196 protein-coding genes, 8 tRNA genes, 1 other RNA gene, 3 pseudogenes and 1 riboswitch (1 of these 209 only partly in view) are annotated in these 228,984 nt (G+C 70.2%); of the genes and pseudogenes, 94 read left to right on the top strand and 114 right to left on the bottom strand.

Going from position 1 to position 228,984, the window contains the following annotated elements:
* From PROPJV5_RS04715 to PROPJV5_RS04690, 6 genes are all read left to right on the top strand, one after another.
* Positions 1–706 carry the 3' portion of a TRM11 family SAM-dependent methyltransferase gene (locus PROPJV5_RS04715; RefSeq protein ID WP_119715185.1) on the top strand. The gene continues 353 nt to the left of window position 1, outside the view, so only the last 706 of its 1,059 coding nucleotides appear in the window; its start codon lies beyond the left edge, outside the window; it ends in the stop codon at positions 704–706.
* Between the two features lie 77 nt (positions 707–783).
* Complete coding sequence (locus PROPJV5_RS04710) at positions 784–1,317, top strand: SixA phosphatase family protein (RefSeq protein ID WP_119715184.1); 534 nt, start codon at positions 784–786, stop codon at positions 1,315–1,317.
* Between the two features lie 89 nt (positions 1,318–1,406).
* Positions 1,407–2,438 carry a hypothetical protein gene (locus PROPJV5_RS04705; RefSeq protein WP_119715183.1) on the top strand — a complete coding sequence of 344 codons (1,032 nt, stop codon included), beginning with the start codon at positions 1,407–1,409 and terminating at the stop codon, positions 2,436–2,438.
* A gap of 184 nt (positions 2,439–2,622) precedes the next feature.
* On the top strand, positions 2,623–3,987 hold the full coding sequence (locus PROPJV5_RS04700) for an ammonium transporter (protein WP_119715182.1): 1,365 nt from the start codon (positions 2,623–2,625) through the stop codon (positions 3,985–3,987).
* A gap of 12 nt (positions 3,988–3,999) precedes the next feature.
* Positions 4,000–4,338: a P-II family nitrogen regulator gene (locus PROPJV5_RS04695; protein ID WP_119715181.1), complete on the top strand. Its 339-nt coding sequence runs from the start codon at positions 4,000–4,002 to the stop codon at positions 4,336–4,338.
* Between the two features lie 180 nt (positions 4,339–4,518).
* On the top strand, positions 4,519–5,550 hold the full coding sequence (locus PROPJV5_RS04690) for a LacI family DNA-binding transcriptional regulator (RefSeq protein WP_119715180.1): 1,032 nt from the start codon (positions 4,519–4,521) through the stop codon (positions 5,548–5,550).
* A 92-nt stretch (positions 5,551–5,642) separates the two neighbouring features.
* Here PROPJV5_RS04690 and PROPJV5_RS04685 read toward each other — a convergent pair whose 3' ends face one another.
* From PROPJV5_RS04685 to PROPJV5_RS04635, 11 genes and pseudogenes are all read right to left on the bottom strand, one after another.
* Positions 5,643–6,608: a sugar phosphate isomerase/epimerase family protein gene (locus tag PROPJV5_RS04685; protein ID WP_119715179.1), complete on the bottom strand. Its 966-nt coding sequence runs from the start codon at positions 6,606–6,608 to the stop codon at positions 5,643–5,645.
* A 3-nt stretch (positions 6,609–6,611) separates the two neighbouring features.
* The gene (locus PROPJV5_RS04680; protein ID WP_220474331.1) at positions 6,612–7,652 is read right to left on the bottom strand and encodes a Gfo/Idh/MocA family protein; all 1,041 of its coding nucleotides are present in this window, start codon (positions 7,650–7,652) and stop codon (positions 6,612–6,614) included.
* Between the two features lie 160 nt (positions 7,653–7,812).
* Positions 7,813–9,174: a flavin monoamine oxidase family protein gene (locus tag PROPJV5_RS04675; RefSeq protein ID WP_119715178.1), complete on the bottom strand. Its 1,362-nt coding sequence runs from the start codon at positions 9,172–9,174 to the stop codon at positions 7,813–7,815.
* A 148-nt stretch (positions 9,175–9,322) separates the two neighbouring features.
* The gene (locus PROPJV5_RS04670; RefSeq protein WP_119715177.1) at positions 9,323–10,792 is read right to left on the bottom strand and encodes an amino acid permease; all 1,470 of its coding nucleotides are present in this window, start codon (positions 10,790–10,792) and stop codon (positions 9,323–9,325) included.
* Positions 10,793–10,983: 191 nt separating this feature from the next.
* Positions 10,984–11,472 (bottom strand): NUDIX hydrolase, encoded by a 489-nt coding sequence (locus PROPJV5_RS04665; protein ID WP_119715176.1) that lies wholly within the window; start codon positions 11,470–11,472, stop codon positions 10,984–10,986.
* Between the two features lie 147 nt (positions 11,473–11,619).
* Positions 11,620–11,796 (bottom strand): annotated as a pseudogene (locus PROPJV5_RS13130) (DapH/DapD/GlmU-related protein); the annotation flags it as partial.
* A 412-nt stretch (positions 11,797–12,208) separates the two neighbouring features.
* Entirely contained in the window at positions 12,209–12,775 is a 567-nt protein-coding gene (locus tag PROPJV5_RS04655; RefSeq protein ID WP_119715174.1) for an NADAR family protein, read from the bottom strand.
* Positions 12,776–12,815: 40 nt separating this feature from the next.
* Positions 12,816–13,076, bottom strand: a complete 261-nt coding sequence (locus PROPJV5_RS04650; RefSeq protein WP_119715173.1) for a Txe/YoeB family addiction module toxin — start codon at positions 13,074–13,076, stop codon at positions 12,816–12,818.
* Between the two features lie 2 nt (positions 13,077–13,078).
* Entirely contained in the window at positions 13,079–13,336 is a 258-nt protein-coding gene (locus PROPJV5_RS04645) for a type II toxin-antitoxin system Phd/YefM family antitoxin (protein WP_119715172.1), read from the bottom strand.
* A gap of 214 nt (positions 13,337–13,550) precedes the next feature.
* Complete coding sequence (locus tag PROPJV5_RS04640) at positions 13,551–13,823, bottom strand: hypothetical protein (protein WP_119715171.1); 273 nt, start codon at positions 13,821–13,823, stop codon at positions 13,551–13,553.
* Positions 13,824–13,836: 13 nt separating this feature from the next.
* Positions 13,837–15,543, bottom strand: coding sequence for a sodium:solute symporter family protein (locus PROPJV5_RS04635; RefSeq protein WP_119715170.1), 1,707 nt, complete (start codon positions 15,541–15,543; stop codon positions 13,837–13,839).
* Between the two features lie 206 nt (positions 15,544–15,749).
* Here PROPJV5_RS04635 and galK point away from each other — a divergent pair, with 206 nt between their 5' ends.
* The 4 genes from galK to PROPJV5_RS04615 are packed head-to-tail and all read left to right on the top strand — an operon-like array spanning position 15,750 to position 20,213.
* Complete coding sequence (galK, locus tag PROPJV5_RS04630) at positions 15,750–16,931, top strand: galactokinase (RefSeq protein ID WP_119715169.1); 1,182 nt, start codon at positions 15,750–15,752, stop codon at positions 16,929–16,931.
* Positions 16,931–18,307 carry a UTP--glucose-1-phosphate uridylyltransferase gene (locus tag PROPJV5_RS04625; protein WP_119715168.1) on the top strand — a complete coding sequence of 459 codons (1,377 nt, stop codon included), beginning with the start codon at positions 16,931–16,933 and terminating at the stop codon, positions 18,305–18,307. Before galK ends, PROPJV5_RS04625 begins: the two co-directional genes overlap by 1 nt.
* Complete coding sequence (locus PROPJV5_RS04620) at positions 18,304–19,209, top strand: aldose 1-epimerase family protein (RefSeq protein ID WP_182858576.1); 906 nt, start codon at positions 18,304–18,306, stop codon at positions 19,207–19,209. The genes PROPJV5_RS04625 and PROPJV5_RS04620 overlap by 4 nt, the downstream gene beginning before the upstream one ends.
* Entirely contained in the window at positions 19,206–20,213 is a 1,008-nt protein-coding gene (locus PROPJV5_RS04615; RefSeq protein ID WP_220474330.1) for a LacI family DNA-binding transcriptional regulator, read from the top strand. Before PROPJV5_RS04620 ends, PROPJV5_RS04615 begins: the two co-directional genes overlap by 4 nt.
* A 30-nt stretch (positions 20,214–20,243) precedes the next feature.
* Here the strand turns inward: PROPJV5_RS04615 and PROPJV5_RS04610 are convergent, their stop codons facing one another.
* From PROPJV5_RS04610 to PROPJV5_RS04585, 6 genes are all read right to left on the bottom strand, one after another.
* Positions 20,244–21,455 (bottom strand): LPXTG cell wall anchor domain-containing protein, encoded by a 1,212-nt coding sequence (locus PROPJV5_RS04610; RefSeq protein ID WP_119715165.1) that lies wholly within the window; start codon positions 21,453–21,455, stop codon positions 20,244–20,246.
* A gap of 237 nt (positions 21,456–21,692) precedes the next feature.
* Positions 21,693–21,768, bottom strand: a tRNA-Thr gene (locus tag PROPJV5_RS04605).
* Positions 21,769–22,169: 401 nt separating this feature from the next.
* Positions 22,170–23,819, bottom strand: coding sequence for an alpha/beta hydrolase (locus PROPJV5_RS04600; protein WP_182858575.1), 1,650 nt, complete (start codon positions 23,817–23,819; stop codon positions 22,170–22,172).
* Between the two features lie 2 nt (positions 23,820–23,821).
* Positions 23,822–24,691 carry a PSP1 domain-containing protein gene (locus PROPJV5_RS04595; RefSeq protein ID WP_119715163.1) on the bottom strand — a complete coding sequence of 290 codons (870 nt, stop codon included), beginning with the start codon at positions 24,689–24,691 and terminating at the stop codon, positions 23,822–23,824.
* Between the two features lie 104 nt (positions 24,692–24,795).
* Positions 24,796–25,836: a DoxX family protein gene (locus PROPJV5_RS04590; protein WP_119715162.1), complete on the bottom strand. Its 1,041-nt coding sequence runs from the start codon at positions 25,834–25,836 to the stop codon at positions 24,796–24,798.
* Between the two features lie 139 nt (positions 25,837–25,975).
* Entirely contained in the window at positions 25,976–27,226 is a 1,251-nt protein-coding gene (locus PROPJV5_RS04585; RefSeq protein ID WP_119715161.1) for a DNA polymerase III subunit delta', read from the bottom strand.
* Positions 27,227–27,395: 169 nt separating this feature from the next.
* Here PROPJV5_RS04585 and PROPJV5_RS04580 point away from each other — a divergent pair, with 169 nt between their 5' ends.
* Positions 27,396–27,629, top strand: coding sequence for a FitA-like ribbon-helix-helix domain-containing protein (locus PROPJV5_RS04580; RefSeq protein ID WP_119715160.1), 234 nt, complete (start codon positions 27,396–27,398; stop codon positions 27,627–27,629).
* Entirely contained in the window at positions 27,626–27,997 is a 372-nt protein-coding gene (locus tag PROPJV5_RS04575) for a type II toxin-antitoxin system VapC family toxin (protein WP_119715159.1), read from the top strand. The genes PROPJV5_RS04580 and PROPJV5_RS04575 overlap by 4 nt, the downstream gene beginning before the upstream one ends.
* Positions 27,998–28,094: 97 nt before the next feature.
* On the opposite strand, the pseudogene PROPJV5_RS13125 reads toward PROPJV5_RS04575, so the two are convergent.
* The 8 genes and pseudogenes from PROPJV5_RS13125 to PROPJV5_RS04540 form a co-directional block, all read right to left on the bottom strand.
* Positions 28,095–28,205: pseudogene (locus PROPJV5_RS13125) on the bottom strand (TetR/AcrR family transcriptional regulator); the annotation flags it as partial.
* 320 nt (positions 28,206–28,525) lie between these two features.
* Positions 28,526–28,807, bottom strand: coding sequence for a hypothetical protein (locus PROPJV5_RS04570; RefSeq protein ID WP_147385349.1), 282 nt, complete (start codon positions 28,805–28,807; stop codon positions 28,526–28,528).
* A 71-nt stretch (positions 28,808–28,878) separates the two neighbouring features.
* The gene (locus PROPJV5_RS04565) at positions 28,879–29,259 is read right to left on the bottom strand and encodes a hypothetical protein (protein WP_147385348.1); all 381 of its coding nucleotides are present in this window, start codon (positions 29,257–29,259) and stop codon (positions 28,879–28,881) included.
* Positions 29,260–29,542: 283 nt separating this feature from the next.
* The gene (locus PROPJV5_RS13120; RefSeq protein ID WP_420812718.1) at positions 29,543–29,887 is read right to left on the bottom strand and encodes an SdpI family protein; all 345 of its coding nucleotides are present in this window, start codon (positions 29,885–29,887) and stop codon (positions 29,543–29,545) included.
* Positions 29,888–30,798: 911 nt separating this feature from the next.
* The gene (gene tmk, locus PROPJV5_RS04555) at positions 30,799–31,446 is read right to left on the bottom strand and encodes a dTMP kinase (RefSeq protein ID WP_119715155.1); all 648 of its coding nucleotides are present in this window, start codon (positions 31,444–31,446) and stop codon (positions 30,799–30,801) included.
* A gap of 2 nt (positions 31,447–31,448) precedes the next feature.
* The gene (locus tag PROPJV5_RS04550) at positions 31,449–32,873 is read right to left on the bottom strand and encodes a hypothetical protein (protein WP_119715154.1); all 1,425 of its coding nucleotides are present in this window, start codon (positions 32,871–32,873) and stop codon (positions 31,449–31,451) included.
* 83 nt (positions 32,874–32,956) lie between these two features.
* Positions 32,957–35,746, bottom strand: a complete 2,790-nt coding sequence (gene topA / locus PROPJV5_RS04545; RefSeq protein ID WP_119715153.1) for a type I DNA topoisomerase — start codon at positions 35,744–35,746, stop codon at positions 32,957–32,959.
* 265 nt (positions 35,747–36,011) lie between these two features.
* Positions 36,012–37,556 (bottom strand): DUF7059 domain-containing protein, encoded by a 1,545-nt coding sequence (locus PROPJV5_RS04540; protein WP_119715303.1) that lies wholly within the window; start codon positions 37,554–37,556, stop codon positions 36,012–36,014.
* Positions 37,557–37,634: 78 nt separating this feature from the next.
* Between PROPJV5_RS04540 and PROPJV5_RS04535 the strand changes: the two genes are divergently transcribed.
* Complete coding sequence (locus PROPJV5_RS04535) at positions 37,635–39,968, top strand: DEAD/DEAH box helicase (protein WP_119715302.1); 2,334 nt, start codon at positions 37,635–37,637, stop codon at positions 39,966–39,968.
* A 62-nt stretch (positions 39,969–40,030) separates the two neighbouring features.
* Here the strand turns inward: PROPJV5_RS04535 and PROPJV5_RS04530 are convergent, their stop codons facing one another.
* The 7 genes from PROPJV5_RS04530 to ssd all read right to left on the bottom strand — a co-directional run bounded on the left by PROPJV5_RS04530 (position 40,031) and on the right by ssd (position 45,623).
* Positions 40,031–40,492: an Rv3654c family TadE-like protein gene (locus PROPJV5_RS04530; protein ID WP_119715152.1), complete on the bottom strand. Its 462-nt coding sequence runs from the start codon at positions 40,490–40,492 to the stop codon at positions 40,031–40,033.
* A complete protein-coding gene (locus tag PROPJV5_RS04525; RefSeq protein ID WP_119715151.1) occupies positions 40,489–40,941 on the bottom strand; it encodes a TadE family type IV pilus minor pilin in 453 nt (150 codons plus the stop codon). Before PROPJV5_RS04525 ends, PROPJV5_RS04530 begins: the two co-directional genes overlap by 4 nt.
* Before the next feature lie 89 nt (positions 40,942–41,030).
* Positions 41,031–41,330: a DUF4244 domain-containing protein gene (locus PROPJV5_RS04520; RefSeq protein WP_119715150.1), complete on the bottom strand. Its 300-nt coding sequence runs from the start codon at positions 41,328–41,330 to the stop codon at positions 41,031–41,033.
* A 247-nt stretch (positions 41,331–41,577) separates the two neighbouring features.
* The gene (locus PROPJV5_RS04515; protein WP_119715149.1) at positions 41,578–42,324 is read right to left on the bottom strand and encodes a type II secretion system F family protein; all 747 of its coding nucleotides are present in this window, start codon (positions 42,322–42,324) and stop codon (positions 41,578–41,580) included.
* Positions 42,321–43,136, bottom strand: a complete 816-nt coding sequence (locus PROPJV5_RS04510; RefSeq protein WP_119715148.1) for a type II secretion system F family protein — start codon at positions 43,134–43,136, stop codon at positions 42,321–42,323. The genes PROPJV5_RS04515 and PROPJV5_RS04510 overlap by 4 nt, the downstream gene beginning before the upstream one ends.
* Entirely contained in the window at positions 43,133–44,284 is a 1,152-nt protein-coding gene (locus PROPJV5_RS04505) for a TadA family conjugal transfer-associated ATPase (protein WP_119715147.1), read from the bottom strand. Before PROPJV5_RS04505 ends, PROPJV5_RS04510 begins: the two co-directional genes overlap by 4 nt.
* On the bottom strand, positions 44,277–45,623 hold the full coding sequence (ssd, locus tag PROPJV5_RS04500; RefSeq protein WP_147385347.1) for a septum site-determining protein Ssd: 1,347 nt from the start codon (positions 45,621–45,623) through the stop codon (positions 44,277–44,279). Before ssd ends, PROPJV5_RS04505 begins: the two co-directional genes overlap by 8 nt.
* A 114-nt stretch (positions 45,624–45,737) precedes the next feature.
* Here ssd and PROPJV5_RS04495 point away from each other — a divergent pair, with 114 nt between their 5' ends.
* The 3 genes from PROPJV5_RS04495 (at position 45,738) to PROPJV5_RS04485 (ending at position 48,548) form a co-directional block, all read left to right on the top strand.
* The gene (locus PROPJV5_RS04495) at positions 45,738–46,487 is read left to right on the top strand and encodes a class I SAM-dependent methyltransferase (protein ID WP_119715301.1); all 750 of its coding nucleotides are present in this window, start codon (positions 45,738–45,740) and stop codon (positions 46,485–46,487) included.
* Between the two features lie 152 nt (positions 46,488–46,639).
* Entirely contained in the window at positions 46,640–47,965 is a 1,326-nt protein-coding gene (gene nhaA, locus PROPJV5_RS04490; RefSeq protein WP_239018391.1) for a Na+/H+ antiporter NhaA, read from the top strand.
* A 103-nt stretch (positions 47,966–48,068) separates the two neighbouring features.
* Positions 48,069–48,548 carry a phage holin family protein gene (locus tag PROPJV5_RS04485; RefSeq protein ID WP_182858573.1) on the top strand — a complete coding sequence of 160 codons (480 nt, stop codon included), beginning with the start codon at positions 48,069–48,071 and terminating at the stop codon, positions 48,546–48,548.
* A gap of 102 nt (positions 48,549–48,650) precedes the next feature.
* Here PROPJV5_RS04485 and PROPJV5_RS04480 read toward each other — a convergent pair whose 3' ends face one another.
* Complete coding sequence (locus PROPJV5_RS04480) at positions 48,651–48,917, bottom strand: HPr family phosphocarrier protein (protein ID WP_119715143.1); 267 nt, start codon at positions 48,915–48,917, stop codon at positions 48,651–48,653.
* 196 nt (positions 48,918–49,113) lie between these two features.
* Between PROPJV5_RS04480 and ptsP the strand changes: the two genes are divergently transcribed.
* Complete coding sequence (gene ptsP, locus PROPJV5_RS04475) at positions 49,114–50,799, top strand: phosphoenolpyruvate--protein phosphotransferase (protein ID WP_119715142.1); 1,686 nt, start codon at positions 49,114–49,116, stop codon at positions 50,797–50,799.
* Between the two features lie 35 nt (positions 50,800–50,834).
* Here the strand turns inward: ptsP and PROPJV5_RS04470 are convergent, their stop codons facing one another.
* The 4 genes from PROPJV5_RS04470 to PROPJV5_RS12845 are packed head-to-tail and all read right to left on the bottom strand — an operon-like array spanning position 50,835 to position 52,564.
* The gene (locus tag PROPJV5_RS04470; protein WP_119715141.1) at positions 50,835–51,188 is read right to left on the bottom strand and encodes an RNA-binding S4 domain-containing protein; all 354 of its coding nucleotides are present in this window, start codon (positions 51,186–51,188) and stop codon (positions 50,835–50,837) included.
* Positions 51,189–51,240: 52 nt separating this feature from the next.
* On the bottom strand, positions 51,241–51,927 hold the full coding sequence (locus PROPJV5_RS04465) for an NUDIX hydrolase (protein ID WP_119715140.1): 687 nt from the start codon (positions 51,925–51,927) through the stop codon (positions 51,241–51,243).
* Entirely contained in the window at positions 51,924–52,379 is a 456-nt protein-coding gene (locus tag PROPJV5_RS04460; protein ID WP_119715139.1) for a RidA family protein, read from the bottom strand. Before PROPJV5_RS04460 ends, PROPJV5_RS04465 begins: the two co-directional genes overlap by 4 nt.
* Entirely contained in the window at positions 52,376–52,564 is a 189-nt protein-coding gene (locus PROPJV5_RS12845; protein ID WP_239018406.1) for a Sp36 family protein, read from the bottom strand. Before PROPJV5_RS12845 ends, PROPJV5_RS04460 begins: the two co-directional genes overlap by 4 nt.
* 274 nt (positions 52,565–52,838) lie before the next feature.
* Between PROPJV5_RS12845 and PROPJV5_RS04450 the strand changes: the two genes are divergently transcribed.
* The 4 genes from PROPJV5_RS04450 (at position 52,839) to PROPJV5_RS04435 (ending at position 56,473) form a co-directional block, all read left to right on the top strand.
* Positions 52,839–55,043: a transglycosylase domain-containing protein gene (locus tag PROPJV5_RS04450; protein WP_119715137.1), complete on the top strand. Its 2,205-nt coding sequence runs from the start codon at positions 52,839–52,841 to the stop codon at positions 55,041–55,043.
* Positions 55,044–55,047: 4 nt separating this feature from the next.
* Complete coding sequence (locus tag PROPJV5_RS04445) at positions 55,048–55,962, top strand: metallophosphoesterase (protein ID WP_119715300.1); 915 nt, start codon at positions 55,048–55,050, stop codon at positions 55,960–55,962.
* A 68-nt stretch (positions 55,963–56,030) separates the two neighbouring features.
* Positions 56,031–56,107 (top strand) — tRNA-Pro (locus tag PROPJV5_RS04440).
* Between the two features lie 117 nt (positions 56,108–56,224).
* Positions 56,225–56,473: a hypothetical protein gene (locus tag PROPJV5_RS04435; RefSeq protein WP_147385346.1), complete on the top strand. Its 249-nt coding sequence runs from the start codon at positions 56,225–56,227 to the stop codon at positions 56,471–56,473.
* 446 nt (positions 56,474–56,919) lie between these two features.
* On the opposite strand, the gene PROPJV5_RS04430 is transcribed toward PROPJV5_RS04435, so the two are convergent.
* The 3 genes from PROPJV5_RS04430 to PROPJV5_RS04420 are packed head-to-tail and all read right to left on the bottom strand — an operon-like array spanning position 56,920 to position 60,133.
* Positions 56,920–58,326 carry a sugar porter family MFS transporter gene (locus PROPJV5_RS04430; RefSeq protein ID WP_119715135.1) on the bottom strand — a complete coding sequence of 469 codons (1,407 nt, stop codon included), beginning with the start codon at positions 58,324–58,326 and terminating at the stop codon, positions 56,920–56,922.
* The gene (locus PROPJV5_RS04425) at positions 58,323–59,114 is read right to left on the bottom strand and encodes a TIM barrel protein (protein ID WP_119715134.1); all 792 of its coding nucleotides are present in this window, start codon (positions 59,112–59,114) and stop codon (positions 58,323–58,325) included. Before PROPJV5_RS04425 ends, PROPJV5_RS04430 begins: the two co-directional genes overlap by 4 nt.
* Positions 59,111–60,133, bottom strand: a complete 1,023-nt coding sequence (locus PROPJV5_RS04420) for a Gfo/Idh/MocA family oxidoreductase (RefSeq protein ID WP_239018390.1) — start codon at positions 60,131–60,133, stop codon at positions 59,111–59,113. The genes PROPJV5_RS04425 and PROPJV5_RS04420 overlap by 4 nt, the downstream gene beginning before the upstream one ends.
* Before the next feature lie 242 nt (positions 60,134–60,375).
* Between PROPJV5_RS04420 and PROPJV5_RS04415 the strand changes: the two genes are divergently transcribed.
* Positions 60,376–61,392, top strand: a complete 1,017-nt coding sequence (locus tag PROPJV5_RS04415) for a LacI family DNA-binding transcriptional regulator (protein WP_220474329.1) — start codon at positions 60,376–60,378, stop codon at positions 61,390–61,392.
* A 197-nt stretch (positions 61,393–61,589) separates the two neighbouring features.
* On the opposite strand, the gene dhaM is transcribed toward PROPJV5_RS04415, so the two are convergent.
* Genes dhaM through dhaK form a run of 3 tightly spaced genes read right to left on the bottom strand, consistent with a single transcriptional unit; the run spans position 61,590 to position 63,636 of the window.
* A complete protein-coding gene (gene dhaM / locus PROPJV5_RS04410) occupies positions 61,590–61,997 on the bottom strand; it encodes a dihydroxyacetone kinase phosphoryl donor subunit DhaM (protein ID WP_119715131.1) in 408 nt (135 codons plus the stop codon).
* Entirely contained in the window at positions 61,994–62,632 is a 639-nt protein-coding gene (gene dhaL / locus PROPJV5_RS04405) for a dihydroxyacetone kinase subunit DhaL (RefSeq protein ID WP_119715130.1), read from the bottom strand. Before dhaL ends, dhaM begins: the two co-directional genes overlap by 4 nt.
* Positions 62,633–62,634: 2 nt before the next feature.
* Complete coding sequence (dhaK, locus tag PROPJV5_RS04400; RefSeq protein ID WP_119715129.1) at positions 62,635–63,636, bottom strand: dihydroxyacetone kinase subunit DhaK; 1,002 nt, start codon at positions 63,634–63,636, stop codon at positions 62,635–62,637.
* A 163-nt stretch (positions 63,637–63,799) separates the two neighbouring features.
* Here dhaK and PROPJV5_RS04395 point away from each other — a divergent pair, with 163 nt between their 5' ends.
* The 3 genes from PROPJV5_RS04395 (at position 63,800) to PROPJV5_RS04385 (ending at position 66,330) form a co-directional block, all read left to right on the top strand.
* Positions 63,800–64,321 carry a YbaK/EbsC family protein gene (locus PROPJV5_RS04395; RefSeq protein ID WP_119715128.1) on the top strand — a complete coding sequence of 174 codons (522 nt, stop codon included), beginning with the start codon at positions 63,800–63,802 and terminating at the stop codon, positions 64,319–64,321.
* 134 nt (positions 64,322–64,455) lie between these two features.
* The gene (locus PROPJV5_RS04390; protein WP_119715127.1) at positions 64,456–65,313 is read left to right on the top strand and encodes a class I SAM-dependent methyltransferase; all 858 of its coding nucleotides are present in this window, start codon (positions 64,456–64,458) and stop codon (positions 65,311–65,313) included.
* A gap of 75 nt (positions 65,314–65,388) precedes the next feature.
* Positions 65,389–66,330, top strand: a complete 942-nt coding sequence (locus tag PROPJV5_RS04385; RefSeq protein ID WP_119715126.1) for a carbohydrate kinase family protein — start codon at positions 65,389–65,391, stop codon at positions 66,328–66,330.
* Positions 66,331–66,430: 100 nt separating this feature from the next.
* Here the strand turns inward: PROPJV5_RS04385 and murJ are convergent, their stop codons facing one another.
* Positions 66,431–68,356, bottom strand: coding sequence for a murein biosynthesis integral membrane protein MurJ (murJ, locus tag PROPJV5_RS04380; protein ID WP_239018389.1), 1,926 nt, complete (start codon positions 68,354–68,356; stop codon positions 66,431–66,433).
* Positions 68,353–69,624 (bottom strand): aspartate kinase, encoded by a 1,272-nt coding sequence (locus PROPJV5_RS04375; RefSeq protein ID WP_119715125.1) that lies wholly within the window; start codon positions 69,622–69,624, stop codon positions 68,353–68,355. Before PROPJV5_RS04375 ends, murJ begins: the two co-directional genes overlap by 4 nt.
* Positions 69,625–69,696: 72 nt before the next feature.
* On the opposite strand from PROPJV5_RS04375, the gene PROPJV5_RS04370 reads away from it, so the two are divergent.
* The 3 genes from PROPJV5_RS04370 to PROPJV5_RS04360 all read left to right on the top strand — a co-directional run bounded on the left by PROPJV5_RS04370 (position 69,697) and on the right by PROPJV5_RS04360 (position 72,306).
* Positions 69,697–70,173, top strand: coding sequence for a DUF1707 SHOCT-like domain-containing protein (locus PROPJV5_RS04370; RefSeq protein WP_182858572.1), 477 nt, complete (start codon positions 69,697–69,699; stop codon positions 70,171–70,173).
* Positions 70,174–70,379: 206 nt separating this feature from the next.
* Positions 70,380–71,372, top strand: coding sequence for a Gfo/Idh/MocA family protein (locus tag PROPJV5_RS04365; protein WP_119715123.1), 993 nt, complete (start codon positions 70,380–70,382; stop codon positions 71,370–71,372).
* 40 nt (positions 71,373–71,412) lie between these two features.
* On the top strand, positions 71,413–72,306 hold the full coding sequence (locus PROPJV5_RS04360; RefSeq protein ID WP_119715122.1) for an NAD(P)-dependent oxidoreductase: 894 nt from the start codon (positions 71,413–71,415) through the stop codon (positions 72,304–72,306).
* A gap of 173 nt (positions 72,307–72,479) precedes the next feature.
* On the opposite strand, the gene ileS is transcribed toward PROPJV5_RS04360, so the two are convergent.
* Entirely contained in the window at positions 72,480–75,662 is a 3,183-nt protein-coding gene (gene ileS, locus PROPJV5_RS04355; RefSeq protein ID WP_119715121.1) for an isoleucine--tRNA ligase, read from the bottom strand.
* Between the two features lie 443 nt (positions 75,663–76,105).
* Here ileS and PROPJV5_RS04350 point away from each other — a divergent pair, with 443 nt between their 5' ends.
* The gene (locus PROPJV5_RS04350; RefSeq protein WP_147385345.1) at positions 76,106–77,002 is read left to right on the top strand and encodes an RNA polymerase sigma factor; all 897 of its coding nucleotides are present in this window, start codon (positions 76,106–76,108) and stop codon (positions 77,000–77,002) included.
* A gap of 9 nt (positions 77,003–77,011) precedes the next feature.
* A complete protein-coding gene (locus PROPJV5_RS12375) occupies positions 77,012–77,914 on the top strand; it encodes a hypothetical protein (protein WP_147385344.1) in 903 nt (300 codons plus the stop codon).
* A gap of 35 nt (positions 77,915–77,949) precedes the next feature.
* Here PROPJV5_RS12375 and recR read toward each other — a convergent pair whose 3' ends face one another.
* From recR to PROPJV5_RS04310, 7 genes are all read right to left on the bottom strand, one after another.
* Positions 77,950–78,555, bottom strand: a complete 606-nt coding sequence (gene recR / locus PROPJV5_RS04340; RefSeq protein WP_119715118.1) for a recombination mediator RecR — start codon at positions 78,553–78,555, stop codon at positions 77,950–77,952.
* Between the two features lies 1 nt (position 78,556).
* Positions 78,557–78,865 carry a YbaB/EbfC family nucleoid-associated protein gene (locus PROPJV5_RS04335; RefSeq protein WP_119715117.1) on the bottom strand — a complete coding sequence of 103 codons (309 nt, stop codon included), beginning with the start codon at positions 78,863–78,865 and terminating at the stop codon, positions 78,557–78,559.
* Positions 78,866–78,949: 84 nt separating this feature from the next.
* Positions 78,950–81,403: a DNA polymerase III subunit gamma and tau gene (locus tag PROPJV5_RS04330; protein WP_119715298.1), complete on the bottom strand. Its 2,454-nt coding sequence runs from the start codon at positions 81,401–81,403 to the stop codon at positions 78,950–78,952.
* Positions 81,404–81,627: 224 nt separating this feature from the next.
* Complete coding sequence (locus PROPJV5_RS04325; protein WP_119715116.1) at positions 81,628–84,291, bottom strand: multicopper oxidase domain-containing protein; 2,664 nt, start codon at positions 84,289–84,291, stop codon at positions 81,628–81,630.
* The gene (locus tag PROPJV5_RS04320) at positions 84,288–85,505 is read right to left on the bottom strand and encodes a hypothetical protein (protein WP_119715115.1); all 1,218 of its coding nucleotides are present in this window, start codon (positions 85,503–85,505) and stop codon (positions 84,288–84,290) included. Before PROPJV5_RS04320 ends, PROPJV5_RS04325 begins: the two co-directional genes overlap by 4 nt.
* 44 nt (positions 85,506–85,549) lie before the next feature.
* Entirely contained in the window at positions 85,550–86,236 is a 687-nt protein-coding gene (locus tag PROPJV5_RS04315; RefSeq protein ID WP_119715114.1) for a helix-turn-helix transcriptional regulator, read from the bottom strand.
* Positions 86,237–86,239: 3 nt separating this feature from the next.
* Entirely contained in the window at positions 86,240–86,500 is a 261-nt protein-coding gene (locus tag PROPJV5_RS04310; RefSeq protein WP_119715113.1) for a DUF2249 domain-containing protein, read from the bottom strand.
* A gap of 295 nt (positions 86,501–86,795) precedes the next feature.
* Here PROPJV5_RS04310 and ffs point away from each other — a divergent pair.
* Positions 86,796–86,892, top strand: an RNA gene (gene ffs, locus PROPJV5_RS04305) — signal recognition particle sRNA small type.
* A 123-nt stretch (positions 86,893–87,015) separates the two neighbouring features.
* On the opposite strand, the gene ilvA is transcribed toward ffs, so the two are convergent.
* Complete coding sequence (gene ilvA / locus PROPJV5_RS04300) at positions 87,016–88,281, bottom strand: threonine ammonia-lyase IlvA (RefSeq protein ID WP_119715297.1); 1,266 nt, start codon at positions 88,279–88,281, stop codon at positions 87,016–87,018.
* Positions 88,282–88,483: 202 nt separating this feature from the next.
* Between ilvA and PROPJV5_RS04295 the strand changes: the two genes are divergently transcribed.
* Together PROPJV5_RS04295 and PROPJV5_RS04290 are read left to right on the top strand one after the other, a co-directional pair.
* Positions 88,484–88,571, top strand: a tRNA-Ser gene (locus PROPJV5_RS04295).
* Between the two features lie 442 nt (positions 88,572–89,013).
* A complete protein-coding gene (locus tag PROPJV5_RS04290) occupies positions 89,014–91,380 on the top strand; it encodes a NosD domain-containing protein (protein WP_119715112.1) in 2,367 nt (788 codons plus the stop codon).
* Positions 91,381–91,413: 33 nt separating this feature from the next.
* Here PROPJV5_RS04290 and PROPJV5_RS04285 read toward each other — a convergent pair whose 3' ends face one another.
* The 4 genes from PROPJV5_RS04285 to PROPJV5_RS04270 form a co-directional block, all read right to left on the bottom strand.
* The gene (locus PROPJV5_RS04285; protein WP_182858570.1) at positions 91,414–92,397 is read right to left on the bottom strand and encodes a zinc-binding dehydrogenase; all 984 of its coding nucleotides are present in this window, start codon (positions 92,395–92,397) and stop codon (positions 91,414–91,416) included.
* A 336-nt stretch (positions 92,398–92,733) separates the two neighbouring features.
* On the bottom strand, positions 92,734–93,324 hold the full coding sequence (locus tag PROPJV5_RS04280) for a ferric reductase-like transmembrane domain-containing protein (RefSeq protein WP_119715110.1): 591 nt from the start codon (positions 93,322–93,324) through the stop codon (positions 92,734–92,736).
* A 32-nt stretch (positions 93,325–93,356) separates the two neighbouring features.
* Positions 93,357–94,037 carry a ferric reductase-like transmembrane domain-containing protein gene (locus tag PROPJV5_RS04275; RefSeq protein ID WP_119715109.1) on the bottom strand — a complete coding sequence of 227 codons (681 nt, stop codon included), beginning with the start codon at positions 94,035–94,037 and terminating at the stop codon, positions 93,357–93,359.
* A 21-nt stretch (positions 94,038–94,058) separates the two neighbouring features.
* Positions 94,059–94,739: a flavodoxin gene (locus tag PROPJV5_RS04270; RefSeq protein ID WP_119715108.1), complete on the bottom strand. Its 681-nt coding sequence runs from the start codon at positions 94,737–94,739 to the stop codon at positions 94,059–94,061.
* Between the two features lie 390 nt (positions 94,740–95,129).
* Here PROPJV5_RS04270 and PROPJV5_RS04265 point away from each other — a divergent pair, with 390 nt between their 5' ends.
* Positions 95,130–95,972 (top strand): hypothetical protein, encoded by an 843-nt coding sequence (locus PROPJV5_RS04265; RefSeq protein WP_119715107.1) that lies wholly within the window; start codon positions 95,130–95,132, stop codon positions 95,970–95,972.
* 106 nt (positions 95,973–96,078) lie between these two features.
* On the opposite strand, the gene PROPJV5_RS04260 is transcribed toward PROPJV5_RS04265, so the two are convergent.
* The 3 genes from PROPJV5_RS04260 to PROPJV5_RS04255 form a co-directional block, all read right to left on the bottom strand.
* On the bottom strand, positions 96,079–96,351 hold the full coding sequence (locus tag PROPJV5_RS04260; RefSeq protein WP_119715296.1) for a DUF1540 domain-containing protein: 273 nt from the start codon (positions 96,349–96,351) through the stop codon (positions 96,079–96,081).
* 478 nt (positions 96,352–96,829) lie between these two features.
* Positions 96,830–96,922 (bottom strand): hypothetical protein, encoded by a 93-nt coding sequence (locus tag PROPJV5_RS13115; protein ID WP_420812717.1) that lies wholly within the window; start codon positions 96,920–96,922, stop codon positions 96,830–96,832.
* A 48-nt stretch (positions 96,923–96,970) separates the two neighbouring features.
* On the bottom strand, positions 96,971–97,738 hold the full coding sequence (locus PROPJV5_RS04255; RefSeq protein ID WP_119715106.1) for an SDR family oxidoreductase: 768 nt from the start codon (positions 97,736–97,738) through the stop codon (positions 96,971–96,973).
* Between the two features lie 313 nt (positions 97,739–98,051).
* On the opposite strand from PROPJV5_RS04255, the gene manD (PROPJV5_RS04250) reads away from it, so the two are divergent.
* The 6 genes from manD (PROPJV5_RS04250) to PROPJV5_RS13015 all read left to right on the top strand — a co-directional run bounded on the left by manD (PROPJV5_RS04250) (position 98,052) and on the right by PROPJV5_RS13015 (position 107,327).
* On the top strand, positions 98,052–99,266 hold the full coding sequence (gene manD / locus PROPJV5_RS04250) for a D-mannonate dehydratase ManD (RefSeq protein ID WP_119715105.1): 1,215 nt from the start codon (positions 98,052–98,054) through the stop codon (positions 99,264–99,266).
* A 32-nt stretch (positions 99,267–99,298) separates the two neighbouring features.
* Positions 99,299–100,312, top strand: coding sequence for a zinc-binding dehydrogenase (locus tag PROPJV5_RS04245; protein ID WP_119715104.1), 1,014 nt, complete (start codon positions 99,299–99,301; stop codon positions 100,310–100,312).
* Between the two features lie 55 nt (positions 100,313–100,367).
* Positions 100,368–101,846 carry an MFS transporter gene (locus PROPJV5_RS04240; RefSeq protein WP_119715103.1) on the top strand — a complete coding sequence of 493 codons (1,479 nt, stop codon included), beginning with the start codon at positions 100,368–100,370 and terminating at the stop codon, positions 101,844–101,846.
* A gap of 333 nt (positions 101,847–102,179) precedes the next feature.
* Positions 102,180–102,689 (top strand): flavodoxin, encoded by a 510-nt coding sequence (locus PROPJV5_RS04235; protein ID WP_119715102.1) that lies wholly within the window; start codon positions 102,180–102,182, stop codon positions 102,687–102,689.
* Positions 102,690–102,745: 56 nt separating this feature from the next.
* The gene (locus PROPJV5_RS04230; RefSeq protein WP_119715101.1) at positions 102,746–103,969 is read left to right on the top strand and encodes an exonuclease SbcCD subunit D; all 1,224 of its coding nucleotides are present in this window, start codon (positions 102,746–102,748) and stop codon (positions 103,967–103,969) included.
* 1 nt (position 103,970) lies between these two features.
* The gene (locus PROPJV5_RS13015; protein ID WP_119715100.1) at positions 103,971–107,327 is read left to right on the top strand and encodes an AAA family ATPase; all 3,357 of its coding nucleotides are present in this window, start codon (positions 103,971–103,973) and stop codon (positions 107,325–107,327) included.
* A gap of 75 nt (positions 107,328–107,402) precedes the next feature.
* On the opposite strand, the gene PROPJV5_RS12370 is transcribed toward PROPJV5_RS13015, so the two are convergent.
* The gene (locus PROPJV5_RS12370) at positions 107,403–108,665 is read right to left on the bottom strand and encodes a hypothetical protein (protein ID WP_147385343.1); all 1,263 of its coding nucleotides are present in this window, start codon (positions 108,663–108,665) and stop codon (positions 107,403–107,405) included.
* 49 nt (positions 108,666–108,714) lie between these two features.
* Here PROPJV5_RS12370 and PROPJV5_RS13010 point away from each other — a divergent pair, with 49 nt between their 5' ends.
* Both PROPJV5_RS13010 and PROPJV5_RS04220 read left to right on the top strand, forming a co-directional pair.
* Positions 108,715–108,846, top strand: coding sequence for a hypothetical protein (locus PROPJV5_RS13010; RefSeq protein WP_275403697.1), 132 nt, complete (start codon positions 108,715–108,717; stop codon positions 108,844–108,846).
* A gap of 43 nt (positions 108,847–108,889) precedes the next feature.
* Positions 108,890–109,087 (top strand): hypothetical protein, encoded by a 198-nt coding sequence (locus PROPJV5_RS04220; RefSeq protein ID WP_147385342.1) that lies wholly within the window; start codon positions 108,890–108,892, stop codon positions 109,085–109,087.
* Positions 109,088–109,260: 173 nt separating this feature from the next.
* Here the strand turns inward: PROPJV5_RS04220 and nhaA (PROPJV5_RS04215) are convergent, their stop codons facing one another.
* The 5 genes from nhaA (PROPJV5_RS04215) to PROPJV5_RS04195 form a co-directional block, all read right to left on the bottom strand.
* The gene (gene nhaA / locus PROPJV5_RS04215) at positions 109,261–111,156 is read right to left on the bottom strand and encodes a Na+/H+ antiporter NhaA (RefSeq protein WP_119715098.1); all 1,896 of its coding nucleotides are present in this window, start codon (positions 111,154–111,156) and stop codon (positions 109,261–109,263) included.
* 293 nt (positions 111,157–111,449) lie between these two features.
* Positions 111,450–114,233 carry an FAD-binding and (Fe-S)-binding domain-containing protein gene (locus PROPJV5_RS04210; RefSeq protein WP_119715097.1) on the bottom strand — a complete coding sequence of 928 codons (2,784 nt, stop codon included), beginning with the start codon at positions 114,231–114,233 and terminating at the stop codon, positions 111,450–111,452.
* A 246-nt stretch (positions 114,234–114,479) separates the two neighbouring features.
* Positions 114,480–116,159 (bottom strand): glucose-6-phosphate isomerase, encoded by a 1,680-nt coding sequence (gene pgi / locus PROPJV5_RS04205; RefSeq protein ID WP_119715096.1) that lies wholly within the window; start codon positions 116,157–116,159, stop codon positions 114,480–114,482.
* A gap of 83 nt (positions 116,160–116,242) precedes the next feature.
* The gene (locus tag PROPJV5_RS13005; protein WP_275403696.1) at positions 116,243–117,193 is read right to left on the bottom strand and encodes a C40 family peptidase; all 951 of its coding nucleotides are present in this window, start codon (positions 117,191–117,193) and stop codon (positions 116,243–116,245) included.
* A gap of 209 nt (positions 117,194–117,402) precedes the next feature.
* Positions 117,403–118,059: a beta/alpha barrel domain-containing protein gene (locus tag PROPJV5_RS04195; RefSeq protein WP_147385341.1), complete on the bottom strand. Its 657-nt coding sequence runs from the start codon at positions 118,057–118,059 to the stop codon at positions 117,403–117,405.
* 250 nt (positions 118,060–118,309) lie between these two features.
* Here PROPJV5_RS04195 and PROPJV5_RS04190 point away from each other — a divergent pair, with 250 nt between their 5' ends.
* The 5 genes from PROPJV5_RS04190 to PROPJV5_RS04170 all read left to right on the top strand — a co-directional run bounded on the left by PROPJV5_RS04190 (position 118,310) and on the right by PROPJV5_RS04170 (position 126,050).
* A complete protein-coding gene (locus PROPJV5_RS04190) occupies positions 118,310–120,868 on the top strand; it encodes a DEAD/DEAH box helicase (protein ID WP_119715094.1) in 2,559 nt (852 codons plus the stop codon).
* A gap of 35 nt (positions 120,869–120,903) precedes the next feature.
* On the top strand, positions 120,904–122,076 hold the full coding sequence (locus PROPJV5_RS04185) for a cutinase family protein (RefSeq protein WP_182858569.1): 1,173 nt from the start codon (positions 120,904–120,906) through the stop codon (positions 122,074–122,076).
* A gap of 241 nt (positions 122,077–122,317) precedes the next feature.
* Positions 122,318–122,908 (top strand): hypothetical protein, encoded by a 591-nt coding sequence (locus tag PROPJV5_RS04180; protein WP_220474327.1) that lies wholly within the window; start codon positions 122,318–122,320, stop codon positions 122,906–122,908.
* A complete protein-coding gene (locus PROPJV5_RS04175; protein ID WP_220474326.1) occupies positions 122,905–124,413 on the top strand; it encodes a glycosyltransferase in 1,509 nt (502 codons plus the stop codon). Before PROPJV5_RS04180 ends, PROPJV5_RS04175 begins: the two co-directional genes overlap by 4 nt.
* On the top strand, positions 124,410–126,050 hold the full coding sequence (locus tag PROPJV5_RS04170) for an ABC transporter (protein ID WP_119715091.1): 1,641 nt from the start codon (positions 124,410–124,412) through the stop codon (positions 126,048–126,050). The genes PROPJV5_RS04175 and PROPJV5_RS04170 overlap by 4 nt, the downstream gene beginning before the upstream one ends.
* A 102-nt stretch (positions 126,051–126,152) precedes the next feature.
* Here the strand turns inward: PROPJV5_RS04170 and PROPJV5_RS04165 are convergent, their stop codons facing one another.
* The 4 genes from PROPJV5_RS04165 to PROPJV5_RS04150 form a co-directional block, all read right to left on the bottom strand.
* On the bottom strand, positions 126,153–127,892 hold the full coding sequence (locus PROPJV5_RS04165; RefSeq protein ID WP_119715090.1) for an ABC transporter ATP-binding protein: 1,740 nt from the start codon (positions 127,890–127,892) through the stop codon (positions 126,153–126,155).
* A gap of 1 nt (position 127,893) precedes the next feature.
* Positions 127,894–129,006: an ABC transporter permease gene (locus PROPJV5_RS04160; protein ID WP_119715089.1), complete on the bottom strand. Its 1,113-nt coding sequence runs from the start codon at positions 129,004–129,006 to the stop codon at positions 127,894–127,896.
* 1 nt (position 129,007) lies between these two features.
* The gene (locus PROPJV5_RS04155) at positions 129,008–130,177 is read right to left on the bottom strand and encodes an ABC transporter permease (RefSeq protein WP_119715088.1); all 1,170 of its coding nucleotides are present in this window, start codon (positions 130,175–130,177) and stop codon (positions 129,008–129,010) included.
* 97 nt (positions 130,178–130,274) lie between these two features.
* Positions 130,275–131,915 (bottom strand): ABC transporter substrate-binding protein, encoded by a 1,641-nt coding sequence (locus tag PROPJV5_RS04150; RefSeq protein WP_119715087.1) that lies wholly within the window; start codon positions 131,913–131,915, stop codon positions 130,275–130,277.
* 700 nt (positions 131,916–132,615) lie between these two features.
* Here PROPJV5_RS04150 and PROPJV5_RS04145 point away from each other — a divergent pair.
* Together PROPJV5_RS04145 and PROPJV5_RS04140 are read left to right on the top strand one after the other, a co-directional pair.
* Positions 132,616–132,699: transfer RNA gene (locus tag PROPJV5_RS04145), tRNA-Leu, on the top strand.
* Between the two features lie 188 nt (positions 132,700–132,887).
* On the top strand, positions 132,888–134,132 hold the full coding sequence (locus PROPJV5_RS04140) for a hypothetical protein (protein ID WP_119715086.1): 1,245 nt from the start codon (positions 132,888–132,890) through the stop codon (positions 134,130–134,132).
* Positions 134,133–134,278: 146 nt separating this feature from the next.
* On the opposite strand, the gene PROPJV5_RS04135 is transcribed toward PROPJV5_RS04140, so the two are convergent.
* The 3 genes from PROPJV5_RS04135 to PROPJV5_RS04125 form a co-directional block, all read right to left on the bottom strand.
* Positions 134,279–134,752: a hypothetical protein gene (locus PROPJV5_RS04135; protein ID WP_147385340.1), complete on the bottom strand. Its 474-nt coding sequence runs from the start codon at positions 134,750–134,752 to the stop codon at positions 134,279–134,281.
* A gap of 374 nt (positions 134,753–135,126) precedes the next feature.
* Positions 135,127–135,426 (bottom strand): plasmid mobilization protein, encoded by a 300-nt coding sequence (locus PROPJV5_RS04130; RefSeq protein ID WP_119715084.1) that lies wholly within the window; start codon positions 135,424–135,426, stop codon positions 135,127–135,129.
* A gap of 96 nt (positions 135,427–135,522) precedes the next feature.
* A complete protein-coding gene (locus PROPJV5_RS04125; RefSeq protein WP_119715083.1) occupies positions 135,523–136,161 on the bottom strand; it encodes an isochorismatase family protein in 639 nt (212 codons plus the stop codon).
* Between the two features lie 109 nt (positions 136,162–136,270).
* Here PROPJV5_RS04125 and PROPJV5_RS04120 point away from each other — a divergent pair, with 109 nt between their 5' ends.
* Complete coding sequence (locus PROPJV5_RS04120; RefSeq protein ID WP_119715082.1) at positions 136,271–137,233, top strand: GlxA family transcriptional regulator; 963 nt, start codon at positions 136,271–136,273, stop codon at positions 137,231–137,233.
* Between the two features lie 257 nt (positions 137,234–137,490).
* Here PROPJV5_RS04120 and PROPJV5_RS04115 read toward each other — a convergent pair whose 3' ends face one another.
* From PROPJV5_RS04115 to PROPJV5_RS04100, 4 genes are all read right to left on the bottom strand, one after another.
* Positions 137,491–138,294 carry an ABC transporter ATP-binding protein gene (locus tag PROPJV5_RS04115; RefSeq protein WP_119715081.1) on the bottom strand — a complete coding sequence of 268 codons (804 nt, stop codon included), beginning with the start codon at positions 138,292–138,294 and terminating at the stop codon, positions 137,491–137,493.
* Positions 138,291–139,331 (bottom strand): FecCD family ABC transporter permease, encoded by a 1,041-nt coding sequence (locus PROPJV5_RS04110; RefSeq protein ID WP_119715080.1) that lies wholly within the window; start codon positions 139,329–139,331, stop codon positions 138,291–138,293. The genes PROPJV5_RS04115 and PROPJV5_RS04110 overlap by 4 nt, the downstream gene beginning before the upstream one ends.
* Entirely contained in the window at positions 139,328–140,365 is a 1,038-nt protein-coding gene (locus PROPJV5_RS04105) for an ABC transporter substrate-binding protein (protein WP_119715079.1), read from the bottom strand. The genes PROPJV5_RS04110 and PROPJV5_RS04105 overlap by 4 nt, the downstream gene beginning before the upstream one ends.
* A 106-nt stretch (positions 140,366–140,471) precedes the next feature.
* Positions 140,472–141,509, bottom strand: coding sequence for an ABC transporter substrate-binding protein (locus PROPJV5_RS04100; RefSeq protein WP_119715078.1), 1,038 nt, complete (start codon positions 141,507–141,509; stop codon positions 140,472–140,474).
* 56 nt (positions 141,510–141,565) lie between these two features.
* Positions 141,566–141,741, bottom strand: a riboswitch (cobalamin riboswitch).
* Positions 141,742–141,991: 250 nt separating this feature from the next.
* On the opposite strand from PROPJV5_RS04100, the gene PROPJV5_RS04090 reads away from it, so the two are divergent.
* Positions 141,992–143,284, top strand: a complete 1,293-nt coding sequence (locus PROPJV5_RS04090; RefSeq protein WP_147385339.1) for a hypothetical protein — start codon at positions 141,992–141,994, stop codon at positions 143,282–143,284.
* A gap of 134 nt (positions 143,285–143,418) precedes the next feature.
* Positions 143,419–144,303 (top strand): serine hydrolase, encoded by an 885-nt coding sequence (locus PROPJV5_RS04085; protein ID WP_147385338.1) that lies wholly within the window; start codon positions 143,419–143,421, stop codon positions 144,301–144,303.
* A gap of 34 nt (positions 144,304–144,337) precedes the next feature.
* Here the strand turns inward: PROPJV5_RS04085 and PROPJV5_RS04080 are convergent, their stop codons facing one another.
* Positions 144,338–145,033: a hypothetical protein gene (locus tag PROPJV5_RS04080; RefSeq protein WP_147385337.1), complete on the bottom strand. Its 696-nt coding sequence runs from the start codon at positions 145,031–145,033 to the stop codon at positions 144,338–144,340.
* Positions 145,034–145,175: 142 nt separating this feature from the next.
* Here PROPJV5_RS04080 and mmuM point away from each other — a divergent pair, with 142 nt between their 5' ends.
* The gene (mmuM, locus tag PROPJV5_RS04075) at positions 145,176–146,102 is read left to right on the top strand and encodes a homocysteine S-methyltransferase (protein ID WP_119715073.1); all 927 of its coding nucleotides are present in this window, start codon (positions 145,176–145,178) and stop codon (positions 146,100–146,102) included.
* Between the two features lie 130 nt (positions 146,103–146,232).
* Complete coding sequence (locus PROPJV5_RS04070) at positions 146,233–147,447, top strand: mannosyltransferase family protein (RefSeq protein WP_119715072.1); 1,215 nt, start codon at positions 146,233–146,235, stop codon at positions 147,445–147,447.
* Between the two features lie 62 nt (positions 147,448–147,509).
* On the opposite strand, the gene PROPJV5_RS04065 is transcribed toward PROPJV5_RS04070, so the two are convergent.
* Entirely contained in the window at positions 147,510–147,734 is a 225-nt protein-coding gene (locus PROPJV5_RS04065) for a hypothetical protein (RefSeq protein WP_119715071.1), read from the bottom strand.
* Between the two features lie 201 nt (positions 147,735–147,935).
* Between PROPJV5_RS04065 and PROPJV5_RS04060 the strand changes: the two genes are divergently transcribed.
* The 11 genes from PROPJV5_RS04060 to PROPJV5_RS04005 all read left to right on the top strand — a co-directional run bounded on the left by PROPJV5_RS04060 (position 147,936) and on the right by PROPJV5_RS04005 (position 163,867).
* Positions 147,936–149,765: a sugar-binding domain-containing protein gene (locus PROPJV5_RS04060; protein WP_119715070.1), complete on the top strand. Its 1,830-nt coding sequence runs from the start codon at positions 147,936–147,938 to the stop codon at positions 149,763–149,765.
* Between the two features lie 205 nt (positions 149,766–149,970).
* The gene (locus PROPJV5_RS04055; protein ID WP_119715069.1) at positions 149,971–151,758 is read left to right on the top strand and encodes an Ig-like domain-containing protein; all 1,788 of its coding nucleotides are present in this window, start codon (positions 149,971–149,973) and stop codon (positions 151,756–151,758) included.
* 341 nt (positions 151,759–152,099) lie between these two features.
* Positions 152,100–152,690 (top strand): LPXTG cell wall anchor domain-containing protein, encoded by a 591-nt coding sequence (locus PROPJV5_RS12365; protein ID WP_147385336.1) that lies wholly within the window; start codon positions 152,100–152,102, stop codon positions 152,688–152,690.
* A 324-nt stretch (positions 152,691–153,014) separates the two neighbouring features.
* Complete coding sequence (locus PROPJV5_RS04040) at positions 153,015–154,529, top strand: hypothetical protein (RefSeq protein WP_147385335.1); 1,515 nt, start codon at positions 153,015–153,017, stop codon at positions 154,527–154,529.
* A gap of 264 nt (positions 154,530–154,793) precedes the next feature.
* Positions 154,794–155,510: an FhaA domain-containing protein gene (locus PROPJV5_RS04035; RefSeq protein ID WP_119715065.1), complete on the top strand. Its 717-nt coding sequence runs from the start codon at positions 154,794–154,796 to the stop codon at positions 155,508–155,510.
* A gap of 1 nt (position 155,511) precedes the next feature.
* Positions 155,512–155,985, top strand: a complete 474-nt coding sequence (locus tag PROPJV5_RS04030; protein ID WP_119715064.1) for an FHA domain-containing protein FhaB/FipA — start codon at positions 155,512–155,514, stop codon at positions 155,983–155,985.
* A 78-nt stretch (positions 155,986–156,063) separates the two neighbouring features.
* On the top strand, positions 156,064–157,488 hold the full coding sequence (locus tag PROPJV5_RS04025) for a PP2C family protein-serine/threonine phosphatase (protein WP_476704275.1): 1,425 nt from the start codon (positions 156,064–156,066) through the stop codon (positions 157,486–157,488).
* Positions 157,485–158,879, top strand: coding sequence for an FtsW/RodA/SpoVE family cell cycle protein (locus PROPJV5_RS04020; protein ID WP_119715063.1), 1,395 nt, complete (start codon positions 157,485–157,487; stop codon positions 158,877–158,879). Before PROPJV5_RS04025 ends, PROPJV5_RS04020 begins: the two co-directional genes overlap by 4 nt.
* Positions 158,876–160,300 (top strand): peptidoglycan D,D-transpeptidase FtsI family protein, encoded by a 1,425-nt coding sequence (locus PROPJV5_RS04015; RefSeq protein WP_119715062.1) that lies wholly within the window; start codon positions 158,876–158,878, stop codon positions 160,298–160,300. Before PROPJV5_RS04020 ends, PROPJV5_RS04015 begins: the two co-directional genes overlap by 4 nt.
* An 82-nt stretch (positions 160,301–160,382) precedes the next feature.
* A complete protein-coding gene (gene pknB / locus PROPJV5_RS04010; RefSeq protein ID WP_119715061.1) occupies positions 160,383–162,185 on the top strand; it encodes a Stk1 family PASTA domain-containing Ser/Thr kinase in 1,803 nt (600 codons plus the stop codon).
* 41 nt (positions 162,186–162,226) lie between these two features.
* Complete coding sequence (locus PROPJV5_RS04005) at positions 162,227–163,867, top strand: serine/threonine-protein kinase (RefSeq protein WP_119715060.1); 1,641 nt, start codon at positions 162,227–162,229, stop codon at positions 163,865–163,867.
* Between the two features lie 147 nt (positions 163,868–164,014).
* Here PROPJV5_RS04005 and PROPJV5_RS04000 read toward each other — a convergent pair whose 3' ends face one another.
* The 5 genes from PROPJV5_RS04000 to PROPJV5_RS03980 all read right to left on the bottom strand — a co-directional run bounded on the left by PROPJV5_RS04000 (position 164,015) and on the right by PROPJV5_RS03980 (position 169,707).
* Entirely contained in the window at positions 164,015–165,181 is a 1,167-nt protein-coding gene (locus tag PROPJV5_RS04000) for a galactokinase (RefSeq protein ID WP_119715059.1), read from the bottom strand.
* Entirely contained in the window at positions 165,178–166,743 is a 1,566-nt protein-coding gene (locus PROPJV5_RS03995; RefSeq protein WP_119715058.1) for a helicase HerA-like domain-containing protein, read from the bottom strand. The genes PROPJV5_RS04000 and PROPJV5_RS03995 overlap by 4 nt, the downstream gene beginning before the upstream one ends.
* 77 nt (positions 166,744–166,820) lie before the next feature.
* Positions 166,821–167,411, bottom strand: a complete 591-nt coding sequence (locus tag PROPJV5_RS03990) for a NifU family protein (protein ID WP_119715057.1) — start codon at positions 167,409–167,411, stop codon at positions 166,821–166,823.
* A gap of 10 nt (positions 167,412–167,421) precedes the next feature.
* Entirely contained in the window at positions 167,422–169,308 is a 1,887-nt protein-coding gene (gene feoB, locus PROPJV5_RS03985) for a ferrous iron transporter B (protein ID WP_182858582.1), read from the bottom strand.
* Between the two features lie 117 nt (positions 169,309–169,425).
* Positions 169,426–169,707 (bottom strand): FeoA family protein, encoded by a 282-nt coding sequence (locus PROPJV5_RS03980; protein ID WP_239018387.1) that lies wholly within the window; start codon positions 169,705–169,707, stop codon positions 169,426–169,428.
* Between the two features lie 256 nt (positions 169,708–169,963).
* Between PROPJV5_RS03980 and PROPJV5_RS12510 the strand changes: the two genes are divergently transcribed.
* Positions 169,964–170,554, top strand: coding sequence for a class I SAM-dependent methyltransferase (locus PROPJV5_RS12510; protein WP_182858567.1), 591 nt, complete (start codon positions 169,964–169,966; stop codon positions 170,552–170,554).
* Positions 170,555–170,892: 338 nt separating this feature from the next.
* Positions 170,893–171,396 (top strand): LytR C-terminal domain-containing protein, encoded by a 504-nt coding sequence (locus tag PROPJV5_RS03970; RefSeq protein ID WP_119715054.1) that lies wholly within the window; start codon positions 170,893–170,895, stop codon positions 171,394–171,396.
* Between the two features lie 43 nt (positions 171,397–171,439).
* Here the strand turns inward: PROPJV5_RS03970 and PROPJV5_RS03965 are convergent, their stop codons facing one another.
* From PROPJV5_RS03965 to PROPJV5_RS03945, 5 genes are all read right to left on the bottom strand, one after another.
* Entirely contained in the window at positions 171,440–172,945 is a 1,506-nt protein-coding gene (locus PROPJV5_RS03965) for a potassium/proton antiporter (protein ID WP_119715053.1), read from the bottom strand.
* Between the two features lie 22 nt (positions 172,946–172,967).
* Positions 172,968–174,053, bottom strand: coding sequence for a hypothetical protein (locus PROPJV5_RS03960; RefSeq protein WP_119715052.1), 1,086 nt, complete (start codon positions 174,051–174,053; stop codon positions 172,968–172,970).
* A gap of 526 nt (positions 174,054–174,579) precedes the next feature.
* Positions 174,580–174,667, bottom strand: a tRNA-Ser gene (locus PROPJV5_RS03955).
* 58 nt (positions 174,668–174,725) lie between these two features.
* Positions 174,726–175,157, bottom strand: a complete 432-nt coding sequence (locus tag PROPJV5_RS03950; RefSeq protein WP_220474339.1) for a nucleoside deaminase — start codon at positions 175,155–175,157, stop codon at positions 174,726–174,728.
* 43 nt (positions 175,158–175,200) lie between these two features.
* Positions 175,201–175,872 carry a tRNA adenosine deaminase-associated protein gene (locus PROPJV5_RS03945; RefSeq protein ID WP_239018386.1) on the bottom strand — a complete coding sequence of 224 codons (672 nt, stop codon included), beginning with the start codon at positions 175,870–175,872 and terminating at the stop codon, positions 175,201–175,203.
* A 106-nt stretch (positions 175,873–175,978) separates the two neighbouring features.
* On the opposite strand from PROPJV5_RS03945, the gene upp reads away from it, so the two are divergent.
* From upp to PROPJV5_RS03920, 5 genes are all read left to right on the top strand, one after another.
* Positions 175,979–176,617, top strand: a complete 639-nt coding sequence (gene upp / locus PROPJV5_RS03940) for a uracil phosphoribosyltransferase (protein ID WP_119715049.1) — start codon at positions 175,979–175,981, stop codon at positions 176,615–176,617.
* Positions 176,618–176,699: 82 nt separating this feature from the next.
* Positions 176,700–178,058, top strand: coding sequence for a sensor histidine kinase (locus PROPJV5_RS03935; RefSeq protein ID WP_119715048.1), 1,359 nt, complete (start codon positions 176,700–176,702; stop codon positions 178,056–178,058).
* On the top strand, positions 178,055–178,738 hold the full coding sequence (locus PROPJV5_RS03930; RefSeq protein WP_119715047.1) for a response regulator: 684 nt from the start codon (positions 178,055–178,057) through the stop codon (positions 178,736–178,738). Before PROPJV5_RS03935 ends, PROPJV5_RS03930 begins: the two co-directional genes overlap by 4 nt.
* Positions 178,739–179,013: 275 nt before the next feature.
* Positions 179,014–179,865: an ABC transporter ATP-binding protein gene (locus PROPJV5_RS03925; RefSeq protein WP_420812716.1), complete on the top strand. Its 852-nt coding sequence runs from the start codon at positions 179,014–179,016 to the stop codon at positions 179,863–179,865.
* Complete coding sequence (locus tag PROPJV5_RS03920; RefSeq protein ID WP_119715045.1) at positions 179,865–182,324, top strand: ABC transporter permease; 2,460 nt, start codon at positions 179,865–179,867, stop codon at positions 182,322–182,324. The genes PROPJV5_RS03925 and PROPJV5_RS03920 overlap by 1 nt, the downstream gene beginning before the upstream one ends.
* A gap of 393 nt (positions 182,325–182,717) precedes the next feature.
* Here the strand turns inward: PROPJV5_RS03920 and PROPJV5_RS03915 are convergent, their stop codons facing one another.
* Positions 182,718–183,770 (bottom strand): lactonase family protein, encoded by a 1,053-nt coding sequence (locus PROPJV5_RS03915; protein WP_119715044.1) that lies wholly within the window; start codon positions 183,768–183,770, stop codon positions 182,718–182,720.
* Between the two features lie 134 nt (positions 183,771–183,904).
* On the opposite strand from PROPJV5_RS03915, the gene add reads away from it, so the two are divergent.
* Together add and PROPJV5_RS03905 are read left to right on the top strand one after the other, a co-directional pair.
* Positions 183,905–184,918: an adenosine deaminase gene (gene add / locus PROPJV5_RS03910; protein WP_119715043.1), complete on the top strand. Its 1,014-nt coding sequence runs from the start codon at positions 183,905–183,907 to the stop codon at positions 184,916–184,918.
* A gap of 29 nt (positions 184,919–184,947) precedes the next feature.
* Positions 184,948–185,799, top strand: a complete 852-nt coding sequence (locus PROPJV5_RS03905) for a shikimate dehydrogenase family protein (protein WP_182858566.1) — start codon at positions 184,948–184,950, stop codon at positions 185,797–185,799.
* Positions 185,800–185,952: 153 nt separating this feature from the next.
* Here PROPJV5_RS03905 and PROPJV5_RS03900 read toward each other — a convergent pair whose 3' ends face one another.
* Positions 185,953–186,636, bottom strand: a complete 684-nt coding sequence (locus PROPJV5_RS03900; protein WP_119715041.1) for an SDR family oxidoreductase — start codon at positions 186,634–186,636, stop codon at positions 185,953–185,955.
* Positions 186,637–186,876: 240 nt separating this feature from the next.
* On the opposite strand from PROPJV5_RS03900, the gene manD (PROPJV5_RS03895) reads away from it, so the two are divergent.
* On the top strand, positions 186,877–188,085 hold the full coding sequence (gene manD, locus PROPJV5_RS03895) for a D-mannonate dehydratase ManD (protein ID WP_119715040.1): 1,209 nt from the start codon (positions 186,877–186,879) through the stop codon (positions 188,083–188,085).
* A gap of 179 nt (positions 188,086–188,264) precedes the next feature.
* Positions 188,265–189,773, top strand: a complete 1,509-nt coding sequence (locus PROPJV5_RS03890; protein WP_119715039.1) for an amino acid permease — start codon at positions 188,265–188,267, stop codon at positions 189,771–189,773.
* Positions 189,774–189,860: 87 nt separating this feature from the next.
* On the opposite strand, the gene PROPJV5_RS03885 is transcribed toward PROPJV5_RS03890, so the two are convergent.
* Positions 189,861–189,933 (bottom strand) — tRNA-Arg (locus tag PROPJV5_RS03885).
* A gap of 210 nt (positions 189,934–190,143) precedes the next feature.
* Here PROPJV5_RS03885 and PROPJV5_RS03880 point away from each other — a divergent pair.
* The gene (locus PROPJV5_RS03880) at positions 190,144–190,536 is read left to right on the top strand and encodes a hypothetical protein (protein WP_119715038.1); all 393 of its coding nucleotides are present in this window, start codon (positions 190,144–190,146) and stop codon (positions 190,534–190,536) included.
* 98 nt (positions 190,537–190,634) lie between these two features.
* On the opposite strand, the gene PROPJV5_RS03875 is transcribed toward PROPJV5_RS03880, so the two are convergent.
* Positions 190,635–190,727: transfer RNA gene (locus PROPJV5_RS03875), tRNA-Ser, on the bottom strand.
* A gap of 251 nt (positions 190,728–190,978) precedes the next feature.
* On the opposite strand from PROPJV5_RS03875, the gene PROPJV5_RS03870 reads away from it, so the two are divergent.
* Positions 190,979–192,769: an LCP family glycopolymer transferase gene (locus PROPJV5_RS03870; protein WP_119715037.1), complete on the top strand. Its 1,791-nt coding sequence runs from the start codon at positions 190,979–190,981 to the stop codon at positions 192,767–192,769.
* Between the two features lie 36 nt (positions 192,770–192,805).
* Here the strand turns inward: PROPJV5_RS03870 and PROPJV5_RS03865 are convergent.
* Positions 192,806–192,888 (bottom strand) — tRNA-Ser (locus tag PROPJV5_RS03865).
* A 68-nt stretch (positions 192,889–192,956) separates the two neighbouring features.
* On the opposite strand from PROPJV5_RS03865, the gene PROPJV5_RS03860 reads away from it, so the two are divergent.
* The 3 genes from PROPJV5_RS03860 (at position 192,957) to PROPJV5_RS03850 (ending at position 196,376) form a co-directional block, all read left to right on the top strand.
* Positions 192,957–193,934: an NAD(P)H-quinone oxidoreductase gene (locus PROPJV5_RS03860; protein ID WP_119715036.1), complete on the top strand. Its 978-nt coding sequence runs from the start codon at positions 192,957–192,959 to the stop codon at positions 193,932–193,934.
* Positions 193,935–194,124: 190 nt separating this feature from the next.
* Positions 194,125–195,549 carry an argininosuccinate synthase gene (gene argG, locus PROPJV5_RS03855; RefSeq protein ID WP_119715291.1) on the top strand — a complete coding sequence of 475 codons (1,425 nt, stop codon included), beginning with the start codon at positions 194,125–194,127 and terminating at the stop codon, positions 195,547–195,549.
* 89 nt (positions 195,550–195,638) lie between these two features.
* Positions 195,639–196,376 (top strand): NAD-dependent protein deacylase, encoded by a 738-nt coding sequence (locus PROPJV5_RS03850; RefSeq protein ID WP_119715035.1) that lies wholly within the window; start codon positions 195,639–195,641, stop codon positions 196,374–196,376.
* A 37-nt stretch (positions 196,377–196,413) separates the two neighbouring features.
* Here PROPJV5_RS03850 and tpx read toward each other — a convergent pair whose 3' ends face one another.
* On the bottom strand, positions 196,414–196,914 hold the full coding sequence (gene tpx / locus PROPJV5_RS03845; RefSeq protein WP_119715034.1) for a thiol peroxidase: 501 nt from the start codon (positions 196,912–196,914) through the stop codon (positions 196,414–196,416).
* A gap of 412 nt (positions 196,915–197,326) precedes the next feature.
* Here tpx and PROPJV5_RS03840 point away from each other — a divergent pair, with 412 nt between their 5' ends.
* Positions 197,327–199,471 carry a glucose PTS transporter subunit IIA gene (locus PROPJV5_RS03840; RefSeq protein WP_119715033.1) on the top strand — a complete coding sequence of 715 codons (2,145 nt, stop codon included), beginning with the start codon at positions 197,327–197,329 and terminating at the stop codon, positions 199,469–199,471.
* A gap of 83 nt (positions 199,472–199,554) precedes the next feature.
* On the opposite strand, the gene PROPJV5_RS03835 is transcribed toward PROPJV5_RS03840, so the two are convergent.
* Positions 199,555–200,232 (bottom strand): GOLPH3/VPS74 family protein, encoded by a 678-nt coding sequence (locus PROPJV5_RS03835; protein ID WP_119715032.1) that lies wholly within the window; start codon positions 200,230–200,232, stop codon positions 199,555–199,557.
* A 123-nt stretch (positions 200,233–200,355) separates the two neighbouring features.
* A complete protein-coding gene (gene serS / locus PROPJV5_RS03830) occupies positions 200,356–201,627 on the bottom strand; it encodes a serine--tRNA ligase (protein ID WP_119715031.1) in 1,272 nt (423 codons plus the stop codon).
* A gap of 129 nt (positions 201,628–201,756) precedes the next feature.
* Here serS and PROPJV5_RS03825 point away from each other — a divergent pair, with 129 nt between their 5' ends.
* The gene (locus PROPJV5_RS03825) at positions 201,757–203,358 is read left to right on the top strand and encodes a bifunctional phosphatase PAP2/diacylglycerol kinase family protein (protein WP_119715030.1); all 1,602 of its coding nucleotides are present in this window, start codon (positions 201,757–201,759) and stop codon (positions 203,356–203,358) included.
* On the opposite strand, the gene pheA is transcribed toward PROPJV5_RS03825, so the two are convergent.
* Together pheA and aat are read right to left on the bottom strand one after the other, a co-directional pair.
* Entirely contained in the window at positions 203,274–204,224 is a 951-nt protein-coding gene (gene pheA, locus PROPJV5_RS03820) for a prephenate dehydratase (protein WP_119715290.1), read from the bottom strand. The genes PROPJV5_RS03825 and pheA overlap by 85 nt on opposite strands.
* Before the next feature lie 78 nt (positions 204,225–204,302).
* Positions 204,303–205,016, bottom strand: coding sequence for a leucyl/phenylalanyl-tRNA--protein transferase (gene aat, locus PROPJV5_RS03815; RefSeq protein WP_239018385.1), 714 nt, complete (start codon positions 205,014–205,016; stop codon positions 204,303–204,305).
* Between the two features lie 105 nt (positions 205,017–205,121).
* Here aat and PROPJV5_RS03810 point away from each other — a divergent pair, with 105 nt between their 5' ends.
* Complete coding sequence (locus tag PROPJV5_RS03810) at positions 205,122–205,565, top strand: hypothetical protein (RefSeq protein ID WP_147385334.1); 444 nt, start codon at positions 205,122–205,124, stop codon at positions 205,563–205,565.
* Between the two features lie 159 nt (positions 205,566–205,724).
* Here PROPJV5_RS03810 and PROPJV5_RS13000 read toward each other — a convergent pair whose 3' ends face one another.
* Entirely contained in the window at positions 205,725–206,348 is a 624-nt protein-coding gene (locus PROPJV5_RS13000) for a LysM peptidoglycan-binding domain-containing protein (protein WP_182858565.1), read from the bottom strand.
* 173 nt (positions 206,349–206,521) lie between these two features.
* Positions 206,522–207,811, bottom strand: coding sequence for a citrate synthase (locus PROPJV5_RS03800; RefSeq protein WP_119715028.1), 1,290 nt, complete (start codon positions 207,809–207,811; stop codon positions 206,522–206,524).
* 245 nt (positions 207,812–208,056) lie between these two features.
* On the opposite strand from PROPJV5_RS03800, the gene PROPJV5_RS03795 reads away from it, so the two are divergent.
* Positions 208,057–208,764 carry an EcsC family protein gene (locus PROPJV5_RS03795; protein ID WP_119715027.1) on the top strand — a complete coding sequence of 236 codons (708 nt, stop codon included), beginning with the start codon at positions 208,057–208,059 and terminating at the stop codon, positions 208,762–208,764.
* A 22-nt stretch (positions 208,765–208,786) separates the two neighbouring features.
* Here the strand turns inward: PROPJV5_RS03795 and alr are convergent, their stop codons facing one another.
* From alr to argF, 3 genes are all read right to left on the bottom strand, one after another.
* Positions 208,787–209,917 carry an alanine racemase gene (gene alr / locus PROPJV5_RS03790; RefSeq protein ID WP_119715026.1) on the bottom strand — a complete coding sequence of 377 codons (1,131 nt, stop codon included), beginning with the start codon at positions 209,915–209,917 and terminating at the stop codon, positions 208,787–208,789.
* 134 nt (positions 209,918–210,051) lie between these two features.
* Positions 210,052–210,651, bottom strand: a complete 600-nt coding sequence (locus tag PROPJV5_RS03785; RefSeq protein WP_119715025.1) for a mismatch-specific DNA-glycosylase — start codon at positions 210,649–210,651, stop codon at positions 210,052–210,054.
* A 64-nt stretch (positions 210,652–210,715) separates the two neighbouring features.
* On the bottom strand, positions 210,716–211,744 hold the full coding sequence (gene argF / locus PROPJV5_RS03780; RefSeq protein ID WP_119715024.1) for an ornithine carbamoyltransferase: 1,029 nt from the start codon (positions 211,742–211,744) through the stop codon (positions 210,716–210,718).
* A gap of 303 nt (positions 211,745–212,047) precedes the next feature.
* On the opposite strand from argF, the pseudogene PROPJV5_RS12810 reads away from it, so the two are divergent.
* From PROPJV5_RS12810 to PROPJV5_RS03755, 5 genes and pseudogenes are all read left to right on the top strand, one after another.
* Positions 212,048–212,266 (top strand): annotated as a pseudogene (locus PROPJV5_RS12810) (WhiB family transcriptional regulator); the annotation flags it as partial.
* 239 nt (positions 212,267–212,505) lie between these two features.
* The gene (locus PROPJV5_RS03770) at positions 212,506–212,964 is read left to right on the top strand and encodes a low molecular weight protein-tyrosine-phosphatase (RefSeq protein ID WP_119715022.1); all 459 of its coding nucleotides are present in this window, start codon (positions 212,506–212,508) and stop codon (positions 212,962–212,964) included.
* A gap of 129 nt (positions 212,965–213,093) precedes the next feature.
* The gene (locus PROPJV5_RS03765; protein ID WP_119715021.1) at positions 213,094–213,909 is read left to right on the top strand and encodes a type 1 glutamine amidotransferase family protein; all 816 of its coding nucleotides are present in this window, start codon (positions 213,094–213,096) and stop codon (positions 213,907–213,909) included.
* A 5-nt stretch (positions 213,910–213,914) separates the two neighbouring features.
* Positions 213,915–214,601: a response regulator transcription factor gene (locus PROPJV5_RS03760; protein WP_275403699.1), complete on the top strand. Its 687-nt coding sequence runs from the start codon at positions 213,915–213,917 to the stop codon at positions 214,599–214,601.
* A 74-nt stretch (positions 214,602–214,675) separates the two neighbouring features.
* Positions 214,676–216,028, top strand: coding sequence for a sensor histidine kinase (locus PROPJV5_RS03755; protein ID WP_119715288.1), 1,353 nt, complete (start codon positions 214,676–214,678; stop codon positions 216,026–216,028).
* Between the two features lie 233 nt (positions 216,029–216,261).
* Here the strand turns inward: PROPJV5_RS03755 and PROPJV5_RS03750 are convergent, their stop codons facing one another.
* Both PROPJV5_RS03750 and PROPJV5_RS03745 read right to left on the bottom strand, forming a co-directional pair.
* Entirely contained in the window at positions 216,262–216,942 is a 681-nt protein-coding gene (locus PROPJV5_RS03750; protein WP_119715019.1) for a TIGR00266 family protein, read from the bottom strand.
* Positions 216,943–217,079: 137 nt separating this feature from the next.
* Positions 217,080–218,138 carry a DNA-3-methyladenine glycosylase family protein gene (locus PROPJV5_RS03745; RefSeq protein WP_147385333.1) on the bottom strand — a complete coding sequence of 353 codons (1,059 nt, stop codon included), beginning with the start codon at positions 218,136–218,138 and terminating at the stop codon, positions 217,080–217,082.
* A 412-nt stretch (positions 218,139–218,550) separates the two neighbouring features.
* On the opposite strand from PROPJV5_RS03745, the gene PROPJV5_RS03740 reads away from it, so the two are divergent.
* Together PROPJV5_RS03740 and PROPJV5_RS03735 are read left to right on the top strand one after the other, a co-directional pair.
* Positions 218,551–219,156: an HAD family hydrolase gene (locus PROPJV5_RS03740; protein WP_119715017.1), complete on the top strand. Its 606-nt coding sequence runs from the start codon at positions 218,551–218,553 to the stop codon at positions 219,154–219,156.
* A 175-nt stretch (positions 219,157–219,331) separates the two neighbouring features.
* The gene (locus tag PROPJV5_RS03735) at positions 219,332–220,450 is read left to right on the top strand and encodes a glycerate kinase family protein (protein WP_182858564.1); all 1,119 of its coding nucleotides are present in this window, start codon (positions 219,332–219,334) and stop codon (positions 220,448–220,450) included.
* A gap of 5 nt (positions 220,451–220,455) precedes the next feature.
* Here the strand turns inward: PROPJV5_RS03735 and PROPJV5_RS03730 are convergent, their stop codons facing one another.
* From PROPJV5_RS03730 to rpsF, 6 genes are all read right to left on the bottom strand, one after another.
* Complete coding sequence (locus tag PROPJV5_RS03730; protein WP_119715015.1) at positions 220,456–221,283, bottom strand: SDR family NAD(P)-dependent oxidoreductase; 828 nt, start codon at positions 221,281–221,283, stop codon at positions 220,456–220,458.
* Positions 221,284–221,408: 125 nt separating this feature from the next.
* On the bottom strand, positions 221,409–222,242 hold the full coding sequence (locus PROPJV5_RS03725; protein ID WP_119715014.1) for a methyltransferase domain-containing protein: 834 nt from the start codon (positions 222,240–222,242) through the stop codon (positions 221,409–221,411).
* A gap of 323 nt (positions 222,243–222,565) precedes the next feature.
* Positions 222,566–223,012: a 50S ribosomal protein L9 gene (gene rplI / locus PROPJV5_RS03720; RefSeq protein WP_119715013.1), complete on the bottom strand. Its 447-nt coding sequence runs from the start codon at positions 223,010–223,012 to the stop codon at positions 222,566–222,568.
* A gap of 17 nt (positions 223,013–223,029) precedes the next feature.
* On the bottom strand, positions 223,030–223,269 hold the full coding sequence (gene rpsR / locus PROPJV5_RS03715) for a 30S ribosomal protein S18 (protein ID WP_119161429.1): 240 nt from the start codon (positions 223,267–223,269) through the stop codon (positions 223,030–223,032).
* A gap of 131 nt (positions 223,270–223,400) precedes the next feature.
* Positions 223,401–223,958, bottom strand: coding sequence for a single-stranded DNA-binding protein (locus PROPJV5_RS03710; RefSeq protein ID WP_119715012.1), 558 nt, complete (start codon positions 223,956–223,958; stop codon positions 223,401–223,403).
* Positions 223,959–224,085: 127 nt separating this feature from the next.
* A complete protein-coding gene (gene rpsF, locus PROPJV5_RS03705; RefSeq protein ID WP_119715011.1) occupies positions 224,086–224,373 on the bottom strand; it encodes a 30S ribosomal protein S6 in 288 nt (95 codons plus the stop codon).
* 402 nt (positions 224,374–224,775) lie between these two features.
* On the opposite strand from rpsF, the gene PROPJV5_RS03700 reads away from it, so the two are divergent.
* On the top strand, positions 224,776–226,500 hold the full coding sequence (locus PROPJV5_RS03700; RefSeq protein ID WP_119715010.1) for a glycerol-3-phosphate dehydrogenase/oxidase: 1,725 nt from the start codon (positions 224,776–224,778) through the stop codon (positions 226,498–226,500).
* A 91-nt stretch (positions 226,501–226,591) separates the two neighbouring features.
* Here PROPJV5_RS03700 and PROPJV5_RS03695 read toward each other — a convergent pair whose 3' ends face one another.
* Positions 226,592–226,978 carry a rhodanese-like domain-containing protein gene (locus PROPJV5_RS03695; RefSeq protein WP_119715009.1) on the bottom strand — a complete coding sequence of 129 codons (387 nt, stop codon included), beginning with the start codon at positions 226,976–226,978 and terminating at the stop codon, positions 226,592–226,594.
* A 167-nt stretch (positions 226,979–227,145) separates the two neighbouring features.
* Between PROPJV5_RS03695 and PROPJV5_RS03690 the strand changes: the two genes are divergently transcribed.
* Positions 227,146–228,360 carry an MFS transporter gene (locus PROPJV5_RS03690; RefSeq protein ID WP_239018384.1) on the top strand — a complete coding sequence of 405 codons (1,215 nt, stop codon included), beginning with the start codon at positions 227,146–227,148 and terminating at the stop codon, positions 228,358–228,360.
* Positions 228,361–228,984: the final 624 nt, after the last annotated feature.

The following is a 228,984-nucleotide window of genomic DNA, read 5'->3' as shown; positions in this document are numbered from 1 at the left end:
GCGCACCGCTGGGCCCGAACGCCCTGTGCTGCCCGGCGGCGTCCGGCAGCTGGACGTGCTCGACCCGATGGCCGGCCGCGGCACCACGCTGCAGGCGGCCTGGTTGATGGGCCACAACGGTTTCGGGGTCGAGACCGATGAGAGGGCCGTCGAGCAGCTGGCCGCCTTCATGAAGACCTACCTGCGGCGCAAGCGGCTCAGGCACAAGGCGGACGCCGCTCCGGTGCGCCGCGAGGGCCGCGTCATCGGCCGCCGTTTCGAGGTGACGGCGCACCCGGGGGTCGCCACGGGCGGGCACGATGCGCTCGAGGGCGCCCCGGCGCTGACGATGAGTGTCCTCACCGGTGACACCCGCGACTCGGCGAGGCTGTTCGGCCGACGCCGTTTCGACGCGATCGTCACCGACGCGCCGTACGGCATCGTCCACGGCGCCCGCTCGGCCAGGGGAAACCGGGAGGGCAGGGGCGACCGCTCCCCCGCTGCGCTCCTGGCCCAGGCCATCCCCGTGTGGGCCGGGCAGCTGAGGGCGGGGGGTGCGCTCGGAATCGCCTGGAACGCCTTCGGACTCACCCGCGACGACCTGGCGGCCATCTGCGCCGACGCCGGCCTGGAGGTCTGCCCGGGGCCGGCCTGGGAGCAGTTCAGCCACCGCGTCGACTCCTCGATCAGACGCGACCTCATCGTCGCCCGCAAACCAGCCCGCTGAGCCCCGGAACGACCCGTTCAGACACCCCCAGGGCATACCCGCCCGGTGATTTCGGGCCGGGCAATAGGCTCTATAGCATGACCCGACGTTTGTATCTCATGCGCCACGCCCAGGCCAGGTCCTTCGGAACGGGCGGTGACAAGGGCCGCAGGCTCAGCGACAACGGGCACGCCCAGGCCCGCGAGGCGGGTGAACGGCTCGCCGGCGCCGGCATCCAGATGGCCCTGGTCTCGGATGCCGAGCGCACCCGGGAGACCTTCGCCGACCTGCAGCTCCCCGACATCAACGGCGTCCCGGTGCACGTCGAGTTCCAGGCGGCGCTGTACGAGGCGGGCCCCCGCCTGGTGCTGGCACGCATCGCCGAGGCCCCGGACGAGGTGCAGGGCCTCATCGTCATCGGCCACGCGCCAACCATCCCCACGCTGGCCAGCGAGTTCACCTGGGCGGCCGACCGCAGCGACGCCGACATGCAGATGTGCTCCTTCCCGGTGGCGACCGTCGCGGCCTTCGACGTCGACGTGCCCTGGAGCGAGCTGGGATCCTTCGACCCCTTCGACTACACCGGCGACGGAGCACAGCGGCTCAGCCCGGTACGCCCGGCCGAGTTCTAGGATAAGGTCCACATCGGCGCGGAATGCCCGCGCCCCGAGAAGCCGCGACTGCGGCCCGGACACGCAGCGGCGGGGCGAAGGAGGCACCGATGGCCAGCAGACACCCGGCAGGTGCGCACCTCGACCGCGCCCGGGCGCGTGCCGTGCTCTCACGGGCCGCCTCGGTACTGCGCAGCGGGGCCAGGCGCGTGTGGCACGCCCCGCTGCCCGCCATCTCGACGGGCATGGCACTGGTGCTGTGCGCCGTCGTCGCCTTCGGGGCCAGCCGCTCGACGAACGGGCGTCCGGCGGCCGTCGAGGTGACCACCAGCCCGACCCCGACGCCGACTCAAAGCACCTCGCCCACGCAGGCCCCCAGCAGCCCGGAACCCGTCGACGACGTGAACCTGACCGTACTGCAGACCCAGGTCGACTCGATCCAGTCGAGGTACGGCGTGCGGATCGGCCTGGGAGTGGCCGGGATCGCTCCCGTCGGCCAGCGCTCCACAGCGACATGGACGGCCGGTTCCCTCACCAGCGGGCCGGCATGGGGCACGCTCGACATACCGATCGCCGTGGCCATCTTCGACACCGACTCGATGCCGAGCAATCTGACGTACATGCTCACCAAGTCGATCAGCGAGTCCTCACTGTCCTCCGACGAGGCCCTCTACACCTTCCTCGGCACCACCGACGCCGCGTCGAAGGCGGTCAACCGGGTCTTCCAGGAGTACGGGGACCAGGTGACGACCGTCGCCACGAAGACCGACCGGCCAGGCGTCCCGGCGTTCACGCAGACCGACTGGACCGTGGCCAGTCAGGCCGAGTTCGCCGGGCAGCTGTGGTGCTCCAGCTCCGACTGGTACATCATCAGCCGCATGCAGCACGTCGACGAGGAGCACTCCTACGGCTTCGGTCAGGTCGTCAGCAGCTACATCAAGACATCCGAGGGCACGACGGCGAACGATTCGGTCGTTCTGCGTCAGATGGCGATCATCCCCACCTCGAACGGCAACCGGGTGGGGGTCAGCCTGGTCGTCACCGCGCCCGCCGACCAGATCGACACGGCCCGCGAGGCCGCCGACGCCGTGGCCGGGCAGGTGTACTTCACCGCTCATGGTTTCGGAGTCGGTCACTGCTGAGCCGGTGCACCGGCCCGCAGCCCTCGGGCGAGGGCGTACGCCGGAGCGCAGGAGGGCCCGTCGAGGCGGCGCCCGGCCCTGCGGTGAACGGTGAAACAGACCCGTAACGAAACGTCGCGATTGTTCACGCGCCGGTTACGCGGACGTCACCGAAGGCGGTGACTCGTCCGGAAGAGTCTGGGACATGATTGTTCTCGAGATCAATACGGGTGACACCGCGTGGGTGCTGATCAGCGCGGCGCTGGTTCTTCTCATGACACCATCCCTGGCCTTCTTCTACGGAGGAATGGTCCGGGCCAAGGGCGTCCTCAACATGATGATGATGTCGATCGTCACGATGGGCATCGTCGGTGTCGCCTGGGTGCTGTTCGGCTTCTCGGAGGCCTTCGGCGACTCCTGGCACGGGCTCATCGGCAATCCCGCCCAGTACGCCGGCATGCGCGGGCTTCTCGACGCCGAGTTCGGTTCCGACCCCGACCACATGATCCCCGGACTGGTCTTCGTCGGCTTCCAGTCGGCCTTCGCGATCATCGCCGTCGCCCTCGTCTCAGGCGCCGTCGCGGACCGCATGAAGTTCGGCGCCTGGTGCGCCTTCGCGGGGGCCTGGGCGGTCCTGTGCTACTTCCCGGCGGCGCACTGGGTCTTCGCCTTCGACGGTTTCACGAGCGCCGGTGCGCGGGGCGGCTGGATCGCCAACACGCTTGGCGCGTTCGACTTCGCCGGCGGCACCGCCATCCACATCAATGCGGGTGCGGCGGCGCTGGCCCTCGTCCTCGTTCTCGGGCCTCGCATCGGTTTCGGCTCCCGTCCGATGCGCCCGCACAACCTGACCCTCGTCATGCTCGGCGCTGTCGGCCTGTGGTTCGGCTGGTTCGGGTTCAACGCGGGTTCCGCCCTGTCGGCCAACGGCACTGCCGGTCTCGCCTGGGTGAACACGCTTGCCGCCAGCTGTGCCGCCATGGTGTCCTGGATCGTTGTCGAGCGCATTCGGGACGGACACGCCACCAGTCTCGGAGCGGCGTCGGGCGTCGTCGCCGGACTGGTCGCCATCACACCGGCGTGTGCCACGGTCACGCCGCTCGGCTCCGTGTGCATCGGCATCCTGGCGGGCGTCGGCTGCGTCTTCGCCATCGGCCTGAAGTACCGGCTCGGTTTCGATGACGCCCTGGACGTCGTCGGTGTTCATTTCGTCGGCGGCCTCATCGGCACCCTCGCCACCGGCCTGTTCTGCACCCAGGAGCTCTCCGGCGTCGATGGGCTGTTCCATGGCGGTGGTCTCGCCCAACTCGGCAGGCAGGCCGCCGGGGCCCTTGCCGTGATGGCCTACTCGTTCGTCATGAGCCTGGCCATCGCCCTCGTCATCAAGCGGTTGATCGGTCTGCGCGTCTCCAGCCAGGTCGAGCTGGCCGGGATGGACGTCGACCAGCATGCCGAGGTCGGCTACGACCTCTCGCACATCGGCTATTCCACGCGCAGCATCTCGCGCACGGTCATGGTGCCTCCTGACGGCGCCGGGGCCGAGACGGCCGATGTTCCCGCGCGCAGCTGAAAGGAATCCGTCATGAAACTCGTCACAGCAATCGTTCAGCCCTCGGCCCTCGAGGACATCGAGGTGGCCCTGGCCCGTGCGGGCGTTCACGGCATGACCGTCTCGGAGGTCTCCGGCTACGGCGCCCAACGCGGCCACATCGAGGTCTACCGCGGTGCCGAGTACACGATCGACTTCATCGCCAAGGTGCGCATCGAACTCCTCTCCGAGGACCACAACGTCGAATCGGTCATCACGACCATCTGCGAGGCGGCCCGCACCGGGAACGTCGGCGACGGCAAGGTCTGGAGCTGCCCCGTCGAGGACGTCGTGCGGATCCGCACCGGTGAACGCGGGGTGAGCGCCATCTGAGTACGACCACCCCGGGTCCGGCCGTGGCGTCCATTGGGCCGAACGCCATGGCCGGACGGCCGGCGTCTCGTGGCGCGTGGCGGGACGAGCAGGAATCGCAGGTTCACGCGTCGCGCCCGGAGGATCGACGCCCTGGCGCGGGTATGGTCGTGCCATCGTCACGTCCAAGGAGGCCCGCGGATGAGTCCCGACCGCAAGACCGCATCGCGCAGGGTCCGCATCAAGGACGTGGCCGAGGCAGCCGGCGTCTCGACGGCGACCGTCAGCTACGTCCTGTCCGGCAAGCGCACCGTCACCGCACCCACCCGGGAACGCGTCATCGAGGCCATCGAGTCCCTCGGCTACCGGCGCAATACGAGCGCCATGGCCCTGCGTACCGGGCGCAGCCGTAATGTCGCGCTCATCGTCCCGGACGTCACGAATCCCTTCTACACCGAGGTCCTCGTGGGCGCGGAGGAGAAGGCCGCGCAGCTCGGGCTGTCCGTCGTGCTGCGCAACTCGAATCTCGATGCCGAGCGCGAGCGCGGCTACCTTCGTGACGCCCTCGCGTCCGATTTCGCGGCGGTGCTGTGCACCCCGTTCACCCCGGACCTGCTGGCCGCCGAGAACACCGGGCCGCGGGCCTCCACTCCCCCGCTGGTCCTGCTCGACGAGCCGGTCGCCGGCGCAGCCGCCGCCTGCGTCAGCGTCGACAACGTCCGCGGCGGTGAGCTGGTCGCCGAGCACCTGGCGGCCTGCGGTCGGCGGCGCGCCGGAGCCATCGGCGCGCCCGAGGGCATGCCGACCTCCGTTCAGCGCATCGCGGGTTTCCGCCGGCGGGCCGGCGAACTCGGTCTCGAGGTGGCCGATACCGCGGTGGGCACGGCCGTCCGCCGCACCGCCGACGCCGTCGACCAGGCCCTCGGCATCATCGGTGCGGACCCGACGATCGACGCCTTCTTCGCCGGCGACGACCTGCTGGCCATCCACCTGGTGAGGGCACTCATCGGGCGCGGGCTGCGCGTGCCGGAGGACGTCGCCGTCTGCGGCTTCGACGACATCAGCTGGGCCGCCCTGTCGTCTCCCCCGCTCACCACGGTCCGGCAGCCGTCCCGCGAGATCGGCGCGCGCGCCATGGCCATGGTGCCGCGCCTGCTCGCCGGCGAGCAGGTCGACGACATCGTCCTGCCCGTCGAACTGGTCGTCCGCGAGACCACGGGACCGCGCGGCTGAGGACGCTCGGCGCCGGCAGCTGCGCGACGCCGCCGTCTGGGCCGGGGCACGTCCTCCGGCCGGGTCCACGCCCCTGCCGGAGGGGCGCCGTGTCAGATGTCCTGCGGCTTCCAGCTGGGCGGGGCCACGGGCATGACCTGCTTGAGCAGGTCGACCGTCGCCGCGACGCCCTCGACCGCGTCGAGGACGACGTCCTCGTGCTCGATCGACAGCACCCCGTCGTAGCCGGACTGGCGCATGTCGGACAGGAACTGCCCCCAGAACTGCCGACCGCCCTCGTGGCCGAGACCGAGCGTGACATAGTTCCAGGCCCGGGTCGCCGCCTGCTCGGGGCCCTGGGTGTCGAGGAGCCCGTTGACGTCGGCGATGTGACGCTGGATGCGTGAGTCCTTGGCGTGGACGTTGTGGATCGCACCGGGCAGGGCGCGCGCCAGGGCCCGCGGGTCCGCCCCCATCCACATGGGGTGCGAGGGGTCGAGGTTGGCACCCACGACGTCCCCGACGGCCTCGCGGAGCCGCAGCAGGGTGGCGGCGTTGTACACCAGCTGGTCGCCGTGCATCTCGACGGCGAACCGCACGCCGTGGTCGGCGCCGAAGGCTGCCAGGTCCTTCCAGTAGGGGATGGCGACCTCGTTCCACTGGTAGTCGAGGATGGCCCGGGTCTCGGGCGGCCACGACGTGGTGACCCAGTTCGGCGTGGTGTCCCCGGGCGCCCCGGCGGGCAGGCCCGACATGAGGACGACGGTGGGCACCTCGAGCAGTTCCGCCAGCCGGACGGTGCGGCGCACGAGCGAGTCGATCTTCTCGCCGATCACCGGGTGGAGCTGGTTGCCGTTGGCGTTGAGGGCGCTGATGTGCAGGCCCCGGTCCGAGACGGCATCGACGAAACGGGCACGAGCGGCCCCGTCCTCGAGGAGCTCGTCGAGGTCGAGGTGTGGTGCGCTGGACCAGCCCCCGGTGGGGAACTCGACGGCCGAGATGCCGAGGCCGGCGACCACGTCGAGCATCTCCTCGAAGGGCAGGTGGGCGAGGGAGTCGGTGACGATTCCGAGTTCCACGGCTCAGGCCTCCTCAGTCATGACGGACTCGACGCTCGGCACCTGCACCAGCGCGCCGCCCTCGTTCATGGACCGTACGAGGGCGTCGGCGACGATGGTCGCGCGCAGGGAGTCGCGTCCGGTGGCCGCCTCGGCGGGCAGCCCGCCCGCGAGTGATGCCTCGACCCAGGCGGCGAGCTCGGCGCGGTATGCGGCGGCGAAGCGGGGACGCCAGTCCGCCGGGTAGGCCGCCTGGCGGGCCAGGTTCGCCGAGACGACGTACTCGTCGGCCTCGACGAGGCTCGGCACCGAGGGCATCTCGATGCTGCCCCGCTCGCAGACGAGCTCGCACCGCACGTCGTAGCCGTACTGGGCGTGGACCTGCAGCTCGACGGTGTGCAGGACGCCGTCGGCGGCGCGCATGAGGAGCAGCTGGGGGTCGATGCGCTCGTCGATGAGGGAGGACGGACGCCCCGAGAGCCACTGGACCTCGGTGATGGGGCTGCCGGCGAGCCAGGGCAGGACGTCGATCTCGTGGACGGCGGAGTTGGTGACGGTGGCCGAGGAGTCCTGACCCGGGTAGGCCTCGACGTTGCGGTGGCAGGAGTGGGTCATGAGCAGGGCGCCCTCGCTGCCGGTGGCCAGCCGGGCGCGCATGGCCAGGTAGCTGGGGTCGAACCGGCGCATGAAGCCGACGGTGAGCAGCGGGTGATCGAGCGTGTCCTCCTTCTTGATGATCCGCACGGCCTCTGCGACGGTCGGGGCGAGCGGCTTCTCGCACAGGACGGGCAGGCCGGCGTCGAGACAGGCCTCGACCAGGGTGGCGTGGAAGGGGTCGGGGACGGCGATGATGACGGCGTCCACCTGACCGGAGTCGATCATCTGGGTGCCGTCGGTGAAAACGGTCTCGACGCCGACCTCGGCGGCCAGCGCCTGGGCGCGGTCGGCGGCGGCGTCCGCGATGGCCACGAGGGCTGCGCCCCGCACGCCCCGCGCGAGGTTGTGGGCATGATCGGATCCCATGACGCCGGTGCCGATGATGCCGACGCGAAGTGTGTCAGTCACTTGTTCCTCCTTGAATGACGTGACCTGGTGACACGATCAAGATAATCGATTACCTAATCGATTACTAGAGGCTTGGGGACATTGGCGCGCCTCGTTCTGCAGATGCTGCGGACATGAGCGAGGGCCCCGCCGTTGGCGGGGCCCTCAGTCGGGACCGGGTTCAGGCGGCCGTCTCGTTGACCCTCAGGATGACCGACTGCACGGTCTCGTGGGCGGAGCGGACGGCCCCCTCCATGTAGCCGTTGAACTTGTTCGCGTACTCGGCGCCGGCGAAGTAGATGCGTCCGCAGGGCACGCCGAGCTCTGCGCCGGTGACGCTCCACACGCCCGGCGCGAAGTGCGCGCCGTGGCTGCCCCGGGTGAACTCCTCGGCCGCCCAGTCGATGTCCGTGTACTCGAGCGGGTGAGCGGCCCGCGGACCGAAGACGTCGACCAGGGTGTCCTTGAAGACGCGCTCGCGCATCGACTTGGAGAACTTGGCGAGCATCGAGGCCTCGGCGCCCTCGAAGAAACCCATGAGCACCCCTCGTCCTTCGGGGCTGTCGGTGCAGTCGAAGGTGACGCGCACGGCCCCCTCGTCGGCACTCATCTGACCGGACAGGCCCTTGTCCCGCCACCAGGGCCTGTCGTAGACGAGATAGCACTTGATGACATTGCCGGCGCCGACCTTGCGCACCGCGTCCTCGCGCCAGCCGGCCAGCGGCGGGGTGGCGCGGAGCCGGATGGCCAGCCACGGAGGCAGCGCGAGGATGACGGTACGAGCCTCGAGCGGCTCGCCGAGGGTCGGGCGGACGATCACGTGGTCGTCGTCCTGCTCGATGCTGTCGACGACGAAGCGGTACCTGAGCCGGTCGCCGATCTCGGCGGCCATCCGCTCGGGCAGTTGCGCCAGGCCTCCCCTGACCCTGGCCTGACCGATGTCCCCGTTGGCGGCGATGAGGTTCTCCATGTCGATGCCCTCGCGCACCTTGTCGAGCGCCTGGCGCAGCGAGATCTTGTCGAGCGCGCTCTCGAAGACTGCCTTCATGGCGGCGCGGATGTCACGCCGCCCGGTGGGAGTGCGAAGGTTCGAGACGATCCAGCGGTCGATCGACTGGTCGAGCCAGGCGGCATTCGCCTCGGCCCACACGTCGTCCTGACCGGCACGATCGGCCAGGCGGCGCAGGCGCATGAGGCCCTGGCCGAGGTCGGCCACCGCGAACGGGGTGCGGGCGTCGTCGTCGCTGTCGGACTGGGCGACATTGCGGATCTCACCGTGCTGGACGAGGGTGAGCATCCCCGGGTTGGCCGGGATGAGTTCGAGACCGGCATCCTTGACGAGTTCGAGCATCCGGTCATGGCTGGGGGCGATCCACTGGCCGCCGAGGTCGATGACCTCGCCACCGGACAGCGTGGCGGACATGACCCGGCCGCCGACGCGGTCACGTGCCTCGACGAGTGCGACGTCATAGCCCCGTTCGATGAGTTCCTTCGCCGCTGTCAGGCCGGCGAAACCAGCGCCGACCACTACACAATCAAGCACTATGCCCTCCTGGGCTCCACGATGAACTTAAGGCGCTTTGTCAGCGGTGACTCTACCGAGAGCCGCTCCCGGCAGAGCCGTCGGGGTGAGGAAGCACGCATCCGGTGGCCCAACCGGTCGGGCCATGGGCATCACGGTCGGCACCGGCTCACCCGCCCAGCCCCGCGACCTCCACGTCGCGGGCGGGCACGGGGGGCTGCCGGGCAGCGCCGGCCGTTCCCAACGTGTCGTCGTGGCGGGCATGCCTGCGCACGAAGAACCAGGCGACCCCCAGGCCGATGAACCAGACCGGCGTGACGGCCAGCGCCACCAGGGTGTCGTGCTGGCGGGTCAGCACGTAGACCGTGAAGGCGAAGAAGACCAGCACGAGCCAGCAGGTGAAGCGGCCGAGCGGCATCTTGTACGCCGAGGAGGCGTGGGCGTCCGGCGCCTTGTGCCGGTACACCAGGTAACTCACCAGGATCAGTCCCCAGATGAAGATGAAGAGCACGGCCGAGACGGTCGTGACGAGGGTGAAGGCCGCCATGATCGACTGCGACAGGGTGAGCAGCAGCGAGGACCCGACGAGGACGACGGTGACGAACAGCCCCCAGGCGGGCACACCATTGCGGGTGAGATGACCGAAGCTGCGGGCGGCCATGCCCTTGTGGGCGAGGCCGTAGAGCATGCGGGAGGTCGAGTAGAGGCCGGAGTTCGCCCCGGAGGCCGCCGCGGTGATCACCACGAAGTTCATCACGACGGCGGCCGCACCGAAGCCCACCAGGTTGAACATCGTCACGAACGGGGACTGGCCCGGGTCGAGGCTGTCCCAAGGGGTGACGCACATGATGGCGGTCAGGGCGGCCACGTAGAAGACGAGGACCCGCACCGGCACGGCGTTGATGGCCTTCGGCAGGGTCCTGACCGGGTCGCGCGTCTCGGCGGCGGTCGTGCCGACCAGCTCGATGCCGACGTAGGCGAACACGGCGATCTGGAATCCGGCGAGGAAGCCGCTGGGGCCGGTCGGGAAGAAACCGCCGTGGGTCCACAGGTTCGAGAGGCTGGCCTGGGCGCCGCTGGGCTCGGTGAAGCGCACGACGAGCAGGACGAGACCCAGCACGATGAGCACGATGATGGCGATCACCTTGATGATCGCGAACCAGAACTCCAGTTCCCCGAAGAGCCTCACGGTGAGCAGGTTCAGCAGGAACAGGCCGACGAGGGTCCCGACGGCCAGGACGAGGGACCAGTTCTTGGACGGCACCCAGAACTGCCAGTAGTTCGACACGGCCACGATGTCGGCCATGCCCGTCACCACCCAGCACAGCCAGTAGGTCCATCCCGCGAAGAAGCCCGCCCACGGGCCGAGCAGGTCGGCCGCGAAGTCCTGGAAGGACTTGTACCGCAGGTCGTGGAGCAGCAGCTCGCCCATGGCGCGCATGACGAAGAACAGCATGACCCCGATGAGCGCGTACACGAGGATGATGCTGGGCCCTGCGACGCTGATCGTCTTGCCCGACCCCATGAACAGCCCGGTGCCGATGGCACCGCCGATCGCGATCAGCTGAATGTGGCGGTTGGACAGACTGCGCTGCAGATGCTCACCGCTGTTCTCGACCGAGGCGTTCCCGGTGGCCATACGAGCCCCTTTCACGTGAATACGGCGCCCCACGGCCAGGGGCCGCGGGGCGCACGCGCAACGAGCGGAAATCTACTCCGGCCCGGTGCCGCCGGGCCGCGGTTCCAGCACACAGACGCCGCCGGGCCGGGACCGACCCGTCGTGTGCCGGGGGTCGGTGGGCGGATGCCGCACGCCCGCCCGGGCCGGGGTCACCGTCCGTCGGCGCCGATCCTCACGCGCGTGTCGCCGGACAGGGCGTGAGCCACCTTGCGTTCGAAGCGGGCCTTCATCGCAGGCAGCGCCGTGGCGGGGAACCAGCGCACCTCGGTGGACTCCTCGTCGCCGACGTGCGCCTCGCCGCCGACCGGGTGGGCGAGCATGCAGGTGTCGAAGAACTGGCACTGGTCGCCGTTGTCGTAGGTCTGGGGCTCGAGGGTCTCGATCCAGGTGACGCGGTCGATCTCGATCCGTACCCCGGTCTCCTCCCCGGCCTCGCGGATGGCCGCGGTGTCGGCGTCCTCGCCGGGATCGGCGATACCGGTCACCGGCGTCCACTGGCCGTTGTCGGCACGGCGCACCAGCAACACCTCCCGGCCCTGCGGGCCCTCGCGGACGATGACGACGCAGACTCCGGGCAGGACGAGCAGGTCGTGCCCGATCTGCTCGCGCAGCCTCAGGACGTACTCGGGTGTGGCCATGGTTGTCTCCTCGGGGCGGGTCTGTACGTACTGGGGATGCCGCCATCGTCGCACGTGGCAGCGGCAGCTACGTCATCCTGCGGTTCTCGTGCGTCATTCCACGACAACCGCAGGGTCATGGGGATCGTCCCCGGCGCGGACCTCGCGCAGCACCCTGGCGGGGGTCCCGACGGCGATGGTGCGGGGCGGGACGTCCTTGGTGACGATCGAGCCGGCACCGATGATCGCGCCGTCCCCGATCGTGACACCCGGCACGACGGTGACGCGCGCCCCCAGCCAGACGTTCTCGCCGATGCGGACCGGGGCGGGGACCATGTCGCCCCGGCGGGCGGGATCCTCGCTGTGGTTGAGCGTGGTGAGGGTGCAGCCGTGGCCGATGAGTGAGCCGGCGCCGATCCAGACGCCCCCGGTGTCCTGGACGGTGCAGCCCGAGTTGATGAAGACGTTGTCGCCGAGGTGGATGTTCTGGCCGAACTCGCTGTGGAAGGGCGGGAACAGGCCGAACGAGTCGGGGACCTCGCGGCCGATGAGCTGCGACATGAGGACCCTGACCCGGTCGGCGGGATGGTAGCTGCCGTTGAGCTCGGCGGTGATCCGCAAGGCTCGCTGTGACTGCTCGTGCATGAACAGGTGCGCCGGGGAGCCCGCGCTGATCGGCTCGCGCCGTTCCATGAGGTCGAGGAAGGTTGTCAGGTCCATGACCCTCATTCTTCACGGAACCAACCCGTGTCCGCCATCAGACGAGCCGGGCCCGGGCCTCCATGAGGGCGAAGCCCAGCAGGTTGAGGCCGGGCCACTGGGCGGGTTCGCGCGCCGATCCGGAGTCGGCGGCCAGCCCGATGCCCCAGACGCGATCGACCGGTGAGGCCTCGACGAGCACCGCCCGGCCGGTGCCGAGCAGGTACCGGCACAACCGGGGGTCGGCGGAGAACTTCGCGCACGAACCAGTCACGACGACGTCCCACCGGGCCCGGCGCCAGCGTTCCTCGTCGAAGCCGGTGACCCGGCGGCCGAGTTTCTTGGCGCGCGCCGGCGAGTCCGCGGCGAGGATGGCCCTGGCGCTTCGGTCATCGCCGAAAAGGCGGGCCTTCGACCACATCATGTAGTGCTCAGCGCTGGCGAACCGTTCGCCGTCGGCCTCGAAGACGGCCGGCCACCACTGGCTCAGGCAGGCCTTGTCGGGTTCGCCCGGGCTGCGGGGATGGTGGCCCCAGAAGAACAACCACTCGGGGCGGGCCCCGTCGCCCAGGGCGGCGACGAGTTCGGGGACGGAGCGCGCATCGGACGCATCAGGGGCGGTCATGCCACGATTCTCGCAGACCCGACGCTCGGCCGGAGCCGGGCTAGCGCCCATAGTGGTAACGGCAGGCCGCAATGAGAATGCGTTCGCCATCGATCTTGTAGACGAGTCGGTGCTCATCGGTGATCCGGCGCGACCAGTAGCCCGAGAGACCGTACCGCAGTGCCTCGGGCTTGCCGATGCCCTCGTTGCCGTTGCGTTCGATGTCACCGATCAGGCGGTTGATGCGTCTGAGCACCGTACGGTCCTGGGTCTGCCACCACAGGTAGTCGGCCCAGGCGTTCTCGTCCCAGACGAGGAGCACAGTCAGTCCTCGGGGAGAAGTTCATGGTGACGTCCGCCACCGGACTCGAGACGCTCCACCGCGTCGAGCAGTCGCCTCGAGTTCTCCGGGGAGCGCATCAAGTAGGCCGTCTCGCGTAATGACTCGTAATCCTCCAGCGAGATCATGACAACCGGGTCATGGCCGGCTCGGGTGATGATGACCTCCTCACGGTCATCAGTGACCGCATCGAGCACCTCGGCATAGCGTGCGCGTGACTCGGTGTAGCTGATTGTCTTCATCACGACCTCCTGTACATAAAATTGTACATTGCTTCCGCGGTGTCTACTGGCAGGTCTATTGACAGAGAGCGATTTCTGCGAGGACCGCCTCATCACCACGGGCGGCCCCGCGAGGCACGGCACCCCGGTCGCCCCGGAACGATCCGGCCGGAGACAGGAGCAGGGGCGCCGCCCTTAGCGGACGGCGCCCCTGCCAATGGGCTCGGTAGTGGCGTCAGGCGGCCTGCTGACCCGCCGCCTCATCGGCGGGCTCGGGCACGTAGGTGGGCCGCAACCCGGCCCAGGCCAGGAAGACCAGACCGACGACGATCAGGGCGATGCCGCCGATCAGGTTGGCGTTGACACCGCCGGTCTTGTCGAGCGCCTTGTCGGCGAAGAGACCCATCAGGGTGAGGATGATCCCGTAGAGGCCCAGCAGGATGCCGATGACGTTGCGAATGTCGAACAGGCCTGCGGTGTGGCGGCGTGTCTGGGTGGATTCACTCATGTCCGACTCCTCCTCAGAAGGCGATGTTGAGAATGATGACCAGGACCAGGGCGATGAGCGCCAGCGGGACGGGCCGCTTCAGCAGCGGCAGCTTCGCCTCGTCCGGGTCACGGAAATGGGACTTGGGCGTCTCGGAGTAGACGAAGCCGACGAGCTCGGAGGACGGCTTCGGCTTGGTGCACAGCGAGACGACGATGCTCACCAGGATGTCCACGACGAAGCCGGTGGAGGCCGCCACGAACGCCGTGCCCTGGCCGGGCAGGGTCACGATGTCGACCAGGCTGAGCAGCCAGACGACGACCGCCGAGAACGTGCCGGCCAGCAGGCCGCTCCAGCCTGCGGCAGGGCTCATGCGCTTCCAGAACATGCCGAGGATGAAGGTGGCGAACAGGGGCGCGTTGAAGAAGCCGAACAGCGTCTGCAGGTAGTCCATGATGTTCGAGAACTGGCCTGCGATGAGGGCGGTGAAGATGGCGATGACGGTCGCACCCAGGGTGGCCGCGCGGCCGACCTTGACGTAGTAGGCGTCATCGCGGTCCTTGACGACGTAGGTCTGCCACAGGTCGACCGAGACGACCGTGTTGAACGCCGAGATGTTAGCGGCCATCCCGGCCATGAACGCCGCGAGCAGGCCGGTGATGGCCAGGCCCAGCAGGCCGTTGGGCAGCAGATCGCGCATGAGCAGGATGATCGAGTCGTTGTACTTCACGTCGCCCGAGGCACCGCCGGCGACCTCCATGCCCGACTTCACCTGCATGATCTCGGGCACCAGGACGGCGGCGAGCATGCCCGGCAGGATCGTGATGAACGGCACGAACATCTTCGGGAAGGCGCCGACGATCGGGGTCTTGCGGGCCGCGGTGATCGACTCGGAGGCCATGGCGCGCTGCACCTCGACGAAGTTCGTCGTCCAGTAGCCGAAGGAGAGCACGAAGCCGAGACCGAAGACGATGCCGATGACCGACAGCACCGGGCTGTTGAACCCGGACAGCGCCTGGCCGGGCCAGGAGTGCAGCTGCTGGGAGGCGGTGGCCACCTCGGCGCCGGCGGGGGCGGTGTCGGCGAACTCGGTGATCCTGGCCTTCAGGCCGTCCCAGCCGCCGACGCGGTGCAGGCCGATGAGTGTCAGTGGCAGCAGCGAGGCAACGATGACGAAGAACTGCAGCACCTCGTTGTAGATCGCCGCGGACAGGCCGCCGAAGCTGATGTAGGCGAAGACGATGACGGCGGCGACGACGAGCGCGACCCACAGCGGCCAGCCGAGCAGGGCATGGACGATGGAGCCGAGCAGGTACAGGTTGATGCCGGCGATGAGCAGCTGAGCCAGCGCGAACGACAGAGCGTTGACCAGGTGGGCGCCGGTACCGAATCGCTTGCGCATGAACTCCGGCACCGACCGCACCTTGGAGCCGTAGTAGAAGGGCATCATGACGACGCCCAGGAAAAGCATGGCCGGCACTGCGCCGATCCAGAAGTAGTGGACGGTCGGGATGCCGATCTGCGCGCCGTTGGCCGACATGCCCATGATCTCGACCGCACCGAGGTTGGCCGAGACGAAGGCCAGGCCCGTCACCCAGGCCGGCAGTGACCGGCCGGACAGGAAGAACCCGATGGTGTCGGATGCCTGCCGGCGGGCCGCCAGTCCGATGCTCAGGACGGCGGCGAAGTAGATCGCGATGATCAGATAGTCCACGAAGTTCGCATGGATGATGGTGTCCATCGTCCTTGATGTCCTCTCTCGCAGGAGACGCCACCCCGAATCCACACGCCGCGATTCGGGATGTTTACGCCACCATTTAGTTTGACGTCAGTCTGCTTGCTGCATTGCCCTCCTGTCAAGGCATGCGGCAAGACTTGCAAAAAGAAAATGTTTACGTCACCATGTTGTTGTGCGGTCAGCCCTGACCGCTCGAAGGAGACGCAACGATGACGTACGAGATCTCTTCCTGGCCCGAGGCCGAGGGGGCCGCCAGGGCCACGGCACTGTTCACCGACGCTTTCGACGCCGCACCGGCAGGGGTGTGGGCCTCACCGGGGCGCGTCAACCTGATCGGGGAGCACCTGGACTACAACGGCGGCTCGTGCGTGCCGATCGCCCTGCCGCACGCCACCTACGTGGCCCTGAGCCCTCGTGAGGACGACCGGGTGCGCATCACCTCGGCCGGCACCGATCCCGAACTGTGGACCGGCACCCTGGCCGACATCCGCCCCGGCGGCGGGCAACCGACCTGGGTGAGTTACGCGCTCGGTGTCGCCTGGGCGCTGGCCCGGGCCGGCCACGAACTGCGCGGCGTCGACGCCGCGGTCGTCTCGTGCGTGCCCATCAGCGCCGGGCTGTCGAGCTCGGCGGCCATCGAGTGCGCGGTCGGCCTCGCCCTGGTCGACACGTTCGACCTGCCGGTCACCCGCCCCGAGCTGGTCCTGGCGTGCCAGCAGGCGGAGAACGACGTGGTGGGCGCGCCCACCGGGACGATGGACCAGTCGGCCTCGCTGCTCGCCGACGAGGGCCGGGCGCTGGCGCTCAACACGCTGGACGGCTCGACCGAGCTCGTCCCCTTCGACCTGACGGCGCACGGCCTGAACCTGCTCGTCATCGACACCCGCGCCTCGCACGCCCTCGTCGACGGCCAGTACGGGGCCCGCCGCACGACCTGCGAGACCGTCGCGGCCCGCGAGGGCGTACGGCTGCTCGGCGAGATCACCGACGCCGACGAGCTGCTGGGACGCCTGGACGACCCGGTCGAGCTCAAACGGGTGCGTCATGTGATGACCGAGATCGGCCGCGTCGAACAGTTCATCGAGCTGGTCCGGGCCGGCGCCTACGACCGGATCGGCCCGCTGCTGGACGCCTCGCACGCCTCGCAGCGCGACGACTACGAGGTGAGCTGCCCCGAACTGGACGCGGCCGTCGAGGCCGCCCGCGCCGCCGGGGCGCTCGGTGCCCGCATGACCGGCGGCGGTTTCGGCGGCTCGGCGATCGCGCTGGTGCCCACCGAGCTGGTCGGCCGGGTCGAGCAGGCCGTCGAACAGGCCTACGCCGAGCACGGCTGGGCCGAGCCGCGGTTCATCCCCGCCGTCGCCGCCAAGGCAGGAAGGAAGGTGCGGTGATGAGCGCCCAGGGTCTCGCCCGCGCCGCGGAGCGCATGACACAGGCCGGCCTCCCCCGGCTCGCCATCGACGTCTTCAGCGACTACTACCACCAGCTGGAGCAGGGCCGCACCGGCCTGATCGGCGAGGACACCATCACCCCGATCACCCAGGTCGACGACCTCGCCGACGCCGAGTTTAGCGCCGAGGAGCAGGCCCGGGCGCTGAGCCAGACCGTCTTCATCAGACTCAACGGCGGCCTGGGCACCTCCATGGGCATGGACCGCGCGAAATCGCTGCTACCGGTGCGCGACGGCCTGAGCTTCCTCGACATCATCGTCCGCCAGCTCCAGGCCGTGCGCGCCAGCACCGGGGTGCAGGCGCCGCTGATCCTCATGAACTCGTTCCGTACGAGGGATGACAGCCTCGAGCTGCTGTCCGGCTACCCGCGACTCAACCCCGACGGCATCCCCGCCGACTTCTGCCAGCACCGCGAGCCGAAGCTGCTCGTCGACTCGCTGGAACCGGTGGACTGGCCGGCCGACCCCGAACTCGAGTGGTGCCCGCCGGGTCACGGCGACATCTACGTCGCACTGCAGACCACCGGCATCCTGGACGCGCTCATCGCCGGCGGCTACCGCTACGCGAACACGGCGAACGCCGACAACCTGGGGGCCGCCCCCGACGGGCGGCTCGCCGCATGGTTCGCCGCCTCCGGCGCGCCCTACTCCCCCGAGGTCTGCCTGCGCACCCCGGCCGACCGCAAGGGCGGCCACCTGGCCATCCGCACGAGTGACGGCCGCATGATCCTGCGCGACACGGCGCAGACCCCCGAGGCCGACATGCGCTGGTTCACCGACGAACACCGCCACCGCTTCTTCCACACGAACAACCTGTGGTTCGACCTGGTCGCCCTGCGGGACGCGCTGGCGGCGCGCGGCGGCCTGCCCGGGCTGCCGCTCATCCGCAACCGCAAGCACGTCGACCCGTCGGACCCGGCCTCCCCCGAGGTCTTCCAGATCGAGTCGGCGCTCGGCGCGATCGTCGAGGTCTTCGACGGGGCCCGCCCGGTGCTCGTGCCCCGTGAGCGCTTCCTGCCGGTCAAGACGACCGACGATCTGGCCCTGGTGCGCTCGGACGTCTACGAGCTGGGCGCCGACTACCGGTTGCACAGGAGGACCGAGAGCACCCCGCTGGTGCGCCTCGACCCGCAGCACTACAAGCTGATCGCCGACTTCGAGGCCCGCTTCCCCTCCGGGGTGCCGTCGCTGCGGGAGGCCACGAGCCTGACGGTCCAGGGCGACTGGACCTTCGGGGCCGGTGTCGTCGCACGCGGCGACGTCGTGCTCGGCCCGACGACCCGCCCCATGCGGGTCGAGGACGGGGCACGGCTGTGAGCAACGAGCTGATCCTCACCCGCGGGCACCAGCAGGCGGTCGTGGCCGGCCAGGGCGGCGCCCTGCGCGCCTACCGGGTGGCCGGACGCGACGTCATCGTCCCCCTCGGCCCCGGCCTGCCGACCTCGGGACTGCACGGCGCCGTCCTGGCCCCCTGGCCGAACCGCCTGGACGGCGGCCGCTACGTCTTCGACGGCGTGCAGCACCAGGTCCCGGTCAACGAGCCGGCGCGCGACAACGCCAACCATGGCTTCGTCCACGACATGGACTGGCACCTGACCCGGGCCGGGGAGGACACGGCGACGGCGATGGTCCTGCTCGACACGGCACCGGGCTACCCGTTCACCGTCGAGCTGGCCGTCCGCTACGCGCTCGCCGACGACGGCCTGACGGCCACGACGACCGTCACCAACCGGGGCGGCACGGACGCCCCGTTCGGCATCGGTTTCCACCCGTGGCTGTCGCCCGGGGACGCCAGCGTCGACGACTGCACGCTGAGCATCGACGCGTCCGGCTGGGTCGAGACCGACGAGCGTCTGCTGCCGGTGGCCACCCGCCCGATTCCCCCCGAACTCGACTTCACGGCGCCCCGGCTGGTGGGCGGCGCCGTGCTGGATCACGGTTTCGCCGGTGCCACCCGTGACGGGGACGGCCGCTCCTGGGTGCGTCTGGCCTCGCCCGATGGCTTCGCCGCGGCGGCCTGGTCGCGGGCACCGCTGGACTACTGGCAGGTCACCACCGGCGACTTCCCCGAACTCGGCCCGCTGGAGCGCGCCGGCGTGGCCGCCGAACCCATGTCGTGCCCGGCCAACGCCCTGGCCAGCGGCGACCACCTGTTCCGGCTCCACCCGGGACAGGATCTGGTTCTATCGTGGGGGCTGTGTCTGGACCGGATCGCATGAGCACGCGGCGCCCCAGGGCGTCGATGCAGGACGTCGCGCGGCTGGCCGGCGTCTCGGCGCAGACGGTCTCGCGCGTCGCGCGCGGTGAGGACACGGTTCGTCCCGCCACGACCGAGAAGGTCCGTGCGGCGATGCGCCAGCTCGGCTATGCGCCGAACCGCGCCGCGCAGGCGCTGCGCAGCGGCGCCTTCAACACCGTCGGCGTGATCGGTCACCGGCTCGCCCGGACCGGCGAGGCCCACATCACCGATGCCGTGACCGCGGCGCTGCGCACCGAGGGTTTCGGCGCCATGTTCGTGGACGCCCCGTCCAACAGCGTCGAGGACTTCATCGAGGCGCTCAACGCCCTGTCGCAGTCGGTGGACGGGGTCATCGTGCTGAGTCTCGAGACGCCGAGCGCCTCGACGGTGAGCCTGCCCGACGGCATCCCCCTCGTCGTGGGCGACTTCCGCTACACCGACCAGTACACAGCGGTCGGCACGGACCAGGCGACCGGCACCCGCGACGCGGTGCGCCACCTGCTCGATCTCGGGCACGAGACCGTGCACCACATCGCCGGCCCGACCACCTCGGTGCAGGCCAAGGCCCGCGAGGAGGCGTGGATCGCGACCCTGTGGGAGCACGGGCGCGCCGTCCCGCCGCTGGCGCGCGGGGACTGGTCGCCCCGGTCCGGCTACGAGGCCGGTCTGCGGCTGCTCGAGGACCCCGGTGTGACGGCCGTCTTCAGCGCCAACGACGAGATGGCCCTCGGCCTCATCAGGGCCTGCCACGAGACGGGTCGGCGCATCCCCGAGGACGTCTCGATCGTCGGTTTCGACGACATCATGGCCGAGTGGATGTGGCCGCCGCTGACCACCGTCGCCCAGGACTTCACGACGATCGGCACCGAGCTCGTGGCCGCCCTGCTGCCCCAGTTGCGGGGCGAGCCGGGTGAACCCCGCGGGGTCCTGGTGCCCGCTCCCCTCGTCGTCCGGCGCAGCACGGCGGTGCCGCGCGGCACGTGACCGCGCGGCGCACCGGGCGGGGTGGGTGACTCAGCCGCGTCTGCGACGCCTGGTCACCAGGGATGCGGCGGTGCCGACGGCGACCATGGCCGCACCGACGAAGGACATGATGGTGCCGCCGGTGCGCGGCAGGCCCCAGGGACGACCGGCGGGCTCCTCCGAGTCGGGTTTCGGGGCCTCCGCGTCGTCCCCGGCAGGATCGGCGGGCTGGGCCTCATCGGTCCCGGCGGGCTCGGTGGCCTGGGCCGAGCTGGGCTCGGCGGTCGGCGACGGCTCGGGGGCGGCGGATGTCGTCTCCGACGGCGGCTCCTGGCTGGTGTCCGCCGACTCGTCGGGGGACGTCTCCTGCGAGGTGACGGTGTAGGGGCGGGCGACGAACGAGAGATCGTCCTGCAGCGAGGCCGAGAAGTCCTCCTCGATCACCCCGGCGCCCGACTCGGGGCCGTAGGAGTGGATGATCCGGCCGTCCCCGACGTAGAGGGCCACGTGGTAGATGTTCGCGAACTGGCTCTGGTCGGAATCCGATGAGACGCTGCTGCCGCCGTCGGTGGGCTGCTGCGAGAAGAACAGGACGTCGCCGGGCTGGTACTGCTCGGAGCCGTCGTCCAGCCACGTCTCGCCATGGGCGTGGAACCAGCGTGCGAGGTTGGCCGCGCCCCACAGCTCGCCGTTGTGCGCTGCGGATCCGAAGTCGACGCCCTCACCCACCTGGGTGTTCCGGTCCGCGACGTAGGTGGTGTGCTCGTAGTCCCAGCCCATGAGGACCATGCCCACGAATGAGGAGCAGGTCAGGGCGTAGGGCTTCGAGTCGGTGGCGTGGATGACCTTCCCCGACAGCGGGGTGGCCCGTGAGGAGTCCCATACCAGGTCGGTTCCCGCCGCCGCGAAGCTCTGCGCACGGGTCAGTTCGTGCTCGACGAGGGTGCTGTCTGCCTGCGCATCGGTCTGCTCGTCCAGGTTCTCGGGGACGGCCCAGTCGCCGTCGGCGAGACGCACCGCGATGTTCCCGTAGGTGCCCTGCGGCTGGGTGTCGGTGATCGTGTAGGTCATGCCGCCGCCGTCGCCGGCCGTGGCGTAGCCGGCCGTCTGGACGGTGCCGCTCAGGCCGCTCGCCTCACTCATGTCCTCGACGGTCGGGAACCGTGTGACGTCATCTCCCCCGGATGGGCTCGCATACGCGGTGCCTGGGATGAGCATCGCGATCAAGCTGAGCAGGACGGCGGGTATGGCGCGCTTCTTCACGGGGAGAGCTCCTCGACTGGGGTTCTACTAGGGGTGAACTTGACCAGGGTGGCACACAATCGGGCCGGATGCCGAACCCTCGACCACCGAGAAATCCCTGAGATCTGTGACGGGCCCGGTCATCAGGGGCGGTGCGGCGGAGGTCGTGGTCGGTGAGTACGGCGCGGAGCCGGTTGTTCGTGGCGTCGTCGAGAGTCATCAGGACCCTGCCCGTGATCGCCCGGAGCAGTCCCGTGGTGGAGCCAACTGCGGGAATCGAACCCGCGACCTACGCTTTACGAGAGCGTCGCTCTACCGACTGAGCTAAGTTGGCGCGCCGCCCGCGAGGGACAGCGCGTTCACTATACCGGGCGAATGGGGCTGGGACGAATCGTCTGGTCAGAACGCCCCCTGCCGGGCACGCGCGTCGCTGGGCCGGCGATGGTTGAGGGCGGGCGCCCGTCCAAAGCACCCGCCCTCGGTGGTGCCGGCCTTGAGTGGATGGATGAGTGGTGGCCGCCACCGGATGAGCCGCTCCGTGGCTCACGTCTGGGTGCGGATCGCTCCCGCGTTGCGTGGCGTCGCCGATCCGCGTGGCCGACCCGCGCAGGAGACCTGCGGGGAACCGGCGGTTTCAGCCTAGGGGCCGGGAGGCCGCTGGCACCCGGACCGGCCGGCTGTGACCTTCTCACCCCCGCCCGGCCGACGGCGCTGCTGGGCGGCGCGGTCCGGGGGTCAGTCGGTGCAGACCAGGCCGTCCTGCGGCACCGTTCCGGCGTCGAGGAAGGCGGTGACGGCCCCGTCGAGGCATGCGCTGCCCGATCCGAAAGCCCCGTGCCCCTCGGCCTCGCGGGTGACGAGCACCGTGGTGGGCATCTGCTGGCGCATCCACTGCGCGTACTCGTGCGGTGTCGCCGAGTCGCCCGTGTTCGAGACGATGAGGATCGGTGGGGCATCCGCGGCGGTGACCTTGATCTGGGGACCCGGCCGGGCCGCCCAGGCGGGGCAGCGCAGCTCAGGACCCATGGCCCGCCCGAGCACGGGGGCGTTGGGGAAGTCGTCGTTCTGCCAGTCGCTGATGGCCTGCTGCTCGCCGTCGTCGGTGGTGTCGGCGCACCCGATCCCCGGGAAGGCGTAGGCGATCGGGTCGTAGCCGTCGTCGCCGCGCCCCGTCATGATGTCGGAGACCCGCAGCAGGTACCGGCCGAGGCCGGAGCGGGCCTGCGTGATGGCCTGGCTGAGGTAGGGGTATGCGTCGGAGTCGAAGTAGAGGAACTGCAGGATGCCGTTGAGGGCCAGGGTCTGGGTGAGCAAGCGGTCGTCGACGGGGAGCGGCTGGGCGTCGAGGTCGTCGAGGAAGGCCGCGATGGTCTCGAGCACCTCCTGCCGGCCGTCCCCGAGCCGGCAGGAGGCATCATCCGCGCACCACTGCGCGAAGGCGCCGAGGGCCTGCTCGAAGCCATCGGCCTGCTTGACGTCGTCGCGGTCGGTGACGTTGACGGCCGAGTCGAGCACCATGCGTCCGACGTGGTCCGGGTAGAGCTCGGCGTAGACGGCGCCGAGCCAGGTGCCGTAGCTGACGCCGTACCAGTTGAGGACGTCCTGGTCGAGCAGTGCACGGACCAGATCCATGTCATGGGCCGTGTCGATCGAGCTGATGTGGTCGAGCAGCGCCCCGGAGTTCCGGCGGCACTGTGCGGCGAAGTCGCGCGATGCCGCGACGAGGGCGTCGACCTCGGACTGGTCATCGGGCGACCAGTCGGCGTTCTCGAGCGCGTCGGTCTGTTCGAGGTCGCCGCAGACGACCGGCGTGGACTCGCCGGAGCCGCGCGGGTCGACGCCGACGATGTTGTAGCTCTCGAAGCCCGTGGTCTCGACGTAGGTGACGAAGTCCTGGGCGCTGCCGCCGGGACCACCGGGATTGATGAACAGGTACTGGTCGGAGGCGCCGCCGGGAGCCGGGCGCATGCGCATGGCCAGGGTGATCGCCTGCCCGTCGGGGTCGTTCCAGTCGAGCGGGGCCGCGACGGTGGCGCACCGGTCGCCGGAGGCTTCCTGCTGCTCGTCCTCGTCGGCGTCCTCAAGCGGCGCGCACTCGCCCCAGTCGACCTGTTGGCCGAGATAGCGTTGCAGTCCCTGGCCGCTCGGCGCCTCGGTGAAACCGGGCACGTCGGGCTGGGGGACGTCGATCTGCTGCCGGTCGGGGGCTGCGCCCAGTCCGTCCCAGGTCGCCGACGGGCTGGGCAGCGACGGCGTGCTGCTGCTCGTCGCGGAGCTCTGGGGTGGGCTAGGTGACGGCGTCGGCGAGGTGGCGCCGCCGCAGCCGGCCAGCGCCATGACGCAGGCCAGGGCCAGTGAGCAGACGCGGCTGCGGGGGTGGCTCATCATCATGTCTCCTGGTCGTCGTGGCGTCGCTCCCGCTGGCGCGCCTGGTTCCGGCGGGGCGACTGGCTCGCGGCCCCGGCCGGGCAGACCCTCCCGAGGGGGCAGCTGGTGCGTTCGCCGCCGGGGCCGGCCACGATGATCGCGTCGAGCGGCACCTGGTAGCCGACGACCCGCCCCGGCCCGTCGGGGGTGGTCACCGCGGCTCCCATGCGCGGGGCACGGGCGTGGAAGTCCTCGTAGGCGTCCTGCTCGAAGCGCAGGCAGCAGGCCGGCCGGCCGCAGGCCCCGATGTGCTGGGTGCCGTGGGAACCCCGGTCCTGGGAGCGGGCCAGGCGCAGCGAGACGGGGTCGAGGGTGCGCAGGTGACTGGCGCAGCACAGCGACCTCCCGCACATGCCGACACCGCCGAGCAGGCGGGTCGCGTCCCGGTCACCCACCTGGCGCAGGTCGATGCGGGTGCGCAGCGCGCGTACCAGATCACCGAGGAGCGCGCGGAAGTCGACCCGCTCGGGCGCCTGGTAGTACACGACGGTGAGCCGGTTGCCCTCGCCGTCATCGTCCAGGTAATCGACGGCGAGCAGTTTCATGTCCAGGCCGTGCCGCCTGATGAGTGCCCGCGCGACCTGTTCGCCGCGGGCGCGGCGGAGCTGGTGCTCCTCGTCGCGGGCCACGTCGGCGGCGGTGGCGGGCCCCGCGCAGGTGGGCACGCCCCCGCCGATGTCCGCTTCGCCGCACCAGGCGACGACGGCCACCTCGAGGCCTCCCTCGCTGGGGTAGAGAACCTTGTCGCCGGGCGCGTAGTCACGCCCGCCGGCAGCCAGGAAGTGCAGCTGCCCGTACGGCTCGAAACTCACCGCCAGGGCTCTCGTCATGCCTGCACGATACAGCCGGCCTCCTGCCGTGCCCCTCACCCGGGCCGACACGAAAGACCCCGCCCGGTGGCGGATGCGCCGGGCGGGGTGCGGGATGACTGGGCTCAGCCCTTGGCCTTGGCCTGGGCGGCCCGGGCCCGGGCCTTCTTCCTGGCGCGGGAGCGGCGCAGACCGGCATCGATGGACCAGCCGCCGGCGCCGAGGAACAGGAAGCACAGGCCGATGCCGGCCAGCAGGAGTTCCATGTCGCCGGAGAAACCGGCCTGGCCGGCGATGAACGGGTTGAAGCGGCCCCAGCGGAAGAACGCCAGGGTGGCCGCGGCCAGCGCCACGAGCAGGACGGCTGCGATGCGGGTACCCAGCCCGAAGAGGAGCATCACCGCGATGACGAGGACGAGGACACCGATCCCCATGGAGACCATGTCGGCCTGGGGGACGCCGATGCCCTGCAGGGCGCTGATGACCGGCCCGGACTCGGTGATGATCTGGAAGCCGAGGACCCCGACGGTGGCTGCGGCGACGACGCGCAGGAAGAACAGGCCGAGGGAACCGGCGAACTTGTCGGTGGTGCGCTTGGTGCGGGGCTTGCCGGCCGGGGCGGCGGCCGGTGCCGCGGCGGGAGCGACCGTGCCGAGTCGTCGGTCGCGTTCGGCCTTCTGGCGGGCGCGGGCCGCGGCCTCGGCCTGCTGGGCTCGGACCTCCGCCTCGCGGGCCGCGCGCTCGGACGCCTCCGAGCCGGTCTCCTCGGCAGACGTCACGGCGGGTTCGGCCGTGACGGTCTCGGCTGCGGCGTCCACGGCCTCGTCGGGCACGGTCTCCTCGGCGGTCGGCTGGACCTGGTCCGGGGACCCGTCCTCGCCACCGGACGCGGGGTCCTCCAGAAGTGCGGTCGGCTCGGCCTCGTCCTCCTCGGCGGGCAGCTCGAAGACCTGGGTGGCGTCGGCGTCCTCGGCTGCCGGCTCGTCGGGAACGACCTCGTCCAGAGCGGTCGTCTCCTCGTCCTCGGCGGCCCGGGCGGCCCAGTGGGATCCCACGGTCTCGTCAGCGACAGCCGCGTCCGCCCCGTGTGAGGCGCTGGAAGTCTGGTGGGGCTGGTCGGCAGGCGCACTCACGCTGTCGTACAGGCCCTCGTTCTGGTCACTCACAGGCTTGGTCCTCTCCGCTGCTGATGCACTGGCACCCGCCAGACACATGGATGCATGATCCATCTTTGCGGAAGCACCAGACGGCGCCACTGTGCAACACGCCCGGAGTGGCGATTCATTCATGGGCGAGCAAGGGCCTTCAGCGGCCGAGGCCGCTGAGCCGGACGAGCATCGCCTCGACGGCGAGCACCTCGGCGACATTGTGCATGAGGGCCTCGCGGCAGGCCAGGATCGCGTCGATGCAGGCCAGTGTGCGTTCCGGGGTCGAGGCGCCGGCGGCGGCACCGATCTCGTCGCGCATGTCGGTGTTGATCAGCCCGGGCACGCGCCCCTCGCCGGGGGCCGCCGACGCGGCATCGAGTTCGACGGCACCAGTCTGCACCGCCAGGATGTCGCGATACCACGTGGTGAGTTCGGTGAGGCTCCGGTCGAGGGCGTCCCGGCGCAGGCGCTTGGCGCGGGCCGTCTGCTGGTCGGTCAACGACTTGAGGGCAGCTGCGGCGCTCCGCGGGCGGGCGCCCTTGGTGCCGTAGCCGAGTGCCTCCTGGAGTTCCTTCTTCTCCCGGTCATCGAGCACGTCGGTGACCTTCTTGGCCTCGTCGGTGGCGGTGTCGACGAGTTCGGCGGCGATCGTCAGGGCCGCATCGAGGTCGGCGAGGCGCGATGGCACCTGGAGTACGGTGCGGCGGGCCGCCCGGGACTCCTCGCTGCGGGCGAGGGCCTTGGCGCGACCGATGTGACCCTGGGCGGCACGGGCGGCGTACTCGGCCATCGCCGGGTCTGCGCCGTCGCGGTTGATGAGCAGGCGTACGACGTCGGCGTCGGCGGGTGTGCGCATGCCCACCTGGCGGCAGCGTGAGCGGATGGTGACGATGACGTCGTCTGCGGTGGGCGCGCACAGGATCCAGACCGTACGGGGCGGGGGCTCCTCGATGCTCTTGAGCAGCGCGTCGGCGCCCTGCGTGGTGATGCGGTCGGCGTCCTCGATGACGATCACCTGGTAGCGCCCCATCGTGGGGCTCATGGCGGCCTTGCGGACGAGGTCACGCACCTCGTCGACGCCGATGGACAGTTTCTCGGTGCGCACGAGGGTGACATCGGGGTGGGCGCCGGACAACGCCGAACGGCACTCGCGGCAGGTGCCGCAGCCGCCGTCGGGGCACTGCAGCGCTGCGGCGAAGGCGCGGGCCGCGTTGGAGCGGCCCGAGCCGGGCGGGCCGGTGACGAGCCAGGCGTGGGTCATGGCGTGGAGTCCCCCGGCGACGGCCCGGCGCAGGATGGTGACGGCCTCGGACTGGCCGACCAGGTCGGCCCAGACCCCGGTGAGCGGGCCGGACGGGGCCTCGGGCGCAGCAGGGGCGGCAACCTGCCCCGATGGTGACTGCGTCATGGCCCTCCCCCATCGCTGTCCGCCGTGCCGTCGCATCGTGCATCACCCATCTTGCCAGCAGACGCCGACGATCCCTGGTCACGGCCGAACCGGGCGCGAACAGGCTCGGCGCCCCCGCTCACCCACCAGGGGAAGTGATACCACTGAAGCTATCAATAAGGAGAGTCTGATGGCGTCCATCATCGTCCGCGAACTCGACGAGTCGGTGAAGAAACGGCTCGCAGCCCGGGCCAGGGAGCACGGCCGCTCCATGGAGGCCGAGGTCCGCGAGATCCTCACGAGGGCTGCGGCCCCACCCCACATCGGTCTGGCGTTTCTGCACGCTGCGCGGGAGACCGGTGGTATTGACGAACTGCCCGTGCCCGGGCGCACCGACACCGCCCGGGCGGTGGACCTCACATGATCGTCCTCGACACGAATGTCATCTCGGAAACTCTTCGCCCCCACCCGGACGCGAGAGTCACTGCATGGCTGGAAGGACTCACCGACGACGTCGCCATCACCACCATCACACTCGCCGAGTTGCTCGCCGGCGTGCGAAGGCTTCCCGCTGGACGGCGTCGGACGGCGTTGACCGCGATGATCGAGGAAGTGCTTGAGCCGTACCGCGGGACCCGCGCCATCATGCCATTCGACGAGCCTGCAGTCGAGCAGTACGCCGAGGTCCTTGCCGCCCGTGAGCGCGCTGGGTCACCGATCCACACCGCAGACGCCCAGATCGCAGCGATCTGCCGGGTGCACCGGGCGACCTGGGGCATGACAGCGGCGTAGCCCGCGAGCGCCAGCAGCTCGAAATGCAGGGATCCCGGGGGATCGAGTCCGAGATCGCGCCCCGTGTCTGGCCTGCCGCGATCACAGCCGTCCGGGAGGCGTACACCTCGCGGCGCTGGGACTCCTCGGGCACCTCCCCCGTCAAGGACAACGCCTCCCACATGAGCAGGCGCACGTACTGCGGGTGAGCCTGGTTGTCATCGAACATGCGCCCGGCGAACTCCGCGAGCGATTCGGGATCCGTGGCATCCAGCAGAACCTCGCCGGTGCCCTTGGACAGCTGCTCGCGGAGCACCCGGGCGAACAGCTTGGACTTGGAACCGTAGTAGCTGTAGACGCGCTCCTTGTTGATTCCGGCGCAATGGGCGATCCGCGCACAGGACGCCAAGCGCTCTCAGAGCGGATGGCCGGCCGCGATGTCCACCGAGGAACGTTACTGACCGCCAGCCGGAACCCATTGATGGCGTATGCGGTGGATGAGTGGACCGGAGAGATCTTCACGGCAAGGCTGTACCCCGATCCGCGAGGTCATGTGCCGCTGGTGCCCTCGGCGGGTTTACGAGGCCGGCCCGCTCCTCGCCGGCCGTGGGTCACTCGCCGGCCAGGCGATCGGACGCCCCAGATCGTCAGGGCCGCGCAACCGATCATGGCGATGGCGGCGGCGAGGGAGACGACGTTCGCCCCATGCTCCAGCCCGCGGGCCACGGACCAGATGGCCTGCAGCACCGCGATGACCAGCACCGTCGAAGAACCCGCCAGGGCGAGCCTCGGGCTCGTGACCGGTTGCCCCTTTACGCCTCCAACCCTCATCTTTTGCACCATAACAAGGCGTTACGCAACGACGTCAACCTCGAACGACCCTGCCGGATTCCCCACTCGGTTCACCAGCCACGGCCCGGACGATCCGGGGTAGACGCCGCCTGTCTGGCAACCCTGCGGGAGTGCCAGATGTTGAACGCCAGTGAGACGAGGCAGCAGCCGAAGAGCACGCTCTCGGTGAGGATGAGCCCCGAGGGGTTCGAGCGGAGAACGATCATGCAGACCAGGGCGACACCGCTGACCCCGATGAGATCCACCCTCGCCAGATGCAGGGCCGCCTTGTACCCGGCACGGCGTGCGTCCTGCGAGTCCGAGCCAGGGGTGCCGGCCACGGTGGAGCCGGCCGCCGGACGGCTCCTGCGGTAGAAGATCATCGTGGCCAGCACCGGCAGCACGACGTCGGCTGCGAACATCACCCATGCGATGGCTGGGATTCCTGACATGTCATCACTTCCCTGGATTCTCGAAATGACCTGTTCTGTTGCACCCCTGGACTGGACCGCCATGATCGTGGTGAGGAAAATGGCGAACCGACCAACCTCACCGGAGACAATGGTTCCCCGGGCGACCATGAAGATGACCCACCCCGTCGCCACGATCCCAACCCGCCCGCAGCAAGTGTCCGGCTTTCAGAAGATGAACGGCCGTCTGCTCCATCTCGATGTTCGGCCCGGCTCACCAGAGCCTCGAAGCAGCCCGGCCCCGCTGATCGCCCGGAACATGTATTCACTGCTGAGCGGACCGGAGTGGTCCGTCCTGTTGAGCGTCAACCATGTCCTTCGCCACCTTGCAGGCATGCCGGACATTGAACCCGAGCGGGATGAGATAGCCACCGAAGAGAATGCTCTCGGCGAGCACCAGATGCCACGACCGAAGAACGAGCAGGCAGACCACCGCAGCCCCGCAAAAACCGATGAGAATGAACTTCTCCCACCGCAGGGCAGCCCGGTGCGCGGCCCGCCACACCTCCGGGGAACTCGCCACCACCCTGATCCGAATACCAGCCCAGTGATTGGGCTTGGCATTGGGACGACTCTGAGCATAATAGGTCAAGACAGCCGCCACCGGCATCGTGATCGCGAGTATGAACATAACCCATCCAGTAGTCGTAATGCCCGACATCGCATAGCCCCTCATCCCTGTTATGACCTGCCCACCGCGCCTGGCAACCCGACCGCCTCGGGCACTGTAATGGTGCAGCCGAACATCACCCAAGCAGTGACCGAGATATTGGACTTCGTGTTCATCCCCATGTTTCCTCATCTCCCGTTCCGCATCTGGCCATGCGACACAGCCGTCTGAATTCGCCCGAGGGAGCGCGACGCCCGGTTCAGCTCCTCGATGAGGCGGAGGATGGATCACCGCGAGTAAGTCCAAGTCGCCGACGACCACTCATCCAGGGCTGAGCCTCCGGCCACATGGCGAGCGGAGAAGCCGCGCTCGCGCGGCCTCTCCGATTGGCCGCTGCAGGCATCTTCTGCACGTCGAAACGATACTGAAACCGATCTCGTCCGGTGACTCGGTGAGAACCTCGACGGCCGCACACCACGACGAGGACAGCTGAAATACCAATCGTGCGTGTGGTACTCACCCAAGGCAAACATCTGTCACTGTTAAAAAAACACCCGGCCGAGCATCCGCGTCAAGGAAAGGACATGGTCTCGCCAGGCCTCACTGCCGCGCCAGAGCGCGTCCTTCAGGGGGATCTCCGGGAAACGGGACAAATTCCCTGAGGGGAAATCCGAATACCAAGTCCACCCAGGAAAGGCACACCTTTTTGAATCGTGATATGACCTGATGTGGCGGGATCATCGACTGCACACCTGTCGGGGAGTATCACACCCGCCGATCCCCGGGGCATCTCTCGGACCCGCGGCGACGACGGCAAGGATCATGCGCACTGCCATCGCCGCGGAGGCAACGAGAAAACGGGCCTCGCCCCGGGCCGCGGGGCGAGCAGTCGTCGCGGCTCCGCGGAACGGTCAGCCCCGGAGGGCCTCGATACCGAGGTCGACGAGCCGGCGCCTGACCTGCTCGGCCAGGTGCTCGCGTCCGGTGCGGGCCGGCAGCACGAGGTAGCGTTCGGGGGCCTTGGCGGCCAGGTCGAGGAAACCCTGGCGCACGCGCTGGTGGAAGCCGTTGCCGGCCTGCTCGAGGCGGTCCCTGCCCCGCTTGACGCCGACGGCCCGAGCCGGATCCATGTCGAGCAGCACGGTCAGGTCGGGGATGAGCCCGCCCGTGGCCCACGCCCCGATGGCTGCGATGTCGTCCACGTCGAGCACCCTGCCGGCGCCCTGGTAGGCGAGCATCGAGTCCATGTAGCGGTCGCACAGCACCACCGCCCCCCTCTCGAGGGCCGGGCGCACCACTTGGTGCAGGTGCTGGGCCTTGTCGGCCGCGTACAGCAGGGCCTCGGCGCGCGGCGCGACGTCGCCGGTGGCGGGGTCGAGCAGGAGCGTGCGCAGGGCCTCGCCAAGCCTCGTGTCGCCGGGCTCGCGGGTGACGATGTGTTCGACGCCCGCCTCGTGCAGGGCCCGCGCGGCGAGCTGCACCTGCGTCGACTTGCCGACGCCGTCACCGCCCTCGAAGACGACGAACCAGCCCTTGTGGGGGCGTGCGGGTGGGGTCATGGCTAGCCCTGACGCCCGAGCTCGGTGATGGCCTCCACGACGCGGGCCGGGCTGGGCAGTGGTGTCCTGGCGGCGCCGGGGGTTTGCGGCAGGTCGCCGCGAAGACCGGGCCACTCCTTGGCGAAGGCGGCCCTGGCGGCCACTGCCCGGGCGCCGGCGCGCTCGTCGTCACGTCCGGCCTGGTACGCCTGCTCGGGCGTGAGCGCCGCGACCTGGTCCGGTGAGCGTTCGGGGCCCCGCGTATCGGCGAGGGCGTCGACGATGCGGGCGAGCAGCTTGATGGTGCGTTTCGCCTTGGTGATGGCGGGGCGGGCGACACGGGCGAGGCCGAGGGTGTCATCGGCGACGACCAGCGCCTGCTCCCAGGTGGCGTCGGCGTCGGGGTGCTCGACCGCGTGGTCGGCGATGGCACGCAGATCGGCGATCCCGGCCGCCAGCTTGCCGCCGAGGGCCTTCCCCGCGTCGTCGTCGGCGTTCTCGTCGACACGGGGGATGCGAGCAGCCAGGTCGAGGGCGTCGAGCAGCTGGTCGTACTCGACCCTGCCGGTGAGGGTCCGGGGCTCTGCCGCCGCGAGGGCGTCGAGGCGTCCCAGCTGGTCGGCTCGCCAGGATTCGTCGATGATGCCGCGCAGGGCGTCGAGCTCGCCCCGGAACTCGTGCAGGCGGTCGGCCAGGAGACCCGGGTCGGCGGCCTCGCCATTGCTCAGCGCCAGGTCGGCGGCGAGGATCAGCCGGAAGCGGCGGGCCAGCAGCCAGGACAGGAAACCGGTCGTCGTCTGGTCCGCGGGGCTCTTGCCCGATCGGACGGGCTCCGGGGCAACCTGCGAGACGCGGGTGAACAGGTCGCGGAAGCCATCGACGCGGACCGCGCCGATCTGGGCCATCTGCTCGGCGATGAAGTCCCGCTGGTGAGGGCTGAGACGTGACACGTCGAAGGTCGTCTCGCGGAAACGGCCGGTGGCGATACCACCGCGCCGCATGGTGATGCGGTCATCGGTGAGCACCGCCAGGGTCTCGCCCGACTCGTCGAGGATGCCGTAGCGGGAACGCACCCGCGTGCAGCTGACCACGGGGGCGAGGGTGGCCCCGCGGCGGAAGGGCGCGACCAGTTCGTCGACCTCGTCGGGCATCTCCGAGTCGCTGTCGCTGGCGATGGGCCCGGTGTGCTCGCCGGGCAGCCAGGGCTCCCAGTCCGGGGCCCAGACGAACCACTCCCCGACCTCGCCGACGGCACGCTGGGCGAGCATGACGCCGGCGTGCAGCAGCCGCTCGGTGGGAGTGTCGAGCACCGTCACCGTGACCTGTCCGGCCGCCCCGTTGTCGAGCAGGACGACCCGGTCAATGGCCAGCGCCTCGCTGGTGAACTCGGGGGCGTGCACGTGCCAGGGCGTCTCGAAGAACCAGTTCTTGCTCTGCTGTGCGCTCATGCCCGCTCCTCGGATCGGTGGTCGGCCCGGTGCCGCCGGTTCGTGGCTCCGCCACAGTCCCCGATCGTCCTGGCCGGCCCGGGTCATTCGGTGGTTCGCGCCACCGGCTTCGAGACGGCTCTCGTGCCCGTGGCCTGGTTCGTACTCGTGGCCGACTTCTTGGTGGTTCCGGTCTTCTTCGTCGTGGTCTTCTTCTTCGCCGAGGACGCGCGCGTGGTGCGGCGTTTGGGGGCCGGCCCCTTGGCGCGTTTCTCGGCGAGCAGCTCTGCCGCGCGTTCCAGGGTCATGGCCTCGACGGAGTCGGTCCTGCGCAGGGTCGCGTTGGTCTCGCCGTCGGTGACGTAGGGCCCGAACCTGCCGTCCTTGACGACGACCGGTTTCCCGTTGGACGGGTCGGCGCCGAGTTCCTTGAGGGGCGCCGCGGCGGCACGGCCCCGTCGTTTGGGCTGGGCGAACAGTTCGTTGGCCTGTTCGAGCGTCGTGGTGAAGATGGCCTCCTCGCTGGGCAGCGACCGGGTGTCGGTGCCCCGCTTGAGGTACGGCCCGTAACGGCCGTTCTGGGCGGTGATGACCTCGTCGCCCTCACCGCCGATGACGCGCGGCAGGCTGAGCAGCCGGAGGGCGTCGTCGAGGGTGACGGTGGCCGGGTCCATCGAACGGAAGAGGCTGGCCGTGCGGGGCTTCGTCTTCCTGCCGCCCCTGCCGGGCTCCTCGTCGTCGGGCAGGACCTCGGTGACGTAGGGGCCGTAGCGCCCGCTCCTCACCGCGATGGGCAGGTGCGTCTGCGGGTCGAGTCCCAGTTCGCGGTCCCCGCTGCTGGTCCTGGCCAGCAGCTCGCGGGCGGTCTCGGCGGTCAGTTCGTCGGGGGCCATGTCCTCGGGCACGTTGGCCCGGTGCGACTCCTCGTCCTCGACGTAGGTGCCGTAGCGTCCGACACGCACGTCGATGCCCGAGTCGAGGTCGCCGATGTGGAAGGTCGACAGGGCCCTCGCGTCAATGTCGCCCAGCGCGGTGGTCAGCTCGTGCAGGCCCTCGCGTGCGGACTGGCCGGAGGGTTGGGACTGCTCGGTCTGCGGGCCGAAGTAGAAGTCGCGCAGGACTTCGAGACGGTCGGCCTGTCCCTTGGCGATCGAGTCGAGCTGCTCCTCGAGGTCGGCGGTGAAGTCGTAGTCGACGAGCGCGGTGAAGTGCTCCTCGAGCAGGCGGGTCACGGCGAACGCCAGCCAGGTCGGCACCAGGGCGGTGCCCTTCTTGAAGACGTAGTCGCGGCTGGTGATCGTGCGGATGATCGACGCATAGGTGGAGGGGCGGCCGATGTCGAGCTCCTCGAGCTTGGCGACCAGGCTCGGCTCGGTGAAACGCGCCGGGGGTTTCGTTGTGTGCCCCTCGGCGGCGACCTTGACCAGGTCGAGCTGCTGGTCGGCGGCCAGCTGCGGCAGCCGCGCCGACTTCTCGGCCGGACCGTCGGTGGACTCGACGTAGGCCTTGAGGAAGCCCGGGAAGGTGATGGTGCGGCCCGATGCGGTGAACTGGGCGGCCCGCACGGCCGGTGCCTGCTCGCCGAGGTCGACCGGCAGGGCGCAGGTGCCCTCGATGCGCACACTCACCTGCTGGCCGACGGCGTCGGCCATCTGGGAGGCGACGGTGCGCTGCCAGACGAGCTCGTACAGGCGGAACTGGTCGCCGCTCAGGCCGGACTGGGCCGGGGTGCGGAAGTCGGCTCCGGCCGGGCGGATGGCCTCGTGGGCCTCCTGGGCGTTCTTGACCCTGCTGGCGTAGACGCGGGGCTTGTCCGACAGGTACTCGGGCCCGTAGAGGGCCCTGACCGCGGCGCGTGCGGCGCTGACGGCCTGGTCCGAGAGCGTGACCGAGTCGGTGCGCATGTAGGTGATCCAGCCGCCCTCGTACAGTTCCTGGGCGACGCGCATCGTGCGGTCGGTCGTGAAACCGAGCTTGCGTCCCGCCTCCTGCTGCAGCGTCGTCGTGCGGAAGGGCGCGGCCGGGCGGCGGGTGTAGGGCTTGGCCTCAACGGCGGTGACGGCGAACGGGGCCTTCTCGAGTGCCGCGGTGAGCCGGGCCGCCGCATCCTCGTCGAGGACGATGACATCGCCCTTGACCGCGCCGAGGGAGTCGAAGTTGCTGCCCTGCGCGATGCGGCGGCCGTCCAGGCCGACCAGGCGGGCCGTGAACTGGCGCGGGTCGGCGGCGGCACCGGCGTCGAGGGTGGCCTCAAGGTCCCAGTAGGAGGCGGCGCGGAACGCCATGCGCTCGCGTTCGCGGTCGACGATCAGGCGGGTGGCGACGGACTGCACACGGCCCGCCGACAGCCGCGGCATGACCTTCTTCCACAGCACCGGGCTGACCTCGTAACCGTAGAGGCGGTCGAGGATCCGGCGGGTCTCCTGCGCCTGGACGAGGTCCTCGTCGAGTTCGCGCGGGTGGGCGACGGCCTCCTGGATGGCGTCCTTGGTGATCTCGTGGAAGACCATGCGCTTGACCGGCACCTTCGGTTTGAGCTCCTGCAGCAGGTGCCAGGCGATGGCCTCGCCCTCGCGGTCGCCGTCGGTGGCCAGGTAGAGCTCGTCGGAGTCCTTGAGGTCGGCCTTGAGCTGGCGGATCGTGGCCTTCTTGTCGGCGCTGACCACGTAGATCGGCGCGAAGTCGGCATCGACGTTCACACCGGTGCGCGCCCACGGCTGCCCCTTGTACTTGGCGGGCACCTCGGCGGCGCTGGTCGGCAGATCGCGCACGTGCCCGCGGCTCGACTCGACGACATAGCCGGGGCCGAGGTAGTCGGCGATCTTCGTCGCCTTCGTTGGTGACTCGACGATGACGAGTCGGCGCGGAGTGTCTGCCACTGTGTTCCTTTGCATGAGTCCAGGCCCCGCAATCGGGCCGACGGGCGTCCGACCGGGTCGGGCGGACGCCAAGATCGTAGCGCCCGGCGGGTCGGGCACCTGCCGGGCAGGCAGGGGCCGACCGTGCCGGAGCCCTGCGAGGCTCACCATAACTCCCCAGAAGCGGTAACGACGAACCGTCCACGCACGGCACCGCTCCCCTGCGTCCGCGCACGGCGCGGCGGGTCGCGGGCACCGGGGCGCCCGTCACGGGCGCGCGAGCAGCGGCCAGGCGTGCCGTTCAGCCCCGAGCGGTGACGGCGAGGAACCCGTCGGTGATCGCCTCGCGCAGTCGCGGGGCGAGTTCCGCGCGCAGGGCGGCGGCGTCGGAGCCGGTCAGGGCGGCGACCGCGTCGATGATCCGCCCCAGGCTGAGTTCACCGTCGCAGGCACCGAGCACGCCGCCAAGGGCGGTGCCCACCTCGACGGCTCTCCTCAGCCCGGTGCCCTGCCGCAGGACGACATGGCTGGGGTCTGCGGCGCCCGGGGTACCCATGGTCTCCTGGACGACGTCCGGATCGAGCGTGCAGTGGGCGGCGAACAGTTCGTCGTCGCCCAGCGCGGCGGCGTCGAACGTCCGCCAGCCCGATGACAGGGCGGGGCCGACGGGCTGTCCGATCTCGTACGGCCACTCCTCGAGGCGGAGCCGCGGGTGGGCGGCTCCGCTGTTGCGCAGCATGATCCAGCCCATGCCCACGCCGGTGACGCCGAGCCGTTCGAAGTAGTCGAGCCATTCGCGGTAGCGGGGCGCCCACTGCCGGCTGCCGGCCAGCCCGGCGTCGGTGAGCCACAGTTCGATGTACTCGTAGATGTCCAGGTGCTCGCGTTCGATGACCCACAGGTCGCAGCCCGTCCCGGACGCCCACTGCGACAGCCGGTCCCGCCACGCGGTGCCGCGGATGTCGGCCCAGTTGGCGAGGACCTGAAGCAGACCGCCCCTGCTGAGGTGGTCGGGTGCCCGGCGCACGATCCGCTCGACCAGGCCGTCACCGGTGAAGGCGCCCTCACGGTAGACGAGACGTTCGTGGTCGCCGCTGGGCGGGCTCATGACGTAGGGCGGGTTGGTGACGATGAGGTCGAAGCGGTCCGCGGCGACCGGCTCGTAGAGGCTGCCCTCGCGCGTCTCGACCCGGCCCAGGCCGTTGAGCGCCATGGTGAGCCCGGCGAGCCGGCAGGCCCGCGGGTTCAGGTCGGTGGCGACGACGCGGCCGGCGTGGCGGGACAGGTGCAGACTCTGCACGCCGCAGCCGGTGCCGAGATCGAGCGCCGAACCGACCTCGTCGGGAACACTCAGCTGGGCCAGTGAGGTGGACGCGGGGCTGACGCCGAGCACGTAGTCGGGGCGGGTCGGCGTGACCAGCTGGTCGAGGCCGGGGACGGGGTCGGCCGCGACCCAGCCCGACCACTGGCCCGCGGCGTCCTCGAAACCGTAGGGGCGGATGTCGACGGCGGCCTTGACGAGCGGCCCCTCCCCCGGTTCCCCGCCGCCCGCGCCGGGAGCGTTCTCGCGCAGGATGCCGGCTCGCAGGAGCACGTCCACGTCGAGGGGGCCGCCGGTGGCCGCATCGACGACCCGGCGCGGCAGGGCCTGCTGGAGCGGGAACAGCCGGATCAGCAGGGCCTGGGCGTCGTCGGCGGCGCCCAGGACGTGCAGCGCGGGGATCGTCACATTGCGCGCGAGGCCTGCCCGACCGGCCGGACCGAGCCGGTCGAGCACGGCGTCGAGGGTGTAGCGGGCGTCGGTGAGGGCGCCGCGGAGCGCATCGATGTCCTGGCCGTTGAGCATGGCCCCACTGTGGCACACGCCCCGGCCGGCACCGGCGAAGGCCGGGGCCCGACCGGCAGTGCTGGGCACAATGGAGCCATGGCAGTCCCCGAGTGGTTGAGCGCGAATCCCAGCGCGATTCACATCGACCACCGCGACGCCGTCCCGGGCCGGCCGGGGCAGTGGCCCGCCTGGTTCGGTGCGGCTCACCGGGACAGGCTCGCCGGGCACGGCATCGAATCCCCGTGGGCGCACCAGGTGGAGGCGGCCGAGCTCATGCACGCCGGCCGGCACGTGGCCATCGCGACACCGACCGCCTCGGGCAAGACCCTGGCCTATCTGATGGCGATCATCGCCGCGACCGCGCCCGAGAACCCCTCCCCGGCGGGCCCTGCGGCGCAGCCGGGTACGGCGCCCCCGGGCCGGCGGGGCCGTGCCGGGGCCGGTCGCGCGGCGACCGCGACGGCGGCCCGCTCCCTGCTCGGCATCGACCGCGAGCCGACGGCCCTCTACCTCGCGCCGACGAAGGCGCTGGCCCACGACCAGCGCCGCACGGCGCGTGCGCTCGGCCCCGACCGGTGGCCGGTCGCCGTCGTGGACGGCGACTCGGACGCCGCGGCCCGGCGCTTCGCCCGCGAGCACGCCAGCTATGTGCTGACCAATCCCGACATGCTGCACCACGCGATCCTCCCCCGGCACGGACGCTGGGCCCGCCTGCTCGGCGGCCTGCGGTACGTCGTCATCGACGAGGGGCACCGCTACCGGGGCGTCTTCGGCGCTCAGGTGGCCTGCGTCATCCGCCGGCTGCGGCGGCTGTGCCGGGCCTACGGCTCCGACCCGGTGTTCGTCGTCGCCTCCGCGACCGCGGTCTCGCCCGGCGAATCGGCGGCCCGCCTGATCGGCGAGCCCGAACCGATCGCCGAGGTGACCCGGGACGGCTCGCCGCACCCGGCCCGCGACGTGGTGCTGTGGCGCCCCGAGGGCGACGTCTACGCCGACGCCACGACGCTGCTGGCCCGGCTCGTCGACGCCGGCCGGCAGACGATCGCCTTCGTGCCGAGCAGGGCCCAGTCGGAGCTGGTGGCCGAGCGGGCGGCGAGCCGGCTGCGCACCGGCCGGCGCATTCTCGCGTACCGGTCCGGCTATCTCGACCGCGACCGGCGTGAGCTCGAACACGCGCTGGTCGCTGGTGAGCTGAACGGCGTGGCGGCGACGAACGCCCTCGAACTGGGCGTGAACATCTCGGGCATGGACGCCGTGCTGGTCTGTGGTTTCCCCGGGACGCTGGCCTCGCTGTGGCAGCAGGCCGGGCGCGCCGGCCGGGCCGACCGCGACGCCCTGGTGGTGCTGCTGGCCAGCCAGAACCCACTGGACGCCTACCTGTTCGCGCACCCGCAGCTGATCTTCGATGCCCCCGTGGAACGCACGGTGCTCACCCCGCAGAACCCCCACGTGCTCGGCCCGCAGCTGGCCGCTGCCGCCCAGGAAATGCCGCTCGAGACGGCCGATGAACGCTGGTTCGGCCCGGCGACGGCCGATCTGGCCGACCGGCTCACCGCGGCCGGCCTGCTGCGGCAGCGCCCGAACGGCTGGTTCTGGCCCCGCCCGGAGCGGGCCGCCGATGCCATCGGCCTGCGCGGCCTGGGCGGGCGGCCGCTGGACATCGTGGAGTCCGATTCGGGGCGCGTCCTCGGCCAGGTCGACGTGGAGGCGGCCGACCGCAGCGTGTTCCCGGGCGCCGTCTACCTGCAGCAGGGCGAGCAGTACGTGGTGGACGAGTACGCCCCCGCACGCCGCGAGGCGCTCGTGCACAGGCAGCGGCCGGGCTACCACACGCAGCCGCTGTCGACGACGCAGGCCCGGATCCTGCACGAGGACGCCCGCAAACGATTCGGCACGACGCACGTGGCCACCGGTGACGTCGAACTGATCACCCAGGTGATCGGGTACCTGCGCAGGGACGAGCAGACCGGCCAGGTGTGGGACGAGACCCCGCTCGAGCTCGACGAGCACCGCATGGTGACCAAGGCGACGTGGTGGACGGTTCCGCAACGGATCATCGAGGAACTCGGGTTCTCCGCGGTCATGGCGGGCAACGCCGCCCACGCGGTGGAGCACACCGCGATCGGCCTGTTGCCGGCCTTCGCCCCGTGCGACCGCTGGGACATCGGCGGGGTCTCGATGGTGGTGCACCCCGACACCGAGCTGTGCACGATCATCGTCCATGACGGTGTGGCCGGTGGCGCCGGTTTCGCGTCGCGCGGCTACGAGGTGGCCGACGAGTGGGGGCGGGCGACACTCGAACGCCTGCTGACCTGCGACTGCTTCGACGGCTGCCCGGCCTGCATCGTGTCGCCGAAGTGCGGCAACGCGAACCAGCACCTGGACAAGCAGGCGGCGGGCCGGTTGCTGGCCGCCCTCCTCGGCGATTGAGCCAAGGGCGCCCGGGCGCCGAAACCGTCCGGGGCGCGGCATCGACTGACGCCGGCGGACTGTCACGGGCCACCCGCGCCGGACGCATCGCGTCCGTTCTCGCCGCTCCCGGGTTCCTCATCGGGGATCAGGAATCCGGCGTGGGCCTTCTCGCGCACGGCGGTGGGCGCCCCGGGCAGTGCGGGCCGCAGATCCACCGCCACCTCGACATGGATGATGTACTCCCCCGTCCCGGTGCTGACGCTGCAGTCGGCGAGTTCACCGCCGTTGCGCCGGGCGTACTCGCCTGCGGCCTGGCAGGCCTGTTCCCCCTGCTTGTGCGCGTGGGCGCCGGCCAGTGCCGCCAGATCGGCGGTCTGCCTGGCATGCTGGGCGCTGGCGATCCACCCGGCCAGGACCAGCGTCCAGAAGGCCGCGCCGCACACGACGACGATGATCGCCGCGACGGGCGATGAGCCAGTGCCCCGCTCCTCACCCCTGGTGGTTCGGGCATGGCCCGCACGGCCGGCTGCCATGGCGTTCATGGCCTCTGCTCCACCGCGTGGGGCTCCTTCGTGACGGTGGCCCGGCCGCTGACCGGGACCGGGCCGATACGCCCCCAGCTGAGTTCGTCATGGACGGTGACCTGCACGACGTCGCCGTCACTGCTGACCTGGACGGTGCTTCCGGGGGGCACGGCGGCGCGTGCCCGGCCGGCTCCCGCCTCGTCGCCGCGGGCGAGTTGCCGGGCGATGGCCACCGCCGAGTCCTGGCAGCGGATCTGGGCGCCGACGACGCCGACGACCCAGCACAGGCCGGCGGCGATGAGTGCCGCCGTGAGGATCGAGACAGCCAGTTCAACGGTGACCATGCCGCGCTCGCGGGACTGCCCGGAGCAGGCGCGGCGGCCGGAGCGCCCCGCGCGCGTCCGGGGGCTAGCCCGGCCGACGACCCGTGCACCGCCACCGCGGCGGGCGTTTCCGATGGTGCTCATCGTGCTGCTCTCCTTCTCGTCCCAGGGGGTGGTTGTGATGGTCGGGGCGGTGGCGCACCGGGGGTGTCCGGCGCGCCACCGGATGGGGGTCAGGAACCGATCATCGGGGCGATCTTCCCGATGAGCTCGATCACGAACTTGAGCATCTTCTGGAAGAACGAGTTGTCGGTGAAGACGTGCAGCAGGACGAGGGCGAGGGCCGCCGCGGCGAGGATGCCGACGGCGTACTCGGCGGTGGCCATGCCCCGCTCGTAGGCGCGGCGCAGACGGCCGGGCTGTGGGCTGTCGGCGACGGCCGGGACGTCAACGAACCGGGAGGGGCAGGGCGTTTCGCCCCGGCTGGTGTCGGTGGCGCCGTGGGGATGCAGGGGGATGATCTGCGCGGTCATGGTGGTTCCCTTCTGTCGCGGGCCCATCGGCGGGCCCTGGTCTGTCGGGGCGTCGAATGGCGAGCCCCCGGGAGGCGCTGTGCGGCCTCGCTGCCGCCAAGCACTTGGAGTGTGTCCGACAGCCGGTCGGGGCGATCAGGCGGACAACACCCACCGGCAACGGACAACACCTGGTGGCCGCGGTCTCGGGGGCGGGGGCCGGCCGGGCGTCGGCGACCGTTTCCGCGGCGAGCAGTGGCCGCAGCCCTCAGAAGTGGATGTTCGCCAGGACGCCGGCGACGATCGGTACGACGCCCGACAGGATGAAGGCGGGGAGGAAGCAGCACATCATGGGGCCGACTGATCTGACACCCACGGTCCTGGCCCGTTCGGCGACGTGGTTGCGCCTGGTCCGCCGGGCCAGTTCTGCGTGCATGTCGAGGGTCTCGGCGATGGCCTCACCGGTGCGGGCTCCGCGCGCCAGGTCGCGGCTCGCCGGCCCCCAGACCGGGTGGCTGCGCAAGCTGTCCCAGGCCGCGGCCTCACTGAACCCGACTCTCAGGTGGGATTCGACATCGCGCAGCAGGGTGGCGCTCGGTTCGGGCGCCACGGCGGCGACCTCGCTCGTCGCGGTGCGCAACGCGGCCCCGGCCTGCAGGGAGGAGGCCATGAGTTCGAGCACTTCGGGCTGCTGGAGTATCAGCTGCTCGCGTCTGGCGCGTACCCGGCCGGGTTCGAGGTGGGCTATGAGGAACCAGGCCGCAACGCCCGCCGCTGTGCTGAGCGGCCATGTGACGGCGGGCGGGCCCGGGAGCAGCACCAGGAGCAGCGCCGCCAGCGAGACCGCGCCGGCCCCTCGCACCCTGGCGGGGATCACGACCCCCTGTTCTCCCCTGTCGGGCACCATGCCGGGGCTGGTTCCGGCGGTGGCCACCCGCATGACGCCCCCGTCAGGGACGAGGAGAAGACCGCACGCCAGCGCACAGCAGCCGGCCGCCACCGCCGGGGCGATCATGATCCGGCCTCCTGGGCTCGCCGGGCCAGCAGCTCGGTCCAGACCAGGCCGGCGCAGGCCAGGACGACCGCCGCGGCCAGGCAGATCGTCCCGGCGGCCGTCCCCGTGAGGAAACCGACCGGGTTGCCGCCGGCGAGGAAGCCCATGGCGATCCCGGCCGCGGGCAGGGCGCACAGCAGCCGCCCGGTGAGCCGGGCCACCGCCAGCTCCCCGGAGATTTCGGCGCGTGTCTGGGCCTCCGCCGAGACATTCTCGGCGACGCGCCGCGCCACCGGCGACAGGGGCGCCCCGGTACGCTCGCACAGCCGCCAGGCCCGCCCCAGGCTGGCCAGCCCGGAGCAGCCGGGACGCTCTCCCGCCGCGGACAGGGCCTCGGCGACATCACCGCCCACCCGCTGGGCGCCGAGCACCCCCTCGAGAACCGGGCACTCCCCGGCGGCCGTTTCGAGGGCCCGGTGCGGAGCCTGCCCGATACGCAGTTGCGACGAGATGACGCGGCAGGCCTGAGCGACCGATTCGGTCTGCTCGAGGGTCTGCTTCTCGCGTCGGTGCGCCCACAGCACCCAGCCGAACGTGCCGCACAGCGTGGCGGCGATGACACTCCACGCCAGTGCCCAGGGCATGGCCACGGCCGCACCGGCGCAGCAGGCCGCGACCACGAGGGCGCCGAGCCGGCCCGCCCGGTGGTGGCCGGCCCGGTGACGGCCCGGCGAGCGGGCGGACACGTCGAGGCGACGCAACCTGCGCGCGCCGGAGGGCCCGGCCAGAAGCCCCAGGGCGAGGGCGAACACGGCGGCGGCGAGGATCTTCATGAGCGGACCCCCGACAGCTCCGAGAGGAGTTCCCACTGCGTTGAGGGGCGGGAACGCCCGTACGTGTCAACGGCCAGTGCCTCGGCGATGCGGATGCGTCCGTCATCGCCCGTGCGCACGACACCGATCTGGCCGACGCCGCGCTGACCGCCGGCCCCTCGCCGCACGTGGATGACGGCGTCGAGAGCCGCGCCCATCTGGGCGTGACAGGCGTCGCTGCTCATCCCGCCGAGCGCGGCCAGGGCCTCGAGCCGGGCCGGCACATCGGCGACACTGTTGGCGTGCACCGTGCCGCACCCGCCCTCGTGGCCGGTGTTCATGGCGGTGAGCAGGTCGCACAGTTCGGGCCCCCGCACCTCACCGACGACGAGCCGGTCGGGTCTCATGCGCAGCGCCTGCTTGACCAGATCGGTCATGGTCACGGCACCGGCCCCCTCGGCGTTGGCCGGGCGGCACTCCATGCGCACCGTGTGCGGGTGGTCCGGGTTGAGCTCGCGGGAGTCCTCGACGATGACGATGCGCTGATCGTCGGGGATGAGCGAGAGCAGCACTCCGAGCAGCGTCGTCTTCCCCGAACCCGTGCCGCCGGTGACGAGGAAGGCGACCTTGTTGGCCATCATCCCGGCGAGAACCTCGGCGGTGCGCGCGTCGATACTGCCGGTGGCCCTGAGCTGTTCGAGTGACATCGACCGCCGGGCCGGGACGCGGAGCGAGATGCAGGTGCCGGGTTCGGTCAGGCACGCCAGCACGGCATGCAGGCGCGTGCCGTCCGGCAGGCGGGCGTCGACCCACGGGATGGCGTCGTCGAGACGGCGACCGGCCGAGGCGGCGAGCCTGGCCGCGAGGCGCCGCACCTCGTCATCGGACGAGAACTCGACCGGCACGCGTTCCAGACCGGCGCCGCGATCGATGAACACGTCCTCGGCACCGTTGACGAGCACGTCGGTGACACCCTCGATGTGGAGCAGCGCCTCGAGCGGGCCGGCGCCGACACTGGTGCGCCGCAGCGCGTCGGTCGCGGCGAGCACGGATGCATCGGAGACGACCAGGCCGAGCCGGTCGAGGCCCTGGGCGACCTCGCGCGGACCCCAGTTGCGGCCGCGGGTCGCCAGCCAGCCGCGCAGCAGCTCCAGTTCATCGTCACGCATCGGCCATCACCGCCTCGATGAGGGAGTCGACCTGACGCAGGTAGCGGCGCCGGGCGGCCCGGGCCGGTGGTTCCCCGACGCGGGAGGCTGCGGGAAGGCGAGGATCGGAACCGATGACACCGGCGACCGGCAGACCGAGCGAGTCCGACACCGCGCCCGGGGCGAGCGGGAAGTCCCTGCCGGTGCGTATGACGACCTGGGCGTCCTGCCACCCGTGGTGGGCGACGCGGGCACGAGCCGACATGACCGAGCGGACCTCGGCGGCCACGACGACCAGCCGCACGGCGTTCCCGGACCCGGACAGGTCGGCGGGTTCGGGGCCATCGAGGACCACGACCTGGTAGGAGCGGGCGAGGGCGCCGAGGACGGCCCGCATCGCGTCCGGGCCGGGCAGTGCCCGGGCCGAGTCGCCCCTGCCGCGCGCGGTGGCGAGCAGGTCGACCCCGCACATCCGTGGCAGCCGCCCGCTCAGGTCACCGACCGTGCCGGAGGCCGACGCGAGATCGCACCAGCGCCAGCCGGGTTCGTGTTCGGCGCCGAAGAGCAGATCGGCGCCCCCGCTGCACGGATCGAGGTCGACCAGCACCGACGACAACCCGCCCTCGGCGCAGCGCTGCGCCAGGACACCGGCGAGCGTCGATCCGCCGACTCCCCCGCTGCCGCTCATGACGTCGACGGTGAGGGCCGAGGCGGTGCGGCCACCCTGGGCCCGGGTGAGCAGCGCGGGAAGATAACCGGAGTGCTCCGGCAGGACGAGCGCCGAGGCCCCGAGTGGCACCGACCAGCCGGCGGCCGAGTCCGCGTCGTCACCGACGATGTGCACGTCGGTGCGTGCGAGAAGACCCATCCCGGCCACCCGCGGTGCCATGTCGGCGCCGATCAGGACGAGCGGGGCCCTGGCCCAGATCCGGCGGATCTGGGGGGCCTCACGGGCCACGACCGGTTCGCTGCCGCACGACGCGGCGGCCGCCAGGATGACATCGAGGAGGTGGTCGTCTCGGGTGATGACGAGCGCCGGGGACGACCCGCCCCGCTGTGCGCCCTGCGACCGGCGCCGGCGGCCCCCGCCATCGGCCCCCGCCTGGACGGCCGGCACCTGCGATCCGCCACGGAGGAGGCCGCGGAGCAGCCCGCCCTCGCCCCGCCGGGATTCCGCCCGATCGGCCGCGGCCGGCCCACCGTCGTCGCGTTCCGCCACGGATTGTTCCCCATCGGTCACCCATGCCTCATCGCGTCCGTCCCCGACCCGCAGGAGCCGGCCATCGTCAACCCGCCCGGGACGGCCGCCGTCGCCGCTGCGCTGCCCGCCGGCCGCCGAACGCACTCGTACCGCTCTCATGCCCGCAGTGTGTTCAGCGAACCGCGAATCCTTCAGCCACCGGGCGCCTGTGGACAAGACCCCCACCCGTGTCGACGGGCACCGGGGCTGGGACGCCGCCCTAGTATGGGCGCCATGTCGTCCTCCGGCCCCCGATTCCCAGCCCAGGCCCTGAGCTGGCTCACTGGCGACCGCACCGACAACCGGGTCCTGACCCTGTCGAACACGGCAGGACTACCCCGCAGGATCGCCGCCTCCGGAAACCGCGTCTGGTGCATCGGACATGATCCTGACCAGGTGCGGCGCCTCACCGACGTGCCCGGAGTCGACCCGCTCGCCGCCACCACGGCCGCGTTGCCCTTCGACGCCTGCCAGTTCGACGTCGTCCTGGCCCACCAGATGCTCCACCTTCTCACCGAGAAACCGCACGTCTCCGAGATGGCTCGCGTCCTGCGCCCCGGCGGCTGGGTGTCGGCGTCCTATCTGGTGCGCGACGACTCGGTGCCGTGGGTCCGTCGGCTCATCGCCCTGATGCGCAGCGTCGACCCCACGGCGATGAGCGCCGATCTGGGCGTCGGCTCGATCGAGACCCTCATCGACCACAAGTACTTCCCCCGCTGCGAACAGCGGGACTTCCGGATCTGGGTTCCGGCGACTCGTACCGCGCTCATCGCCATGGCCGCCGCCCTGCCCGCCGTGGCCGAACTCGCGGAGCGTGACCGCCAGCGCATCCTGCACGGCGTGGGCGCCATCTACGACGGGGCATCGGCCGGTGGCGAACTGCGCCTGCCGTACCACCTGACCTGCCTGCGCGCCTACGTCGACCACGCCGAGATGACCACGCCGATCCAGCTCGGCGAGGACGCCCTGATCATCCACCTGTGACCCTGCCGCGCGGCGGCACCGCACCAGTCCCGGGCCGGGTCCTCGTCTCGTCGGCCACGGGCCGCGGATGGGGGGCACGCTAAGATCGTTCGAAGGTGTGTCGGGAAGTCTGGTCGACGGCAGAGCCCGGCACGTGCACCGAAAGTTGTCTCATGAACCCGATGAAGAAGATCACACCCCCGCTGGCCCGGCGCGCCCGCCAGATCAACCCGAACAATCTTCACCTAGGCGAGGTCCTGCGCGCCAACACCACCGGCGGCATCCTCATGCTGATCGCCACCGTGATCGCACTGGCGTGGGCCTTCCTCAGCGAGCACAGCTACGAGGCCTTCGTCGAGTACCCGGTCGGCCCCCACACGGTCGCCGAATGGGCCTCCGACGGCCTGCTGACCATCTTCTTCTTCATCTCCGGGCTGGAGCTCAAGCGAGAGTTCACCGAGGGAAGCCTGCGCCGCCCCGCCGACGCCATGGTCCCGATCGTCGCGGCGATCTGCGGCATGGCCGGCCCGGCGCTGGTCTACATCGCCATCAACAGCACCGTCGAGGGCGGCATCGTCCGGGGCTGGGCCGTCCCGGTCGCCACGGACATCGCATTCGCCCTCGCGATCCTCGCCGTGGCGGGCAAGCACCTGCCGCCCTCGTTGCGCGCCTTCATGCTCACCCTGGCCATCGCCGACGACCTCGGGGGCATCATCGTCATCGCCGTCGTCTTCAGCGCCGACCTGTCCCTGCTGTGGCTCGCCGGCGCGGCCGCCTGCATGCTCGTGTGGTGGATCCTGCAGCGCAGACGAGTCGACAACGGCTGGATCTACCTGCCGATCTTCCTGGTCTGCTGGTACTGCATGCTCAATTCCGGTGTGCACGCGACGATCGCCGGGGTCGGGCTGGGTCTGCTCACCCGGAACACCCCCGAGGCCCTCAACGAGCCGCTCGACCGCTGGCAGCACACCATCGACCCGTGGTCGGCCGGGCTCGTCGTGCCGATCTTCGCCCTGACGAACGCCGGTGTGCACGTCGACGGACCACTGCTCGCGGCGCTGTGGACGGACCCGGTTCCGCTCGGCATCATCGCGGGCCTGGTCGTCGGCAAGTTCATCGGCATCTTCGTGGGCAGCTGGCTGACCGTTCACCTGTCGAAGGCCACGCTGGGTGACAACCTCACCTGGGGTGACATGGTCGCCGTCGCGGAGCTGGGCGGCGTGGGCCTGACGGTCTCGCTGCTCATCGCGCACCTGAGCTTCCTCGACAACCCCCACGTCTACGACGAGGCGAAGGCCGGTGTGCTGATCGGCAGCCTCATCTCGGCGCTCATCGCCGTGGCCCTGCTGCAGTGGCGCACCGCGGCCCACAAGAACAGGCGCCGCGAGAAGGCCCGCGCCGAGCAGCGCGCCCGCCAGCAGTCGGCAGCCACGCCCACCGGCCCTGACGGCGCGGGCGCCGCCGAACAACAGGCCGGCTCCCCTGTCTCCGGCCTGTGACCAGACAATGAACAGGCCTCAAAGCCGACCTCGTGTGCCATAGGACTCGATGAACCGTTACGCTCTTGTCCAGGAGCACCGTCGTCACAGTTCGGAGGAAATCATGGCTGAGCGTTCCCGACTCGGGGATTACATCTCCACCATCAGGAGCGGTGTTCCGCACATGATCTCGGACATCAAGGAGCTGGCCCGGGCCGAGATCGTCCCGTCCGCGAAGCACGCCGGCATCGGCGGCCTCGGGGTGGGCGTCGTTGCGGCCTTCGGGCTGTTCCTGCTGCACTGCCTGCTGTGGGCCGCGGTCTTCGGCATCGCGATCTTCTTCCACGCCGTCGTCGGTTTCGGATGGCTCGGTTCGATGGCCTTCGCCTTCCTGACCCTGGCCCTGATCTCGCTGATCATCGTCATCGTCTTCGGCGTCATCGCCTTCGCGCAGTTCCGCAAGGTCAAGGCCCCGACCGCCACCATCGCCGAGGCCAAGGCCTCCGTCAGCGCGCTGTCCAACGCCGTCACCGAGGGCGTCTCCGAGGCCAAGCGCGGCGTCATCAACCGTCACAGCGGCGACTCCAGCACCTACGTCGGCTGAGTCACACCGCCCTGGAACACGCGTGGGGCCGCCCCTTCGAGGGGCGGCCCCACTGTCAGTTCGGGTGTCGACGGGCCGGCGGCCCGTGAACAGACGGACGGTTCAGGATGCGTCCAGATCCTGCTCGATGAGAGCAGCGATCGCCTCGACGGCGGCGGCGTCATCGGATTCGACACGAACGGTGGCGCCCTGGCCTGCGCCGAGGGTCATGATCATGAGCGGGGAGGCCGCGTCGACGCCCTCCTCGTCGCTGCCGGCGATCGACAGCAGGATCTCATCGTCGAACTCACCGGCCTTCTCGGCGATGAGCGCCGCGGGGCGGGCGTGCAGGCCGACCGAGGAACCGACGACTGCGTCTTTGCTGGCCATGGGATGATCCCTTCCTTGTTGAACAGGTACGTGAGGGATTCTCCCACACCCGCGGACGATTCATGAATCCCCGCGGCCCAGAAACTGGGCACCCTGCACGCGACCGGCCGGACGTGCGACACTGAGGGCATTCGTCTACCCCTTGTGGCCGCGCCGACGCGGTTCACGGCCCCAGCGGGGCGTGCAGGAGGAAGTCATGGCCCAGACAGAATCACTGACAGTCACCGGAACCGGCGTGGTGTCCGGCGTCGCGTACGCGCCGGTCAGCCGTGTGCAACCGCGACCGCAGTTGCCCACCCAGGGCACGATCGAGGAGAGCGAGCAGCAGGCCGAGATCGACCATTTCGCCGAGGCCGTCGTGGCGGTGCAGGACAACCTTCTCGACCGGGCCGAGCATGCCACCGGAAACGCCGCCGAGGTGCTGCGCGCCACGGCCGAGCTCACCGCCGACCGGGGCCTGTCCCGCGCGGTGAAGAAGCTCATCAAGCAGAACGAGACCGCCGAGTGGGCCGTCGTGCAGGCCGTCGACAACCTGGTCACCCAGTTCGAACGCCTCGGCGGCCTGTACGCCGAACGCACCACCGACCTGCGGGACATCCGCGACCGGGTCATCGCCGAACTGCGCGGCGAACCGGCACCCGGGGTACCCGAGCCCACCCGGCCCATCGTCCTGGTGGCCGAGGATCTCGCCCCGGCGGACACCGCCGGCCTCGATCCCGAACTCACCGTCGCGCTGGTCACCGAGGCCGGCGGCAAGACGAGCCACACCGCCATCATCGCCCGCCAGCTGGGCATCCCGTGCATCGTCGGCACCGGCAAGGCCATCCGCCAGATCAAGAACGACACCCCCGTACTCGTCGACGGCAGGGCCGGCACGGTCGTCTCCAACCCCGACCCGGACAAGGCCGAGGCCGCCGTGGCCGAATCGGCCGCCTACCTCAACCGCGTCCGCGCCTGGAAGGGTCCGGGCCGTACGAGCGACGGTTACGGCGTCGAGCTGCTGGCCAATGTGGGCAACGGCGACGCCGCGGTCAAGGCGGCGGCCGGTGAGAGCGAGGGCGTCGGCCTGTTCCGCACCGAGCTGAGTTTCCTGTCGGCCCCCACTGAACCGACCATCGAGGACCAGGCCGCGATCTACCGCGAGGTCCTCGAACCGTACGCCGGCCGCGGCGGCCACACGCACGTGGTCATCCGCACCCTGGACGCCGGCTCGGACAAGCCACTGGCCTTCGCGAACTTCGAGACCGAGGAGAACCCGGCGCTCGGTGTCCGTGGCCTGCGCCTGGCCACCGACAACCCGGAGCTGCTCGCCCACCAGCTCGACGCGATCGCGGCGGCCAAGTCCGGCCTCGACATCGACGTCTGGGTCATGGCCCCGATGGTCGCCACCGTTGCCGAGGCCCGCGACTTCGCGAAGTCCTGCCGCGACCGCGGCCTGTGGCCCGGGGTCATGGTCGAGGTGCCCGCCGTCGCGCTGAACGCCGACCAGGTGCTCGCCGAGGTCGAGTTCTTCTCGATCGGCACGAATGACCTGACCCAGTACGCCATGGCCTCGGACCGGCTGTCCCCGCACCTGGCTGCGCTGAACGACCCGTGGCAGCCGGCCGTCCTGAGGCTCATCCAGATGGCCGCGCAGGCCGGCCTGCGCGCCAACAAGCCGGTCGGTGTGTGCGGTGAGGCGGCCGCCGACCCGCTGCTGGCCTGCGTGCTCGCCGGCCTCGGCGTCACCTCGCTGTCAATGGCCTCCCCCGCCCTGCCCGCAGTAGGCGTGCAGCTCGGCGACGTGACGATCGAGCAGTGCCGTCAGGCGGCCCAGGCCGCCGTCACGGCCCCCGACGCAGTGACCGCCAAGGCGAGGGCGGCAGCCCTTCTCGGCGCCTGAGCGGGCAGGCGGTGAGGAGGCCCGGAGCGGCCTCCTCACCGCCCCCGCAGCCTGTCGATCTCGCGGCGTTCCTTCTTCGTGGGCCGGCCCGAACCCTTGTCGCGGCGGGCCACCGGATTGGCCAGGTAGGCGGGCCGCTCGGGGGACAGGTCGCGGTAGGCGGCCTGGGCGATCTTGGCGCCGACACGCTTGTCGAGCAGCTGGACGACCTCGAACGTGCGATCCCAGCCGGGCGTGCGGACCGTGACGATGTCGCCGGGGCTGACCCGCTGGGCCGGTTTGATCGGCGCGTCGTTGAGCCTGACGTGCCCGCCCTTGACCGCCTGGGTGGCCATGCTGCGGGTCTTGTAGATGCGCACGCTCCACAACCACACGTCGATCCTCGTCATGTCTCCACAGTGACGCCTCGGGAGGGTCCAGTCAAAACGCGGGCGGGCCAGGTCAGCGCCGGTCGGACCTGAACCGTTCGGGCACCTCGACGGCCCGGCCCGCGTCCCACGGCCGCTCCCACCCGCCGATGCGCAGCAGCAGGTCGGTGAGGAAGGCCGTGAAACCCCAGAGGAACAGCTCGCCGAACTGCCATGCCGGGCCGATCGTCCGCCCCGTGAAGCGGGCGCTGACGCGCCTGCCCGGATCGGCGAGGGAACTGACCGGCCAGGCGTGGACGCTGGCGACCTCGTGGGGGTCGCCCGGTGTGAGCGCCGCCTCGGCGCTGCGCCAGCCGACGACCGGGACGACGTCGAACCCCGTGGCGGTCAGGCTCAGGGCGGGCATCGTGCCGAGCACGTGCACGGCATCGGGGCCCAGACCGATCTCCTCGTGCGCCTCGCGCAGGGCGGTGGCGACTGGGCCCTCGTCCTCGTGATCGGCGCGGCCGCCGGGGAACGAGATCTGCCCGCCGTGGTCCCGCAGGCCACCGGCCCGCTCGGTGTAGACCAGATCCGGGTCGGCGCCGTCCGACAGGAGCAGGAGCACCGCCGAGGGGCTCCCCTGCCCCCGGGCGAGCCACTGGGCCGGCAGCAGAGCAGCCGTCGCGGGATCGGCGAGGGCGTTCGACAACTCGGCCAGCGGGGGCGGCACCCGCAGGTCGCCGTCGTGGGCCGGGTCGGTGAGCAGCTTCTCACTCATGCCTTGGCGACCAGTTCGACCTCGACGCAGGCATTCTTGGGCAGGACGGCGACGCCGACGGCGCTGCGGACGTGGCGGCCGTCCGCACCGAAGATCTCGGCGAGAACATCGGAGGCGCCATTGGCCACGGCCGCCTGCTCGGTGAAGCCGGGCGCGCTGGCCACGAAGACGGTGACCTTGACGATGCCCTTGATGGCGTCGAGCCCGCCTGCCACGTCGGCGGCCGCCGCCAGGGCGTTGAGCGCCGAGACGCGGGCGGCGGCCTGAGCCGCCTCGAGGTCGATCCCGTCGCCGACGAGCCCGGTGACCAGGCCTTCGGGGGTGAAGGGGATCTGGCCGGAGGTCTGGACGGTGTCGCCCAGGCGGGTGGCCGGGACGTAGGAGCCGACTGGGGTGGCGACGGGTGGCAGGGTGATGCCGAGCTCGGCGAGCCGCTGGGACGGGGTGCTCATGACCTCACCGGCCTCTTGAAGAAACCGACGTAGTTCACGGCGGCGGGCATGCCGTCATTGGCGGGGGCCGCTTCGGGCCCGGGGACGAGTTGGACGAGTTCCCAGCCGTCCGCGCCGAAGTTGTTGAGTATCTGCTGTGCGACGTGGCTCAAGACGGGAGCGGTGAAGTACTCCCACTTCGTCACGTCTGCGGTGCCGTTGTCGGACATGGGGGTCCCCTGTTCTGCGCAGCGCCCGGCGGGCGCCGGACGTGGATCGTGGTGTGCACCCGGAGCCGACCGGGCGCGGCCCCGCGGCACGGCCCGCGGACCGTGAACCCTCGCGGGGACAGCGTCCAAGCTACCCCAGTGCCCGACGGCCGCCGACGGTGTCCGCCGCGGGCGCCGACGACGTCCCGCCCGGCCGGGCAGCCGGGCAAGCGCATGTTCTCGTACAGACAAGGCCGTTAGTCTTGAGTCCATGAGTGACCGACAGTCGGGTGCCAGAACCAACTCGATGATGATGTTCCTTCTCGTCAGCATCGTGTGCGGTGTCGTCGTGGCGGGCATGTGGATGCCCTTCGCGGGTGTCGCGTCGGCGGGGACGAAGACCGTCGCCGCCAACCTGCAGAACGTGCCGGCCGACCTCACCGTCCCGCAGCAGGCAGAGGGCTCCCGGGTCCTGCTGGCCGACGGGTCGGCGCTCGCCGAGTTCTACGACCAGAACCGCGAGTACGTCGCACTCGACCAGATCTCCCCGATGATGCAGAAGGCCCAGCTGGCCGTCGAGGACCACCGCTTCTACTCGCACGGCGCCATCGACCTGCAGGGTGTGCTGCGCGCCCTCGCAGGCAATGTCGCCGGGGGCGACATCAGTGGTGGCGGTTCGACGCTCACCCAGCAGTACATCAAGCAGGTCCGCATTCAGCTGGCCCAGGACAACAACGACGCCGAGGCCGAGGCCGCCGCCCAGGAGGCCACCCTGAGCCGCAAGATCCTCGAGATGCGGTACGCGGTGGCGCTCGAGGAGCAGCTCACCAACCAGCTCGGTTCCCTCGAGGCGGCCAAGGACCAGATCCTCGAGCGCTACCTGAACATCAGCTACTACGGCGACGGCGCCTACGGGGTCCAGGCGGCCGCCCAGCACTACTTCGGCATCAACGCCTCCGAGCTCAACCTCGAGCAGTCGGCCATGCTCGCCGGCCTCGTCCAGAGCCCGAGCCAGACCGACCCGGTCAACAACACCGAGGCCGGTATCGAGCGCCGCAACGTCGTGCTCGACCAGATGCTCCGGTGGGACCAGGAGGGCGCCTGGTTCGAGGGCGTCGACCAGCTCACCCAGGAGGATGTCGACGCGGCCAAGGCCACCGGCTTCGACCTGAGCAGGGTCACCGAGGACTCCAGCGGCTGCACGGCGGCCCGCTACCCCTTCATCTGCCAGTACGTCGAGAACGTGCTGCTGTCCGACCAGATGGCTGACCTGGGTTCCACCGCCGAGGAACGCCAGCGCACCCTCTACCGCGGCGGCCTGACCATCCAGACGGTCATCAACCCGGCCACCCAGGACGCCGCCCAGGACGCCATCAGCGCCCTGGTCAATCCGACCGACCCGGCCGTCTCCGTGGCCGTCATGACCGACCCGAAGACGGGCCTGATCAAGGCCATGGCCCAGTCCCGGCCGGTGATGGGCGACAACACCGAGGCCGGTGAGACCTACTACAACTACGCCGTCGACGAGTCCATGGGCGGCGCCGAGGGCTACCAGGCCGGATCGACCTTCAAGGCCTTCGTCGCGGCGGCCGCCATCGACCAGGGCTTCATCCCCGACCAGACGATCTACAACGCGCCGTCCACCAAGAACTGGGCCGGCACCACCTTCAGGGGCTGCAACGGGGACTTCTCCCTGGTCGACTCCTGGCAGGTCTCCAACTCGTGGAAGACCGGTTCGATGAACCTCAACACCGCCATGGCCTACTCGGTGAACAACTACTTCGTCGCCCTGGAACGCGATGCCGGTATCTGCGCCTCGGTGCAGATGGCCGAGAAGGTCGGCATGAAGTTGTCCAGCAGCGACGGCAGCACGCTGGAGGACTACGGCGACGTCGCCTCGTTCACGCTCGGCGCCCTCAATGTGACGCCGCTGTCGATGGCCGAGGCCTACGCCACCTTCGCCAACCGGGGCGTGCACTGCGATCCGATCATCCTGTCGTCCATCACGACCGAGAGCGGCACCGAGGTGCCCGTGCCGAGCGCCAACTGCCAGCAGGTGATCGACGAGAACACCGCCGACGGGGTGAACTCCGTCCTCAAGTCCGTGCTGCAGTCCGGCGGCACCGGCTACGCCCAACGCCTGTCGGGCGACTACGACCAGGCCGGCAAGACCGGTACCGCCGGCTCCACCGACACCGAGTCGGCCGTGTGGTTCAACGCCTACACGCCCGATCTCGAGGGCGTCGCGATGATCTCCGTCGACTCCGGCGACGACTACTGGACGGGCCGCAGCAAGACCCTCACCGGCCTGCAGCTGGCCAACGGCACCTACCTGTCGGGCAACTCGACGACCGAGTCCGGCAGCATCTGGCGGTCCATGATGTCGGCCGAGATCGGCAACATCGCCAACCCGTCCGGCTTCGCCGGGTACACCCCGAAGAGTTCCACGCAGTCCGAGCTGTACACGGGAAGGTGACATGATGCCGACTCCCACCCGCCTGATCCCCGCCGCGCTGGGCGGCGCGGCCGTGTTCGGCGCCGGCATGGTCGGGGGCGGCCTCGTCGAGGCGCACGCCTTCGTCACCCACCACGTCGACGTCCCGGTGCTCGCGCCGGGTGCCGCCCCGATTCGCGTGCTCCATATCTCGGACATCCACCTGATGTCCCGCCAGGGCGACAAGATGGCCTTCCTGCGCCGGCTCGCCGACGAGGAACCCGACCTGGTCATCAGCACCGGCGACCACATCAGCGAGGGCCGGGCGATCATCCCCCTCATCGAGTCGCTCACGCCCTTCAAGGGACTTCCCGGCGCCTTCGTCTTCGGGTCGAACGACTACGAGGCGCCGCGCTGGCGCAACCCGGCCGCCTACCTGTGGCGCAGCACGGCCGGTGACACCGAACACGCCCGCGTCGCACTGCCCACCGGTCACCTGCGGGAGCGGCTGCTGGGCCTGGGCTGGGCCGATCTCAACGACGCCACGGCCCGCGTCCAGGCGGCCGGCCGGACGATCGACCTGCGCGGCACCGGCGACCCGCACATCCGCTTCGACCACTACGAGCAGGTGGCGGGCCCGCCGGCTCCCGACGCGGAACTGACGATCGGCGTCACGCACGCCCCCTACCGGCGCGTGCTCGACGCGATGGTCGACGACGGCCTGCCGCTCGTCCTGGCCGGCCACACCCATGGCGGACAGGTCTGCCTGCCGAATGGCCGCGCGATCATCACGAACTGCGACATCGACCCCGAGCGCGCCAGGGGCCTGCACCGTTGGGAACACGACGGCAACGAGGGCTGGCTGCACGTCAGCAACGGCATGGGCTCCTCGCCGTTCGCGCCGTACCGGCTGTTCTGCAGGCCGTCGGCGACGCTGCTGCGGCTCGTCCCCGCCGAGTGAGGTCCCTGGCCGGACTCGATTCGTCTTCGGGCCGATTCGTGGGCTAAACTGACCGGCGGCCAGGGCCACGGGGTGTGGCGCAGTTTGGTAGCGCGCTTCGTTCGGGACGAAGAGGTCGCAGGTTCAAATCCTGTCACCCCGACCAACTCCTGGGGGCATGAACCAGTGCCCCCATTGGATCGCCGACCGGCGTGTTGGCGCCGATACTGGATCGACATCTCCATGACGCGTTCGCCGCACGGAGCCTGTCTAAACTTGTTCCATGACAGCCCGAGCAGTGCGCGTGGAGCAGGCCCTTTTGGCACTTGAGCCTCGAGAACGTGCGGCCGTCATCCATCGTGGCCTTCTCAGCCTCGACGACGAAGACGAGGGCGCCGAGACAAAGGACCATGACGCAGCCTGGCGGGAGGAGATCACGCGTCGTACCGACGAGATCCTCCAGGACCGGATCGAGCTCGGCTCGTTCGAACAGACCCATGCCCGTTTCTGCGCCAGACATCCCCAGGCATGACCCGACGCCACGCGGAGCATCCGGAGGCGAGCGCAGAACTCGAGGCCGCAGCCGCCTGGTATGAGGAGCAGCAGCCTGGACTTGGCCACGAGTTGTTCAGAGCGGTCGCCCAAACGATAGCCGCCATTGACAGGTGGCCCGATGCCGCACCGGAGGATCAGAGCAGTGCCGGCCAGCCGGTTCAGCTCAGGAGCAGACATCTTCTGCGCTTCCCCTACCGGATCACCACCTCGTGCACGAGGACGAACTGGTGATCGTGGCCTACGCCCACGACAGGCGAGAACCGGGGTACTGGGACCGTCGGATGGGCCAGTGATCCGAGACACGCACGGGACGGGTCACCACATCGTGGTGGCCCGCCCCGTTTTCTCTGCCCCCGTTGTCCTGCGGTCCTCGTGTGTCCTCTCACGGGGACCGCAGGACGGGCTGGTGAGTGGCCACTCGGCTCAGGAGTACCGCTCCTCGAAGCGACGCTCCAGGGCCTCCAGCGAGTGGCCGAAGGTCTCCGGCAGGAAGCGCCAGTAGAACAGCAGCGAGCAGATGTTCACCGCGGCGAAGATGAAGAACACATTGCCCTGCACCGCCTCGATGAGGTTGGGGAAGGTGAAGGCGACGATGATGTTGCCCAGCCAGTTGCAGAGCACGGCGACGCCGTTGGCGATGCCGCGCACGCGCATCGGGAAGATCTCCGAGAGCATGAGCCAGAAGGTCACGCCGATGAAGCACTGCATGAAGAACAGGAAGCTCAGCATGAACAGCAGCACCAGGTAGCTGCGCGCCGTCGACTCGGGCAGCAGGAAGACCAGGCCGAGGACGATGAGCGAGCCGACGACCCCGCTCTGTCCGGTGAGCATCATCCGGCGGCGCGGGAGCCGGTTGAGGAAGAACCTGATGCCGATGTACACCGCGATGACCGAGACGACGCCGTTGGCGATCGTCGCCACGATGGAGGCATGGGTGCCCAGGCCGGTGGAGATGAGGATCGTCGGCGCGTAGTACATGATGCCGTTGACGCCGGTGAGCTGGGAGAAGAAGGCCAGCACGACGCCGATGATGGTGATCCTGCGGATCCACGGGATGCGCAGATCGGCCCAGGTGCCCCGCCCGATGGCGCGTTCCTCCTCGACGCGGCGGATGATGTCCTGGCCCTCGTCCTCGACCTCGTCGGCCAGACGCACCTCGTTGAGGACCGCCCACATCTCCTGGACGCGTCCCTTGTTGGCGAGCCAGCGCGGGGACTCCGGGAGCAGGTGGATGCCGATCCACAGGCCGATGGCCGGCAGGGTCGCGATGGCGAGCATCCAGCGCCACATGTGGGCCTGCGGCCAGATGGTCGCGATGATCGCGTTGCAGGTGTAGGCGGCGAGCTGGCCCGTGACGATCATGAGCTCGTTGCGCGAGACCATCGTGCCGCGGATCTTCACCGGCGACATCTCGGACAGGTAGACGGGCACGGTGGCCGAGGCGCCGCCCACGGCGAGACCGAGGATGAACCTGAAGAGGATGAGCACTTCCCGGTTGGGGGCGACGGCGCAGCCCAGGGCGCCGATGAGGAAGATGACGGCCACCGTCATGATGTTCTTCTTGCGCCCGAACCGGTCTGACAGGCGGCCGCCGACGAGCGCGCCGACGGCGGCGCCGACGGTCAGCCCGGTCGTGACGAGGGACTCGTCGAAGGCGGACAGCCCGAAACCGCCGGCCTCGGGCGACTCCTTGAGGAACGGCAGGGCGCCGGAGATCACGCCGGTGTCGTAGCCGAAGAGCAGGCCGCCGAGGGTGGCGATGGAACGAATGGTGAACAGCCGCCGGTCGACCCGGCGCTGGTCGCCGGCAGGGGCCACGGCTCCACTCATGCCCCGCCTCCTTCCGAGAACGCGGCGACGAAGTCGTCGAGAGCGGCATCGGAGTCGCCGGAGGCGAAGGCCTCCATGCCGACGACGCCCTCGTAGCCCATCGCGCGCAGGGCCCGGGCCACCCCGGCGTAGTTGATCTCGCCGGTGCCGGGCTGGCAGCGGCCGGGCACGTCCGCAACCTGGATCTCACCGATCCAGGGCAGGGACTCCCGGCAGGTCTCGATGAGATTGCCCTCGCCGATCTGGCAGTGGTAGAGGTCGAGGTTCATCTTGAGGTGGGGCGAGTCGACCGCCTTGACGAGCGTACGGGTGTCCTTCGCCAGGGCGAAGGGCGTTCCGGCGTGGTCGACGGGCAGGTTGAGGTTCTCCAGGGTGAAGACCCGCCCAGCGGCGCGGCCGATCTCGGCCAGCCGGGCCAGGGTGTCCCGCGCCGTCAGCCACATGTCGGGGGTGACCACCTCGACGGGACGGACGGGGTGGCCCTCGCCGTCGAGCCCGGTGCCGTGCACGTTGAGACGCGGGCTGTCGATGATCTCGGCGGCCTCCACGGAACGACGCGCCGACTCCAGGAACTCCTCGACGGCGTCGGGTTCGGTGAGGTTGCCGGAGATGTACCCGGTCATGGACGAGAAGGTGGCTCCGGTGGCGGCCAGTTCCTTCAGGTCCTTGGTGGTCCAGTTCCACATCTCGACCTGGAGTCCGCGGGCGGCGATCTTCTCGACGCGCTGAACGAACGGCAGATCGGTGTAGATCATCTCGGCGCAGGCGGCCAGGGTCAGGGTGCTCATCGGGTGACCTCCTCGACGGAGACGGAACGGTTCTCCTGCACCGAGACGATCGCGGCGCGGGCGATGGCGAGGGCGTTGAAACCGTCCTCGCCGGTGGGGATGTCGGCGTCCTCGCCGCGGATCGATGCGACGAAGGCCTGGAACTCGCCGACGTAGGCGCTGTGCAACAGGTCGGTGTCGGCGCGGGAGGTGTCGGCGCTGAGCCCTGCCGGGCCGTAGTAGGTCATGTCGGTGCTGCGGCCGTCCCCCGCGGTGACCATGCCGCCGGAGCCGAACACCTCGCCGCGCACGTCGTAGCCGTAGGTGGCGCTGAAGGAGGCCTCGGCCGTGGCGAAGGCGCCGTTGTCGAAGGTGAGCGTGACCACCGAGGTGTCGAGGAAACCGTCGGGCTTGGCGTCGGGGCGCACCAGGGCGTCGGCCAGTGCGTTCACCTGGACGACCTTGGCCCCCGGGTTGAGCCACAGCAGCGTGTCGAAGTCGTGGATGAGGGTCTCGAGGAAGATGGTCCAGGCCGGCGTGCGGGAGGGGTCCCCGCTGTAGGGACCCGGGTCGCGGGTCAGTGAACGCAGCAGCTGCGGGGTGCCGACCCGGCCGTCGTCGATCGCGGCGCGTGCGGCGGCGAATCCCGGGGCGAAGCGGCGGTTGAAACCGACCTGCAGGGTGACGCCGGCGGCCTTGGCCGCCTCGATGCACTCGGTGGCCTCGGGGAGCGTCGTGGTGATCGGTTTCTCGGTGAAGACGTGTTTGCCGGCAGCGGCGGCGTTGACGATGAGGTCGCGATGGAGCGCGGCCGGCGTGGTGACGACGATGCCGTCGATCGACTGATCGGTCAGGACGGCGGAGGCGTCGGGGGCCGGCGCGGCACCGAGCTCGTCGGCGAGGGCCGTCGCGGCGTCGATCCTCGGATCGATGACGGCGGCGAGTTCGGCGCCGGGCACTTCGCGGGCGATGGCCCGAGCGTGGTGGGTGCCGATGCGACCCGAGCCGACCAGGGCAAGACGGATGGGTGGGACAGTCACGTGAACTCCTTCGTTCGCATTCATGCTGTAATGCTCGTCACGCTAACACGTTCCAGTTCTTCTTTGGAAGATGTTAAGACAAAATAATTCGGAACATATTTAATCACCTAGTCAACAGGGCATTATTCATCTCAATCCGAGGGAATCAGTACTAGAACGTTCTAGTATTAAACCCGTCCAGCGGGGATGCTCCGGGGATGATCTAGGCTTGCTGGCACAAGGCCGGGACCGGGGAGGGCATGGTGGCAGGCAGCAGGCGCGGCAGACAGAGCCCGACACTCGTCGAGCTCGCCGAGGCCGCGGGATGCTCCACGTCGCTCGCCTCGATCGTCATGCGCGGGGCCCCGGGGGCCTCGGACGCCACCCGCAAGCGGGTCATGGAGGCCGCGGAGAGCATCGGTTACCGTCCCGACGAGCGAGCCAGGAGCCTGCGGCGGAGCAGTTCGGGGCTCATCGGCGTCGCCTACCACGTCGCCGAGCCGTTCCACGCCGACCTTGTCGAGGGGCTGTACGGCACGGAGGGAGACGGCTTCGACCTCGTGCTGGGGGCCATGGTCCCCGGACGTGACGTCGAGCACACGATCGAACCGCTCCTGCGTCAACGGTGCGAGGCGATCATCCTCATCGGCAGCATGCTGCCCGTGGCACGGCTGCGCCGCATCCGTGAGGAGGTGCCCCTGGTGCTCGTCGCCCGGCAGGTGCGCGCCGCCGGGATCGACGTGGTCCGCACCGATGACCGGGGCGGCCAGCGGCTGGCCACCGAGCACCTCATCGGGCTCGGGCACCGGGCGATCGCCTACATCGACGGCGGCCAGCACCCCGGGGCCGCGATCAGGCGGCGCTCCTTCCGGGACACGATGGCAGCACACGGCCTGAGCGATCAGGCCCGGGTGATACCGGGCGGCAACACCGAGGAGGAGGGCATCCGCGCCACACGGCGGATTCTCGACGAGGGCGAACCGCCGACGGCGATCGCGGCCTTCAACGACCGCGCGGCCACGGGCGTGCTCACCATGCTCGTCCGCGCCGGCCTACGGGTGCCCGAGGACGTCTCGGTGATCGGTTTCGACGACGCGCGCATCGCACGCACCGCGGTCACCCCGCTCACCACGATCCGCCAGGACACGACGCTCATGGCCCATGTCGCGCGCGAGCGTGCGGCCGGGCTCGCGCGGCAGCGGTTCGTCGCTGGGGAGCAGGTCCTGGTGCCCGAGCTCACCGAGCGCGAGAGCACGGCACCGGCCCGGCCCGACCACTGACCCGGTGGGCGGCCGAGCCGGGCGCTCATCGCCCGAACCGGCCCGAAGCCCACACCCGGCGGCGCGGGACCGGGACCGGCACAGCGTTGGTCACGACCGGTCGACTCGGGGCCGGCCCGAGCCGAGGAGAACGGACCCGGGCGCGAAGTGGCGCGGGCCCTGCGGCCCGCGCCACTGTCATGCCGGCAGGCGTCGGATCAGCCGGCCAGCTGCTTCTTCTTCGCGTCGACGGCCTTCTCGGCCTCGGCGCACACCCGGTCGAGGTCACGGCCGATGGTCGCCGCCGAGTAGGCGGCGAACAGGCCCTCGACGAGCGGGGCGGCCAGCAGCCTGGTGCGCTGGGCCACCTCGGGCTCGAGGAACTCGACGGCCGTCTGGGCGCTCATCACGGCACTGCCCAGGTCCATGAGCACGACGACGCCCTCGCCGTCATCGGCCCGCCCGATGGCCTCAACGATCGCCATGGCGTCGGTGCCGAGCGTCCCCTCGGCGGTGCCGGCGGCGGTCTCCAGCCGCACCTCCGACGGCGGCATGAGCCCCCTGGCGAGGCCGACCGCTGCGGCGGCGAGTTCGGGCGAGTGCGAGACGACGACGACGCCGATCATGCGGTCTCACCCGCGGCGGCCCGCGCCAGGGCGTCGAGGAGGAGCGCCGTCGAGGCGGCGCCGGGGTCGATGTGCCCCGTCGACCGCTCTCCCAGGTAGGAGGCGCGGCCCTTGGTCGCGATCATCGGTTCGGTGGCGTCACGGCCGGCCGCCGCGGCGTCGGCGGCTGCGCGGGTGGCCTCCGCCACGTCGCCGGGGTGCGCCGTGAGGGCCTCGAGCGCCGGGTACCAGGCGTCGAGCATCGTCTTCTCACCCGCGGCGGCCTTGCCCCGCTGGACGAGACCGCCGATGCCGGCCTCCACGGCAGCAGCCAGGGCCGCCGCGTCAATCTCGTCCTTGCCGGCCAGGGCGCCGCCCATGCGCAGGAAGAACGTGCCGTACAGCGGCCCCGAGGCCCCGCCGACGGTGGACACGAGCGTCATGCCCACCTTCTTGAGCATCGCATCGGCAGTGGTGAACTGGCCGGCCGCGACGGCCTCGACCGCGGCCGCCATGCCGCGTCTCATGTTGGTGCCGTGGTCGGCGTCGCCGATGGCCGCGTCGAGCTGGGTGAGCTCGTCGGCGTGCTCGGCGATCACCGCGTCGGCCAGTTCGAGCCAGGTGACGAGGCCCTTCAGATCGATCGTGGACGCCATGCTCACACTCCCCAGCGCAGGCCGGGCGTGTTCACCGGGGCGTCCCACAGGCGCAGCAGCTCGTCGTCGGCGCGCAGCAGGGTGAGCGAGCAGCCGGCCATGTCGAGGCTGGTGATGTAGTTGCCGACGAGCGAGCGCTCGACGGTGATGCCGGCCGCACCGAGAATCTTGGCGACCTCGCCGTACATGAGGTAGAGCTCCAGCAGCGGGCTGGCGCCCATGCCGTTGAGGAAGGCGATGACGCCGCGGCCGTCGCCGGCTGGCAGCTCGGCAAGGATCGGCTCGGTCAGCCGGCCGGCGATCTCGGAGGCCGGGGCGATCTTCTCGCGGTGGCGGCCCGGTTCGCCATGAATGCCGATGCCGATCTCCATCTCGTCGTCGGGCAGGTCGAACGAGGGCTTGCCGTTGGCCGGAACGGTGCAGCTTGTCAGGGCCATGCCCATCGAGCGTCCGTTGGCGTTGACGCGGGTGGCGATCTCGGCGACCTGGGCCAGGGACTGGCCCTCCTCGGCGGCGGCGCCGGCGATCTTCTCGGCGAGGACGGTGACGCCCACGCCCCGGCGGCCCGCCGTGTAGAGGGAGTCCTCGACCGCCACGTCGTCGTTGGTGACGACCGAGGCCACCTCGATCCCATCGGCGGCGACGATCTCGGCTGCCATCTCGAAGTTCATGACGTCACCGGTGTAGTTCTTCACCAGGTGCAGCACGCCGGCGCCGCGGTCAACGGCAGCGGTGGCCGCGACGATCTGGTCGGGAACGGGTGAGGTGAAGATCTCGCCCGCGCATGCGGCGTCGAGCATCCCGGAGCCGACGAATCCGCCGTGCAGCGGCTCGTGGCCGCTGCCGCCGCCGGAGACGATGGCGACCTTGCCCTGCTCCTTGGCCTGCGCGCGGTAGACGATGTGCTGATCGGTGTCCACGCGGAGAGCGCCCGGGTGCGCCGCCGCCATGCCGGTGAGGGCATCTGTGACCACGGTGTCGACGGAATTGATGAGTTTCTTCATGACACGAAGCTACCCCGGGGCCCTCCCCCATTCATCAGCAGGACGGCAGGTCGACAGCATCTTCACACCGGACGCCCCTGTGCCGCACATTCGTGCCATTCCCGGCGGGCCTGCCGGCGCGGACGGGCGGTGACGGACTCGGTACCCGCACTAGTCTCGAACCATGTTCGACGCCCTTGTGCACCTGCCCGCCACCGAGCACCCCGAGCTGCTCGGCGAGCCAGTCCGCCGACTCATCCACCTGCTGCCCGAGGCCCAGGTCTTCGCCATCGACCCGGCCCTGTCGGACACCGAGGCGCTGTGCCGCGCCTATGGTGAGGACGAGTCGACCTGCGCCAACTGCGTGATCGTCCGCGGCCGGCGCGGCGAGGACGTGCGCACGGCGGCCTGTCTGGCCCTGGCAACGACCCGCGTCGACGTCAACCGGCTCGTCCGCAGGCGCCTGGACGTGCGCAAGTGCTCCTTCGCGCCCATGGACGACGCCGTCGCCGAGTCCGGCATGGAGTACGGCGCGATCACACCCGTCGGCCTGCCCGCGGCCTGGCCGATCTGGATCGACTCAGCCGTGGCCGCCGCCGACCAGGTCTGCATCGGGGCCGGCACCCGGGCGGCCAAACTCATCGTCCCCGGCCGCTCACTGCTGGCCCTGCCGGGCGCCGAACTCGTCGAACACCTGGCCTCCTGAACCCGCCCGCCTGGCCGGTCCGCGTGTCACCTAGGGGCGAAACTGGCCTCTGACATGGGTTTTTCTTCTCCCAACCCTAGCCGGACGCTCAGGGGTTCACTAAGCTGCTGCCCTGAGATGGGTGGAGGAACAGCATGACCGAACGCGATGGACAACCACCGCGTACCGACACGCAGGGGTACGCCTGGGCAGAGGCAGAACTGCAACGCACCGGCCAGGTCGACTACGGCAACTGGGTGCCGGCCGCGCTCATGGGCACCCTGCTCGTCGCCTCCGGCATCCTATTACTGGTCCTCTCCCTGCTGCTCATCATGTGGGCGAACCAGGCCGTCCTGGCCGTCGTCGGCGTGCTGTGTCTTCTCGCACTGGCCCTCACCGGCTACCTGGAGTTGTGCCGCCGACGCTTCGCCTTCGACGGCGGCCGCCTCATGGGCGCCATGCACCAGCTGGTCGTCGACAACCTCGACTGGGATGGCCGTGGCGAGCTGCTCGACATCGGCTGCGGCGCCGGGGCGCTCACCATCCGATGCGCCAAGACCTTCCCCGGCGGCCGGTTCACCGGGATCGACCGGTGGAACCCCAAGTGGAGTCATGCCAGGGAGCAGTGCGAGCATAACGCCCGCGCCGAGAACGTCGACGACCGCGTGGCCTTCGTCGACGGTGACGCGGCCCGTCTCGACGCCCCCGACGGCGCCTTCGATGCCGCGGTCAGCAACTTCGTCTTCCACGAGGTGCGTTCCGAACCAGACAAGCGGGCGCTCGTCCGCGAGGCCCTGCGCGTGGTCCGCCCCGGCGGCGCCTTCAGCTTCCAGGACATGTTCGGTCACCGCAGGCTCTACGGCGACATGGAGGCCTTCGTGCAGGAACTGCGCGACGGGGGCGTCACACAGATCGAGTACATCCCGCGCACCGAGAGCGTGGCCGGCGCACCAGCCTGGATCAGGACGCCCTGGATGCTCAAGGGCGCCGGCATCATCCACGGACGCAAGTGAACGGCGCCGCAAAACGGCCGGCACGAGTCCGGTGATCGGCCGACACGGCCGGGCCATCTACCCTAGAGTGGAGCCATGCGCGTAGTGGTGTGCGGCGAAGCACTCATCGACCTCATCCCCGACAACTCCGTCCCCGGCACGACACAGTCGAGCCTGTGGCAGGCCCACTCGGCCGGCGGGCCGCTCAACACGGCCATTGCCCTGGCCCGTCTGGGCCTGCCCGCCCAGTTCCTGGGCAGGCTCGGCGGCGACGGTTTCGGCGCTCAGCTGCGCAGCCACCTGGCCGTCAACCGCGTCGGCCTGGACATGACGGTGCAGACCGAGTCCGAGCCCACCTCGCTGGCGATCGTCAGCGTGGATTCCACAGGCCAGGCGACCTACACCTTCCACCTGCTGAACACCGCAAACTTCAACTGGACCGGCCAGGACTTCCCCCAGCTGAGCGCCGACGACTGGCTGCACACCGGCTCGCTGGTCGCCGTCGTCGAACCCGGCCGCAGCGCCCTGCTCGACTACCTGTCCACGACGCCGGCCAGGCTGTCGTTCGACCTGAACGTGCGTCCCACCGTGCAACCGGACCGGGAGCGCTACGCCGAACTGCTCGCCCCCTTCCTGAAGGTGCTCGGCGAGCGCGGCGGCATCGTCCGGGCCAGCGATGAGGACCTGCGCTGGCTCTACCCGGAAGGTGGGGCCTCGGCCCAGGACATCGCGGCCGGCATGGCCCGCGAACACGGGCTGGACCTGGTCGTCGTCACGGCCGGCGGCGAGGGCGCCTTCGCCGTCGGCGCCGACCGCGAGCCCGTGTCCGTACCGGGAATCCCCACCGCCGTTGCCGACACCGTTGGGGCCGGTGACACCTTCACCGCCGGCTTCCTCAGCGTGTGGCTGAGTGACGATCAGGACCTGGTCCGGGCGTTGCGCACCGGCTGCGCGGCGGCCTCGATCACCTGCTCGCGCATCGGCGCGAACCCTCCGGACGCCGACGAGGTGCGGGCGCTGCTCTCCTCGCGCTCCTGATCCCAGGGGTAGTCACCCGCCGGGACAGGAGCGGGTGTGAGAACCGTCTCCTGCTGGGGCCCGTTGGGCCTTCTAGCCTGAGCGACGGTGTCGGCCGGGCTCAGCCCCGTTTGAGGTGCAGCCTGCGCAGGATCGAGTCGAGGAAGGTCTGGAACTCCCCGACCCGGAAGATGCGCACGCCGATGAGGAGGAAGATGACGAAGACGACCGCCCCGGCGAGGTCGGCCGCGTACTGGGCGATGAGCCTGTCGTGCATGGTCCAGACGATGTACGAGGCGGTGAAGTAGGCGGGCACCCCGGCGAGGATCGAGGCGGCCAGCATCCGCGCGTACAGGCTGAGGACGCCGCGCAGGTTGAGCCCGCCCATCTGGCGGCGGGCGTAGGCCGTGAAGACGAGTGCCAGCACCGTGTTGCCGGTGAACATGCCAAGGCAGATCGTCACGACGCCGACGCTGGCCGGCACCGTCAGTGCCACCAGGGCGAAGGCCACCTGCAGGCCGGTGACCAGGCACTGCATCCACAGATTCGTGCCGCCCTGCTCGGTGGCGAAACAGTACTGCTGCTGCAGCGTCACGATCGTGTACGCGACGGTCGAGGAGACCATGACGGCCAGCACCCAGGCGGTGGCGGTGGCCTCCTCCGGGGTCAGGCTCCAGTAGATGCCGCGCACGACCGGGCGGGCGAGCGCGATGAGCATGACGCTCGTCGGGATGATGCCGACCATCGGCAGGGTCAGGCCCTTGTAGAGCAGTTCCTGCATGTCGCCCAGGCCGACCGCCTCGTCGCGCCGCTGCCAGGCTCGGGCCAGCTGCGGGAACAGGGCCGTGAGGATGGAGAAGGCGATGAGCGAGTACGGCATCTGGAAGAGCGTGTTCGCGTTCTGGTAGGCGGCGTAGCCGGCGACGTAGCGTCCCTCGGGGGCGCGGTCGATCATGCCGGTGGCGACGTTCATGATGAACAGGCCGCCGCCCTGGGCGATGCACAGCGCCAGGAAGGTGAGACTGGCGAACCGGCCGATCTGGCCGAACCCGTAGCCGCGCAGGCCCCAGCGCGGCCGCCAGCGGAAACCGGTGTGGATGAGCACGGGCACTAGGACGAGGGCCTGGGCGAGGATGCCGAGGGTGGCCGTGCCGGCCAGCACCCACACCATCGGGGTCGTCCAGGTGGTCGGGTCGGCCTGCTGGCCCCACATGCGCAGGAAGAGGAGCTCGCCGCCGATCGCGACGACGTTGTTGAGCACGGGCGCCCAGCCGTAGGGGCCGAAGGAGCCGCGGGCGTTGAGCAGATTGCCGAAGACGGCGAAGATGCCGTAGAAGAGCACCTGCGGCATGCACAGGTAGGCGAACTCGATCGCCAGGTGCAGGGCAGGACCCTGCAGCCGGGTGATGCGCATGAGCAGGCCGGCTCCGACGGTGCAGAGCAGGGCGATGCTCAGGATGAGCGCGAAGGTGATGGTCAGGAGACGGTCGACGAGCTGCCTGCCGCCATCGGGGCGTTTCATCGCCTTGGTGATCTGCGGCAGCAGGACGGCGTTGAGGATGCCGCCGGACAGCAGCACGAGGATGTAGTTCGGCAGCGAGTTGGCCGAGCGGAAGGCGTCGGCGGCGAGCGTCTGGCCGACGACCTTCACCAGAAGCATGGCGTTGACCATGCCGAGCACCCGGGACACGAGGGTGCCGGAGGCCATGAGGATGGAGTTGCGGCCCAGGTTCCGGCGGTCGCGCTCGTCGATCGCCGCCTGGTCGATCTGCTCGCCCTCTGCCGGCCCGCCGGGCCGGGCCTGGTCGGGCGGGGCGCTGCGACGCGGGACGTCGGGACGGTCACCGGGCAGGCCGCGGGCCGGCCCGGGTGTCCCGCCCGTCGTCGGCGCCCCCGGGCCGCTCTGGCCGGGGTGGATCCGTAACCCCGCCCCGGGGAAGGCGGGGGCGAGGGCCTCGAGCTCGACGCGCGGGATGATGCGTGTCGGCTCGTCGTCGCCGTACGGATCCGGCGGCGGGATGTCGGCCCTGCGGGGGCGATAGCTCAACGCCCGGTACCCGCGTAGACGACCGCCTCACCATCGGCGTCGAGGCCGAAGGCGGTGTGGGCGGCACGAACAGCCTTGTCGAGCAGGTCGGCCTGGACCACGACGGAGATCCTTATCTCGGAGGTGGAGATCATGTCGATGTTGATGTCCTGCTCGGCCAGGGCGTCGAAGAAGCGGGCGGTGACACCGGGGTGGGTGCGCATACCGACACCGATGACGGAGATCTTGCCGATCTGGTCGTCGTAGAGCAGCTTCTCGAAGCCGATCTCCTCCTGGTTGGCGGTGAGGGCGTCGATGGCCTTCTTGCCGTCGCTCATCGGCAGCGTGAAGGAGATGTCGGTGCGCCCGCTGGCGGCCGAGACGTTCTGCACGATGACGTCGATGTTGATCTCGGCCTCCGCGATGACGTCGAAGATCTTGGCGGCCTTGCCGATCTGGTCGGGCACACCGACGATCGTGACCTTCGCCTCGCCGCGGTCGGACGCGATGCCGGTGATCATTGCCTGTTCCATCTCATTGCCCTTCCTCATGTCGGTGTGTCCGGTGACCCAGGTGCCGGGCTTGTCGTTGAACGAACTGCGCACGTGCACGGGGATGTTCTCGCGGCGCGCGTACTCGACGCAGCGCAGGTGCAGCACCTTGGAGCCGCAGGCCGCCATCTCCATCATCTCCTCGTAGGTGATCTCGGGGATCTGGGCGGCGGAGGGGACGATGCGCGGGTCGGCGGTGAAGACGCCGTCGACGTCGGTGTAGATCTCGCAGTACTCGGCGCCGAGGGATGCTGCCAGGGCGACCGCCGTCGTGTCCGAGGCGCCGCGCCCGAGGGTGGTGACGTCCTTGGTGTCCTGGCTGACGCCCTGGAAACCGGCCACGATGGTGACGTTGCCGAGTTCGAGGGACTTGTTGATGCGGCCGGGCGTGATGTCGATGATGCGGGCGTTGCCGTGCAGGCCCGTGGTGATGACCCCGGCCTGGCTGCCGGTGTAGCTGCGGGCGGGCACGCCCAGGTCGTTGAGGGCCATCGCCAGCAGGGCGGCGCTCTGGCGCTCGCCGGTGGTGAGCAGCATGTCGAGTTCGCGGGGCTGCGGCTGAGGGCTCACCTCGAGCGCGAGGTCCATCAGTTCGTCGGTGGTGTCGCCCATCGCCGAGATGACGACGACGACGTCATTGCCGTCGTGGCGGGCCCGCGCGATGCGCCGCGCGACGCGTTTGATGGATGCGGCATCCGCAACGGATGACCCGCCGTACTTCTGGACGATCCTTGCCATGGCTTCCCCTCGTGGACTGACGAGCCCAACTCTAGCTGCCCGGCCGTGACCGGCGGGAATAGCATTGGGCGCGTGGACAAGCCCTTCCTGCGCATCGGCGACGCCGAACGGGACGCAGCACTCGAGCTCCTGCAGAGTCACTACGCCGCCGGGCGTCTCAGCACCGAGGAGTTCGAGGAGCGCATGTCGGCGGTTCTCGCCGCGCACCACCAGGACGAGCTCGACGCGCTGTTCACCGATCTGCCGGCCGATCCCCAGGCCCGTTTCTTCGACGAGACCGGCCCGGTCGGGCCCGCCGCCAGCCCAAGCGCCCTGACGCCCTGGCAGGCGCCGGTCCCGGCGCCCCGTGGCGGGAACGCACACCGGACACTGTCCGTCGTGCTCGGCACGATCAGCGGCACGGTCTGGCCGGTGGCCCTCATCGGCGTCCTCTTCTTCGGTGCCCCGTGGCGGGTCGTACTCATCGCCATGGTGGTCTCGATCCTCACCGGGACGATCCAGCGCACTCTTCGTGACAACAAGGCGCTGCCGCCGGGCGACGAGGACTGAGACCCGACGTCCGGCACAGCCCCGCCAGGCGCAGTCACGTCCGAGGACGGGGCCGTGCACAGGGGATGAGCACACTGGCGGTCTTGCCGGTCGTGCCCGGCACGGCTTCTCGCGGGCGCAGCGGCCCACGGGCTCGCCCCTGAATCGGCCGCGGCCACTGGGCGAAGGCTGTTCATCGGGCGGGGCGGGAATCTAGTCTTCAGTACATGAGCATTCAATGGGGAATCGCTGGACCGGGTCGGGTCGCACGGATCATCGCGTCAGAGTTCAAGGCCGTCGAGGACGCCGAGGTCGTCGCCGTCGGGTCGCGCAGCACCGAGCGGGCGCGAGCCTTCGCGGCCGAGTTCGACATACCGCACGCCCACGGCAGCTACGAGGAGCTCGTCGCCGACCCTGACGTCGACGCTCTGTACATCGGCACCCCCAACGCCCAGCACTTCCCCCTGGCCCTGGCCGCGATCGGCGCCGGCAAGGCGGTCCTCGTCGAGAAGTCGATGTGCTGTCAGGGCGAGCACACCCGCCAGCTGATCCGCGCCGCCCGCGAGCGCCACGTCTTCCTCATGGAGGGCATGTGGACGCGCTTCCTGCCGGCCGTTCAGGCGGCCCACAGCGTCGTGGAGTCGGGGCGCATCGGCCGGGTGCGGGCGCTGCAGGGCGACCTGTTCTCGTACCGCGACTTCGACCCGACCGACCGGCTGTTCGCGCCCGAGATGGGCGGCGGCTCGATGCTCGACCTGGGCGTCTACCTGCTGCACTTCGCCCAGGACTTCCTGGGCACCCCCACCGGCATGCAGTGCATCGGCCGTTGCTACAGCAACGGGGTGGACGCCGATGTGGCGCTCCAGCTGCGCTACGGCGACGGCTCCTTCGCGCAGCTGTGCTGCTCGCTGGCCGGCCACGGCCCGGGACGCATGGCGATCATCGGCACGAGCGGCTTCATCGAGGTCGGCCCCCGGTTCCACCACCCCTCGGCCATCACGGTGCACACCCCGGAGGACCACGTCGAGGCCGAGGTGATCAGTGAGCCGTTCGAGGGCGCCGGCTACCGTCACGAACTGCAGTCGGCCACCGACGCGATCGCTGCCGGCGCCACCGAGCACGAACTGGTGCCGCTGTCGGACACCCTGGCCGTCTCGCAGACGATGACGCAGGCCCTCGACCAGTTCGGCTACCGCCCGCACGACCGATTGACCCTGTGACATCCTGGGATCGACCCGGACGGGAAGGAACACGAGGACAATGGCGACGACAGTGGGGTTCATCGGGGCGAACGGCCTCATGGGGCACGGGATGGCGAAGAACATCGCCAAGGCCGGGTTCGACCTGGTCTACACGGTGCACCGCAACGCACCGGCCGATCTGGAGGCGATGGGCGCCCGCCGGGTCGCCGGCAACGCCGAGCTGGGGGCCCAGTGCGAGATCGTCGTCATCTGCATCACGACCGCCCAGGACGTGCAGCAGGTCGTCACCGGGCCGGACGGGCTGCTCACCAGCCCGCGTGAGGGCCTGGTGATCGTCGACGCGGCGACGAGCGAACCGTCAGTCACCCGCGAGCTGGCCGCGCAGGCCGCGGCAGCCGGGGTCGCCTACGCCGATGCGCCGCTCACCCGCGGCCCGGCCGAGGCCGAGCAGGGGCGCCTCAACACGCTCGTCGGTGCCGACGACGAGGTCTTCGCCCGGATCGAACCGGTGCTGGCGAGCTACTGCGAGAACATCCTGCGCGCGGGCCCGGTGGGGGCCGGCCACACGATCAAACTGCTCAACAACTTCTGCCTCCAGGCGGCGACGACGGCGCTGGCCGAGTCGTTCACCGTGGCGCGCGCAGCGGGCGCCGACCCGCAGACGCTCGTCGACGTACTGGGCAAGGGCATGTTCGACAACCAGCTGCTCGCCATCATGGGCGCCACCCTGAACGGCGACTACGAGCGCCAGCAGTTCGCGCTGGGCAACGCCCGCAAGGACGTGCGCTACTACACGCGGCTGGCCGGTGACGTACAGGTCGCCCCGGTGGTGGGCGACGGCGTCCACGAGACACTCTCACTGGCCTGCTCGGCCGGCTACGCCGGGCACAACGTGCCGTGGGTGGCCGAGGCGACGGACCGGATCAACGGGCTGGGCGAGCAGACGTCCTGACCGGGCCGGTCCCCTCGACCGGGGCGTCGAACCGGTTGGACGTCCGGCGCTCACCGACGATTCCCGGCCTCGGGCTCGTTCTCCTCGACGAACCCACGGGCACCCCGGCGCTCACCGACGGTGCGCCGCCCGCCCGGGTCGGGCGGGCGGCGCAGACGAGTGCGCGGCGTGGCTCAGACCTTGGTGACCTTCACCTTCAGGCGGAGTTCGTCGTCCTCACGCCAGTCACCGGCCGGCTCTGCGCGGTGCATGCTCGTGGCGAGCACCTCGGCGGCGATCAGCTCGGAGTGGGTCTCGATGGCCGCCGCCAGGTCGGCGTCATCGCTCGCCCAGGCCAGGTCGATGCGGTCCGAGACGTCGAGGCCGGCGGCCTTGCGGGAGTCCTGCACGAACCGGATGACCTCACGGGCCCGGCCGGCGCTGACGAGCTCGGGGGTGAGCGTGAGGTCGAGGGCGATGGTGTCGCCCTGGACGTCGGCAACCGACCAGCCCTCGCGGGGGCGCTCGGTGATGAAAACGTCGTCGGCCCCCAGCTCGACGGGCCCGACGCCGGCGACGTCGAGCGTCACCGTGCCGCCGTCGGCGAGCCCCGAGGCGAGGGCCGCCGCGTCGGCGTCGGCGATCGCGGAGGCGACGACGGGCGTCTGCTTGCCGTAGCGCCTGCCGAGGGCACGGAAGTTGGCCTTGGCGGTGTGGACGACGACGTCGCCGGCGGAGCTGAACGAGTCGAGCCGTTCGATGTTCAGCTCGGCGGTGATCTCGTCGACGAGCTCGGCGGGCAGCCGGTCGATGGCGGCCGAGTTGACGAGTGCCCGGCCCAGCGGCTGGCGGGTCTTCACCTTGGCCTCGGCGCGTGCCGAACGGCCCACCTCGACGAGTCGGCGGGCCAGTTCCATGGCATCGTCCAGCTCGGTGTCGATGAGCGCGGTGTCGGCCTGCGGCCAGCCGGTCAGGTGCACCGACTCGGGGGCGTCGGGCAGTGTCGGGCGGAACAGGTCCTGCCAGACCCGTTCGGTGATGAACGGGGCCAGCGGGGCCATGAGCTGGGTGAGCGTGGCCAGGGTCTCGTGCAGCGTCCACAGGGCGCCGGCGTCGCCGTCCCAGAAGCGGCGGCGTGAGCGCCGCACGTACCAGTTCGACAGCTCGTCGATGAAGCCGGCGATGAGGGTGCCGTAGCGCTGCGAGTCGAACGCCTCCAACGCCTCGGTGACGTCCGCGACGAGCTGGTTGACGGCGCTGGTCAGCCAGCGGTCCAGCACGTGCCGCCCGGCGACTGCCGGGGCCTGCCCGGTGGGCGTCCAGTCGTTGGCGCGGGCGTAGAGACTGTGGAAGGCGACCGTGTTCCAGTAAGTCAGCATGACCTTGCGGACGACTTCCTGCAGCGTCGTGTCGCCGACCCGGCGGGCCGACCACGGGGACCCGGAGGAGGCCATGAACCAGCGGACCGCGTCGGCGCCGTGACGGTCCATGAGCGGGATCGGCAGCAGGATGTTGCCGAAGTGCTTGCTCATCTTGCGGCCGTCCTCGGCCAGGATGTGACCCAGGCAGAGCACGTTCTTGTAGCTGGACTCGCCGAAGACGAGGGTCGGCACCGTCATCATCGTGTAGAACCAGCCGCGGGTCTGGTCGATAGCCTCGCAGATGAAGTCGGCCGGGAAGTGCTCGGCGAACCTCTCCTTCGAGCCCTCGACCCACGGGTAGCCCCACTGGGCGAAGGACATCGAGCCGGAGTCGAACCAGGCGTCGATGACCTCGGGCACGCGGCGGTAGGTGCCGGTCTCGCCGGGCAGGGTGAAGGTCACGTCGTCGACGAACGGGCGGTGCGGGTCCATGTCGGCCAGTTCGGGCCGGCCGGCCAGCTCGGCGAGTTCGGCGCGCGAGCCGACGCAGCGGAGCCTGGTCGGGTCCTCGTCGTTGCGCCAGATGGGCAGCGGCGTGCCCCAGTAGCGGGTGCGCGACAGGGCCCAGTCGATGTTGTTGCGCAGCCAGTCGCCGTAGCGGCCCCACTTGATGTTGTCCGGGTACCAGGTGGTCTTCTCGTTCTGGGCGAGGAGTTCGTCCTTGCGCTGGGTGGTGCGGATGTACCAGCTGGGCTGGGCGTAGTAGATCAGCGGCGTGCCGCAGCGCCAGCAGTGCGGGTACGAGTGCGTGTGGTCCTCGGCGCGGAACAGGATGCCGCGCCGTTCCAGGTCGGCGACGATCACGGGGTCGGCGTCCTTGAAGAACAGGCCGCCGACGAGCGGCAGGCCCTCCTCGAAGGTGCCGTCGGGACGGATCGGGTTGATGACCGGCAGGTCGTTGGCGCGGCCGACGGCCATGTCGTCGGCGCCGAAGGCGGGCGCCTGGTGGACGAGGCCGGAGCCGTCACCGGTGGTGACGTAATCGGCCAGCACGATGAAGTTGGCGCGCTTGTCGAAGGGCACCAGCTCATAGGGGCGCTGGTAGTCCCAGCCCGCCATGTCGGCGCCGGTCGCGGTCTCCAGCACCGTCCAGATCCGCTCGCCGTCCTCGTCGGTGGCCCCCAGCACGGTGTCGAAGAGGGGTTCGGCCAGCACGAGCCGCTGCGTGCCATCGGTGGCGAGCACGTAGGTGACCTCGGGGTGTACGGCGACGGCCGTGTTCGAGACGAGGGTCCAGGGGGTCGTCGTCCAGACGAGCAGCTTGGCGCCCCGGGCTGCCCACAGTCCGCTGGTGAGCGGCAGGGCGACGAAGATCGAGGGCTCGGTGACGTCGCGGTAGCCCTGGGAGACCTCATGGTCGGACAGGGCGGTCTCGTCCTTGGGACAGTACGGCGTGACGCGGTAGTCCTGCACGAGCAGGCCGTCGTTGAAGATCTTCTGCAGCGCCCACCACTCGGAGTCGACGTACTCGGGGGCCATCGTCCAGTAGGCGTCGTCCATGGTGACCCAGTAGCCCATGCGGCGGGTCAGTTCGACGAACTCGTCGACGTGCTCGCTGACCGAGGCCCGGCACTTCGCGTTGAACGCCTCGATGCCGTACTCCTCGATCTGGCTCTTGTTGTCGATGCCGAGTTCCTTCTCGACGGCCAGTTCGACGGGCAGGCCGTGGCAGTCCCAGCCGGCCTTGCGGTCGACCCGGTAGCCCTGCATCGTCTTGAACCGGGGGAAGAAGTCCTTGAAGACGCGGGCCTCGATGTGGTGGGTGCCGGGCTGGCCGTTGGCGGTGGGCGGGCCTTCGAAGAAGTTCCAGCGGGGACCGTCCTGGGTCGCCCGCCAGCTCTTGGCGAAGGTGTCGTTGGCCTCCCAGAAGGCGATGATCTCGTGGTCCATCGCCGGCAGGTCGATCTGGGCGGGAACCGCGCGGTATCGGTTCGCGGCTGGCTCGGTTGGTGTCATCGTTCCTCTTCGCTGTCGACGTCGCTGACGCTGCGAAGGGACGAGAGGCCCGGCCTTTCACAGGCCGGGGCGGCCCGCGGTACCACCCTTCTTGGGGCACCACCGGGCACCCCCTCTTGCTTGTGTGCCGCTGCCGGTTCTAATGAGCAGGATGCCCTGCCGTTCTTCCGGCGGCTCCGAAGTGATGGCTCCATCAACGCCGTGCGACCCGAACATTGTAGACGAGCAGCCCAATGGCCCCGGCTCGCCCGCGGCCGCCCCCACCGACTCGTGGCGCCGGCGGGACCACCCCAACGGCGACCCTGAATTGATCCTGTGAAAGCTATATCGGGTTTGGCTAGGAAGAATATGATTTTTCCTTAACTGTTGCTAAGCTGGCGTGGTTCACCTCCCCGGCAGGGTCGTCGTTCCCCGCCACGTCGAAACCGAATCGGAGCCATTGCATGGGAGTGCCCGAGGGTTACCGCGAGTTCGTCGCGGAGCACACCCCTGCGCTCTACCGCATCGCCTTCCTCCTCAGTCATGACCGCGACATCGCAGAGAACCTGTTGAACCGGACCGCCAAGGAACTGCTCAAGCAGTACAAGCACCGCACGAGCGACGCCGAGTGCGCCGAGTGGGCGCGGCTCTGCGTCTACCGCCTGTTCCTCGAGGACGCCGGCAAGGACGGCTACGAGGACGCCCCGCCGGCCAATGCGGGCGAACAGAGCGGTGAGGCCTTCATCGCGCGCCGCCTGGCGGCCCTCGCACCGGTGGACCGCGCGATCGCGGTGCACGCCGTGCTCGACGACTGCAGCACGCAGAAGGTCGCCACCGATCTCGCGTGCAGCACGGGCGAGGTGCGCAGTGCCCTGGCCACCTTCAGTGCGCTGAGCAGTTCGCCGCCCGTCCAGCACGACGACGAGGGTGACATACCCACGGTCGTCATGCCCGCCGCCGGGAACGGCGCGGGCCGCGACGAGCGGGAACAGCACGGACTGATCCCGCTGAAGACGCAGCCCCGCAAGCGCAAGTTCGGTTCCATCGTCGAGATCCGTCGCCACCTCGACGCGAAGGCCGGCCGCAAGAGCGCAGCCGAGAAGGCCGCGGAGAATTCATCCGTGGGTTCTGCCGCGCAGATCGGATTCACCTGGGTGCAGGGCGACGAGCCAGGATCGCGAGGTAAGGTCTACAGCGGCGATCCTGCGCTGTCGGCGACGGACCGCAATGCCGGCGAGCCGCCGGTACACAACGACGATGACGCTTCCACACGTTCCGGTGGGCCGGCCCGTGTGATGCAGAACGCCCCCGATGATGACCAGCCGCAAGGGCCCTCGCCCCGCAGACTGGCCACAGGTTAAGGAAATTCTGTGGGTATCAGCGACGAGCTGCGCGATCTTGCAGCCACGCCTCCCGAAGCCACCGCGATGAGCGCCTCCCTGGCGGATCAGGCGGTCGGCTTCGCGATCAAGGCGCGCCGTGTTGCGCGCATGAAGATCGCCGCAGCGGTGACGGCCGGCGCCATCGCGACGACGGGGGTCGCCATCGGCGTTGTCACGTCGAACGACAACTCCGACCTTCCGGTCTCCACCCCGGTCGTGACGATCACCCCGAGTTCGGCCAGCCCGTCCCAGTCGTCCTCGGCGTCTCCGTCATCGTCGCCCACGCAGTCCGAGTCTCCCGAACAGAGCGCGTCGCCCTCGGATGCCCCCATCCTGGTGCAGCCCTCCCAGCCCGAGCTGGAACCCGCCGGCCCGGGCACCGACCCGAACATCCTCGAGGAGATCCTCGAGACCCTGCGTTCACTGCCCGAGCGGATCATCGAGGCTCTCAGGCCGGGCTCCCCCAGCGGGCCCGATTCCCGCAATGGGGACGAGGATTCAGGCACGTCTGAGCCGTCGCTCACTCCCAGCAACCCCACGTCCCCGGAAAGTCCCTCTGCCTCACAAACCGAGGCCCCTTCCCCATCAAGCCCTGCCTCCTCCGCATCGGAAAGCAGCGCCCCGCCGAGTTCTGCCACGCCCTCTCCCGAGCCCAGTGATCCCATCTGCAAGGTCAGGGAAGAGCGGCGAGGTGCAGGCGATGAATATTTCTTCTGGTCCGAGAGAAAGGTCGATTGCGACCAGGAGCCCTACAAGGAACGCCTGGAGAAGGCCAAGGAGAGCAGCAGCCCGGCTGAATCCCCCTCTGGTAATCAGGTGTGCGTGGTGATCGAGGAGCAGGACGGCAAGGAGACGGCCAGGGCCACTATCCCGTGCGGCGGGGCCGCATAACCACGTGCCGCCGTGTCCCCAGAGAAGCTGTGTGCCTATTCGTCGCCCATGTAGCGGCGGCCGTTGAAGGCCCTGCCGAGGGTCACGTCGTCGGCGTACTCGAGGTCGCCGCCGACGGGCAGGCCCGAGGCGAGTTTGCTGACCCGGATGCCCGGGGTGTCGGCCAGCAGGCGTGAGATGTAGGTCGCCGTGGCCTCGCCCTCGAGGTTCGGGTTGGTGGCCAGGATGACCTCCTCGACCGTCGTGTCGGACAGGCGGCGCACCAGCTCGGCGATCCGCAGGTCGCCGGGGCCGCGGCCGTCGATGGGGCTGATCGAGCCGCCGAGGACGTGGTAGAGCCCGTGGAACTCGCGGGTGCGCTCGATGGCGACGACGTCCTTCGACTCCTCGACGACGCAGATGAGCGAGCGGTCACGGCGCGGGTCGCGGCAGATGCGGCAGGTCTCGGCGTCGGTGACGTTGAAGCACACCGAGCACATGTGAGTGTGCTCCTTGACGGTCATGAGCACGTTCGCGAGGCGCTCGACGTCGGCCTGCGGCTGCTCGAGCAACCAGAAGGCGATGCGCTGGGCGCTCTTGGGCCCCACCCCGGGCAGGCGCCCCAGTTCGTCGATGAGTTCCTGGACTGGTCCGTCGTACACGTCACAGACCCAGCTGGCCGAGATCGGGGACGACCTTCTGGGCGGCGGCGGAGGCCTTCGTCGAGGCGTCGCGCACCGCGGCGAGGACGAGGTCGGCGAGCCCCTCGGGGTCGGAGGGGTCGATGGCCTCGGGCTTGATGGCCAAGCCGATGAGTTCGCCGTTTCCCCTGACGGTGGCCTCGACGAGTTCGCCGCCGGCGGTGCCGGTGAAGCTCGTGGCCTCGAGGTCGCGCTGGGCCGCCTGGAGCTGGGCCTGCACCTGCTGGGCCTGCTCGAGCAGGGCGTTCATATCCATACCCTCGGGAAACATGGTCTGCCTTTCAGGACGAGTGGCCGATGCGTGCACGGCCGTCACGGGCCGGTCACCGGTCATCCATGGTACGTGGCGACGGGGTCAGGGCTGGGCCTCGTTCGCGACCTCTTCGATCAGCTCGGCGCCCAGCTCGTCGATGAGCAGCTGGGTGGCCGGCTTGTCCGAATCCACGATGGTCACGTCGTCCATGCTCACATCGGCGTCCGGGTCGTACTCGTCGCCCTCGGCCTCGTCGGGTGGGCTGATGACGTGGTGGCGCACCGCCGGGGCCGGGTCGCCCGGGTCGGCGCCTGGCTGCGGGGCGGGCTCCGGCGCACCGGCGCCGGGCTGGGTGGCCCACGGGTCGTGAACCGACGGGGCACCGGGGTTGTCGTCCACGGGACCGGCCGGGGGCCGGCCGGTCCGCGCAGACGCCGGTTCAAAAGGGCGCTGGTCGCCGCCGCCCGCGGGTGGGTCGCCCCGCTGCTGAAGGTCGTTGACCGCGGCCTGCCCTTCGATGACCGTGTCGATCTCGAGGTCGGCGCCGAGAGTGGCGATGAGGGCGTCGTGCAGCACGTCGGCGCCGCCGTGCGAGACGAAGGACTCGCGGGCCCCCGGATTGTTGAAGGCGAGCGTGAGGCGGCCGCCGTTGACGTCGAGCACCTGGGCGTTGGGGCCGAGTGTCATCCAGGCGAAACGGCGGCGGTCCTTGACCGCTTCGAGCACCTGCGGCCACATCTGGCGCAGCTGGGCCGTGGTGACCTGGGCGACGCCGGTCTGCGGCGCCGGCCCCTGCTGGGCGGGTGGCTGCGGGGCGGGCGTGCCGGCCGGGGGGCTGCCCGCCGGGCGTTGACCGGCGGGCGGGTGGCCCGCCGGACGCTGCCCTGCGGGGCGCTGGGCGGCAGGGGGCTGCGCTGCTGGCGCCTGCCCGGCCGGGCGTTGTCCGGAGGGGGGCTGGCCGGCTGGACGCTGGGCCCTGGCCTGGCCCGGAGCCGCCGGCCGATCGGAGGCGGGGCTCGGGGCGGGCGCCGGGTCGGCACCGTGCTGCGCCGGCGCCGCGACGGGGTTCTGGGACGGTGCCCGTGGGGCCGGGACCGGCGGAGCCGCCTGCTGGGTCGGCTGGGCCAAGGCGGGCTGGTCGCCGCCGCCGGCGGGAACGCCGAGGCGGCGTTCCAGACGGTCGAGGCGGGCGGTGATGCCGCCCTCCGAGGCGTCGGCGCCTGGCACGAGCACGCGCGCGCACATGAGTTCGAGATAGAGCCGGGGGGCGGTCGTGCCGCGCATCTGGGTGAGCCCCTGGGCGATGACCTGGGCGGCCCGGGACAGCTCACCGGCCCCGAAGCGCACGGCCTGCTGGTTGAGCCGGTCGGCCAGGTCGGGCGCGACGTCGATGAGACCGGAGGTGAGGGCGTCGGGCACCTGGGCGATGATGACCAGGTCGCGCAGCCGCGAGAGCAGGTCCTCGGCGAAGCGGCGAGGGTCCTGACCGATCTCGATGACCTTGTCGACCGTGCCGAACACGCCCTTGCCGTCGCCGGAGGCGAAGGCGTCGATCATCTCGTCGAGCAGCGCGTCGGGCGTGTAGCCGAGCAGGGCGGCCGCCTGCCGGTAGCCGACACCGTCCTCACCGGCCGCGCCGAGCAGCTGGTCGAGCACCGACAGCGAGTCGCGCACCGACCCGGCGCCGGCCTGGACGACGAGCGGCAGCACGCCGGACTCGACCCGCACGTGCTCCTCGTCGCAGATCTTCTGCAGGTAGCCGGTGAGTACCTTCGGCGGCACCAGGCGGAACGGGTAGTGGTGGGTGCGGGAGCGGATGGTGCCGATGACCCTGTCGGGCTCGGTGGTGGCGAAGATGAACTTCACATGGGCGGGGGGCTCCTCGACCACCTTGAGCAGGGCGTTGAAGCCCGCCGGGGTGACCATGTGAGCCTCGTCGATGATGTAGATCTTGTAGCGCGAGTGGACGGGGGCGAAGTAGACGCCCTCGCGCAGGTCCCGGGCGTCGTCGACCCCGCCGTGCGAGGCGGCGTCGATCTCGATGACGTCGATGCTGCCCGGGCCCCCGGTGGCCAGGTCGCGGCAGCTGCGGCAGTGCCCGCACGGGGTGGGGGTGGGGCCCTGCTCGCAGTTGAGGCAGCGGGCGAGGATCCGGGCGCTCGTGGTCTTGCCGCAGCCGCGCGGGCCGCTGAACAGGTAGGCGTGGTGGACGCGGCCGTTGGCGATGGCGCGCATGAGCGGCTCGGTGACGTGCTCCTGACCGATCACCTCGGTGAAGGTGTCGGGGCGGTAGCGGCGGTAGAGCGCCAGCTGGGCCTGCGAGGCGTCCTGTTCGACGAGCCGTTCGAGCTCTGCCTCCTCGTCGGGGCCCGGGTCGAAGACGGGCTCGGTGATCTCGGCGGCCGGGCCCCCGCCGTCGCCGTCGGCATCGTCGTCGGGTTCGCCGAGAGCGGGGTCGTCGGGGTCGAAGCCCTCCTCGATACTGGCCTCGACCGATCCGGCCTCGTCGAGCTCGGTGTCGACCAGTGGCTCGTCGACGAAGGCGGGCGCGGGCATCGCAGGCTCATCGTCGCCGAAGAGGCTCGGGCCGGTCTGCGCGAAGAAGCCCTCGTCGACGGCATCGAGGGGTTCGACGTCTTCTTCTGGATCGCTCACGGGAACCAGACTATTAGGCGCCGCGGGCATTTCCCGACCCGCATCCGGACGGCCCGGGCCCTGCCCGGATCGTCCCGCGGCCGCCACGACGGGCCGCCCCGGAGAGCGCGGGCGGGGACCGGTTCTCAGCGCGCGGTCACCTCGAGGACTCCGTGCGCGCCCTTCTCGGCGTACGAGAAGGAGTGGTTCACGAAGGTGTAGTGGCCGGGCTCGTTGACGACGAGTTCGACGAACCCGCCCTCGGCGGCGCCCAGCGAGAGCAGCTGGGAGCCGCCGGTGCCGGTGCTCGCGCATGAGGCGTCCACCGTGGCGGCCGGCTGGTGACCGCACTCGAGTGTGTAGGCGCCCTCCTTCCACACGGTGTCGAACTGGGTGCCGACGATGTGGAAGTTGAGCTGCTCGTTCGGCCCGGCGTCGAGCACCCAGAAACGAACCCTCTCCCCCACCGTGGCTCTCAGCGGGTGCTCGTCGTACTGGAAGGCGTACCCGTTGAACATGACGGCATCGGGTTCGGTCTCGCCGAGCCGGTCGGCGTCGGCGCTCTCACCCTGGGCGCCGAACCAGGCCTCGGACTCGAGGATGACGTACTCCCTGTCGACCTCGGGCAGCCCCTCGGGGTCGATGATGACGGCGCCGAACATGCCGTTGGCCAAGTGAAGCGACATCGGCGCTGTCGAGCAGTGGTACAGCCAGATGCCCGAGCGGTGGGCGGTGAAGGTGTAGACGAGGCTCTCGCCGGGCGGGATCGTGCGCATCGGGTCGTCCGGGGAGATGTCTCCGGCGTGGAAGTCGAGGGAGTGACCCATCGTGCCCGAGTTGGTGAGGGTCACGACGAAGGTGTCGCCGACGTGCCCGCGCAGGATCGGGGCCGGGGTCTGGCCGTTGTACATGTAACGCAGCTGCCGCACGCCGGGGGCGACCTCGACGACCTCCTCGGTGACCTCCAGGTGGACCTCGTGGACGGTCTGGCCCGGGGCGGGGGCCAGGGCGGCGTCGAAGGCGCCGACGCTCATCGTCGCATTCGGGTCGAGCACCGCGTGGTCGCCGGCGCCGGGATCCCCCGCGGAGGAGCCGGAGGCGGCCGCGGTGCCCTCCACGACGATCTGCAGGACCATGCCCATCTGGCGGTGCCCGGCCACCGAGCACCAGGCCTCCTGGGACTCGGTGATGACGCCGGCGTCGACCTCGGCGCTGGCCCCCGGCATGAGCAGGCCGCTGCTTGCACCGCCGGCGAAGGTCAGGTCGTGCACCTGGCCGCCGGTGTCCTCGTTGGTCAGGGTGACGATCAGATGCGTTCCCGCGGGCACCGTGATCCGGTTCGGCGTGAACGCCATGTCGGCGCCCGTGACCTGGACGCGCTGGACGGGCGCGTCCGAGACGTCGGCGCCGGTTCCCGCCCCGGGGCCGAGGCCACCGACCATCGTTGACGGCGAGACGGCGGTGGCGACCGCCATGGCCAGCGCGACCGCGCCGGCGCCGAGGATCCAGGTGAACCGGCGGCCGCGTTCGGCCAGCGTGTCGTCGTCGGCGAGGCCGAGCGGTTCCCTGGCCAGGCCGCAGCGAAGGATCGTTGCGAGGAGGAACAGGACATTGGCGACCAGGACGGCGAGCGCGGCCGCGCGGGCCGCCGACGGCAGCGGTGCCAGCAGGGCCAGGCCGGCGGTGTTCGCGCTGATCAGGCGGGCGTCCGAGCCGGTGTCCATGATGGCGTTGCGGCGGCGCACCCTGCCGGGGCCGCCACCGAAGATGACCGGCAGCAGATAGGACAGGGACCCGGCGATGAGCTGGGCGGCGAAACCGCCCAGGAGGGGCCAGGCCAGCTGCGGCAGCCGCCCCAGCATCTGCTGGCGGTCGGTGCTGGTGGCCATGAGCACGACGGCCACGGCCAGCGTGCCGACGAGCCATGCCAGACCGCAGATCACCGAGCGGGAGGCGTAGCTGACGGGGCGTTTCACCTTCGCCGCGGCCCACATGGTACTGGCCACCACGCCGACGCAGGCGGTGTAGCCGAACAGCCCGAGCGCCGAGATCCAGCCGCGTGCGGTGACACCGCCCAGGCCGGTCGCCGCGATGGCGAGGCAGAACAGGGGCAGGACGCGGCGGACGCTGATCTCGGCACCGGGCACCATGCGGGTGCGCAGCATCGTCGGCCACAACGTGAGCAGGGTGCCCATGACGGCCAGGCCGAGCCAGCCGAGCACACCTGTGGCGATGTGCGGGAGCATGAAGACGTCCAGGCGGCTGCCGCCGGCGGCCGTCATCAGGTGGCCGAGCATGCCGCAGACGACGAACCAGAAGCCGCAGACCATGTAGTAGGCCAGCACCGTCCGCCCCAGGCGGGTGGTGAGCGCCCCCGCGGAGCGCACGCCGAGGACGATGACGTGACCGGTGACGGCGGCGACGCACAGCAGCGCGCCGGCGGTCTGCAGCGCCTCGCGGCCGCTCTCGGTGCCGGCCAGGAGGGCGATGATGCCTGCGTTGAGCACCGACAGGACCGCGATCTGGGGTGCGCGGCGGGTCGCCGGGCTGCGCATGAGGGCGGCGGTGAAGTAGTCGCTCCACACGACGACCGCGTTGGTGGCGACGCCGAGCGCCGCGGCGTGCAGGCCGACCCAGCCGAGGCCGGAGCGCCAGCGCTGCCCGATCGTGCCGGCGACGGCGACGACCGCCCAGGCGCAGACGAGGACGGCCGTCATGCGGTGCCAGACGCGTCGCGAGGCGAGGCCGCGGTGCCGCTCGCGGCCCTGTCCGGGGCCGTGGCTGGTGGGTGCGGGGCGGTCGATGGTCATGGGTTCGTCCTCGGGCTCGTCGTGGTGAGCGGGATGCCGGGGCCGTCCTGCGCGGCGGGGCGAGGGGGCCGCTGTTCGGCCTCGGCGGCGTCCTTCGTCGTCGCCGACCAGATGGCCACGGCGACGAGGCCGAGCATCGCGGCGATGTTGCCCAGGCCGCCCACCTGGCGCCAGGACTGCGAGTCGGCCAGGTCGGCGGCGATCCGCACGACCAGGCTGAGGTGCAGCACCAGGCCGACGCCCCAGAACCCGGAGACGAATCGCATCCGGATGCCCAGCAGGCCGGGCAGGATCGTCGAGGCGTGGGCGGCGACCATCGACATGATGAAGCCGAGGAAGACGGCGTGCAGGGTCGCGTCGTACCGCAGCCCCGACAGGGCCGGACGCAGCAGCATCAGGCCCGTGACGACGAGCCAGCCGTAGCCGGCCAGGATCATGACCGACATGAACCGGTTGGGGCCGGGCACCGTGATGCCCCGGCGCGCCACGTCGCCCGAGGCCGACTGCACCGACAGGGCGATGAGCACGAGCCCGTAGCAGGGCAGGGCGACGGCGGGCCACGTCACCGTGGCCGCCCCGGCCAGGACGGCGAGCACGGCGAGGAGCACGAGCGCGTCCTCGTGCAGCCGGCGGCGCCGGGGCGTCCACGCGAGCTGGCCGATGCGCGACAGGTCGAGGCGTTCGGCGATGACCGTCAGCGCCAGGAACGAGATGAGCAGGGCGATGAAGCTGGGAATCGGCACGCCGCCGAGCCACACGATCGTCGCGCACAGGGCCGAGATGCCGCCGCCGATCTGGACGGCGACGAGTGGTTCCCGGTTGCGGCGCCACAGCACGACGTAGTTCGCGCACATGGCGAGGCAGCCGGCAACCATGACGGCTCTGCCGGCCCGCACCGGCAGCGGCGCGACGAGGGTGAGCAGCGAGCCGAGGGCCATGGCGACGGGCGCGGCATAGGCCCACCAGCGCTTGATCGAGACCGAACGCTCCAGGCTCACGAGGGCGCCGACGAAACCGATGACCATGAGCATGCCGTGGCCGCTCGTGAAGCGCTCCCCGCTGAGCGGGGCGGGCAGGTCGAGCAGGGCCAGCGCGGCGTCCAGGCCCATGAGCATGGACAGCCCGCACGGGATGAGGAACAGGACGCGGCGCAGCTGGCCGGCAGGGGCTCGCCCCTGCCTCGGCTCTGCTGGTGCGGACGGGGCCTGCGGCATGGTGCCCTTTCGTGGGTCGTGGGTGGACGGGTTCGGGGGGCGCCTCAGCCATCGGCCAGGCAGCAGGTGAGCGAGCACCTGCCGGGCGAGCTGTGCGGCGTCAGCTCGGCCACCCGCCACGTGCCGCCGAGTCGCGCGAGGACCCCGGCGGCGATGCCCCGGTGCACCGGGCAGACGACACCCGGGAGCTGCTCGACCTCGTGGATGAACGGGCAGCCGCACAACTCGATGGTCCGCTCGTCGCCGGAACCCTCGACGAGCACCGGGGAGAAGCCCCACGCGTCGAGCAGCCCCACCAGGCGGGCCACGTCGTCGCCCCCGGGGACGACGGGCCGTTCGTCGAGCGCCTGTTCGGCCCACTCGCGCCCGGCGCGTTCGGCGGCCGCGCCGAGCGCCCCGGTGTGCCGGCTGGCGAAGTGGTGCATGAAGACGTCGGCGAGCAGCCGGTCGTTCTGGGGTCCGGCGCTGAAGGCCTTGTCGGTTGCCGTGTAGAGCATGCGGGGGCGGCCCCGCCCGGAGGCGGTGGCCTTGGTGGCCTCGACGATCCCCTCGTCGGTGAGGTGGTTGAGGTGGAAACGCACCGTGTTGGGGTGCACGTCCATGCTGGCGGCGATGTCGTCGATGGACAGCGGACCGCCCGCCCGGACCAGGGCCGACAGGACGCGCTCGCGTACCGCGCCCGGCTCCCGGTCGGCCCCTGCGGTCCTGTTGGCGTGAGGATCGTCGATCATGGGTCACACCTGGCGGGTGAAGCGGATCTTCCAGACGTCGGGCCCCTCCTGGACGTACTCGCGTGCGAAGACGTCCGGCCAGGCGCCGTCGATCTGGGCGAGCAGCGGCAGCGGGTCGTGCGGGGCGGCGAGAATCATCGAGCCACCCACGCCAAGGCCCTGCAGCGCGCCGAGGATGGCGGCGTGGCGGATCTCGTGCGGGATCTGGGTGGCGTCGAGTTCGGGCTCGTGATCGTGTGTCTCGGTGATCGGCAGGTCTGCCATATCGGTCTCCTTCGCAGGGTGGTCGGGCCACCGGAACTATTAATTACAAGTGGACTGTAACAATAGCTGGCCCGCCAAGCGCGGGGTGACCCAGGTGAATCCGCCGACGGCACCGGCGCCCCGCACCAAGCAGACCCGGCACCCGTGGTGTGACCACGGTGCACAGCCCATGGCCCCGCAACCCGCGAAGCCCGGCCTCGCCCTGCGCCGAGCCGTGAATCTGCTCGGCCGGGCCGGGACACTGAAGCCAGTGCCCCCGCTTCGGTGCAGCGCGTCGTCCGGCTAGAGTAGGGCGCAAGGTCTCTCGCGCGGCGGTACCTCACCCAACTCCCCCAGGGTCGGAAGGCAGCAAGGGTAAGTGAGCTCTTCCGGGTGCGCGGGAGGCCCCTTTTCGTCTCGGCGGACACGGGGCCAGTGCCCGCTGGGCGCCCGCGGCGCGGACTCGGCCGGCATGACCCGCGGTCACGGACCCTTCCTTCAGGCAGAACCCACGGCGCTGGGCCCGGCCCCGGCCCTCAGACGAGCATGCGGTAGATCGCCGTGTCGGGTTCGAGCACCTCGACCTTGAGCGGCGAGCCGTCGATGCGGGCCAGCAGCGACCGGTAGCTGGCCGGGTCGCCGAGCTCGATGCCGACGAGGGCGGGCCCGGTCTCGCGGTTGGACCGTTTCGTGTACTCGAAGACGATGATGTCGTCGTCGGGCCCGAGCACGTCGTTGAGGAAGCGTCGCAGCGCACCGGGCTCCTGCGGGAAGTTCACCAGGAAGTAGCGGCGGCGGCCCTCGTGGACGCCTGAGCGTTCGATCACCTCGGCGTAGCGGGAGACGTCGTTGTTGCCGCCCGAGACGATCGCGACGACCTCCTGGCCGGGCTCCAGCTGGGCCGAGACGTCGACCCGCCTGTTGCTCAGCGCGGCCGAGGCGAGGGCGCCGGCCGGCTCGGCGATGATGCCGTCGACCTGGTAGAGGTTGAGCATCTCGGAGCAGACCTGCCCCTCTGGCACGGCCAGCAGTTCGGGGCTGATCAGGCGCGTCATCGAGAAAGTGAAGTCACCGGCCCTGGCCACCGCGGCGCCGTCGACGAAGCTGTCGACACGATCGAGGGTGACCGGGTGCCCCTCGTACATGGCGGCGGCCATGCAGCGCGCACCGGCCGGCTCGACGCCGATGAGACGCACGCCCGGGTGGTTGACCCGCGTCCAGGCGCCGCAGCCCGCCATGAGGCCGCCGCCGCCGACCGGGATGACGAGGGCATCGGGCACATGCCCGAGCTGGCTGAAGACCTCGCGGGCCACGGTGCCCTGACCCGAGGCCGTACGGGGGTCGTTGAAGGCGGGCACCATGGTCGCACCGGTGCGCTCGGCCTCCGCCGCAGCAGCGGCGGCGGCCAGGTCGTAGGTCTCGCCGCCGACGACGAGGTCGACGTAGTCGCCGCCGAAGAAGCGGATGCGGTCGCGCTTCTGGCGGGGCGTGGTGCTGGGCACGTAGACGGTGCCCTTGATCTGGAGCCTGGCGCACGACCAGGCGACGCCCTGCCCGTGGTTGCCCGCCGATGCCGCGATGACACCCGCGGCGCGCTGGGACTCGGAGAGCTGCGAGATGAAGGTGTAGGCACCGCGGAGCTTGTAGCTGCGGACGGGCTGAAGGTCCTCGCGCTTGAGCCAGACCTTGCAGCCGGTGGCCAGCGAAAGACGCTCGTCGTACTGCAACGGGGTCTCGACGGCGACGTCCTTGAGGCAGTCGGCGGCCTCGTCGACCATAGTGGCCAGTTGGTTCATGTCCATGGTGCTCACCTGCACATTGTGCCGCGCACCGCCCCGGCCGACGCCACCGCGGCAGCATGTGGGAGCGCCTGCTCAAGCCGTTCTCGCAGTGGCGACCACGGGCACTGCACCCGCATCCGCACGTCCGACGTCCCACGTGCGGCAGGGCACAGCTCGCGGGACCGGTTGGCCCGGGCACCGCCGAGGCGCTAAGCTCTCGGGCGGAGGATTCGCCTAGAGGCCTATGGCGCTCGCTTGGAAAGCGGGTTGGGTTCACGCCCTCACGAGTTCGAATCTCGTATCCTCCGCCACCGCCCTCCGGCAGGCGTTTCAGCGCTTCCCGGAGGGCATCGTCACATCCGGCCTGCGGTCTGCGTGAACAGACACCCGACAACCGCAGGACGAACGGGGCCAGCGACTTCGCGAGAATCGGCTGAGGCAAGGAACAGCCAGCCGATTCACCCGACACCATGAGTTCTCGACTGCGGGAGGGCCCAGGCATACCCGGGAAAACACCCTTGCCGAATCCCGAGCACAGTTCTTTCACGCCTCAGGGAATACCCTGAAGCAGGTCACCGAGTCCCACCCCTGGCCGTGGCGAATTCAGATCGTGGCTAGCTTGAATGCTTCTCGCCCAGGTGCCGAGGGGGAAGCCTTGGGCACATCCTCCCCGCCGGGAACCGTCTCACAGAAAACTCAGATTCGCGTACTCTGAGGGGGCCACCCACCCCTGCCTCGAACAGGAACTCACCGATGCGTCGCCTGCGAACCACCACCCTGTGCGCCCTCCCATTACTGCTACTCGGCCTCCACGTGCCCGCCGCTACCGCCGCCCCTGGTGGCACCACGACCATTCATGTCTCGTCGGTCTCCGGCGACGACTCGAACGCGGGCAGCGCGCAGGCGCCCCTGCGCACCCTCGGCGCAGCGCTCGAGGCGGCCGGGGACGGCGACACCATCGAGTTGGCCGACGGCGACTACCGGGAGGGCGAACTCGTCGTGAGGAAGCAGGTGACGATCGTCTCCGCCGACGGAGCGGGCAAGGCGACGCTCAACGGGGCCGATGTCGTCACCGACTGGACGGCGTCCGGGGACGGCACCTGGTCCACCCCGCACGACAAGGTGCGTTTCTGCGACGTGTGCACCACCGATCCCGACCCGGCGCGCCTGGGGGCAGCGGCCCATCCCGAGCAGGTCTTCATCGACGGCGTCGAGCAGACCCAGGTGCTCAGCAGGGACGAGCTGAAACCGGGCACCTTCTTCGTCGACGACCCGCAGCCGGTCACCCTCAAGCAGGAGGGCAACAGCTGGGGCGGTTTCAACGCGGCCCCGCACCGAGGCGTCAGCTACGTGCTCGGTTCCGATCCCACCGGGCACACCGTCGAGATCACCCAGCACTCTCGGGCACTGACCCTCAGCGGTGACGGCATCGTCGTCGACGGCCTCGATGTCACCAAGTACTCCCCCGTCCAACGCTGGGACTACGCCGATCCCGAGATCGGCACCTCCACCGGGGCCGAGATGGTCATGATGCACGGCACGGACAACACCTACCGGAACGCGACGTTCAGCCACTCGGGCATGGGTACCGCGCTCGACCTCAGCGATGCCACCAGTGCCACCGTCAGCGGCAACACCTTCGCGCGCAACGCGGCCGGGGGCCTGGGCATCAACACGTCGCACGGCGTGACCATCACGAACAACAGCTGGTACGACAACAACCGCGGCGAGATGTCGCTGGCGGACTGCGGGGCCTACTGCACGATCGGTGACCTCAAGGCGACGCACTCCGAGAACGTCACCTTCTCGTTCAACACCTTCGACTACGCGGGGGCGCCCGACCGCTCCCAGCCCGGAAGCACGGGCGGACAGCCGGCGCTGTGGCTCGACGAGGGCATGATCAACTCCACGATCGCCGCGAACTACTTCGTCAACACGAAAAAGGCGATCATCGCCGAGGTCTCCTCGGCAACGACCATCGCGTCGAACATCGTCAATGGCGCCGGCAGCGCCATCGTGATCGCGGGCTCGGACCACACGCAGGTGTGGAACAACACGATCTCGCACGCCCGCACCTCGATCGACGCCTACGAGGACGGCCGCACCAGCGGCTGCAACAAGCGGGCCGGCGACGGCAACTGCCTGCAGGAGGAGTCCTGGAGCATCGAGCACGGCCTGAGCTGGGACACTACCGATACGACGCTCTACAACAACATCTTCTCCTCCGAGACCCTCTCCGGCCCCGACGACCCGTGGCACTACTCGCCGACGGTGCAGTTCGTCGGTCACGCCGACGACAACCAGGGCAACCCGGTCTGGGCCAACCAGATGGTCGCCGGTATCGACCACAACGTCTACTACCGCGACAAGAGCAGCGATGTGCCCAACACCACGGTGCTGTGGACGGGGCCCGACAAGAACGTCAACGCCGAGAACCTGTCCGACTTCACCGCGAGCCCGCTGGTGACGACGCTGGGCAAGGAGGCCCATGGGCTCGACCTGCACGGCACGGCCGCTGAGAACCCGCTGTTCGTTCACGAGTCCGAGCAGGTCACGGCGTGGGCGAGTTCGGATCTGCGCCTGTCGGAGGACTCGCCGGCCAGGGGCAGTGGCACTGATCTGCCCGCCGCCGTCGCCGACCTGCTCGGCGTGAGTGCCCAGAGCCCGGACCGCGGCGCCCTGGTGAACGCCGCATGGCAGGGCGACCAGCCCGGCACCTCGGCGAAGGACCAGTCCGCGGCACCGGCCACCGAGCAGGCATCGCCCGACGACGCGGCCCCGGCCGAGCAGGACTCCGCCGACCGGGCCGAGACGCCCGCCGAACAGGACACGCAGCCGACCACGGCCACCGACGCCGGTGAGGCCCAGCACTCGGACGCGGCGCCGGGCCCTCATGATCTGGCGAACCCGACCACGGCGGCCCCGAGCACCGGTCAGGGCCCCTCACAGGTCCCGGGCAACAACCCTTCGGCGTCGTCCTCTCAGGACCCGACGTCCTCGCCCACACCACAGGCCCAGCAACCCCACCGCAGCGCCCTCGACCTGGCGGCCTGGGCCTCGGCCCTGACCCCGTTCGGCGGCATGGCCCTGCTCGTGTACCTGCTGGTCAAACACCTCTGACGGCGCTGCCCGGCAGGGCCGCCGCGCCTGCCGTCAGGCCCAGGGATCGACCATGACCAGCTTGCCGGCCATGTGCCCGTTCTCGATGCGGGCATACCCCTGCGGCACCTCGCCGAGGCTCAGCGTGTCGGCGATACGCGCGCCGAGCGAGCCCTCGGCGACGAGCGCCATGAGCTCACCGAGCATCGCCGACAGGTCGGCGCGGGCCTCCGAGCCACCGGACGAGTACGCGGCGCCGAGCGAGATCTCGTGCACCGACGGGGCGGTGGTGAACTCGGGCACGGTCGTCAGATCGGGACGGCCGTTGGTGAAGGCGAGACCGCCATTGAAGGCCAGCGCACCCAGGTTCGCCGTGGCCGAGGCGGCCGAGACGGTGTCGAGCACCGCGTCGACCCCGCGTCCGTCGGTCAGCTCGCGCACGCGGGCGACGACGTCGCCGCCCGCGTAGTCGATGACGTGCTCGGCGCCGAGGGCAAGGGCCTCGGCGTGCTTGGCGGCGGAGGCGGTGACGATGACGTGGACGCCGAGGCGGGCGGCTACCTGGACGGCGTAGCCGCCGACACCGCCGATGCCGGTGACGAGAAGGCTCTGCCCGGCGTGCAGGTGCAGCCGACGCGTGAGGGCCTGGTAACCGGTCATGCCCGCGCACGGCAGGGCGGCGGCGTCCTGGAAGCTCACGGCATCGGGGATGGGGGCGAGCGCCACGGGGTCGACGACGACCAGTTCGGCCATGCCGCCGGGACGGCGCAGGTCGTGGTGCAGAGCGACCCGCTGGCCTGGTGCCACGCCGCTCACGCCCTCGCCGAGGGCCTCGACGGTCCCGGCGACGTCCAGCCCGAGGATGTGCGGCCAGGACCAGTCCGGGTTGCCGCCCGAGGCGACCTTCCAGTCGACCGGGTTGAGGCCGCAGGCGTGCACGCGGACCAGCACCCGGCCGGGGCCGGGAACAGGTTCGTCGGCCTCGCCGACGCGCAGCGTCTCCGGGCCTCCTGGGGCATCGAGCAGCAGGGCTCTCATCGAGTCTCCTTCGAGTGATCGCGCTGCGGCTCGGTCGATCAGGAGAACCAAGCGGTCAACGCGCGAGCGGAACGGCGGGGCAACAAGATGATGCCGTGAGTCGCACCACGGCCCCTCCTGCCCCGGACCCGCGCGAGCGTACCGCATGCCCGCCCATCCCGACCAGGATCAGCCGGCAGGAACGCCCATGCCGTTCATCGAAGTCGCGGGCGAACCGGTGGACTCGCCACCGTCCCTTCCGTCCAGCCCCCTCGGCCCGGTCCGCCACGGTGAGCCACGGCCCGCCCGCCGGGCCACGGCGTCGCGCGCCGAGTACCGCAGGGCCCGGCGGCGGATTCACATCGTGAGCCGTTCGTCCTCGATGTGCCGCGAGGGAACACCAATGCCGCGCAGCATGCGGCGCGCGCCGAGTACCGCCGGCGCCGGACCCACCACGATGAACAGTGCGGTCCTCAGGTCCTCGGGAGCGATGCATGCAGTCACCTGGGCGGCGTCCCAGCGGTGCACGCGGCGCTCGTAGACGAATGACTCATGCTCCTCGGCGAGCCTCGCCAGCAGGGCATCATCGTGCAGATCGCCCGGTGAGCGGACAGTGCGAAGAACGGTGACCGGCCGCACCCCGGCGTACTGCTGGGCGATACCGATCAGCGGGGCGATCCCCGTACCCATACCCACCAGCACCAGTCGTCGTGACGGGTTCGTGGCCTCGATGACCGGTCCGAAACGGCCGAAGGGGCCCTCCAGGACGACATCAGCGCCCACGGGGATCATCTCGACGGTTCCGGTGAAGTCACCGGCCTCCCGGATCGTGAAGTCCACCGTCCTGCCGCGCTCCCCCGAGGGCGCGAAGGTGACGGAGAACGGGTGCGACTCGGTCGTCACTCCCGGCACGCCGTGCACCGATATGAAGTAGTAGTCACCGGCCATGGGGGCCGGCGTCCTGCCGTCGAGTTCGATGCTCAGCCTACGGGTATGCCGCCCGAGCGTCTCGTTCGCATGACGACACCACGGTTCGGCCGGAGCGCCGGAGCGGCGAATCGCCCCCAGACGTAGGCGGCCAAGGCCACGAAGGTGTAGATGTCCATGGCGACGACGAAGCCGGTGGCCCGCGCCACCCTCGGGATGACATGGACGTGCACCAGAATGAGAATGATCGCGACGAGGTTGAGCCGGTGGACCCATACCGAGACCCGATGCGCCAGGACGCGTTCGGCCTTGGCCTTCAGCCTGGCGGCTCGGGGCAGCCGGTCGACGAGCAGGCCGCTCATGAACAGGCCCGCGTACAGCACACCGAAGATCGCCAGGTACCACGCGATCCGTCCGGTCCAGCGGATGACCGGGTGCATCGTGAACGAGGCGAGCACGTGCGCGGTGGCGGCCCCCAGGGCGAGCACACCGAGGACGGCGTGCATCGTGTAGACGGCCGGCAGCCCGATCATCCGGTCGATCCAGCGCGGCCGGCTCGACAACGCAACGGCCACCAGCCACCACGTGTAGGCGGCCGCCCCGAGGTCGTGGACGAGTAGCCGGGGCGGGGCGTCGACCATCGAGATGTTCAGCGTGTAGACCAATGGCATGGGCGCCGCGACGAGGACGACGGCCCATGCCAGGTACCACTCAATGGGGTGATGCCTGAACATGCTGCGTGAAACCCGACCGGTTCAGAACCCGAGCCCCTCGAGCCACTCATCCACGTCGGGCCGGCTGGACTCGGCCTCGCCGCCCCGTACGCCCAGTCCGTCAAGAACGGTCGCATCAGGATACTGGGCGGCGAGCTGACTCTGGGTCGTCCCGAGACCGGAGCCCTCGTGGGTCGTGAACGGTACGAGCGTCTTCCCGTTCAGGTCGACGCCGTCCATGAAGGTTCTCACGATCATCGGGTACTCGCCCCACCAGATCGGCGCCCCGATGAAGACGGTGTCGTAGTCGGCGACGTCGGGCAGCGGGTTGGCGATGGCCGGACGGGCGTCCTCGTTCTGCTCGGCCTGGGCGATCTCGGTGGTGCTCTGGTAGTCGGTCGGGTAATCGGTGGCGGGCACGATCTCGTATTCGTCGGCGCCGGTGCGGGCCTGGATGAAGTCGGCCACGACCTTGGTGTGCCCGACATCGAGCGGACCGTCGTAGACGCCCTCGGTGCGGGAGAAGTAGACGATGAGGATCTTGGAGTCGCCCGCGTCCGATCCGGCGGCCGATGGGTTCGCCGACTCGGCGGCGCCGCTATCGGACTGGCCCCGGGCAGGCGAAGCGGCATCGGATCCGCGACGGAGCAGGTCATAGCCGAGCAGCGCGGCGGCCAGGACGGCGAGGACGGCGACGAGAGTGATGATTCTTGTGCGTTTCATGGAACCTCTGTTGTTCGGTGGGGGCTCATGGCCCGGTTGACAGGTCGCGGCGCCGGGCCTCGACAGCTCACGAGCACGGACGCCAGACGTCCGCGTGGTATCGAATCCCCTGTTGGCAACGCATGACGGCCCCTTACTGTCATGAAGCATGATTATGAAATCAGCGGCCCGCCATGGAAGCTCTCCGCTATGCGCATCGAAGCCTTGAGTCATGCGTTTCATGCATGATCGACCAGGCGCGCATGCCCGCCGAGCAGCGACCCGGTTCCGCTTTCGAGCGAATTTCCCGTCCGAAGAGCAGACTCGATCTTCCCATTCGGGGATCTACAGATTAGGCTCGCCTAAGCGTTCCATGACAGGAGCGACGCTTCCCGACGGAAGGATCCCGACATGTCCCTGGTACCGGAGGCGGGTGCGGCGACAACCGACGCACTCGTGGGACGCACCCAGTCGATCGCCTACCGGTTGCTCTGTGGTTCCGGCTGCGGGTCATTGCTCGCATACCGCCAGGACCCCCAGGTCAGTATTGAGTTCCTCGCGCACGGCCTGACGAGATCCGGCCGCATCGTCGTGGCCTGTTGTCCCACTCCGGGCGACGAGGTCGCCGAGATGCCGCTGACCGAGTCGATCGCCGTTCGCCTCGACGTCACCAAGGCCTCGCAGGAGCCGGGCGTACACATCATCTCCTCGGCCGTGCACCTGCTAGGCACCCTCGAGTGGATGCCCCTGCAGGTCTCGGCGCAGCTGCTGGCCGACGGCCAGCTGCCGCCCCGGGTGGCCGCCACCGTCGCCCATCCGCACGGTCGGCTGGGCGTCATCCGGACCCAGCGCGTGCTGCTGCACGATTCCACGGGCGTCACCCCGATGGCCTTCGGCACCCTGATGGAGACCAGTTCCAGCATGCCCTTCCCCACCATCGAGGACGAGTTCGAGGCCTTCGACGCAGCAATGGCCCTCGGCGAGGACGCCCTGTGGAACATCGCCGACGCCATCGACGACGAGCGCATCGCGGGCCGCATCTGTTCGCGACACACCGTGACCGCGGGGTGCCCGCACACCTGGAACCGCATCTACTGCGTCGACGTCGACCGCTACGGCCTGACGCTCATGACGGTGGAGCCGACCCAGACGAGTACCTTCTTCGCCCCATTCGACTCCCCCGTCGACTCCATGGCGGCACTGGACTCAGCCCTTCAGCAGCTGGCCTCCCGCACGGCACCGACCCTCGGCTGACTCTCATCCCGCCTCGCACACACCGCATTGGGGCCCCTGCCGAATGATCGGCAGGGGCCCCAATGGAATGATCACTCACCGGGCATCCCCGGTGAAACCGCTCAGATCAGGCGACCTCGTAGCTCAGGCAGGGGGCGCCCTCGGCGCCGAAGCTCACGCTCTCGGCGGTGCACATGAGGTCCTTGTTGTGGACGCACTCGATGCACTGGCAGGCACCAACCTGGCCGTTGGCCTCGGCGAGGCCGGCGCGGGCATCGAGAACGGCCAGGGTCTGGCAGACAGGCTTGCTGCCGACCGTGACGGCGAATGCGGTGCAGCCGCCATTGTTGAAGGCGCAGGCGGTGGTGGCGCAGGTTGTGACGGGGGCGATGGCAGTCATGATCATTCATCCTCTCAGATGTTCCGGGTGTCACTTCTGATATCTATAACTCTTCCCCTTCCGCAACTCGCCCGCAAGACAGCACAGGCTGACCTTGTCGCCAATAACTCATTGTTACACCTTGTCAGAGGGTTTTTTATGAATTAATAATTATTGATCGACAACGGTCCGTAATATTTTTCGAATGCACTTGGAATAATTGAACAATGGCCCTGGGGGCTTGACCACCACGGCCTGGAAAAGGACATGCTCGTATTTAAGTGAGGCTTTCCTGCGCCCTTGGTGAATCCCCCGAGAATCCCGGTCGATGCGGCGCTGCCGCGCTGGATGCGCACCATGGACGACGCCCCCGCACGAGTCGAGGACACGCCGGGCACCGGCTGCCCGGCGGGCGGCGCGCACCCGCCGAGGCCACGCGAGTGCAGGCCGGGTGGTCCGCAGCCATCCTGGAGGCGGGGCCGGGCGGCACCCCGCCGGATCAGCGCCCGTCCGAGCCCTGGGCGACGATCTCGTCCTGGACGATGTCGAGCAGCTCGGCCGCCCGCAGATTGAGCCGGCGGGATTCATCCAGGTCGTGATCGGGGCGCTCGACGCCGGCCGCGCGCCTGGCATCCGGGGCTCACAGCACCGAGGTCATGCCCCCGTCGACGAGGATGTTCTGGCCGGTGACGAAGTCCGAGGCCGGGGAGGCGAGATACACCAGGGTTCCGAGCAGTTCCTCCGGCTCGCCCCACCGTCGGGCCGGGGTCCGCTGGACCACCCAGGCGTCGAACTCGGGGTCGTTGATGAGGGCCGTGTTCATCTCGGTGCGGAAGTAGCCGGGCGAGATGGCGTTGACCTGGATGTTGTACCTGGTCAGATCGGCCGCCATCTCCTTCGTGAGCATCGCGATGCCGCCCTTGGCGGCCGTGTACGGCGGCAGCGTCTGGCGTGCGAGAACGGTGACGACGGAGCCGATGTTGATGATCTTGCCGGAGCCCCGCTCCACCATTGCCGGGGCGACGGCCCGTGACACGTAGAACACGCCACTCAGGTTGGTGCCGATGACCTCGTCCCACTGTTCGACGGGGAACTCGTGGAACGGCGCCCTGCGCTGGACACCGGCGTTGTTGACCAGGATGTCGGGCGCACCGACCTCGTCGATGAGGGCCCCGATGGCCTGGGCGACGCGGTCACGGTCCGCCACGTCGACGACGCATGGGTGGGCCTTGACCCGGTAGGTCCGCGCGATGTCATCGACCTGTTCGGCCACCGCGTCCGGGTTACGGCCATGGACGACGACATCGCAGCCCGCCGCGGCGAGACCCCGCGCGTACACGTTCCCCAGGCCCCTGGCCGAACCGGTGACGAGGGCCAGCCTGCCCGAGATGTCGAATGACGGTGTCATGTCTTCCCTCCGTTCTCCCCCTCGGGAGACTCACGTTGCTTCCAGCACGTCAATGGACTGCGCCCCTGCGCGCCAGGACCGGTGCGACGACGCGTGGACGGACGGCTCCTCGTCCCGGCGAGACATTGCCGAAACCGACTTGCCCTCCGGTCACCATGAGAGTAACACTATGTTTCGTCAAACGATATATTCGTTTTGTTCAAAGAAACTCAAGGGTATGTCTCCATGCCGGGTGGCGTCAGCGCAGGACGGTCCGGCGGCAGGGCGAGCCGATCGGTCACTGGCGATGGAGCACGAGCGACAGGAAAACCACATGGCAGACAGGATCGAGTCGGCCGACGTCATCGTCGCCAGCCCGGGGCGGAACTACGTGACGATCCGCATCACGACGTCGGACGGTCTGGTGGGCCTGGGCGACGCCACGGTGAACGGCAGGGAGCTGGCCGTGGCGTCCTATCTGCGCGACCACGTCGCCCCCATCCTCATCGGACGTGACCCGAACGCCATCGAGGACACCTGGCAGTACCTGTACCGCGGCGTCTACTGGCGCCGCGGCCCCATCTCGATGGCCGCCATCGGCGGCGTGGACATGGCCCTGTGGGACATTCTCGGCAAACGCACGCACCAGCCCGTCTACCAGCTGCTGGGCGGACGGGTGCGCCAGTGGCTCACCACCTACCGGCACGCCTTCGGGTGGGACCTGCCCTCGCTCCTCGACCAGGTCGACCGGCACCTGGCGGACGGGTGCACCCACGTCCGGGTCCAGAGCGGCGTTCCCGGCCTGGACACCGTCTACGGGGTCTCGCGCACCGCCAGCTACGAACCCGCGGGCCGCGCGGCACGTCCCAGCGAGGAGCGCTGGGACGCCGAACGGTACATCGCCACCGTGCCGGCGGTCCTGGCCGCGGTCCGCGAACACGTCGGCGACGAGATCGGGCTGCTCCACGACGCCCACCACAGGCTCAACCCCAACCAGGCGGCCCGCCTCGCCCGGGCCGTGGAACCCGTCGGTCTCTACTGGCTCGAGGACGTCACCCCGGCCGAGGACCAGGCTGCGCTGGAGTTCGTCCGCGCCCACACGACGACCCCGCTCGCGATCGGCGAGGTGTTCAACACCGTCTGGGACTGTCAGCGGCTCATCGAGAACCGACTCATCGACTACATCCGGTGCGCCGTCGTGCACGCGGGCGGCATCAGCCACGCCCGGACGATCTTCACCCTCGCCCAGGTCCACGGCGTGCAGGCGGCGCCGCACGGCCCCTCCGACGTCTCGCCGATCACCCTGGCCGCGTCGATCCACCTGGGTATCGCCACCCACAACGCCGCCATCCAGGAGTACATGGGCTACCCGGACCTGGTTCACGAGGCGTTCCCCCACGCGTGGACCTTCTCCTCAGGCCACCTCGAGCCCGGCGAGGCGCCGGGCCTGGGCGTCGACCTCGACGAGGACGTCCTCCGGGCCCATCCCTACACCGCCGCCTACCTGCCCGTCGCCCGCCGGCTGGACGGCACGCTCACCGACTGGTGAGCGCCGAAACCCTCATGGAAGGACTCCCCACGATGAAGTCTCTGAAGATCCTCGGCCCACAGGACATGGTCGTCCAGGACCTGCCCGTCCCCGAACCGGGGCCCGACGAGGTCCGCGTCCGGATCCACTACGTCGGTATCTGCGGTTCCGACCTCAACTACTACTTCCGGGGCGCCAACGGGCCCAACACCGTGCGGGAGCCCTTCAGCTTCGGCCACGAGATGTCGGGTGTCGTCGACGCCGACCCGTCGGGCACCTACGCCCCGGGGACGCCGATCACCATCGCCCCGGCCTCCCCGGGCCGGCCCGTCGCCGGGCTGGAGGACAAGTCCTACCTGTGGCCGGGCAGCCACTACATGGGCAGCGCGGCGAACCTCCCTCATGACCAGGGCGGCGCCAGCGAGTACGTCCTCATCAAGCGGTACATGGTGCGGGCGCTCCCCGAATCGGTGAGCCTGGAGCACGGTGCACTCGCCGAGCCCCTGGCCGTCGCCCTGCACGCCCTGGCCGTCGCCGGCGGCGTCGAGGGGCGGGACGTCCTCGTGTCCGGGGCGGGCCCCATCGGGCTCCTCGTCGCGGGCGCGGCCAAGATCCTGGGTGCCCGTTCGGTCACGTCGAGCGACATGCTCGCCGTCCCCCTGGAACGGGCGAGCCGGATCGGCGCGGACCGGACGATCCAGCTGGGGCAGGAGAGCCCGGAGGACTCGGGCTACGACATCGTGTTCGAGTGCTCCGGATCACCCAGGGCCGTCGAACCGGCCATCCGGGCGGCCCGCCGGACGGGGACGGTGTGCCAGGTCGGGACGCTCCCGGACGAGGAGATCTCGGTCAACATCGCCCACCTGGAGACCAAGGAGATCCGCTACGTCGGGTCGTTCCGCTACGACGCGGAGATCGACGACGCGGTCACCATGATCGCCCAGCATCCCCGGATCACCACGGCAGTGACCCACACGTTCCCGGCCGACCAGGCCGCCGAGGCCTTCAGGGTCGCCCGGGACAGCACACAGTCCGGCAAGGTCCTCGTCTCCATGTGGATCGACTGACCGGCCCCTCCATCAAGAACGACTCACCGAACAGAAGGGACGAAGGGCCCACACCATGTCAAAGAAGATAACCACCGTCCGCTCCTCCAGCGGCACAGTGGTGGAACGGACCACCTCGGATCTGGCCAGGGCCGCCGTCTCCGGCTGGCTCGGCACCGCCCTGGAGTTCATGGACTTCCAGCTGTACTCGCTGGCCGCGGCGCTCGTGTTCAACCAGATCTTCTTCACCACCGAGGACGCCGCCATGGCCGTCGTCGCCGCCATGGCCACGTACGGCGTCGGCTACCTCAGCCGCCCGCTCGGCGCCTGGTTCTTCGGCCGGCTGGGCGACCGCATCGGCCGGACCAAGGTGCTCTACTACACCATCGCGCTCATGGGTGTCGCGACGACCCTCATCGGCGTCCTGCCGACCTACGACCAGGTCGGGATCGTCGCCCCGATCCTGCTCGTCGTTCTGAGGCTCCTCCAGGGCTTCGGCGCCGGAGCCGAGATCGCCGGCTCCTCCGTCATGCTCACCGAGTACGCCCCGAGGCACCGCCGGGGCCTCATCGGCTCGCTCGTCGCGCTGGGCACCAACTCCGGCACCCTGCTGGCCTCGGCCGTCTGGGGCATCCTCGTGGCCGCCATGTCGGAGGAGACGCTCCTGTCCTGGGGCTGGCGCGTCCCCTTCCTCGGGTCGGTCGTCATCCTCTTCTTCGCCGTGTGGATCAGGCGCTCCCTCAAGGAGTCCCCGGTCTTCGAGGCCAGGGCCGACGTCAAGGACGGCGTCGCCGTCTCCCGGTCCGAGCTGCGTGAGATCGTCAACGCGGGCAAGGCCGACGAGGTACTGGCCCCGGACAAGAAGAAGGGCCGCGCCTTCGTCACCGCCTTCTTCCTGCGCCTCGGTCAGGCCGGCAACTCGGGGATGATCCAGACCTACCTCGTGAGCTACATCACCGCGGTACTGCTCATGAACCGGTCCGTCGGCACCAACGTCGTCATCGTGTCCTCGCTCGTGGGTTTCGCGACGGTCCCGATCATCGGCTTGCTGAGCGACATCTTCGGGCGCAAGACGATGTACATCATCATGGCGTCCCTGTCCATCATCCTGGCGTTCCCGATGATGTTCATCCTGTCCGGCAAGACCGTGCCCGCCGTGTTCGCCGGCTACATCATCATGCACCAGGCATCGGTGCTTGCCCTGGCGTCGCTGGAGAACCTGACCATGTCCGAGATCTTCGGGGCCAGGCACCGCTACACCCAGCTCGCCCTGGCCAAGGAGCTCGCCGCCATCATCGGCACCGGCGCCGGCCCGGTCATCGCCTCCGCCTGGGTCGCCGCGACCACCGGCTCGTGGGTCCCGATCGCGGTCATGCTCGCCTTCTTCTCCCTGTGCTCGCTGTCGGCCGCCATCGCGATGCCCGAGGTCGCCGGACGTGACCTCACCCTGCTGACCGACAGCCGTGCCGGTGAGTCCGAGATCGGCCCGTTCGCCCGCCACGAGCGGGCAAGGCTCGGCCTGAAGCCGGCATCGGACGAGACGGCGACGGTCTGACCCCCGGTCACGGCCGCGGACCGGAGGAGAACAGACCACGGCGGGTGGAATCCATGAGGGGTTCCACCCGCCGTGGCGTCCGGGGCGAACCGTCCCTGACCGGTGCCCGGCAGTCGGGTTCAGGACCACGATCCGCACGGCGACGGGGGTAAACTGCCCTGCGGTCACCGCGATGCCGGCAGCAATGCCGAGGCAGGCATCTGCTGCAGCCAGGCGACTGGGCACTTCGACACGTCCCCGGCCACGCCCACAGCATCCACGTCAGACCCCATCCAGGTGACGACCACCAGACATGGCGTCGTCGACCGCGCGCACCCATCAGGAAGGCATGACATGAGCACTCCGAACGCATCCGGCTCCTCGGTCCTCGTCGCGTACTACTCGGCTCACGGGCACACCGGCCGGGTCGCCGAGACCGTCGCCAAGACGCTCGGCGCCGACACCTTCGTCCTCACCCCCGCCGACCCCTACAGCGAGGCGGACCTGAACTACAACGACCCCCGCAGCAGGGTCTCCAGGGAGCACGACGATCCGGGCAAGCGTCACGTGGAGCTGGTGAGCACCACCCCCGACGGCTTCGCCGACTACCGCACCGTCCTCGTCGGCTACCCCGTCTGGTGGGGCGAGGCCGCCTGGGTGCTCGACGACTTCGTCCGGCAGAACGACTTCTCGGGCAAGACCGTCGTGCCGTTCTGCACCTCGTACTCCTCACCGGTCGGCAGCAGCGCGACCCGGCTCGCCGCCCTCGACGACACCGGCGACTGGAAGCCGGGGACCCGCCTCGAAGCGGCCGCCAACGCCAAGGCGGTCACCGCGTGGCTGCACAGGATCGGCGTCGCCTGATCCACCGGCACCGCGCAGGCCCCGGTGTGTCGGACCGATCCTCTAGTCTCCTGGCCATGAGGATCCTGCACACGAGCGACTGGCACCTGGGCCGCACCCTGCACGGGGTCGACCTGTCCGACGCCCACGAGCGGTTCCTCGACCATCTCGCCGACCTGGCCGCCGCGGAGCGGGTCGACGCCGTGCTCGTCAGCGGTGACGTCTTCGACCGGGCGCTGCCGCCCGTCGCCGCCGTCGAACTGCTCGACCGGGCGCTCGCGAGACTGTGCGAGATCGCCTGCGTGGTCGTCACGCCGGGCAACCACGACAGCCCTCAGCGCCTGGGTCTCAACGCCGGGCTGCTCGGCGAACGGCTGCACATCTGCGCCCGCCCGGCGGCTGTGGCGACGCCGGTGACGGTGCCGGCCGCCGACGGGGCGACGGGGCTGCTCGTCTACGCGCTGCCCTATCTCGACCCCGACATGACGCGGGCCGGGCTGGCCGCCGCGGCGGGTTCGGACGAGCCGCTGGCCCGCTCGCACGAGGCGGTCGTCGGTGCCGCCCTGCGGCTCGTCCGAGACGACCTGGCCGCCCGCCGGTCCGGCGGCGCCGAGCGGGTGCCGGCCGTGGTCATGGCGCACGAGTTCGTCACGGGCGGGCGGCCCAGCGAGTCCGAGCGCGATCTGCGCATCGGCGGCGTCGACTCGGTGCCGGCCGCCCTGTTCTCGTCGGTCGGCGCCGACTACGTCGCGCTCGGGCACCTGCACGGCCCGCAGGCCGTCGCCGGCTCCCGTGACCCGCAGGAACGGGGCGGAGGCGGGGCGCGTCCGGCGCCGGTCATGCGCTACGCGGGCTCGCCGCTGGCGTTCTCGTTCTCCGAGAAGGACCACCGCAAGTCCACGGCCGTCGTCGACTTCGACGACTCGGGCGCGGTGGCCGGCGTGCGGCTCGTCCCCGCGCCGGTGCCCCGGCGGCTGTCCGACGTGGCCGGAAGCCTCGACGAGGTGCTCGGCCCGCGGTTCGCCGCCCGGCGCGAGGACTGGGTGCGGGTCACCGTCACCGGCGAGTCCCGGCCCGACAATCTCGTGCACGAGGTCAAGAAGGTGTTCCCGCACGCCCTGCAGGTGCTCTTCGAACCCACCGGTCGCCGCGGCCGGTCTGCGGCGGGCGCCGCCCCGGGCGCAGACGATCCCCTGGCCGTGACGGCGGACTTCGTCGGGCAGGTGTCGGGCGAGCCGCCGAACCAAGCCGAGCGCCAGGTGCTGGCCGAGGCACTCGAGGCAGCGGAGAGGCGGGGTTGAGATGCAGATCCTCCGCCTCGAACTGTGCGGCATCGGCCCGTATGCGGGCCGCGAGGTCATCGACTTCCAGGCGCTCGGCGAGAACGGCCTGTTCCTGCTCGAAGGACCAACGGGGTCGGGCAAGACGACGATCATCGACGCCGTCGTCTTCGCCCTCTACGGCCAGGTGGCCGGCAGCGAGTCGAGCAACGACCGGCTGGCGTCCACCCACCTGAGACCGGGCGTCGAACCCTACGTCGAGCTGGTCGTCGACACGAGCCGCGGCCTGTACAGGGTGCGGCGCTCCCCCAGGTACGAGCGTCCCAAGAGGCGCGGGGCGGGCACCACCACCGAGAACCCGCGCATCACCCTGTGGAAGCTGTCCGACCCCGCCGACACCGAGGGCGTCGCCGTCTCGTCCAACATTCAGGAGGCGAGTGCCGAGCTGCGCGCCGCGATCGGGTTGAGCCGGGAGCAGTTCACCCAGACCGTCGTCCTGCCGCAGGGCCAGTTCGCCACCTTCCTGCGCGCCAAGGCCGAGGAGCGGCGCGACGTGCTGCAGCAGATCTTCGGCACCCAGGTCTACGAGTCGCTGGCCGACGAGCTGAAACGCCTCGCCAGGGAGCGCTCCGACCGGGTGCAGGAGGTCCGCGACCAGGTGGCCTCCGCCGCCTCCGAGTTCATCCACGCCGCCTGGCCGCAGCCGGACACCGGATCAGCCGAGCAGGGCACCGAGCCGGCCGCGGCCGACGCCGAACAGGCGCCGGCCAGTGCCGCGGGGTCAGGCGGAACCGCTGCTGGCGACGGCGAACCGGCCGCTGCCCAGCCGGGTCTTCCCCACGACCGTGCCCTGTTCCCCGCCGAGGGCGCCGACGATCCTGCCGAGGACGCCGGAGGCCTTGCCGGAGCTGCCGTCGGCTCCGCCCGGACTCCCGGTGGCCCCGCCGAGGACACCGGCGGTTCCGTTGCTGGGACCGGTGGCCCCTCCCCCGCCGACGACCCGCAGGCCATGACGGCCGCCGTCGAGACGGGCGAGTTCACCGCGCTCGGCGCCCTGGCCCGAGCGCGTCTTTCGGCGCTGCGGGCCCGCCGCGATCGGCTCGACGAGGCCTCCCAGCGGGCCGCCGGAACGGCCGACGCGGCCCGCGAGGGGGCCCAACGGGGACACCGGCTCACCGCCGACCGCGACCGCCACGCCCGGCTGCAGCGGGAGCAGGCCGAGCACGCCGCCCGGGCCGGCGAGGTCGAGACCTGCCGGGAACGGGCCGGGCTCGCCCGACGTGCCGCCCGCTGCGAGGGTCCGCTCAACACGTCCGAGACGGCGCGGGCGCGCCTCGAGGCGGCCTCCGACGGCTGGCGGCAGCAGGCCGCCGAGCAGAGCGACCTGTCCGACGTCCCGCTGCCGCAGCGCTTCGAGGCCTGCGGCGGCCACTCCGACGAGGCCGAGCCCACGGCCATCGCCGACACCCGGGCCGCCCTCGCCGAGGCGCTGGGGCAGGCCCAGCAGTCCAGCGGTGCCCTGACCGAGCTGGTCGAGCTGGAACAGTCACTGACCGGGCGGCGCACGGACATCGAGGCCCAGCAGGACCAGGCCGCGTCGCTCGGAGAACAGCTGGCGGCGCTGAGGCAGGACCGTGACGACCTGGTGCGGCGACGCGAGGAGGCCGTGACCGAGGCCGAGGAGCTGGCGGCCACCGCCGATGGCCTGCCCGACGCCAGGGCCGCCCAGCAGGCCGCGGCGGCGAGGCTCCAAGCCGCGCTGGCCGCCGAGGACGACCAGCAGACCCTGGCACTGGCGCGGGGCGCCGAGGACGAGGCGAGGCTGGCGGCGGAGTCCGCGACGGCCGAGCACGCGGCGGCCCGCGCCCGCTGGCTCGACGGGCTGGCCGGTGAGGTGGCCGCCGAGCTGGCGCCCGGGAGGCCGTGCCCGGTGTGTGGCGCGATGGACCACCCGAGCCCGGCGGTCCTCGCCCCGGACGCGCCGACGAGGGACGACGTCGAACGGCTGGCCGAGGCGTCCGCCGAGCAGGGCAGGGCCCTGATGCGGGCGACGGCCGAGTGCGACCGGGTCGCCGCCCACCTCACCGAGCAGCAGGGCCTCGCCGGGGGCCTGACCGGCGAGCAGGCCCGGGCAGCGGCCGACGACGCGGAGCGGGCCGTCGACCAGGCCACCGCCGCCGTCACCCGACGCGGGCAGCTCGGCACCAGGGCCGAGGAGCTGCGGGCCGAGGCGGAGCAGGCAGCAACGGAGATCGCATCGCTCACCGCCCGGCAGGCCGCGCTGGCCGAAGCCATCCGGGCCGCGCAGGACTCGCTCGCCGGCGACGAGGCCCGCGTCGCACAGGCCCGGGAGGGCTTCACCAGCGTCGCTGAGAGGGCCGCGTCACTGGCGGCGCGCGCCAGCCAGATCACCGCCCTGCAGCAGGCGCTGGACCAGCTCGTCCAGGCCCGCCGGGAGTACGCGGTGACACGCGCCGCCGCCCTCGCGGCCATGGCCCATGAGGGTTTCGCAGACGACCCGGGGCAGGTACTCGCGGCCGCCCTGCCCGAAGCCGAGTTGACGGCCCTCACCAGCCGGATCATCGCGTACGAGGCGCGCGCCGCGGAATTGAGCACCCTGCTCGCCGATGAGCAGCTGGTGGCCGCCGCCCAGGCCCCCGAGCCAGACCTGGAGGCCTTGGACGCCGCGGCGGCACGGGCCCAGCAGGAGGCGCAGGACGCCCAGCAGCGGTTGGGCGAGGCGAACTCGCAGCTGAAGCAGGGCCGGCAGGCGTCCGAGCGCCTGGACCGCGCACTGGCCGCGTACGCCCGCGTCGGGCCGCGGGCCGAGCCGTACCTGCGCATGGCCGAGCTGGCCAACGCCACCGGCAAACGGAACCTCATGGGCGTCACGCTGCCGACCTTCGTGCTGCGGCAGCGGTTCGAGCAGGTCATCGACCGGGCGAACGAGCGCCTCGAGGTGATGACGCACGGCCGCTACAGCCTGCGCCGCACCGACGAGCGCGAGGGCCGGGCCCGCAGGCAGGGCCTGGGGCTGGTCGTCGTCGACCACGTGCCCGTCGACACCGAACGCGACCCGCGCACCCTGTCGGGCGGCGAGACCTTCCTGGCCTCGCTGGCGATGGCGCTCGGCCTGTCCGACACGGTGACGAGCGAGGCCGGGGGCATCGAACTCAACAGCCTCTTCATCGACGAGGGCTTCGGCAGCCTCGACGCCGACGCCCTCGACACGGTCATGGGCCAGCTGGAACAGCTGCGCGCGGGCGGGCGCTGCATCGGCGTCATCAGCCACGTCGCCGAGATGCAGCAGCGCATCGCCAAGCGGGTGAGCGTTCGCCCAAGCCCGGACGGCACGTCCACCCTGACCACGACGAACTGAACCAGTTCTACGAGCAACACCAGAAACGCGGTATGCGCCACCTGTTTTCATGGGTGGCGCATACCGCCATACCTATCAGCCCACAGAATTGGAGCCGTCATACCCCCAATTAATAATCTGTTTTGCGATCACCGACAGCTCAGCACGATCTTTGGCGGAATACATTCGCAACAACTCCTTATTGGCGCTGTCAAGTGACGCGCCGCCGTCCATCTTGAAAAGGTCAGAACGACCCTGAACGAATTGTTGACCAGCCATATGATATATCTGACTCCAAAGCTTATTCATCAGACCGCGCCGCCAGATTACCCCCGAGCGAGAAGCAGCCATGAACGCTACGACGATACTGCACATCACGGACAATGCAAAGAGAATCATGCTCAATCCACTCACACCCGCGTCATGATATATTAATAGGGACAGAACCATGAACAAAGCCACACCCCCAAACAGCACCCACTCTATGAGCAATACGGCGACTCGCTTCGATGCGCTATCACTATAGTCGGCAGACCAGTGGCAGCCACCCCAGTATGACCGGGCAACAAACAAGGCAACACAGGCCAATACAACTTCTGGCCCAAAGACCCACACAACAAAGACCCATCTATATTCTTCGCGCAATTCAGCCCACTCAACAGCTATCACCCCGATCAGCGGAACCACCGGTAACAGAAGTAGCGCCAGCACCGCCAACGCATAAGCCAAGACCGGTACAGCGGTCGGGCTATCTCTGCGATTTAGCGGCCCAGCGGCTTTAACATCAACTACGCGCTGAAAGAGCTTGCAATAGAGTACATACGGGGCAAATTCATTTAAGTCACCCGCCTCTAGCGAAACGAGAAATACATTCACCACGACATGCATAGCAGCCAGACAAATCATGATTAATGCAAATAATAAGCCATGGTTGGAAAAGAGGATAACCACGCCGCAAAAAAGCACAACCCCCGAAGAGGATCCCAAGACTGCTATCACCATATAAGCTGACCATCTTTTTTGATATTCACTTGTAATTGTCAATAATGACTCGCCTCGCACCTTGGACCATGGTCTAAACTTAACCCCCTTAAACCCCGACGCTGCAGCCATCAAAATGCCTTCAACAGTAAGCAGCGCCAGAACTACACTGAGCTCTCCAGGCATTGACCCTTTCAAGCTAGAGAAAGAACCCGAAAAAGAAGAGACTATGGTTGACTTGATATCATGAGCATTACGCACCGATATAAACACTTGCTCGATACATTGAATGATAAAAAATACCCAAGGGAATGCTGCGGTGCAGATACCCCACCCCACGAATTTGTTCGGCCCTGCCAGCGAGGTTCCTCTAGCCATTAGCATTGCTCCATCCAGTGATGGTGATCTTGTACCCAGTTAACACCTAGTGACTTCCCGCTGGACGCTGTCCACTTTTTTCTTAGCTGAGACACAGGCACCGATGAAGCAGCGCATCGCCGAGCGGGTGAGCGTGCGCCCGAGCCCGGACGGCACGTCCACCCTGACCACGACGAGCTGAACTAAACTGGCACTGATTGCCACGAGGAATACCAGGGGCCGCCATGGCTGCGAGTGGAGTGAGGATCACCGGCAGGATCGTTGCCGAGTGGGCCGCCATCACGCTTGCCTGCCTGCTGCTCGACCTGGTCATCCAGCTGGCCGCCGGCCGGCATCCGGGCGTCTTCGAGAACGTCTGCTGGGTGCTCGTCGCCGTCACCGTGGGCTGGGCGGGCAGCCACGGCAGGCGCCTGCTCCGCTGAGAGCATCCGGCCCAGCGGCTGAGTCGACCGGCCCCGCCGGGACGGTGCAGCCCGCCGGCCCGTCGGTGTCCACCATGAAGTCCGGCGTCCTCGCCGATACCTCCGATGACCAGGACGACCAGTCGGCGTCCCCTCGACCTGACGCATCGGCCCCGCCGGTTGCCGGTCCGTGTTCAGGGGCGTTGCACGGAGTCCTCCTGGTCGGCAGCCTCCTGGTTGAGCCGGTTGATTTCGTCGGTGATGGTCCAGCTGTGCAGCAGCCGGGTGAGGCGCCTGCCGTCGATGTACACCACTGGGGCGCCGTCCTCGGTCAGGTCCTCGACGTCGTCGGAGTCGGCGAGCACCTTCTTCTCGTCCGTCCGGGAGTCGATGCGCCGCCACAGGGCGTCGACGTCGATGCCGGTCTCGCGGGCGGCCCGGGTGATGGTGCGTGCGGTGATGCCGCCGCGCAGTGCGGCCAGGGCGTCGTGGAAGGGCCACAGGTTCGGCTCCTTGTTCGCCGCGGCCGCCTCGAGCGCGAGCGCCGCGAGCAGGCTCTCCGGCCCGGAGACGATGTGGCGCATGACGAGGAGCAGCTCACCGGACTGCACGAGGTGCTGGCTGGCCTGCAGGGCCTCCGCGAGACGCCACCTGCCCTCGTCGTTCATGTCGGCGTAGTTGACGAGCACGTGCGGGGCGTCCTGGTCGCCGACGGTCAGGTCCCGCTCGACGTCGACGGGGCGTTCCAGGACCTCACCGGCCGGTTCGGGCAGCGGGGAGAGCCTGCCGGCCACGCGGAAGATCACCCAGGCCAGGACGAGCGCCATGAGGGAGGCCAACAGCACGCCCAGCCTCGCCTGGTCACGCAGGGTCTCGTCCTCGAACGCGATGTTCACCACGAGCAGCGAGATGGTGAACCCCATGCCGGACAGGGCGCCCAGCCCCAGGATCCGGGGCATGTCCAGGCCGTGCAGCCGCGAGTGCGGCACGAGCCGCAGCACGAGGCCCGCACCCAGGCCGACACCGAGCACCTTGCCGAGCACGAGGCCGGCGACGATGGCCCAGGTGAGCCGCGAGGAGAAGGCGTTGCCGAGGCTGTCGGCGCTCAGTACGACACCGGCGTTGGCCAGGGCGAACAGGGGCACCACCACGTAGTTGACGTACGGGGGCAGCACGAACGCCAGCCGCTGGTTGAGCGGCATGGAGTAGATGAGGGACTCCCGCAGCGCCAGGGCGGTCGCTGGAGCCGGGGCCTGACGGTAGAGCGTGGCGATCTCGTTCGACTCGTCCACGTCCCGGGTTCGCACGGTGTACACGGGCATGAGCAGGGCGATGAGCACCCCTGCCAGGGTGGCGTGCACACCGGAGCGGTAGAGGGCGTACCAGATGACGACGCCGAGCACGAGATAGGGCGGCACCCGCCACACGCCCCGGCGGGCCATGAGCCAGATGACGGCCAGCCCCGCGACGGCCACCGCGAGGGCCACGAGGTTCAGGGAGCCGGAGTAGAAGATCGCGATGACCGTCAACGCGCCGATGTCGTCGATGACGGCGAAGGCGAGCAGGAACAGCCGCAGCCGGGGCGCGTGTCTGGGGCCGATGAGGGCGAGCATGCCCAGGGCGAAGGCCGTGTCGGTGGAGATCACCGCACCCCACGCATGGGCGCCGTCACCGCCTCCGGTGACGAGCACGAAGACGACGGCGGGGACGATGAACCCGCCGACGGCGGCCGCCGCAGGAAGGAGCGCGTGGCCGGGCAGCCGCAGGTCTCCCAGGGTGAGGTCGCGGCGCACGTCCAGGCCCACCATGAAGAAGAAGACGGACGTGAGGCCCTCGTCCACCCACTCGTGCAGAGTGAGGTCGATCTCGAACGGGCCGAGAGAGACCGCCGCCGACGTGTGCCAGAAGGTCTGGTAGCTGTCCCCCACGTTCGCCCACACGAGGGCGATAACGGTGGCGAGGGCGAGCGCCGCCGCGGCGTAGGTCTCGTTGTTCTGGAAGAGCCTCCGCTGCCTCCTGCGCCGCAGCCGCTCATCGACGGCGTCCCTGATCTGCTCGATGTGCTCGGCCGGTGCGCTGACAGCGCTCATGCAGTCTCTGTCTCCCGTGTCTTGTCCCTGCCGTCTCCCCGGCCCGCGAGGAGACCCGGAGCGTCGAGCGCCCCGGGCACGCAAGAGTAGTCGTCTCTCGAGTGAACACCCTGTGATGACCTGTGCCGGCGCCGGTTCGCCTTGCGCTCGTCGTGAAATGACACACAAGAACCGCAGGTTGAACCCGGTTCTGGCGCGACACTGCCGCGCAGAGAGCCGGGTGGGCCACCCAAGGGCGGCCCACCCGGCTCTCACTCATCGTCCGCCGGCCGGCGCGACAGCCGGTCGACGTCTCACACGTGCTCGGCGAGCACCTCCAGGATGTGGCGGTACTCGTGGCCGGTGGCGCGGCTCATGCCGAGCTCGCAGGTGCGGTTCGCCGAGACGTACTCGTCGTACTCGCGCTCGGCGACCTCGGCCGCCTCGGCGCGGGTGGCCGAACGGGTCAGCTCGGGGTGCAGCAGGCCGCGGTCGCCGGCGAAGGCGCAGCAACCGGCGTTGACCGGAACCGTCACGTCGTCGCTCACGAACTCGGCGCAGGCCACCGTGTCGTCCACGCAGTCCAGGTGACGCATCGAGCAGCTCGGGTGGATGACGATCGAGCCGGCCTTCGAGCGCGGCGTGATCTTGTCGAGCACGAACTTGGCCACCCAGGTGGTCGAGTCGTAGATCGTGATCTTCCGCCAGTTCTCGGCCTCCTCACCGCTCAGGTGGTTGCCGGTCTCCTCCAGGCCGTGGGTGCAGCTCGCGGCGTCGCAGACCACCGGCAGGCGGCCGTGGTCGCTGGCCTCCCACACCGAGGCGTAGACGCGGCGGGCCATCTCGTCGGCGCCGTCGGTGAAGCCCTTCGATACCCACACCGTGCCGCAGCACAGCTTGCCAAGGCCCTCGGGCACCCGGGCATGCTGGCCGGCGAGCTCGACGAGCTTGGTGAAGCTCGACCCGGCTCCACCGCCGTGGCTGTGCTCGGCGGGGGCGAACAGGGCACCCATGCAGCTGGAGAAGAGCACGAAGTCGTCAGCCGGCGTGCTGTGTGCCGCGGGGCGCTTCGGACCGCCGGCCGGCAGGTCGTCGCCCACCAGCGGGATGATGTCCTTCGGCAGCACGGCGCGGGCGGCCTTCGTCACGCCGGTCATGGCGGGGCTCGGCACCTTGTCGACGACGTTGAGCGCCACCTGCAGCACCGAGACCACCGGGCCCCAGCCCTTGGCGGCCGCGGTCATGACGGCCTTGTACGGGCTGGAGTGGCGAGCGGCGCGGAAGCGTTTCATGAACTTGCCCGTGTCGATGCGCAGCGGGCAGGACAGGAAGCACAGCGAATCGGCGGCGCAGGTGTCGACGCCCTCGTAGGCGTAGTCCTTGCGGATCTCGGCGGCCGCCTCGTCCGAGAGCACCTTCATCGAGCGCAGCAGCGCGATGCGGCGCCGCGGGGTCTGGGTGAGGTCCTTCGACGGGCAGGTGGGCTCGCAGTAGCCGCACTCCACGCACCGGTCGATGAAGCCGTCGACCGGCGGCATCATCTTGAAGTGTTTCATGTGGATCTGCGGGTCGTCGGTGATGATCGTGCCCGGGTTGAGCACGCCACTCGGGTCAGCCAGACGACGCACGGTCTTCATGACGTCGTAGATCTCGGGCCCCCACTGACGCTCGACATAGGCGGCCATGACGCGGCCCGTGCCGTGCTCGGCCTTCAGGGTGCCCTCGTGGGCCAGCACCGAGGCGACCATGTCCTCGGTGAAAGCCTCGTAGCGCTCGATGTCGCCGGGCTTGTTCCAGTCGCAGGTGACCATGAAGTGGATGTTGCCGTCCTTGGCGTGGCCGAAGATGACGGCCTCATTGAAGCCGTTCGCGGCGAAGATCTTGCGCAGGTCATCGGTCTGTGCGGTCAGGTCACCGACCGGGACGGCGATGTCCTCGAGCAGGTTCGTCGTACCGGCCGGGCGCGAACCGGCAACCGATGTGTACAGGCCGTTGCGCAGCTGCCACAGATTGGCGCGTTCGCGCGGGTCCTTGGTGAAGCGCGGCGGGTCGGCGATCGGCAGGCCGCCCAGCACCGAGTTCAGGGCGTCCATGCGCTCGACGAGTTCCTGCTCGGAGTCGGCGAGGGCCTCGACGAGCAGGCCGGAGTCCTCGCGGACGTTGAGGGCGGCCAGCTCGGGCGTGGCCTCGGGGTAGGTCTGGACGACCCGCAGGCTGGCGGCGTCCATGAGCTCCAGGCACTTGGCGCCGTTGGCGATGAGGTCCTCCAGGGCGTCGGTGGCCACACTCAGCTCGGGCGTGATGAGCAGCGCGGTGGCGGCGTGCGGCTGGATCGGGATGGTGCGCATCGTCACCTCGGAGACGAAACCGAGTGTGCCCTCCGAGCCGACCATGAGGTGCTCGAGGATGCGCACCGGCTCGTCGTAGTCGAGGAAGGAGTTCACGCCGTAGCCCATGGTGTTCTTCATGGCGTACTGCTGGCGGATCTTGGCGACCGCCTCGGGGTTGGCGCGCAGCCGGTCGCGCTGGGCGGCCAGGCCCTCCCACATCTCGGGTTCGGCGCGGTGCAGGTAGTCGTCGGCGTTGGGCGACGAGGTGTCGATGATGGTGCCGCTGGGCAGCACGATGACCATCGACTCGACCGTCTGGTACGAGTTCAGCTGGGTGCCGCAGCTCATGCCGGACGAGTTGTCGGCGATGACGCCGCCGATCGTCGCGGCGCGCGAGGACGCCGGGTCGGGGCCGAGCTTGCGGTTGTAGCGCGCCAGGTGGGCGTTGATGTTGAGGATCGTGGCGCCCGGCTGGCAGCGCACCCGCTCGCCGCCGTCGAGTACGGTGACGCCGCGGAAGTTCTTGCGGACGTCGAGCAGGATCGAGTCGCTGAGCGCCTGCCCTGACAGGCTGGTGCCACCCGAGCGGAACGTGACGTGCTTGCCGTCACGGCGGGCCTGCGCCATCACCGAAGCAACATGGGCCGTGTCGGTGGCCGTAATCACAACCTCGGGGATGAGCAGGTAGTGCGACGCGTCGTGTGCCATGCCGACGCGATCGATCAGCCGGGTGGTGCCGATCTCCTTGTTGATGGTGGGTGACGACATCTTGCCTCCTCACAGAAGGCCGGGTCTACGTTGACACCGGTCAGACCGTTCCTAAGCCAGACGATAAACCAGACCGAATGTTGCGGACCAACCGGGTCCGTATTTTTACAGGCAAGAGCCGTTCAGCCGGTCAAAAACCAGGGTTCAGTCAGGGTGTTGAGGGGGTCGGCGTCGGGGTCAACTCGGGGCCGGACGTGGAGGGAGCCGCACCAGTCACGGCGCGGCTCCCTCCACCACGAAATCCGGTCAGTTCTTGCGCATGCGCAGGTAGTTCTCGATGAGGTTGCGCGTGGAACCGTCCTGGTCGTTCAGCGCCTGCTCGTCGCCGCCGAGGGCAGGTGCGATCTGCAGGGCGAGCTTCTTGCCGAGTTCGACACCCCACTGGTCGAACGAGTTGATGCCCCACACGACACCCTCGGTGAAGGTGATGTGCTCGTACAGGGCGATGAGTTCGCCGAGCACCCTGGGACTGAGCTCGGGCGCCAGGATCGAGGTGGTCGGGCGGTTGCCGCTGAACACGCGTGCCGGCACGATGGCCTCGTCGCAGCCCTCGGCGCGCACCTCGTCGGCCGTTTTCCCGAACGCCAGGGCCTTCGTCTGGGCGAAGAAGTTCGACATGAACAGCGCGTGCACGTCGTTGCCGCCCTCACGCAGGGCGTGCGCGGGGGTGGCGAACCCGATGAAGTCGGACGGGACGATGCGGGTGCCCTGGTGCAGCAGCTGGTAGAAGGCGTGCTGGCCGTTGGTGCCCGGCTCGCCCCAGAAGACCTCGCCGGTCTGGCTCACCACGGCGCTGGCGTCCCACCGGGTCGACTTGCCGTTGGACTCCATCGTGAGCTGCTGCAGGTAGGCGGGGAAGCGGTGCAGGTACTGCGAGTACGGCAGCACGGCGTGCGACTGGGCGCCGTAGAAGTTCGCGTAGAAGACGTTGAGCAGGCCCATGAGGGCCGGGACGTTCTCGGCCAGCGGCGCCGTGGCGAAGTGCTGATCCATCTCGTGGAAGCCGTCGAGGAAGGCGCGCCAGTTGTCGGCGCCGATGGCGATGAGGTTCGACAGGCCCACGGCGGAGTCGACGGAGTAGCGCCCGCCGACCCAGTTCCAGAAGCCGAAGGCGTTCGCCGGGTCGATACCGAACTCGGCGACCTTGTCGAGGGCCGTCGAGACGGCCACGAAGTGCCTGGCGGTGGCCTCCTCGCGGGCTGCGACGGTGGACTCGATGGCGCCCGCGTTCTCAAGCGAGTTGATCAACCAGTTCTTGGCCATGCGCGCGTTCGTCATGGTCTCGAGCGTGGTGAAGGTCTTCGACGCGACGATGAACAGCACCGTCTCGGGGTCGACGTCCTTCGTCTTCTCGTACATGTCCGTGGGATCGATGTTCGAGATGTAGCGGCACTCGATGCGGTCGGCCTTGTAGGGCTTCAGCGCCTCGTAGACCATGACGGGCCCCAGATCGGAGCCGCCGATACCGATGTTGATCACCGTGGTGATCGGCTTGCCGGTGGCCCCGGTCCACTCGCCGGAACGGACCTTCTCGGCGAAGGCGATCTCACGATCGAGCACCTCGTGCACCTGGGCAACAACGTCCACCCCGTCGACGGCGAGCGTCTCGGTGGGGGGCAGGCGCAGGGCGGTGTGCAGCACTGCGCGGTCCTCGGTGGTGTTGATGTGCTCGCCGGCGTACATCGCGTCGCGGCGGGCCTCGAGCCCCACCTGCTCGCCGAGCCGGACGAGAGCGTCCCGCACGGCGGGCGTGAGGTAGTTCTTCGACAGGTCGACGAGCAGGTCGCCTGCGGTCAGCGTGTAGTCCTCTGCGCGCCGCGGGTCATCGGCGAACCAGGCACGGAAGTCGACGGTCAGTTCGCCGTGCAACCGGCTGAGCTCGGCCCAGGCACCAGTGGTCGTGGGATCAACAGGTGAGGAGTTCATGGGGCTCAGCCTACGGCGCGGAGCTGTGTTAACGGCAAGGTCCGCAGCCGGGGCTGCGGACATCGCCGAGGTTTTCCGCGCGGTCATCCTGCGACGCGGGCCGCGCTGGTGGGGCCCATGGAGTTCATGTCGGCGATCTTGACGACATCGCCCTCGGTGGGGGCATGGACGACCTGACCGTTGCCGATGTACATGCCGACGTGGCTGCCGCCGTAGAAGAAGACGAGATCACCGGGCTGCAGGCTGCTGAGGGACACCGAGGTGAGACCGGCCATCTGCGCCTGGCTGGTGCGGGGGATCGAGACGCCGGCGGCCGCATAGGCTGCCATCATGAGGCCGGAGCAGTCGTAGCCGTCGGGGCCGGTGGCGCCGTACACGTAGGGCTTGCCGAGCTGGGCCAGGGCGAAGTCGACGGCGGCCTGAGCGGCGGCGCTGGAGGCGGTGACCGACGGGGCGGAGGAACCAGCCTCACTGCTCGTGGTGCTCGCGGCGGCGTTCGCATCCGCGGCCTCCTGGTCGGCGAGAGCAGCGGCGGCGGCCTTCTCGGCCTCCTCCTGCTTCTTCTGCTCTGCGGCCGCGGCATTGGCGCCGGCGTTGGCGAAGGCGGAGTTGGCCTCGTCTGACGCGGCGGCCAGGGCGTCGATGTTGCCGTTGAGGGCTTCGTCGGCGTTCCTGTTCGCCTCGACTGCGGCGAGGGCGTTGGCCTGGAAGACGGTGCCGTCATCGACCGAGGACGCGCCGGACTGGACGGAGGGGTTCGTCACCGCGGCGGCGGGGACGAGCGTTGAGATGACGCCGATGGCCGAGGCGGCGGCCACGGCGGTGACCGGGGCGGCGAAACGGCGGCGGCTCTTGGTCGGGGCGGCCTTGGAGCCACCGACGACGTGCAGGGTGGTGACGTCCCGCGAGCTGGCGGACTCGACGGCCATGTCGGCCAGGGCCGGCATCATGGCGCGACGGGGGGTGGCAGCGGGTTCAGCAGTCTCGACGACCTCGATGGTGTCGTCGTTCAGCAGAGCTCGGCGTGCGGTCACGGCTTCCTCGTTCTCTGTGATGGTCAGGGAATGATCAGTGCTTGAGCACCGGACGCGTCCCACCATATGTGACTTCCTGAGAAAACTTCAACTTCGGCGGCCGAGAATCTCAGAATCAGCAGGCGGTCTCTCAGGAGCAACGCCGGGGAACTGCGTGGCGTTCCTGAGAGAACCAGGGTTCCCTGAGGCCTCCCTGAGTGGTTTCACCCCTAGTGGCGTCGGCTCACCTGCCGTACGGCGTCGGCCGCGCGCTTGCGCAGCGAGGCGTGATCGCCCGAGACGAACACCCGCGAGAGAACCGGATCAGTGACATCAATGGCAACCGCGCCCTGGTTAAGCCACGTGCGACCCGTGGGGACGTCCTGGGCGCTGGCGATGAGACGTACGCCGGGCACCATCGGCGGCAGCGCCTTCGGGTAGCGGTCACCCATCACGTCCGCGGGCCGCACCTCGACGGCCGCGACGCCACGACGCCAGGCGGCGCGGACCTCACCGGGCGTGAGCGCCTCGCAGATCACCGGGATCCCACCGGCTCGCAGCACGTCGAGGGTCTCGTCATCGGGGTCGGGACACAGGGCGAACGCCGCACCCAGTTCGACCGCGCGGCGCGCATCACCGGCCCCGGTGATCCCGGCGACACCCAGGCAGGCGCGGAACGCGTAGAGCGGGAACAGCGCCGACAGGTCCTCGTCCCCGAGCTCGACGGCCACGACGTCCAGTTTCTCCTGGACGAGCACCTCGATGACCGGCATGAGCTTGTCGACACCCCTGTCCGGCAGGACGACCAGCGCCCTGACCAGTTCCAGCTCGCGCGGCAGGGGCGCCGGCGCGCCGGGCTGCTCGCCGGCCTCGGTCATCTCGCTCACGGGTTGATTCTAGGCATCCCACCCAGCCCCAGCGCCGTGCAGTGGACCCCCGTGACCATGCCACGGCCTCGCCGGATCACCCGGCGGGCAGGGACGGCACGGCCCCGGCTCCCGTCCTGGGTCGTCGCAGCAACCCGGTCGACCCGGATCAACCGTCCCGTACACCGGGGCGCCCCGTCGAGGACACCGCGCCCAGGGCGCAAGGCACCGCACGTCCCCGTGCGTCGGGCGCCCCTAGACTGGCTCCACGATGACCCAGACACTGACCGATCTGCTGCCCACCGGCCCGCTGGCGCACGACCCCGACGCCCTGTTCGACGCCTTCGACCGCTGGGCGGCCGGGCAGGGGCTGTCGCTGTACCCGCACCAGAGCGAGGCGCTCATGGCGCTGCTGGCCGGCGACAACGCGATCGTCACCACGCCGACGGGCTCGGGCAAGTCGATGATCGCCACTGCGGCGCACTTCGTCACGCTCGCCGCGCGTGGCCGCAGCTACTACACCGCCCCGATCAAGGCCCTCGTCAACGAGAAGTTTTTCGCGCTCTGCGAGATCTTCGGCGCCGACCTGGTCGGCATGGTCACCGGGGACGCCTCGGTCAACCCCGACGCCCCGATCGTCTGCTGCACGGCCGAGATCCTGGCCAACATCGCGCTGCGCGAGGGCTCGCAGGCCGACATCGACCTGGTCGTCATGGACGAGTTCCACTTCATCGCCGACCCCGACCGCGGCTGGGCCTGGCAGGTGGGCCTGTCCGAGCTGCCCGGCTGCCAGTTCGTCGTCATGAGCGCCACGCTCGGCGACGTCACCGAGCTGTCGCAGAACCTGACCGTCTGGTCGGGCCGCAGCACCTCGGTCGTCACGGGCGCGGAACGCCCGGTGCCGCTCACCTACCACTGGGCCCTCACGCCGCTGCACGAGACGATCAGTGAGCTCGTCACCACCGGCCAGTCACCGGTCTACATCGTCCACTCGGGCCAGAAGCTCGCCACCGAGCAGGCCCAGGCACTGATGAGCGTCAAGCTCGTGACCACCGAGCAGCGCCACGAGATCGCAGGCGCCATTGGCGGGTTCCGGTTCGCACCCGGTTTCGGCGCCACTCTCTCGTCGATGCTGCGGCACGGCATCGGCGTGCACCACGCCGGCATGCTGCCGAAATACCGTCGTCTCGTCGAGCAGCTGGCCCAGCAGGGCCTGCTCAAGGTCATCTGCGGAACCGACACCCTCGGTGTCGGCATCAACGTGCCGATCCACACGGTGCTGTTCACCTCGCTGAGCAAGTTCGACGGCCGCCGCCAACGGATCCTGCGCAGCCGCGAGTTCCACCAGATCGCCGGGCGCGCCGGCCGCGCGGGGTTCGACACGATCGGCTACGTCGTGGCGCAGGCCCCCGAGCACCAGGTCGAGAACACGCGCCTCGCCGCGAAGTTCGCAGACGACCCCAAGAAGCTCAAGAGCGTCCGGAAGAAGAAACCGCCGGAGGGTTTCGTCAACTACACCGAGGCGAGCTTCACCAAGCTCATCGAGTCCGTGCCCGAGACGCTCCACGCCCGGATGCGCGTGACCAGTTCGATGCTCCTCAACCTGCTCAGCCGCGACGAGGACACCGGCGCGGCCCTGGTCCACATCGTCGACGCCTGCGTCACCGATCGGAGGATCCGCGGGCGCCTGCTGCGCCGGGCCGCCCAGCTGGGCCGGTCGATGATCTCGGCGGGGGTCGTGGTCCGCCGCGAGGAGCCGACGCCCGGCGGACGCTGGTACGACCTGAACCCCGACCTGCAGGACGACTTCGCGCTGAACCAGCCGCTCAGCGCCTTCGCCATGGCCGCCCTCGAACTGCTCGACGCGACGGCCGAGGACTACGCCCTCGACGTGGTGAGCACGATCGAGGCCACGCTCGAGGACCCGTGGCCCCTCATGCGGGCCCAGGAGCGCAGGGAGCGCGACGAGGCGATCGCCGAGATGAAGGCCGACGGCATGGACTACACCGAGCGCATGGCGGCCCTTGAGGAGATCAGCTACCCGCAGCCCCTGGCCGACGAGCTCGAGGCCGCGTTCGAGACCTTCTCGGCCACCCGCCCCTGGCTCGCCGAGTACCCGCTGCACCCCAAGACTGTGGCGCGTGACATGTACGAACGGGCCATGACCTTCGGCGAGTACTGCGCCTTCTACAAGGTGCAGCGCTCGGAGGGCACCGTGCTGCGCTATCTGTCCGACGCCTACCGCGCGCTGCGCCAGACCGTCCCGCTGACCGCGCGCACGCCGGCCCTCGACGAGATCCTCGACTGGCTCGGTCAGGTCGTCCGGATGACGGACTCCTCACTCATCGACGAGTGGGCGCGGCTGGGCGCCGGCGGCGATCTCGGCGTCGAACGGCCCGAACCGGCCGAGAAGAGCCGGGCACTGACGGCGAACAGGGCCGCCTTCACGGTGCTGGTGCGCAACGCGATGTTCCGCCGCGTGCAGCTGGCCGCCGATGACGACGTCGAGGCCCTGGCGGCGCTCAACTCGTCCGACCCCGAGGCGAGCTTCGGTTTCAACGACTGGGACGACGCGCTGGGCGACTACTGGGACGAGCACGACGAGATCGGCACCGGCGCCGACGCCCGTGGCCCACAGTTCCTGCGGATCGACGAGACGGGCCGTCTGTGGACGGTGCGCCAGACGATCGCCGACCCCGAAGGCGACCATGACTGGGCGATCACCGCGACGATCGACCTCGACTCCTGCGACGAGGCCGACGATCTCATCGTCCATGTCGTCGGCTTCGGCAGGTTGGACGGGCCGGCCGGCCGCCAGGTGGAATCATGACGATGACGTCACCTCACCGAAGGAGCCCCCTGATCATGCGCATGCCCGGATGGGTCACCACTGCGGGCCCGAGGTGGGCCGCGGCCGCGACGGCCACCGCCCTGTTCGCCGCCACCGCGCTGACCTCGGTGCCGGCCGGGGCCGACGACGGCTGGTCCGGCGATCCCGTGGCCTCCAGCGCCGCCGACACCCAGGGCTGCGCGCAGGTGCTGCTCGTCGGCGCCCGCGGCTCGGGCCAGGAGGCGCCGTACGGCGACATGGTGGACGGTGTGCGTTCGGAGCTGGCCTCACGGCTCGGCGAGCAGCGGCCGGACGTGGACCTGGCCCAGGTGTACCTGGACTACCCGGCCGTCTCCCTCGACGACATCGACACGGCATCGGTACAGGACATGGTGCTGGGTGAGGAGTCGTCGGCCGCACCGGCCTACGTCGCCTCCGTCGAGGCCGGGACCACCGAACTGGAGCGGCTGGCAGGAGCCGAGGCGCAGCGCTGCCCCGACGAGAAACTGCTCGTCGTGGGGTACAGCCAGGGCGCCGAGGTGGCCACCCGCGCCCTCGGCTCTGGGGCGTTGAACGGCAACCTGCTGGGCGCCGTGCTGCTCGGCAATCCGCTGCACTACGACGGGCAGAACATCACCGAGCTCGACGGCACCGCCTCGAACCGCTCCTACGGCCTGACGGCGGCCCTGTACTACCTCAAGGCGGAGCTTGCCGGCAGCACCGGCGACCGCCAGGCGCAGGTACAACGACTCATCGAGGTCGTCGTCGCCCTGTACGACGGCACGGTCGACGCCGCATCCTTCTCCTCGGCGATGTCCGGCTCGGGTGCCGCGGTGCCCGGCGAGGCGGCGCCCAGGACGTGGTCGGTGTGCACGGCCGGTGACCCGGTCTGCGACTCCGCCGATGCGCTGTCGCGCGTGCTGACCCGCTCGACGACGCTGAAGGAGGAGCGTTCCGACGGCGGCTCGAACCACGGCTCGTACACCCCGGAGAACCTGCCGGACACGCTCGACGCGGTGACCGCGGAGCTCACCGGGCTCCCCCACCTGGCCGCGCCCGAGGAGCAGGCCGCCGCGACGGATTCTGGGCGCCGGGGCATCATCCTCGCGACGCTCGGCGTCGCGGTGGTGCTGGCCGGCGGCACCGGTGTGACTCTCGTGCGGCGTCGGCGGGCCGGGCAAGGCGGGGACGAGCAGGCCGAGGACTGAGCCACCGGAAGACCGGGAGAGCAGGGCCCAGGGCAGGAAACCCGGGCCTCCCCGCGCCGTTGGGACGATCCTTTCCACTGGCCAAGACAAGCCCGGCCTGTCGGTGTCGCGTGCCATGATGGGCTCGTCTCCGGGAGTCGTGTTATTGGCGCACGGCCCCCATCCCCGATGGTGACCGCCCCCGACGTCACCGAATGACGACCGCACCCCATGCCATGTCGTCTTGGAAAAGAGAAGTGCCATGACACCGCCCCCTGTTGCCCTGCCCGCTCTGCGTCCACTCGTCCTCCAGCACGCACTGGTGCTGGGCGCCTGCGCCTGCCTCTGGGCCGCCATGCCGCGCCCGGCGGCATCCCCCGGCTCCTGGATGTGGAACATCGGCGGCCTCGCCCTCGCGACCACCCTCGTCTTCACCCGCCGGCACCAGCCGCACATCGACGACCGCGACCTGGACCGGATCCTCGGGTGCGGCGGGCTGCTCACCGCGGCCTGGGCCGCCCTCCAGTGGGATGCCGGCGAGCACCCGTTCGCCGCGGGCGCGGCGGCCACCTCACTCGTGTTGGGCTGCCTGTTCTGGGTGCTCGGCACCCGCGAGAGCTGCTGGGCCCTGCCCGCGGCCCCGGCACCACTGCTCGGCGCCGTCCCCGCGCTGGGTTCCGTGCCGGCAGGCGCCGTGGGGCTCGCCGCCTGCCTGCTCGGCGCCGTCGTCATGGCCGCCCGCCGCGGGCCCGTACCACCAGGCCAGCTCGACCGTGTCGACCCGCGCCGACTCGTCGTGCCCGCCGTGGCGGCCTCCCTGGTGCTCCTCGCCGCATGGGGGTGGTCCTGGTGACACCCGACGTCACCCAGAACCGAACCAGGTTCCTCAGCGTGCCGCCCGCGAGCGTGCTCGCCGAGGACCACGACCAGCTGGTCGAGCTGTCGTGCCACGGCCTCGCCACCGCAGCTCCCGCGTACTCCGCCCGCAGCGTCCTCGTGCGCTGGCAGGGTGTCGTGCTCGCCGTCCTCACCGCCGGGCTGCTGGCCGGTCTGCTGCTCTCCCCCAGGACCGCCGGCGTCGTCGTCATCGCCCTGGTGGTCCTCGCCTACATCGCCGCGCTGGGTTACCGACTCGCCCTGTTCCGCCTCGGCGCCAGGGGCGGGCGCACCGTCATGGTCAGCGACGAGGAGGCCCGGTCCGTCCCGGACGACCAACTGCCCACCTACACCGTGCTCGTGCCCGTGTTCCACGAGCCGCTCCTGGGCGAACTCGTCGAACGACTCGAACGGCTGGACTACCCCCGCCACCTCCTGGACGTCCGTCTTCTGCTGGAGGCCGACGACACCGAGACGGCCGATGCGGCCCGCCGGATCACGCCGCGCGAGCACGTCCGCGTCGTCACCGTCCCGTCCCTGGACCCGCGCACCAAACCCAAGGCCTGCAACTACGGCTTCCTCACGGCCGAGAGCGCGATGTGCACCATCTACGACGCCGAGGACGACCCCGACTCGCTCCAGCTGCGGCGCGCCGTCGTCGCGATGAGGCGGCTCGGCCCGTCCTATGCCTGCGTCCAGGCGCGGCTGGGCTTCTACAACAGCGCCCAGAACATGCTCACCCGCTGGTTCACCCTCGACTACGGTTCCTGGTTCACGAACATGCTCCCCGGGCTCGTCGCCCTGGGCGCACCGGTGCCGCTCGGCGGCACCTCGAACCACTTCCGCTCCGACGTGCTGCGGGACGTCGGAGCCTGGGATCCGTGGAACGTCACCGAGGACGCCGACCTCGGGCTGCGCCTGCACCGGGCGGGCTACCGGGTCGGGGTGCTGGGGTCGACGACCCTGGAGGAGGCCAACCCCGACGCCATCAACTGGGTGAGGCAGCGCAGCCGCTGGTACAAGGGCTACATCCAGACCTTCCTCGTCCACGTGCGCAGCCCCCGGCTCGTCACATCCCAGCTCGGTGCGCGCGGCGTGGCCGGCCTGGTCGTCTTCATCGCCGGCACCCCGCTGCTGTCGGCGCTCAACGGCTTCTTCTGGGCGCTGACGGCCATGTGGTTCACCTCCCATGACCCGGCGATCGCCGCGCTGTTCCCGCCGGTGGTCTACTACCTCGGCATGGTCTGCCTCGTCCTGGGCAATCTCTCGGTGCTCTACATGGGCGTGTTCACCGCGCGACAGTTGGAGCGCCCCGATCTGCTCCCGGCCGCCCTCCTGATGCCCCTGTACTGGGGGCTCATGTGGCTGGCTGCCCTCAAGGCCGTGATCCAGCTGGTCACCGCGCCGTCCTACTGGGAGAAGACCACTCACGGGCTCCACCGGCAGCAGACGACGGCCGCCGAGGCGGGAGGCGCCTCATGAGCCGCGCCGCACTCGACGCGGGGGCCGCGGAGGCGGAGCTCGACGCCGGCGCCCCCAGCCGCGCCCTGACACGCCGCCAGGAACACCGCCCCGAGCGGGTGGTGGGGCTGGTCTTCCTCGTCGGCTACCTGGTGGCGGCGTTCTGGCTCAGCGCCCACGACCTCGTCTTCCCGGACGCCATGAGCCGGGTCGCCAACGCCTACTACGTGCTGTTCAGCCGTGACCCGCACCTGGCGGCCATCGGCTTCGTGTGGAACCCGCTGCCCTCGCTCGCCGTCATCCCGCTGCTCCTGCTGTCGCCGCTGTGGCCCGCGCTGGCGAGCGACGCCTTGGCGGGCTGCCTCGTGTCGGCACTGTGCGGGGCGCTCGCGGTGATGTTCATGCATCGGCTGCTCGGTCAGCTGGGCGCCGGGCGGGTCATGCGTGTCGTCCTCACCGCCCTCTTCGCCCTGCACCCGCTGGTGCTGCTCGCCTCCGCGACCGGCGCGAGCGAGGCGATGCTGTTGACGGTGTGCCTGTACGTCGCCGCCCACCTGGTCGACTGGCTCACCGACAACGACCCCTGGCAGCTCGTCCAAGTCGGCGTCGGCGTCGGAGTGGCCTACCTCGTCCGATACGAGGCGCTGGCGGTCGGCGCAGCGGTCGGCGTGCTCGTCCTCGTCGTCACGTGGGCCCGTTCTCGCGGGCGGGCGAGGGCGCTCGGGATGGCCGTTCTCGACATGGTCCTCGCAGTGGGGCCGATCGTCGCGGCCTTCTGCCTGTGGGCGCTGGCGAGCAAGATCATCGTCGGTTCGTGGCTGGAGACCTTCACCTCCCAGTACGGCAACTCGGCCCAGGTCGGCACCTTCCAGGAGTCGATCGACGGGATCGTCGGCACCGGCCGGTACGCCCGCCCGGGCTACCTGGTCGAGCAGTTGGCACGCACGGCACCGCTGGCCGTCCCGCTGACGCTGGTCGCTCTCGTCGTGGCCCTGCGGCGGCGGGACACGAGGTTCTTGTCGCCGGTCTTCGTGCTCGGCTCGGTGCTCGTCTTCCAGAACCTCACCTTCCTGCGGGGCATGTCGTTCGGCTGGCTGCGGTTCCAGATCACCGCCGTGCCGCTCGCCGTGCTTGCCGTCGGCTGTCTCGCCGGGGCGGTGAGCCGGTCCGGTGCCTCACGAGGGCTGCGCCGGGCCGGTGTCGTGACCCTGGCAGGCGCAACGGCACTGACACTGCCGCTGGCCTGGTGGACCGAGACGAACCCCCGGTTCGGCCGCGAGGAGGCGCTCGCCGTCGAGGTCGCCAGGGGCGGCCAGTACCCCATGGAGCAGCAGGCCGCCGAGGACATCACCGCGATGGGCCTGCCCGAGGGCTCCGTCATCACCGACGTCGCCTACTCCTTCCCGATCGTCCTGGCTGCGGAGGATCCGCGTGTCTACGCGATCACCACCGACCAGGACTTCAGGGAGCTGCTCGCCGACCCCCGCGGGAACGGCGTCGACTACGCCCTGCTGACGTCTCCGGACACGGCCCCCGCCGACGCCATTGAGGAGCAGTACCCGGGCATGTGGGCCGACGGCGCGGGTGTTGCCACCATGGTCCGCCAGTGGCGGGACGGCCGCGGCCTCACCTGGCGGCTGTACCGGTTCACGAGCTGACAACGCGGAGGACGCACGGCCGAGGCGGGCGTGCAGGCACCCCACGAGCCGAGACCGGTAGGCGGGTGCCCCTGCGCCCGATGACGGCCGTGCGGGCCCGGTTCAGCCCATCTCGTCGGCGGCGGGCAGCTGCGCGTCGAGGATGCGGAACTCCTCACGGCGCCTCGCCTGCTCCGCCGGGTCGGGCACCGGGAGCGAGGCGACGAGCCGTTTCGTGTAGGGGTGCTGCGGGTTCTGCAGCACGTCCCGTCCGATGCCCTCCTCGACGAGCCGGCCGTGGTAGAGCACGCCGATGCGGTGGGCCAGCATGTCGACGACGGCCAGGTCATGACTGATGAACAGGCAGGCGAAACCGAACTCTGCCTGCAGCTGCTGGAAGAGCTCCAGGACGGTGGCCTGCACCGACACGTCGAGTGCCGAGGTCGGTTCGTCGGCGATGAGCAGCCTGGGCCGCAGCACGAGGGCGCGGGCCAGCGAGACACGCTGGCGCTGGCCACCGGACAGCTCATGCGGGTAGCGGTCGGCATAGGCGGCCGGCAGCTGCACGGCCTCGAGCAGGTCGTGGACGCGGCGGCGGCGTTCGGCGCTGGGCAGGTCCCTGGCGTGCACCTGGAGCGGCTCGGCGATGCACGCGCCGATCGTCAGCTGGGGGTCGAAGCTCGTGGCGGGGTCCTGGAAGACGAACCCGATGTCCTTGCGCAGCGGCTTGAAGGTGCGCTCGCGGAAGCGCCGCATCTCGTAGCCGAAGACCGTCAGGGAGCCCCCGGTGGTCTCCTCCAGCCCGACGATGGCTCGTCCGGTCGTCGTCTTGCCCGAGCCGGACTCGCCCACCAGCCCGAAGACCTCGCCGGCGCGGATCGTGAAGTCGATGCCACGGACCGCGCGGAAGGGTTTGGTGCCGAGCCGGCCGGGATAGGTGACCTCGAGCCCCCTGGCCTCGACGATGACCTCGTGGCCGGCGAGTTCAGCGCGGTCGGTCTCGCTCATCCGGCCCGAGGCCGATGCGGCGCCGATGCGCGGCACGGCCGCGAGCAGCGTCCTCGTGTACGGGTCCTGCGGGTTGTCGAACAGTTCCTGGGCGGTGTTGCGTTCGACGATGACGCCGTCGTGCATGACGGCGACGGTGTCGGCCAGGTCGGCCACCACGCCCATGTTGTGGGTGATGAGGATGATCGATGCGCCGTAGTTGTCCCGCACGTCGCGCAGCAGCTGCAGGATCTCTGCCTGCACGGTGACGTCGAGGGCGGTGGTCGGCTCGTCGGCGATGATCACCTTCGTGCCGAGGGCCAGGGCCATGGCGATCATGATGCGCTGCTTCTGGCCGCCGCTGAACTCGTGCGGGTAGCGGTTGATGCGGTTCTCGGGGTCGGGGATGCCGACGATGCGCAGCGCCTCGACGGCCCGCTCCTTGAGCTGGGCCCTGGTCAGCTTCGGGTCGTGGGCGCGCAGCCCCTCACCGAGCTGCCACCAGATCGGGTACACCGGGTTGAGGGCGCTGGACGGCTCCTGGAAGACCATGGACACGTCGGCGCCCCGGGCCCTGCGCAACTGCGCGCGGCTCATCGTCACGACGTCCTGGCCGCGCAGGAGGATCGCCCCCGTCGTGGTGGCGGTCTCGGGCAGCAGGCCGAGCACGGAGCGGGCGGTGACGGTCTTGCCGGACCCGGACTCGCCGACGATGGCCAGGATCTCGCCCTCGTCGAGGACGAGGTTGACGCCGCGGGCGGCCGGGACGTCGCCGCGGTCGGTGGCGAAGCTGATGGACAGGTCCTTGATCTGCAGCAGCGGCTCGCCGGTGCCGAAGCGGTGCGAGGTGAGATCGGTGCCGGGTTCGCCTGTCATCTCATGCCTCCTTCGTGTCGTCCGTGTCGTCGGCCGCGCGGGCGGGCCCCTCGGGCCCGTCGCCGGCGGGGCCGCTCGAAGCCGATCCGGTCGGGGCCTCCGCCCGGGCGGGGGCGCCTGGCTCGGCGGCGCGGGCCGCTGGTGCCGCGGCCCTGGTCTTCTTCGGGGCCCGGCGGCGGCGAAGGCGCGGGTCGTTCAGGTCGTTCATCGACTCGCCCATGAGGGTGATGCCGAGCACGGAGAGCACGATGGCCAGGCCCGGGAAGATGGCGGTCCACCACATGCCGCTCGTGACGTCGGTCATCGAGCGGTTGAGGTCGTAGCCCCACTCGGCTGCGCTGGACGGCTCGATGCCGAAACCGATGAAGCCCAGGCCGGCGAGGGTCAGGATCGACTCGGAGGCGTTGAGTGTGAAGATCAGCGGCAGGGTGCGCGTGGCGTTGCGCAGGATGTGGCCGAACAGCGTGCGGCGCACGGGGACGCCGGTAACGCGGGCGGCCTCGACGAAGGGTTCGGCCTTCAGGCGCACCGTCTCGGCACGGATGACGCGGAAGTACTGGGGCACGTAGACGACGGTGATCGAGATCGCCGCACTCATGATGCCGCCGGCCGCGCTGGACTGACCGCCGGAGATGACGATCGACAGGACGATGGCCAGCAGCAGCGACGGGAAGGCGTAGACGGCGTCGGTGATCATCGTGCAGATGCGGTCGAACCAGCCACCGACGTACCCGGACACCAGGCCCAGCAGGACGCCGATGACGAAGCTCATGGTGACCGAGGTGATGATCGTGAGGACGGCCGTGCGGGCGCCCCACACGACGCGGCTGAGCACGTCGTAGCCAGCGACGGTGGTGCCCCAGTGGTTCGTCGGGTTCGGCGCCTGCTGGGTACCGAAGCCGACGCCGTCGGCGGCCGAGGCGGCGAAGCCGTAGGGGGCGATGAGCGGCGCGAAGATGGCAGTGAGCACGAGGAGGGCGGTGAGCACGAGACCGACGATGAGCATGCCGCGCTGCAGGCCGACGGAGCGGCGCAGGTCGGCGATGACGGGCAGGCGCAGGTACCAGGGGGCGCGGCTGGGGCCCTCGGCGACAACGGTTGTGGTCTGGGACATCTCAGTACCTCACTCGCGGGTCGATCAGCGCGGCGATGACGTCGACGATGAAGTTCGCCAGGGCGACGATCACGGCCATGAGCATGACGATGCCCTGCACGGCGACGTAGTCGCGGGCCGTCATGTACTGGGCGAGCATGAAGCCCAGGCCCCGCCATTCGAAGGTGGTCTCGGTGAGCACGGCGCCGCCGAGCATGAGGGCGATCTGCATGCCCATCACCGTGATGATGGGGATGAGCGCGGGGCGCATGGCGTGTTTGGTGACCAGGCGGCGTTCGGGCACGCCGCGCGAGCGCGCCGACTCGACGTACTGGCGGTCGATGGTGCCGATGACGTTCGTGCGCACCAGGCGCAGGAAGACGCCGCCGTTGAGCAGGCCGAGGGCCACCGACGGCAGCACCGCGTGCCTGAGCACGTCGACGATGAGGGGGCCGTTGCCGAGCCTGATCGCGTCGACCAGGTAGAACGGCGACGGGTTGAGCAGCCGGCCCATCGTCCCCTCGCCGCTCGCACTGATCCGGCCCGAGACGGGCAGCCAGCCGAGTTTGACGGCGAAGACGAGCTTGAGCAGCAGGCCGAGGAAGAAGACCGGGGTCGCGTAGGCGAGGATCGCGAAGATGCGCAGGACCGCGTCCTGCCACTTGTCGCGCTTGGCGGCCGCGAGACGGCCCAGCGGCAGGCCGATGAGCAGCGAGATGACCAGGGAGAAGAGGACGAGTTCGAGGGTGGCCGAGCCGTACTGTTTGAGCACCGAGAGCACCGGCATGTTGTCGGTGTAGGTGGTGCCGAAGTCGCCGCGTACGAGACCGCCCAGGTAGTCGAGGTACTGAATGAGGATCGGCCGGTCGTAGCCGGCCTCGTGCACCCGCTGGGCGAGCTGGTCGGGCGTGAGGCGTCCGCCGAGGGCCGCCGTGATCGGGTCGCCGGTGACGCGCATGAGGAAGAAGACGACGGTCACGAGGATGAAGATCGTCGGGAAGATGAGCAGGAAGCGCGTGATGATGTAGCGGCTCAGCCCGCCTCGGCGTCGCTTCTCACCGGCCCCCTTGGCCGTTGCGACGGGCACCGAGGATCGCGCCGACTCTCCCGTACTCGTCTCGGCGTCCGCGACGGCCTCGGCGACGTCGGCCGCCACCGCCTCGTCGGGATCGGGTTCTTCGGTGTGGCTCATGAGGCCTTCCTCGCGGTGAGTGGGAGCGAATGCGGCGAAGATGCCCGCCGGCCCTGCGAGGAGGACCGAACGGGCATCTTCGCCTGGACGGGATGGGTCACTTGTTCAGGGCCGACAGGCGCAGCTTGGACACGATGTCCATCGCGTTCTCGCAGCCGGAGACCGAACTGTTGGCGACCATGATCTGCTTGCCCTGGAGCAACGGGATGGTCGGGAGGTCGGCGGTCAGCTTCTCCTGCACCTCGGACAGGATCTGCTCCCGGGACGCCTCGTCCTGCGTGGTGGCCTCGGCGGTGATGAGCTCCTGCACCTCGGTGTTCTCGTAGTGCTGGTGGATGAAGTTGTCGGCGCCGAAGAAGGGGGTCAGGTAGTTGTCGGGGTCGGCGAAGTCGGGGAACCAGCCGAGCTGGTAGACGGGGTAGACGTCGGAGACGCGGTCCTTGTTGTACTGCACCCACTCGGTGGACTGCAGGTCCACGGTGAACAGGTCGGTGGCCTCCAGCTGGTTCTTGATGGCCGCGTACTCGTCGGCCGAACTCGTGCCGTAGTGGTCGGGGTTGTACTGCATCCTCAGGGTGACGGGCGTGCTCACGCCGGCGTCGGAGAGGATCTGCTTGGCCTTGTCGGTGTCAGGCCCGCCGTTGCCGTCGCCGTAGGCGCTCTTGAGGGTCTCGGTGGAGCCTGCGAAGCCCTGGACGATGTAGGAGTACAGCGGCGTGTAGCTGCCCTTGTAGACGTCCTCGGCGATCGCATCCCGGTCGATGACCGAGGCGACGGCCTGCCGGACGGCGGCGGCCTTCGCGGTGTCGGGCTCGGAGCTCTGGGCGCCGTGCGGCATGGTGTCGAAGTTGAAGACGATGAAGCGCATCTCGCTGCCGGGGCTCTCGTAGACGGTCAGACCGTCGCTGGAGCGCAGGGACTCGATGTCGGTGGCCGTCAGGCTGCGGTAGGCGACGTCGATCTCGTTCTGCTGCACGGCGAGCTTGAGGTTCTCGGCCTCGGAGTAGTACTTCAGCGTGATCGAGTCGGCCTGGGGCGCGTCGATGGTGCCGGTGTAGCCGTCCCACTTGGTGAAGTTGACGAGCTGGTTCTTGGAGTAGTCGGCGATGACGTAGGGGCCGCAGAAGGGCTGGGCTGCGACGATGTCCTCGTCGCTCATGACCGAATCGGCGGGGAAGGTCTCGCTGTCCATGATCGGGCCGGCGGGGCTCATGAGCACCTGGGCGAAGGTCTGGTCGTTCTCGACCTTGAGCTTGAAGACGACGGTCAGGTCGTCGACGACCTCGGTGGAATCGAGATTGGTCAGCAGGCTCGCAGGGCCGTTGGGGTCGTTGATGGACAGCTGGCGGTCGAAGCTGAACTTGACGTCCTCGGCGGTGAGGTCGTGGCCGTTGGCGAACTTCAGGCCGCTGCGCAGCTTGACCGTGAACTCGGTGGGCGAGGTGAACTCGGCGGACTCGGCGACGTCGAGTTCCGGCGTGCCGTCAGTGGCCCCCAGCGGCACGTTCATGAGCATCGGGAAGACGTTCGAGATGATCTCGAACGAGCCGTGGTCGTACTGGGCGGCAGGGTCGAGGCTGGTCACCTTGTCGGTGGTGCCGATCGTGATGCCGTCGCTGGAGGCGGCGGAACCGGAACCGGACGAGCTGTCGGAGGTCTGGGCGCAGCCGGCCAGGGCGGCGGCAGCGGCGGCCGCGCCGGAGACCTGCAGCACGTTACGGCGAGTGAGAGAGATCATGTCTTCACCTTCGACGATCCAGTGGCGCATCAGGGTGATGCAGCCTGAAAGAACAGGGCAACGTGAGCACTGGGTACCCCTAGGGGGCACCCCGCCAAGTCACAAGATTACGGCCCGCCGCCAACCGAATCGAGGCCGCCCACCCGAAACTCAGGTTCCCCTCACGCGATTATCTGGTTCTGCACAGCAGATTCTTCAGCTTGAAAGGGTCTCGGCGTGAGATTCTTTTGAGTGAGACTGGAATGTGGTTTCGCATTCCTTGCCATGGAAATGACAATTCCAGGCCAGCCCCCGCCCTCCAACCAGTCTGGAATGGAACAAGCCGGTCACCGCTCCGACGCCCCTCGCCCCCTACGCAGACACCAAGGACGTCACCCCACGGAGCCCCCGAGGACACCCTCATACGCAGCGCCCGCCGGACAGCTCTCGGACCCCCCCGCGGAAAGCCAGGAGGGCTCTCACCCGCAGTGCCCGCATCCGGCCCGTGCGCGACCTCCGTGCACCCCCTCCCCCAAGTCCCGGCGCGACTCACTGGCGCCAGACCGGTAGGGGCTCATCCTCGAGGCAGGACATGCCGCTCGTCGGCGCACCCCGCACCCGCCCGCCCCGTCACGGCCCACGGCCGGCCTTCGAGCAGAACCGGTTTGCCGGGCACTGGGGATGCTGTGCTATGTTGTTCGGGTTGCCGCATGGCGGCGTTGCGCGAGTGGCGGAATGGCAGACGCGCTGGCTTCAGGTGCCAGTGCCCGTTTAGGGCGTGGAGGTTCAACTCCTCTCTCGCGCACAGCACGAGACCCCTGGCCAACCATTGGTTGGCCAGGGGTTTTCTGTCACGCCGGGCGAGCATGGGTCCGTTGCACGAGGCGGCGCGTGCTCCCGCCAGACACGCCGCGCCGACGGCACGGCGGGCCTCTTCACCCCGGGGCCGGCGCTGAACAATCATCCACACCCACCTGACGACCCTGGAGACGCATGGCAGGCCTCATCATCATTGGCATCGGGTTGCTCGTCCTCGGCGGAGCCCGGTTCACCGGGTGGCTGCGCCGTCCGGGACGGACGCACCCGGTGCTGTCCGCCGTGAAGGCCATCACCGAGGTCATCGCCTGGTGCGTCGGCGCCGCACTCATCCCCCTCGCCCCCGTCGCGTCCACCACAACGCTGTTGGTCATGCTCCTGGTGTGCTCGTGCGCCGCGGTGATCACGTTGAGCGTGTCACGGCTGCTGCGAAGTGTTCAGCGCAACGACGGGGCCCCGATCCGATCCCTCCCGCTGCGCTGGGCGCGCCGGACGGCGGCGAGGACCCGGACGACCCTCCGCCGGGGGAACCGGATCATCGCACCACACGGGTGGGGCGAGCTGAACATCGGCCCGCATTCGCTGGAGAAATTACTCGAACCTCAGACCTTCATCCGGGCTTACCTCTTGAGTGTGATCCTTTCCCCGGTCCTGGTCGCGATCCTTCTCGTGTGGACGGTGGAGAGCAGCCCCAGTCTCTCCCGGGCAACTTTTGGAGCAGAGTTCGGATACAACGGCCTGGCCATCGCCTCGTGCCTCACCACGACACTCGTCCTGACGATCCTCTTCATGGCGGTCCTGACCTATTCCCGGACGCTGACCGTCGGCCTCGACCTGCGGGCGACCGTCCGGGCCATCGCCGAGGGGACCGGCATCGGGACGGCGGCCGGGCTCCTCACGGCGGCGCTCGTACCCGCCGCGGCATTCCTCCTGACGATTCACGATGACGAGTCCATGTCCCTCACCCCCAGAATTCTCGTCGACATCCCCGCCGCGTCCGCGATCATCGGGGTGACGATCGGTTTGTTCGTCTCCCTCACGAGGATGTGCCACAAGGCGGAGAACCTCGTCGTCCGGCGGCTCGTGGCTCCTCTCGTGTTCATCGTCCTCCTGGTCTCGATGACGCGCATCGGCTTCTCCCCGGCGAACATCCTCCGGACGCTGGCGTCGGGCATATCGGACCGGGAGATCACCGACTGCTCCACCGAGACCTTCCAGTCGCATTCTCACGACCCGCTGTGGCTCCTCAAAGCACTCAACACCTGCCAGGAGGGCGGCGCCTACATCGGCGACGATCAGTTCCTGTGGTCCGCCGGCATCATGATCGGTCTCATCGCACTGGGGGCGTTCGTCCGGGACTTCAGGGGCAGGGCACGGGCCGAGGCGCCGGGGCAGACTCCCGTGGACCAGGACGCGGGCTGACCCAGCAGCCCTCTCGGGACCCCCACAGGACGGCGTTTGCGGCCGACTGTCCTACTCCCTCCATGGGCAAGGCGAACAAGCCGCACATGACACGCAGGGGTCCGAGTCCGGACCCGCGATGGAATTCCATCCGCCTCACGAGTGAATCATTCACCAGGGCGATGGCGCTCTTTGATTTCCGTCACCACGCCACTGTCATCGGTGTACATGACATAGTACATGACACTGTGCGAGGGCATGATCGCCGCTTCATCCCGATAAAGGGTATAGCAGTAGCTATGGCTGCCCCATTCCTCTGCATCGCCGTACCGTTCTTCAACCTCGGCAATATTCCTTCCGATGATCCAATTGTCGTCATACTTCAGCCGGTTGAGATCGTAATGCCCGCCGAGAGCCCACCAGAATGCCGTGGCCACCACCAGATAGGCGGCCATCAGGGCCGCGCCGGCACTCAGCACGATCCTTCTGCGAGTCCGCATGGCCGCGCCGCCTGAAATGACGGCGACAATCGCTGAGATGATGACGAGAAGCACTCCGAGTTCATGACACAAGAAGAATAAAGCCTTATACCTGCCTTCTGGATAAAATTCGTCAGCGACAAATGCGATGACGGCAATCATCAGCCCAGCGACAGGGAGCGCCGGAGCCCATCGTCTTTTCTTCTCGCCTGCTCGTCCCACTCTTCAACCCCCTTGGCGGCCGTGCAACGCTCTTCGTCTCGGACAACGGTCACCGCATTCGAATTCTGTGAAACAGTCTTGCACAACCCTTGGCGCCTCTGCCGTTCACCCGACCACGGCGGCGGGTGGCCTCGGCGGGCACCACGGCCGCGCTCGACGCCTGCCGCCACATGGTGCGCGACCGCTGGGGGACTACCTCAGCCGCTGCGATGGCGCGGCGCCTGGTGATCGCCCCACCGAACCATCGACCGACGAGCGGTAGCCACTCTCCCGGGAATCCGCTCACCCGTACGCCGCAGACCGAGCGGGACCCCTCAGCCAACGACCGACGCCAACGACTCCAGACCGGAGCGCATACGGGCGAGGACCGCTCGCGGGTCATCGGACCCCGCGGCCAGTTCTCGCAGGAGCATGTCCCGGGCCAGGGTGGACACGGGAAGCCCACGCTCCTCGGCGAGAGCAGTCAGAGCAGCCAGTTCCTCGGGATTGAGCCTGATCTGAAGGGTTTTCGCCCGGCCATTGCCCCGCGTCACCCGCGCCCCGGTTCGGAGCGGGGCGTCCCTGTTCTGCTCGGCGGCCTCGGCCTCGACGGCGATCAGTTCCTCGATGTTCATCGGTCATCACTCGGGTTTGGTGTTGCCGCCTTCGGGACTGGTCCCACTTCGCGGCTCAGCAGCGCCTCCTGGCGGCGGGATCGGCACGACCCCTTCTCACCCTCGACTTGCCTGCCCCTCTCCCGCCGCGGCCGAGGCGACGAGGTTGCTCCTCGTGCTGGCCGTTCCCGTTTCGAGAGCGTTCGCCCAGTCCCGGGTCGTCGTGACCGCGGCGAGATTGGAGTGGAGCAGGACCATGAGGGTCTGGTGCAGCCGGCGCGCGGAGATACCGCCGACGCCGTTGGCGAGGTGCGTGGTCCCGGTGGCGTCCGACAGGACTTCGGCGGTGAGCCCGTGCGGGGCGGTGGAGGCCGCAGTGGCCAGGACGCAGTTGCCCGTCATGTAGCCGGTGAGGGTGAGGGTGTCGATGCGATGTCGCCGGCACCAGTCGGCCAGATCGGTGCCGTCGAAGGCGCTGGCGTAGTGCTTGGTGATCTGCTTCCACTCGGGGCGCACCCGCGCCGCGATGGCGGGGTGCAGTTCCGCGCCCGTCGACCCGCGCGCGAAGGCCGCGGCGCCGACCGGGTTCTCGTGCCGTACGACCACGATCGGTAGGCGCTGCGTCTGGGCGGCATCGATGGCACTGAGGATGCGCGCCAGGGATTCATCGCGTGCCGGGTAATGGATCTCAAGGGGGCCGGAGAAGTACTCCTGCTGAACGTCGATGACAACGAGTGCGCGGCGAGGTGAGGTCATGAGTGCGGTGCTGCTCCTGGTCGACTACTGGTTCTGCTGAATCGATCATTCCTGGGGACTGCGTAGCATCGCGAGTGTCCGAAATGACACTGTTCGATGGGATCGGGACATGACGCGGATCGCAGTGCACGCGTTCGAGGGCATCAGGCTGTTCCACCTCGCGGCTCCGCTCGCCGTCTTCGGCGAGGTGGCCCGGCTCGGGCTGGCCGAGTGGAAGACCGTGACATGGAGTGAGGACGGTGAACCGATCAGCACCGCCGAGGGCCTCGCCCTGCCCGAGCCTGCCGGGGCGGAGGCCGTGGCTGCGGCGGACGTGGTGGTGTTCTGCTCATGGCCTGCGCAGTTTCCGGACGCATCCGAAGCCCTGGTCTCACTGATTCGGCGGGCTCATCGGGCGGGAGCCGTCATCGTCGGGCTGTGCCTCGGCGCGTTTCCGGTCGCGCAGAGTGGCCTGCTGGACGGACGCCGCGCGGTCACGCACTGGGCCGCCGCCGATCGTCTGACCGAAACACACCCCCACGTCGAGGTCGACGCGACAGCGCTGTACATCGATCATGGCGATGTGGTGACCTCGGCGGGAACCGCGGCCGCGCTCGACGCATGCCTCCACATGGTGCGCGACCGCCTGGGATCCGCCGCAGCCGCCACGGTGGCGCGGCGTCTGGTGATCGCGCCTCACCGTGAGGGGGACCAGGCCCAGTACATCACCCGCCCCATGGCGAGATCGACTGCCGACGGCGGGCTGGGGACCGTGGTGACGTGGGTTCAGGAACACCTCGACCAGCCCGTCACCGTCAAGGACCTGGCCGACGTCGGAAACATGAGTCCGCGTCATCTTGCTCGCCGATTCCAGGCGGAGTTCGGCGTCAGCCCCGGGGAGTGGCTGAGGTCGTGCCGTCTCGACGAGGCCCGCCGTCTGCTGGAGACCACCGACTGGCCCATCAGCCGTGTCGCCCGCGCATGCGGGTACGCAAGCCCGATCACCTTCCGGCAACGCTTCACCGCGGCCTTCGCCACCACCCCGACCGCCTACCGCCGGCGCTTCACCGAACCACCGGCCGACCAGCAGTAGCCGCTTCCCCGGGAATCCTCTCACCCAATGCCGCCGGCCGAGCAAGACCCCGCACCCGAGGAACGAAGCCGGCGACTCCAGGCCGGACCGCATACGGGCGAGGACATTTCTCGGGTCCTCCGAACCCGCCGCCGGCTCACGCGGCAACATGCCCTGGGAGGTGACACCAAACTCGGGTTCGGTGTTACCGCCTCCAGGATTGGTGACACCTCGCGGCTCGGCAGCGCCTCCTGACGGCGGCCTCGGCACGGCCCTCCTCACCCGGGCGTCGGCGTGTCCTTCCCACCAGTGTCGATGTCGGCGCGCAGGTACTGGAACAGGGGCGGGCCGTCCGGGTCGGGGTGCAGCACACGCACCTCGACCCGGTAGACGTCGCGCACCACCTCGGCGGTGAGCACCCGCGCCGGCGGCCCGTAGTGCACGGCCCGCCCGCCCTTGAGCACGAGCACCTCGTCGCAGTAGGCGGCGGCGAGGTTCAGGTCGTGCAGGGCGACGACGACGGTCAGCCCCGTTGCCCTCACCCGGTCGAGCACGTCGAGCTGGTGGGCGATGTCGAGGTGGTTCGTCGGCTCGTCCAGCAGCATGATGCGGCCCTCCTGGGCGAAGGCCCGGGCGAGCTGCACGCGCTGCTGCTCGCCGCCGGACAGGGTCTGCCAGTGGCGCTGCATCAGGTGCTCGACACCGGTGAGGCGCGCGGCCCGGGCGGCGACCTCGCGGTCGTGCCTGCTGACGCCGGCCCAGCGGCTGCGGTGCGGGATGCGGCCCAGGTCGATGACGTCGGCGACGATCACGTCCTGGTCGGTGCCGGCCTGCTGCTGCACGGCCACCAGGGTGCGGGCCATCTCGCGGCGGCCCCACTGCGCATAGGGGCGACCGTCCAGGCTCAGCTCGCCGCGGTCGGGCGTGACGAGCCTGGCCAGGGCGTTCATGAGCGTCGACTTGCCGGCCCCGTTGGGGCCCAGCAGGCCCAGCACGTGCCCGGGTATGGCGGTCACGTCGATGCCGTCGATGATGACGGTGCCGCCCGCCGACCAGGTGACGTCCTTCGCCTCGAGTCTCATCGTGATCCCCTCCTGCGGGCCAGCAGCGCCGCGAACACGGGCACGCCGACCATGGCGGTGATGACGCCGACCGGCACCTCGAGCGGGGCGAAGGCCGAGCGGGCGATCGTGTCGGCCCACAACAGGAAGATCGCTCCTAGCACCGCCGAGACCGGCAGCACGCCGCGGTGTCGGGTGCCGACGAGCATGCGGGCCATGTGCGGCAGCACCAGGCCGACGAAGCCGATGGCGCCGCTGGACGCCACGACGATGGCGGTGAGCAGCGCGGCGAGCACGAGCAGGCTCACCCGGGTGCGCATCACCGCCACGCCCAGCGACGCCGCCTGCCGCTCGCCGAAGGTGAAGGCGTCGAGCGAGCCGGCCATGCCCATGGCCAGCACCATGATGACGGCGAAGGCCGCCATGGTCTGCGCCACGTCGGCCCAGGAGGCGCTGGCCAGCGAACCCATGAGCCAGTACAGGACGCCGCGCGTGGTGTTCGCGTCGGCGCCGACCATGATGATGAACGAGGTGAGCGCCGAGAAGCCCTGGGTGACGGCCACGCCGGACAGCACGATCTTGTCCGTCGTGCCGCCGGCCAGCCGGGCCAGGGTGAGCATGATCGCGAAGGCGGCGAGGGCGCCGACGAAGGCGCCGCCCGACAGACCCAGCGTCGTCCCCACGCCCATGACGAGGACGACGACGGCGCCCACCGAGGCCCCGGAGGAGACGCCGAGCAGATAGGGCTCGGCCAGCGGGTTGCGCAGCAGCGACTGCATGATGACGCCGCAGATGCTCAGCGCGGCGCCGCACGCGGCGGCCAGCAGCACCCGCGGCAGGCGCAGCTGCCAGACCATCGCCTCCTCGAGCGCCGTCAGCCCCGGGTCGCCGGCCAGGTGCAGTTCGTGGGCCAGCACCGACCACACCTGGCCCATCGTGAGGTCGGCCGGGCCGAAGGTGATGGCCGTGACCACCGAGACGGCGAGCAGGATGACGCCGGCGGCCGTGACGAGCCCGGCGTTGAGTCGGCCGGTGCGGGCAGCGCCTCGTGGGCTCATCGCAGCCCGTACTGCTTCATGCCGGCGCTCAGCTTCTCGGCGAGGTCGACGTTGCGGATCGACGGGTTCATGTCACCGCCGGCGACGATGATGAACCGCTCGTTGCGGACCGCGTCCATCTGGGCTGTGACCGGGTTGGACTTGAGGTACTCGATCTTGGCGTCGGCGGTCTCGGCGGTCTGCGACTTGCGGGTCAGGTCGCCGATGACCAGGACGTCGGGGTTCTTGGCGGCCAGGTCCTCCCAGCTCACCTGCGGCCACTCCTTGGCGTCGTCGGAGTAGACGTTCGTCACGCTCAGGTCGTTGGAGATCATCTGCGAGGCGCCCGTGCCGCCGGCGACGTAGGGGGACTCGGAGTTGGCGAACCAGAAGGCCGCCGTGACATCGTCGCCGTCGGAGGCGCCGGCGTCGGAGATGGCGGCGTCGAGGCGGTCCTGCAGCGAGCCGACCAGCTCGTCGCCCTTGTCGGGCACGCCGTGGATGGCGGCCAGGTCACGGATCTCCTGGTAGATGTCGTCCATCTCCAGCAGCTTGGACTTCTCGGAGTCGCCGTTGCCCGAGTCGCCCTTCTCGCACTGGTTCGGGGCGAGATAGGCGGGCACACCGAGGTCGGCGTAGGTCTGGTACGAGCCGGAGCCGGTGTCGTCGAGGGTGTTGGGGAACGAGGCCGAGACGAAGTCGGGGCTGACGGACAGCACCGTCTCGAGCGAGGCGTTGTTGTCGGCCAGCCGCTCGATCTTCTCGTTGTCCTCGGCCAGGTTCTCCAGCACCGGGTCGGTCCAGGTGGCGGTGCCGACCATCTGGTCCGCGACGCCGAGCGAGAGCTGGATCTCGGTGGACGACTGGTTGAGCGAGACCGTGCGCTCGGGCGCCTGGTCGAAGTGCAGCTCCCGGCCGCAGTTGGTGATCGTCAGCGGGAACCCGGCCGATGCGGAGCCGGACGCCTGCGACGAGGCGGCCTCGCCGCCGGAGCAGCCCTGGGCCAACAGCAGCGAGGCGGCGGCCAGGGCGACGAGCGGGGTGCGGATACGCATGATGTTCCTCCTTGTGGTCCGGCCCGCAGGGTGGGGGCGCCGTCTCCGGTGACGGCCGCCGCCGAGCGCCCCTCGGGCCGTCCGGGACGCTCGGCGCAGGGCACGGTCAGGCGGACTCGGCGAGGACGCCGGCCAGGGCCTCGGTGAGGTCGACGGTGCGCATCGACGGGTCGAGCGAGGAGCCGGGCACGATGACGTAACGCCTGTTGCGCACCGCGTCCATCTGGGCCGTGACCGGGTTGGACTCGAGGTAGGCGATCTTGTCGTCCGCGGTGTCGCCCGAGTTCATCTCACGTTTGAGGTCGCCGAGGACGAGGACGTCGGGGTTCTTGGCCGCCACGTCCTCCCAGGTCACCTGCGGCCACTCCTGGTCGGAGTCGGCGTAGATGTTGGTGACGCCGACGGTGTCGGCGGCGATCTGCGGGGCGCCGATCCCGCCCGCGCTGTAAGGGGCCTCGTTGGAGGAGTACCAGTAGAAGACGCTCCTGCCCTCGGAGCCGGCGTCCCGGGCGGTCTGCGCGGCCGCGTCCATCCGGGCCTGCAGTTCGGCGACGAGTTCGTCGCCGCGCCCGACGACCCCGTGGATGGCGGCCAGGTCGCGGATCTCCTGGTAGATGTCGTCCATCGCCAGGTGCTCGCCGGTCGTGTTGTTGTTGACGATCGTGCACTCGTACTCGGGCAGGTACGCGGGGACGCCGAGTTCGGCGAACCTCTCCTGGCCGGCGATGCCCTCGTCGGTGAAGGTGTACTCGAACGCCGCGGTGACCAGGTCGGGGTTCTTGTCGAGCACGGCCTCGAGCGAGGGGTAGTTCATGGCGAGCTGCTCGATGCCGGCGTTCTCGTCCGCGTACTCGTCGAGCACCTGATCGGACCAGGCCGCGGTGCCGACCATGTGCTCGTGGACGCCGAGGGCGAGCTGGATCTCGGTGGAGGCCTGGTTGACGGTGACGGTGCGCTCGGGCGGCGCGTCGAAACTCAGCTCCTGGCCGCAGCGGGTCATCGTCACCGGGAAACCGGCCGCGGTGCTGGCCGCCGACGAGGCGTCACCGGAGCCCTCCGAGCCCGACGAGCAGCCCGCGAGGACGAGCAGGAAGCAGCCGGCGACGACGCCGGCACGGGTGGTACGGGAAATGGTCCGCCCCATGGCGGTGCTCCTTCGAGGTCGGGGTGAGTACGCGGCACCCGTTGCCTGCGCCCCGTCTTCGGAGCGCGTCACCGATCGGTCTTCGGACTCGGGATCACCCGCCGTGGCCGTCCTTCCCAGGCGCCCTGCCCAGTGGATCACCGACCCGGCGTCACCCATACCGCTGCGCGTCAGTTCCGGCCTCGCACCGGATTCCCTGCTCCTGCGAGCACTCGATGACGGCAGCATTTTAGCCTCTTCCGCCACGCCGGCGCGGGGCGTTTCCGCTTCACAGTCTCAGCAGTTATCGTGAGCCGCAGGCGCTCATCGTGTCGTCGTTCGCCCTGCCCACCAGCGGGGATGGACGCATGATCGCCGCGACCACGAGGGCCGGCCGGGCCGCTGCCGGCGCCCCCATGAACAACAGAAAGCAGAGAACCGTGAATCGGGACCTTCCCCTCCACTCGAGAACGGCTTCTCGCACGAGGCGACACAGGCGTCCCGTGCGAGCCGCACTGTCTGCCGCGGTGGTATCCGTCATGTTCCTGGCCCAGGGCGCCGTCGAGGCGCGGGCCGATGACTTGGACGACCAGTACGCCGCGCTCCAGGACCAGATCACCAGCTCCTCCGGCACTGTCTCCGACAGCTATGCGGCGCTCGATGCGGCGATGGGCGCCCTCACCGCATCCCGCGACGAGCTCTCCGCAGCCCAGCAGACCGCCGAGAAGGCGGAACAGGCCGCGGGCGAGGCCCAGAGCGCCGCCGACGCCGCAGCCGAGGCGCTGTCCACGGCCCAGGGCAACCGGAAGGCCGCCCAGGCGCGGGTCGACGACGCCCAGACCCAGGTCGACGACGCCAAGCAGGAACTCGGCGCGGTCGCCAGCCAGGCCGCCCAGCAGAACACCGGCCTGACGAGCATCGCCCTCCTCGTGGGCGACGGCTCGACCAGCCAGATCAGCAACCGCTACCAGTGGGCAAACCAGTCCCTCTCGGCCACCCAGACCAAGGTGGCGGCCTACCAGAGCGCCCTCGACGAGCTCTCGGCCAAGCGCGACGCGCTGGTGGAGGCCGAGAACGACGCCCAGACCGCCCGCGACAACGCGGTGGAGCAGCTCGCGGCGGCCCGTGAGGCCTCGCAGGCCGCCGCCGACGCCGCAGCAGCCGTCCAGGAGAAGGTCGACGCCAACCAGGCGGCCCTGGCCGCGGCGCAGGACATCGTCAACCAGGCGGTCGCCAGCAACGATGCGCTGAAGAACCAGGCCAGCGACCTGGCCGGCCAGATCCAGGCCCGTGACGCGGCCGCCGCGGCAGCCGCCGCCGAGGCCGCCGCCGCGGCCAACCGCGCGAACGTCGAGGCGGGCTCCAGCTGGCTGACGACGAACATCGCGCCCGGGCAGCTCGCCCCGTACAGCGTCGACCAGGCCGTCGCGACGGCCCAGGCCATGGAGGGTGACATGCGCTACGGCAACATGTGCTTGGCCCTGGTCGCCGCCTTCTACGGCTACTCCAGCTCCGGCGTGAACTCCGCCACGGACGCCGCGGCCACGATCATGGCCGCCGGCCAGATGCAGTACGACACCTCGAACATCCCGGTGGGCGCCCTCGTCTGGTACGACGGCACCCCCGCGGGCAACCCGTTCGGGCACGTGGCCATGTACGCGGGCAACGGCATGATCTACTCCAACGGCGCCGCGAACGGCGGTGTCGGGATGATCTCGCTCGACACCCCGTCGGCCGGCTGGGGCGAACCGCTCATCGGCTGGTCCAGCGTCTGGCTGCCCAACGCAACGGGCTGACCGGCTCGACACTTCGACAGGCACTGCGCCAGATGGCCGCCCGGCTCGGACCCGGGCGGCCATCTGGCGTCACCCGGAACTCGCCCGAGCCGTGACGACTCGCCCGGGACGGGGCGTGTCCTAGACTGCCGGCCATGGGTGCCCGCAACCGTGTGAGGCAAGTGGCCGGCCGTCTTCTCGCGGTCCCGCTCGTCCTCGCCTGCCTGTGCGGGTGCGAGGCAACGCCCGGGACCGGCGCCCCCGGCTCGCCACTGGGGTCCGAGCCCGCGGCCCCGGCGACCGTCGGCATGCCGCTGGCCGGGGACTGCGACGCCGCAGAACTCGGCGCCCCGGACGAAGACCCCGCCTCCATCCTGGCGGCCGCCGAGGCCGCCGAGGCCGCAGGCACCGCGGTGCGGATGAGCTGGTACTCCCCCGATGCCGGGGTCATGACCGCCGGTTCCCTGGAGGACCTGCCGGCCTGGAGCACCTCGAAGATCCCGCTCGCGCTGGCCGTCATCGCCTCGGGCCAGGGCGAGGTCTACTCCGACGCCATCGCACTGGCCCTCGAGGAGTCCGACAACGACGCCGCCGACACCCTGTGGAACGCCCTGGGCGAGACGGACGCTGAACGGGCCGACGCCGTGACGGAGGTGCTGCGAACAGCGGGCGACGCCACGACGACGGTGCCCGACGTGCAGCTCATCGCCGGTTTCTCGGTCTTCGGACAGACGCAGTGGGCGACGGGCGACCAGGTCACCTTCCTCGCCCAGCTGCCCTGCCTGGACGGGGCGGACGAGGTGATCGCCGACATGGGCCGGGTCGACCCGGCCCAGTCCTGGGGCATCGGCGCCCTGCCCGGCGCCACCTACAAGGGCGGCTGGGGCCCCTCACCGGACGGCGGCTACCTGGCACGCGAACTCGGCTGGTACACGAACGCCGCTGGGCAGCGGGTCCTGGTCGCCATGGCGGCCCAGGACCCGGACGGCTTCGACGCCGCCACGGCCGTGCTCGACCAGCTGGCCGCCGCCCTCGGCTGAGTTCTCGGGCGCGGGCAGCGCTCGCGGCAGGGCGTCAGCCCCGAATGTAGACCACCGCGTCGTTGCCGCCCGTGCAGGTCGTGTAGCCGCTGACCGAGGCGCACGTCATCGTGTAGTCCTGGCCCGTCACCGGACTGTAGGCCTCAACCGTCTGGGTCTCGCCCCGAGGGCTCCGCTCCCAGGCGTCGGCCACGTTGAGGGCGAACTCGCAGCTGGTCCGCTCGCTGCCCGCCGCCACGGTCGGGGAGCACTCGGTGGCCCCCACCGGCCAGGAGAGCGCCTCGCTGCTCGTCGCGCTGGGGGCGGTCGTCGGGTAGGACGAGACCGAGGCGGCCGGGTTCGGTTCACCGCCGGGGTTCCCGCCCGCCTCGCGGGCGAGGATGCCGAAACCGGCGATCATGCCGATGACCAGGAACGCCACGAGGAGCAGCCACAGGGTCTCGGGGATCCAGAAGGCCAGCCAGTAGGGCCTTGTCGTCCTGTTGAGCCGTTTGGCGCGGCTGGTGCTGATGAGGCACGGGATGAGGCCGAACAGGCCGAAGAACACGGTGATGATCGCCGTGACCGCCGGGTGGAGGGGCTCCTCGGCCACCGGCAGCGGCGGTTGGCCGCCCTGGGAGGGCCAGGCGAGGTTCTGCGGGGCCCCGCAGCGCGGGCACTGCACCGTGCCGGGAGCCAGCCGAAGCCCGCAGTGGAAGCAGTGGAATCCCTGGCCTGTGGGGTTGCTCATCATCGACCACCTCGCGCGTGCGGCCCCGCCCCCGCGTGGGCCTGCGTACAGGCTACCGGGCACCACCGGCACGGCGTGGGGCCACTCGCCGCACCCCGGGGGGCCGGCATCTGCTCCGGGCACGGCGAGGCAGGCTGGATTCATGAATGCCTTCACCGAGCTGCTCGCCGCCGGCCCCACCGTCCTCGACGGGGCGATGGCCACCGAACTCGAGGCCGCGGGAGTGCCGATGCACGAGAGCCTGTGGTCGGCGGCTGCGATCGCCTCGGCCCCCGAACGGATCAGCGCGGTGCACACCGCCTACCTGGATGCGGGGGCACGGGTCATCGAGACGAACACCTACCAGGCGACGACGCTCGGCCTGACCGACGCCGGGGCCCAGCCGGGGCAGGCGCGCGGGCTCATCCGTGACGCCGCCGAGCTCGCCACCCTGGCGGTCGAGGAGTGGACCGACGAGAACCCCGGGCGGCGCGCGCTGGTGGCGGGAAGCATAGGCCCGTTCGGGGCCTATCTGAGCGACGGCTCGGAGTACACGGGCGCCTACGAGCTGACCGACACCGAATACCGGGCCTTCCACGTCGAACGGCTCAACGCGCTGGACGAGATGGGGGTCGACGTCCTGGCGGTCGAGACGATGCCGAAGCTGAGCGAGGCGCGCGCCGTCGCCGGGCTCATCGCCGACGAGACCAGCCGCCCGGCCTGGGTCAGCTTCCAGGTGCGCCGCGAGGCGGACTCGCTCGTCCTGGCCGACGGCACCGCCGTGGCCGAGGCGGCCCGCTGGGCGCAGTCGGCCGACGTGGTCGCCGCGGTCGGGGTGAACTGCGTCGAGCCGGGCCTGGTCTGCCCGGCGCTGCGGGAAATCGCCGCGCACACCGACAAGCCGCTGGTCTGCTACCCGAACTCGGGTGAGGCCTGGGACGCCCGCGGCCGCCGGTGGCTGCCCGACGACGCGGGCGTCGACTGGGACCGGCTGGTGCCGCAGTGGCTCGGCCTGGGGGCCCGGCTGATCGGCGGGTGCTGCCGCACGAGTCCTCGCGACACCGCCCGGATCGCTGCGGCGATGGGCTGACCGGGCCCGGGCCGCCCGTCGGGATTCGTCGTGCAGGGGCGCCACCGGGCCCGGGCCGGCGGGAAACCGGCCGGGCCTTATCCTTGTGTCGCCCACGCCGCGCCGGCCCGATGGAAGAACTGGACGTGCCATGACCACTGCCCCTGTCCCCGACGCCGGGGAGAGCGAACCCGCCACCGGCACGCTCCGCTGGCGGGACGACCTGCGGGTCGCCGCCTGTTGGTGGGCGCTCAGCCGCGTCTTCTTCGCGGGCCTGGCACTCGTCCTGGACCTCGCCGGGCGCGTGGTGCACCCCACGGCGGGCACGTGGCCGGTGAACATCTTCGTGCGTTTCGACGCCGGTCACCTGCTGCGTGTCACCGCGTACGGCTATTTCGAGCCCGACAACGGTGCAAACGCCTACGACGAGGCCTTCTTCCCCGGCTACCCGATCGTCTCGAGGGGCCTTGCGCGGCTCATCGGCCTGGGCCGGCTCGACATGAGCACTGCGGTGACGGGGATGATGATCGTCACCTGGCTTGCCGCCCTCGGCGCCGGCATCCTCGTCGTCCGCATCGCCCGCGAGCACCTGCGCATCAGCCCGCACGCCGCGGCGGCCGCCTACCTGCTCGGGCCGTACGCGGTCTTCCTCATGGCCCCGTACACGGAGGCGCTCTTCGGCCTGTGCACGCTGGCGGCCTGGTACCTGGGCGAGCACCGGCGCTGGTGGGCGGCGATCGCGGTGACGACGCTCGCCTGCGCGACGCGGGTGAACGGCCTGTTCGTCGTCGTGATGCTTGCGGTCATGATGGTCACCCAGTCGGGCCGCGCGGCGGGGCGGCGGCCGGTCTGGCGGCCCGGCCGCGACTGGTGGCGGCTGCTCACCCTGGGCATCCCGGTGTGCGCACCGCTGGCGTACTTCGCCTACCTGTGGGCCCGCACCGGCGACGTCCTGTACTGGATGACGGCGCAGGAGCGGGGCTGGGGCCGAGGCTCGGCGTGGCTGGGCCGGGTCCTCGTCGACAGCGCCCGGCACATCGTCGACGCCCACAGCTTCGCGGGGTCGTGGCAGCAGTTTCTCGAGTTCGTCTTCCTGGCCGTCTTCTGCGCCGCTTGCTGGTGGTGCCTGCGGCGGGGCCGTGCGGAGTGGGCCGTCCTCGTCTGGCTCACCCTCTACAGCCTGTGCCGTGGGCCGGTTCTGCTGTCCCTGCCCCGCAACGGCCTCGACTGCTTCCCCGTCATCCTGGCGATGGGTGCCGCACTGTCGGCGGCCCGGGGCCGGCGGCGCCTGCTGATCGCAGGGGCCGGCATCGTCGTCGCGGCGATCAACACGACGACGATCCTCGCCGACCTGTGGACGGGGTGAGGCCGGGCCGGAACCGGGCCCGCCAGCAGCGGTCCCGCCGCCGGCGCAGCGACCAGCCCGCGTCACTGGTCGTCGTTGCGGCCGCCCTCCGGGGCCGTTTCGACGGCCTGCACCTGGACACTGCTCGGCTGGATCACCAGCGGCCTGCGAACGCCGGCCGCGTGGGCCTCGGCGGGGCTGATGACGGCGATGCCGCCAAGGGCGATCGCGACCGCCGCCCCCAGGGCCGCCGCGGAACGGCGGACACTGAAACGACGGCTGACGGGGCTCTCATCGGAACTGCTCATGGCACTCAACCTGGACGGCCGAACAGTGCGTTTCCTGTGAAGTCCCTGTTTGATCCTTGTGATACCGATGCGCCCCGCGGGGAGACCGGTACAAACCCGGGAGACCCCTACGACTAGGGGCTTAAGCTGGCCCCAGCGCACCTGCCCGGCAAGGCGCCACAATGTCCTCACCAGCCCGTCAGCTCTAGGAAGGAGTCGCCGATGCTCGACGAGGCCACCGAACTCGCCGCCCGGCTGCACCCGAGCGGACAGGACGGCTCATACCCGCGCCCGACCCTCGTGCGGACGAACTGGGCCGACCTCGACGGCCCCGCCGGATTCGCCGTCGACGACGAGGGGGTCGGCCTGCGCGACCGCTGGTGGGAGTCGGCCGACCACTTCGACCGGACGATCGTCCTGCCCTTCCCTCCCGAGTCGAAGGCCTCAGGCATCGCGGACACCGCGACGCACCCCGTCGTCTGGTACCGCATCGAGGTGACGGCGGCCCAGCTGGCGGCAGCCGGGCACGCGCCCGGGCGGCGGCTGCTGCTGCACCTCGACGGCGTCGACTACCACTCGATCGTCTGGGTGGACGGCACGGAGGCCGGCGCGCACGAGGGCGGGCAGAGCCCCGTCACCCTCGACATCACCGACGAACTGGCCGAGGAGGGCCCCCACGCCGTCGTCGTGCGCGCCTGGGACGATCCGCACGACCGCGGCCAGCCGCGTGGCAAGCAGACCTGGGAGGACGAGCCCTCCGGCATCTGGTACCAGCGCTCGACCGGCATCTGGCGGCCGGTGTGGATCGAGTCGGTGCCACCGGTGCACGTCCGCCGGATCATCTGGCGCACCCCGGCCGCCGAGGAGACGGTGACCGCCGTCATCGAGTTGAACCGGCGGCCGCGACGGCCTCTTCCCGTGCGCATCGGCCTGACCCATCGCGGCAGACCACTCGGATCGGCCGTGACGCTCACCCGTGAGCAGACCACCGTCGTGCGGATCGAGACGCCCGGCAGCAACGACCTGCGGTGGAGGCCCGAGCACCCCGAACTCGTCGACGCGGCCGTCATCGCCGGCGAGGACGAGGTGGGCTCGTACACGGGTCTGCGCGAGGTCGGCACGACGCATCGTGCGATCACCCTCGACGACCAGCCGATCTACCTGCGGCAGGTGCTCGAACAGTGCTACTGGCCCGAGTCCCTCTACTCCGCCCCGAGCGCCCGCGCCCTGCGCGAGGAGGCCGAGCTCATCGGGCGCCTCGGTTTCAACGGCATGCGCATCCACCAGCAGAGCGCCGACCAGCGCCTGCTGTACTGGGCCGACCGGCTCGGGCTGCTCGTCTTCGGCGAGATCGGCGCGGCCCACGAGTTCTCCCCAGAGGCCATCCGGAGGCTGCACCGCGAGTGGACGCAGGTCGTCCGGGCCAGTCAGGGGCATCCGTCGATCATCTGCTGGGTTCCGATCAACGAGTCCTGGGGTTTCATCGACATCCCGCGCGACCTGGACCAGGCCCGCGCGGCGGCGGCCATGGCGCGCCTGACGCGCAGTATCGACCCCTCACGACCGGCACTGTCGAACGACGGCTGGCACCACGTCGACTCCGACCTGCTCACCATCCACGACTACGACGCGAACCCCGCCCGGATGCGGCTGCGCTACCGCAGCCGCCAGGTGGAGCGCTGGCTGACGCCGGGGGCGCTCGGCCCCGCACGCAATTTCATCGTCGTCGGCTCGGACCAGCCGACCGACGTCCCCGTCCTGCTCGACGAGTTGGGCGGCATCCGCTTCTGCCCGGGTCGCCACGGCCGGGGCTGGGGTTATTCCACCGTGCGGACCCGCAGCCAGTTCGTGCGCCGGATCAGTGAACTCGTGACGGCAGTCACCACGGGCAACGTCCTGGGCGGTTACTGCTGGACACAGCTGACCGACACGGGCCAGGAGACCAACGGCCTGTGCGACGAGAACAGGCGGCCGAAGGCCCCCGTGCACGAGTTCGCGGCCGTGTTCGGTCGGCAACCAGAACCCCCCACGCAGCAGACGCGCCCCACCTGAAGCCTGCGCGAGCCCCGCCCGCGCCCGGGCGGTCAGGATCACGGCGACCGTGACCGCACCGTCGTCAATAAATTGCCTCGGACAAGACACGATGGGCCCTCATGGCGTAAATTTGCCCCCGCAGCACCCCCACGCAACCCCCGAGACCACCGTCCCACTCCATGTTGCGACTGCTCCAGTACCGACCCCCATGCAGGAGAACAGCATGAAGAAACTCAGAACGGCAGGCCTCGCCCTGCTGACCATGGCCCTGGCGCTGCCCACGGCATCGGGCGTCGCGCTCGCAGAACCCGCCGACGACGATCCCACCGTCCCGGTGGTCGCCGCAGACGACACCGCGGCGGACACCACCGAGGACGCCGGGGCGACCGACAACGACGGGACCGACGAGGCCGCCGCACCGCGCGTGAGCGCCGCCGACGTGACCTCCACCGCCTGCAGCAGCGTCGTCGGCGCCGACCAGCTCACCAGCACGATCACGACCTTCAGCAACTCGCAGGTCGACGCGGTGACCGCCGGCTCCTCGTACCGGATGAACATCACCGGCACCCTGGCCAATGGGCACTGCGCCGGTGACACGATCACCGTGACGATCGCCCACCCGCTCCAGGGCAATGCGAACGCCAGCTATCCGATCTACGCGACCGACGGCACGGTCGCGGGCCAGCTGGTGGTCAACGGCGACGGCACGCAGGCCACCCTGACCCTCAACGAGTGGGTGAGCACCCGCAACAACGTGCAGCTCGACGCCTACCTCGCGGTCTCGGTGGCCACCACCGCGACCGAGCAGGACACCGCCACCTGGACCGTCGACGGCACCACGTACAACATGCCGGTCAACCCGGGCTCGGAGCCCTGCACCGACTGCGACACGATGCCCGAGCAGGCCGCCAAGTGGGGCTACTACACCCAGAACGACGGTGACGCGAACGACACGATGCGCATCACCGTGCAGATCCCCACGACCACGGCCCCGAACACGACCTTCACCATCACCGACACCCTCGGCTCGGAGGGCCAGCGGTTCTCCTGCGTCGAGGACGACCTGAACTGGCGCTATTACACGTCGCTGCGTCCCGACGGCAACCTCGCCGACGGGGACTCGACCTACGACACGCTGTCCAAGACCGACACGAGCCAGATCTCCGTCACGCAGGTCTCCTGCGAGGACACCACCTTCACCGCCACCGTCACGATCGCCAACGCCGGTGTCGCCTCTCGCCTGTACATCCCCGTGCTCGTCACCGATGAGAGCCGCACGGAGTTCCCCGACGCGGTGACCGTCACCAGCGATCAGGGCTACAGCGGCGGGACCTCGACGACCGTCTACAACGACCAGGGCGGCGGAACCCTCGGCGGCAATGACATGGTCCCCCAGATCGACATCGTCAAGGCCGACACCGATGGCAACGATGCCGACACCGAGGACGAGGCCGTCGACCTGACCTCGACCGAGGGCGCCACGCAGCTGATCTTCACGATCACCAACATCGGCAGCGAACGTCTGCGTGACGTCACGGTCACCGATGAGATCACGAAGGGCGCCGGCACCGTCTCGAACCTGGACTGCGACTTCTCACAGGCTGACCCGCAGGCGCCGACCAGTGGCACCACGTGGGAGGGCCCCTTCCTCATCGACGCCAGCTTCACCTGCACCGCGGACCTGACCGGAGTGACCGATGAGATCCATGAGGACGTCGCCTCCGTCGACGCCACGGGCTGGTTCACCGGCACGCCCGTGCACGCCGACAACCCGTACCACGCCACCTCGACCCCGCCGGTCACCCCTGAGCCCACACCCAGCGCTCCGGAATCCACACCGGTGACCCCTGAGCCCACGCCCAGCGCACCGGCGCCCAGCCAGAGCACCACGCCCCGTAAGAACACGAGGGGGCTGCCACGCACCGGTGTCGACGGGACGAGCGGCCTGGCAGCGGCGTTGGCCCTGGCGGCAGGCCTGGGGGCCGTCGTCTCCCACCGGCGTCGCCGATGAGGCCATCCTGACGGGCGGCTGAGTCGGGGCAGGGACCAGCCGCACCACATGGGGAGGGTCCCGGAGCGAGAGCTCCGGGACCCTCCCCATTCTTGATCCAGGGCCTCATGTGTCGAACCCAGGAGAAACTCATCACAGAGCTGTGAATTCTTCACATCTTCATAGTTTTCCGCTATGTTTACCTCTGTCCATCACGATGGGCGCGCCACCCCCGGAACCACCCCGACCCATGACCCGGAGCGAACCCCGATGCGCATCGGAGGCCTCGCCGGACCATCCCGGAGCCGCCGGCATGCGGGGCGCACGTCCATTGCCCCACGTGCACTGGCAAGGAGTCCGACATGAAACCAGCACGCACCCTGAGCAGGATCGCCGTCGCGGCCGCAGCTGCATCCATCGCTCTGCTGTCCTCGGCGGGTACCGCACAGGCCACCCCCAACCAGCCCGCTTGCGACTGCCTCTGCCCGCACCACCAGAAGTCGGCATCGCCGAGCCAGGAGTCCTCAGCCCCCGAGACAACGGTGCCCATCTGCCCCCGAAACACCCCCTCGAACCCGGCCAGTGACACCCCCACGGCTCCCGAGAGCACGACCCCCTCCAGCCCGCAGACCACGGCACCGTCCTCCCCCGAGAACACGCCGTCGAGCCCGGTGCCCTCCGAGAGCACCAGCTCCACCACGCCCACGCCCTCAACCCCGCAGAGCAGCACCCCCTCCAGCCCTGAGAGCACACCGTCGACCACCAGCCCCGAGACGACACCCTCGGCCTCCGACAGCGCCGCTTCCCCGAGCACGCAGAGCACCAGCTCCGCCACGCCGCGCAGCACCAGGCCGAGCAGCCTGCCTCGCACCGGCTCCGGCGCAGCCACCGGCCTGGCCGGCGCCGGGGCACTGGCCGCCGGTGCCGCCCTGCTCGCCCGTCGCCGCCGCTGAGCGCTCACGCATCGAACCGACCTGTCGGGGAGGGTCCGGAGCAGCTGTTCCGGACCCTCCCCGACTCTGCATCCGCCCCTGCCCGGAACCGGATCGGGGGTGGCCACGGGAGTCCACCGAAAAACCGGGGGACGGCCGCGAGGAGGGTGATCTCCCCCGGCCGGATTCGCTAAGTTGACCACGTCCATCCGGCGGACGGACACCCCCCTGCGGCCGGGCGCAGTCGTCCTGTCGATGGCACACCGCGGCCTTCGACCATCCCGGAACCCGGCGTGGCAGGCCTGCACGTCCGCCTCTCATCTGCCCATGGCACAGGAGTCCGACGTGAAATCACCACGCATCCCGGTCAGGGTGGGGATCGCCGCCGCGGCGATCGCCATCGCCCTGCCCGTCTCGGCGGGCACCGCCCAGGCCGCCCCAGACGCCCCCGACGAGGCGGCCTGCACCGCCTCCGCCCTCGACACCAGCGCGCTGAGCCTCGACGTGACGACCAGCACCGGCGACGTCGTCACCAGCTACCAGGGCGGCCAGAGCTACCTCGCGCAGCTCATCGGCCAGGTCACCCCGACCTGTGACGGCGACTACACCGACGTCACGGTGCCCACCGACTTCCGGACCACGGTCGACCGGAGCTACCCGATCCACTCCGCCGACGGCCAGACGCACGTGGCCACGATGTCCGTGACCAAGACCGACGACACCGCGACAGCCCGCATCGCCTTCAACCAGGCCGGCGTGGACCTGGCGGCGACCGGCGAACTGACCCTGAGGGCCTTCCTGCAGGTCAGCCTGGACACCGCCACGACCTCCGGCCAAGTCCTCGAGACGCTCTGGGACGTCAACGGCGCCACCACCCCGATCAGCGTCAACGTCACCCAGTGCGCCACCTGCGCCCAGCTGCCGGCGGCACTGTCCCTGTGGCAGTACTCCGACGCCGACAACCAGCTGGGATCGCAGACGCCGCGGGTGCACGCCGTCGCGCAGCACCCGACGGTCGGGGAACCCGATGCGACGGCCGCCACGACATCGACCTTCACCATCACCGACACCCTCGAGGCCGACTCCGGCCAGGAGCACGACTGCGCCACACCGCTGCGCTGGTCCTGGTACACCGCCATCGACCAGCACGGGAACCCGACGGACCTGACGAGCGGCCGCGCGGGCGCCGACACCAGCGACGTCATCGAGCTCACCGAGACCTCCTGCTCGGCCACCTCCCGCAGCTACACCGCCACCGTGACCACCCCGGCCGGCCCCGACGGCACCTTCACACCCGTCGCGTCCCGCGTGCGCTTCCCGATCACCGTCGACGACCTCACCGGCACCTACACCAGCAGCCTCACCGGCGACCAGGACGGCGCCCCACTGCCGTCGCGTGAGGCATCGGCCAGGGCCTCCCGAAGCGGCGGCACCCTGATCAGCGACGCCGTCTCGGTCGTCCTGCAGGACTCCAACGGCAACGACGCGAACACCGCGGACGAGCCGGCCGACCTGACCGGCACGAACGGTGACACGCGGCTGGACATCACCGTCCGGAACCGCGGCGGCGAGCCCCTGCAGAACATCCGGGTCAGCGGCTCGGTCGACGAGGGCGACGCCCGGGTGACGAACCTGGACTGCGCCTTCCCGGACGGCACCACCGGCACCGTCTGGTCGGGTCCGCTCCCGGTCGGCGCCGAATTCACGTGCACCGCCGACCTGACCGGGGTGACGGCCGCATCGGACCACGCCAGTACGGCCACGGTGCGGGCCATCGGCGTCACGAGCGGGCACGAGGTGAGCGCCACGAACAGCTACCACGCGAAGGTGACCGGCGCCGAGGCACCCGCCTCGCCGTAGGCACCCACGAACAGGCCTCCGGGTCCGCACTCGACGGCCCGCAGGAGCCGTGCCGGCGCAGGGCCGGGCCCGGGCAGGACCGCTCGGGGCCCGGCCCCTTTTCATCCTCGGCTACGGTTGATCCACCGTCCCGACGCCGCCTCGCCGCGGGGGCAACTCTCAACCAACGCTGCACAGCGGGATGGCGAAAGTGGGCCACGCACAGGGCTCCGCACTAGGATTCATGCGAGGGTGAGTCGCATCAGCGTCTTGTTTGGAGGACACGTGGGTCTGTTCGACAGAGTCGAGAAGAAGCTCGAGGGCGCCGTCAACGGCGTCTTCGCCCGCGCGTTCAAGGGCGACGTGCAGCCCGTCGAGATCGCCTCCCGACTGCAGCGAGAACTCGACGCCGAGGCGCGTCTGCTGACCCGCGACAAGCGCCTGGTGCCCAACGACTTCCAGGTGCACCTGTCCAAGCACGACTACGACCGACTGGCCCCCTACTCGCGCACGCTGAACGCCGAGATCGTTCCCGACCTGCGCGAGCACGCCGCGGAACGGCACTACGTCTTCGACGGCCCGGTGAACATCGAGTACCTGCTCGACGAGTCGCTCAACACGGGTCATTTCGAGATCACCAGTGCCGCCGTGGCCACCGTGGCAGAGACGAACGGCGCGGCATCGTCCACGATGATCCGGCACGCCCCGCTCGTCCTCGAGGTCAACGGGGTACGCCACCCCCTCATGCCGCCGGGCTTCACCATCGGCCGCGGCACCGAGGCGGACCTTCGCATCAACGACCCGGGCGTCTCGCGCACCCACGCACGCGTCCTGGTGACCGAGGGCGAGTACGGGGATCTCGACATCGCCATCGAAGACCTGGGTTCCACCAACGGCATCGTCGTCAACGGCCAGCGCGTTCAACGCTGCCGACTCGACGACGGCTCGCGCATCGAGATCGGGTCGACGCGCATGCTCGTCCACTCTCCCGCAGGATCGTGACGTGAGCACCATTCTCGTCGCCACCCTGAAGGTGGTCTTCCTGGCCCTGATGTGGTTGTTCATCCTGTTCGTGGCGAACACCATCAGAACCGACCTGTTCGGTCGCACCGCAACCACCTCAGAGCTCAACGACGCCCCGGGGCCGTCCGGGGCCAAGCCGGCCAAGAAACGCAGACGACGCAAGGAACTGACCCGCCTGGCCGTCATAGCGGGCCGCCGCACCGGCACCGAGGTGCCGCTGGATGGCGAGATCACGATCGGCCGCTCGGCCGACTGCGTCCTCGACATCGACGACGACTACGCCAGCGGGCACCACGCCCAGCTGTGGCAGGACTCCGCGGGCCGCTGGGTGGTCACCGACCTGCAGTCCACCAACGGCACCTACGTCAACGGCGCGAAGATCGCTGAACCCACCCTCGTAGGGCCCAATGATGTGATCCGCATCGGGCGCTCTCAACTGAAACTGGAACGCTGACCCGTGACTGATTCCCAGACCAGCAAGAAACTCGACGAGGACCTGGTGCCCACGAACACCAGGGTGCCGGCCGTCGACGTGCCGGCCGCAGGTGCCGGCCGGCGCTTCAGCCTCGACGTGAGCGCCCACTCCGAGATCGGTCTGGTACGCAAGAACAACCAGGACTCCGCCTACACCTCGCCGACGATGATCGTCGTGGCGGACGGCATGGGCGGCGCCGCGGCCGGTGACCTGGCCAGCGCGGCAACCATCCAGGAGCTGGCCAGGGCCGACACCCCGCACGAGGGCGAGCAGATGCTCGAGGTGATGGCCGGCATCCTCACCAAGGCGAACGACCAGCTGGCCGACCTCATCAGCTCCGACCCCGAACTCGACGGCATGGGCACCACGGTGTGCGGAGCCATGTTCAGCGGCACCCAGCTGGGTCTGGCGCACATCGGCGACTCACGCGGCTACCTGCTGCGTGACGGGACCCTCTCCCGCCTGACCCACGACCACTCGTGGGTCCAGTCGCTCCTCGACGACGGCAAGATCACCTCGGAGGAGGCGGCGTCGCACCCGCACCGTTCCCTGCTCCTCAAGGTGCTCAACGGCCAGCCCGTTCACGAACCCGACCTGCAGCTGGTCGACGTGCAGGCCGGTGACAGGCTGCTGTTCTGCTCCGACGGGCTGTGCGGCCTCGTCGACGACCGTCACATCCGCCGCCTGCTGCGCGAGCGCACCCCCGCCGACGCCGTCGAGGCGTTGACGCAGGCCGCCCACGAGGCGGGCGGCTACGACAACATCACCATCATCGTCGCCGACGTCGTCCCACAGTCGGCCGAGCTCGACGCCAGGCCCGGCAGCATGATCGGCGCCGCCGCCACCGTCGAGGTGCCGAAGATCGAGCCGCCGGCCGGGGCGGGCGAGACCACCACGGTCCTGGGGGTGTCCGGCACCAGGACCGTCAGCCTCGACCCGGACGGGCCCGAACTCATCGATCCCGATGCCCGCGAGGACGTGCGCTACTCGCCGATGATCGGCAAGCGGCGCCGCCACTGGTCGGTCATCATCTCGGTGATCGTCGCCCTCATCGTCCTCGTCGGCGGGCTGCTCGTCGCCTGGCGCTACGCCACGGACCAGTACTACATCGCACCCTCCGACGAGCACGTGGCCATCTACAAGGGAATCCCCGATACGATCGCCGGCCACAACTTCGGCGAGCTCGTCGAGGAGCGCGACACCCTGGTGTCCGATCTGCCCGTCTACTACCGGCAGCGGGTCAACGACGCCGAGATCAAGGCCGACACCATCGAGCAGGCCCGCGAGCAGGTCGACTACCTGGACGAGCTCGCACGGGCCTGCATCGCCAAGCGGGCCGAGTCCACGCCCGGCGCCACCCCGAGCAACGGGCAGGGTGACGGCACGGCCGATCCGTCGGAGGCCCCGAGCGCGTCCCCCAGCACCTCGGTGCCCGTCTCCATCCCGGCCAGCGCGTCGGTCGACCCGGAGGACTGCGGATGAGCAGCAGCGACTCCGGCCGGCTGGTCGTCTACCGCAAGCGCCGCAACGTCGAGCTGGCGCTGATCGTCGTCGCTGCGCTCTTCGGCATCGGCGGTTTCGCGCTGACCACCATCAACCTGAGTGGCGAGCTTCCGGCGAACCTGCCCTGGGTGGCCGGCGGCTGGCTGGTCCTGTGCCTGGTCGCGCACCTCGCGGTGCGGTTCAAGGCCCCGTGGGCGGACCCGGTGATCCTGCCGTGCGTCCTGGCGCTCAACGGCCTCGGCCTGGCGATGATCTACCGCCTCGACCAGGACGAACCGGTCTCGACGCTCGTCAACGGCCAGCTGATGTGGACGGCGGTGGGCATCGCCCTGTTCGTCGCCGTGCTCTTCGGGGTGCGCGACTACCGCGACCTGCAGCGTTACCCGTACGTGCTCTTCCTCGCCGGCCTGCTGCTCCTCCTGCTGCCGCTGGTGCCCGGGCTGGCATCGGCGGCCAACGAGGACAACGGGTCACGCATCTGGATCTCGGTGGCGGGGTTCAGCTTCCAGCCCGCCGAGATCGCCAAGATCATCCTGACGCTGGCCTTCGCGTCCTATCTGGCGGAGCACCGCGACGTGCTGCAGCTGGCGGGTCGCAGCTGGGGTCGTTTCCGCATGCCACGGGGCAGGGACCTGCTACCCATCATGGTGATGTGGCTGGCCGCCGTCGCGGTCATCGTCTTCGAGAACGACCTGGGCACGGCGCTGCTGTTCTTCGGCCTGTTCGTCATGATGCTGTACGTGGCCACCAGTCAGGTGCGCTGGGTGGTCATCGGTGTCGTGCTCTTCGGCAGCGCGGGCCTCATCGCCTACAACACCCTGTACCACGTGCAGGTGCGCTTCTCGTCCTGGCTCGACCCGTTCTCCGACCCCGAGCAGAACGGCCAGATCATCTCGGCCCAGTACGGCATGGCGTGGGGAGGCCTGTTCGGACGCGGCTGGGGCCAGGGGCGCCCGTCGCTGGTGCCGCTGGCCCAGTCGGACTTCATCGCCAGCTCGCTGGCCGAGGAACTCGGGCTGGTCGGGCTGATGGCCGTCATCGTCGTCTACGGCCTCATCATCGCCCGCGGCCTGCGCGCGGCACTCACCGCACACGATGCCTTCGGCAAGCTGCTCGCCGGGGGGCTGTCGTTCACCTTCGCGCTGCAGGTCTTCGCCATCATCGGCGGTGTCACCAGGCTGCTGCCGCTGACCGGCCTGACGACACCGTTCCTGTCGCAGGGCGGTTCCTCGCTGGTCGCCAACTGGGTGATCATCGCCGCCCTCATGCAGATCTCCCACGCCGGGCGAGCCCCCGTGGCACCCAATGACCTCGCCGAGACCGATCTGGCCGATGCCCCGACGACCTTCCTCAAGAGGGTGGAAGCATGAATACGGCACTGCGCAGGGTCTCCGTCTTCGCGGCCCTCATGATCCTCGCCCTGCTGGCGAACGTCACCTTCAACTACGGCGTGCGCTCCACCGGGCTGCTGACCGACCCCGGGAACCGGCGCGTCGTCGACTCCCAGTTCGACGCCCCCCGCGGCTCGATCCTGGTCGGCACGACGGCCATCGCCGAGACCGTGCCGGTCGAGGGCGGGCGGTTCAGTGTGGAACGGGTCTACTCGAACGGCCCGCTCTACGCCCCGGTCACCGGTTACTACTCGTACATCTACGGGCGCACCGGCCTGGAGCAGCGTTACAACGACGAGCTCTCCGCTTCGGGGGACTCGCAGTTGTTCCGGCGCATCCTCAGTGAGCTGGGTGGTGAACAGCCACAGGGCGACACCATCCAGACGACGATCAACGCCAGCGCCCAGCAGGCCGCCTCGGACGCCCTCGGCGGGCGCACGGGCGCCGTCATCGCGATGGACTACACGACCGGCGCGATCCTCGCCTGGGCCTCGACCCCCAGCTATGACCCGAACCTGCTGTCGAGCACCGACCTGGAGAGCACCCAGGCCGCCTGGGACCAGCTGAACGCCGACGAGGGCCGGCCGCTGACGGACCGCGCCACCCAGGAGATCTACCCGCCCGGGTCGACCTTCAAACTCGTCGTGGCCTCGGCCGCCCTCGAGGACGGCATGAGTGCCGACAGCACCGTCGCCTCGCCCACCACGCTGCCACTGGACAACTCGACAACGACCCTGCCGAACTCGACCAACTGCGGCGGCGACACGACAACGATCGATCACGCCCTCCAGGTCTCGTGCAACACGGCTTTCGCGAACCTGGGCATGGGGCTGGGGCAGGACAAGGTCCGTGAGCAGGCCGAGAAGTTCGGGTTCAACGCGGCCTTCGGCGGTGACGTGGACTCTGCAACGAGCGTCTTCCCGTCCGACCTCGACAACGCCCAGCTGGCCATGAGTTCGATCGGCCAGTTCGACGTCTCGGCCACGCCGCTGCAGATGGCCTCGGTGGCCGCGACCCTGGCCAATGACGGACAGGTCATGCAGCCCTACGTCGTCTCGCAGGTACGTGACGCGAACCTCAATGTCATCTCCGAGACCAAGCCGACGACCATCCGCCGGGCCGTGAGCGAGGAGACCGCCGGCTCGATGCAGCAGATGATGATCCACGTCGTCGAGTCCGGTACGGCCACGGCGACGCAGATCAGCGGCCAGACGATCGGCGGCAAGACCGGCACGGCCGAGAACATGGCCGGCGCGAGCGCCTACTCCTGGTTCGCGGGCTTCGATCAGGAGACGAATGTGGCGCTGGCCGTCTTCCTGGCCGACCCCGACCAGCCCGGCACCGCGACCGGCAACGCCACCGTCGCGGCGCGCACCGTCTTCGAGGCGCTCGCATCATGATGACGTCACGAACAGGAACGGCCGGACGAGTCCGGCCAGGCATGACGCGGTCCGGCGACACGATGCGGAGAGGAGACCGGCGATGACCGCTACCAATACCGTCCTCGGCGGCCGCTACGAACTCCAAGAGATCATCGGCCGCGGCGGCATGGCCGAGGTGTGGCGGGCCCGCGACCTGCGGCTCGACCGTGATGTCGCCATCAAACGGCTTCGGGTCGACCTGGCGACGGACCCGACCTTCCAGGCCCGTTTCGGCCGCGAGGCCCAGTCCGCAGCCGGGCTGAACCATCCGAACATCGTCTCGGTCTACGACACCGGCGGCCAGCAGGACGAGGCGACCGGCGTCGTCGTCCCATACATCGTCATGGAGCTCGTCGGCGGGCGAACCCTGCGCGAGATGCTGCGTGAGGGCCGCATGATCGAACCCGCCGTGGCGCTGACCTACACGCAGGGCGTGCTCGATGCCCTCGACTACTCGCACCAGCACGGCATCATCCACCGCGACATCAAACCCGCCAACGTCATGATCACCCCCACCGGCCAGGTCAAGGTGATGGACTTCGGTATTGCCCGCGCGGTGGCCGACACGTCGGCGACGATGACGCAGACGGCTGCCGTCATCGGCACCGCCCAGTACCTCTCGCCCGAGCAGGCCCGCGGCGAGACCGTCGACTCCCGTTCCGACATCTACTCCGCGGGCTGCCTGCTCTACGAGCTGCTCACCGGCCGCCCCCCGTTCACCGGTGACTCGCCCGTGGCCGTCGCCTACCAGCACGTCCGCGAGACAGCGGTCCTGCCCAGCACGCTCTCCCCGAAGGTGACGCCTGCCATCGACGCCATCACGATGACGGCCCTGTCCAAGAACCCGAACGACCGCTACCAGACGGCCCGCGAGATGCGCGAGGACATCTCCCGCGTTCTCGAGGGCCAGCAGGTGACGGCGCAGATACCGGCCGTCCACGCCGACGTGCCGACGGCCGTCATCGGCCGGCCCGCCCGTGCCCTGCCCGATGAGGACGAGCAGGACGCGGAGGACACGGACACGAAGAAGAAGCGCCGTGTCACGGCACCGACCGTGATCCTGTTGATCATCCTGGCGCTCATCGCCGCCGGCCTGGTCTACGGCGCCATCCGGCTGCGCGAGATCCGCCAGGAGGCCCAGCAGACGACCGTCCCGGCCGTCATCGGTTTCACCCAGGAGCAGGCCGTCTCGACGCTGAAGAACTACACCCTGGACCCGCAGGTGCAGCACACCAACGGCGACTCGGCGACGAAGGGCCAGGTCATCAGCACCGACCCGGCCGAGGGCACGACGGTGCCGATCAACTCCACCGTCGTCATCACGGTCAACGACGGCCCCGCCGCGGGCACGATCCCCGACGTGACGGGCATGGATGAGGACGACGCACGCGAGGCGCTGCGGGCGGCCGGGTTCACGAACGTCGTGACGAAGGACGCCGGCGAGGACCAGGAGAAGATCACCGACATCGCCGGCAAGATCATCGCGACGAGCCCGGCCGCGGACACCTCGGTCGATCCCGAGTCGACGGTGACGCTCTACCGCGCCACCGGGCGCTCCCGGGTCCCCGACGTCTCGAGTACCCAGATGACCGAGGACGAGGCCGTCCAGGTGCTCGCCAACGCGGGCTTCTCGAACGTCCAGGTCCTCGAACGGGAGACGTCCGACTACCCCGAGGACACGGTCTTCGACCAGTCGGTGGCCCCCGGCCAGCTGTACTCCCGCACCGACCAGGTGACGATCCAGGTCGCGGTGGCACCCGAGGAGCCCACGCAGCCCGCGACCTCGTCCTCGCCCAACGGCAGCAGCGCCGCATCACCCGGCACTGCCGTCTCGAGCGGCAGCTCCCGCTCGGCGGGGGCGTGACCGCACGATGAACAGCGACGCAGATAGGGAACAATGGTTCTGTGAGCACTGACGAACCGTTCGACGGCAACACCACCCCCGGCCGCGACCAGGACCACGGCGTGCGTTCGACGCGCCGTACGCCCATCCCGGGCGAGGCCGGCGCGGATGACTTCATCGCCTCACTGCGCGACGGGCGATACCGACTCGTCGAACGCGTCGGGGCCGGCGCCATCGGCCAGGTGTGGCGTGCGCAGGACACCACGCTGGAGCGCGAGGTGGCCATCAAGACCATCAACCTGGCCACGAGCGCCGATCCCAGCACCGAGGCGCGCTTCAGGCGCGAGGCGGTCGCCACCGCCGGGCTCAACCACCCGAACGTCGTCCAGATCTACGACTCCGGGGTCGACGGCCACAGCGCCTACATCGTCATGGAGTTCCTCCACGGGCCCAATCTGCAGGCCGTCGTGACGAAGCAGGGGCCGATCGGCTGGCAGGCCGCCCTGCCGATGCTGGCGCAGGTCGCGGCCGGCCTGGGCGCGGCCCACCGTTTCGGCGTCATCCACCGTGACGTGAAACCGGCCAATGTCGTGCTCACCTCCGACGACCTGCGCAGCACCCCGAAACTCGTCGACTTCGGCATCGCCCGTCTCAACGACCAGCAGAGCACCGCCCTGACGAGCACGATGACGGCCATCGGCTCGGCCGCGTACATGTCGCCGGAGCAGGCCTCGGGCGAGCGGGTCGGTTCGAGTTCGGACATGTACTCGTTCGGTTGCCTCATGGTGACGGTGCTGACCGGCCAGCCGCCCTTCCCCGGCGAGTCCCCGGTGGCGGTCGCCCGCGCCCAGGTCTACGACACGCCGCCGCTGCTGCGGTCCCGCGTCCCGGACGCCCCGGTCTCGCTCGAGAACCTCGTCGCGGCGCTGCTGGCCAAGAACCCCGAGGACCGTCCCGGCGCGGACGAGGTGGTCGCCGCCCTCAACGCGATCCAGGGCGACCCGCAGGCCCCCGGGCTCGTCGCGGCACCCGCCCCGATCGGCCCGGCGGCGGATGCGGCCACCATGGCCATGTCCCCCTCGACGCTGCCCGGGGCGGACGCGGACGCCACCGCCGAGGGACGCACCCGGATCCTGCCCGCCGGCCAGGGCACTGCCGGTTCCACCGCCGTCGACGGGCTGCCGCCCGTCCCCGCTGCTACCACGGCCGGCACGACGGCCGCCCCGGTCGTCGGCGGTGGCGCGGCAGCGGCCGGGACCGGAGCGGTGCCAGCCGAGACGGGCGCCGGCTCGAGGACCGGCAGGGGCAGGCGCATCGCCCTGGTGGTCGCCATCGTGGCCGTCCTGGCCGGGCTCGTCGCCCTGGCCTGGACGCAGGGCCGCAAGTCGGCCGACCCGGCCCCCTCGCAGACCATCACCCAGACGCAGACCGCCACGGCGTCCCCCACCACGACACCGACCACCCAGCAGAGCTACGACACAGCCGGCACCTACCAGACCGACTACCCGCAGCAGACCGATGTCGGTGGCTACGGCCAGGGAACCGGGGACTACGGTCAGGGCACCGGCGGGGGCTACTACCCGCAGCCGAGCCAGAGCTACGACCAGCAGCAGGCGACGGCCACGGGCGCCAACACCCAGGCCCAGCAGAACGGCAATACCGAGGACGAGGGCGACGACAGCTACGAGACGGAGGGCGACTGAGCCGATGAGCCCGGCCACGTCACCTGATCCGGGTCTCAGCCCGGCCGCTCAGGGGCGGAGCCGGGCCTGATTGGTCCCACGCCAGACCCTGGAACGCCTCGGCAGCTGGTCGTGCCGGGCCGGCCACACCGGTGTCGGCGCCCTGGTCTATAGGTCGCGTCCCGCCGGCGAGCCCGCGGTGGCGAGGAAACCGTCGGGGTCCTCGTAGCCGGCCGTGGCGAAGGCCTCGCGCACGGCGCCCGCCACGGCACGGACGCGGCTGATCGGCACGATGGCCAGAACGCAGCCGCCGAAACCGCCGCCGACCAGGCGCGCGCCCCAGGCGCCCGCCTCGATGGCCGTCTCGACCGCCAGGTCGATCTGCGGCAGGCTCACCTCGAGGTCGTCGCGCATCGAGACGTGGGCGGCCGTCATGCCCGCGGCGACGGCCCGCCAGTCGCCTGCCTCGAGGTCGTCTGCCATCTTGACGGCGCGGGCGTTCTCGGTGACGACGTGGCGCAGCCGCCTGAACAGCGTCTCATCGTTCAGCCTGGCCTCGGCGGCGGGCAGGTCATCGACACCCACCCTGCGCAGCAGGTCGACGTCGAGCAGCGCGGCGACCCGGTCGCACTCGGCGTGGCGGTCGCCGAAGTGCCCGGACGACAGCGAGTGCCTGGTCCTCGTGTCGAGGATGAGGACCCCCACGCCGCCGTGCACCGGATCGTACGGCACCGGCCGCAGCGTCTGGTTCATGAAGTCGATGAGCAGGGCGTGGCCCTTCACGCCGCGCAGCGCCGAGGTCTGGTCGACGCCGCCGGTGGGGGCCAGCGCGATCTCGTTCTCGGCGGTCTGGCAGTGGCGTGCCAGTTGGGCGCGCCCCGCGTCGTCGGCGAGCAGCCCCAGGCCGAACAGGTCGCTGGCGGCGGCGGCCACCGAGCACTCGAGGGCTGCCGAGCTCGACAGGCCGGCGCCGATGAGCAGGTCGGAGCCGATGAGCAGGTCTGCGCCGCGCACCGGAAGACCGGCCCGCCTCAGCGCCCACAGGACGCCGGCGGCGTAGGAGCCCCACCCGCCGGGGTTGCCGGCGCCCACCTCGTCGAGGTCCACGTCGACCTCGCCGGAAACGTCCAGGGAGGTCATGCGGAGACGGTCGTCGTCGCGGGCGGCGGCAGCCACCCAGGTGCGCCGGTCCAGCGGTACCGGCAGGCAGAAGCCGCCGTTGTAGTCGGTGTGCTCGCCCATCAGGTTGAACCGCCCGGGCGCCGACCACACGCCGGCGGGGACGTATCCGAAGCGTTCCCGGAACCTGTCGGCGAGGCTGCGTGGGGTGCTCATGCGCGCCTCCCCGTGCCGAAGAGGGAGCGGACTATCTCGCGCCCGGCCGAGCGGGCGAACTGTTTGAAGGCGGAGGACTCGACGACCTTCTCGACGACCGATTTCTCCTGGCGGGCCCGGCCGGCGGCGGCCCGGGGCACTCCTCCGGGGGACCCGGGTGGCTCCGGTTGCGCGGCCTCGGCCTGGGCGGCCCGGGCCCCGGCGGCGAGCTTGGCGGCAAGGATCTCCTGGGCGGACTCCCGGTTGACCGGCTGCGCGTACCGGGCGTACTGCGCGCTGGCCTGGACCATCTGGTCGATGGCCCCCGCCGGGGCGGCACCCATCTGCGAGACGGGCGCGAAGACGCGTGTCCAGGCGACCTCGGTGGGGGCGCCGTCGGGGTTCATCACGGTGACGACGGCCTGGCCCGTGCCCAGGCCCTGGAGCGCCCTGTCGAGGTCGTAGCCGCTCTCCGGGTAGGTGTTGACGACGGCCTTGAGGGCCTTCGCCTCGTTCGGGGTGTGCGCGCGGAGCTGGTGCTGGACCCTGCTGCCGAGCTGGGCGAGCACCTGCTCGGGCAGGTCGGTGGGCTGCTGCGTGATGAAGAAGACGCCGACGCCCTTGGACCGTACGAGACGAACCGTCTGGGTGATCTGCTCGCAGAACGCCTTCGAGGCGCCGTCGAAGAGCAGGTGGGCCTCGTCGAAGAAGAAGACGAGGCGGGGCCTGTCGACGTCGCCGACCTCGGGCAGGTCGTGGTAGAGGTCGGCGAGCAGCCACATGAGGAAGGTGCTGAACAGCGCCGGACGGTCCTGGACGTTCGGCAGTTCGAGCACCGAGACGATGCCGCGGCCGTCGGCGTCGGTGCGCAGCAGGTCGGCGGTGTCGAACTCCGGTTCCCCGAAGAAGACGTCGCCGCCCTGGGAGGCGAGTTCGGTGATCTTGCGCAGGACGACGCCGGCGGTGGCGGTGGAGACACCCCCGATGTTCTTGAGTTCCGGCTTCCCCTCGTCGCCGGTGAGGTACTTCAGCAGCTCGCTCAGGTCCGCCAGGTCGAGCAGTGGCAGGCCGGCCTTGTCGGCGTATGCGAAGACCAGGCTGAGGGTGGAGGACTGGGTGTCGTTGAGACCGAGCACCTTGCTCAGCAGCAGGGGCCCGAAGGCGCTGACGGTGGCGCGCAGCGGGATGCCCGAACCCTGGCCGCCGAGGGCGTAGAACTCGGCCGGGGCCGCCTTGGGCTCCCAGGCCTGGCCGTTGGCCGCGGTACGGGCGGCGAGCTTGTCACTCGCGACGCCGGGCAGCGCGATACCGGACAGGTCGCCCTTGACGTCGGCGGCGAGGACCGGGATGCCGGCCGAGCTGAGCGACTCGGCGAGCAGCTGCAGGGTGATCGTCTTGCCGGTGCCGGTCGCCCCGGCGATGAGGCCGTGCCGGGTGAGCATGCTCAGCGGGATACGGATGCGCGTGTCGGGGACGGGCTCACCGCCGTTGTCGAGGACGCCCAGGTCGATGGCGGGTTCGGTGAAGGCGTAGCTCTCCCGGATCGTGGCCACCTGCTCGGCGGACAACTGCTGGTCAACCATGGCACCTAGCCTCTCACACGCGACTCCGCGATGCCGGGGGCTTCGCCGGGTCCGAGCGAGCCTCGGCGGCCCGGTTCTCAGGCCTGCTCGACGGCTCGCACATCGGGGACCCGGCGGCGCAGCTGCGCCTCGAGACGCTGCGTCATCGTGACGACGGCCGCCGGGCAGCCGCGGCAGGCGCCGTGCATGCGCACCCGCACGACGCCGTCGTGGGCGTCGACGAGTTCGATGGCGCCGCCGTGGGCGGTGGCGATCCGGCCGACCGGGCCGTCGATGAGTTCGCGGGCGCACCACCGCAGGGTCTCGTCGGCGTCCAGCCGCCGCGCGCCCGGGCCGGGGAGCCAGTCGGCGACCGAGCCCAGGGCCGTCCCGAGCGCGGCGCGGACCCGCGGGCCGAGTTCACGCCAGGAGCGGCCCGGGGCTGCCGTGGTGAGCACGGCGCCCGGGGTGACGGTGACGGCCTCGAGGTCACCGCCCAGCAGCCCGTCGAGCCCGGGCGCCGAGGCCAGCGGGCCGGTGAAGGGCAGCTCGGTCCCGTGGACCACCCAGCGCAGCACGGCGGGATCGTCGGTGCGCTCGGGGTGGGTGACGGCCCCGGGCGGCCGGCGTCCCGGCCGGGCGTCCGCAGGCCGGGAGACGCGGCGCAGATGGTCCCTGATGGCTCGCATACCGCGCCCCTCAGGTGATGAGCAGGGTGACGGCACGTCCGAGGAAGGCCATCACCCAGGCGAGGACGAACATGTAGCCGAAGGCGATACTGGGCCATCTCCAGCCCCCCGTCTCGCGTCGCATGATCGCCACGGTGGACATGCACTGCAGGGCGAAGGCGAAGAAGAGGAGAAGGGCGACGGTCGTGGCCGGGGTGAACACCTTCTCGCCGGCGCGCGGGCCGTCGGTGTAGGTCCAGCCGTCGAGGCCCTGCGCCACCTCGCTGTCGTCCTCCGGGTCGAGGGCCGAGGCCATCTGCCCGAGAGTGGAGACGGACACCTCGCGGGCGGCCAGTGAGCCGAGCAGGGCCACGTCGATGCGCCAGTCGAAGCCGAGCGGTTCGAAGACGGGTTCGATCGCCTTGCCGATGGCCGCGGCGGCCGAGTGCTCCATCGTGTAGGCGGTGACGGCCACCTCGTCGCCGGGGTCGACCCCGGCTGCCGCCAGCTCCGCGTCGCCGCGGAGCGGAATCGTCGTGAGCGCCCAGATGGCGATCGTCGTGGCGAGGATGATCGTGCCGGCCTTGCGGAGGAAGGCCTTGGTCGGCTCCCACATGGCGATGCCGACCGAGCGGGGGGTGGGGATGCGGTAGGGCGGCATCTCCATGTAGAACGGCAGGACCCCGTCGTGCCGGCCGGTGATGCGTTTGACGACGGCCGACGCGGTGAGGGCCGAGACGCCGCCGAGCAGGTAGAGCAGGAACATGGCCACGCCGCGGCCGCTGAACGGGCCGACCCGGGTGCCGTCGGGGATGAGGATGCCCACGAGCAGGATGTACACGGGCAGCCGGGCCGAGCAGGTGGCCAGCGGCACGCCGAGCATCGTGGCGATGCGGTCGCGGCTGTTCGGCAGGGTGCGGGTGGCCATGACGCCGGGGATGGCGCAGGCGAAGCTCGACAGCACGGCGACGAAGGCGCGGCCCTCGAGCCCGAAGCGGCTCATGAGGCGGTCCATGAGGAAGGCGGCCCGGGACATGTAGCCCACCGCGTCGAGCAGGGCGAGGATGAAGTACATCATGACGATCTGGGGCACGAAGACGAGCACGCCGCCGACCCCGCCGAGCAGGCCGTCCGAGACGAACGAGGACAGCAGCGGGTTCCCGATGTGCTCTGCGGCCAGCCCGGCCAGCCAGCCGAAGAAGTCCTCGACCCCGTCCTGCAGGGGTGCCGCCCAGGTGAAGATCGCCTGGAAGAAGCCGAACATGACGGCGAAGAAGATGACCGTGCCGAGCACCGGGTGCAGCAGCACGCGGTCGATGCGCTCGGTGCGCGCGTCCGCGCGCGGATCCTCGTAGCCGCCGGCGGCGAGCACGGAATCGACCCAGCCGGCCAGTTCGGCGGTGTCGGTGGGCGGGTCGACCGGCGGCACCGACCAGTCGCGCCAGCCGGTGATGAGTTCGCGCAGCTCACCGATCCCGATGCCCCGGTTGGCCACGACGGTCACGACCGGCACGCCGAGGGCCCGGCCCAGCGCCTCGGTGTCGATCGACCCGCCGCGGCGGGTCAGCTCGTCGCTCATGGTGAGGACGAGTGCGGTGGGCATGTGCCGCTGCACGACCTCGGCGAACAGGAGCAGGGAGCGGCGCAGGGCAGTGGAGTCCGCCACGACGAGCAGGCCGTCGGGCGCGCCGATGCCCTTGACCCCGCCGTCCAGCAGCTCGGCGACGAGCCGCTCATCGGGCGAGATCGGGCTGAGCGAGTAGGTGCCGGGCAGGTCCTCGATGCTGTACTCGGCGCCACCGATGCGGGCCACGCCGGCCGACCGCGAGACGGTGACCCCCGGGTAGTTGCCGGTCTTGGCGTGCAGGCCGGTGAGCCGATTGAAGACCGAGGTCTTGCCGCCGTTCGGCGAACCGATGAGGGCGATGCGGGGGCTCCCACCGCCGGAATCGGCCGAGCCGGCGTGCGCGTGGTGGCTGAGGGCTGAGGACATGGGCGATCATCCTGCAGGGTTGAGTCGTGGCGGGGAGGGCGGTCAGGCGCCCGTCCGCACGTGAATCATGGCGGCCTGCTCGGCGCGGAGGCACATGTGCACGTCGCAGACCCGGAAGACAATGGGCCCGGCCCAGAAGGCACGCCGCACGTAGGCGATCTCACGGCCCTCGCAGAAGCCGAGCAGGCGCAACCGGTGCTGCACCGAGTGGTCGAGGTCCGGGTCGACGTACGAGATGGTTCCGGTGTCGCCCGGGCCGAGCGCCGTCAGCGGGACGACCCCGTCCAGACGGGGACGCCGGTCGGTCGTCGTGACTGCTGACACTGCAGACCTCCTCGCATACGAGTACCCACCGGGAGCGGGCGTCACTTCGAGGATAATTCCAGGCAAGCCTTCACTATGCAAATCGCCGGGCGATTCGGGGCGATACCGGTGGCGCCCCGATCCGCTCCGGGCAGTGGGATCGCCTCCGAGAGCACGGCACCCGACCCGTTGTCGGGCCCGGGTTTCGTCTGCCCGACCGATTCGTCAATGGTCTGCAGCTGGCCGATACGCGCGCGACGCGGGTACCGTCAAGAACATGAGCCCGTCCCGCACGGTGACCACGCCGCTGTCCGCCCCCGAGGAGCAGCGGCGGTGGCGGAGCCGCGTCCTTCCGGCCCTGCGGGGCACGGTGCTCGACGTCGGCGCGGGATCAGGGGTCTGTGGTGCGACGCTCGACCCGAACGTCCAGTGGCTGGCCCTGGAGCCCAGGCCCCGGCGGCGTCTGGTCGCCGCCGTTCGCTCCCGCCCCCACTCCCGGATTCTCGACGCCCCGGCCGAGCAGGTCCCGTTGGAGGACGCCAGCATCGACGCCGTCATCTGCTCCACCGCCCTGTGCTCGGTCGCCGACCCGGACCGTGCCCTGGCCGAGATCCACCGGGTGCTGCGCCCCCATGGCGGATTCGTGTTCTTCGAGCACGTCGCGGCCGCGCCCGGCACGGCCGCCCGCCGCGTGCAAGGACTCGCCGGCCCCTTCACCCGATGCCTGGACCACGGGTGCGATCCGTGCCGGGACACGGCCACCCACATCCGTCGGGCGGGTTTCGCGTCCGTTGAACTCGAGACGCTGCGCACCGGCGGTCTCGTGGGCCGACTCGTCCCCGTCATCCGGGGGCGGGCACTGCGCTAGTGACATCGGTGGTCGAGGAACGCCGGGCAGGCGCCAGACCCCGTGACCTCGGTATCCGCGTGAGCGGCGTGGCCGGCAGGAACGGCCACACCGCAGCCGCCCGGAGGCGGGCCGATCCGCCGGGGTGTGGGTCCGGTTCGATCAACAGGAGCCGGCCCGCATCCGACCAGGCTCAACCCCGGGCGGGACCTGAGGCACTACCGACCCCGGTGCGTCTATGATCGACCAAGGCACTGCACCGCGCGTCGTCGGTCCACAGATGCGCGCAGCAGGCAGCTGGTGCAGGCGCGCATGCGCCGTGGCGGCGCAAGACGTGGTGGCGTGAGAGAGGCAGTCCCATGCGCAAGTGGTACACACCCGTGATCCTGGTTGTGCTGCTGGGCTTCGTCATCTTCGCCGGCTGGTGGGGCGTGCGCATGGTGACCCGGCCGCTCGGGCCGACGAGCGTGTGCGAGACCACCTCGCTGATGGTCCTGCGCACCGACCAGGTGCAGGTGCGGGTCTACAACGCCGGCACCGTCAAGGGCCAGGCCACGACGATCGCCTCCCAGATGGAGGACGTCGGTTTCATCATCAACACCACCGGCAACACCGATGACGACGACTACACGGGCACGACCATCATCGGCGCCTCGGGAGACGATCCGCAGGTGCAGCTCGTCGCCTCGTTCTTCCCCGGCGCAGTGATCGACACCGACAACCGTCAGAACGGCCTTGTCGACGTCATCCTCACCGACGACCTGGGGCAGGGCTTCAACGCCGACGCCGACACCACCATCGACGTCCCCTCGGGCCGGGTCTGTCTGCCGGTCGCGCAGACCAGCGCCACGGCCAGTTCCTGAGCCACCGCCGCGCCAGTCGCGGGTCCGCTCGCCCGCGAGACCCTCAGGAGGAGGGCCGCGGCCTTCTCGTCCACCCGGCCAGCCTGCCGTGTCGGCCGACGGCGAGCAGCCTCGCCTCGACCTTCGCCCGCTGGTCGGCGGGCGTGACGACGAGGATCTGGTCGCCCGTCTCGAGGGCCGTGTCGCCGTCGGGCGAGAAGGACTCGTCGCCGCGCATGACGAGCGCGACGATCGCATTGCGCGGCAGGCGCAGCTCGAGCACCCGCACGCCGGCCAGGTGGGAGCCCTCGGGAATGTTGACGGCCAGCAGGTCGGCTCGGCGTTCGTCGAAGGGGGCCACCTCGATGTCGACGTCGGTGGCGGCGCGCGGGTCGACGAGACCGAGCCGCTTGGCCACCCACGGCAGGGTCGGCGCCTGGAGCGCGGTGAAGATGACGACGAAGACGACGACGATGTCGAACAGCACGTCCGAGCCGGGCATGCCCGCCGCCAGCGGGACGGTCGCCAGGATGATCGGTATCGCGCCGCGCAGACCCGCCCAGCTCATGAAGGCCTGCCGGCGCCACCCGGCGCCGAACCAGACCGTGCCGACGTAGACGGCCAGGGGCCGGGCGAGGAAGGTCAGGACGAGACCGAGGGTGAGGCCGACGCCGATGTCGCGCCAGTCGATCGTCGAGGGGTGGACGAGCAGCCCGAGCATGACGAACAGGCCGATCTGGGCGACCCAGCCGATGCCTTCGGCGAAGGATCTGGTGGCATGCCGGTGCGGCAGCTGCCCGTTGCCCAGGACGACGGCGCACACGTAGACGGCGGCGAATGCGGAGCCGTGGATGAGTTCACCCAGGCCGTAGGTGACGAGGGCCCAGCACATGACGGCCAGCGGGTACAGACCGGAGTTCGACAGCGACAGCCGCCGCAGGCACTGCACGCCGATCCAACCCATGACCAGGCCGGCGACGACGCCGATGGCCAGTTCGCCGGCGACCTTCCCGGCCAGGCCGAGCATGCCGCCCGACGGGTAGTGGCCCATCGCCAGGTCGGTGCCGGCGATGACCAGCAGGACGGTCGGGGCGTCGTTGAAGCCGGACTCCGTCTCGAGGGCGGCGCGCACCCTGGGCGGCAGCGACACCCCGCGGAGCACGGAGAAGACGGCCGCCGCGTCGGTGGGGGCCACGACGGCGCCGAGCAGGAAGGCGACGGCGCGCGGCAGCCCCAGGACGAAGTATCCGAACAGGCCGACGACGGCGATGGTCACCAGTGAACCGACGATGGCCAGGGACAGGCCGATGCCGAGCACGGGTTTCATCTGGTCCCAGGACGTCGTGAGGCCGCCCTCGATGAGGATGAGGGCGAGCGCGATGAAGCCCAGGTCGTACGCCAGTGCGGCATCGTCGAAGTGGATGCCGAACCCGGCGTTCCCCAGGACGACACCGACGAGCAGGAACAGGAGCAGGGCCGGCAGGCCGGCGCGCGTGCCCAGCCGGGCGGCGGCGATCGCCACGAGCGCCACGGCGGCAGCGACGAGCAGTGTCAGATCCGCTGCTCCCATGGAGCTCCTCTCGTGCCGTTGGTCAACTGGACGGCCCCTGGACGATACCGAGGGCCTGTGCGTAGGTCATGTCGTCGGTGATGGCGCGCATCGGGCGGGTCGGCCGGTCGTCCTCGTCGTCCTCGGGGACAGCACGGCGGGCCCGGCGGGGCCGTTCCCCACCCGGATCGGCCCGGTCCCCCGTCTGCTCCACTCCGCGGGATGCCCGCTGGGGGGCTGTTTCCTCGGTGGTGACGACGGTGCTGGAGGCCTTGTCGCCGTAGAGCCAGGCGGCGTCCTCCTCGGCCGTGGCCCGGCGGGCGTTGACCGGCCAGCCGATGGGCTCGGGGGTGCCGAGCACGGCGTCATCGGCGGCCGCGTCCGCGCCGGGATGAGTCAGCCGCGGCCAGCCGATGGGCTCGGTGGCCTCGATGACGTCCTCGGCGTCGAGAATCCTCGTCTCCTCGGCCCGGTCGGAACGGGGATCGTCCTGGCCTTGCGCCTCGGACTCGCGGCGTGGGGCGTCGGGCTCGGCGGCACGGTCCGGCGCGGGCCCGACCGGATCGGATTCGGCGGCCGCCCGCGCCGCGACGCCGGTCAGGCTCATGGCGGTGGCGCCGGACTTGAAGGCACCGATCGTGTTGATCTCGTCCGGGCTCGCCTTGCGCCCGGCCTCAAGGCCGATCGAGGCGAGCGCGCGGGCGAGGTTCTCGGCCTGCGAGCGCCTGACCGGGGCGAGATAGCTTCGTTCGGGGACGACGGTGGTCTCGGTGTAGCCCTGCGAGCGTTTCAACGCGGCCTCCTTCACCGGCCGCACCCACAGGGTCGGGTGTTTGGCGGCGATGACGCCGCCGTGCGCGATGCTCGCCCGGTCGATGGACCACGGCGAGTGGCCCTCGTTGCGCACCCCGTCCTCGTCGACGACGACATGGAAGGTGATGGGCCGCAGCATGAGGATGGCGATGACGATCTCGAGCACGGCCATGACGAGCCAGATGATGGACGTCCTCGGCGTGCCGAACCGGAACCAGACCATGGCGATGACGACGAGCACGACGGCGACGACCACGGAGAAGATGCCGACGGGCAGCGAACGCCGTGTCGTGACGCGGGACTCAGCCAGTGCCATACGGTCCGCCTCCAAACTATCAATGACTAGTACGGGAACGCCCTGATCAGCCCCGGAGACACCCCATCTCGGCGCGAGCCGAACCCCCCACCGGCTCAGCCGGGCAGGACCCGTGACGAAAGTTTACCGGAAACCCCCAATTCATAAGGTCATTCGACCTCCGGGGCGCCACGGGGCGGCAGCCCGTCTCTCCCCTTATCCCCGCAGAGACGAGGAGGACCATGGCCGTGTTCGAGGAGTTGCTCTCCCACACCGGCACTGCCCGGCCGGGGCCGCTGGCCAGAGCGAGCGGGTGCAAGCCGGCCCCGCCGCATGACGACGAATCCGTCGTCCACGACGCCCTGGCGCGACGACGGGCGTCCGCGTCACGCACCATGAGGACCTGCTGCCGCGGGCACTCGACACATCCTGCGGCTCGCGTCCTTCACCGACCCGACCGCGACACCCCGGGATGCCACAGCCGATGGAAAACCCCTGGCCAAGAACCAGGTACTGGCACTGACCAGGGGTTTTCGCCTCTTCGGCGTGGCGGTGACGGAGGGATTTGAACCCTCGGTGGCTTGCACCACACTCGCTTTCGAGGCGAGCTCTTTCGGCCGCTCAGACACGTCACCGTCAAGAACTGTACCGATCCGGACGCCTCCGGCTCAAATCTTGAGGCGGGAACGCCGCTCAGCGCCGGTCGGCGAAGAACTCGTCCAGGGCCGCCGTACAGGCCTGCGCCATGATGCCGCTGACGACCCGCGGGCGGTGGTTCAGTCGCGGATCGCGCACGACGTCGAAGAGCGAGGCCACCGCCCCGGCCTTCGGGTCGAACGCGCCGAAGACGAGCGTCCCCACCCTCGCCGCGACGGCGGCGCCGGCGCACATCGTGCAGGGCTCGAGGGTGACGACGAGCGTGCAGTCGTCCAGCCGCCAGCGCCCGAGGGCCCGGGCCGCGGCACGCAGGGCGAGCACCTCGGCGTGGCCGATCGGGTCGGTGTCACGCTCCCTCCGGTTGCCGGCGACGGCGACGACGGACCCGTCCCGGTCGAGGACCACGGCACCGACCGGGACGTCGCCGGCGGCCCCGGCCTCCCGCGCCGCCACGAGGGCCGCGCCCATGGCGGCGTCCCAACGGCTCATCGCCGCCCCCGGTGCGCCGGGCTCACAGATGGATGACGCGGTCGAACTGCGGCGCGAACTTGATCTTCACGACGACGCGGTGCGCCAGCTCGCCGGAGTCCTCGTCGAGATCATCGAGGATGTTCTCCATGTCGAGCTCCGAGACGCCCTGGTCGGCCAGGATGTCGAGGTCGCCGACGGACTCGGAGTCCTCGTCCTCATCGGGCACGTCGAGCCCCAGGAAGTCGACGACATCGCGGGCCAGCGGCCAGTCGTTGCTCGCCAGGGAATCCGACAGCAGCACCTGCACCTGACGGCCCCGGCACCGGCAGATCACGAAGAACTCGCCGTTGACGCTGACGATGCCGGTGGCCCCGGTGTCCCCGGGCAGGCGACGCAACTGGGCGATCAGTTCGTCGAGATCGTTGGCGCAGGAATCGGGCAACGGCATGACGACGGGGGCGCCGTCCTCGCGGTAGAGGGCCGCCACGAAATCGATCTCGTCGGAGGTGGCGTCCTCGTAGTCGTCCTCGTCGTCATCGTCCTCGTCATCGTCGGGGTCGAAGTCCTCGTCCTCCCCGTCGTCGTCATCATCGTCGTCGAGGTCGTCGTAGTCGTCGGAGATCACACCGCGGTCGGCGTCCTCGCGGTCGTCGAGACTGTCGAACTCCTCGGCGTCCTCGTCGTCGAAATCCTTCGTCGTGTCGTCAGCCATGTCGACCTCCTCTATGACCGTCCACCGCTTCGTTCTCTCCGGTTTCTCCATCCGGCACCGGTGCCCCACTCACCGAGTACCCCAAGTGTATGGGACACTCGGGGCCGTGGAACTGCGTGTTGTTGATCATCCCCTGGTCGCTCACAAGCTCACTCACCTGCGCGAGGAGAGCACCCCGAGCCCGACCTTCCGCCTGCTCGTCGCCGAGCTCGTCACGCTGCTGGCCTACGAGGCCACGCGCCAGGTGCGGGTCGCCCCGGTCGAGATCACCACCCCGGTGGCCCCCACGACGGGCACCAAACTGAGTGAGAAGCCGCTGGCCGTGCCGATCCTGCGCGCCGGTCTGGGCATGCTCGAGGGCTTCACCCGCCTGCTGCCGACCGCCGAGGTGGGCTTCGTCGGCATGGCCCGCGACGAGAGGACGCTCAAACCCACCACCTACGCCGAACGCCTGCCGCACGACCTGTCCGGCCGCCAGTGCTACGTCCTCGACCCGATGCTCGCCACCGGCGGCTCGCTGGCCGGCTGCGTGAACTTCCTGGCCGAGCGGGGCGCGGACGACGTCACCTGCATCTGCATCCTGGCCGCGCCCGAGGGAATCGAGCGGGTCCGCGCCCTCGTGGACGAGGCGGGCATCGCCTGCACGCTCGTCGTGGCCTCGATCGACGAGCGGCTCAACGAGCGCGGCTACATCGTGCCGGGCCTGGGCGACGCCGGCGACCGGCTCTACGGGCTGGCCGAGTAGACCCGGCCCGCCGGCCCCTGCCTGGCCGATCTCCTTCGGCGGGTGGATCCGGGCCGAACGCGTCGGTCCGTAGTCTTGCCGTGTGAAGATCATCAAGCGCCTGACCGACTGGTTCGGGCTGCACCCGATGGCGGGCGACTCGATCGGGGCCTTCTTCCTGGCCCAGCTCGCCCTGACCAACACCCTTGGTTTCCTCGTCGACCCCACCGCCGAGGACGACTACCTCTTCATGTTCCCCGACACCGGCCTCAACCAGTTCCTCATGACCGTCTGGGGCCTGGCCTACGCGGTGCCGCTCATCTGGCGCCGCACCCGGCCGGCACTGGCCTGCACCCTGCTCGTCATCCCCCACCTGGTGCAACTCGCCATCATGCCGAACCTCATGGTGCCGAACATCCACGTGCCCATCATGCTGTTCGCCATCGCCGCCTACGGCAGCGACCGGGCGCGCAAACTGTGGCTGCTGCTCGGCATCGCCGCAGCGATGGCCGCGGCCATCAGCTGGACCTACGGAATCCCCGTGGACCTCGAGTACCCGACCAACCGGATGCAGGCCGTGGGGTTCTCCTTCGTCGTCCTGTCGATCGTGGTCTTCGCCAGCTGGCTGCTCGGGGCCTTCACCCGCGAACGCGTCACCACGATCCGCACCCTCAAGGACCGCGCCGACGCCGTCGCCGCCGAACGGGACCGGTTCGCCCAGCTGGCCGCCGAGCAGGAACGCTCACGCATCGCCCGCGAGATGCACGACGTGGTCGCCCACTCCCTGAGCGTCATCGTGGTGCAGACCGACGGCGCCGTCTATGCGCTCGACCAGCCCGGGGACGACGCGGCGAAACTAGGCCTGGCCCATGCTGCCCTGGAGCGCATCGCCGCCACCTCCCGCGAGGCGCTGCGTGAGACCCGTGAGCTCGTCGGCGTGCTGCGCGAGGGGGAGGCCCCGGAGATGGCCCCCCAGCCGGGGCTGGACGAGGTCGAGGCACTCATCGCGTCGACCAGGGCCTCCGGGATGGGTGTCGACTACGCCGTCGACGGCTCGCCCGCCCTGCACGCCCCCCTCGGCCCGGGCCGGGAGGCGGCCGCCTACCGCATCATCCAGGAATCGTTGACGAATGTCATCAAGCACGCCGGGCCGGGCGCGCACGCCTGGGTGCACCTCAGCCACACCGGCGAGGGACTGACGATCAGCGTCCGCGACGACGGCCTCGGTGTCGCCGAGAATGACGGGCACGGCCACGGACTCATTGGAATGCGTGAGCGTGTCGCGCCCTATGGCGGTACGCTCACGGCACGGCCGCGTCTGGACGGCGGCTTCGAGGTGCTCGCGACCATCCCGTCCGGCGAGGCCACCGAGATGACCAGCCGGCTGTCCGACAGCGCCCCTGACGGGGACACCCCGACCCTGATGACCCGCATCACCGATCTGACGAGGAAGAACGCATGAAACCCACCATCACGCTGCTGCTGGCCGACGACCAGGAGATGGTCCGTGTCGGTTTCCGCATGGTGCTCGACGCGCAGCAGGACATGACGGTGATCGGCGAGGTCGGTGACGGCCGGCAGGCGGTCGACGCCGTCGTCGACGCGGCCCCGGAGGACCGCCCCGACATCGTCCTCATGGACATCCGCATGCCGCACCTGAACGGGGTGGCGGCGACCGAGGCGATCACCGCCGCGACCGATACGAAGGTGCTCGTGCTGACCACCTTCGACCTGGACGAGTACGTCTACTCCGCCCTGCAGGCCGGGGCCTCCGGGTTCCTGCTCAAGGACGCCGGGCCGGCCGAACTGCTGGCCGCCATCCGCGCCGTCGCCTCGGGCGAGGCCGTCGTGGCGCCGAGCGCGACCCGCCGCTTGCTGGAACGCTTCGTCCCCACGCTGCCGAAGGCGGGACAGACCAGTACCGCCCGGGAACGACTCGAGGTGCTCACCGAGCGTGAACGCGAGGTGCTGACGCTCGTCGGCCAGGGGCTCAACAACTCCGAGATCGCGGCCAAGCTCTTCCTGGGCGAGGCCACCGTCAAGACCCATGTCGGCCACATCCTCGCCAAGCTGGGGCTGCGCGACCGGGTGCACATGGTCGTCTTCGCCTACGACGCCGGGATGGTGCACCCGCAGGGCTGAGACCGGCCGGGCACGGCGACGGCCGCCCCGTCACCGGCCCGGGCAGCTGATGCGTTGTAGGGCCCGGGCCGGCGGGCCGGCCGCCGATGTCAGCGCGCACCAGCCCGGAGCGGGCCGGGGCGGGACACGGGAGGGCACCCGGGGCGGCCCGCCCGGTCAGTGCCCGAGCGGCTCGGGGGTCGGAGCGGCAGGGCGCGCCGGGGCCTCCTCCGATCAGCCGATCCGCTCGCGTCGCATCCCCCCGCGGTAGGAGCCGCGAACCAACCTCGTGCCCGATGCGCAGGCAGGGCCGTCGCCGGGACGATGGAATCGTCGCGGCGAGTGATCCCCCTCGTCGCACCACGATTCGACGACGAGGAAAGAACATGACGACAACGATTGCTCAACCGCTGACGACCGCGGTCCGCACCGAGCAGCTCACCAAGATATACGGGCAGGGCGACACGCGTGTCGTGGCGCTCGACCACGTCAGCGTCGACTTCTGGCGGGGCGAGTTCACCGCGATCATGGGCCCTTCGGGATCCGGCAAGTCGACGCTCATGCACTGCGCCGCCGGCCTGGACACGCCCACCGAGGGGCGGGTGCTCATCGGCCAGGTCGACGCCACGGCCCTCAACGACAAGTCCCTCACCCTGCTGCGCAGGCGCCGGGTCGGCTTCATCTTCCAGTCGTTCAACCTGCTGCCGACGATGACGGCGCGCGAGAACATCCTGCTGCCGCTCAAACTGGCCCGCACCAAGCCCGACCCGGCCTGGTTCGACACGGTGATCGCCGTGCTCGGTCTGACCGACCGTCTCACGCACCGTCCCGGGGAGCTGTCCGGCGGCCAGGCCCAGCGCGTCGCGGCGGCCAGGGCACTCATCACCCGCCCCGACGTCATCTTCGCCGACGAGCCAACCGGCGCCCTCGACTCGTCCTCCAGCGACGAACTGCTCGACTTCCTGGCGCGCTGCGTCCACGAGCTCGGCCAGACCATCGTCATGGTCACCCACGACCCGCACGCCGCCGGCTACGCCGACCGGCTGCTGCAACTGGCCGACGGACGGATCATCGCCGACAAGCGCCTGCACGAGATCACCGGCCAGACCCCCCAGCGCCCGAGCCGGCCCGAGGGCGGTGAGCTCTGATGCTCCGCCAGCCCCGCCGACTGATCAGCGCCGGAATCGCCATCGCCCTGGGCGTGGCCTTCATGACCGCGACCCTGCTGTTCGGCTCCTCGCTCAGCGCCGCCGTCCGCGACCTCGCCGGAGGGCAGGTCGGTGACGCGGCAGCCGTCGTCACCGCGAACGAGAACGAGGACGCCACACCGATCGACCGGCAGGTCGTCGACGCCGTGGCCGCCGTCCCCGGGGTGGAGCGGACCCGCGCCCTCTATGAGAGCTGGGCGCAGCTCTCCCGCATGGGCGCCCAGACCCAAGTGGGCGTGAACAACCTGCCAGAACTCACCGAGAAGACCACCCTCGCCGAGGGCCGCCTGCCGCAGTCAGACGGTGAGGTCGCCGTGAGCACGCACCTGCGCGACAGTTACGCCATCGAACTGGGCGAGGAACTCACCACGCAGTCCTACCTGGACCAGCACCAGACCCAGTCGAAGGTCGTCGGGGTCATCGACCCGGGCAGCGATGCGGTCACCTCGCCCGACAGCGACTATCTGTTCGCCACCGACGACGGCGCCACCGCGATCACCGGCATCACCGGTTACAGCTCCATCATGGTCTTCGGCGAGGACCCCGAGGCCCTCAAGACCGCGATCGGCGACTCGGCGGCCATCAAGGACGGCGGTTTCACCGTCCGCACAGGCACCGAACAGGTCCAGCACCAGATCGACATGCTGGCCGGCGCGTCCCGGTCGATCACCAGCTTCCTGCTGATCTTCGCCGGTATCGCCCTGTTCGTCTCGGTGATCGTCATCGCCAACACCTTCTCGATCCTGGTCGCCCAGCGCGCCCGCCAGCTCGCCATGATGCGCTGCGTCGGCGCCACCAGGGGGCAGGTGTTCGCCACGGTGATCGGTGAGGCCCTCGTGCTCGGCGCGATCGGCTCGGCGGCCGGTCTGGCCTTCGGCGCAGGCCTCGCGTGGGTCTTCCTGCACTTCGGCCAGGGCCTGTTCAACACCGAGGTGACGTTCAGCGCCAGCACGGGTGCCTTCGTCGCCCCCTTCCTCATCGGTGTCGCCATCACGTTCCTCTCCTGCCTCGGCGCGGCCCGGCGGGCCACGGCGGTCGCCCCCCTGGCGGCCCTGCATCCCGAGCTGGCCACCGCCGAGACCAAGCGGCTCGGCCCCGTCCGCGGCATCCTCGGCGCCCTGCTGGTCCTGGCCGGCGCCGGCCTGCTCGTCACCGGCTGGCGCATGGCCGGTACCGGCGACGACGAGGCGCACATGACGGCGACCATCCTCACCGCGATGGCAGGCGCCATCCTGGCCTGGCTGGGTGTCATCGTTCTGGGACGAGGCCTCATCCCGGCGCTCGCCGCGGTCATCGGCTCGCCGCTCGGCCGCGCGAGCGCGCCCGGCGAGCTGGCGGTGGCGAACTCGCGCCGCAACCCGGGCCGTGCCGCGGCCACCGCGAACGCGCTGCTCGTCGGCGTCACACTCATCGGCACCCTCACGATCGGGGCGGCCTGCTCGCAGGCGACGGTCGACCATGAACTCGGCGACCACTACCCCCAGGACGCGATCATCGCCCCGACCGGCGAGATCAGCGACGGTGTCCTGCACCAGATCCGCGACACCGAGGACGTGACCGGCGCAGAACGCGTCACAACCGTCCACGCGCAGGCCTCGGGCGGGGACACGACGAAGGACGTGGATGTCATGGGCGTCTCGTACGCCGCGGCCCAGCTCTCGCGGGCCCCGCAGCGCTACGACGGGGTGGGCGATGGCGAGTTCCTCACCGATGACACCGATTTCGCCGACGGGCAGCGCGTCACGGTGAGCCAGGACGGCCGCAGCGTCGAACTGACCGCCCGGGTCTCCCCCACGTACGAGAGTGCACTGGTCGTCACCCCGGCGACCATGGCCCAGCTGGCGCCGGACGCCTCGACCATCGTCTGGGTGCGCTACGCCGACAAGGCCGACGCCCAGCACGTGACGAGCCAGCTCGGCCAGATCGAGCCCCTGAAGAACGCCTCGATCAACAGCGGGGCAGCCGAACGGGCCGTCTACCAGCAACTGATCGACATGGTGCTCATGGTGGCCATGGCGCTGCTCGCGATCGCCGTGCTCATCGCCGTGGTCGGTGTGGGCAACACGCTGAGCCTGTCGGTGCTGGAGCGCACCCAGGAGCTGGGGCTGCTGCGAGCCATGGGCATGACGAAAGGCCAGGTGCGGCAGATGGTCGGCCTGGAGTCGATGACCCTGGCGGCCGTGGCGACGGTCATCGGCCTGGGCCTCAGCGTCGTCTTCGGCATCGTCGGGGCGAGGGCACTGCTGGAGTCCCCCGACATCAGCCTGGTCGTCGACCTGCCGTGGTTGAGGCTCGCCCTCATCGTCGCGGTCGCCCTGCTCGCCGGCTGGCTGGCCTCGCTGGCACCCGCCTCGCGGGCGGTGAAGGTGACCCCCTCGGCCGCCCTGGCGACCGAATGACATGCCGGCCGCCGCGGTGAAGGGGGCCGCGGCGGCCGGCAGCAGCCGTGCCGGGCACGCCCTCCTTCCCGGCGTGTCCGGCACGGCGCGGGCCGGACGGCCGGCTCGCGCGCGGGCCCCGGGCAACGAGTCACGACGCCCGGGGCCCGCGCCCCGTCGGCCCGGCCGGTGTTTCTCCGGCGCGTTCCCGCCCGGCGCCGAGGGCATGCTTTTCCTGACAGGATCTGGCCGTTTCAGGCCGGAAAAACGCGGAAACGGCCAGATCCTGTTGGATTCGGCATCCCTGCCCACGCGTCGCGGGACACGCCGCAGCAGGCACCGGCAACGAACAGGCGCCCCCACGCAACCAGCACGAGGCACCTGACCCCGCCACATGACAGAAAACCCCACATCTCAGCCGATCGGCACGGATTCGAACCAGATGGGCCCGCCCAAACCATCCACGACCCCCAGTTCACTCAGCCCGCCGGCATCGGCGCGGTAGACGGTGGCGGTCTGGGCGAGTTCGCCGCCAGCGATCACCAGGTGCGGGCCGATGAGGCCGATGCCGCGCGGCTGGGGCTGGGTGTCCAGCTGGGCGAGCCGGGCGCCGAAACTGCCGTCGGGGTTGAGTGCGGCCATGGTGAGCGTTGAGGCGCGCCGCTCGGAGGCCACCGCCCAGCCGCCGTCCGGCGCGATGACCAGGTCGGCGGCCCAGATGCGCTGGTCGGACTCGTCAGCGGAGGGTTCCCGGCCGGGCGGCACGTAGACGCCGTGGCGCAGCCCGGCGCCGGGCGCGACGCAGCTCATCGTGCTGCCGCTCGGCGTGAGGGCCCCGGTGGTGTTGTCGCGGTGCATGTGCACGACGTTGCCGCCGAACTCCTCGGTGACGTAGAGCGAGGAGCCGTCGGGTGAGAAACGGATGTGCCGGGGCCCGGCCTCGTGATCGAGGGCGGCGCCGAGCCGCTGGTCCGGCACGAGCCCGCCGCTCGTGACACGGAACCCGACGAGGCGGTCCTCGCCGAGCAGGCTCATGTAGACGTGGCGGCCATCGGGGCTGGGGACGATGCAGTGCGGCTGGCGGCCGGTGCGGGTCACCTGCCAGGTGGAGGCGTCCACGAGCCCGTCGGCGCCCAGGCGTGCGCAGGCCAGCTCGCACTCGGCGTAGCTGACGGCCATGAGCAGGTCGCCGACGACGCTCATGTAGGTCTGGACGATCGGGCACCGGGCGGTGGCGACCGGGCTCGTCGCCTGGTCGGCGGCCCAGGACATGGTGGTGATGCTGTGCGGGTCACCGCCGTTGCCGACGTGCACGAGGGCGCGGGCCGCGTCGACGACGACGGGCATGGGCCGCGGACCGGTGGCCGTGCGTCCGGCGAGGTGCACCGAGCCGGACTCGTCGTCGACGAGGAGCGAGGTGAGGACGCCGTCGAGGCGTCCGGCGACGAAACACAGATAGGTGGCCATGTCCCAACGCTAAGGCCTGATCGGCCACTTATCCTCAATGGAGGCCGATAGCGTCTTATCGTCTTGTCAATGCGTAGAGTCGGGGTCACCGATCCGGGCTGCGCGCCCGCTCCAGCCACAGTGAGGTCCCGACCATGCACATCAGCCCCTTCGTCGCCGGCCTGCCCAAGGTCGAACTCCACCTGCACATCGAGGGCACCCTCGAACCGGAACTGAAGTTCGCCCTCGCCGAGCGCAACGGCATCGCGCTCGCCCACGACACCGTCGACCAGGTGCGCGCCTCGTACGACTTCGACGACCTGTCGTCCTTCCTGGACAGCTACTACGACGGCATGAACGTGCTGCGCACGGCCGAGGACTTCCACGACCTGGCCATGGCCTATCTCACGAGGGCCGCTTCGCAGAACGTGCGGTACGCCGAGATGTTCTTCGACCCGCAGGCCCACACCTGCCGCGGCATACCGTTCGACGTCGTGATCCAGGGCCTGCGTCGTGCCCAGCTCGAGGCCGAGCAGAACCTCGGTGTCCGTTCGGGCCTCATCATGTGCTTCCTGCGGGACTTCCAGCCCGAGTACGCCATGGCCACCCTGCTGGAGTCGCTGCCCTACCGCGCCTGGATCCTGGGCGTCGGCCTCGACTCCGACGAGACGGGCAATCCTCCCGGCGCGTTCGCCGAGGTGTTCGCCCGCGCCCGCCAGGAGGGCTATCTGCTGACCATGCACTGCGACGTCGACATCGCCGGCTCGATCGAGCACATCCGACAGGTCGTCGAGGACATCGGGGCCGCCCGCATCGACCACGGCACCAATGTGGTCGAGAACCCGGCCCTCGTCCAAACCCTGGTCGACAGGGGCATCGGCCTGACCTCCTGCCCCATCTCGAACACCTGGATCAGTGAGGGTTCCAAGATCGACGTGGTCAAGGACCTGGTCGGCAGGGGCGTCAAGGTCTGCATCAACTCCGACGATCCGGCCTACTTCGGCGGATACATCGCCGAGAACCTCCAGCTGGTCGCCGACGAGGGGGGCGTGGACGAGGCCTTCCTGGCCCTGCTGTGTCGCAACGCGGTCGACATCTCGTGGGCCCCGCTGGATCTCAAGGCCCAGTTGCGGGCCGAGATCGACGAGTACCTGGCCGGGGCCCGATGACCGGGCGAGAAACGGGGCAGGATGCTCCCGTGACGCACCGCTGCGCCGTCATCGGCCACCCGGCTGCGCACTCACTGTCCCCCGCCCTGCACCGGGCCGCCTACGCCACGCTCGGTCTGAGCGACTGGAGCTACGAGGCGATCGACGTCGAGCCGGGGCACCTGGACGAGTTCTGGGCCACGCTCGACTCCAGCTGGGTGGGCCTGTCGGTGACGATGCCGTTCAAGTCCGAGATCATCGCCCACGGTTCACCAGAGCCGCTCGTCACCGAACTGAACGCGGCGAACACGATCATCTTCGGCTCGTCCGGGGAACGACCGGGCCCTCCGGAGTCCAACCGCTGCTACAACACGGATGTACCCGGCATGACCGGCGCCCTCGCCCACCGCGGGCTGACGAGCGCCACCACGGCGATCCTGGTGGGCGCGGGCGCCACCGCCCGCAGCGGGCTGGCCGCGCTGTCTCGCATCGGCGTCAACCGGGTCGAGGTCGTGGCCCGCAGCGCCGAACGCGCCCATGCCAGCCTGGACGAGGTGGCCGCCCGCTACGGCATCGACCTCGACGTGACCGGCTGGGACCGGCTGGGCGGTCTGGGGACCGACAGGGCCGACCTGCTGCTGTCGACGGCTCCGGTCGAGTTCACCGACGCCGAGGCGGCGCAGATCGTCAGATGCGCCCCGGTCGTCTTCGACGTCTTCTACGAGCAGTACCCCTCCGCGCTCTCGCGGGCTGCCGCCTCAGCGGGCCGGGTGAGCGTGGACGGCATCGACCTGCTCGTCTTCCAGGGCATCGGGCAGGTGCGCCTCATGACCGGGCGGACGCCCGACCCGCAGCCCCTGCTGGACGCCTGCGTCGCCGAGCTGGCCCGTCGGCGCGGCTAGCTGGTCCTGGCTGCCGTCCCCTGCCGGGCTGGGATCTTGCCGATCCCGCCCGCGCCCATCGCGCTCGCCGAGCCACCGGGGTGTTCGAGGTGACCGTGTCAGGCCCAAGGGCGAGCGCGGCCCTGCCGGCACCACCGCGGGCCCGGGCCCGCGTCACCTGGTGGGCCTGACCGACAGCATGTCGATGTTGGCACCGGGGTCCATGGTCAGGGCGAGCCTGACGGTGCGGGCGACATCGTGTGGGCTCAGGTAGCGCTCGGGCTCGTAGGGGTTGCCGAGTTCGGCCTGCATCGCCACCTGCATGTCGGTGTCGACCTTGCCGGGGTGGATCGAGGTGACCCGGACCCGGCCGGCCTCCTCGGCGCGCAGCCCGTTGGCGACCGCGACGAGGGCGTGCTTCGACGCCGAGTAGCAGGCGTCATTGCCCCTGGTGTGCAGGCCGCCGCCGGAGTTGATGAAGACGACATGACCGGCACGGTCGCGCAGGGCGGGCAGGAGCAGGCGGGTCAGCTGGGCCGGGGCGATGACATTGAGTTCGAACTCGGCACGCCACTGCTCGGGTGTGAGATCAGCGATGCGACCGAGCGTGGTCTGGCCCGCACACGGGATGAGGGCGTCGAGCCCGGTGACGTGCGAGGCGGCCTCGATGAGGGCCTCGCCGTCGAGCACGTCGGCGAGGAAGGGCTCGGCGCTGGGCAGGGACTCGACGAGGGCGTTCACCGCGTCGGGCCGGCGCCCACCGACGATGACGTGCCAGTCGGGGGCCAGCTCCTCGGCGATCGCGCGGCCAATGCCTCGTGTCGCACCGGTGATCAGGACACTCTTGCGCTCGGACATGGGCCAAGCCTAGATGAGTGAGCCCACGGGGCGGTGCTCGGCGTGGGAGTCTCGGGGAGAGGGCGAAGGCGCCGTGGCGTATCGCCCCGGCCGCCCGCCTTGCCCGCGGCGAGCCGTACCGCGCACCGGCACCCTCCTGCGGAACCGACCCCGGCGCCTCTCCCCTCCTTCGGGGTGCGCGCGAACACACCGCGCATTATGCTTTGCGCTAGGCGAAAGAGTTGTTTCTCAAGGAGAACCATGCGGATTCAAGCCATCGACGTCCTGATGTGCTCGCCGGGACGCACCTTCTGCACCGTGAAGATCACCACCGACGACGGCCTCGTCGGCTACGGCGACGGCACGTTGAACGGCCGTGAGCTGGCCGTCGCGTCCTATGTCACAGACCACCTGGCCCCGGCGCTCATCGGCTCCGACGCCAGTCGCATCAACGACATCTGGCAGTTCTGCTACAAGGGCGCCTACTGGCGCCGCGGACCGGTCACCATGTCGGCGATCTCCGCAATCGACCAGGCCCTGTGGGACCTCAACGCCAAGGCGCTGGGCGTGCCGGTGCACCGCCTGCTCGGCGGCCGGGCCCGCGACTACATCACCGCCTACCCGCACTGCTCGGGCCACACCGTCGAGGCGGCCCTCGAGGAGGCCGGGGCCAGGCTCGCCGAGGGCTACAAGGCCATCCGCATCCAGGCGCAGGTGCCGGGGCTGGCCACCGCATACGGCGTCGCCAAGGGTGACGAGGAGTACGAGCCCGCCAGCAGCACCCTGCCCGACGTCGAGGAATGGGACACCGGCGCCTACCTCGACTTCCTCCCCAGGCTCATCAAGGCAACCCGCGACGAGTTGGGTTACGGCTTCGAACTGCTGCACGACGGTCACCACCGGCTCACTCCCAGCCAGGCCGGCTGGATGGGCCGCCGACTCGAGCCCTACCGCATGTTCTGGCTCGAGGACCCCACTCCCGAGGAGGACCAGCAGGCCTTCGCCACCGTCCGCTCCCTCACCAGCTGCCCGATCGCCGTCGGCGAGGTTTGGAACAGCGTCTACGACTGTCAGCAGGCGATCAGTGGCCGCCTGATCGACTACATTCGCATCCCCGTCACCCACGGCGGCGGCCTGACGCACCTGCGCCAGATCCTCGCCCTGGCCGACGTCTACGGCGTCCGTTCGGGCATGCAGGGCGCCTCCGACATCTCCCCGATCGGCCAGGCCGCGAACTTCGCGCTGGACTGGACCATCCCGAACTTCGGCATGCAGGAGTACATGGGTTACCCGGAGGAGACCTGGGCGGTCTTCACCCCCCACTACAGGGTCGAGGACGGCGTCATCACCCTGGACGACACCCCCGGCCTGGGCGTGGAGGTCGACGAGGAGGCGGCCGCCCGGTACCCGTACACACCGAAATCGCTCCCGGTGAACCGCCTGCGCGACGGCGGCATGTACGACTGGTGACCAGAACCCGGCCCTCGGCGAAGCGCCGGGCGCGGCCACGGCCCGTGTTCTGGGGCATGCGCGCTCGTGACGCGGCGGCGCCGACCAGTCGCAGGCCCCGGTCGGGCGGACACCGGTTTCGCCCAGAGCGTTCGTGGGCACCATCCGATGTCTTCACGTCAAGGTAATACCGTTCCCCTGTGAGCAGAAACGGAGCGCTTCGCCTGAAGCCGATCGAGGACATCATCGCCCAGCAGTCCGAGGATGCCGCCGCCGACGTCGACTCCCCCGGCGTCCTCAAGCGCCAGCTGACCGTCAAGGACCTGCTCGGCCTGGGTATCGGCATGGTCATCGGGACCGGCATCTTCACGCTGACCGGCATCGAGGCCCGCAACCACGCCGGCCCGGCCGTCACGATCTCGTACGCCCTGGCCGGCCTCATCGCCCTGCTGGCGGCCCTGTGCTATTGCGAGATGGCCTCAGCGGTTCCCACGGCCGGCTCGGCCTACACCTACGCCTACGCGACGCTCGGCGAGATCTTCGCCTGGATCATCGGCTGGGACCTCGTCCTCGAGTTCGCGCTCGGCGCCGGCGTCGTCTCGCGGGGCTGGTCGGGTTATCTCAAGTCGTTGTTCAACCTGCCGGACGCCATCTTCGGCGAGACGGCGACGATCAACCTGGGGGGCATCCTCATCGCCGTGGTACTCGGCCTCGTCGCGATGATCGGCGCCAAGGAGTCGGCCCGGGTCACGAACCTGCTCGTCGTCGTCAAGGTGAGCATCTGCATCTTCATCATCGCCGTGGGCGCCTTCTTCATCAAGGCAGCCAACTACAGACCGTTCGTCCCCAGCCCCGCCCCCACCACCGAGAGCGGCGAGGCCGACTGGGAGACGAGCCTGGTGCAGGCAGTCACCGGGGTCTCGTCGTCCACCTTCGGGGTGGCCGGCATCCTCACCGCGGCGGCCGTGGTCTTCTTCGCCTACTCGGGCTTCGAGGTCGTCGCCAACATGGGCGAGGAGACCAAGAACCCGCAGCGCGATCTGGTGCGCGGCGTGCTCGGCACGCTCGGCATCTGCACCGCCCTCTACGTCGTGGTGTGTCTCGTCGTCACCGGCATGGTGAAGTACACCGAGATCGACGAGGGGGCGCCGGTCGCCGAGGCCTTCAAGTCCGTCGGGCTGAACTGGGCGGGCGCCCTCATCGCCATCGCCGCCATCTGCGGCCTGACCTCGGTGATCCTCGTCGACATCATCGGCATGGGCCGCATCGCCTTCGCCATGGGGCGGGACGGCCTGCTGCCAATGCAGGTGGCCAGGGTGCACCCCCGGTGGGGCACGCCCTACCGCGTCATCGCCCTCACGACGGTTCTGGTGGCCGTCCTGGCCGGCTTCGTCCCGCTGCGGGCCCTGGCCGACATGGTCTCGATCGGCACGCTGTTCGCCTTCGTCGTGGTCAGCGCGGCCGTCCCGATCCTGCGCCGCACCCGCCCCGACCTGAACCGCCCGTTCAGGGTTCCGCTCTCCCCGGTGCTGCCGATCCTGTCGGTGCTCGCCTGCCTGTACATGATGATGAACCTGTCGCTGGCCACCTGGGCGCGTTTCCTGGCGTGGATGGCCATCGGCCTGGCGATCTACTTCGGCTACGGCAGGCGCCACGCGCTGGCCCGCCGGCACGAGTCCGGGCCGGAGATGATGACCGCCGACGTCTGAGGGCGGGCCGCCCTGTCCGGCAGGACCGAGCGGGAAGCAGCCCAGGACACGAAGAAGGGGCCCCGATTCCGGGGCCCCTTCTCGTTGCGCACCCAGAGGGAGTCGAACCCCCAACCTTCTGATCCGTAGTCAGATGCTCTATCCATTAAGCTATGGGTGCTTGCCTGACGGCGAGAACCGACAATACCCCCTCCTCGCCGGAATCTCCAATCGGAGCCTCGAAGAGGCCCGCGCACCGGCCCCACGACATGGCCATCGGCACCCGCCCGGCGCGGGCAGCACGCCACATCCGCGAGCACCGGTCGAAGACAAGAATCCCCTTGCCGCACTGGTCTCGCCCCGTGGCGGGAACATCACGGAGGAAGTGAACATGACCGACAACCGCACCAACCCCCAGCACGAAGGGCTTCCCTGGCCGCAGGCTGCTTCGTCCGGCGTGCGCCCTCACCCCTTCCCGTTCAAACCTGTCGCCCTGGTCCTGGCGCTGCTCGACATCTGCACCACCGTCTTCTACGCCCTGTGGCACATCGCCGACACCTGGGCGTACAACCGCGCCGAGGAGCGCGGTTTCGACCGGGGGCAGCTCCTGCCCCACAACATGTTCCTCTGGTTCGCCGCACAGGCGACGATGGCCGCCCTCGTCGCCCTGAACGTCCTGCTCATCTCATGGTGGCGGCACGACAGGAATGAGCGACGACAGCAGGAACGGCTGAGGCTCGCCGGCTGGGCGAGCCCTGCGCGGGAACCGGGCGACGAGCACTGAACGCCGCACCGGGAAGGCGGCCCGCCCACCGGCCCCTGGCCGGTGGGCGTGGGCCCGTAACGCCGAACGAGCAGCCCGCCATGGCGGACTGCTCGTGCTGGCGGAGGTGGCGGGATTCGAACCCGCGATGGGATTTGTGTCCCAAACCCGCTTAGCAGGCGGGCGCCATAGGCCGACTAGGCGACACCTCCAGCGAGCACCAACCCTATCCGCTGCGAGCCGACTGAGCAAAGCGTCCGCCGGGGCCACCGCGGCACCCGGCCCGCAGCCAGTGCCCGGACGGCGGGGCCTCCGCGCGTCCCTCGGCGGCGCGGCGCGTGCCGTCCACAGCTGAGCAAGGCATCATGGTGGAGCACAACACTGGGCGGACGCCCGCCCGGTCAGCCCCCGAGGTGCGGCCGAACCGGTTCATCCCACCGGTCAGTACGACCAAGAAGGTGTCATGGCAAACCGCGACAACGACGACAATCTGCGCAGCGGTCGCCCCCGCCGAGCGGCGGAGGACGACGCGTCCTACGTCCCCCGACGAGTCTCCAGAGAGCCCTCGGAGGAGACGGCCCGCCGCGGCGGGGAGCTCTTCGACGTCGAGGAAGTCGGGCTGCGCGACGGCGAACGCGCCACGCACGCCGCAGGCAGTCCGCTGTACGACCGCTCGGCCGGTTTCGGCAGGACACTGATCCGCACCACGTTCGGCTCGATCATCCCCGGCCTCGGCCTCATCGGCACACGCCGCACCTTCGTCGGCCTGCTGCTGTTCGCCCTGAGCATCATCACCGGCGGCACCGTCGCCATCCTCGCCTTCATCCACCGCAGCACCCTGGTGTCGCTCGTGGCCAATGCGAACCGCCTCCTCATCATCGCCGTTGCCCTGCTCATCGGCGGGCTGCTGTGGGTGATCGTCATCGTCGGCACCTACCTGGTATCCCGCCCCCGCCGCATGACCAGGCCCCAGCGCCTCATCGGGGCCGGCGTCGTCTTCCTCATGTCCTTCCTCGTGGCCACGCCCACAGCCGTGGCCTCGGCCTACGCGTTGCAGACGAGCATCGTCCTGGGCAACATCTTCGGTTCGGGCTCGCGGTCGCAGACCCGGCCCGATCTCAACGGCGACAATCCCTGGGCCGCCATGGACCGGCTCAACATCCTGCTCGTCGGCGCCGACTCCGGCGAGGACCGGGACGACGAGCTGGGGATCCGCACCGACACGCTCATGCTGGCATCCGTCGATGTCGCAACAGGCGACACGGTGATCATCCAGCTGCCCCGCAACCTTGAGAACGTGCCCTTCCCCGAGGGCACCGCCCTGGCCGAGGCATACCCCGAGGGCCGCGTCTGGGACGGCTATTCGAGCAGCGAGGACGAGTACATGCTCAACGCCGTCTGGAACGAGGTGCCGAAGGAACACCCCGAACTGTTCACCGACACCGACTTCCCCGGCGCCGACGCCACGAAGATGGCCGTCCAGGGCATCACCGGCCTGGAGGTCAACTACTTCATGATGGTCAACATCGACGGCATCCAGGCGCTCATCGACGCCATGGGCGGTGTCACGGTGAACATCAACTTCCCGATCGCCAAGGGCGGCCACGTGGACGGCTACGGCGACGAGGAGTGCGGCGTCGACGGCCACCTCACCGTCGGCCCGGACCAGACGCTGAACGGCGAGGACGCCATGTGGTACGCCCGGAGTCGCTGCAACGACCCCGACTACGACTACGGCCGGATGCGCCGCCAGAGCTGCCTGGTGAACGCCATCATCAAGCAGGTCAACCCGCAGACGCTCATCACCCGCTACGAGGCCATCGCCGCCGCCAGTGAGAACATGATGAGTACCGACATCCCGCAGGAGCTGCTCGACGACCTGGCCAATCTGGCGCTGGTGGTCAAGGACGGCACGGTCAGCCGCCTGCTCGTCTCCCAGGACCTGTCCGGGGCAGGCACCTCGGGAGCCCTCGAGGTCGACCCGGCCGATCCCGACTACGACGAGATCCGGGCCGCCGTGGCCGATGCCATCGCCTTGAGTGAGAACGGCGGCGTGGCCCCCACGACCAGCGCCCCCGCCCCGACCCAGGCCACCAGCGAGCCCGGTGAGACCGACGACGAGGGAATCTGGGGCGAGGAGGACACCGGCTACGGCGAGGTGCCCGGCGAGCAGGCGACCTCGGCCTCCAGCGCCTCGACGAGCGCCACGGCGGAGAACGTCGCGGACGCCTGCGCGTACAACCCGGTGAGCTGAACCGGACGCCGGGGCCACCACCTGGTGGGGCAACGGCGGCGAGGGTGGGATTCGAACCCACGGAGCTTTCGCTCGGCCGCTTTCAAGGCGGCTGCACTAGTCCACTATGCGACCTCGCCCGGCTGCCGACCATGTTCGGCAGCGCGCACTCATGGTAGCCGATGAGCATCTCTGGCATGCTGGGGACATGTACGCGATCACTGTCGCCGAACCCGGCGGAATCGAGCAGATCGAGTGGGCGCCGGTGCCCACCCCCGAGCCCGGACCCGGCGAGGTCCTGGTCCGCACGCAGGCGGTCGGCGTCAACCGCGGCGACGTCCTGCAGCGCCAGGGCCACTACCCCCCGCCCAAGGGCGTCACCGATGTCATGGGCCTGGAGGGCCTCGGGGTCATCGCCGAGCTCGGCGAGCAGGTCACCGGCCACGAGGTCGGCGAGCAGGTCCTGGCACTGCTGACCGGCGGCGCGTACGCCGAGTACTTCGTCGTGGCGGCCGAGCACCTGCTGTCGGTCCCGGACGGTATCGACCCGATCGAGGCCGCCGGCCTGGTCGAGGTCTCCGCCACCGTCGTCTCGAACTTCGACAGGGTCGGGCTGAAGGCCGGGGAGACCGTCCTCATCCACGGCGGCGCCGGCGGCGTCGGCAGCTTCGCTATCCAGTACGCGAAGGCGATCGGCGCCCGCGTCATCACCACCGCCTCGAAGAAGAAGGCGGACTACTGCATCGAACTCGGCGCCGACAAGGTCATCGACTACGCCTCCGACTGGGAGCCGGCCGTCATGGTCGCCACCGCCGACCGGGGCGTCGACGTCATCCTCGACATCATCGGCGCCAAGTACCTCGAGGCGAATGTGCGCTGCCTGGCCACCGAGGGCCGCATGGTGACGATCGGCATGCAGAAGGGCGTCAAGGGCACCCTGAACCTGGGGGTGCTGCTCAACAAGCGCGGCACGATCACCGCCACGAGCCTGCGCGGCCGCCCGTCCGACCAGCGGGCCGCGATCTGCCGCCGTGTCGAGGAGGTCGTGTGGCCGATGCTGGCCAACGGCACGATCAAGCCGGGCAACCAGACCCGCGTGCCGCTCGAGGAGGCGGCCAGGGCCCATGAGCTGCTCGAGTCGGGCGAGAACACCGGGAAGATCATCCTCGTCGCCAAGTACAACTGACAGCGCGGTGCGCCCGGCGTGCTGCGGCGCCGGACCGGGCCGTGCCGTCGTGGCACCGCCGGGTCGGTGGTAGACGGTGGGCACACCCATGACCGTCGCATAATTATTCCCGGAAAAGAATTATTCTCGTCCTCTTCCCGCTTACGAGCGGGTTCGACATCGCATAACAATCAGGTTATGCTTGCTCTTCGTGAGCAAGGTATTGACGTCTCTTCCCGTGGGTGAACGGGTCGGCATCGCTTTCAGCGGCGGCCTCGACACCAGCTGCGCCGTCGCCTGGATGCGCGAAAAGGGCGCTGTCCCCTGCACCTACACCGCAGACATCGGCCAGTACGACGAGCCCGACATCGCGTCGGTGCCCGGGCGCGCCGGCCAGTACGGCGCCGAGATCAGCCGACTCGTCGACTGCCGCGAGTCGCTCGTCGAGGAGGGCCTGTCGGCCCTGGCCTGCGGCGCGTTCCACATCTGCAGCGCCGGCAAGTTCTACTTCAACACCACGCCGATCGGCCGGGCCGTCACCGGCACGCTGCTCGTGCGGGCCATGGCCGAGGACGGCGTCTCCATCTGGGGCGACGGCTCGACCTACAAGGGCAACGACATCGAGCGCTTCTACCGTTACGGCCTCATGGCCAACCCGGCGCTGCGCATCTACAAGCCCTGGCTCGATGAGGCCTTCGTCAGCGAACTCGGCGGCCGTGACGAGATGAGCACCTGGCTCACCGCACACGATCTGCCGTACCGCGACTCCAAGGAGAAGGCCTACTCCACCGACGCCAACATCTGGGGGGCCACGCACGAGGCCAAGACGCTGGAGCGCCTCGACGTCTCGATCGAGACCGTCGAACCCATCATGGGTGTCAAGTTCTGGGATCCGTCGGTCCGGATCGAGCCCGAGGTCGTCACCATCGAGTTCGACCAGGGCCGCCCGGTCAGGATCAACGGCGAGAGTTTCGGCTCGGCCGTCGACCTCGTCCTCAAGGCCAACGAGATCGGTGGCCGGCACGGCCTGGGCATGAGCGACCAGATCGAGAACCGCATCATCGAGGCCAAGAGCCGCGGCATCTACGAGGCCCCCGGCATGGCGCTGCTGTTCGTCGCCTACGAGCGACTGGTCAACGCCATCCACAACGAGGACACCATCAGCAACTACCGCACCGAGGGGCAGCGTCTGGGCCGGCTCATGTACGAGGGACGCTGGCTCGACCCGCAGTCCCTCATGATCCGCGAGTCGATCCAGCGCTGGGTGGCCTCCGTCGTCACCGGCACTGTCACGCTGCGCCTGCGCCGCGGCGACGACTACTCGATCCTCAACACCGAGGGTCCGGCGTTCAGCTACCACCCGGAGCGCCTCTCGATGGAGCGCGTCGAGGACGCCGCCTTCGGCCCGCTCGACCGCATCGGCCAGCTGACCATGCGCAACCTCGACATCTCCGACTCGCGGGCCCGACTCGAGCAGTACGCCGCCCAGGGCCAGCTCACCGGTGGCGAGGCCGCCAAACTCGTCGGGCAGCTCGAGGCCGGCAAGTCGTCCGAGATCGCCGACAACCCGCTGCACGCCGGCGAGACCGAGGCGACCCCGCTCGACAACGCGGCCATGGAGTCCGGCACCGACTGACCGGGCCTCCCGGGATGCGGTGCATCCACGCGCACGGCGCGTTCGCCCCGCGGCGGTCCGGCCGCGGGGCGAACGCCTACTGTGGAGTCATGAGCGTTGACGAGTTGAGCAGCATCCTGGCCGGAGCCTCACGGGCCGTCTTCTTCGGCGGCGCCGGCGTCTCGACCGAGAGCGGCATCCCCGACTTCCGTTCCGCCACGGGCCTGTACACGACGCATTCGGGCGGCCAGTACCCGCCGGAGTACATGCTGTCGCACGGCTGCTGGCGCGACCACCCGGAGGCCTTCTACGAGTTCTACCGGGCGACCATGCTCCACCCCGAGGCGAAGCCGAACGCGGCCCACTGGGCGCTGGCCCGGCTCGAGGAGGCCGGCCGGCTCGCGGCCGTCGTCACCCAGAACATCGACGGCCTGCACCAGATGGCCGGCTCGCGGACCGTCCACGAGGTGCACGGCTCGGTGCTGCGGAACCGCTGCACCGACTGCGGACGCCAGTACCCGCTGGAGGCGATCACCGCCTCGACGGGCATCCCGCGTTGCGAGGAGTGCCAGGGCGTCATCAAACCCGAGGTCGTGCTGTACGAGGAGAACCTCGACACGGGCGTCATGGCCGCGGCCATGGAGGCGATCGGCCGCGCCGACGTGCTCATCGTCGGCGGCACCTCGCTCAACGTCTACCCGGCCGCCGGCCTGCTCAACTACTTCCGGGGCAGGCCCCTCGTCCTGATCAACAAGTCGGCGACACCGGCCGATTCGAGCGCCGATCTGGTGATCCACGACTCGATCGGCGCCGTGCTGGGCGCGGCGACCGACGCCGCCCTGGCCTGACCGGACGGCAACAGGGCGGCGGGTCGGCCCGGCGCCATCAGCTCAGTGCGGCGACCGCGGCGTCGTAGTCGGGCTCGTTGGAGGCCTCCTGGACGAGCTGGGTGTGAATGATCGTTCCGTTCTCGTCGATGACGACGACGGCGCGGGCCAGCAGGCCCTTCAGCGGGCCGTCGACCATGCGCAAGCCGTAGGCCTTGCTCATCGCGTGCGTGCGGAACGCGGAACCGGTGACGACGTTCTCGATGCCCTCGGTGGTGCAGAAGCGCTTGGCGGCGAAGGGCAGGTCCTTCGAGACGCACACGACGGTGGTGTTCTCGAGGCCGGCCGCGAGCTCGTTGAACTTGCGGACGCTCATCGCGCACACGCCGGTGTCGAGGCTCGGGAAGATGTTGAGGACAACCCGGCGGCCCCGCAGGCTCTCCAGGGTGACGGGTTCCAGGTCGGCGCCGACGAGGTCGATCTCCGGGGCCTGGGCGCCGACGGCGGGCAGCTCGCTGCGGGTGTGGACGGGTTCGCCGCGGTATGTGATGTCAGCCATGGGTCATGTCTACGCCATGCGGGCCCGCCGCGGGGCCCGTCCCATGGCTTTCACCCACGAGCTGAGCAGGGAATAGGCCACCGGCCCCGGCAGTCGGTCCGGGATCCGAGGCCCGGCGCCTCCAGCGGCCCGCCGTCCCATGGGTCGTCCCTCAACCGGCCGCCCACGGACCCTCGACGCACCGCATCGCCCAGTCGTCGGGGGCGCCCGCGGCATGGCGCCGAAGGATGGCGCCCTCATTTCTCAGCGCAGAGCGAACAAACGCGCTGCGGAGGGCCTCTGCTCGGTGTGGACACCCGCGTCGTACTCGCGATCTGCGTCTAGTCTGTGGTGAACCCTGAGACCACCCCGATCATCAGCGGTATTCACCACCGAATCCGGCGGTCCGGACCGTCGGGAGCAAGGAGCATCCATGGCCCAGGAAACCACGGCCTCCACGACGAGCGACGCCGCGGCGATCGTCGACGCCGTCGGCGGCCCCGACAACATCACGAGCCTCACCCACTGCGCGACGCGACTGCGGTTCCAGCTGCGCGACGGCTCCGGAGTCGACAAGGACACGGTCGAGAAGATCCCCGCCGTCATGGGGGCCGTGCCCCAGAGCGGGAACCGGTACCAGGTCGTCATCGGCGGCGCCGTCGCCACCGTCTACAACGAGATCATGGCCCTGCCGCAGATGTCGGCGATGGGCTCGGGCGGCGGTGGCAAGAAACCCTCCGACGCCGAGGTGAAGGCGGCCGCCAGGCAGGGCGGCATCCGCGGCAAGTTCGGCTGGGTGGACACCTTCTTCGAGTTCCTGTCCGACTCCTTCCGCCCGATCATCGGCGTGCTGCTGGGCGCCTCGCTGTTCATCACCTTCATGGCCCTCATGAGCACGCTCGGCGTCATCGGCAACTGGTCGAGCGGCGAGGCCCAGCTGCCGCCGAGCTGGGCGTTCATCAACCTGTGCTGGCGATGCGTCTTCTACTTCCTGCCGCTCTCGGTGGCATACAACGCCACCAAGAAGGTGGGTGCCGACCCGTGGATCGGTTTCTCGGTCATGGCCGTCCTGCTGCTGCCCGGCTTCATGACCGCCGACAACTCCCTCATGGCGGACAGCCACGTCGCACACGTGCTGGGCCAGGACATCAACATCGTCCACGTCTTCCGGCAGCCGTTCCCGATCTTCGACCACCAGCTGCCGCTGACGATCTTCGACTACGGCCAGCAGGTGTTCCCGCCGCTGCTCATGGCGGGTGTGCTCGGTCCGCTGTACAAGCTGGCCAAGAAGATCATCCCGGACAACCTGCAGCTGATCTTCGTGCCCTTCCTGTGCATGCTCGTCATGATCCCGGTCACCGCGTTCGTCCTCGGCCCGATCGGCGTCTACGCCGGCGCCGGCCTGTCGACCGCGCTGAAGGCCGTCAACGACCTGTCGCCGTTCATCTTCTGCCTGCTCATCCCGCTGCTCTACCCGTTCATGGTGCCGCTGGGCCTGCACTGGCCGCTCAACGCCGTCATGCTGCTCAACATCCAGGCCATCGGCTACGACTACATCCAGGGGCCGATGGGCGCCTGGAACTTCGCCTGCTTCGGCGCCTCGGCCGCGGTGCTCGCCATCTCGATCCGCGAGAAGGACATCGAGATGCGCCAGACGGCCACCGGCGCCGTCGTCGCCGGACTGGTCGGCGGCATCTCCGAACCGAGCCTGTACGGCATCCACCTGCGCTTCCGGCGCATCTACCCGCGCATGCTCATCGGCTGTGTCGTCGGCGGCCTCATCCAGGGCATCGGCGGCGGCGTGACGACGAACGCCTTCGTCTTCACCTCGCTGCTGACGATCCCCGCCTTCAGCAACATCCCGCTGTACGCCATCTCGGTGCTCTCCGCGTTCGCCGTCGCCTTCGTCGCCGTCTACTTCTCCGACTACCGCACGGCCGAGCAGCGGGCGGAGGCCAAGCAGCGGCTGGCGCAGGAGCGCGACGAGCACGAGGCCAAGCAGGTCGCGCACGAGTCGAGGAAGGCCGAGCACGAGGCCGCGAAGACCGCCGCCGGCCCCGCCCCGGCGAAGACGGCCCTCGAGCCGAACGCCGTGACCCAGGTGCTCTCGCCGCTGGCCGGCCGGGTCATCCCCCTCGAGGATGTGCCCGACCCCGTGTTCAGCGCCGGGACCGTCGGCAGGGGCGTCGGCATCGAACCGACCGGCACCACCGTCGTGTCCCCCGGCGACGGCACGATCGTCGTCGCCCAGGCCACCGGCCACGCCTTCGGCGTCAAGCTCGACAACGGCATCGAACTGCTCATCCACGTGGGCATCGACACCGTGAACCTCGAGGGCAGGGGCTTCGACGTGAAGGTCGCCAAGGGCGACCGCGTGACGGCCGGCGACCCGCTGGTCACCTTCGACCCCGAGGTCATCACCGAGGCCGGCTACTCGCTCGTCACCCCGGTGCTCGTGACGAACGTCCGCAAGTTCGCCGGGATCGACAGGATCGGCGACGGCGAGGTGAACCCGGGCGACGCCATCATCCAGACGACGGCAAAGCCGCCCAAGGAGCCCAAGCCCGCCGCCGAGTGACCCACTCGCCCGGCCACGCGGCCAGGACAGGAGGAGAGGCCCCCGCGCTCGGTGCGCGGGGGCCTCGTCGTCGATGCGGCCGGTCAGACCATCGTGGCGGCCGACAGCTGCGTCATGTACGAGAAGTACTCGGCAAGCGCCATGGCCAGGCCGTCGTCCTCCCAGCTGCGTTCGGCGATCTGGCGGGCACGGCGCTTCATCGGTTTGGCCTCCAGCCGTGGGAAGACGGCGGTCAGCGACCGCGAGGCGTAGAGCAGGGCGATGAGGGCGCGGGTGCGGTCGTCGGGTTCGGCGCCGCCGAGCGCGGCCCGCACCCGGGCGCGCAGGTCGATCTCGGTGCTCGCGTCTCCCTCGGGGTAGCGGGTGAGCGGGATGAGGCCCAGCAGCTTGATGTGGCGCTCCCGCAGGATGCCGGCCTCGACCAGGTGCTGCAGCTCGTAGGAGCGCAACGAACGGACCGGGCCGGGGCGGGACGAGAAGGGCCCGACCAGGGCCGAGATGGCCTGGTCGTAGGTCTTGCCCTCGACGGCCTCGATGATCTGGGCGAAGAACTCGTCGCTCGGCTCCACCTCCCCGCGCGCGAGCACCTTCGTGCCCTTCGGGCCCTCGACGAAGACGAGCTGGTGCCGGGCGATGAGCTCGACGATCTCGGCTGCGGCGACGGTGAAGTTCACCGTGGTGAGGTCACGGACGAAACCGCCCTTCTTGTCATCGAGCACGAGGAGAAGATATTCGGCGGCTAGGTTCACTGTGGTCGTCATGGCTCAGACCCCCTGTGGTGCGGCACACCCGCCCTTGGGTGCTTGAGCCCATTATGGACCCCCGGGCGCGAACCCACCACGGTTCGCCCCGCACACCCTCGCCGGGGCCGGGCGGTGGCGGGCTCAGCGCGCCTCGAAGACCTCCTGGCCCCCCAGGTAGGGGCGCAGCACCTCGGGGACGACGACCGAGCCGTCGGCCTGCTGGTAGTTCTCGAGGATCATGAGGATCATCCGGCTCATGGCGCACAGGGTGCCGTTGAGGGTCGCCACGTGCTCGATGGTCTTGCCGTCGCGCATGCGGATGCCCAGCCGGCGCGCCTGGAACTGGGTGCAGTTCGAGGTCGAGGTGATCTCGCGGTACCGGCCCTGCGAGGGCACCCAGCCGTAGCAGTCGTACTTGCGGGCGGCCGACGCGCCGAGATCGCCGGAGGCCACGTCGAGCACCTGGAAGGGGATGCCGAGGGCGGTGATGAACTCCTTCTCCTGCTCCAGCAGCCGCTGGTGCTCGGCGACCGCGTCCTCGGGCCGGCAGTAGGTGAACATCTCGAACTTGTCGAACCAGTGGACGCGGAAGATGCCCCGGGTGTCCTTGCCGTACGAGCCGGCCTCGCGGCGGTAGGCGGGGCTGAACCCGGCGAGGCGGATCGGCAGCTCGCTCGCGTCGAGGATCTCGCCCGAGTGGTAGGCGGCCAGGGGGACCTCGGCGGTGCCGACCAGGTACTGGTTGTCGCGTTCCAGGTAGTAGACGTCGTCGGCGGCCTGGCCGAGGAAACCGGTGCCGTCCATGGCCTCGGGGTTGACCAGGGCCGGCGGGATCATCGGGGTCAGGCCCCAGGCGAGGGCCTTCGTCAGGGCGAACTGGATGAGGGCGAACTCCAGCAGGGCGCCGGGGCCGGTGAGGAAGTAGAACCGGGAGCCGGAGACCTTGGCGCCGCGCTCCATGTCGATGGCGCCGATCCCCTCGCCGAGGTCGAGGTGATCCTTGACCTCGATGCCCTCGGCGGCGAAGTCGCGCGGGCTGCCCACCTCGTCGATGACGTACAGGTCGTCCTCGCCGCCGGCCGGCACGTCCTCGAAGACGATGTTGCCGAACTGCTTGACGACCTCGGTGTACGCGGCATCGGCCTCGTCCGCCTCGGCCTGCAGCGCCTTCACCCGGCCCGACAGCTCCTTGGTGCGGGCCAGCAGGGCGGCCTTCTCGTCGCCCGAGGCCTTGGCGATCCGGGCGCCCAGCGACTTCTGCTCGGCGCGGGCGGTCTCGAAGGCGCTGATCGACGACCGGCGCGCCTCGTCCGCGGCGAGTGCCTCGTCGACCAGGGCCACGGACTCGCCGCGGGCCTTCTGGGAACGACGGACACGGTCTGGGTCGGTGCGCAGCAGTTTCGGGTCGATCATGGGCCAAGCCTACAGTCGGGGCGCCCATGTCGTGGCCGGGCCGAACTGCGGTGAACCACGGCCACGACCGCTCCGCGGCCATGGAACGTCGCGGCCCCGGCGGGGCGGATCTCCTGACACAATCGGTGCGTGACCACCCGGACGTTCAGTCGCTTCAACCTGTGGATCGTGTGCCTCTTCGCACTCGCATTCATCGTCTGGACGCATCTGACGCTGCGCACGCGCCTGCTCGCCCGGCTCGACGCCCTCAGCCAGGTCCCGCACCTGATGCCCGGATCGGCCGGTGAGCAGATCGGCGCGGCCTTCGCCCTCGTCACGCACCCGGTCATCGTCTGTCTCGTGCTCGCCGGCCTGAGCGTGTGGGCCTGGCGGCGGCGGCTGCGTCACCTCGCCGTGGCGATCCTCGCCTCGGGCCTGGGCAGCTGGCTGGCCTGTGTCCTGCTCAAGAACCTGTTCGGGCGCCCGCGCCCGCCCTCCCCGCTGGACTGGCTCCTCACCTACCGGGGCCCGGCCTACCCGAGCACCCACATGGCGGTCATCGTGGCCGGCGCGATGACGGCGATCGCGGTCAGCACGACCACCCGGCAGTCCCGCCTCACGATCCTCAGCTGGCGCGTCGTCGGCGTCCTCGCGATCCTGCTCGAGGCCGCCGACCGTTTCGCCATGAACGCCCACCGCCTCACCGACATCGTCGGCGGCGCCCTGCTCGGCGGCCTGGTCACCTCGCTCGTCCTGTTCCTCGCCAGGGTGCGCATGCTGCCGCTCATCGCCACCCGGCGCCGCAGCACGCCGCGCCCGGTCGGAGGCCTGTGCGCCGTGATCTACAACCCCATCAAGGTGGCCGACGAGATGGTCTTCCGCCGCCAGATCGCCGACGAGCTGAGCGGCCGGCACTGGCAGTCCCCGCTGTGGCTGCAGACCACGCCGGAGGACCCCGGGGCCGCGCAGGCCAGGGAGGCCATCACCCGGGGCGCCGATCTGGTCATCGTCGCCGGGGGCGACGGCACCGTGCGCATCGTGACCCAGACGCTGGCCGGTTCGGGCATCCCGATCGGCCTGATCCCGGCGGGCACCGGCAATCTGCTCGCCAAGAACCTGGGGCTGCCGCTCGACCAGGAAGACGCGATCTTCGTCGCGATCAACGGCCAGCCGAAGGACATCGACCTCATCAGGCTGGTCGTCGACGGCCGCGCCGACGAGCCGCACCGCTTCGCCGTCATGGCCGGCATCGGGTTCGACGCCCGCCTCATGGCACGCACGAACGACGCGCTGAAGAAGATGATGGGCACGGCGGCCTACGTCGTCTCGGCGATGCCCGAGCTGCTCACCAAGCCGCACCGCGTGCAGATCAGCGTCGACGGCTCGAAGCAGGTGCGCGGCAACGCCGTGCTGACGGTGATGGGCAATGTGCCCTCCATCGGAGGCAATGTCATCCTCATCCCGGACTCCGACCCGACCGATGGGCGCATGGAGATGGTCGTCGGGTCGCCCTCGGGCATCTCGAGCTGGGCGCGGATGGCCACCCGGGTCCTCACCCGGATCGGCGCCGACCGTTCGCTCGAACGCTACGCGGGCCGCTCGATGAGCGTGCGCGTGGACGAGCCGATGCCCTTCGAGCTGGACGGCGACACCGTCGGCGAGGGCTCCTACTTCAAGGCCGAGGTCGACCCGGCGGCGGTGTCGATCATGGTGGCCTCGAGCCCGGCGAACCACTCCGAGGCCGCCGCGTAGTCGGTGTTGGCGGTGCCGGCGCGCAGGACGGGACGCACCTTGTCGGCGCGGGGATAGCTGCCGAGGAAGACGACCTGCTTGCAGACCCGTTTGAGCCCCATGAGGGCCTCGGCCATGCGGGCGTCGGCCATGTGCCCCTCGGCGTCCATGCTGAAGCAGTAATTGCCCAGCACGGTCTTGGTGGGCCGCGACTCGATGCGGCACAGGTTGACGCCGCGCACCGCCAGCTGCTGCAGGATGGCCAGCAGGGCGCCGGGCTCGTCCTGCTGGATGTAGGCCACGAGCGTGGTCTTGTCCGCGCCGGTCGGCGCCGGCGCCTGCCCCGGACGGGCGACCAGGATGAAACGGGTGACAGCGGCACCGTTGTCGGCGATGTCGGTCGCCACCGCCTCCAGGCCGTACATCTGGCCGGCGACGGGGGCGCAGACGGCGGCGTCGAGACCGGAGTCGGGGTCGGCGACGGCCTTGGCGGCGCCCGCGGTGGAACCGCGCTCGATCACCTCGACATCGGGCAGGTTCGCGGCGAGCCAGTCACGCACCTGGGCCGCCGCGTGCGGGTGGGTGATGAGACGGCGGATCTGCCCCATGCGCGTGCCGGGCCGGACGCAGAGGTTGAAGCGCACGTTGACGAGCACCTCGTGAATGATCTGCAGGGGCGCGGCGTCGGGATCGGCCAGGTTGTCGAGAGTGGCCGAGACGCCGCCCTCGACCGAGTTCTCGATCGGCACCATGGCGGCCTCGACCTCCCCCGCACGCACGGCGTCGAGCGCCTGGGCGACGGTGCGGAAGGGGACCGCGTCGTCCTCGCTGTACGACAGCAGGGCCTGGTGGGTGAAGGTGCCCTGCGGGCCGAAGTATCCGAGCATGGTCACGAGCCTAGGCGATGACTGGCCACGTGTACCCCGACGTCCGAGCGGCGTCACCGGCGCGCTGCGCCCGGGCCGTCACCGTGGCAGGCCCTCGGGCGCCCTGCCACGACGGGTGCTCTCGGCGGGCCTGGGCCACGGCGCGCCGGGCTCGCCGAGAGCGTCACCGAGCAGTTCGAGGTAGTGCCTGCGCGGCACCTCGACCCCGCCGAGGCTCGCCAGGTGAGGGGTGAGCCACTGCACGTCGAGCAGTGCCGCCCGGCCGTCGACACTCAACTCGTCGACGAGGCGCACGAGCGCCACCTTCGACGCGTCACGGCCGTACCGGGGATCGTGGAACATGGACTCCCCGGCGAAGAGCCCGCGGACGCTGACGCCGTACAGCCCGCCGACCAGGCGGCCCTCGTCGTCCCAGGTCTCGACCGAGTGCACCCAGCCGCGTTCGTGCAGTTCGGTGTAGACGGCCCGGATGTCCTCGTCGATCCACCCGTAGGGGCGCGAGGGGTCGGCGCAACCGAGGAGCACGCGCTCGAAGTCCCGGTCGATGCTCGTCGTGTACCGGTTGAGGGAGCGTCTGAGGCTGTGGCTGACCCGCAGGCCCTGCAGGGGCAGGACGCCACGGTTGACCGGGGACCACCAGCCGATGCCCTCGTAGCCCGATTCGTGCAGGGGCATCGGGAACAGGCCGGCGGCGTAGGCGGCCAGCGTGAAATCGGCGTCGAGCGTCTCGGTGAACCCGACCAGGTCCTGGTCGGGCCACTGCGACACGTCGCCGAAGAGATCTGTGAGCACGGGCCCAATGTATGCGTCCGCACCGGCAGTCGCACCGCGGACGGAACCGTTTCTCATCCTGACGTCGGATGACAACGCCGAACTCCCGGGGGTTCAATGGTCGTCATGAGTCAGATGTCCACGGGCTGGCCGTACAGGCACACGCCATACACCCCCTCGAGCACCGGCGCCACCCGGCCGGACGCAGCGCCTCCGCCGCTCGTCTCGCGAACCGATGCGCTGGCGGCGATGGACGCGAGCGCCGAACTGGGCCCGAATCTTCGTGGCGATGTCGTGGACGCCTTCGTCGCCGATGTGAACGCGAAGCTGGCGGCCGACTGGCAGCAGCGCCAGTACCAGCAACAGCTGGAAGAGCAGCACGGCTCGGCCGAGCGCCGGGCGCGCACGCGCGACCTGGTCATCACCCTGGCGATGGCCATCCCGCTGACCGCGATCGGCGGCGAGGCGGCGGGGCTCATCGGCCTGCTCGTCTCGTGGGCCGGTACCGCGGCCGTCGCCGTCGGGCTCAGCCTGCGCCGCGGCACGCCGAAGCGGAGCCCCGGCCGCTGACCGGCCCCGCTCGACGCCGCGGCCAGGACAGCCGGGCGACCCGACGGCTCGGCACGCGCCCCGGGCGGGGCGAACCCGCAGCAGACCGTCGGGCCGGACCCCGTTCACACGCAGAAGGGCCCCATCCGCACGGATGGGGCCCTTCTGGAGGGTCTGGGGTCAGACGTTGATGGTCTCGCCTGCGTAGATCAGGTTCGCGTCGACGATGTTGCTGTTGAGGGCGGCGAGCTCCTGCCAGGTGGTGCCGTGGGCCTCAGCGATGGAACTGAGGGTGTCACCGGGCTGGATCTCGTAGGTGCCGGTGGCCTCACGGGTGGCCTCGTAGCTCTCGGAGTAGTCGTACCCGTAGTCGTAGGAGCTGGTGTCCTCGTACGCGTAGTCGTAGGAGCCGTCCTGGTACGAGTAGTCGTAGTCGTAGGAGGAGCCCCCGGTGTTGGTGCCCTGGTAGCTCTCACCGGAGTAGGCGTTGGCGCCACAGACCGGCCACGCGCCGAGGCCCTGGCCCGCGAGCACGCGCTCGGCGACGGCGATCTGCTCCTCGCGGGAGGCATCGGAAGCACTGCCCGAGCCGCCGTAAGCGGCCCACGTGCTCTGGGAGAACTGAAGGCCACCGTAGTAGCCATTACCTGTGTTGGTGCTCCAGTTGCCGCCGGACTCGCAGTTGGCGATGGCGTCCCAGTTGACATCTTCTGCCGACGCACTCTGCGCCGCAGTCACGGAGACGCCACCGGCGAGGGCCGCCGCAGCAGCAACGGAAGCAATTCGAGAGAGTGTCTTTGCCATGGCTCCATCATGCGACAGTTCCTGAGAGAATCCAACCCTTGTTCTCAGTTTTTCTCAGGAAAGGAGGTTTCCTGTCAAGCGAAATCCCCAGTCAGAAGGTTTTTCTGTGAAAACCAAGATTCTTCAGCCGAGTCTCTTCTCAGGAACGCCTCAGGTGGGCCGGGTCGGGCCCACTACGCGCGGTCCTCGAGGTCGACCCACTCGGTCTCGGCCGGGCCCGTGTAGATCTGGCGCGGGCGGTAGATGCGGGTGCTCTCGTCGAAGATGATCTCGCGCCAGTTGGCGATCCAGCCGGGAACCCGCCCGATCGCGAACATCACCGTGTACATGCTGAGGGGGATGCCGAGGGCCCGCAGGATGACACCGGAGAAGAAGTCGACGTTCGGGTACAGGTGGCGCTCGACGAAGTAGTCATCGGCCCGGGCCACGTCGGCGAGCTCGCGGGCCAGGTCGAGCAGCGGGTCCTCGACGTGCATCGACTCGAGCAGCCGGTCGGCCGTGTCGCCGAGCAGCCTGGCGCGTGGGTCCATCGTCTTGTAGACCCGGTGGCCGAAGCCCATGAGACGCACCGAGTTCCTGCGGTCCTTGACGTCGGCGAGGAACCGTGCGGGGCTGATGCCCTCGCGTCGCAGGCGCTGGAGCATCTGGACGACGGCGACATTGGCGCCGCCGTGACGCGAACCCCACAGGGCGTCGACGCCGGCGGAGCACGAGGCGTACAGGTTCGCATTGCCCGAGGCCACCATGCGCACGGTCGAGGTGGAGCAGTTCTGCTCGTGGTCGGCGTGCAGCATGAAGAACAGGTCCAGCGCGTGCGCCTGGGCCTCGCTCGGGTAGAACTCCTTGTAGGGCAGCGAGAACATCATGTGCAGGAAGTTCTGCGCGTAGCGGTGGTCCTGGCGCGGGTAGACGATCGGTTCACCCACCGAGGTCTTGTAGGAGCCGGCGGCGATGGTGCGCACCTTCGACATGAGGTTGGCCGCGTAGCGCTCGAGCATCGCGTCGTCCCCGGGGTCGATCCTCGGGCGGTCGTGGGACGACAGCGCGTTGATCATGGCCGACAGGATGGCCATCGGGTTCGCCTGCTCGGGGAAGGCGTCGTAGTGCTTGCTCATCGAGGTGTGCAGTGCGGCGTTCTCGGTGAGCAGGTCGCTGAAGCTCTGGGTCTGCGCCTTCGTCGGCAGGTGACCGAAGATGAGCAGCTGGGCGACCTCGAGGAAATCCGACTTCTCGGCGAGGGTCTCGATCGGGATGCCGCGGTACCGCAGAATCCCCTTCTCGCCGTCGATGAACGTGATGGCCGAGCTGCATGAGCCGGTGTTGCGGTATCCCTCGTCCAGGGTGATGTAACCGGACTCGGCGCGCAGCGAGCTGATGTCGATGGCCCTCTCGCCGCAACTGCCCACCGCGATGGGCAGCTGGTAGGTCTTACCGTCGATCTCGAGTGTGGCGAATTCCGTCACAGCGCGTCCTTCCTTAGGTCAATGGCCGCCTCTCCCCGCGGAGACTCGGGACACGTGCGCCGGACTGGGGCGTCGGGTCTGCGACCGGAGGCCTGATGACGCCGTCATCGGCGTTCAGTAACCGGTCCATATTACGATCCCCGAGCCGGCCCCTGGCCGCATGCCCACGGCGGTGGACGCCCGGCAGGCGGGGACGGCCCGTCCGGACCTCGGCTACGGTGGAGATAGCTGGTTCAGGAGGTCCCATGGCTCTCATCAAGAAACCGTCGGCGACGGACATCGGCGGCGCTCTCGTGTCGATCGTCCCGGTGGTCGCCTCAGGGCCCACTGCGAATGCGCTGCGCCACGTGGCGGACTACGCCATCAACGGCGTCGCAAGACTGCCCGGGGCCCGGGAGGCCGCCGCCACCGCCCTCGGCCGGCAGCGGGGCGGTACCGAGGCCGCCATCGACGCCATCGCACGCGCCCATACCTCCATGGCCGGCGCCCAGGGCTTCGTGACGAATCTCGGCGGGGCCATCACGGCCGTTGCCGGCATCCCGGCCAACCTCGCCGCCGTCACGGTGATCCAGACACGCATGGTCGCGGCGATCGCCCATCTGCGCGGATACGACCTCGACGACCCGCGCGTGCGCCAGGCCATCTGGATCACGCTGCTGGGACGACGCACCGTCGATGTCCTCGTCACCGACGGCAAGCTGCCGAGCACGCCGCTGGGCATCGCAACGGCACCCGTCCCCGACGAGGATCTCGAGCAGCAGATCGCCGAACAGGTTCTGTCGTCGCTGCTCGGGCGGGCCGGTACGAAGCAGACCGTCTCCTTCGTGAGCAAGCGGGTGCCGGTGATCGGCGGTGGGGTCGGCATGGCCACCGACGGCTACTCGACCTGGGCGGTCGCCCGCTACGCGCGCCAACAGTTCGTCGTGCGACGGTCGATCACCCAGTCCGAGTAGGGCCGCCCCGGTGCGGTCCGGGTCAGTACGGCATCTTCAGCACGCGTGAGCCGAGCGAGGTCGTCACCTCGTAGTTGATGGTGCGGGCGCGTTCGGCGAGTTCGTCGGCGGTGATCCGCTGGTCGCCGTCCGCCCCCAGGACTGTGACCTTGTTGCCGGGGCGCACGCCGTGGTCGTCCCGCTCGCCGAGGTCGAGCATCGTCTGGTCCATGCAGACCCGCCCGGCGATCGGGAAGCTGCGCCCGTTGATGAGCATGCGCCCGGTGTTGGAGTTCAGCCGGTTGAACCCGTCGCCGTAGCCGATCGGCACCGTGGCTATCCAGCGGTTGGTGGGGGCCCGCCACGTGCGGCCGTAGCCGATCGTCGTGCCCGCCGGAACGTGCTTGATCATGCTGACGCGGCTGTAGAGCGACATGACCGGTTCCAGGTCGACGGTCTTCGGCGTGGCGGGGTCGGGGTACATGCCGTACATGGCGACGCCGGGACGCACCATCGTCAGGCCGGTGAGGTCGTGTCCGAGCAGTGCCGCCGACGCGGCGCCGTGGATGAGAGGCACCGGCGGCAGGTCGCGGGTCGCGCGGTCGGCCTGGATCGCGGCGACCGTGTCGTTGAACCGGCGCAGCTGGCCGACGGTGAAGTCGTGGCCCTCGGGGGTGTCGCTGATCGGCAGGTGAGTGAAGACCCCTTCGAGGACGAGCCCCAGCTCGTCGATGCGGCGGGCGACGGTGAGGGCGTCGTCGGGCGCGCAGCCGATGCGCCCCATGCCGGTGTCGACGGCCAGGTGGACCTTGACCCGGCCCATGTCACCGGCGACGCGGGCGACCAGGGCGGCACTGGCGCTGTCGACGACCGTGGGCGTGATGCCGGAGGCGAGCTGTTCCTCGAGTTCCTCGGGGAAGGAGTGGGAGAGTTTCAGGATCGGTAGCGAGATGCCGGCGTCACGCAGCTCGATGCCCTCGGGCACGGTGGCGACGCCGAACCAGTCGACGAGGTGGCCCCGCTCCAGGGTGTGCGCGACGTTCACCGCGCCGTGGCCGTAGGCGTTCGCCTTGACCGCGGCGAGCACCTTGCGGCCGGCCGCCCGCTCGCGGAGTGCGCGGGCGTTCGCGGCGAGGGCCCTGAGACTGATCTCGGCGTGGGTCGCATACAGCATGTGCACATCCTGTCACCGCAGGTGAGCGGACCTCCACCGGGACCGGTGCTGCGCGAACCGTCCGTGACCAGCGGCGAAAGCACTGGTCACGGGCATTTGCACGGAATCGGTCAGGGGCCCTCGCCAGGACAATCTCAGGGGCCCGTCAGGGCGGGCGGGATGCCTGCCGCGCGCGCCGCCTCGGCATAGGCCGCGGCGAGGGAGTCGACCGTCTCGTGGGCGTTGAGACCGCTGGGATTGGGCAGGACGAAGACCCTGCTCTCCCCGGTGCCGTCGTCCCAGGCGATGGGATCGGGCTGCTCCCCCGTCACCGCCCCGGGGCGGGCGAAGGCCGTGCGGTACGCGGTGACGCCCAGGATCGCGACGACCTTCGGGTGCAGTTGGGCGACCCGCACGACGAGCGCTGCCGCTCCGGCCCGCAACTGGTCGCGGCTCAGCTCATCAGCACGGGCAGTCGCCCCGGCGACGATGTTCGTCACACCGACACCGGCCTCCCGCAGCTGCGCGAGACCCTCGGGAGGGTAGCCGTCCGAGGCATCGATGACGTCGCGGACGATGCCCGCCGCGGCGAGCGCCGGGTAGAACCGGTTGCCCCTCGTGGCGAAGTGCGCCCCTGCGGCGGCACTCGACAGGCTGGGGTTGATGCCGACGAAGAGCAGACGCAACGGGTTGGGCAGCAGATCTGGCACCCGCATCCCGTAGCAGGCCCGCAGCTGCTCCCTGGTGAACCTCACGGACCAATCCTCGGCCGCGGGCGTGCGAGGTGCAACAGCCGGGGGCGCCGGCCGGCGCGGGCGCTCACCAGTTGATGGCGCGGGGCGCGATCATGTCCTCGGCCAGGGTCGCCACCATGACCGCCTTGATCGTGTGCATCCGGTTCTCGGCCTCGTCGAAGATGACATCGGCGTTGGCCTCGAAGACGTCGTCGCTGACCTCGAGAGCGCTCATGCCGGTGGCCTCGTGGATCTGCCGTCCGATGGTGGTGCCCAGGTCGTGGAAGGCGGGCAGGCAGTGCAGCACCTTGACGTCGGCGTTGCCGGTGGCCTCGAGCAGGGCGCGATTGACCTGGTAGGGGCGCAGCAGCTCGATGCGCTCGTTCCAGACCTCCACCGGCTCGCCCATCGAGACCCACACGTCGGTCGAGACGAAGTCGACGCCCTCGACGGCACCAAGGTCATCGGTGATGGTCAGGCGGGCACCCGTGGTCTCGGCGATACGAGCCGCCGTGGCCCGCACCCCGGAGTCGTTCTGCAGCTGCTTCGGCGCGATGACGCGCATGTCCATGCCCGACAGGGCACCGGAGACGAGGTGGGAGTTCGCCTCGTTGAAGCGGGCGTCTCCGATGTAGGCCACGGAGATCTCGGCCAGGGGGCGGCCCGTGTGCTCGGTCATCGTGAGCTGGTCGGCGAGCATCTGGGTGGGGTGCCACTCGTCGGTCAGCCCGTTCCAGACGGGGACGCCGGCCTTGGCGGCGAGCTCCTCGACGCGCTCCTGCCCGAAACCCCGGTACTCGATGCCGTCGAACATGCGGCCCAGCACGCGCGCGGTATCCGCGATGGACTCCTTGTGGCCGAGCTGGGAGCCGGAGGGGTCGAGATAGGTGACGTGGGCGCCCTGGTCATGGGCGCCCACCTCGAAGGCGCACCGGGTCCGCGTGGAGGTCTTCTCGAACAGCAGCGCGATGTTCTTGCCGACGAGGTGCTGGCGTTCGGCGCCGGCCTTCTTCGCGGCCTTCAGCTCACTGGCGAGACGCAGGAGCCAGGCCCACTCCTCGGGAGTGAAGTCGGCCTCCTTCAAGAAGCTGCGGCCGCGCAGATCGACTGACATGTTTCCCCCTCACCTCGCGTGGGCTGAACACTCTACCGGGCACGGGCCGCCCGGCCCGCCAGGCGAACCCCGTTACCCGTCCGGCTTGCACTTTTTCCCGAAACCGGGTAGCACTGGACCAACGTAGGAGCGATCAATGAGGGTGGCTTCATCGAAGTGTGCGCTACGTAGCTGACGTTCGCGGCGCTCTCTTCACCTCGGTCGTGGCCCGTCCGGGCCGTGCACCTCTGCGCTGAGGAAGGAGAACTCGACATGGTGGCGCGCAACGAGGGGCGCCCGAGAACCGGCGAAGAGTACGAGTGGATGATGCACGCCGCATGCCGCGGCATGGGCGACGATCTCTTCCCCGAGGCCTCGGCGCAGCAGAGCGCGAGGGGCATCTGCACGAAATGCCCCGTCCGGAGGGAATGCCTGGCGGTCGCTCTCGACGACCGGATCGAGTGGGGCATCTGGGGCGGCATGACCGAGCGCGAACGGCGTGCGCTGCTGCGCGAGCGTCCCGGCGTGAAGAGCTGGTGGGACGCCTTCGGTCTGGGCACCATCAAGGCCGCCATGTCAGGCGGCGGCCCCGGCACGGCACCGGGCCGTACCGTGCGCACGGCGTCCTTCGATACGGCGAGAATCGGCGTTGCCACGGCAGGGCGCCTCACCGACGACTCCCCCTTCCCCACTCCCCAGAGCGGCCGCCGCACGCGGGGTACCGGGTGCGGGTCGGCGCCGGGGCCGGGAACGGCGCACCGGGGGACCCGCCGGGGACACGCATGAGACGAGCCAACCTCGTCTTCGTCTGCCTGGGCAACATCTGCCGCTCCACGATGGCCGAGCAGGTGGCCAGGGCGAAGGCCGCCGAGGCCGGCGTCGTGCTGCGCATCGGTTCGGCGGGGATCAGCGGTGAGGAGCACGGCAACCCCATCGATCCGCGTGCGGCGCGCTGCCTGCTGACCCACGGCTACGAGCCGGGCCACCACCTCGCCCACCGCATCACCCGGGACGAACTCGGGGCGCGCCTGCTCGTCGCGATGGAGTCCTACCAGGTCGACCGGCTCGTCACGATGGGGGCCGCGGCCGGTACGGTACGCCTGCTCACCGATTTCGTCCCCGGCCGCGAGGGCACCGACGTGCCCGACCCCTGGTACGGCGGCCCGGCTGGTTTCGAATCGACCCTTGAGGTCATCGAGGCGGCCATGCCGGCGCTGCTGGCCGAGACGAGCACCTGGTGAGCCGCCGGGCCGGGCCACCGCCGTCAGACGCGAGTCCCGAAGTGGCATGCGTTTTTCGGCGACCCGTCCGTTGAGAACTCGCCCACAGCCCCTCCCCTGCTCCACGCCGAGCCTCGGTAGGCTTGGCACATGAGCATTCTCCTGTCCGGCGCCGACCCGCGCGAACTGCCCGAGCCCGTCGTGGCGCGGTTCGCCAAGGCCGCGGGCGCGCGCAGCGGACGGGTCGGGATCATCGTCGGCGGCGACCGGGGACCAGAGCAGTTCGATGCTCTCGCCGCCCGGCTGGGCGACGCGGGAGCGGTCGAGGCCGAAGCCCTCCGTCTCGTACCCGGCGAGCCGCTGGCGCTGCCGGACGACCTCGGGCAGCTGAGCGGACTCGTCGTCACCGACGTCGACGGCGCCGCCTGGCTCGAAGCGCTCGGCGAGCGTCGCGCAGCGCTGGCCCGCGCGATCCGCGGTGGGCTCGCCTACCTGGGGCTGGGTGCCGGAGCACGCCTGGTCGCCAAGCACGCCATCGTCTCCGGCTCGCTCTCCGGTGGCCGCCGGGTCGCCGCAGAGACCTCGGGCGCGGGCGATGTCGTCATGGCCGAGGGCCTGGCCATCATCGGCACGACGGTCGAGACCTGCACCGACACCCACCACCGCCTGGAGCGGGCGATCACCGCCGTCATCACGAGTGCCGCATCGTACGCGGTGGCCCTCGACGAGGGCGTGACGCTCCTCATCGACCCGGTCAGCGGCTCCTTCGACGCGCTCGGTGACGGCATCGTCCAGTGGCTGCACTGCGACGGCGGAGACGTACGCATCCGACGCACACGCGCCGTCCCCTTCCCCACCACGAGCAACGACAACACCGCTGCGGCCCCCGCCGCGGGTGAAGCAGACCCCTCCCCGGAGCCGGCCGGGGCCAATTCGTCACCATCCGCCAGTGGGGAGGCCACCTGATGCCCATGAAGATCCTCGTCGTCGACGACGACCAGGCCGTCCGCGACTCCCTCGCCAGGTCGCTGCACTACAGCGGCTACGAGGTCGAGACCGCCGAGGACGGCGTCGACGCGCTCGCCAAGCTCTCCGCCCAGCGCCCCGACGCCATCGTCATGGACGTGATGATGCCCCGCCTGGACGGGCTCGAGACGACGCGCATGCTGCGCGCCAGCGGCAATGACGTGCCCATCCTCGTCCTGACGGCCCGGGACGCCGTGGGCGACCGCGTGGACGGGCTCGATGCCGGCGCCGACGACTACATGGTCAAGCCCTTCGCGCTCGACGAGCTGCTCGCCCGGCTGCGCGCCCTGACCCGGCGCAACCACCCGGATCAGTCCCAGGCCGATGAGACGTTGACCTTCTCGAACCTGCGTCTGTCGCCGACCACCCGCGAGGTCACCCGGGGCGGCCGGCACATCACGCTGACCCGCACCGAGTTCGCGCTGCTGCAGACCTTCATGAAGAACCCGACGAAGGTGCTCGAACGCAGCTGGCTGCTCAACGAGGTCTGGGGCTTCGAGTTCCCCACCACGGCCAACTCGCTCGAGGTTTACATCGGCTATCTGCGCCGCAAGACCGAGCAGGGCGGCGAGCCGCGCCTCATCCACACGGTGCGCGGCGTCGGCTACGTCCTGCGTGAAGCAGAATCGTGAGACGATTCATCATCCGGCTCCGCCGGATCTCCAAGCGCAGCGGACGCGACCTGCAGCAGAAGTTCAGCGTGCTCATGGCCCTCGCCGTCGCCGTGGCGGTGGCCGCCGTCGGGCTGACGACCTACGTCGTCACCCAGCGCGCCCTCTACGATGAGATCGACGAGGAGCTGGTCACGGCGGCCGGCTACATGGTCACGCCGATCCAGTCCGATGTGACGAGCCTGGGCGGGCTGAACAGCACCTCGCTGGCCGCGGCCAATGTGAACATCGTCCTCGTGAAGTCCGACCGGACGATCCTTCGCGTGCAGGACGAACAGGTCTCGATCGAACCCGGCGATCCCGAGCTCCGTGTCGCCCGCGTCCAGTACGGGAAATCGGCTCGCACCGTCGAGCTGGGCTCCACCCACACCAAGTACCGCCTCGTGGCGGTGCCGATGGCCTCCGAGGACAGCGCCGGCTACGCCCTCGTCCTGGCCCGCCCGCTCGGTCCGGTGCTGAGCACCATCGACACCCTGCGCACCGTCATCCTGTGGATCGGTCTGGCCTTCGTGGTACTGGCCGCCTTCCTGGGCTTCCGGGCCGGCGCCAGGGTCATGCGGCCGTTGCGTCAGCTCTCCGACGCCGTGCGACACGTCATCGCCACCGACAGGTTCACCCCCATCGGTTCCACCAGGGATGACGAACTGGGTGACCTGTCACGCAGTTTCGACCAGATGATGATCTCGCTGGAGTCCAGCCGGGAACGACAGAAGCGGCTCATCGCCGATGCCGGCCACGAGCTGCGCACCCCGCTCACCTCGATGCGCACGAACATCGAGCTGCTCGTGGCGGACGAGAACACCGGCATGCTGCCGCCCGGCGCACGCGCCGAGATCCTCGATGACGTGGCGGCTCAGCTGGGCGAGTTCACCTCGCTCGTCGGTGACCTGGTGCAGCTCAGCCGCGACGAGGTGGTACTGCCCAGTCCCGAACCGCTCGACTTCGCGAACGTCGTCGACGCCGCCGTGACGAGGGCGAAACGGCGCGGCAAGGGCCTCACCTTCGATGTTCGCACCGAGTCGTACTTCGTCGTCGGCGAGCCGGACAACCTCGAGCGGGCGGTGACGAATCTGCTCGACAACGCGGTGAAGTTCAGCCCCGAGGGCGGCACGGTCCACGTCGATCTCACCGGCGGCACCCTGACCGTCTCGGACGAGGGGCCCGGCATCGCGCCCGACGACCTGCCGCACATCTTCGACCGGTTCTACCGTTCCAACAAGGCGCGGAACACCCCGGGAACCGGCCTGGGGCTGTCGATCGTGGCGCACACGGTCGGTGCGCACGGCGGCATGGTCGGGGCGGACAACGCCCCGGGCGGGGGCGCCATGTTCACCCTGTACCTTCCCCCCGCCCCGCCGGAGGCCCTTGCGGAGGGCGAGGGCGAGTGACGCGCTGCTCGGCGTGGGGCCGACCCCGTGCCGAGCAGCGTCGGTACGCCTACGGCCGTGACGGGCAGCAGGGCCACGGCCACGCGCAGACTGACCGCGTCACCGATGGCCCCGATGATTACGGAGAAGAGCACCAAGCCGACTCGCATCACCCAGGGGACGAGCAGGCCGCCCGGCCGCAACCGCCCCCGCGGGCCGGGAGGACGCGATGTCTGAGAACGTGCGGGCGCGGATCAGCTCGATCCGGGGGCGTGCGCGGCGATGTAGGCGTTGAGGTCGCGCGGGTTGCGTGACTGCACCAGCACCCTGCCGGGGCCGGTGAACAGGAAGACGAAACCCTCGCCGCTCTTCACCGTGCGCCACAGGCTCTTGCTGGACTGGCGCAGTTCGACGTTCATGCTCATGTCGTACGAGACGACATGGCCGGTGTCGATGATGACCTGCTCGCCGGGGCCGAGGTCCATGACGTCGAGGGCGCCGTAGACGCTCACCAGCGCCTGCCCCTCGCCGAAGGCGCGCAGACCGAAACCGCCCTCCCCGCCGAGGAGATTGCGGGCGCCGGCCCACTTCGTCTCGGTGGAGACGCCGAAGGAGCTGGCCACCCAGCTGCCCCGGGTGATGAACTGGTCGTGGTTGGGCACGATGGGCAGGGCGATGATGTCGCCGGGCAGGGTGCCCACGACATCGGCCCACCCGCCCTGCGGGGGCGCGGTGACGGTCGAGACGAAGAAACTCTCACCGCTCAGCACCGAACGTTTCAGGCCTTTCATGACGCCGCCCCCGGTCGTCGCGTCGACGGTCATGGCCGCGCTGTAGGCCATGAGGGCGCCGCTCTGCACGGTGACTGGTTCGTTGCCCGCAAGCAGAAGACGGGCCACGCCGAACGAGGGGGTGTGCCGAAGTTGGATTTCCATGCGCCCAGTCTTTCAGAGTGCCACGCCCAGCGCTCACGCAGCGGGCAGGAACCGGGGGGGCACCGGCTGCCGCGCGGCGCCGTGCGGGGCGGCGGCTCCGCCGCGGCACCCGAACGCGGGGCCGCCTCGCGCCCGGGTCACGATGCGCACGGGCGATGCCCTGCACGGGACGGGCCCGTCCAGTGGGGGTTGCGCCCTCCGGGGCGTGACCGCGGACGGATGCCCGGCACGTGCTCGGGCAGGCTCAGCCGGGCGCCGCGGCGGTCTGCGCGGGCCACTGCGGGTGCCAGCAGCAGTTCGACCCGGTAACGATGGGGCCGATAGGGCTCGAGGGCCTGCTCGGCCGCCTCGCCGTCGCCCCGGTGCCCGGTGAGCGCCACGGCCATGAGCCGCGGGACGTGGAAGTCGTCGACGCTCCACGCATCGGGATCGCCCCAGGCCCACTGCAGCACCCTGGCCGCCGACCACGGCCCGATGCCCGGGATCGTCCGCAGCAGCCGGGCACGCTCCGCCCCGCTCCCGGCGCCAGTGAGGGCGCGTTCGAGTGAGGCGCAGCGGCGCATGGCGGCGACCAGCACGGCCGCGCGTCGTCCGTCGACGCCGGCGCGGGTGAACGCGAAGCTCGGCACGGTGCACCACTCGTGGGCGCCTGGTGGCACCCTCATGCGAGCGGCCCGCTCCCCTAGTGGCCCCGCGGGTAGGGGCGGGACCCGCCCGTACCCGGTGATGAGCCGGCGCAGACCGCCGAAGGCTTCGGGCACGGTGACCTTCTGCTCGATGACGGCGGGGGCGAGCGCCTCGGCGAGGTTGTCGGTGGCGCCGATGCGCAGGCCCCGGTCGGCGGCGTGCGCGGCCGCCAGCACCGGGTTGAGCGCGGCCAGGGCCTCGAAGCCGGCCGGATCGTCGTGGCAGCCGAGCAGGCGGGGCGCCTGTTCGAGGGACCACGTGGCGCCCGGGCCCCAGGCGCTCACGCGCACATCGGGCCCGTCCCCGGCCAGCTCGACCAGGGCCGGCCCCTGCAGAGTGCCGGTGGCTCGCAGCCAGTGCCGCGGCCCGAGTCTTTGGTGGGTGGGGTCGGCCGGGCCCTTGGCGATGCGCCTGAGCATCGCGTCGAGCCGATGCGCGGCACCCCTGACGGTGCGCCGCCCGCCCGCCCGGGCGGTTGCGCGCCCGACGTTCACCTCTGTCGTGGTCATGGCCCTGACGGTAGGCGCCGGCACCGACAGTTCTGGGGACGCCGAGCCGGGTTGTCCACAGGAGTTGTCCACAATGTGTACAACTCACACGCCTGTAATTACGTCCGTGTCGGGGTCCTCGGGCGGGACGAAACCCCAACCCACGGGCCGGATCCTGTTCGCACCAGCTCGCGCACGCGACGCCAGAGGGTGCTCTGCACAGGCGTTTCACTAGGTGTTTCACCCTGTTCAGCGGGTTTTTCCACAAGGGTTGTCCACAGTGTGTACAACAACATCGGTGTAACTCAGCCGACCGGCCACGACGGCGCATCCGGTCATCCCATGGCCCGTGCCCCGTCGCGGCTGAGTCGTCCGAGCGCCGGCATCTGGCACACTTGGATGCGCCGACTTCGGATTCCAATGGAGGAATATCGTGACCCCGCCCATCGCCACGCTCCTGCTGGACGCTGACGGTGTGACTCAGCACAACCCGAATTTCGCCTCGGGCATGGAGCGCCTGTTCGGGGACAGGGCGACCCTGGCGGAGATCCTGCGGCTGGAGCCCCCCTCCTTGGACGGCACCACCGACCTGCGCGCCGCGATCACCTCGTTCATCGCCGACAAGGACGTCGACGTCGACCCCGACGAGGTGCTCAACGTCTGGCACGAGACCCACACGGTGCCCGGCGTCTTCGACCTGCTCGACGAGGTGCGCAGGCACGGCGTGCGCGTCTACCTGGCGACCAACCAGCAGCCCCGGCGCGGCAGGCGAATGATCGCCGAGAAGGGCTACGAGCTGCACACCGACGGGGCCTTCTACTCGTACCAGATGGGAGTTGCCAAACCCGATCCGCGCTTCTTCCAGATCATCCTCGACGAACTCGGGTGCGACCCGCGAGCAACCCTGTTCGTCGATGACGTCGGTGAGAACGTCGCGGCCGCCCAGACCCTCGGCATCCGGGGGGTGCTCTTCGACAGGGACTCGGGCACGAGGGGCCTGCGCGCAGTCCTGCTGGAGCACGGCCTCATCGGCTCCTGACAGGCCACGGCCCCCTGACCGCCCGGGGCCGGCGAGGATTTCACCCGGTCCGGTTCCGTCGTTACGATGGGGACATCGGCGGGGCACGGGCCGCCGACAGCACCTGATGCCGCGACGGGGCGGCACCGAGGCGGACTGCGTCCGTCAGGTGCGGCAAACGATCCAGAGGTCCTTGATGAGCCGATATGTGCTGGCGCCCGGCTCCTTCGCGGAGTCACTGACGCCCGTCGAAGCCGCCGGGGCGATGGCCGCCGGCGTCCACGACGCCGATCCCGGCGCCGAAACCACCTGCTGCCCCGTGGGTGACGACGGGGCGGGTCTCGCCCAGACCCTGGCGTCCGCGCTCGGCGCCGAGCCGGTCGCCGTGCCCGTCCACGACGCCGTGGGGAAACCGGTCACCGGGGTCATCCACCATGCCGGTGGCACCGTCGTCCTCGACGCCGCCAGCGCCTGCGGCCTGGAGCTGGTGGAACCGGCCCGCCGCGACGTTCTCGGCTCCGACTCGTACGGGGCCGGCGAGCTCATCAGCGCCGCGCTCGACGCCGGGGCGCGCAGGCTCGTGATCGGGCTGGGGGAAACCGCCACCAACGACGGCGGCGCCGGGATGCTGGCCGCACTCGGGGTGCGGTTCCTCGACGCGAGGGAGGAACCGGTCGCAACGACACCCGCGGGGTTGGCGCGTCTGGCCAGTGTCGACGTCAGTGGCCTGGACCCCCGGCTGGCGGACCTCGAGGTCGAGGCCGTCTGCGACGTCGACGCGCCCCTGCTCGGCGCACACGGGACGAGCGCGACGACCGGCCCGCGGAAAGGCGCGACACCACAGCACGTCACCCTGCTCGACACCCTGCTGACCCGCCTGGCGGCACTGTGCGGAACCCGCGGTGTCTCGATCTCTGCGGCCCCCGGCGCCGGTGCCGCCGGCGGCCTGGGCTGGGCGATCCTCACCTTCCTCAACGGCCGGATGCGTTCGGGCGTCGACCTCGTCATCGAGGCCAGCGGCCTGCACGCCGCCCTGCCGGGCGCCACGGCGGTGCTCACCGGCGGGGACGTCATCGGCGTCCATGGGCCCGCCGGTTCCACGGCCTCCGGCGTCGCCGCGGCAGCCGGCGAACCGAGGGTCCCGGTCGTCGTCTTCACCGGGCCCGTCCCCGCCGACGCCGGCGCGCTGCTCGATCATGGCGTGGCCGAACTCGTGGCCGTCGCGCCGCCCGAGGACGCGACACCGGGTGGGGACGAAGACACTGGCCGGCAGCTTCGCGCCGCGGTCGCGGACTGGGTGCGTGCGCGGCGCTGAACCGGTCAGGCCTCGATGTCGAGCAGCTCGGCGGTCAGCGACCAGACGCGTTCGGCGAGCCTGCGGTTGCGGGCCTGCGCAGTGGTCCTGCCGCGCGTGCGGCCGGCATAGTAGGCGCCCGGCTCCCAGTCCTCGCCGGGCGTGCCCTCGGCGAGGATGACCAGGTTCTCGGCCGCCGCGGCGGGCTTGGTCATGAGGAGCCCGCCCAGCCGCGAGCGATACCACCAGCCGAGCCAGCCGCCGACGTCGTGGGCGAAGCCGCTGGCGACGACGCCGGGGTGGAAGCTGATGGCGTTGATGCCGAGGTCCCCGAAGCGCCGCTGCAGCTGATGCGTGAAGAGGATGTCGAGCAGTTTCGAGTTGGCGTAGGCGCGCAGCACGCCCCAGCCCTTCTCGAGCTGCAGGTCATCCAGGTCGAGCCGGGCGAAACGGTGCCCGACCGAAGCCGTGGTGATGATCGCGGCCTGTGACAGGGCGAGCCTGGGCATGAGCAGGTTCGTCAGTAGGAAGGGCGCCAGGTAGTTCACCTGGAAGTCCTGCTCGTAGCCGTCGGCGGTGACGCGACGCCGCGGGGCGCTGGCCCCTGCATTGTTGATGAGCACGTCGATCCGCTCGTACCGCTCATCGAGCTGGCGGGCGAGTTCACGCACCTGGTCGAGGTGGTTGAAGTCGGCGAGGAAGTAGTCGGCGCCGATCGGGCGGGCGACGTCGGCGGTGCGCTGGGGGTTGCGGCCGACGAGCACCACCTTCTCGTCCCGCGCGGCGAGTTGGCGTGCGGCTTCGGCGCCGATGCCATTGCTCGCCCCGGTGATGACCATCGTGCGTCCACTCATGGGCACCAAGTCTAGGGGCGGGCGGTCCACGATGTCCGTCGTTGCGGGAAGCCGACCGGGTGGTCGGCGGCGGCCGTCCGCCCGCGATCAGGGCGACGGGCCCGGCGGCAGGACCCGTGCGCTGCTCAGGTCCACTCCGGGCTGGCGATGATCTCCCCGTGCGGCATGCAGAACCAGCCATCCGGGTTGGCTCCCCAGTGCTCCCAGCCCTGTGCGATCTGCTCCACCTGGTCCGGTGTGCAGCCCTGCTCGGCGGCCTGGGCCGCGAAATTCGAGCGCCGCACCCGCTCGGCCTGGCTGCGCGCCCACCACGAGCGGGAGTCGTCGTCGGCGTAGGTCCACGTGGATGCACCGGCGCTGATCACGCGGAGCCCGGCCGTGTTGGCCCACGAGAGCAGGCGGCGTCCGGCGTCGGGTTCGCCGCCATGGGCCCTGGCCCCGGCGCTGTAGATCTCCCGCCAGAAACTCAGTGCCGCGCTGGCCGGGAACCAGTGCATGCCCGCGTAGTCGGCGTCGCGCGCCACGACGACGCCGCCGGGCGCGCACATCTGTCCCATGACCTGCAACGCTGCGACGGGATCGGCCAGGTGCTGGAGCATCTGGTGGGCGTGGACGACGTCGAAGGTGCCCGCCTCGACTGGCGGGGCGAAGACATCGCCGACGAGGAACCGGGTCCGCTCATCGCCCCGGGCGGCCGCTGCCCGGGTCGCTGCCTCGATGGCTGCGGGAGCGGCGTCGACGCCGACCACCTGCCCCGTCGGGCCGACGATTCTCGCCAGGTCGAGGGTGATCGACCCCGGGCCGCACCCCAGGTCGAGAACCCTGTGACCGGGCTTGAGCCGGTCGAGGAAGTAGCCGCAGCTGTCGGCCGCCGTCCTGACGGCGTGGGAGGCCAGCACGCTCTGGTCGTGGCCGTGACTGTAGTCGGCCAGGGCTGAATCGTCGGTCGCTGTGATCATCTGTACTCCGCGAGTCGGGTCCTGCGTCGGATGGCCGGGCCGGCCCGATGAACCGGCTGGGCGCAGGGCCTGGGGTGTCCATCACCCGTGCCCTGACAAGGAGTCTGTCACTCATCGGCCGGGCCTCGTGCCCGATCCCACGAATACACCTCGGCATCCGGCCTCGCCTGCGCGGCGAGGGCGGGAGCGGCTCGGGGCCGGGGCCTCGGCCGGTCCCCGGGCGCCGCGGAACCTGCACCCTGCCCGGCACGAGCCGGGCCGGACGCAGTTGTGGCCGCACCCCAGGGGTGCGGCCACAACCAGTTCTCGGGGGTCTCGCCGGTTCAGGCGGCGACGACCTCGATGGTGATGCGCAGCTTCACCGCATCGGTGAGCTTGATCTGGACGGCGTGGGGGCCGAGGTGCTTGATCGGCTTGACCGGCGTGATCGCGCGCTTGTCGAGGGCCGGGCCGCCGGCCTTCTTGACGGCGACGGCGATGTCCGAGCCGGTGACGGCGCCGAACAGCTTGCCCGACGGCGAGACGTTGGCCGGCACCTGGACGGTCAGCGCCTCGAGCTGCTCGCGCAGCTGCAGGGCGTGTTCGTTGTCGCGGATCGCGCGCGCGTTCCGCGCCCGCTGGATGCCCTCGATCTGCTTGGCGGTGCCGCGGTTGTAGGCGATCGCGTAGCCCTGGGGCAGCAGGTAGTTGCGGCCGTAGCCGTCCTTGACCTCGACGACATCTCCAGCGACGCCGAGGTGCTGGACGGCGGACGTGAGAATGAGCTTCATATCAGTGATTCCCCTTCTCAGCGGTTGTTCGAGGTGTAGGGCAACAGGGCCATCTCGCGGGCGTTCTTGATCGCGATGGCGACCTTGCGCTGGTCCTGGACGGACAGGCCGGTCACGCGGCGGGCGCGGATCTTGCCGCGTTCGGAGATGAACTTGCGCAGCGTGGCGGTGTCCTTGTAATCGATGTTGTCGACATGGGTCGTCTTGATGGGGGCGACCTTCTTCTTGTTCACAGACTTGCGCTGTGGACCGGCCATTGTGGTGCTCCTTCAGTCGTGCGGGACCGGCTGGCGGTCCCATGAGCCCGGTGTCCTACCACCGGAATGTGCCTTGGTTCTGTTCATGGGTGAAGGCTGACGGCCTCGCCGTGGCGGGGCCCGGCCTGTGCTCAGAACGGCGGTTCGTCGCTCTGGGCGTTGGCCCACGGGTCGTTGACCTGCTGGGCCTGACCGCCGCCCTGGGAGCCCTGGCCCCAGTCCTGCTGGCCGCCGGGGGCCTGCTGCTGGTAGCCGGACTGCTGCTGGCCGCCGCCGTACGAGGACTGCGCCCCGCCGCCGGACCAGTTGCCACCGCCACCACCGGACGGGGTGCGGGTGACGCGGGCCGTGGCGTAACGCAGCGAGGGGCCGATCTCGTCGACCTGCACCTCGAACACCGTGCGGCGGTTGCCCTCACGGTCGTCGTAGCTGCGGGCCCGCAGCCGGCCCTGCACGATGACCCGCATGCCCTTGGTCAACGACTCGGCCACGTTCTCGGCGGCCTGCCGCCAGACCGAGCAGTTGAGGAACATCGCCTCGCCGTCGCGCCACTCATTGGTCTGACGGTCGAAGGTGCGCGGCGTGGACGCCACCGTGAAATTGGCGACGGCCGCCCCCGACGGGGTGAAACGCAGCTCGGGGTCAGCGGTGAGATTACCGACGAGTGTGATCTGGGTCTCGCCTGCCATGGTGTGCCTTCTCTCTGTCCTTGCTCTTGTCCTGGGGTTCTGGGCCTCGCTCCGCCCGGCGACCCCGACGTGAGTCAGTGTGTCGCGGAAGCCGCCGTTTCGTCGCTGCGGGCCCGAGGAACCCGGATCAGGCGTCGGTGCGCAGGACCTTCGTCCGAAGGATCTGCTCGTCGATCGACATGAGACGGTCGACCTCGGTGACGGCCGCGGGCTCGGCGGTCACCGTGCAGACCACGTAGTGGCCCTCGGTCTTCTTGTCGATCGGGTAGGCCAGGTGACGGCGCCCCCAGATGTCGACGTTGTCGACAGTGGCGCCTTCGGCGACCAGTCGCTGGCTGTACTTGTCAACGATGGGCTGCAACTGCCGGTCGTCGACATCAGGGCTGATGATGGCCATGATCTCGTAGGTACGCATTGCGAACTCCACCTCCTTCGGTCTCGGCGGCCATGAGCGGGTCCCATGGCAGGAGGGCAAATGCTCGGCCACGCACAGGGGCGCGGCCGAGACCCGAGTCTACGCGACAGGACTCGGGTTGGCGAAGCGGCGGCAACCGATCCGAAACATTGCCCCAGGAACCGCCCCCGGCGCCGGCCCCAGGACCGGGCGGCACCCGCGGGCACGGACGTCGTCCACCGCCCCCTTCCACCGGTCACTGTGGACGACCTGAGCCGGTTCTGTCACCGCGAGCAGAACATCAGCCCGTTCTCCCATGAGGCAAGCCTGGCCTTGCACTTCCGTGCGCATTCGTTGTCCGACGACCCTTGTGCACGAAGACTTCAAGGGGAACACGTTCATCGTTTCCACGAAGGAGCTTTCATGAGCACGTTCCGCCGTGACTCGGCACTGACCAACGAACAGCGCGCCCGGGCGCTCGATGACCTGACCGGCCCGGAGGGCCTCGACATCCTCGTCGTGGGAGGCGGCATCACGGGCGCCGGTATCGCCCTCGACGCCGCGGCCCGGGGGCTGCGCACCGGCATCGTCGAGATGGGCGACTGGGCCTCCGGCACCTCGAGCTGGTCGTCCAAGCTGGTGCACGGCGGCCTGCGCTACCTCTACCAGCTCAACTTCGCCCTCGTGCACGAGGCACTGACCGAACGCGGCCGGCTGCTCACCCACAACGCGCCCCACCTGGTCAAGGCCCAGCCCTTCCTGTGGCCCCTCAAGCACGAGTACGAGCGCGTCTACTCGGCGGTCGGCGTCGGCATGTATGACGCCCTGGCGGTCGCCGGCGCCCGCGGCCGCCGCACGGTCCCGCTCCAGCAGCACCTGACCCGCAAGGGCACCGCGGCACTGGCCCCGGCCCTCGACACGAGCAGGCTCGCAGGCGCCATCCGCTTCTACGACGCCCGGGTCGACGACGCGCGCCTGGTCATCGACCTGGTCCGCACGGCCGTTGCCCATGGCGCCGCGGCCGCGAACCGCACCAGGGTCGACGGCTACCTCACCGACGACCACGGCCGCGTCATCGGCGCCCATGTCGTCGACCTGGTCACCGGCGCCGAGCACGACATCCACGCCGACCAGACGATCAACGCGACCGGCGTGTGGACCGAGCAGACGCAGAACCTGGCCACCCAGGACGGCGGCCTGAAGGTGCTCGCCTCGAAGGGCATCCACATCGTGCTGCCCAAGCAGGCCATCGACGCCGAAACCGGCATCTTCCTGCGCACCGAGAAGTCGGTGCTGTTCATCATCCCGTGGCCCGACTACTGGGTCATCGGCACCACCGACACCCCGTGGGAGGGCGACGTCGCCCGGCCCGTCGCCACGGCCGCCGACATCGACTACGTCCTCGACCATGCCAACGAGGTACTCGCGAAGAAGATCAGCCGCGACGACATCATCGGCGTCTACGCCGGCCTGCGCCCCCTGCTGCAGCCCCAGCTCAAGCCGGGCACCGAGGCCTCCTCGGCGAAGGTGTCCCGCGAGCACACGGTCAGCCGTGTCCTCCCGGGTCTGACCTCGATCGCCGGCGGAAAACTGACGACCTACCGGGTCATGGCCGCCGACGCCGTCGACTTCGCGCTCGGCGAGGCCAGGGCCCACGCACACCCGTGCGTGACGAAGGACCTGCAGCTCATCGGCGCCCCCGGCTACCACGACCTGGTGGCCGGCGCCGGTGACATCGCCCGCGAACGCGGCTGGACGCTGGCCCGCGTCATGCACCTGCTCGACCGCTACGGCGACGAGACCCCGGAGCTGCTGGCAACGATCGACGAGGACCCCGGCCTGGGCGTCCCCCTGGCCGCGGCACCCGGCTATCTGCGCGCCGAGGTCGCGTGGGCCGTCACTCACGAGGGCGCCGCCCACCTGGAGGACATCCTGCTGCGCCGGATCCGTCTCGACCTGGAGCAGCGCGACCGCGGCCTGGGCGCCGCCGACGAGGTCCTTCAGATCGCCGGCCCGCTGCTGGGCTGGGACGACGCGCAGGCCGATGCCGAGAGGACGGCCTACGCCGAGCGCGTGGCGCAGCTCGCCGCGGCCGAGACCGAGCAGACGGACGAGGCCGCCGTGGCCCACCTGACCAGGCCGATCTGACCGGCGTCCGCCGTGCCGGACGCGTCCGCCCCACCAGGTGGGGCGGACGCACCAGGATCCAGCCCCCGCTGCGGGAGCCGACGGCTCGACGTCAGCGCGGCGGACCGGGGATGAGCACCTGGCCGTCCCGCGCCCAGGCCACGAGACCCCCGGCGAGGACCAGGGCGTCGAAGCCGCCCTCGCGCAGGACGCGGGCGGCCGCCGCGGCACGGGACCCGGTCGAACTCACGACGATGATCGGCTTGCTCGTCTCGGCCAGCGGATCGTCGCCCCAGATGGCGTCGACGGGTGAGGCGGCGAGGTCGCGCGGATCGACCAGGCGCGCGCCGGGCATGTGACCGCGCTCGTACTCGCGCCGGGCTCGCACGTCGATGACCACGGCCCCCGACGCCATCGCGTGCAGGGCCGTGGTGACGTCGACGTTGCCCTCGGCGGGTGCACCGCCCCCGTCGTCCTTCCTCCTGCGCAGCCAGCCCATGCCGTGATTCTAGGGGAGATCGGCCCGCCCGGCCCCGGGCCCGACGCCAGAGCCCTCCCCCGCTCGAGGGCACGCCGCCGTGCGGAGGCGCCCGGGACGCTGCGCGGCGCCTACCGCTTCGAGCTGGCGCTCAGGCGTCCCTCACCTGAGGGGCGTACAGTGGCGCGGTGACCCAGCAGCGCGTACGGATGCCCCGGGGCGTCATCATCCTCAGCGTCATCGCACTGTTCGTGGGGCTGGGTTTCGGCGTCATCGTGCCGGTGCTGCCCCTGTTCGCCGGCACCTTCCAGGCCAACGACTTCATGGTCGGCGTCGTCGTCTCCGCGTTCGCCGCGGTGCGCCTGGCGACGAGCCCGTTCAGCAATCAGGTGATGACCCGGATCGGGTCGCGCACCACGCTCGGCATCGGCCTGCTGCTCGTGGCCGTCTCGAGCGCCCTCATGGGCATCGCCCGCAACTACTGGTGGCTGCTCGGCTGGCGGGCCGTCGGCGGTGTCGGTTCGGCCCTGTTCACCGTCTCGTCGATGACCGTGCTCCTGGCCGTCGTGCCCGAGACGATGCGCGGGCGCGCGACCGGCTTCTACCAGAGCGGCTTCCTCATCGGGAGCATGGCGGGCCCCGCGGTCGGCGGCCTGCTGGCCGGTATCAGTCTGCAGGCGCCCTTCGAGTTCTACGCGATCACGCTGCTCATCGCCGGTGTCCTCGGTCTGACCCTGCTGCCGAGGACGCTGACCAGCCCGGACGCCCCGAGCACTTCGGACGCGGAGGCCCCGCAGGGGATCCCGATGCGCCGCGTGCTGCGCGACAGCCGCTACCAGGCCGCCCTCGTCGCGAACTTCGCCCAGGGCTGGAACTCCACCGGCGTGCGCAACGCGCTCATCCCGCTCGTCATCACGGCCGGGCTGGGACTGAGCGCCACCTGGACGGGCACCGTCTTCGCGATCGCCGCCGTCGTCCAGACCGTCGCGGTCATCCCGGTGGGCCGCTTCGTCGACACCGTCGGTCGCCGACCGGCGATGATCGTCGGCGGGCTCATCATGGCGGTCTCCCTCATGATGGTCCCGCTCAGCGGCTCGATCGGCCTGGTCATCGCCGTCCTGTGCGTCTACGCGGTCGGCGCCGCCGCCATGAGCACCGCCCCGGCGGCCAGCGTCGGGGACGCCACCGGAGGCGTGCAGGGAGGAACCGCGGTGGCGGTCTTCTCGATGTGCAACGACGGCGGCGCCATCATCGGGCCCCTCGTCGCCGGCGCCGTCTCCGACGCCTTCGGGCGCACCCCGGCCTTCACCGTGGGCGTGGCCTTCCTGCTTGTCAGCGCCCTCGTCTCGATACGCATGAGCCCCATGACGGTGACCGGGACTGCGCGCAGCCGGAATGTTTAGAGACACCGGGTGGCCCCGACCGGTTGTGCCGCTGCTGACCCGGACCCCGGCCGTGCAGTGGCGCGCGGGATGCACGGAGCGGACAGCGGGCGATTCGTTCCAATTGGTTCCCCGGATGAGGTGAACAGCAGCCCTGCCATGAGCCCGATGGACGCCGGTTCGGGGAGGCTGCCGAGAGTGCGCATTCACAGCCGTTCCGTTCGCGAAACGTCCCGTGGAGCAGTCCCCCACGTGGCGTAGAACGACGAGGAACCGAAGGGCGCTTCCAGCGAAATGCCGTGCGACGGGGGTTCGCCTGTCCCCTAGGGGTGTCTGTGGGTTTTCTGGGGGCGTGTCGGTGTCGGAATGTGCTGTCTGGGAGAGCGGTCTGGGCGGTAGCTTGCTGGCAGTTTGTGGCGGTTCCATGGTGGTGCCGCTCCTGTCCACCCCGCCCCGGGGGTTCGTGTGCCACTGGGGTCAGTATGCGAGGAGGCTGTGGCCGGTCATGGGTCCTGACCCCATCGAGGATGAAAGACTGTTCTTGGAGGACTACCGCAACCCGGATAATTACATACCCCAGGATCCGCTGCGAAATCGATCTCACATGGATGAGATTCCGTGATGAGGGTTCTTGTGGTGGTTTGT

It is taken from the genome of Propionibacterium ruminifibrarum, from assembly GCF_900289195.1.
Classification (GTDB): Bacteria; Actinomycetota; Actinomycetes; order Propionibacteriales; family Propionibacteriaceae; genus Propionibacterium; species Propionibacterium ruminifibrarum.
Note: the sequence above shows the minus strand (reverse complement) of the source record. Positions and strands in the feature narration are given on the sequence as shown.

Bases quoted from the DNA above. Each gene is read 5' to 3' on its own strand.
- PROPJV5_RS03960 (WP_119715052.1), bottom strand. From the start codon at position 174,053: ATGGCACTGGCTGAGTCCCGCGTCACGACACGGCGTTCGCTGCCCGTC.
- PROPJV5_RS04595 (WP_119715163.1), bottom strand. From the start codon at position 24,691: ATGACGAGAGCCCTGGCGGTGAGTTTCGAGCCGTACGGGCAGCTGCAC.
- PROPJV5_RS04270 (WP_119715108.1), bottom strand. From the start codon at position 94,739: ATGAAACGCACAAGAATCATCACTCTCGTCGCCGTCCTCGCCGTCCTG.
- PROPJV5_RS03840 (WP_119715033.1), top strand. From the start codon at position 197,327: ATGGCCCAGGAAACCACGGCCTCCACGACGAGCGACGCCGCGGCGATC.
- PROPJV5_RS04335 (WP_119715117.1), bottom strand. From the start codon at position 78,865: ATGTTTCCCGAGGGTATGGATATGAACGCCCTGCTCGAGCAGGCCCAG.
- PROPJV5_RS04265 (WP_119715107.1), top strand. From the start codon at position 95,130: ATGTCCCTGGTACCGGAGGCGGGTGCGGCGACAACCGACGCACTCGTG.
- PROPJV5_RS03695 (WP_119715009.1), bottom strand. From the start codon at position 226,978: ATGGGCTGGCTGCGCAGGAGGAAGGACGACGGGGGCGGTGCACCCGCC.
- galK (WP_119715169.1), top strand. From the start codon at position 15,750: ATGACGTACGAGATCTCTTCCTGGCCCGAGGCCGAGGGGGCCGCCAGG.
- rplI (WP_119715013.1), bottom strand. From the start codon at position 223,012: ATGAAGCTCATTCTCACGTCCGCCGTCCAGCACCTCGGCGTCGCTGGA.
- PROPJV5_RS04185 (WP_182858569.1), top strand. From the start codon at position 120,904: ATGCGCATGCCCGGATGGGTCACCACTGCGGGCCCGAGGTGGGCCGCG.
- PROPJV5_RS04645 (WP_119715172.1), bottom strand. From the start codon at position 13,336: ATGAAGACAATCAGCTACACCGAGTCACGCGCACGCTATGCCGAGGTG.
- PROPJV5_RS04315 (WP_119715114.1), bottom strand. From the start codon at position 86,236: ATGATCGACGATCCTCACGCCAACAGGACCGCAGGGGCCGACCGGGAG.
- PROPJV5_RS04480 (WP_119715143.1), bottom strand. From the start codon at position 48,917: ATGGCCAGCAAAGACGCAGTCGTCGGTTCCTCGGTCGGCCTGCACGCC.
- pknB (WP_119715061.1), top strand. From the start codon at position 160,383: ATGACCGCTACCAATACCGTCCTCGGCGGCCGCTACGAACTCCAAGAG.
- PROPJV5_RS04060 (WP_119715070.1), top strand. From the start codon at position 147,936: ATGCTCGACGAGGCCACCGAACTCGCCGCCCGGCTGCACCCGAGCGGA.
- PROPJV5_RS04180 (WP_220474327.1), top strand. From the start codon at position 122,318: ATGACACCGCCCCCTGTTGCCCTGCCCGCTCTGCGTCCACTCGTCCTC.
- PROPJV5_RS03745 (WP_147385333.1), bottom strand. From the start codon at position 218,138: ATGACCACGACAGAGGTGAACGTCGGGCGCGCAACCGCCCGGGCGGGC.
- PROPJV5_RS04190 (WP_119715094.1), top strand. From the start codon at position 118,310: ATGACCCAGACACTGACCGATCTGCTGCCCACCGGCCCGCTGGCGCAC.
- PROPJV5_RS04575 (WP_119715159.1), top strand. From the start codon at position 27,626: ATGATCGTCCTCGACACGAATGTCATCTCGGAAACTCTTCGCCCCCAC.
- PROPJV5_RS04235 (WP_119715102.1), top strand. From the start codon at position 102,180: ATGAGCACTCCGAACGCATCCGGCTCCTCGGTCCTCGTCGCGTACTAC.
- PROPJV5_RS03725 (WP_119715014.1), bottom strand. From the start codon at position 222,242: ATGATCACAGCGACCGACGATTCAGCCCTGGCCGACTACAGTCACGGC.
- PROPJV5_RS04055 (WP_119715069.1), top strand. From the start codon at position 149,971: ATGAAGAAACTCAGAACGGCAGGCCTCGCCCTGCTGACCATGGCCCTG.
- PROPJV5_RS04085 (WP_147385338.1), top strand. From the start codon at position 143,419: ATGGGTGCCCGCAACCGTGTGAGGCAAGTGGCCGGCCGTCTTCTCGCG.
- PROPJV5_RS04615 (WP_220474330.1), top strand. From the start codon at position 19,206: ATGAGCACGCGGCGCCCCAGGGCGTCGATGCAGGACGTCGCGCGGCTG.
- PROPJV5_RS03700 (WP_119715010.1), top strand. From the start codon at position 224,776: ATGAGCACGTTCCGCCGTGACTCGGCACTGACCAACGAACAGCGCGCC.
- PROPJV5_RS04485 (WP_182858573.1), top strand. From the start codon at position 48,069: ATGGCTGAGCGTTCCCGACTCGGGGATTACATCTCCACCATCAGGAGC.
- PROPJV5_RS04710 (WP_119715184.1), top strand. From the start codon at position 784: ATGACCCGACGTTTGTATCTCATGCGCCACGCCCAGGCCAGGTCCTTC.
- PROPJV5_RS03965 (WP_119715053.1), bottom strand. From the start codon at position 172,945: ATGGGAGCAGCGGATCTGACACTGCTCGTCGCTGCCGCCGTGGCGCTC.
- PROPJV5_RS04365 (WP_119715123.1), top strand. From the start codon at position 70,380: ATGAGCATTCAATGGGGAATCGCTGGACCGGGTCGGGTCGCACGGATC.
- PROPJV5_RS13000 (WP_182858565.1), bottom strand. From the start codon at position 206,348: ATGGCAAAGACACTCTCTCGAATTGCTTCCGTTGCTGCTGCGGCGGCC.
- PROPJV5_RS03770 (WP_119715022.1), top strand. From the start codon at position 212,506: ATGAGACGAGCCAACCTCGTCTTCGTCTGCCTGGGCAACATCTGCCGC.
- PROPJV5_RS04350 (WP_147385345.1), top strand. From the start codon at position 76,106: ATGGGAGTGCCCGAGGGTTACCGCGAGTTCGTCGCGGAGCACACCCCT.
- PROPJV5_RS04565 (WP_147385348.1), bottom strand. From the start codon at position 29,259: ATGTCAGGAATCCCAGCCATCGCATGGGTGATGTTCGCAGCCGACGTC.
- PROPJV5_RS04155 (WP_119715088.1), bottom strand. From the start codon at position 130,177: ATGAGCCACACCGAAGAACCCGATCCCGACGAGGCGGTGGCGGCCGAC.
- PROPJV5_RS04530 (WP_119715152.1), bottom strand. From the start codon at position 40,492: ATGAACGCCATGGCAGCCGGCCGTGCGGGCCATGCCCGAACCACCAGG.
- PROPJV5_RS03735 (WP_182858564.1), top strand. From the start codon at position 219,332: ATGAGCCGATATGTGCTGGCGCCCGGCTCCTTCGCGGAGTCACTGACG.
- PROPJV5_RS04655 (WP_119715174.1), bottom strand. From the start codon at position 12,775: ATGACCGCCCCTGATGCGTCCGATGCGCGCTCCGTCCCCGAACTCGTC.
- mmuM (WP_119715073.1), top strand. From the start codon at position 145,176: ATGAATGCCTTCACCGAGCTGCTCGCCGCCGGCCCCACCGTCCTCGAC.
- PROPJV5_RS13120 (WP_420812718.1), bottom strand. From the start codon at position 29,887: ATGCCGGTGGCGGCTGTCTTGACCTATTATGCTCAGAGTCGTCCCAAT.
- PROPJV5_RS03710 (WP_119715012.1), bottom strand. From the start codon at position 223,958: ATGGCAGGCGAGACCCAGATCACACTCGTCGGTAATCTCACCGCTGAC.
- PROPJV5_RS12370 (WP_147385343.1), bottom strand. From the start codon at position 108,665: ATGGCTAGAGGAACCTCGCTGGCAGGGCCGAACAAATTCGTGGGGTGG.
- ssd (WP_147385347.1), bottom strand. From the start codon at position 45,623: ATGAGAGCGGTACGAGTGCGTTCGGCGGCCGGCGGGCAGCGCAGCGGC.
- PROPJV5_RS04570 (WP_147385349.1), bottom strand. From the start codon at position 28,807: ATGAGGGTTGGAGGCGTAAAGGGGCAACCGGTCACGAGCCCGAGGCTC.
- PROPJV5_RS03990 (WP_119715057.1), bottom strand. From the start codon at position 167,411: ATGCGAGCCATCAGGGACCATCTGCGCCGCGTCTCCCGGCCTGCGGAC.
- PROPJV5_RS04210 (WP_119715097.1), bottom strand. From the start codon at position 114,233: ATGTCGTCACCCACCATCAACAAGGAGATCGGCACCACCCGGCTGATC.
- PROPJV5_RS04150 (WP_119715087.1), bottom strand. From the start codon at position 131,915: ATGATCTCTCTCACTCGCCGTAACGTGCTGCAGGTCTCCGGCGCGGCC.
- rpsF (WP_119715011.1), bottom strand. From the start codon at position 224,373: ATGCGTACCTACGAGATCATGGCCATCATCAGCCCTGATGTCGACGAC.
- PROPJV5_RS04525 (WP_119715151.1), bottom strand. From the start codon at position 40,941: ATGAGCACCATCGGAAACGCCCGCCGCGGTGGCGGTGCACGGGTCGTC.
- PROPJV5_RS04580 (WP_119715160.1), top strand. From the start codon at position 27,396: ATGGCGTCCATCATCGTCCGCGAACTCGACGAGTCGGTGAAGAAACGG.
- PROPJV5_RS04245 (WP_119715104.1), top strand. From the start codon at position 99,299: ATGAAGTCTCTGAAGATCCTCGGCCCACAGGACATGGTCGTCCAGGAC.
- PROPJV5_RS04430 (WP_119715135.1), bottom strand. From the start codon at position 58,326: ATGAGTGGAGCCGTGGCCCCTGCCGGCGACCAGCGCCGGGTCGACCGG.
- PROPJV5_RS03995 (WP_119715058.1), bottom strand. From the start codon at position 166,743: ATGGTTGACCAGCAGTTGTCCGCCGAGCAGGTGGCCACGATCCGGGAG.
- PROPJV5_RS04165 (WP_119715090.1), bottom strand. From the start codon at position 127,892: ATGACAGGCGAACCCGGCACCGATCTCACCTCGCACCGCTTCGGCACC.
- PROPJV5_RS04230 (WP_119715101.1), top strand. From the start codon at position 102,746: ATGAGGATCCTGCACACGAGCGACTGGCACCTGGGCCGCACCCTGCAC.
- pgi (WP_119715096.1), bottom strand. From the start codon at position 116,159: ATGAACTCCTCACCTGTTGATCCCACGACCACTGGTGCCTGGGCCGAG.
- PROPJV5_RS03760 (WP_275403699.1), top strand. From the start codon at position 213,915: ATGAAGATCCTCGTCGTCGACGACGACCAGGCCGTCCGCGACTCCCTC.
- ptsP (WP_119715142.1), top strand. From the start codon at position 49,114: ATGGCCCAGACAGAATCACTGACAGTCACCGGAACCGGCGTGGTGTCC.
- PROPJV5_RS04105 (WP_119715079.1), bottom strand. From the start codon at position 140,365: ATGCGTATCCGCACCCCGCTCGTCGCCCTGGCCGCCGCCTCGCTGCTG.
- add (WP_119715043.1), top strand. From the start codon at position 183,905: ATGCACATCAGCCCCTTCGTCGCCGGCCTGCCCAAGGTCGAACTCCAC.
- manD (WP_119715105.1), top strand. From the start codon at position 98,052: ATGGCAGACAGGATCGAGTCGGCCGACGTCATCGTCGCCAGCCCGGGG.
- ileS (WP_119715121.1), bottom strand. From the start codon at position 75,662: ATGACACCAACCGAGCCAGCCGCGAACCGATACCGCGCGGTTCCCGCC.
- PROPJV5_RS04470 (WP_119715141.1), bottom strand. From the start codon at position 51,188: ATGACGAGGATCGACGTGTGGTTGTGGAGCGTGCGCATCTACAAGACC.
- PROPJV5_RS03750 (WP_119715019.1), bottom strand. From the start codon at position 216,942: ATGGAAATCCAACTTCGGCACACCCCCTCGTTCGGCGTGGCCCGTCTT.
- PROPJV5_RS04435 (WP_147385346.1), top strand. From the start codon at position 56,225: ATGACAGCCCGAGCAGTGCGCGTGGAGCAGGCCCTTTTGGCACTTGAG.
- PROPJV5_RS04320 (WP_119715115.1), bottom strand. From the start codon at position 85,505: ATGCCGCAGGCCCCGTCCGCACCAGCAGAGCCGAGGCAGGGGCGAGCC.
- PROPJV5_RS03945 (WP_239018386.1), bottom strand. From the start codon at position 175,872: ATGGCTGACGACACGACGAAGGATTTCGACGACGAGGACGCCGAGGAG.
- nhaA (WP_239018391.1), top strand. From the start codon at position 46,640: ATGAACCCGATGAAGAAGATCACACCCCCGCTGGCCCGGCGCGCCCGC.
- PROPJV5_RS03925 (WP_420812716.1), top strand. From the start codon at position 179,014: ATGCGCAGGCAGGGCCGTCGCCGGGACGATGGAATCGTCGCGGCGAGT.
- PROPJV5_RS03860 (WP_119715036.1), top strand. From the start codon at position 192,957: ATGTACGCGATCACTGTCGCCGAACCCGGCGGAATCGAGCAGATCGAG.
- PROPJV5_RS04360 (WP_119715122.1), top strand. From the start codon at position 71,413: ATGGCGACGACAGTGGGGTTCATCGGGGCGAACGGCCTCATGGGGCAC.
- PROPJV5_RS04280 (WP_119715110.1), bottom strand. From the start codon at position 93,324: ATGGCCGGTGACTACTACTTCATATCGGTGCACGGCGTGCCGGGAGTG.
- PROPJV5_RS12365 (WP_147385336.1), top strand. From the start codon at position 152,100: ATGAAACCAGCACGCACCCTGAGCAGGATCGCCGTCGCGGCCGCAGCT.
- PROPJV5_RS12510 (WP_182858567.1), top strand. From the start codon at position 169,964: ATGAGCCCGTCCCGCACGGTGACCACGCCGCTGTCCGCCCCCGAGGAG.
- PROPJV5_RS04255 (WP_119715106.1), bottom strand. From the start codon at position 97,738: ATGACACCGTCATTCGACATCTCGGGCAGGCTGGCCCTCGTCACCGGT.
- PROPJV5_RS13015 (WP_119715100.1), top strand. From the start codon at position 103,971: ATGCAGATCCTCCGCCTCGAACTGTGCGGCATCGGCCCGTATGCGGGC.
- pheA (WP_119715290.1), bottom strand. From the start codon at position 204,224: ATGCTCGGATACTTCGGCCCGCAGGGCACCTTCACCCACCAGGCCCTG.
- PROPJV5_RS03900 (WP_119715041.1), bottom strand. From the start codon at position 186,636: ATGTCCGAGCGCAAGAGTGTCCTGATCACCGGTGCGACACGAGGCATT.
- PROPJV5_RS04275 (WP_119715109.1), bottom strand. From the start codon at position 94,037: ATGTTCAGGCATCACCCCATTGAGTGGTACCTGGCATGGGCCGTCGTC.
- PROPJV5_RS03920 (WP_119715045.1), top strand. From the start codon at position 179,865: ATGCTCCGCCAGCCCCGCCGACTGATCAGCGCCGGAATCGCCATCGCC.
- PROPJV5_RS04065 (WP_119715071.1), bottom strand. From the start codon at position 147,734: ATGAGCAGTTCCGATGAGAGCCCCGTCAGCCGTCGTTTCAGTGTCCGC.
- PROPJV5_RS04290 (WP_119715112.1), top strand. From the start codon at position 89,014: ATGCGTCGCCTGCGAACCACCACCCTGTGCGCCCTCCCATTACTGCTA.
- PROPJV5_RS04460 (WP_119715139.1), bottom strand. From the start codon at position 52,379: ATGAGCACCCCGTCCCAGCGGCTCGCCGAGCTCGGCATCACCCTGCCA.
- PROPJV5_RS04695 (WP_119715181.1), top strand. From the start codon at position 4,000: ATGAAACTCGTCACAGCAATCGTTCAGCCCTCGGCCCTCGAGGACATC.
- PROPJV5_RS04510 (WP_119715148.1), bottom strand. From the start codon at position 43,136: ATGAAGATCCTCGCCGCCGCCGTGTTCGCCCTCGCCCTGGGGCTTCTG.
- PROPJV5_RS04395 (WP_119715128.1), top strand. From the start codon at position 63,800: ATGTTCGACGCCCTTGTGCACCTGCCCGCCACCGAGCACCCCGAGCTG.
- PROPJV5_RS04585 (WP_119715161.1), bottom strand. From the start codon at position 27,226: ATGACGCAGTCACCATCGGGGCAGGTTGCCGCCCCTGCTGCGCCCGAG.
- serS (WP_119715031.1), bottom strand. From the start codon at position 201,627: ATGATCGACCCGAAACTGCTGCGCACCGACCCAGACCGTGTCCGTCGT.
- PROPJV5_RS04130 (WP_119715084.1), bottom strand. From the start codon at position 135,426: ATGAACATCGAGGAACTGATCGCCGTCGAGGCCGAGGCCGCCGAGCAG.
- PROPJV5_RS04285 (WP_182858570.1), bottom strand. From the start codon at position 92,397: ATGAGAGCCCTGCTGCTCGATGCCCCAGGAGGCCCGGAGACGCTGCGC.
- PROPJV5_RS03915 (WP_119715044.1), bottom strand. From the start codon at position 183,770: ATGGCCACCTATCTGTGTTTCGTCGCCGGACGCCTCGACGGCGTCCTC.
- PROPJV5_RS04515 (WP_119715149.1), bottom strand. From the start codon at position 42,324: ATGATCGCCCCGGCGGTGGCGGCCGGCTGCTGTGCGCTGGCGTGCGGT.
- PROPJV5_RS04700 (WP_119715182.1), top strand. From the start codon at position 2,623: ATGATTGTTCTCGAGATCAATACGGGTGACACCGCGTGGGTGCTGATC.
- dhaM (WP_119715131.1), bottom strand. From the start codon at position 61,997: ATGATCGGCGTCGTCGTCGTCTCGCACTCGCCCGAACTCGCCGCCGCA.
- PROPJV5_RS04000 (WP_119715059.1), bottom strand. From the start codon at position 165,181: ATGAGCACCCCACGCAGCCTCGCCGACAGGTTCCGGGAACGCTTCGGA.
- PROPJV5_RS04240 (WP_119715103.1), top strand. From the start codon at position 100,368: ATGTCAAAGAAGATAACCACCGTCCGCTCCTCCAGCGGCACAGTGGTG.
- PROPJV5_RS03755 (WP_119715288.1), top strand. From the start codon at position 214,676: ATGGCCCTCGCCGTCGCCGTGGCGGTGGCCGCCGTCGGGCTGACGACC.
- PROPJV5_RS04170 (WP_119715091.1), top strand. From the start codon at position 124,410: ATGAGCCGCGCCGCACTCGACGCGGGGGCCGCGGAGGCGGAGCTCGAC.
- ilvA (WP_119715297.1), bottom strand. From the start codon at position 88,281: ATGGACATGAACCAACTGGCCACTATGGTCGACGAGGCCGCCGACTGC.
- PROPJV5_RS04135 (WP_147385340.1), bottom strand. From the start codon at position 134,752: ATGATTGCCGTCATCGCATTTGTCGCTGACGAATTTTATCCAGAAGGC.
- rpsR (WP_119161429.1), bottom strand. From the start codon at position 223,269: ATGGCCGGTCCACAGCGCAAGTCTGTGAACAAGAAGAAGGTCGCCCCC.
- PROPJV5_RS04100 (WP_119715078.1), bottom strand. From the start codon at position 141,509: ATGGGGCGGACCATTTCCCGTACCACCCGTGCCGGCGTCGTCGCCGGC.
- PROPJV5_RS04600 (WP_182858575.1), bottom strand. From the start codon at position 23,819: ATGAGCCACCCCCGCAGCCGCGTCTGCTCACTGGCCCTGGCCTGCGTC.
- PROPJV5_RS04125 (WP_119715083.1), bottom strand. From the start codon at position 136,161: ATGACCTCACCTCGCCGCGCACTCGTTGTCATCGACGTTCAGCAGGAG.
- PROPJV5_RS04120 (WP_119715082.1), top strand. From the start codon at position 136,271: ATGACGCGGATCGCAGTGCACGCGTTCGAGGGCATCAGGCTGTTCCAC.
- PROPJV5_RS04495 (WP_119715301.1), top strand. From the start codon at position 45,738: ATGTCGTCCTCCGGCCCCCGATTCCCAGCCCAGGCCCTGAGCTGGCTC.
- PROPJV5_RS04140 (WP_119715086.1), top strand. From the start codon at position 132,888: ATGGCAGGCCTCATCATCATTGGCATCGGGTTGCTCGTCCTCGGCGGA.
- PROPJV5_RS03765 (WP_119715021.1), top strand. From the start codon at position 213,094: ATGAGCATTCTCCTGTCCGGCGCCGACCCGCGCGAACTGCCCGAGCCC.
- PROPJV5_RS04670 (WP_119715177.1), bottom strand. From the start codon at position 10,792: ATGGCCACCGGGAACGCCTCGGTCGAGAACAGCGGTGAGCATCTGCAG.
- PROPJV5_RS04325 (WP_119715116.1), bottom strand. From the start codon at position 84,291: ATGACCATCGACCGCCCCGCACCCACCAGCCACGGCCCCGGACAGGGC.
- topA (WP_119715153.1), bottom strand. From the start codon at position 35,746: ATGCAAAGGAACACAGTGGCAGACACTCCGCGCCGACTCGTCATCGTC.
- manD (WP_119715040.1), top strand. From the start codon at position 186,877: ATGCGGATTCAAGCCATCGACGTCCTGATGTGCTCGCCGGGACGCACC.
- PROPJV5_RS03795 (WP_119715027.1), top strand. From the start codon at position 208,057: ATGGCTCTCATCAAGAAACCGTCGGCGACGGACATCGGCGGCGCTCTC.
- PROPJV5_RS03930 (WP_119715047.1), top strand. From the start codon at position 178,055: ATGAAACCCACCATCACGCTGCTGCTGGCCGACGACCAGGAGATGGTC.
- PROPJV5_RS03850 (WP_119715035.1), top strand. From the start codon at position 195,639: ATGAGCGTTGACGAGTTGAGCAGCATCCTGGCCGGAGCCTCACGGGCC.
- PROPJV5_RS04110 (WP_119715080.1), bottom strand. From the start codon at position 139,331: ATGAGCCCACGAGGCGCTGCCCGCACCGGCCGACTCAACGCCGGGCTC.
- dhaK (WP_119715129.1), bottom strand. From the start codon at position 63,636: ATGAAGAAACTCATCAATTCCGTCGACACCGTGGTCACAGATGCCCTC.
- PROPJV5_RS04425 (WP_119715134.1), bottom strand. From the start codon at position 59,114: ATGAGCACCCTGACCCTGGCCGCCTGCGCCGAGATGATCTACACCGAT.
- PROPJV5_RS04385 (WP_119715126.1), top strand. From the start codon at position 65,389: ATGCGCGTAGTGGTGTGCGGCGAAGCACTCATCGACCTCATCCCCGAC.
- tpx (WP_119715034.1), bottom strand. From the start codon at position 196,914: ATGGCTGACATCACATACCGCGGCGAACCCGTCCACACCCGCAGCGAG.
- PROPJV5_RS04115 (WP_119715081.1), bottom strand. From the start codon at position 138,294: ATGAGACTCGAGGCGAAGGACGTCACCTGGTCGGCGGGCGGCACCGTC.
- argF (WP_119715024.1), bottom strand. From the start codon at position 211,744: ATGTCAGTCGATCTGCGCGGCCGCAGCTTCTTGAAGGAGGCCGACTTC.
- PROPJV5_RS04505 (WP_119715147.1), bottom strand. From the start codon at position 44,284: ATGCGTGACGATGAACTGGAGCTGCTGCGCGGCTGGCTGGCGACCCGC.
- PROPJV5_RS03880 (WP_119715038.1), top strand. From the start codon at position 190,144: ATGACCGACAACCGCACCAACCCCCAGCACGAAGGGCTTCCCTGGCCG.
- PROPJV5_RS04015 (WP_119715062.1), top strand. From the start codon at position 158,876: ATGAATACGGCACTGCGCAGGGTCTCCGTCTTCGCGGCCCTCATGATC.
- PROPJV5_RS04160 (WP_119715089.1), bottom strand. From the start codon at position 129,006: ATGTCCCAGACCACAACCGTTGTCGCCGAGGGCCCCAGCCGCGCCCCC.
- PROPJV5_RS04330 (WP_119715298.1), bottom strand. From the start codon at position 81,403: ATGCCCGCGCCCGCCTTCGTCGACGAGCCACTGGTCGACACCGAGCTC.
- PROPJV5_RS04550 (WP_119715154.1), bottom strand. From the start codon at position 32,873: ATGAGCGCACAGCAGAGCAAGAACTGGTTCTTCGAGACGCCCTGGCAC.
- PROPJV5_RS04535 (WP_119715302.1), top strand. From the start codon at position 37,635: ATGGCAGTCCCCGAGTGGTTGAGCGCGAATCCCAGCGCGATTCACATC.
- PROPJV5_RS04625 (WP_119715168.1), top strand. From the start codon at position 16,931: ATGAGCGCCCAGGGTCTCGCCCGCGCCGCGGAGCGCATGACACAGGCC.
- PROPJV5_RS03970 (WP_119715054.1), top strand. From the start codon at position 170,893: ATGCGCAAGTGGTACACACCCGTGATCCTGGTTGTGCTGCTGGGCTTC.
- PROPJV5_RS04310 (WP_119715113.1), bottom strand. From the start codon at position 86,500: ATGGCAGACCTGCCGATCACCGAGACACACGATCACGAGCCCGAACTC.
- PROPJV5_RS03870 (WP_119715037.1), top strand. From the start codon at position 190,979: ATGGCAAACCGCGACAACGACGACAATCTGCGCAGCGGTCGCCCCCGC.
- dhaL (WP_119715130.1), bottom strand. From the start codon at position 62,632: ATGGCGTCCACGATCGATCTGAAGGGCCTCGTCACCTGGCTCGAACTG.
- PROPJV5_RS04705 (WP_119715183.1), top strand. From the start codon at position 1,407: ATGGCCAGCAGACACCCGGCAGGTGCGCACCTCGACCGCGCCCGGGCG.
- PROPJV5_RS04450 (WP_119715137.1), top strand. From the start codon at position 52,839: ATGAGTGACCGACAGTCGGGTGCCAGAACCAACTCGATGATGATGTTC.
- PROPJV5_RS04635 (WP_119715170.1), bottom strand. From the start codon at position 15,543: ATGGACACCATCATCCATGCGAACTTCGTGGACTATCTGATCATCGCG.
- PROPJV5_RS04540 (WP_119715303.1), bottom strand. From the start codon at position 37,556: ATGCTCAACGGCCAGGACATCGATGCGCTCCGCGGCGCCCTCACCGAC.
- tmk (WP_119715155.1), bottom strand. From the start codon at position 31,446: ATGACCCCACCCGCACGCCCCCACAAGGGCTGGTTCGTCGTCTTCGAG.
- PROPJV5_RS04390 (WP_119715127.1), top strand. From the start codon at position 64,456: ATGACCGAACGCGATGGACAACCACCGCGTACCGACACGCAGGGGTAC.
- PROPJV5_RS04220 (WP_147385342.1), top strand. From the start codon at position 108,890: ATGGCTGCGAGTGGAGTGAGGATCACCGGCAGGATCGTTGCCGAGTGG.
- PROPJV5_RS04445 (WP_119715300.1), top strand. From the start codon at position 55,048: ATGCCGACTCCCACCCGCCTGATCCCCGCCGCGCTGGGCGGCGCGGCC.
- nhaA (WP_119715098.1), bottom strand. From the start codon at position 111,156: ATGAGCGCTGTCAGCGCACCGGCCGAGCACATCGAGCAGATCAGGGAC.
- PROPJV5_RS03730 (WP_119715015.1), bottom strand. From the start codon at position 221,283: ATGAGTGGACGCACGATGGTCATCACCGGGGCGAGCAATGGCATCGGC.
- PROPJV5_RS04020 (WP_119715063.1), top strand. From the start codon at position 157,485: ATGAGCAGCAGCGACTCCGGCCGGCTGGTCGTCTACCGCAAGCGCCGC.
- PROPJV5_RS03835 (WP_119715032.1), bottom strand. From the start codon at position 200,232: ATGACGACCACAGTGAACCTAGCCGCCGAATATCTTCTCCTCGTGCTC.
- PROPJV5_RS04640 (WP_119715171.1), bottom strand. From the start codon at position 13,823: ATGAGTGAATCCACCCAGACACGCCGCCACACCGCAGGCCTGTTCGAC.
- PROPJV5_RS04465 (WP_119715140.1), bottom strand. From the start codon at position 51,927: ATGAGTGAGAAGCTGCTCACCGACCCGGCCCACGACGGCGACCTGCGG.
- PROPJV5_RS04665 (WP_119715176.1), bottom strand. From the start codon at position 11,472: ATGGCCACACCCGAGTACGTCCTGAGGCTGCGCGAGCAGATCGGGCAC.
- PROPJV5_RS04080 (WP_147385337.1), bottom strand. From the start codon at position 145,033: ATGAGCAACCCCACAGGCCAGGGATTCCACTGCTTCCACTGCGGGCTT.
- PROPJV5_RS04690 (WP_119715180.1), top strand. From the start codon at position 4,519: ATGAGTCCCGACCGCAAGACCGCATCGCGCAGGGTCCGCATCAAGGAC.
- PROPJV5_RS04375 (WP_119715125.1), bottom strand. From the start codon at position 69,624: ATGGCAAGGATCGTCCAGAAGTACGGCGGGTCATCCGTTGCGGATGCC.
- alr (WP_119715026.1), bottom strand. From the start codon at position 209,917: ATGCTGTATGCGACCCACGCCGAGATCAGTCTCAGGGCCCTCGCCGCG.
- PROPJV5_RS03950 (WP_220474339.1), bottom strand. From the start codon at position 175,157: ATGGGCGCGGCCCTCGTGGCGGCGCGGGAGGCCGGGGCCGCCGGCGAC.
- PROPJV5_RS04520 (WP_119715150.1), bottom strand. From the start codon at position 41,330: ATGACCGCGCAGATCATCCCCCTGCATCCCCACGGCGCCACCGACACC.
- PROPJV5_RS03810 (WP_147385334.1), top strand. From the start codon at position 205,122: ATGAGTCAGATGTCCACGGGCTGGCCGTACAGGCACACGCCATACACC.
- PROPJV5_RS04260 (WP_119715296.1), bottom strand. From the start codon at position 96,351: ATGACTGCCATCGCCCCCGTCACAACCTGCGCCACCACCGCCTGCGCC.
- PROPJV5_RS04070 (WP_119715072.1), top strand. From the start codon at position 146,233: ATGACCACTGCCCCTGTCCCCGACGCCGGGGAGAGCGAACCCGCCACC.